The sequence below is a fragment of the Mycobacterium paragordonae genome (assembly GCF_003614435.1).
In the GTDB taxonomy this organism is placed as follows: domain Bacteria; phylum Actinomycetota; class Actinomycetes; order Mycobacteriales; family Mycobacteriaceae; genus Mycobacterium; species Mycobacterium paragordonae.
Genome location: NZ_CP025546.1, coordinates 57,042 through 287,727, shown reverse-complemented (window position 1 = coordinate 287,727; position 230,686 = coordinate 57,042). Strand labels below are relative to the sequence as shown.

At 66.8% G+C, this 230,686-nt stretch carries 203 protein-coding genes, 1 tRNA gene and 8 pseudogenes (2 of these 212 only partly in view); 104 read left to right on the top strand and 108 right to left on the bottom strand.

Features of this window, described 5'->3' with window-relative positions; genetic code table 11:
* The 4 genes in view from C0J29_RS01340 to C0J29_RS01325 are tightly spaced (at most 26 nt apart) and all read right to left on the bottom strand, a layout consistent with a single transcriptional unit that may run on beyond the window.
* Positions 1–398, bottom strand: partial view of a thiolase family protein gene (locus C0J29_RS01340; RefSeq protein WP_120791301.1) — the 5' end (the start) only. The gene continues 760 nt to the left of window position 1, outside the view; the window shows 398 of its 1,158 coding nt (coding positions 1–398); its start codon is at positions 396–398; the stop codon falls past the left edge of the window.
* 26 nt (positions 399–424) lie between these two features.
* A complete protein-coding gene (locus C0J29_RS01335; RefSeq protein ID WP_120791300.1) occupies positions 425–751 on the bottom strand; it encodes a hypothetical protein in 327 nt (108 codons plus the stop codon).
* 1 nt (position 752) lies between these two features.
* Positions 753–3,086, bottom strand: a complete 2,334-nt coding sequence (locus C0J29_RS01330) for a CaiB/BaiF CoA-transferase family protein (RefSeq protein WP_120791299.1) — start codon at positions 3,084–3,086, stop codon at positions 753–755.
* Positions 3,087–3,088: 2 nt separating this feature from the next.
* Entirely contained in the window at positions 3,089–4,438 is a 1,350-nt protein-coding gene (locus C0J29_RS01325) for an amidohydrolase family protein (protein WP_120791298.1), read from the bottom strand.
* A gap of 223 nt (positions 4,439–4,661) precedes the next feature.
* Here C0J29_RS01325 and C0J29_RS01320 point away from each other — a divergent pair, with 223 nt between their 5' ends.
* Together C0J29_RS01320 and C0J29_RS01315 are read left to right on the top strand one after the other, a co-directional pair.
* Positions 4,662–5,663 (top strand): LacI family DNA-binding transcriptional regulator, encoded by a 1,002-nt coding sequence (locus tag C0J29_RS01320; RefSeq protein ID WP_120791297.1) that lies wholly within the window; start codon positions 4,662–4,664, stop codon positions 5,661–5,663.
* 95 nt (positions 5,664–5,758) lie between these two features.
* Entirely contained in the window at positions 5,759–7,213 is a 1,455-nt protein-coding gene (locus C0J29_RS01315; protein ID WP_120791296.1) for an aldehyde dehydrogenase family protein, read from the top strand.
* A 61-nt stretch (positions 7,214–7,274) separates the two neighbouring features.
* Here C0J29_RS01315 and C0J29_RS01310 read toward each other — a convergent pair whose 3' ends face one another.
* The 3 genes from C0J29_RS01310 to C0J29_RS01300 are packed head-to-tail and all read right to left on the bottom strand — an operon-like array spanning position 7,275 to position 11,140.
* The gene (locus C0J29_RS01310) at positions 7,275–7,682 is read right to left on the bottom strand and encodes a Zn-ribbon domain-containing OB-fold protein (protein ID WP_120791295.1); all 408 of its coding nucleotides are present in this window, start codon (positions 7,680–7,682) and stop codon (positions 7,275–7,277) included.
* A gap of 2 nt (positions 7,683–7,684) precedes the next feature.
* Positions 7,685–8,893, bottom strand: coding sequence for a thiolase family protein (locus C0J29_RS01305; RefSeq protein ID WP_120791294.1), 1,209 nt, complete (start codon positions 8,891–8,893; stop codon positions 7,685–7,687).
* 9 nt (positions 8,894–8,902) lie between these two features.
* Positions 8,903–11,140: an acyl-CoA dehydrogenase family protein gene (locus tag C0J29_RS01300; RefSeq protein WP_120791293.1), complete on the bottom strand. Its 2,238-nt coding sequence runs from the start codon at positions 11,138–11,140 to the stop codon at positions 8,903–8,905.
* Positions 11,141–11,299: 159 nt separating this feature from the next.
* On the opposite strand from C0J29_RS01300, the gene C0J29_RS01295 reads away from it, so the two are divergent.
* Entirely contained in the window at positions 11,300–11,872 is a 573-nt protein-coding gene (locus tag C0J29_RS01295) for a TetR/AcrR family transcriptional regulator (RefSeq protein ID WP_065045907.1), read from the top strand.
* On the opposite strand, the gene C0J29_RS01290 is transcribed toward C0J29_RS01295, so the two are convergent.
* Positions 11,859–12,461, bottom strand: coding sequence for a TetR family transcriptional regulator (locus C0J29_RS01290; RefSeq protein WP_120791292.1), 603 nt, complete (start codon positions 12,459–12,461; stop codon positions 11,859–11,861). The two genes, C0J29_RS01295 and C0J29_RS01290, sit on opposite strands and share 14 nt — an antisense overlap.
* Positions 12,462–12,478: 17 nt before the next feature.
* On the opposite strand from C0J29_RS01290, the gene C0J29_RS01285 reads away from it, so the two are divergent.
* The 5 genes and pseudogenes from C0J29_RS01285 to C0J29_RS01265 all read left to right on the top strand — a co-directional run.
* The gene (locus C0J29_RS01285) at positions 12,479–13,552 is read left to right on the top strand and encodes a DUF1214 domain-containing protein (protein ID WP_242460596.1); all 1,074 of its coding nucleotides are present in this window, start codon (positions 12,479–12,481) and stop codon (positions 13,550–13,552) included.
* Entirely contained in the window at positions 13,549–14,721 is a 1,173-nt protein-coding gene (locus C0J29_RS01280) for a sulfotransferase family protein (protein ID WP_120791291.1), read from the top strand. The genes C0J29_RS01285 and C0J29_RS01280 overlap by 4 nt, the downstream gene beginning before the upstream one ends.
* 80 nt (positions 14,722–14,801) lie before the next feature.
* Positions 14,802–15,182, top strand: a complete 381-nt coding sequence (locus tag C0J29_RS01275) for a hypothetical protein (protein WP_065045911.1) — start codon at positions 14,802–14,804, stop codon at positions 15,180–15,182.
* 16 nt (positions 15,183–15,198) lie between these two features.
* Positions 15,199–16,272, top strand: a pseudogene (locus C0J29_RS34290) (PE family protein); the annotation flags it as partial.
* 72 nt (positions 16,273–16,344) lie between these two features.
* Positions 16,345–17,664, top strand: a pseudogene (locus tag C0J29_RS01265) (acyltransferase family protein); the annotation flags it as partial.
* Here C0J29_RS01265 and C0J29_RS01260 read toward each other — a convergent pair.
* Positions 17,642–18,097, bottom strand: a complete 456-nt coding sequence (locus C0J29_RS01260) for a MarR family winged helix-turn-helix transcriptional regulator (protein ID WP_082978137.1) — start codon at positions 18,095–18,097, stop codon at positions 17,642–17,644. The pseudogene C0J29_RS01265 and the gene C0J29_RS01260 overlap by 23 nt on opposite strands.
* Before the next feature lie 76 nt (positions 18,098–18,173).
* Here C0J29_RS01260 and C0J29_RS01255 point away from each other — a divergent pair, with 76 nt between their 5' ends.
* The gene (locus C0J29_RS01255; protein ID WP_120791288.1) at positions 18,174–19,115 is read left to right on the top strand and encodes a CE1 family esterase; all 942 of its coding nucleotides are present in this window, start codon (positions 18,174–18,176) and stop codon (positions 19,113–19,115) included.
* On the opposite strand, the gene C0J29_RS01250 is transcribed toward C0J29_RS01255, so the two are convergent.
* From C0J29_RS01250 to C0J29_RS01235, 4 genes are all read right to left on the bottom strand, one after another.
* Positions 19,096–19,674 (bottom strand): cytochrome b, encoded by a 579-nt coding sequence (locus C0J29_RS01250; protein ID WP_120791287.1) that lies wholly within the window; start codon positions 19,672–19,674, stop codon positions 19,096–19,098. The two genes, C0J29_RS01255 and C0J29_RS01250, sit on opposite strands and share 20 nt — an antisense overlap.
* Positions 19,674–20,756: a catalase family peroxidase gene (locus C0J29_RS01245; RefSeq protein ID WP_242460595.1), complete on the bottom strand. Its 1,083-nt coding sequence runs from the start codon at positions 20,754–20,756 to the stop codon at positions 19,674–19,676. The genes C0J29_RS01250 and C0J29_RS01245 overlap by 1 nt, the downstream gene beginning before the upstream one ends.
* Positions 20,757–20,850: 94 nt before the next feature.
* Positions 20,851–21,843: an ABC transporter ATP-binding protein gene (locus C0J29_RS01240; RefSeq protein ID WP_065045915.1), complete on the bottom strand. Its 993-nt coding sequence runs from the start codon at positions 21,841–21,843 to the stop codon at positions 20,851–20,853.
* 3 nt (positions 21,844–21,846) lie between these two features.
* Positions 21,847–22,896: an ABC transporter permease gene (locus tag C0J29_RS01235; protein WP_065045916.1), complete on the bottom strand. Its 1,050-nt coding sequence runs from the start codon at positions 22,894–22,896 to the stop codon at positions 21,847–21,849.
* A 293-nt stretch (positions 22,897–23,189) separates the two neighbouring features.
* On the opposite strand from C0J29_RS01235, the gene C0J29_RS01230 reads away from it, so the two are divergent.
* The 5 genes from C0J29_RS01230 (at position 23,190) to C0J29_RS01210 (ending at position 28,083) form a co-directional block, all read left to right on the top strand.
* Entirely contained in the window at positions 23,190–23,567 is a 378-nt protein-coding gene (locus C0J29_RS01230; RefSeq protein ID WP_065046029.1) for an STAS domain-containing protein, read from the top strand.
* Between the two features lie 48 nt (positions 23,568–23,615).
* Entirely contained in the window at positions 23,616–24,047 is a 432-nt protein-coding gene (locus C0J29_RS01225) for an ATP-binding protein (protein ID WP_065045917.1), read from the top strand.
* 119 nt (positions 24,048–24,166) lie between these two features.
* The gene (locus tag C0J29_RS01220) at positions 24,167–25,927 is read left to right on the top strand and encodes an N-acyl-D-amino-acid deacylase family protein (protein WP_120791286.1); all 1,761 of its coding nucleotides are present in this window, start codon (positions 24,167–24,169) and stop codon (positions 25,925–25,927) included.
* A 9-nt stretch (positions 25,928–25,936) separates the two neighbouring features.
* The gene (locus tag C0J29_RS01215) at positions 25,937–27,292 is read left to right on the top strand and encodes an aromatic ring-hydroxylating oxygenase subunit alpha (RefSeq protein ID WP_120791285.1); all 1,356 of its coding nucleotides are present in this window, start codon (positions 25,937–25,939) and stop codon (positions 27,290–27,292) included.
* A complete protein-coding gene (locus tag C0J29_RS01210) occupies positions 27,289–28,083 on the top strand; it encodes a PP2C family protein-serine/threonine phosphatase (RefSeq protein ID WP_120791284.1) in 795 nt (264 codons plus the stop codon). The genes C0J29_RS01215 and C0J29_RS01210 overlap by 4 nt, the downstream gene beginning before the upstream one ends.
* Before the next feature lie 54 nt (positions 28,084–28,137).
* Here C0J29_RS01210 and C0J29_RS01205 read toward each other — a convergent pair whose 3' ends face one another.
* Positions 28,138–28,986 (bottom strand): enoyl-CoA hydratase, encoded by an 849-nt coding sequence (locus C0J29_RS01205; RefSeq protein WP_120791283.1) that lies wholly within the window; start codon positions 28,984–28,986, stop codon positions 28,138–28,140.
* Positions 28,987–29,225: 239 nt separating this feature from the next.
* On the opposite strand from C0J29_RS01205, the gene fadA6 reads away from it, so the two are divergent.
* Positions 29,226–30,374, top strand: coding sequence for a steroid 3-ketoacyl-CoA thiolase FadA6 (gene fadA6 / locus C0J29_RS01200; RefSeq protein WP_120791282.1), 1,149 nt, complete (start codon positions 29,226–29,228; stop codon positions 30,372–30,374).
* Positions 30,375–30,608: 234 nt separating this feature from the next.
* Positions 30,609–32,228 (top strand): FAD-binding protein, encoded by a 1,620-nt coding sequence (locus C0J29_RS01195; protein ID WP_120791281.1) that lies wholly within the window; start codon positions 30,609–30,611, stop codon positions 32,226–32,228.
* On the opposite strand, the gene C0J29_RS01190 is transcribed toward C0J29_RS01195, so the two are convergent.
* Both C0J29_RS01190 and C0J29_RS01185 read right to left on the bottom strand, forming a co-directional pair.
* Complete coding sequence (locus C0J29_RS01190) at positions 32,210–33,166, bottom strand: alpha/beta fold hydrolase (protein ID WP_120791280.1); 957 nt, start codon at positions 33,164–33,166, stop codon at positions 32,210–32,212. The genes C0J29_RS01195 and C0J29_RS01190 overlap by 19 nt on opposite strands.
* 10 nt (positions 33,167–33,176) lie before the next feature.
* Positions 33,177–34,076 (bottom strand): SDR family NAD(P)-dependent oxidoreductase, encoded by a 900-nt coding sequence (locus C0J29_RS01185; RefSeq protein WP_120791279.1) that lies wholly within the window; start codon positions 34,074–34,076, stop codon positions 33,177–33,179.
* A 182-nt stretch (positions 34,077–34,258) separates the two neighbouring features.
* On the opposite strand from C0J29_RS01185, the gene C0J29_RS01180 reads away from it, so the two are divergent.
* Together C0J29_RS01180 and C0J29_RS01175 are read left to right on the top strand one after the other, a co-directional pair.
* Positions 34,259–34,822, top strand: coding sequence for a TetR/AcrR family transcriptional regulator (locus C0J29_RS01180; RefSeq protein ID WP_120791278.1), 564 nt, complete (start codon positions 34,259–34,261; stop codon positions 34,820–34,822).
* A 3-nt stretch (positions 34,823–34,825) separates the two neighbouring features.
* Positions 34,826–35,845 carry an NAD(P)H-dependent flavin oxidoreductase gene (locus C0J29_RS01175; RefSeq protein WP_120791277.1) on the top strand — a complete coding sequence of 340 codons (1,020 nt, stop codon included), beginning with the start codon at positions 34,826–34,828 and terminating at the stop codon, positions 35,843–35,845.
* Here C0J29_RS01175 and C0J29_RS01170 read toward each other — a convergent pair whose 3' ends face one another.
* Positions 35,846–39,133 carry a helix-turn-helix transcriptional regulator gene (locus tag C0J29_RS01170; RefSeq protein WP_242460594.1) on the bottom strand — a complete coding sequence of 1,096 codons (3,288 nt, stop codon included), beginning with the start codon at positions 39,131–39,133 and terminating at the stop codon, positions 35,846–35,848.
* 226 nt (positions 39,134–39,359) lie between these two features.
* Here C0J29_RS01170 and C0J29_RS01165 point away from each other — a divergent pair, with 226 nt between their 5' ends.
* Together C0J29_RS01165 and C0J29_RS01160 are read left to right on the top strand one after the other, a co-directional pair.
* On the top strand, positions 39,360–40,589 hold the full coding sequence (locus C0J29_RS01165) for a cytochrome P450 (RefSeq protein ID WP_120791275.1): 1,230 nt from the start codon (positions 39,360–39,362) through the stop codon (positions 40,587–40,589).
* 105 nt (positions 40,590–40,694) lie between these two features.
* A complete protein-coding gene (locus C0J29_RS01160; protein WP_065045928.1) occupies positions 40,695–42,932 on the top strand; it encodes an NADP-dependent isocitrate dehydrogenase in 2,238 nt (745 codons plus the stop codon).
* A gap of 99 nt (positions 42,933–43,031) precedes the next feature.
* On the opposite strand, the gene C0J29_RS01155 is transcribed toward C0J29_RS01160, so the two are convergent.
* Genes C0J29_RS01155 through C0J29_RS01145 form a run of 3 tightly spaced genes read right to left on the bottom strand, consistent with a single transcriptional unit; the run spans position 43,032 to position 46,430 of the window.
* On the bottom strand, positions 43,032–44,009 hold the full coding sequence (locus tag C0J29_RS01155) for a VOC family protein (RefSeq protein ID WP_065045929.1): 978 nt from the start codon (positions 44,007–44,009) through the stop codon (positions 43,032–43,034).
* Entirely contained in the window at positions 44,002–44,868 is an 867-nt protein-coding gene (locus C0J29_RS01150) for an alpha/beta fold hydrolase (RefSeq protein ID WP_065045930.1), read from the bottom strand. Before C0J29_RS01150 ends, C0J29_RS01155 begins: the two co-directional genes overlap by 8 nt.
* Positions 44,865–46,430 carry a bifunctional 3-(3-hydroxy-phenyl)propionate/3-hydroxycinnamic acid hydroxylase gene (locus tag C0J29_RS01145; RefSeq protein ID WP_065045931.1) on the bottom strand — a complete coding sequence of 522 codons (1,566 nt, stop codon included), beginning with the start codon at positions 46,428–46,430 and terminating at the stop codon, positions 44,865–44,867. The genes C0J29_RS01150 and C0J29_RS01145 overlap by 4 nt, the downstream gene beginning before the upstream one ends.
* 101 nt (positions 46,431–46,531) lie before the next feature.
* On the opposite strand from C0J29_RS01145, the gene C0J29_RS01140 reads away from it, so the two are divergent.
* The 3 genes from C0J29_RS01140 to dmpG are packed head-to-tail and all read left to right on the top strand — an operon-like array spanning position 46,532 to position 49,299.
* A complete protein-coding gene (locus tag C0J29_RS01140) occupies positions 46,532–47,299 on the top strand; it encodes a 2-keto-4-pentenoate hydratase (protein WP_120791274.1) in 768 nt (255 codons plus the stop codon).
* 33 nt (positions 47,300–47,332) lie between these two features.
* Positions 47,333–48,256 (top strand): acetaldehyde dehydrogenase (acetylating), encoded by a 924-nt coding sequence (locus C0J29_RS01135; protein ID WP_120794471.1) that lies wholly within the window; start codon positions 47,333–47,335, stop codon positions 48,254–48,256.
* The gene (gene dmpG / locus C0J29_RS01130; protein WP_120791273.1) at positions 48,253–49,299 is read left to right on the top strand and encodes a 4-hydroxy-2-oxovalerate aldolase; all 1,047 of its coding nucleotides are present in this window, start codon (positions 48,253–48,255) and stop codon (positions 49,297–49,299) included. The genes C0J29_RS01135 and dmpG overlap by 4 nt, the downstream gene beginning before the upstream one ends.
* On the opposite strand, the gene C0J29_RS01125 is transcribed toward dmpG, so the two are convergent.
* The gene (locus C0J29_RS01125; protein WP_120791272.1) at positions 49,258–50,364 is read right to left on the bottom strand and encodes an NDMA-dependent alcohol dehydrogenase; all 1,107 of its coding nucleotides are present in this window, start codon (positions 50,362–50,364) and stop codon (positions 49,258–49,260) included. The genes dmpG and C0J29_RS01125 overlap by 42 nt on opposite strands.
* A 79-nt stretch (positions 50,365–50,443) precedes the next feature.
* Between C0J29_RS01125 and C0J29_RS01120 the strand changes: the two genes are divergently transcribed.
* Positions 50,444–51,664, top strand: coding sequence for an acyl-CoA dehydrogenase family protein (locus tag C0J29_RS01120; RefSeq protein ID WP_120791271.1), 1,221 nt, complete (start codon positions 50,444–50,446; stop codon positions 51,662–51,664).
* Positions 51,661–52,686 (top strand): phosphotransferase family protein, encoded by a 1,026-nt coding sequence (locus tag C0J29_RS01115; protein WP_120791270.1) that lies wholly within the window; start codon positions 51,661–51,663, stop codon positions 52,684–52,686. The genes C0J29_RS01120 and C0J29_RS01115 overlap by 4 nt, the downstream gene beginning before the upstream one ends.
* On the opposite strand, the gene C0J29_RS01110 is transcribed toward C0J29_RS01115, so the two are convergent.
* From C0J29_RS01110 to C0J29_RS01095, 4 genes are all read right to left on the bottom strand, one after another.
* Complete coding sequence (locus C0J29_RS01110) at positions 52,683–53,942, bottom strand: adenylate/guanylate cyclase domain-containing protein (protein ID WP_120794470.1); 1,260 nt, start codon at positions 53,940–53,942, stop codon at positions 52,683–52,685. The two genes, C0J29_RS01115 and C0J29_RS01110, sit on opposite strands and share 4 nt — an antisense overlap.
* A 28-nt stretch (positions 53,943–53,970) precedes the next feature.
* Entirely contained in the window at positions 53,971–55,746 is a 1,776-nt protein-coding gene (gene selB / locus C0J29_RS01105) for a selenocysteine-specific translation elongation factor (protein ID WP_242460593.1), read from the bottom strand.
* Between the two features lie 11 nt (positions 55,747–55,757).
* On the bottom strand, positions 55,758–57,065 hold the full coding sequence (selA, locus tag C0J29_RS01100) for an L-seryl-tRNA(Sec) selenium transferase (protein WP_120791269.1): 1,308 nt from the start codon (positions 57,063–57,065) through the stop codon (positions 55,758–55,760).
* A gap of 37 nt (positions 57,066–57,102) precedes the next feature.
* Positions 57,103–57,197: transfer RNA gene (locus tag C0J29_RS01095), tRNA-Sec, on the bottom strand.
* 117 nt (positions 57,198–57,314) lie between these two features.
* Between C0J29_RS01095 and selD the strand changes: the two genes are divergently transcribed.
* The gene (selD, locus tag C0J29_RS01090; RefSeq protein WP_120791268.1) at positions 57,315–58,286 is read left to right on the top strand and encodes a selenide, water dikinase SelD; all 972 of its coding nucleotides are present in this window, start codon (positions 57,315–57,317) and stop codon (positions 58,284–58,286) included.
* Positions 58,287–58,291: 5 nt separating this feature from the next.
* Here selD and nrfD read toward each other — a convergent pair whose 3' ends face one another.
* From nrfD to C0J29_RS01065, 4 genes are all read right to left on the bottom strand, one after another.
* Positions 58,292–59,362: an NrfD/PsrC family molybdoenzyme membrane anchor subunit gene (gene nrfD, locus C0J29_RS01085; RefSeq protein WP_120791267.1), complete on the bottom strand. Its 1,071-nt coding sequence runs from the start codon at positions 59,360–59,362 to the stop codon at positions 58,292–58,294.
* Entirely contained in the window at positions 59,359–60,330 is a 972-nt protein-coding gene (locus C0J29_RS01080) for a 4Fe-4S dicluster domain-containing protein (protein WP_120791266.1), read from the bottom strand. The genes nrfD and C0J29_RS01080 overlap by 4 nt, the downstream gene beginning before the upstream one ends.
* Complete coding sequence (gene fdh, locus C0J29_RS01075) at positions 60,330–63,617, bottom strand: formate dehydrogenase (protein WP_242460592.1); 3,288 nt, start codon at positions 63,615–63,617, stop codon at positions 60,330–60,332. Before fdh ends, C0J29_RS01080 begins: the two co-directional genes overlap by 1 nt.
* A 76-nt stretch (positions 63,618–63,693) precedes the next feature.
* Positions 63,694–64,845 (bottom strand): cytochrome P450, encoded by a 1,152-nt coding sequence (locus tag C0J29_RS01065; RefSeq protein ID WP_120794468.1) that lies wholly within the window; start codon positions 64,843–64,845, stop codon positions 63,694–63,696.
* A 258-nt stretch (positions 64,846–65,103) separates the two neighbouring features.
* On the opposite strand from C0J29_RS01065, the gene C0J29_RS01060 reads away from it, so the two are divergent.
* Entirely contained in the window at positions 65,104–65,652 is a 549-nt protein-coding gene (locus tag C0J29_RS01060) for a TetR/AcrR family transcriptional regulator (protein ID WP_120791264.1), read from the top strand.
* Here C0J29_RS01060 and C0J29_RS01055 read toward each other — a convergent pair.
* A complete protein-coding gene (locus tag C0J29_RS01055; RefSeq protein ID WP_120791263.1) occupies positions 65,639–66,784 on the bottom strand; it encodes an aromatic ring-hydroxylating oxygenase subunit alpha in 1,146 nt (381 codons plus the stop codon). The genes C0J29_RS01060 and C0J29_RS01055 overlap by 14 nt on opposite strands.
* A 131-nt stretch (positions 66,785–66,915) precedes the next feature.
* On the opposite strand from C0J29_RS01055, the gene C0J29_RS01050 reads away from it, so the two are divergent.
* Positions 66,916–67,815, top strand: coding sequence for an alpha/beta fold hydrolase (locus C0J29_RS01050; RefSeq protein ID WP_120791262.1), 900 nt, complete (start codon positions 66,916–66,918; stop codon positions 67,813–67,815).
* A 6-nt stretch (positions 67,816–67,821) separates the two neighbouring features.
* On the opposite strand, the gene C0J29_RS01045 is transcribed toward C0J29_RS01050, so the two are convergent.
* Positions 67,822–69,804 carry a flavin-containing monooxygenase gene (locus C0J29_RS01045; protein WP_120794467.1) on the bottom strand — a complete coding sequence of 661 codons (1,983 nt, stop codon included), beginning with the start codon at positions 69,802–69,804 and terminating at the stop codon, positions 67,822–67,824.
* Positions 69,805–69,905: 101 nt separating this feature from the next.
* Here C0J29_RS01045 and C0J29_RS01040 point away from each other — a divergent pair, with 101 nt between their 5' ends.
* Both C0J29_RS01040 and C0J29_RS01035 read left to right on the top strand, forming a co-directional pair.
* Entirely contained in the window at positions 69,906–70,832 is a 927-nt protein-coding gene (locus tag C0J29_RS01040) for a metal-dependent hydrolase (RefSeq protein WP_065045947.1), read from the top strand.
* Between the two features lie 65 nt (positions 70,833–70,897).
* Complete coding sequence (locus C0J29_RS01035; RefSeq protein WP_120791261.1) at positions 70,898–71,572, top strand: TetR/AcrR family transcriptional regulator; 675 nt, start codon at positions 70,898–70,900, stop codon at positions 71,570–71,572.
* Positions 71,573–71,579: 7 nt separating this feature from the next.
* On the opposite strand, the gene C0J29_RS01030 is transcribed toward C0J29_RS01035, so the two are convergent.
* Together C0J29_RS01030 and C0J29_RS01025 are read right to left on the bottom strand one after the other, a co-directional pair.
* On the bottom strand, positions 71,580–72,620 hold the full coding sequence (locus C0J29_RS01030) for an LLM class F420-dependent oxidoreductase (protein WP_120791260.1): 1,041 nt from the start codon (positions 72,618–72,620) through the stop codon (positions 71,580–71,582).
* 2 nt (positions 72,621–72,622) lie between these two features.
* Positions 72,623–73,045, bottom strand: coding sequence for a nuclear transport factor 2 family protein (locus C0J29_RS01025; protein WP_120791259.1), 423 nt, complete (start codon positions 73,043–73,045; stop codon positions 72,623–72,625).
* A 122-nt stretch (positions 73,046–73,167) separates the two neighbouring features.
* Between C0J29_RS01025 and C0J29_RS01020 the strand changes: the two genes are divergently transcribed.
* Genes C0J29_RS01020 through C0J29_RS01010 form a run of 3 tightly spaced genes read left to right on the top strand, consistent with a single transcriptional unit; the run spans position 73,168 to position 76,179 of the window.
* Positions 73,168–73,731: a PadR family transcriptional regulator gene (locus tag C0J29_RS01020; RefSeq protein WP_120791258.1), complete on the top strand. Its 564-nt coding sequence runs from the start codon at positions 73,168–73,170 to the stop codon at positions 73,729–73,731.
* Positions 73,732–73,756: 25 nt separating this feature from the next.
* On the top strand, positions 73,757–74,701 hold the full coding sequence (locus C0J29_RS01015) for a patatin-like phospholipase family protein (protein WP_120791257.1): 945 nt from the start codon (positions 73,757–73,759) through the stop codon (positions 74,699–74,701).
* Complete coding sequence (locus C0J29_RS01010; protein ID WP_120791256.1) at positions 74,698–76,179, top strand: flavin-containing monooxygenase; 1,482 nt, start codon at positions 74,698–74,700, stop codon at positions 76,177–76,179. The genes C0J29_RS01015 and C0J29_RS01010 overlap by 4 nt, the downstream gene beginning before the upstream one ends.
* Here C0J29_RS01010 and C0J29_RS01005 read toward each other — a convergent pair.
* The 5 genes from C0J29_RS01005 to C0J29_RS00985 all read right to left on the bottom strand — a co-directional run bounded on the left by C0J29_RS01005 (position 76,145) and on the right by C0J29_RS00985 (position 82,293).
* Complete coding sequence (locus C0J29_RS01005; protein ID WP_120791255.1) at positions 76,145–77,230, bottom strand: hypothetical protein; 1,086 nt, start codon at positions 77,228–77,230, stop codon at positions 76,145–76,147. The two genes, C0J29_RS01010 and C0J29_RS01005, sit on opposite strands and share 35 nt — an antisense overlap.
* Entirely contained in the window at positions 77,223–78,044 is an 822-nt protein-coding gene (locus C0J29_RS01000; RefSeq protein WP_242460591.1) for an ABC transporter permease, read from the bottom strand. The genes C0J29_RS01005 and C0J29_RS01000 overlap by 8 nt, the downstream gene beginning before the upstream one ends.
* Positions 78,028–78,762 (bottom strand): ABC transporter ATP-binding protein, encoded by a 735-nt coding sequence (locus C0J29_RS00995; protein ID WP_120794465.1) that lies wholly within the window; start codon positions 78,760–78,762, stop codon positions 78,028–78,030. The genes C0J29_RS01000 and C0J29_RS00995 overlap by 17 nt, the downstream gene beginning before the upstream one ends.
* A 56-nt stretch (positions 78,763–78,818) precedes the next feature.
* A complete protein-coding gene (locus tag C0J29_RS00990; protein ID WP_120791254.1) occupies positions 78,819–79,841 on the bottom strand; it encodes an ABC transporter substrate-binding protein in 1,023 nt (340 codons plus the stop codon).
* 139 nt (positions 79,842–79,980) lie between these two features.
* Entirely contained in the window at positions 79,981–82,293 is a 2,313-nt protein-coding gene (locus C0J29_RS00985; RefSeq protein WP_120791253.1) for a hypothetical protein, read from the bottom strand.
* A gap of 80 nt (positions 82,294–82,373) precedes the next feature.
* Here C0J29_RS00985 and C0J29_RS00980 point away from each other — a divergent pair, with 80 nt between their 5' ends.
* The gene (locus C0J29_RS00980) at positions 82,374–83,282 is read left to right on the top strand and encodes a LysR family transcriptional regulator (RefSeq protein ID WP_120791252.1); all 909 of its coding nucleotides are present in this window, start codon (positions 82,374–82,376) and stop codon (positions 83,280–83,282) included.
* Here C0J29_RS00980 and C0J29_RS00975 read toward each other — a convergent pair.
* Positions 83,258–83,815 (bottom strand): TetR/AcrR family transcriptional regulator, encoded by a 558-nt coding sequence (locus tag C0J29_RS00975; protein ID WP_120791251.1) that lies wholly within the window; start codon positions 83,813–83,815, stop codon positions 83,258–83,260. The genes C0J29_RS00980 and C0J29_RS00975 overlap by 25 nt on opposite strands.
* 95 nt (positions 83,816–83,910) lie before the next feature.
* Here C0J29_RS00975 and C0J29_RS00970 point away from each other — a divergent pair, with 95 nt between their 5' ends.
* The 6 genes from C0J29_RS00970 to C0J29_RS00945 are packed head-to-tail and all read left to right on the top strand — an operon-like array spanning position 83,911 to position 89,874.
* Complete coding sequence (locus tag C0J29_RS00970) at positions 83,911–84,312, top strand: hypothetical protein (protein WP_120794464.1); 402 nt, start codon at positions 83,911–83,913, stop codon at positions 84,310–84,312.
* Positions 84,309–85,799 carry an FAD-dependent oxidoreductase gene (locus C0J29_RS00965; protein WP_120791250.1) on the top strand — a complete coding sequence of 497 codons (1,491 nt, stop codon included), beginning with the start codon at positions 84,309–84,311 and terminating at the stop codon, positions 85,797–85,799. Before C0J29_RS00970 ends, C0J29_RS00965 begins: the two co-directional genes overlap by 4 nt.
* 23 nt (positions 85,800–85,822) lie before the next feature.
* Positions 85,823–87,037, top strand: coding sequence for a GNAT family N-acetyltransferase (locus C0J29_RS00960; protein ID WP_120791249.1), 1,215 nt, complete (start codon positions 85,823–85,825; stop codon positions 87,035–87,037).
* A gap of 2 nt (positions 87,038–87,039) precedes the next feature.
* On the top strand, positions 87,040–87,984 hold the full coding sequence (locus C0J29_RS00955; RefSeq protein WP_120791248.1) for an NAD(P)/FAD-dependent oxidoreductase: 945 nt from the start codon (positions 87,040–87,042) through the stop codon (positions 87,982–87,984).
* 49 nt (positions 87,985–88,033) lie between these two features.
* Positions 88,034–88,666 (top strand): TetR/AcrR family transcriptional regulator, encoded by a 633-nt coding sequence (locus tag C0J29_RS00950; RefSeq protein ID WP_120791247.1) that lies wholly within the window; start codon positions 88,034–88,036, stop codon positions 88,664–88,666.
* Positions 88,663–89,874 carry an acyl-CoA dehydrogenase family protein gene (locus C0J29_RS00945; RefSeq protein ID WP_120791246.1) on the top strand — a complete coding sequence of 404 codons (1,212 nt, stop codon included), beginning with the start codon at positions 88,663–88,665 and terminating at the stop codon, positions 89,872–89,874. Before C0J29_RS00950 ends, C0J29_RS00945 begins: the two co-directional genes overlap by 4 nt.
* 4 nt (positions 89,875–89,878) lie before the next feature.
* On the opposite strand, the gene C0J29_RS00940 is transcribed toward C0J29_RS00945, so the two are convergent.
* From C0J29_RS00940 to C0J29_RS00920, 6 genes and pseudogenes are all read right to left on the bottom strand, one after another.
* Complete coding sequence (locus C0J29_RS00940) at positions 89,879–90,526, bottom strand: GAP family protein (RefSeq protein WP_277950757.1); 648 nt, start codon at positions 90,524–90,526, stop codon at positions 89,879–89,881.
* Between the two features lie 227 nt (positions 90,527–90,753).
* Positions 90,754–91,356 (bottom strand): mycothiol-dependent nitroreductase Rv2466c family protein, encoded by a 603-nt coding sequence (locus C0J29_RS00935; protein WP_120791244.1) that lies wholly within the window; start codon positions 91,354–91,356, stop codon positions 90,754–90,756.
* Positions 91,357–91,447: 91 nt separating this feature from the next.
* Entirely contained in the window at positions 91,448–92,104 is a 657-nt protein-coding gene (locus tag C0J29_RS00930) for a hypothetical protein (RefSeq protein ID WP_207106135.1), read from the bottom strand.
* 86 nt (positions 92,105–92,190) lie between these two features.
* Positions 92,191–92,598: pseudogene (locus C0J29_RS34640) on the bottom strand (nitroreductase/quinone reductase family protein); the annotation flags it as partial.
* Positions 92,599–92,640: 42 nt separating this feature from the next.
* Complete coding sequence (locus C0J29_RS34635) at positions 92,641–92,772, bottom strand: hypothetical protein (protein WP_308494764.1); 132 nt, start codon at positions 92,770–92,772, stop codon at positions 92,641–92,643.
* A gap of 128 nt (positions 92,773–92,900) precedes the next feature.
* Positions 92,901–94,136 carry an IS256 family transposase gene (locus tag C0J29_RS00920; RefSeq protein ID WP_120791242.1) on the bottom strand — a complete coding sequence of 412 codons (1,236 nt, stop codon included), beginning with the start codon at positions 94,134–94,136 and terminating at the stop codon, positions 92,901–92,903.
* A 250-nt stretch (positions 94,137–94,386) separates the two neighbouring features.
* On the opposite strand from C0J29_RS00920, the pseudogene C0J29_RS00915 reads away from it, so the two are divergent.
* The 3 genes and pseudogenes from C0J29_RS00915 to C0J29_RS00905 all read left to right on the top strand — a co-directional run bounded on the left by C0J29_RS00915 (position 94,387) and on the right by C0J29_RS00905 (position 98,765).
* Positions 94,387–97,694, top strand: a pseudogene (locus tag C0J29_RS00915) (LuxR C-terminal-related transcriptional regulator).
* 52 nt (positions 97,695–97,746) lie between these two features.
* Positions 97,747–98,178, top strand: coding sequence for a hypothetical protein (locus C0J29_RS00910; protein WP_120791241.1), 432 nt, complete (start codon positions 97,747–97,749; stop codon positions 98,176–98,178).
* Positions 98,175–98,765, top strand: coding sequence for a DUF998 domain-containing protein (locus tag C0J29_RS00905; protein WP_120791240.1), 591 nt, complete (start codon positions 98,175–98,177; stop codon positions 98,763–98,765). The genes C0J29_RS00910 and C0J29_RS00905 overlap by 4 nt, the downstream gene beginning before the upstream one ends.
* Here the strand turns inward: C0J29_RS00905 and C0J29_RS00900 are convergent.
* Positions 98,752–99,561: an enoyl-CoA hydratase-related protein gene (locus C0J29_RS00900; RefSeq protein WP_120791239.1), complete on the bottom strand. Its 810-nt coding sequence runs from the start codon at positions 99,559–99,561 to the stop codon at positions 98,752–98,754. The two genes, C0J29_RS00905 and C0J29_RS00900, sit on opposite strands and share 14 nt — an antisense overlap.
* Positions 99,562–99,805: 244 nt before the next feature.
* Between C0J29_RS00900 and C0J29_RS00895 the strand changes: the two genes are divergently transcribed.
* Positions 99,806–100,918: an MFS transporter gene (locus C0J29_RS00895; protein ID WP_231513266.1), complete on the top strand. Its 1,113-nt coding sequence runs from the start codon at positions 99,806–99,808 to the stop codon at positions 100,916–100,918.
* 9 nt (positions 100,919–100,927) lie between these two features.
* Here the strand turns inward: C0J29_RS00895 and C0J29_RS00890 are convergent, their stop codons facing one another.
* Positions 100,928–101,713, bottom strand: a complete 786-nt coding sequence (locus C0J29_RS00890) for an acyl-CoA thioesterase domain-containing protein (protein WP_120794462.1) — start codon at positions 101,711–101,713, stop codon at positions 100,928–100,930.
* A 60-nt stretch (positions 101,714–101,773) separates the two neighbouring features.
* On the bottom strand, positions 101,774–102,289 hold the full coding sequence (locus tag C0J29_RS00885) for a glycine-rich domain-containing protein (protein ID WP_370530887.1): 516 nt from the start codon (positions 102,287–102,289) through the stop codon (positions 101,774–101,776).
* 60 nt (positions 102,290–102,349) lie between these two features.
* Here C0J29_RS00885 and C0J29_RS33260 point away from each other — a divergent pair, with 60 nt between their 5' ends.
* On the top strand, positions 102,350–102,631 hold the full coding sequence (locus tag C0J29_RS33260; protein ID WP_082978129.1) for a hypothetical protein: 282 nt from the start codon (positions 102,350–102,352) through the stop codon (positions 102,629–102,631).
* A gap of 2 nt (positions 102,632–102,633) precedes the next feature.
* Here C0J29_RS33260 and C0J29_RS00875 read toward each other — a convergent pair whose 3' ends face one another.
* Entirely contained in the window at positions 102,634–103,353 is a 720-nt protein-coding gene (locus tag C0J29_RS00875) for an NUDIX hydrolase (RefSeq protein WP_065161541.1), read from the bottom strand.
* Between the two features lie 128 nt (positions 103,354–103,481).
* Between C0J29_RS00875 and C0J29_RS00870 the strand changes: the two genes are divergently transcribed.
* The 4 genes from C0J29_RS00870 to malQ all read left to right on the top strand — a co-directional run bounded on the left by C0J29_RS00870 (position 103,482) and on the right by malQ (position 107,978).
* Positions 103,482–104,672 (top strand): cytochrome P450, encoded by a 1,191-nt coding sequence (locus C0J29_RS00870; protein ID WP_120791238.1) that lies wholly within the window; start codon positions 103,482–103,484, stop codon positions 104,670–104,672.
* Positions 104,673–104,934: 262 nt separating this feature from the next.
* Positions 104,935–105,351, top strand: a complete 417-nt coding sequence (locus tag C0J29_RS00865; protein WP_065045969.1) for a DUF5313 domain-containing protein — start codon at positions 104,935–104,937, stop codon at positions 105,349–105,351.
* A gap of 27 nt (positions 105,352–105,378) precedes the next feature.
* Positions 105,379–105,867, top strand: coding sequence for a MarR family winged helix-turn-helix transcriptional regulator (locus C0J29_RS00860; protein WP_120791237.1), 489 nt, complete (start codon positions 105,379–105,381; stop codon positions 105,865–105,867).
* Positions 105,868–105,965: 98 nt separating this feature from the next.
* Entirely contained in the window at positions 105,966–107,978 is a 2,013-nt protein-coding gene (gene malQ / locus C0J29_RS00855; RefSeq protein ID WP_120791236.1) for a 4-alpha-glucanotransferase, read from the top strand.
* 63 nt (positions 107,979–108,041) lie between these two features.
* On the opposite strand, the gene C0J29_RS00850 is transcribed toward malQ, so the two are convergent.
* From C0J29_RS00850 to C0J29_RS34945, 10 genes and pseudogenes are all read right to left on the bottom strand, one after another.
* The gene (locus C0J29_RS00850; RefSeq protein ID WP_065045972.1) at positions 108,042–108,272 is read right to left on the bottom strand and encodes an MbtH family protein; all 231 of its coding nucleotides are present in this window, start codon (positions 108,270–108,272) and stop codon (positions 108,042–108,044) included.
* A 135-nt stretch (positions 108,273–108,407) separates the two neighbouring features.
* Positions 108,408–109,163: a class I SAM-dependent methyltransferase gene (locus tag C0J29_RS00845; RefSeq protein ID WP_242460590.1), complete on the bottom strand. Its 756-nt coding sequence runs from the start codon at positions 109,161–109,163 to the stop codon at positions 108,408–108,410.
* Positions 109,160–110,137: a methylenetetrahydrofolate reductase C-terminal domain-containing protein gene (locus tag C0J29_RS00840; RefSeq protein ID WP_277950756.1), complete on the bottom strand. Its 978-nt coding sequence runs from the start codon at positions 110,135–110,137 to the stop codon at positions 109,160–109,162. Before C0J29_RS00840 ends, C0J29_RS00845 begins: the two co-directional genes overlap by 4 nt.
* Before the next feature lie 23 nt (positions 110,138–110,160).
* On the bottom strand, positions 110,161–110,628 hold the full coding sequence (locus C0J29_RS00835; protein ID WP_120791234.1) for a hypothetical protein: 468 nt from the start codon (positions 110,626–110,628) through the stop codon (positions 110,161–110,163).
* 134 nt (positions 110,629–110,762) lie between these two features.
* The gene (locus tag C0J29_RS00830) at positions 110,763–112,178 is read right to left on the bottom strand and encodes a WS/DGAT/MGAT family O-acyltransferase (protein ID WP_120791233.1); all 1,416 of its coding nucleotides are present in this window, start codon (positions 112,176–112,178) and stop codon (positions 110,763–110,765) included.
* A 13-nt stretch (positions 112,179–112,191) separates the two neighbouring features.
* Positions 112,192–113,010, bottom strand: coding sequence for an alpha/beta fold hydrolase (locus C0J29_RS00825; RefSeq protein ID WP_242460589.1), 819 nt, complete (start codon positions 113,008–113,010; stop codon positions 112,192–112,194).
* A gap of 261 nt (positions 113,011–113,271) precedes the next feature.
* Positions 113,272–113,694: a nitroreductase family deazaflavin-dependent oxidoreductase gene (locus C0J29_RS00820; RefSeq protein WP_120791232.1), complete on the bottom strand. Its 423-nt coding sequence runs from the start codon at positions 113,692–113,694 to the stop codon at positions 113,272–113,274.
* A gap of 8 nt (positions 113,695–113,702) precedes the next feature.
* Entirely contained in the window at positions 113,703–115,205 is a 1,503-nt protein-coding gene (locus C0J29_RS00815; protein WP_277950731.1) for an FAD-dependent monooxygenase, read from the bottom strand.
* 105 nt (positions 115,206–115,310) lie between these two features.
* The gene (locus tag C0J29_RS34950) at positions 115,311–116,057 is read right to left on the bottom strand and encodes a DNA polymerase (RefSeq protein ID WP_443094024.1); all 747 of its coding nucleotides are present in this window, start codon (positions 116,055–116,057) and stop codon (positions 115,311–115,313) included.
* A pseudogene (locus C0J29_RS34945) lies at positions 116,052–116,678 on the bottom strand (DNA polymerase I); the annotation flags it as partial. The gene C0J29_RS34950 and the pseudogene C0J29_RS34945, both read right to left, overlap by 6 nt.
* A gap of 98 nt (positions 116,679–116,776) precedes the next feature.
* Here C0J29_RS34945 and C0J29_RS00805 point away from each other — a divergent pair.
* A complete protein-coding gene (locus C0J29_RS00805; RefSeq protein WP_120791230.1) occupies positions 116,777–117,520 on the top strand; it encodes an SHOCT domain-containing protein in 744 nt (247 codons plus the stop codon).
* Between the two features lie 6 nt (positions 117,521–117,526).
* Here the strand turns inward: C0J29_RS00805 and C0J29_RS00800 are convergent, their stop codons facing one another.
* From C0J29_RS00800 to C0J29_RS32630, 12 genes and pseudogenes are all read right to left on the bottom strand, one after another.
* Entirely contained in the window at positions 117,527–118,720 is a 1,194-nt protein-coding gene (locus C0J29_RS00800; RefSeq protein WP_120791229.1) for an NAD(P)/FAD-dependent oxidoreductase, read from the bottom strand.
* Positions 118,721–118,724: 4 nt separating this feature from the next.
* Entirely contained in the window at positions 118,725–118,913 is a 189-nt protein-coding gene (locus C0J29_RS00795; protein ID WP_065161551.1) for a ferredoxin, read from the bottom strand.
* A complete protein-coding gene (locus C0J29_RS00790; protein WP_120794458.1) occupies positions 118,910–119,827 on the bottom strand; it encodes a metal-dependent hydrolase in 918 nt (305 codons plus the stop codon). The genes C0J29_RS00795 and C0J29_RS00790 overlap by 4 nt, the downstream gene beginning before the upstream one ends.
* A gap of 128 nt (positions 119,828–119,955) precedes the next feature.
* Positions 119,956–120,585 (bottom strand): GNAT family N-acetyltransferase, encoded by a 630-nt coding sequence (locus C0J29_RS00785; protein WP_120791228.1) that lies wholly within the window; start codon positions 120,583–120,585, stop codon positions 119,956–119,958.
* Entirely contained in the window at positions 120,582–120,806 is a 225-nt protein-coding gene (locus tag C0J29_RS00780; protein ID WP_120791227.1) for an MbtH family protein, read from the bottom strand. The genes C0J29_RS00785 and C0J29_RS00780 overlap by 4 nt, the downstream gene beginning before the upstream one ends.
* Positions 120,784–122,071, bottom strand: a pseudogene (mbtG, locus tag C0J29_RS00775) (NADPH-dependent L-lysine N(6)-monooxygenase MbtG). Before mbtG ends, C0J29_RS00780 begins: the two are co-directional and overlap by 23 nt.
* Positions 122,068–126,477: a non-ribosomal peptide synthetase gene (locus C0J29_RS00770; RefSeq protein WP_120791226.1), complete on the bottom strand. Its 4,410-nt coding sequence runs from the start codon at positions 126,475–126,477 to the stop codon at positions 122,068–122,070. The pseudogene mbtG and the gene C0J29_RS00770 overlap by 4 nt, the downstream one beginning before the upstream one ends.
* Entirely contained in the window at positions 126,474–132,779 is a 6,306-nt protein-coding gene (locus C0J29_RS00765; RefSeq protein WP_120791225.1) for a non-ribosomal peptide synthetase, read from the bottom strand. Before C0J29_RS00765 ends, C0J29_RS00770 begins: the two co-directional genes overlap by 4 nt.
* Positions 132,776–134,623, bottom strand: coding sequence for an SDR family NAD(P)-dependent oxidoreductase (locus C0J29_RS33460; RefSeq protein ID WP_242460588.1), 1,848 nt, complete (start codon positions 134,621–134,623; stop codon positions 132,776–132,778). Before C0J29_RS33460 ends, C0J29_RS00765 begins: the two co-directional genes overlap by 4 nt.
* A complete protein-coding gene (locus C0J29_RS33455) occupies positions 134,583–135,749 on the bottom strand; it encodes an acyltransferase domain-containing protein (protein WP_244218049.1) in 1,167 nt (388 codons plus the stop codon). Before C0J29_RS33455 ends, C0J29_RS33460 begins: the two co-directional genes overlap by 41 nt.
* The gene (locus C0J29_RS00755) at positions 135,749–137,056 is read right to left on the bottom strand and encodes a beta-ketoacyl [acyl carrier protein] synthase domain-containing protein (protein WP_120791224.1); all 1,308 of its coding nucleotides are present in this window, start codon (positions 137,054–137,056) and stop codon (positions 135,749–135,751) included. Before C0J29_RS00755 ends, C0J29_RS33455 begins: the two co-directional genes overlap by 1 nt.
* A gap of 580 nt (positions 137,057–137,636) precedes the next feature.
* Complete coding sequence (locus C0J29_RS32630) at positions 137,637–137,813, bottom strand: hypothetical protein (protein ID WP_162951367.1); 177 nt, start codon at positions 137,811–137,813, stop codon at positions 137,637–137,639.
* A gap of 1 nt (position 137,814) precedes the next feature.
* On the opposite strand from C0J29_RS32630, the gene C0J29_RS34710 reads away from it, so the two are divergent.
* The 4 genes from C0J29_RS34710 to C0J29_RS00735 all read left to right on the top strand — a co-directional run bounded on the left by C0J29_RS34710 (position 137,815) and on the right by C0J29_RS00735 (position 141,649).
* Positions 137,815–137,997 (top strand): MMPL family transporter, encoded by a 183-nt coding sequence (locus C0J29_RS34710; RefSeq protein ID WP_120791223.1) that lies wholly within the window; start codon positions 137,815–137,817, stop codon positions 137,995–137,997.
* A 53-nt stretch (positions 137,998–138,050) separates the two neighbouring features.
* A complete protein-coding gene (locus tag C0J29_RS00745; RefSeq protein ID WP_120791222.1) occupies positions 138,051–138,881 on the top strand; it encodes a thioesterase II family protein in 831 nt (276 codons plus the stop codon).
* A gap of 138 nt (positions 138,882–139,019) precedes the next feature.
* The gene (locus C0J29_RS00740) at positions 139,020–140,315 is read left to right on the top strand and encodes a condensation domain-containing protein (RefSeq protein WP_242460586.1); all 1,296 of its coding nucleotides are present in this window, start codon (positions 139,020–139,022) and stop codon (positions 140,313–140,315) included.
* On the top strand, positions 140,312–141,649 hold the full coding sequence (locus C0J29_RS00735) for a cytochrome P450 (RefSeq protein WP_120791220.1): 1,338 nt from the start codon (positions 140,312–140,314) through the stop codon (positions 141,647–141,649). The genes C0J29_RS00740 and C0J29_RS00735 overlap by 4 nt, the downstream gene beginning before the upstream one ends.
* Before the next feature lie 7 nt (positions 141,650–141,656).
* On the opposite strand, the gene C0J29_RS00730 is transcribed toward C0J29_RS00735, so the two are convergent.
* The gene (locus tag C0J29_RS00730) at positions 141,657–143,453 is read right to left on the bottom strand and encodes an acyl-CoA dehydrogenase (RefSeq protein WP_120791219.1); all 1,797 of its coding nucleotides are present in this window, start codon (positions 143,451–143,453) and stop codon (positions 141,657–141,659) included.
* 101 nt (positions 143,454–143,554) lie between these two features.
* Between C0J29_RS00730 and C0J29_RS00725 the strand changes: the two genes are divergently transcribed.
* Positions 143,555–144,463, top strand: a complete 909-nt coding sequence (locus C0J29_RS00725; RefSeq protein ID WP_120791218.1) for a class I SAM-dependent methyltransferase — start codon at positions 143,555–143,557, stop codon at positions 144,461–144,463.
* A gap of 49 nt (positions 144,464–144,512) precedes the next feature.
* Here C0J29_RS00725 and C0J29_RS00720 read toward each other — a convergent pair whose 3' ends face one another.
* Both C0J29_RS00720 and C0J29_RS00715 read right to left on the bottom strand, forming a co-directional pair.
* Complete coding sequence (locus tag C0J29_RS00720) at positions 144,513–145,706, bottom strand: IS30 family transposase (RefSeq protein WP_120791217.1); 1,194 nt, start codon at positions 145,704–145,706, stop codon at positions 144,513–144,515.
* A gap of 117 nt (positions 145,707–145,823) precedes the next feature.
* Positions 145,824–146,192 carry a hypothetical protein gene (locus tag C0J29_RS00715; protein ID WP_156772668.1) on the bottom strand — a complete coding sequence of 123 codons (369 nt, stop codon included), beginning with the start codon at positions 146,190–146,192 and terminating at the stop codon, positions 145,824–145,826.
* Positions 146,193–146,280: 88 nt separating this feature from the next.
* Between C0J29_RS00715 and C0J29_RS00710 the strand changes: the two genes are divergently transcribed.
* Positions 146,281–146,817 carry a TetR/AcrR family transcriptional regulator gene (locus tag C0J29_RS00710; protein WP_120791215.1) on the top strand — a complete coding sequence of 179 codons (537 nt, stop codon included), beginning with the start codon at positions 146,281–146,283 and terminating at the stop codon, positions 146,815–146,817.
* A gap of 15 nt (positions 146,818–146,832) precedes the next feature.
* Here the strand turns inward: C0J29_RS00710 and C0J29_RS00705 are convergent, their stop codons facing one another.
* Entirely contained in the window at positions 146,833–148,083 is a 1,251-nt protein-coding gene (locus C0J29_RS00705) for a cytochrome P450 (protein ID WP_120791214.1), read from the bottom strand.
* Positions 148,084–148,236: 153 nt separating this feature from the next.
* Between C0J29_RS00705 and C0J29_RS00700 the strand changes: the two genes are divergently transcribed.
* Complete coding sequence (locus tag C0J29_RS00700) at positions 148,237–148,839, top strand: TetR/AcrR family transcriptional regulator (protein WP_162951366.1); 603 nt, start codon at positions 148,237–148,239, stop codon at positions 148,837–148,839.
* Positions 148,840–148,856: 17 nt separating this feature from the next.
* Positions 148,857–149,771 (top strand): ribonuclease Z, encoded by a 915-nt coding sequence (locus C0J29_RS00695; protein ID WP_120791212.1) that lies wholly within the window; start codon positions 148,857–148,859, stop codon positions 149,769–149,771.
* On the opposite strand, the gene C0J29_RS00690 is transcribed toward C0J29_RS00695, so the two are convergent.
* A complete protein-coding gene (locus C0J29_RS00690) occupies positions 149,772–150,875 on the bottom strand; it encodes a GGDEF domain-containing protein (RefSeq protein ID WP_231513251.1) in 1,104 nt (367 codons plus the stop codon). It abuts the gene before it with no gap.
* A 279-nt stretch (positions 150,876–151,154) separates the two neighbouring features.
* Here C0J29_RS00690 and C0J29_RS00685 point away from each other — a divergent pair, with 279 nt between their 5' ends.
* Complete coding sequence (locus C0J29_RS00685) at positions 151,155–151,595, top strand: hypothetical protein (RefSeq protein ID WP_120791210.1); 441 nt, start codon at positions 151,155–151,157, stop codon at positions 151,593–151,595.
* 12 nt (positions 151,596–151,607) lie between these two features.
* On the opposite strand, the gene C0J29_RS00680 is transcribed toward C0J29_RS00685, so the two are convergent.
* Positions 151,608–153,089, bottom strand: a complete 1,482-nt coding sequence (locus C0J29_RS00680; protein ID WP_120791209.1) for an amidase — start codon at positions 153,087–153,089, stop codon at positions 151,608–151,610.
* 100 nt (positions 153,090–153,189) lie between these two features.
* Here C0J29_RS00680 and C0J29_RS32625 point away from each other — a divergent pair, with 100 nt between their 5' ends.
* On the top strand, positions 153,190–153,363 hold the full coding sequence (locus C0J29_RS32625; protein WP_162951365.1) for a hypothetical protein: 174 nt from the start codon (positions 153,190–153,192) through the stop codon (positions 153,361–153,363).
* Positions 153,364–153,367: 4 nt separating this feature from the next.
* Here C0J29_RS32625 and C0J29_RS00675 read toward each other — a convergent pair whose 3' ends face one another.
* Positions 153,368–154,756 carry an AAA family ATPase gene (locus tag C0J29_RS00675; RefSeq protein ID WP_120791208.1) on the bottom strand — a complete coding sequence of 463 codons (1,389 nt, stop codon included), beginning with the start codon at positions 154,754–154,756 and terminating at the stop codon, positions 153,368–153,370.
* 148 nt (positions 154,757–154,904) lie between these two features.
* Between C0J29_RS00675 and C0J29_RS00670 the strand changes: the two genes are divergently transcribed.
* The 3 genes from C0J29_RS00670 to C0J29_RS00660 are packed head-to-tail and all read left to right on the top strand — an operon-like array spanning position 154,905 to position 157,394.
* Positions 154,905–155,303, top strand: a complete 399-nt coding sequence (locus tag C0J29_RS00670) for a Zn-ribbon domain-containing OB-fold protein (protein ID WP_120794457.1) — start codon at positions 154,905–154,907, stop codon at positions 155,301–155,303.
* A 28-nt stretch (positions 155,304–155,331) separates the two neighbouring features.
* Positions 155,332–156,543: a thiolase family protein gene (locus C0J29_RS00665; protein WP_065163979.1), complete on the top strand. Its 1,212-nt coding sequence runs from the start codon at positions 155,332–155,334 to the stop codon at positions 156,541–156,543.
* 14 nt (positions 156,544–156,557) lie between these two features.
* On the top strand, positions 156,558–157,394 hold the full coding sequence (locus C0J29_RS00660; RefSeq protein WP_120791207.1) for an enoyl-CoA hydratase/isomerase family protein: 837 nt from the start codon (positions 156,558–156,560) through the stop codon (positions 157,392–157,394).
* Between the two features lie 222 nt (positions 157,395–157,616).
* Here C0J29_RS00660 and C0J29_RS00655 read toward each other — a convergent pair whose 3' ends face one another.
* Genes C0J29_RS00655 through C0J29_RS00645 form a run of 3 tightly spaced genes read right to left on the bottom strand, consistent with a single transcriptional unit; the run spans position 157,617 to position 160,055 of the window.
* Positions 157,617–158,480 (bottom strand): fructose bisphosphate aldolase, encoded by an 864-nt coding sequence (locus tag C0J29_RS00655; RefSeq protein ID WP_065046043.1) that lies wholly within the window; start codon positions 158,478–158,480, stop codon positions 157,617–157,619.
* Positions 158,481–158,500: 20 nt separating this feature from the next.
* On the bottom strand, positions 158,501–159,307 hold the full coding sequence (locus C0J29_RS00650) for a COG4705 family protein (RefSeq protein ID WP_120791206.1): 807 nt from the start codon (positions 159,305–159,307) through the stop codon (positions 158,501–158,503).
* Positions 159,297–160,055, bottom strand: coding sequence for an SCO6745 family protein (locus C0J29_RS00645; protein ID WP_120791205.1), 759 nt, complete (start codon positions 160,053–160,055; stop codon positions 159,297–159,299). Before C0J29_RS00645 ends, C0J29_RS00650 begins: the two co-directional genes overlap by 11 nt.
* A 48-nt stretch (positions 160,056–160,103) precedes the next feature.
* Here C0J29_RS00645 and C0J29_RS00640 point away from each other — a divergent pair, with 48 nt between their 5' ends.
* On the top strand, positions 160,104–160,505 hold the full coding sequence (locus C0J29_RS00640) for a YchJ family protein (protein ID WP_120791204.1): 402 nt from the start codon (positions 160,104–160,106) through the stop codon (positions 160,503–160,505).
* 10 nt (positions 160,506–160,515) lie between these two features.
* Here the strand turns inward: C0J29_RS00640 and C0J29_RS00635 are convergent, their stop codons facing one another.
* The 3 genes from C0J29_RS00635 to C0J29_RS00625 all read right to left on the bottom strand — a co-directional run bounded on the left by C0J29_RS00635 (position 160,516) and on the right by C0J29_RS00625 (position 163,447).
* Entirely contained in the window at positions 160,516–161,265 is a 750-nt protein-coding gene (locus tag C0J29_RS00635; protein WP_065163985.1) for an enoyl-CoA hydratase, read from the bottom strand.
* A 63-nt stretch (positions 161,266–161,328) separates the two neighbouring features.
* Complete coding sequence (locus C0J29_RS00630) at positions 161,329–162,774, bottom strand: FAD-binding oxidoreductase (protein WP_065163986.1); 1,446 nt, start codon at positions 162,772–162,774, stop codon at positions 161,329–161,331.
* A gap of 97 nt (positions 162,775–162,871) precedes the next feature.
* On the bottom strand, positions 162,872–163,447 hold the full coding sequence (locus C0J29_RS00625; protein WP_065045999.1) for a TetR/AcrR family transcriptional regulator: 576 nt from the start codon (positions 163,445–163,447) through the stop codon (positions 162,872–162,874).
* A gap of 86 nt (positions 163,448–163,533) precedes the next feature.
* Here C0J29_RS00625 and C0J29_RS00620 point away from each other — a divergent pair, with 86 nt between their 5' ends.
* The gene (locus C0J29_RS00620; protein ID WP_065046000.1) at positions 163,534–164,181 is read left to right on the top strand and encodes a hypothetical protein; all 648 of its coding nucleotides are present in this window, start codon (positions 163,534–163,536) and stop codon (positions 164,179–164,181) included.
* Between the two features lie 508 nt (positions 164,182–164,689).
* Entirely contained in the window at positions 164,690–165,352 is a 663-nt protein-coding gene (locus C0J29_RS00610; protein ID WP_120791202.1) for an LppU/SCO3897 family protein, read from the top strand.
* A 4-nt stretch (positions 165,353–165,356) separates the two neighbouring features.
* On the opposite strand, the gene C0J29_RS00605 is transcribed toward C0J29_RS00610, so the two are convergent.
* Together C0J29_RS00605 and C0J29_RS00600 are read right to left on the bottom strand one after the other, a co-directional pair.
* Entirely contained in the window at positions 165,357–166,097 is a 741-nt protein-coding gene (locus C0J29_RS00605; RefSeq protein WP_120791201.1) for an SDR family NAD(P)-dependent oxidoreductase, read from the bottom strand.
* A gap of 283 nt (positions 166,098–166,380) precedes the next feature.
* Positions 166,381–166,851: a DIP1984 family protein gene (locus C0J29_RS00600; RefSeq protein ID WP_120791200.1), complete on the bottom strand. Its 471-nt coding sequence runs from the start codon at positions 166,849–166,851 to the stop codon at positions 166,381–166,383.
* Between the two features lie 134 nt (positions 166,852–166,985).
* Here C0J29_RS00600 and C0J29_RS00595 point away from each other — a divergent pair, with 134 nt between their 5' ends.
* From C0J29_RS00595 to C0J29_RS00575, 5 genes are all read left to right on the top strand, one after another.
* Positions 166,986–167,891 carry a LysR family transcriptional regulator gene (locus C0J29_RS00595; protein WP_120794456.1) on the top strand — a complete coding sequence of 302 codons (906 nt, stop codon included), beginning with the start codon at positions 166,986–166,988 and terminating at the stop codon, positions 167,889–167,891.
* A gap of 109 nt (positions 167,892–168,000) precedes the next feature.
* Positions 168,001–168,747: a 3-oxoacyl-ACP reductase family protein gene (locus tag C0J29_RS00590; protein WP_120791199.1), complete on the top strand. Its 747-nt coding sequence runs from the start codon at positions 168,001–168,003 to the stop codon at positions 168,745–168,747.
* Positions 168,748–168,849: 102 nt separating this feature from the next.
* Positions 168,850–169,167 carry a protein UsfY gene (gene usfY / locus C0J29_RS00585; RefSeq protein WP_120791198.1) on the top strand — a complete coding sequence of 106 codons (318 nt, stop codon included), beginning with the start codon at positions 168,850–168,852 and terminating at the stop codon, positions 169,165–169,167.
* A 71-nt stretch (positions 169,168–169,238) separates the two neighbouring features.
* A complete protein-coding gene (locus C0J29_RS00580) occupies positions 169,239–170,120 on the top strand; it encodes an amidohydrolase family protein (RefSeq protein ID WP_120794455.1) in 882 nt (293 codons plus the stop codon).
* 41 nt (positions 170,121–170,161) lie between these two features.
* Positions 170,162–170,716 carry a DUF2231 domain-containing protein gene (locus tag C0J29_RS00575; protein WP_120791197.1) on the top strand — a complete coding sequence of 185 codons (555 nt, stop codon included), beginning with the start codon at positions 170,162–170,164 and terminating at the stop codon, positions 170,714–170,716.
* On the opposite strand, the gene C0J29_RS00570 is transcribed toward C0J29_RS00575, so the two are convergent.
* The gene (locus C0J29_RS00570) at positions 170,696–171,283 is read right to left on the bottom strand and encodes a PaaI family thioesterase (protein WP_308494763.1); all 588 of its coding nucleotides are present in this window, start codon (positions 171,281–171,283) and stop codon (positions 170,696–170,698) included. The two genes, C0J29_RS00575 and C0J29_RS00570, sit on opposite strands and share 21 nt — an antisense overlap.
* Between C0J29_RS00570 and C0J29_RS00565 the strand changes: the two genes are divergently transcribed.
* From C0J29_RS00565 to C0J29_RS00550, 4 genes are all read left to right on the top strand, one after another.
* A complete protein-coding gene (locus C0J29_RS00565; protein WP_120791196.1) occupies positions 171,230–171,841 on the top strand; it encodes a TetR/AcrR family transcriptional regulator in 612 nt (203 codons plus the stop codon). The genes C0J29_RS00570 and C0J29_RS00565 overlap by 54 nt on opposite strands.
* A gap of 77 nt (positions 171,842–171,918) precedes the next feature.
* Entirely contained in the window at positions 171,919–173,475 is a 1,557-nt protein-coding gene (locus tag C0J29_RS00560) for an MFS transporter (protein WP_120791195.1), read from the top strand.
* Positions 173,472–174,248 carry an SDR family NAD(P)-dependent oxidoreductase gene (locus tag C0J29_RS00555; RefSeq protein ID WP_120791194.1) on the top strand — a complete coding sequence of 259 codons (777 nt, stop codon included), beginning with the start codon at positions 173,472–173,474 and terminating at the stop codon, positions 174,246–174,248. The genes C0J29_RS00560 and C0J29_RS00555 overlap by 4 nt, the downstream gene beginning before the upstream one ends.
* 104 nt (positions 174,249–174,352) lie before the next feature.
* Positions 174,353–175,711, top strand: a complete 1,359-nt coding sequence (locus C0J29_RS00550) for a PE family protein (protein ID WP_120791193.1) — start codon at positions 174,353–174,355, stop codon at positions 175,709–175,711.
* 98 nt (positions 175,712–175,809) lie between these two features.
* Here the strand turns inward: C0J29_RS00550 and C0J29_RS00545 are convergent, their stop codons facing one another.
* Together C0J29_RS00545 and C0J29_RS00540 are read right to left on the bottom strand one after the other, a co-directional pair.
* Positions 175,810–176,853, bottom strand: coding sequence for a glycoside hydrolase family 6 protein (locus C0J29_RS00545; protein ID WP_120791192.1), 1,044 nt, complete (start codon positions 176,851–176,853; stop codon positions 175,810–175,812).
* Between the two features lie 32 nt (positions 176,854–176,885).
* A complete protein-coding gene (locus C0J29_RS00540) occupies positions 176,886–177,701 on the bottom strand; it encodes an SDR family NAD(P)-dependent oxidoreductase (RefSeq protein ID WP_065046010.1) in 816 nt (271 codons plus the stop codon).
* Positions 177,702–177,855: 154 nt separating this feature from the next.
* Between C0J29_RS00540 and C0J29_RS00535 the strand changes: the two genes are divergently transcribed.
* Entirely contained in the window at positions 177,856–178,500 is a 645-nt protein-coding gene (locus C0J29_RS00535; RefSeq protein ID WP_120791191.1) for a dihydrofolate reductase family protein, read from the top strand.
* Here the strand turns inward: C0J29_RS00535 and C0J29_RS00530 are convergent.
* Positions 178,482–179,114: a TetR/AcrR family transcriptional regulator gene (locus C0J29_RS00530; RefSeq protein ID WP_120791190.1), complete on the bottom strand. Its 633-nt coding sequence runs from the start codon at positions 179,112–179,114 to the stop codon at positions 178,482–178,484. The two genes, C0J29_RS00535 and C0J29_RS00530, sit on opposite strands and share 19 nt — an antisense overlap.
* Positions 179,115–179,192: 78 nt before the next feature.
* Between C0J29_RS00530 and C0J29_RS00525 the strand changes: the two genes are divergently transcribed.
* Both C0J29_RS00525 and C0J29_RS00520 read left to right on the top strand, forming a co-directional pair.
* Positions 179,193–179,861 (top strand): DUF998 domain-containing protein, encoded by a 669-nt coding sequence (locus C0J29_RS00525; protein WP_120794453.1) that lies wholly within the window; start codon positions 179,193–179,195, stop codon positions 179,859–179,861.
* A gap of 85 nt (positions 179,862–179,946) precedes the next feature.
* On the top strand, positions 179,947–180,975 hold the full coding sequence (locus C0J29_RS00520; RefSeq protein WP_120791189.1) for a fused (3R)-hydroxyacyl-ACP dehydratase subunits HadA/HadB: 1,029 nt from the start codon (positions 179,947–179,949) through the stop codon (positions 180,973–180,975).
* 10 nt (positions 180,976–180,985) lie between these two features.
* Here the strand turns inward: C0J29_RS00520 and C0J29_RS00515 are convergent, their stop codons facing one another.
* Positions 180,986–181,459, bottom strand: coding sequence for a DUF4262 domain-containing protein (locus C0J29_RS00515; RefSeq protein WP_120791188.1), 474 nt, complete (start codon positions 181,457–181,459; stop codon positions 180,986–180,988).
* A gap of 206 nt (positions 181,460–181,665) precedes the next feature.
* Between C0J29_RS00515 and C0J29_RS00510 the strand changes: the two genes are divergently transcribed.
* Entirely contained in the window at positions 181,666–182,757 is a 1,092-nt protein-coding gene (locus C0J29_RS00510; protein WP_197048060.1) for an SDR family oxidoreductase, read from the top strand.
* Here C0J29_RS00510 and C0J29_RS00505 read toward each other — a convergent pair.
* Positions 182,754–186,008, bottom strand: a complete 3,255-nt coding sequence (locus C0J29_RS00505) for a helix-turn-helix transcriptional regulator (RefSeq protein WP_120794452.1) — start codon at positions 186,006–186,008, stop codon at positions 182,754–182,756. The genes C0J29_RS00510 and C0J29_RS00505 overlap by 4 nt on opposite strands.
* A 184-nt stretch (positions 186,009–186,192) precedes the next feature.
* Here C0J29_RS00505 and C0J29_RS00500 point away from each other — a divergent pair, with 184 nt between their 5' ends.
* Positions 186,193–187,389, top strand: a complete 1,197-nt coding sequence (locus C0J29_RS00500) for a cytochrome P450 (protein WP_120794451.1) — start codon at positions 186,193–186,195, stop codon at positions 187,387–187,389.
* Positions 187,390–187,656: 267 nt separating this feature from the next.
* On the opposite strand, the gene C0J29_RS00495 is transcribed toward C0J29_RS00500, so the two are convergent.
* A complete protein-coding gene (locus C0J29_RS00495; RefSeq protein ID WP_120794450.1) occupies positions 187,657–188,433 on the bottom strand; it encodes an SDR family NAD(P)-dependent oxidoreductase in 777 nt (258 codons plus the stop codon).
* 96 nt (positions 188,434–188,529) lie between these two features.
* On the opposite strand from C0J29_RS00495, the gene C0J29_RS00490 reads away from it, so the two are divergent.
* Complete coding sequence (locus C0J29_RS00490) at positions 188,530–189,564, top strand: zinc-dependent alcohol dehydrogenase (RefSeq protein WP_120791187.1); 1,035 nt, start codon at positions 188,530–188,532, stop codon at positions 189,562–189,564.
* A 21-nt stretch (positions 189,565–189,585) separates the two neighbouring features.
* On the opposite strand, the gene C0J29_RS00485 is transcribed toward C0J29_RS00490, so the two are convergent.
* Both C0J29_RS00485 and C0J29_RS00480 read right to left on the bottom strand, forming a co-directional pair.
* Entirely contained in the window at positions 189,586–190,800 is a 1,215-nt protein-coding gene (locus tag C0J29_RS00485) for a cytochrome P450 (RefSeq protein WP_120791186.1), read from the bottom strand.
* Between the two features lie 120 nt (positions 190,801–190,920).
* Positions 190,921–191,637, bottom strand: coding sequence for a hypothetical protein (locus tag C0J29_RS00480; protein WP_065046018.1), 717 nt, complete (start codon positions 191,635–191,637; stop codon positions 190,921–190,923).
* Between the two features lie 108 nt (positions 191,638–191,745).
* On the opposite strand from C0J29_RS00480, the gene C0J29_RS00475 reads away from it, so the two are divergent.
* Positions 191,746–192,240, top strand: a complete 495-nt coding sequence (locus C0J29_RS00475) for a TspO/MBR family protein (protein WP_120794449.1) — start codon at positions 191,746–191,748, stop codon at positions 192,238–192,240.
* On the opposite strand, the gene C0J29_RS00470 is transcribed toward C0J29_RS00475, so the two are convergent.
* Positions 192,177–192,746, bottom strand: a complete 570-nt coding sequence (locus C0J29_RS00470) for a hypothetical protein (protein WP_174814879.1) — start codon at positions 192,744–192,746, stop codon at positions 192,177–192,179. The two genes, C0J29_RS00475 and C0J29_RS00470, sit on opposite strands and share 64 nt — an antisense overlap.
* A gap of 415 nt (positions 192,747–193,161) precedes the next feature.
* On the opposite strand from C0J29_RS00470, the gene C0J29_RS00465 reads away from it, so the two are divergent.
* Positions 193,162–194,916: a PPE family protein gene (locus tag C0J29_RS00465; protein ID WP_065046020.1), complete on the top strand. Its 1,755-nt coding sequence runs from the start codon at positions 193,162–193,164 to the stop codon at positions 194,914–194,916.
* Between the two features lie 232 nt (positions 194,917–195,148).
* Positions 195,149–195,517: a hypothetical protein gene (locus C0J29_RS00460; RefSeq protein WP_065046053.1), complete on the top strand. Its 369-nt coding sequence runs from the start codon at positions 195,149–195,151 to the stop codon at positions 195,515–195,517.
* Positions 195,518–195,866: 349 nt separating this feature from the next.
* Here C0J29_RS00460 and C0J29_RS00455 read toward each other — a convergent pair whose 3' ends face one another.
* Positions 195,867–198,938, bottom strand: a complete 3,072-nt coding sequence (locus tag C0J29_RS00455) for a replicative DNA helicase (RefSeq protein WP_162951363.1) — start codon at positions 198,936–198,938, stop codon at positions 195,867–195,869.
* Positions 198,939–199,316: 378 nt separating this feature from the next.
* Here C0J29_RS00455 and C0J29_RS00445 point away from each other — a divergent pair, with 378 nt between their 5' ends.
* On the top strand, positions 199,317–199,607 hold the full coding sequence (locus C0J29_RS00445) for a hypothetical protein (protein ID WP_162951362.1): 291 nt from the start codon (positions 199,317–199,319) through the stop codon (positions 199,605–199,607).
* A gap of 12 nt (positions 199,608–199,619) precedes the next feature.
* On the opposite strand, the gene rplI is transcribed toward C0J29_RS00445, so the two are convergent.
* The 8 genes from rplI to C0J29_RS00405 all read right to left on the bottom strand — a co-directional run bounded on the left by rplI (position 199,620) and on the right by C0J29_RS00405 (position 206,585).
* Positions 199,620–200,078: a 50S ribosomal protein L9 gene (gene rplI, locus C0J29_RS00440; protein WP_055578155.1), complete on the bottom strand. Its 459-nt coding sequence runs from the start codon at positions 200,076–200,078 to the stop codon at positions 199,620–199,622.
* A gap of 31 nt (positions 200,079–200,109) precedes the next feature.
* A complete protein-coding gene (rpsR, locus tag C0J29_RS00435; protein ID WP_065046023.1) occupies positions 200,110–200,364 on the bottom strand; it encodes a 30S ribosomal protein S18 in 255 nt (84 codons plus the stop codon).
* 41 nt (positions 200,365–200,405) lie between these two features.
* Positions 200,406–200,930 (bottom strand): single-stranded DNA-binding protein, encoded by a 525-nt coding sequence (locus C0J29_RS00430; RefSeq protein ID WP_065046024.1) that lies wholly within the window; start codon positions 200,928–200,930, stop codon positions 200,406–200,408.
* A 70-nt stretch (positions 200,931–201,000) separates the two neighbouring features.
* The gene (gene rpsF / locus C0J29_RS00425; protein WP_055578152.1) at positions 201,001–201,291 is read right to left on the bottom strand and encodes a 30S ribosomal protein S6; all 291 of its coding nucleotides are present in this window, start codon (positions 201,289–201,291) and stop codon (positions 201,001–201,003) included.
* Positions 201,292–201,402: 111 nt separating this feature from the next.
* Positions 201,403–202,041 (bottom strand): DJ-1/PfpI family protein, encoded by a 639-nt coding sequence (locus tag C0J29_RS00420; protein WP_120791184.1) that lies wholly within the window; start codon positions 202,039–202,041, stop codon positions 201,403–201,405.
* Positions 202,041–203,654 carry a glycosyltransferase family 87 protein gene (locus C0J29_RS00415; RefSeq protein WP_120791183.1) on the bottom strand — a complete coding sequence of 538 codons (1,614 nt, stop codon included), beginning with the start codon at positions 203,652–203,654 and terminating at the stop codon, positions 202,041–202,043. The genes C0J29_RS00420 and C0J29_RS00415 overlap by 1 nt, the downstream gene beginning before the upstream one ends.
* On the bottom strand, positions 203,651–206,158 hold the full coding sequence (locus tag C0J29_RS00410; protein ID WP_371872475.1) for a transglycosylase domain-containing protein: 2,508 nt from the start codon (positions 206,156–206,158) through the stop codon (positions 203,651–203,653). The genes C0J29_RS00415 and C0J29_RS00410 overlap by 4 nt, the downstream gene beginning before the upstream one ends.
* The gene (locus C0J29_RS00405) at positions 206,151–206,585 is read right to left on the bottom strand and encodes a DUF5318 family protein (protein ID WP_065046028.1); all 435 of its coding nucleotides are present in this window, start codon (positions 206,583–206,585) and stop codon (positions 206,151–206,153) included. Before C0J29_RS00405 ends, C0J29_RS00410 begins: the two co-directional genes overlap by 8 nt.
* A 334-nt stretch (positions 206,586–206,919) precedes the next feature.
* On the opposite strand from C0J29_RS00405, the pseudogene C0J29_RS00400 reads away from it, so the two are divergent.
* From C0J29_RS00400 to C0J29_RS00345, 12 genes and pseudogenes are all read left to right on the top strand, one after another.
* Positions 206,920–207,915 (top strand): annotated as a pseudogene (locus C0J29_RS00400) (IS110 family RNA-guided transposase); the annotation flags it as partial.
* A gap of 114 nt (positions 207,916–208,029) precedes the next feature.
* Positions 208,030–209,037 (top strand): IS481 family transposase, encoded by a 1,008-nt coding sequence (locus C0J29_RS00395; RefSeq protein WP_120791182.1) that lies wholly within the window; start codon positions 208,030–208,032, stop codon positions 209,035–209,037.
* An 88-nt stretch (positions 209,038–209,125) separates the two neighbouring features.
* Complete coding sequence (locus tag C0J29_RS00390; RefSeq protein WP_120791181.1) at positions 209,126–209,989, top strand: DUF1707 SHOCT-like domain-containing protein; 864 nt, start codon at positions 209,126–209,128, stop codon at positions 209,987–209,989.
* 124 nt (positions 209,990–210,113) lie between these two features.
* Positions 210,114–210,656, top strand: coding sequence for a PadR family transcriptional regulator (locus C0J29_RS00385; protein WP_055578147.1), 543 nt, complete (start codon positions 210,114–210,116; stop codon positions 210,654–210,656).
* Between the two features lie 59 nt (positions 210,657–210,715).
* Positions 210,716–211,819, top strand: a complete 1,104-nt coding sequence (locus C0J29_RS00380) for an inositol-3-phosphate synthase (protein WP_065047739.1) — start codon at positions 210,716–210,718, stop codon at positions 211,817–211,819.
* 23 nt (positions 211,820–211,842) lie between these two features.
* A complete protein-coding gene (locus tag C0J29_RS00375) occupies positions 211,843–212,760 on the top strand; it encodes an alpha/beta fold hydrolase (RefSeq protein ID WP_120791180.1) in 918 nt (305 codons plus the stop codon).
* 17 nt (positions 212,761–212,777) lie between these two features.
* Positions 212,778–213,578, top strand: a complete 801-nt coding sequence (locus tag C0J29_RS00370; RefSeq protein WP_120791179.1) for an LLM class F420-dependent oxidoreductase — start codon at positions 212,778–212,780, stop codon at positions 213,576–213,578.
* A gap of 101 nt (positions 213,579–213,679) precedes the next feature.
* Positions 213,680–214,420 (top strand): GntR family transcriptional regulator, encoded by a 741-nt coding sequence (locus tag C0J29_RS00365; RefSeq protein ID WP_082978244.1) that lies wholly within the window; start codon positions 213,680–213,682, stop codon positions 214,418–214,420.
* Positions 214,421–214,458: 38 nt separating this feature from the next.
* Positions 214,459–216,251 (top strand): annotated as a pseudogene (locus tag C0J29_RS00360) (ABC transporter substrate-binding protein/permease).
* Positions 216,248–216,988, top strand: a complete 741-nt coding sequence (locus tag C0J29_RS00355; RefSeq protein WP_120791178.1) for an amino acid ABC transporter ATP-binding protein — start codon at positions 216,248–216,250, stop codon at positions 216,986–216,988. The pseudogene C0J29_RS00360 and the gene C0J29_RS00355 overlap by 4 nt, the downstream one beginning before the upstream one ends.
* A gap of 79 nt (positions 216,989–217,067) precedes the next feature.
* The gene (locus tag C0J29_RS00350) at positions 217,068–217,562 is read left to right on the top strand and encodes a MarR family winged helix-turn-helix transcriptional regulator (protein WP_120791177.1); all 495 of its coding nucleotides are present in this window, start codon (positions 217,068–217,070) and stop codon (positions 217,560–217,562) included.
* Between the two features lie 38 nt (positions 217,563–217,600).
* Positions 217,601–218,266 carry an SDR family oxidoreductase gene (locus tag C0J29_RS00345; protein WP_065047728.1) on the top strand — a complete coding sequence of 222 codons (666 nt, stop codon included), beginning with the start codon at positions 217,601–217,603 and terminating at the stop codon, positions 218,264–218,266.
* Positions 218,267–218,273: 7 nt separating this feature from the next.
* On the opposite strand, the gene leuS is transcribed toward C0J29_RS00345, so the two are convergent.
* Positions 218,274–221,147 (bottom strand): leucine--tRNA ligase, encoded by a 2,874-nt coding sequence (leuS, locus tag C0J29_RS00340; protein WP_120791176.1) that lies wholly within the window; start codon positions 221,145–221,147, stop codon positions 218,274–218,276.
* A gap of 200 nt (positions 221,148–221,347) precedes the next feature.
* Here leuS and C0J29_RS00335 point away from each other — a divergent pair, with 200 nt between their 5' ends.
* From C0J29_RS00335 to C0J29_RS00320, 4 genes are all read left to right on the top strand, one after another.
* Entirely contained in the window at positions 221,348–222,478 is a 1,131-nt protein-coding gene (locus tag C0J29_RS00335) for an LpqN/LpqT family lipoprotein (protein ID WP_120791175.1), read from the top strand.
* 53 nt (positions 222,479–222,531) lie between these two features.
* Positions 222,532–222,882 carry a hypothetical protein gene (locus C0J29_RS00330; protein WP_065163579.1) on the top strand — a complete coding sequence of 117 codons (351 nt, stop codon included), beginning with the start codon at positions 222,532–222,534 and terminating at the stop codon, positions 222,880–222,882.
* 527 nt (positions 222,883–223,409) lie between these two features.
* Positions 223,410–224,399 carry an IS481 family transposase gene (locus C0J29_RS00325; RefSeq protein ID WP_120791174.1) on the top strand — a complete coding sequence of 330 codons (990 nt, stop codon included), beginning with the start codon at positions 223,410–223,412 and terminating at the stop codon, positions 224,397–224,399.
* A 6-nt stretch (positions 224,400–224,405) separates the two neighbouring features.
* Complete coding sequence (locus C0J29_RS00320) at positions 224,406–225,728, top strand: sterol desaturase family protein (RefSeq protein WP_120791173.1); 1,323 nt, start codon at positions 224,406–224,408, stop codon at positions 225,726–225,728.
* A gap of 36 nt (positions 225,729–225,764) precedes the next feature.
* On the opposite strand, the gene C0J29_RS00315 is transcribed toward C0J29_RS00320, so the two are convergent.
* On the bottom strand, positions 225,765–226,373 hold the full coding sequence (locus C0J29_RS00315; protein ID WP_120794445.1) for a YqgE/AlgH family protein: 609 nt from the start codon (positions 226,371–226,373) through the stop codon (positions 225,765–225,767).
* A 101-nt stretch (positions 226,374–226,474) separates the two neighbouring features.
* Between C0J29_RS00315 and C0J29_RS00310 the strand changes: the two genes are divergently transcribed.
* Genes C0J29_RS00310 through C0J29_RS00300 form a run of 3 tightly spaced genes read left to right on the top strand, consistent with a single transcriptional unit; the run spans position 226,475 to position 229,615 of the window.
* Positions 226,475–227,803 (top strand): MFS transporter, encoded by a 1,329-nt coding sequence (locus tag C0J29_RS00310; RefSeq protein ID WP_120791172.1) that lies wholly within the window; start codon positions 226,475–226,477, stop codon positions 227,801–227,803.
* Positions 227,800–228,573: a TIGR03084 family metal-binding protein gene (locus C0J29_RS00305; protein WP_120791171.1), complete on the top strand. Its 774-nt coding sequence runs from the start codon at positions 227,800–227,802 to the stop codon at positions 228,571–228,573. The genes C0J29_RS00310 and C0J29_RS00305 overlap by 4 nt, the downstream gene beginning before the upstream one ends.
* Positions 228,574–228,625: 52 nt before the next feature.
* Positions 228,626–229,615, top strand: a complete 990-nt coding sequence (locus C0J29_RS00300; protein ID WP_120791170.1) for an amidohydrolase family protein — start codon at positions 228,626–228,628, stop codon at positions 229,613–229,615.
* On the opposite strand, the gene C0J29_RS00295 is transcribed toward C0J29_RS00300, so the two are convergent.
* Positions 229,612–230,686, bottom strand: the 3' portion of a protein-coding gene (locus tag C0J29_RS00295) for a PPE domain-containing protein (protein ID WP_120791169.1). 65 nt of this gene lie beyond the right edge of the window; only the last 1,075 of its 1,140 coding nucleotides appear in the window; its start codon lies off the right edge, out of view — the gene reads right to left on this strand; the stop codon is at positions 229,612–229,614. The two genes, C0J29_RS00300 and C0J29_RS00295, sit on opposite strands and share 4 nt — an antisense overlap.

Genomic DNA, 230,686 nt, shown 5'->3' with positions numbered 1-230,686 from the left:
AACTCCGCGGTGGTGAACATGCCCCAGGGCGCCACGAATTCGTTTTCGGGCCGCGTCCATGGTGCGGTGGCTTCGTGGTCGCGGTACTCGCCCGCCTGAGCTGCGACGAGCACCACCACGTCAGCCATGCCGTGCTCGATCGCGGTGGCCGCCTCGGTGATCATGCCGACACCGAAACCCATTCCCTGCCAGGCCGGCCCGACGCGCAGGTCGTAGATCAGCGCAGTAGACAAGGGCCCCGCGCTGATGCCGTCAACGTCCTCCAGACGCAACCCCGCATCGTTGAGTGCGCCCTTGACGGCCTTGACGGCCAGGCCGCGCGATGTCTCGCCGTCCAGTCGCCGTCCCTGCACGGTGTTGTACACCCCGACGATGGCCGCGGTGCGCTGCTGACTCACATATCCTCCACTGCGTCTGGCGGCGTTCAGTTTTCGTCTGCTACGACACCCAGATAGGTGCCGATCACGTCGTAGTGCGTCCCGTCCCGAGCGATCCGTCCGATCATCCGGGAGCGGGTGTCGGTCGGTGCGACGTCCTTCACCACGTCGATTCGCACGTCGACCGGCCGCGTGGTCTGCGGGTCGGTGATCTCGACGACCATGGCCACCGCCTGTTCGCGTTCGTCCCACTCCACAGCGGTGATGCGGTGCCGCGCGGTCAGCTCCATGACCACCGAATCCTGACGCAGCAGGAAGCGGACCGGTTGACACAGCTCGCCCGGCCGCGGCGGCACGCACAGGGTGACGGCCATATCACAGGCCCGCCGGCCGTGCCGCCGTGGTCTTCGACGCGTTGAGTTCGGCGAGATCAGCAGCGCTGTAACCTAGTTCGCTCAGCACTTCCACGGTGTGCCGGCCGTAGAGCGGGGCGCCGCGGCGGATCCAGCGCCGCGGTTTGCCGACGAACGTGAACGGCATCCCGGTGCACAGGAACGAGCCCGCGACCGGATGATCGACGCGTTCCCAGAAGCCCCGGGCCAGCAGGTGCGGATCGGTGAGCAATCCGGCCGGTGCCCGGACCGGCGCGGCGGCCACGCCGGCCGACCGCAGGGCGTGGACCGCCTCGGACACACTGCGGCGCGCTGCCCAGTCGTTGATCAGCTTGTCGATCTCGTCGGCTCGTTCCCGCCAGCTGGTCTCGTCGGGTCCAAGTTCGGGCCGGTCGATGAGCGCGGCCAGTGCCTCGCGGGCGGCGCCGCCGATCGCCGCGAGCGCCACCCAATCGTCCTCGCCCTGGCAGCGGTATACGCCCTGCGGGACGGCGCCGGGGCCGCGATTGCCCTGGCGCCGCAGTTCAATTCCGTTGCGTGAGTGTTCGACCAGCATTTCGGCGGCTACGTTCAGCGCTGCCTCCACCATCGTGGATTCCACCTGCACGCCGGTCCTGTCACGGTCACGGACCACCAGTGCCGCGACTGCAGCGAAGGCGGCGTGCAGGCCCGCGATCGGGTCGCACACACCGCGCGGAATCACCGGTGGCCCTTCGGCGTGACCGGTAATCCACGCCATCCCCGTCGCCTGCTCCATCGTCTGGGCGAAGCCCACTCGGTCGCGCCACGGCCCGTCCAGTCCGAATGCCGGCATCCGCACCATCACGGCGCGGGGATTCGCGGCGCTGACGGCATCCCATTGCAGGTCGAAGTTCTCCATTACCCGCGGCGAGAAGTTCTCGATGACGAGATCGCTGGCAGCAATCAGTTTCAGGGCGACCCCGCGCCCGGCTTCGGTGCCGAGTTCGATGCTGACGCCGCGCTTGTTGTTGTTGCTGCACAGGAAAACCGGCCCCCATTCCCACCACTGGTCCCAAGTGGGCGGCCGGCCCGCGGAGAACCGCATGCCGTCGGGCCGTCGCACGCCCTCGACCTTGACGACGTCGGCGCCGAGGGCGCCGAGAAACTGGGTGGCGACCGGTCCGGCCCAGAAGGCGGTGAAGTCGGCGATCCGGATGTCGGACAACGGAAGTGCCTGCGGGTCGGCCCGGAATTCGCCGTTCGCGGGGCGGGGAGGCCAGTCGATGCCGCCGCTGTGTTCGCCGAGTTCCGGTGCCCGGCCGGGGGCTGTGGTGGTGATGGCGTCACCGCGGTAGGGCACTCGGGGTTGCAGCACGCCGAGTTCGGATTCCACGAACACACCCCGTTGTACGAAGTGATCGACGTCGGCCAACGCCGCAGGAGTGCCGATCGGTGCCACCGGGATGCGGAATCCCACGGCGAGGTCGACGATCTCTTGGGTGGTGCGGCTCTCGGTCCACTGCGTGACCATGCTCAGGAACTCGTCGCGACGCGCGATGCGCCCTTCGATGGAGGCCAGGTCGGCGTCATCGAGGAGGTCGGCGCGCTCGATGAGAACGAGGAAGTCCTGGAACTGTTGTGCGGTGATGGTGCAGAAGCCGACCAGCCCGTCGGCGGTGGGGACGATCGACGGGAGTTCCAGGCTGCGCGAGGTCATTTGGGAGTCGGTGCCCATGACGCTGGCCGACATCGCGGGCAGGCCGCCCATCGCGATGGCCATCGCCTCATATGTCGAGACGTCGATGATCTCGCCGAGTCCGGTGCGTGCGGCGTGGCGTGCGGTGGCCGCGGCGACCGCCGCCGCGAAGGTGCCGGCCAGCCACTCGCCCAGCCGCCCGCCGGCCTGGACGGGTTCGTCGCCCGGCCAGCCGCGGCTGGCGATCGAGCCGGACAGCGCTTGCAGGATGAATTCGTTGGCCAGGACCTGATCGTCGACGTAGGGCCCGGTCGTTCCGAACGGCGTCACGGTGACCAGCACCGACGACGAAACTGTCTGCGCAGCAAGGTCATCCAGTGTCCATCCGTCGGTGAGGTCGGTGATTACCACGTCCGCGGCGGCCAGCAGCGCCGTCCGGTCGTCGCCCAGCACCGATTTCTTGCCGGCGGCCAGGTACTCGAACAGCGCACCGGGCGGTCCGCCTCCGGCCGACCACGCCCTTAGCGAATCTCCCTGCTCGCCTTCGATTTTGACGACGTCAGCTCCGGCGTCGGCGAACATCTTTCCCGCATAGGCGGCCGCGATTCCATTGGACAACTCGAGCACACGCCACCCGGCGAACGGCGGTTGATGCGGCACGCTCAGTTACCCAGGGTGGTGGCACGCCCGGCGATCCCGGGCGCTTCGACGGTCACCGGCGTCGCGCCCTGGGCCTGCAGGGCGAAGGTGGTCATCCGCGTCCAGGCATCGCGGTCGCGCTGGCTGGCCTGATGGCCGACGTGGGTCACCACGTCCACGTCGGTAGCCTGCCCGCGCAACTGCCCCGCGCGGGCGTGCTCGCGGGGAATGTGTTTAAACGGGTCGAATGAGTAAGCGGCCATGGCGTTTTCGTGAGTGATCTGGTTGATGACCGCGTCATCGAGGTGGCCCATCGTGTCGATGACGTCTTCCGGGGCGAACGGCCAGTTGCTGTCCGAGTGCGGGAAATCGGACTCCCAGCACACCATGTCCGCATTGAACCAGTCCAGGTTGCGGACGCCGACCTTGTCGCTGATGAAGCAGGTGTAGAAATGGCGCTTGAACACATCGGCCGGGCCGGCGTAACCCGGTGGGAACTTCGCCAGCGTCCAGCCCGAATGGCGTTGGTAGACATGCTCGGCGCGCCACAGAAAGTACGGCATCCAACCGATGTCACCTTCGGTGAGGGAGAATTTCAGCTCCGGAAAGTCGGCCCAGAACTCGGCCCAGATCAGTTCGGTGAAGGTGAACATACTCATCATCGACGAGGCCGTCATCATCACGCTGGCGGGCGCATCCATCGACACCATCGGCGAGCGGGACGCGGAGCCGACGTGGGTGCACAGCACCGTCCGGTTCTCGCAGGCGGCTTCGAACAGCGGGTACCAGTATTTGGTGTGAATGCTGGGCATCTGCAACGCTTCCGGATTTTCCGAGAACGTCACCGCGTGACATCCTTTGTCCGCCAGGCGTTTCACTTCCCTGGCCGCTTCGGCGACGTCGTAGAGCGGAAGGATGCCGCACGGGATGAACCGGCCCGGGTACGCGGCGCACCACTCGTCGACGTGCCAGTCGTTGTAGGCCTTGATCATCACCAGGTTGACGTCGGGGTCGGGGCCCTGATTGAGCACCTGACCGGAGAACCCGGTGAAATTCGGGAAGTTCAGGCCGGCCAACTGCCCACCGGCGTTCATGTCGCGCACTCGCTCGTCGACGTTGAAGCACCCCGGCCGCATCTCGTCGTACCGGGATGCATCCACGTTGTACATCTCGCGGGGCTTGCCGGCGACGGCGTTCAGACCCATGTTGCGGCCCCGAATGTCGCCGTAGTACCACTGCTGAACGCCATCGGGTTCGATCACCACCCGTGGTGCGAGGTGCTTGTACCTGGCGGGGACGTGGGCGTCGAACATGTCAGCCGGTTCGGCGATGTGGTCGTCAACGCTGATCAGGATCAGGTCATCTTTATTCATCCTGCGCTCCCCGATTAGTGACTAGTAGATCATCATGTCAGGCCCGCGGCGGCATGTCACTAAGTCTGATATTCGAGGCTAGGATGTGCGGCAGCGCAGTTGAGACACCGGCGCAGAATTGGTTGGCCGCTATAGACCCGCTGCGGATTTGACGGACTATTAGCCCGTCAACAGAACGCCAGACGCAGCGGCGCCGAAGTTGACACGCGTGCCACCATGAGGCATGCCGGTCCCGGAAGGCGTCGAGTTGAGCACGGGCAGGGGTGCGCGACCCACCACCGCCGATGTCGCTCGCCTGGCGGAGGTGTCGACCGCGACCGTCAGCTACGTGCTGAACAACGCCGAGGGCCGCCGGATCTCGCCGCAGACCCGCGACGCGGTCAACCGCGCGGCGAAACTGCTGGGATACCGCCCGAATCTGGCCGCCCGCAACCTCGCCCGGGGCAAGGGTGGCGTCGTGCTCTATGTCGTACCCCACGTCGCGGTGGGCGACATGCCGATGCAGGCCGGCAGCCGAATGACCACCGAACTGGCGCGCCTCGGCCTGCTGCAGGTGCAGATCTTCGAAACCGAGGACGACCATCACGTCGTCGACGCCATCGAGAATCTCGATCCGGTCGCGGTGGCCAGCCTGTTCCCCCTCAGCGAGGCCGCCGCCCGCGCGGTGAAGGAAGCCGGAATACCGCACATCGACATCGGTAGCCTGCCCGCCCTGGGCGACCCCCATCTGGCGGTGGGCGAAATGCGGGTGGCACACCTTGTTTCGCGGGGTCACCGGCAGATCGCCTACGCATACGGCGGAACCGCGAAGTGGCGCGCGCTGGGTGACTACTGGCTCGACGGCGTCGCCCGCGCTGCGCAATCACGCGGCCTGCCACCCGTGCGCGTCGCCACCATCACCGTCGACAATGCCGCCGACGTGGTCGCGGGTTGGGTGCGCGAGGGTGTGACGGCGGTGTGCGCACAGAGCGACGACATCGCCTGCCTGGTCCTTTACGGAATCCATCGGGCGGGACTGCAGTGCCCCGGTGATCTCGCGGTGATCGGTGTCGACGCCAGCCCGATGGGCGAGGTGAGCACGCCGCCGTTGACCTCGGTGCAGTTCGATCCGCGCGCGGTTGCCGATGCCGCGATCGCCGCCATCTACGAGCGGTTGGGTTACCCGGCGCCGCCGTCGCCGGACATCACCGACATCGCGCGCGTCGTGGTGCGCGCCTCGACCTAGCCCCGGATAGCCGATCGACTACTCAGGGTCTGGACATCTCTTGGTTAAGCGCATAACCTCGCCATGACGAGTCAGATACTCAAGGAGGAGTACCGATGACGGTCCAGGCCGTTTTGGACGAAATCCGGGAGCGCCCCGGCACCGGCGACGTGATCACGGTTGTCGATCCCGCCACCGAAGAGCAGGTCACCGAGTTCAAGGACTGCGGCCCCGAGGCCGTCGACGACGCCGTCGCTCGCGCCAAGGCCTCCTTCGATGCGGGCGTCTGGCGGGACAAGCCGCCCAGCGAGCGGGCCAAGATCCTGTGGCGCGTCGGCGAGCTGATCGACCAGAACGCCGAACTGCTGGCCGAGCTCGAATCGCTCAACGCCGGCATGACCCCGCTGCAGGCTCAGGGCACCGTGACCGTCGGGTCGGAGTTCTTCCGGTACTACGCCGGCTGGTGCACCAAGATCGAGGGCATCGCGGCCGACGTGCACACCGGCGGCCTCACCGGCATCGACTCCCACCAGCACGCCTACACCCTCAAAGAGCCCTACGGCGTGGTCGGCCTGATCTTCCCGTGGAACGGGCCGGTCTTCAATTTCTGCTGCAAGCTCGCTCCGGCCCTGGCGGCGGGGTGTAGCAGTGTGGTCAAACCCGCTGAGGAGACGCCACTCTCGGCGCTGGTGCTGGACAACATCCTGCACGAGGCCGGCGTGCCCGAGGGCGTGGCGAACCTGGTCCTGGGCAACGGCCACACGGCCGGCGCCGCCATCACCGCGCATCCCGACGTCGAGAAGGTCGCCTTCACCGGCTCCACCGAGGTCGGCCGGGCCATCGTGCACGCGGCCGGCGAAAGCAATCTGAAGAAGGTCACATTGGAACTGGGCGGGAAATCGCCGGTGGTGGTCTTCGACGACGCCGACCTGTCCAAAGCCGTCCCGATGGCCGCGTTCGGCACCTTCATCCACTCCGGCCAGGCATGTGTGTGCGGATCCCGAATCTTCGTGCAGCGCGGCGTATTCGACCAGTTCGTGGACGGCCTGGCGAAGGTGGCGGACGGGCTGCCGCAGGGTGGCCCGAAGGACGAAGGCAGCTTGATCGGCCCGCTGATCAGCCAGAAGCAACTCACCCGCGTGCTGGGTTACCTCGACCAGGGCCGATCCGACGGGGTGGAGGTCGTCACCGGCGGCAATCGCGTCGACCGCAAGGGATATTTCGTCCGGCCCACGGTGCTGACCAACGTCGCCACCACCAGCCGCCTGTTCCAGGAGGAGATCTTCGGACCGGTGGTCGCGGTCATCCCGTTCGACGACGAGGACGAGGCGGTGGCTCTGGCCAACGACAGCACCTACGGCCTGGCTGCCACCGCGTGGACCCGCGACCTGGGTCGCGCACATCGAATCGCCAAGCGGCTCAAGGCCGGAACGGTGGGGCTGAACTGCCAGATGCAGTTCGACCACTCGATGCCGTTCGGCGGCTACAAGCAATCCGGCTGGGGCTACGAGTCCGGCAAGGCCGGCCTGGACACCTATCTGCAGACCAAGATCGTCTGGGCGCAGATGTAGTCAGTGCGCCGAGCTTCACGCTCGCGCTCGGCTGTGAAGCTGGTTTCACGCTGGCAAGAGATCAGGCGGGCTCGTACCGCAGCATCGTGACGTCGTGCTCGGGGTAGTCGAAGAACACCGGCCGCACCCGCATGCCGACCCGCAGGGCCTCCGGCTCGACATTCACCATCTCGGTGGAAAACCTTGGGCCCTCGTCCCATTCGACAATGGCCAGCAGCTGCGGGACGGCGTCGGCGAAGTGCGGACTGACCGGCCGGCGAGCGACGGTGTAGGAATACAGCGTTCCCATTCCGGAGATCTCGCGCCATTCCAGGTCATCGGCCAGGGTGCGCGGCGCCCGAACCCGCGGATAGAACACATAGCTCTGCGTCGACGGCGAGTACTGAATCTCGATGCGGTGCTGGGCAAGTGCATCCCAGAAAGGTGCCGTGGTCGGCGTCTTGACGGGCATCGGACGGTCGAAGTTCATCGTCAGTCCCCCTCCAGAACGAGCGCGGTCTGTTCGGACAGGATCCCGCCGTTGCCGGACACGAAGGCGCGGTTGCAGTCGGAGACCTGGGCGGCGCCGGCGCGGCCCATGATCTGGCGGGTGGCATCGCAGACGTGGTGCATGCCGCCCGCCAGGCCGGCCTGCCCGAATCCCAATTGGCCGCCGGCGGTGTTGAGAGGAAAGTCGCCACGGAACGTCAGATCATGCTCGGTGATGAACTTCAAACCGGTTCCCTTGTCGCAGAAGCCCGCATCTTCGAGCGAGAGCATGACGGTGATGGTGTAGCAGTCGTAGATCGACACCATGTCCATCTGTTCGCGACTCAGGTCGGTCATCGCGAAAGCGGTGTCGGCAGCGGCGGCCATCGGTGTGTTCAACAGGTCTTCGGCATAGGTCGGGGTTTTGAACGGCACGTTCTCGCCGAATCCCTTGATCCACACCGGCCGGTGCTTGGCACGCCGGGCCAGGTCGGCATTGGCGACCAGCACCGCCGCGCCGCCGACGCACGGCATCACGATTTCCAGCATGTGCAATGGATCGGCGATCACCGGGCTCGCAAGCACATCATCGACGGTGAGCGGCTTGTCTTTCCAGATCGCGCCGTCGGTGTGATTGGCGTTGACCCGTTGGTCTACAACGATCTTGGCCATCGCGCGCTCGTCGTATCCGTAGACGGCGGCGTAGCGCTGAGCGACCTGACCGTAGGGTCCATTCTGACCGAGATTGCCGTAGGGGATCTCGAATTCCGCTTGCGGAGAGCCGTATTGGTTGCTCGACGACCCGAAGAACATCGCGTCCACCATCGGCCTGGGCTTCTTCTTGGACGACGGGGTGATGTAGCGCGCGGGCAGCGCGCACAACACGGCATCGCAGATTCCGAGCTCGATCGCCGCGGCGGCGCGCCACACCATCGCGGCGGCGCTTGCGCCTCCGAGGTCCACCAGCTCCGCGAATCGGGCTGGCATACCCAGGTATTCGGCGATCGTCGAGGGAACGAAGATCTGCGACTCCGCCAGATGCGAGGCCGCGATGCCGTTCACGACCTCACCCGGGAGGCCGGCGTCGTCGAGTGCGGCGGCGGCCAGTTCGGCCCACTGCTCCAGAACGAACGGGGCCGGCGATGCCTTGTTGAGCCGCTCGGGCGGCAACTCGACATAGCCGACGATCGCGGCTTCTCCGCGTAATCCCATGTTATGTCCTTATTTTCGTGGTAGACCGAGAATCATCTGGGCGATGATGTTCAGCTGGATCTCCCTCGTTCCGCCACCGATCAGTTCAGCCGGGAGGTGCAGATACGGCTCCACGATGGCGGGATCGGAATCGGCGACCATCGCCAGGCGCCCCGTCAACTGCAGCGTCGCTTCAAAGGTGCGTCGCAGCAGCACATTCATCGCGACCTTGGCGATGCTGGACGCCGGTCCTGACGGCTGTCCGTCAAGAAGCCGGATGGTTTCGCGCACGCCCAGCGCCTTGATGGCGTTGGTGTACGCGTCGAGCTCGCCGAGCGCGCGCAGCGCATCGTCACGGTCGGGCCCGGGTTCGGATGCGAGCCGGCGCAGTGCGGTGGCGCGGTCGAACTTGACGTATCCGCTGATCGCCGAACGCTCTTCGGCCATCGTGGCAATCGCCAGGTTCCACCCGCCGACCGGGTCTCCGAGCAGCATATGGTCCGGAATGAAGACGTCGGTGAGGAAGACCTCGTTGAAGTGCGCCTCGCCGGTTGCCGTCTTGATCGGCTGGATCTCGATCCCCGGTGTCCGCATGTCCAGGATGAAATAGCCGATGCCGCGGTGCTTGCTGGCCGCCGGGTCGGTACGGGCCAGCAGCGCGCCGAAGTCGGCCCGGTGTGCGACCGACGTCCAGATCTTGTGCCCGTTGATGTTCCAGCCACCGTCCACCTTGGTGGCGCGGGTGGCCAGCGCGGCCAGGTCGGAGCCGGCGCCGGGTTCGCTGAAGAGTTGACACCAGGCGATCTCGCCGCGCTGGGTCGGTGGTATCAGCTTGTCCTGCAGGTCTTTCGGTGCCGCCTTCAGCACCGAGGGCAGGATCCACTCGGCGATGCCCAGCGAGGGTCGCACCAACTCCGGCCGCTTGGCGAACTCATCGTCGATGATGAGCTGGCGCAGCGGCCCGGCGTCGAGTCCCCACGGCTTCGGCCAGTGCGGTGCGATCAGACCCGCCTCGGCGATCAGCGTGCGCTGCGGACCGGTCTTGAAGTCTTCGTAGTCGCCTTGCCGCCCGGGCTGGTCGTTGCTCAATTTCATTGCAGCGTCCAGGGTGTGAGCCACCTGCGCCCGGAATTCCGCATCGGCGTCGCCCAGGTTGACCGACATGTCACGCTGCTGAGTGCAGGTGAGCCGCCCCAGCCGCCGTGCCCACCGGTTCGCCGGTCCGATCGACGCCGCCAGGCTGATGGCGCGGCGCCAGTACAGGTGCACGTCGTGTTCCCAGGTGAAACCGATGGCGCCGAACATCGTCAGCGCGTCCAGCACGAGATCCGGGGCGGGCGAGATCGCGATGACCGCGGCCCCGGCGGCGGCGATGCGGTGCTGGTCGAGTGATTCGTCGGCGGCTCGCACCGCGTCCCAGGCCGCCGCCGTCGCCAGTTCGCTGTTGATCAACAACATCGCGGCGCTGTGTTGCAGCGCTTGAAAGGTGCCGATCACCTTGCCGAACTGCTCGCGGATGCGCAGGTGTGCGGTGACCGCCTCGACGCACCATTGGGTGATGCCGGCCGTCGCGGCGGCGACCAGTGCCGCCGCCACGCATTCCGCCCGGTCCGGATCGATGCCGGTGAGCCCCCCGGCGGCGGCGTGGTCGGTCAACCGTAACCGTCCCACATCGGTGACGATGTCCGTGCCGTCCTCGGGTTCCGTTGCGGCCGAGTCATTTTCCGGGTCGGCGCCGTTTTCCGGATCGATCAGCGCCCACACCACGCCGTTGCCCGGGTCGCGGGCCGCCACCAGAATGACCTGTGCCGAGCAGACACCCGCGGTGACGTCGGATACCCCGGAGACCAGCCAGTCCGGCCCGTCGGGACGCGCTCGGAATTCCCCGTTGCCGGGCAGGATGACCGCCGCGGGTGCCCCGGCAGCGAGTCGGCGCAGCAGCGCATCCGCCGCGGGCGTGGTATCGGCAAGCAGTGCCACGGCGCCCGCGGTCACGGTCGGCAGCAGCGGACCGGGCAGCAGCGCCTTGGCCGCGGCTTCCAGCACGCAGGCGCAGTCGATCAGCCGCCCGCCCTGGCCACCCAGGTGCTCCGGCAGATGGACCGCGTGAAAACCGTTGTCGACGAGCGCTTCCCACCACTGCGGCAGTTTCCCCGCGGCGAGGGCCTGGAAGTTGTCCCGGGTCGCGCCGATCGGTGCATGGCGAGCCGCGAACTGCTGAGCGGCATCGCTGAGTTGCTGTTGCTCAGCGGTCAGGCCGAGGGTCACGACGCGACCCCCGCGGGCCCGTGGGTGACGAACTCAGCGCAAGGGCTGGGCATCGGCGGCACAGACTGCTATCCTCTCCCCTTACAAGACGAACCGTCTCGTCTTGTCGAAGATTACGTTGCCGGATGATGTTCTGTAAAGGCGAGTCAGGATCAGTCGATGCCCACCGATCTCACGCCTCGGCGCCGCAGCGAGAAGTCGCGGACGGCGATTGTGGCCGCCACGCGTGAACTCCTGCTGGAGCGCGGATTCGACGGTTTGAGCATCGAGGCGGTCGCCGCTCGGGCCGGAGTGGGTAAGCAGACCATCTACCGCTGGTGGCGCAGCCGCCCGGCACTCGTCGCCGACGTCATGTTGGAAGACGCCGACCGGATCCTCGCATCGATGAATCACACCGATGATCTGGCCGCGGACCTCGTGGAGTGGGTGGGCAAGCTCGCCACCACCCTGACCACGGACCGCGGTTCGGCGATGTTACGGATCCTGACCGCAGCCGGGATGGAGCACGAGGACACCGCCGTCCGATTGCGCGCCGGATTCAGCACGCCACTGCACGACAGCGTCCGGACGCGCCTGCTGGCTGACGACATCGACGAGGCCACCGCCGAGTCGGCCGCGGACGCCATCGTCGGCGGTGTGGTTTATCCCATTCTCTCTGACGCGCAACGCTATTCGCCGCAACGAGCCGAACACACGACACGGCTGATCGTCGCGTCGCTCATCCGATCGTGATGGCCCCCAGGCCCTGACGCACCCGGTCGGGCAACGATCCGCCGTGCACCAGCCAGTCGTCCAGGGCGAGCCGGACGGTGGCCATCGCCAACGCGCCGATAAGGCGGGGCCGCGGATCCCGCGGGTCCAACGCCGGCAACCGTGGGGCGATCAGGTCGGCGATCACCGCCTCGTACCGCACATAGATGTGCAGGGTCCAGGCGTCCAGCGTTTCGGACGATCGGGTGAGGGTGGCCAGTTCGCGCACCTGGTTCTCAATCTCGGAAAAACCGTCGGCCAGGTCGCCGAACGCGCCGACCACAGCGTCGATGGCGGACAACCCCGCCGGCTGCCTGGCCAGTGCGGTGGTGATGCGCTGCAACCAGTGGACGTTCACCCCTTCCGCGACCGCGTCTTCCTTGGAATTGAAGTAGCGGAAGAAGGTGGCCCGCCCGACGTCGGCCGCGTCCGCAATTCGTTCCGCCGTGGCACCCGCGAGGCCCACGTCCGCGACCAACTGGGCCGCTGCGGCGGCGATGCGCTGACGCGTGGCCGCGCGGCGGCGTTCCGACAGCGATTCGCGCGAAGTGCTGGCCAATTGCTGAGTCATAGTCTAATTATGAGACCATGACTCAAGTCGAGGCGCCGGAGGCGCTCGCCGCGTGGCAGTTCTTCCAGCAGATGCTGGCCAATGCGACCAGTGTCGTGACCGAGGACGCCGAATCCGAACGTGAGCTGCTGGAGGGACTGCGGGCAATCGCGCGGGTGTCCTCACTGTGCTCGCAACTGTCCGTCGAGGCCGACACCGCGCAGCCGTCGTTCTTCGACATGTCCACGCCCAACCGGATGATCGGTGGCCCGAATCCGGACGGCAATTACTACCTGGCGATGATCCGTGGCGATCGCAGCTACCGGATCACCGGCACCCGGGGCACCAGCGCCTATCTCGGTTTTCAGATTCTCGCCGGCACCGGGCTGACGCCCCGGCGCATGGCCGCGTATCTGAGCGACAACGACCTGGGCTCAGACGAATTCGAGATCATTCTTTCCGCCGGCCAGCCTTCGAGCAACGCGGGTGCTCACTGGCTGCAGATCCCCGAGGATGCATCGTCGCTGGTCGTTCGCGAGTACATCGGTGACCGGGCCGCCGAGCAGCTGGCCACATTGCACATCGAGGCCCTGCACCCGGATCCGGTGGCGCCGCTGACCCGAAGCGAGCTGGCCGATCAGTTCACCGCGATGGCATGGACGCTGATGAAGCTGGTCACCCTGCATCGCACGATCAAGCCCGAACTCCTCGATCACCCAAATACGCTGGTGACCGCCGCGGCGGCCGACCTGGGATCGGCCGACACCACCCCGGACAACCTGTACATGATCGGCTCCTTCCGCCTCGACCCCGATCAGGCCCTGGTGCTCGACATCGCGCCTCCCGACACCCGGTACTGGAATGTGACGCTGGAGAGCGTCTGGCACGAGTGCCTCGAGCCACGCCGCCGGCACAGCTCAGTGACCAACCGCGGGGTCCAACCCGACGCCGACGGGCGGGTGCGCATCGCAATCTCGGCTCAGGACTTCGGCTTTGGCCACTGGCTGGATACCGGTGGCCGGCATCGCGGCTTCGTCGTCCTGCGCTGGCTGGACAATCCCTCTGCACCGGAAGTCACGGTGTCGGTGCGCAATCGGGGTGAACAATCGTGACCCTGCGGGAACGCTTCGCCCCGGAGCGGCTCATCGCCACCGCGTGCGAGGAGACCGGCCACGACGACTTCGGCGCTGACGGCTGGCAGCCCGGACTCGACCTGGTCGCCGACGGGCTCGTCAATGAGGCGCAGCTGTCGCCCATCGGGGTCGAGGTCGCGTACCTCGATCTGATGCGCGCCCTGAAGAACCGCCTCGACGTGATCGACTGGCGCAAGCAACATCCGGAGGTCGCCGCCAAGGGGATCGACTCGCCGATCGTCATCGTCGGCCAGCCCCGCACCGGCACCACCATCCTCTACGACCTGCTCGCCCAGGACCCCGACCTGCGTGCGCCACTGACCTGGGAGGTCGACGCCCCCTGCCCGGTGCCCCAGCCCGACACCTACCACGACGATCCGCGCATCGCGGCCGCCCAGGCCGGCATCGAGATGTCCGAGCAGATCATTCCGGGATTCATGGCCTTCCATCCGATGGGCGCTTTGGTGGGCCAGGAGTGTGTCCGCATCACCGCCAGCGAATTCACCAGCATGATCTTCTCGGTGCAGTACCGGCTGCCCAGCTACTACCGCTGGCTGCTGTATGAAGCCGACCACGCCGGCGCCTATCGCTTCCATCGAATCTTCCTGCAGCACTTGCAATCTGGCGTGCCGGGCCAGTGGCTGTTGAAATCGCCGGCGCACCTGTGGCAGCTCGACACCTTGTTCGCCGAGTACCCCGATGCGTTGATCGTGCAGACGCACCGGGATCCGCTCAATGTCATCTCGTCGATCGCCGCACTGACCCGCCATCTGCGCCGGATGGCCAGCGACGAACCCGACATCATCGAGTGCGCAGCTCAGTCCTACGAGGAGATCGCGGTCGGGCTCGACCGCGAGATGGCGCTGCGCGACAGCGGCAAGATCCCCACGGACCGGGTCATCGACGTCCATTTCGCGGATTTCATCAACGATCCCTGGACCACGATCCGCGGCATTTATCAGAAGCTGGGTCGCGAACTGACCCCGGGCGCCGAGCAGCGGATGCGTGATTTTCTGGCAGCCCATCCCGGCGATGGCGGGCGCGGTCGCTACACCTGGTCGGACACCGGCCTGATCGCCGAAGAGGTGCGGGAGCGAGTGAGCGCCTACCAGGAGCGTTACGCGGTACCCACCGAGCAGTTGCGGTGAGCGGCGCTCCGCAAAATCCGTCAAAAAAATGAATTCGTTATGTCCCGCAAAATGTGATCTAGGACATAGACTTCCCGCTTGTGACGACCCCGTCGAACCCGTGGGGCGACGAACGACGGAGACTCTCGCACCAGCTACAGATGCGAGGTCAGTACCTCGGCCGCAGGCAAGCGCGACGGCTCAGCCGAAGCTTCGCGCAAGTCGGCGTGCACGTCCCGCCGACGCGCCTGCAGCAGTTGGTTACCGGCACACCGGTGGCGGACAGGGAGTTGACCGACGTCAACTTCGCCCTGATCGCGACTCATTACCTGCGGGAAAAAAAGGCCGCGCGAACGACGCACCTGCAGCGCCGCTGCCGACACGCGGCGATCTGCGCGGGCCTGATACTCGTCGCCCTGAACTTCCTGTTCTGCCTCGCCTATCTCTTCTTCACGCTGACGCAGCACGCCGCGCCGATGTGAGGCCGGAGGCCGCTAATTGTCTTACCTGAGCGCCGTGCCGGAGTTGCTGGCCGCCGCGGCCACGGACGTCGCCGGCATCGGCGCGGCACTGGACGCGGCGAATGCGGCCGGACCGGCGACTCGGCTGCCGGCGGCCGGTGCCGATGAGGTGTCGGCCGCGATTGCCACGGTGTTCGGCCGCAACGCCCAGGCCTATCGGTTGGCCAGCGCCCAGTTATCGGTCTTCCACGAGCGGTTCGTGCAGGCACTCAACGCCGCCAGCGGCAGTTACGCCGCCGCGGAGTCAACGAATATCGCGGCGTTGCTCCAGCGCGCGCCACAAGCCCTGCTGGACGCCGTCAACGCCCCCGCCCAGGCAGCCACCGGCCGTCCACTGATCGGGAACGGAGCGGACGGCGCACCGGGGACCGGCCAGGCCGGCGGGGCGGGCGGGCTGTTGTTCGGCAACGGCGGCAACGGCGGATCCGGCGGACCCGGCCAGTTCGGCGGACGGGGCGGTTCCGCCGGATTCATCGGCAACGGCGGCAACGGCGGACAGGGCGGGGCCAGCACCGCCATCAACAAGATTGCGCCGCCCGGCGGCAACGGCGGCGCCGGCGGATGGTTGTTCGGCAACGGCGGGGCCGGCGGCCAAGGCGGCCTCGGCGGACCGAATATGACCGGCGGCTGGGGCGGCCAGGGCGGCAACGCCGGGTGGTTCGGCAATGGCGGTGCCGGCGGGGCGGGCGCCTTCGGCCCCGCGGGCGGTGGTGACGGCGGCAACGGCGGGAACGGCGGCCAGTACTTCGGCAGCGGCGGTGCCGGCGGTGACGGCTACGGTTCCGGCACCTCCCTGCGCGGCGGGGTCGGCGGCGATGGCGGTGACGGCGGCCAGATCGGCAACGGCGGCCGGGGCGGCCAGGGCGGTGAGGCGTCTCTGGTCAACGGGTCGGGCGGAGCCGGCGGCAGCGGTGGCAGCGCTCAGTTCGTCGGGGACGGGGGCGCCGGGGGCGCCGGTGGTGCCGGTTTCGATCCCGCGCACGGCGGCGCGGGCGGCAGTGGCGGCGAATATCTGGGCCGGGCCGGAGTACAGGGCGCGGACGGACTCGGCCCGTAGCCCTACCCGCCGAGACGAGTAGAACTACGCACGCCCCGCGGCGTGCCGAGCGGCAAAGCTGCTTGAATGACCACTTTGATGGGCTTTCCCAGCCCCGCTGAATTGGACGCGCGCACCCCATCCGACCGTGACCGCGCTATCGACGTCATCCGCATCACCGCACTGATCGGCGTGGTGATCGGCCACACCGTGATGGCCATCAGCGTCATTCGCGGGGGTGTGCTGATCTGGGACAACCTGCTCAGTACGTCGGTCGTGTTTCAGGCGCTGACCTGGATCTTCCAGATCATGCCGCTGTTCTTCTTCGCCGGCGCCGCTGCGTGCGTCACGTCCTGGCAGCCCGGTAGCAGCTGGGGAACCTGGCTGATGAAGCGGTGCGCCCGGCTCTTCCGGCCGGTGTTCTACTACTTCGCATTCTGGGCGGTTACCCTTGCCGTCCTGTACCCCCTTCTGCCGCAACATGTTTACGAGCCCGTCGCGGGCATCAGCATTCAATTGCTATGGTTCCTCGGCGTTTACGTACTGGTGCTGGCCGCGATGCCGGCGTTATCCCGCATCACCACACCGGCGCGTCTGATAGTCGGGGTCGTCGGGGTCTACGCGATGGTCGCAACCGTCGACGCCGTCCGGCTGCACTGGTCGGACGCGTCGCCGCTGGGCTACCTCAACCTCGCCGCCTGGCTCATCCCGGCCATGTTCGGTGTCGCCTATCGGCGCCAACTCGTCACCCGCCGAGCGGCACTGGGCATGGCGGTGGCCCTGCTCGTGGTCAATGTGGCGCTGCTGACCTGGGGACCGTACGAACTGAGCCTGGTCGGCATCGAGGGCATGCGCCTGCCCAACATGAGCCCCCCGTCGCTGTTGCTCGCCGGGCACGCGATCGTGTTGAGCGCGTTGGCAATCGCCGCAGCGCCGGCGATCAATCGGTGGGCACGGCGGCCGCGGGTGTGGTGGTGGACGGCAATCGGCAACTCCGGCGCGATGACCCTGTACCTGTGGCACATGCCCGCGCTGCTGGCCGTCCACATCCTTTTCGACACCGCGGGGCACCCTCGCTTCCCGGGCCGGCCGGACTTTCTCGCGGTCACTTTCGAGCAACTGTTCATCATGATCGGGGTGGTGGCGGTGCTGTTCGTGGCGCTGCGCCCGCTGGAGAACAATCCGCTGCCCGGCTGGGACGGCTGTCCCGCCATCACCTCGGTCCGGCGCGGACGGGTGGTCGGCATCCTGCTGTGCGTGGCGGGGGCGGCACTGCTCGCCGCGGTCAAGTGGGGACTGAAGGACGACGGGTTGGTCTGCGTCTCGGTCATGATCTCCGCGCTCGTGGCCGCGCGGGCGCTGGCCGCGCTGTCCGAGCCCGGCGTCAGCGGTCTTCGGAACTCGCCGCCGCCAGCAACATCTGCAGCGTCGCACGCAGTTCGCCGAGCCGGCGCTGCCCGAGTATCTGTTCCCAGCTCCCCTCCAATTCCAGCGCGGTAGACCGCATCACGCGCAGCGTCTGACGGCCGCGCGGCGTGATCTCGATGATTCGGGTGCGCGCGTCGTCGGGGTTCGATTCGCGGGTGACGTAGCCGTGCCGTTCCAGCGCCGTGACGGCCTGGGCCACCGCCTGGCGGCTCACCCCCAGGCGGTCGGCCAGATCTGAGGCGTGGAGTCCACCGGTCGCCAACGGCACCAGGGCCACCGCCTGCGCCGGCCGGATCCCGTCCAGCCCGGCTGCCGCGAATGCGTGCTTGAGCCGTGGACCGCCGGCCGCCGCCAACCGTTGCACCAGGGCGGGCACCGTGGGTTCCCACTGGGCGTCTGCGTGACGTGGCATGACTGCAGAGTCTGCCATCAGATCCATTTTTGACAAGTAACTTGTCAATCTCGAATTGGGCTGTCACCATGGGCTGATGGCATCTCGATCCGCCCGGGCCGGCATCGTTGTCCTCATCGCGACCCTGGTTGTCCTGCTGGGCGGTTGTTTCGGCGGTGGCCACGCCGTCGGGTCGCCCGAGCACCCGGCCATCCCGGTGGGCAAGTCCTCGCAGAGCATCGAGTGGGCCGGCACCACCCGCACGTTCAATGTGTATCGGCCGCAGGGGTTGTCGGACGCCGCACCGTTGGTGGTCATGCTGCACGGCGGTTTCGGTAGCGGCGCCCAGGCGGAAGGTTCCTACCACTGGGATGCCGAGGCCGACAAAGGGCATTTCCTGGTGGCCTACCCGGATGGCCAGGGCCGCGCCTGGAACGCCGGTTCGTGCTGTGGCAATCCGTCCGAGACCAACCTCGATGACGTCGGATTCATCGGCGCGGTCGTGGCCGCCATCAAGGGCCAGGCGTCCGTCGATGCGGCGCGGGTGTACGCCACCGGGATGTCGAACGGCGCCATGATGGCGCTGCGGATGGCGTGCGAGACGGACCTGTTCGCCGCGATCGCACCGGTGGCAGGCACCCTGGTCACCGATTGTTCGCGGGCACGTCCCACCTCGGTGCTGCAGATCCACGGCACCGCCGACGCGAGTGTCCCCTATAACGGCGGACCGGGAAAGGCGTTGAAAGTCAACGGGACTCCGCGGGTCGACGGCCCACCGGTGCCGATGGTGACGGCCGCCTGGCGCACCATCGACAGCTGCGCGGCGCCCACGTCGACCACCGCCGGCGCGGTCACCACCGAGACGGCAGCGTGCCCCGAGGGACGCACCGTCGAGTTGATCTCGGTCGCTGACGCCGGCCACCAGTGGCCCGGTGGAGTCCGCGGCCCCATCTTGGAGCGGTTAGGCCTGCCCCAACCGTCCACGGCGCTGGACGCCACCGACACCATCTGGCAGTTCTTCAGTCAGCACCACCGCTGAGCGGTTCGCGACGTTTGGCCGGCCACAACGCCATTCGATCGATGATCCGGTCGCGCAGGACGAAGGTGTGGAACAGCACCGCGCTGACGTGTGCGGTGAAAGCCAGAAACAGCAGCAGGGCGAAGAGTCCGTGAGCCTGGCGCAGCACCGCGTAGATGTCGATGTTGTGTGGCGCGATACCGGGCAGGTCAAACGGGCCCACCGAGACGATCGGATTGCGCGCGGCCGACAGCATCGCCCACCCGGTCAACGGCTGGATGATCAGCAACCCGTACAACAGATACTCCGAATACGAGGCGATGCGGCGTTCAGCGGGGCCCATGGTGGCCAAGAACGGGGGCAGGGTGTGGGTCCACCTGTTGATCAGGCGGATCACCGCGAAGATCAGGATCAGCACACCGAGTGGGCGGTGGACGGCCAGCAGCAGCGGGTAGAGGCTCAGCGACGCGACCATCGTCACCCCGATGAACAGTTGGGCGATGACCATCGGCGCCATCAGCCAGTGCAAGATCCGTGACGGGAGCGCGAAACGTGTTGCGGCAGCGATCTTCTCGGTCATCAGACGCGAACCTCGCTGGGCGACTTCGGCTCTTCGGCGCGCCGGGTGAAGGACCGCGCGTACACACCCGCCCTGGCCCTGGGAATCGGATCGTCGGACAGGGCAATTCCGTCCGGCAGCACGGTCGGGTCGAAGTTGATATCCCGTGCGTTGCCCGGCGCTTCGGTCTGCACGGCGGTGATGGTGACGGTGCCGGCGTCGATGGTGCGGCGCGTATCGGGCCAGGGCCGGGTGGCGTCGTCGGTGGGATCACCGGGCTCACTGACGGTGAGAACCAGGCGCCACCGCACCGGACGCTGCGCCACCGCGCGAATCAGATCGTCAAAGAGGTAGTCCCTGGCGGCCGACGGCGGTGCGGCGGCCTGCCCACCGTCGTCGACCGGAATCACGGACCACCGCACGGCAAAGGTTTCGCCGGACTCGCTGGTGAAGCGAAACGCGTTGAGCCCGTTGAAGGTACTGTCGGCGAAACCCGCGCTGGGTGGTGACTGCTTGATGATCTTCATCGCCGCCGCGGTTTCGGGATGGCGCTGCAGAAACGCGGCCATCCGCTGCGGGTCCGGTTTGCCGGTGTCGGGCTGCGGTTTGCCGGCAAGCAGCCGCTCGTAGAACCCCTGCGGGGTGCTGTCGGTGAACACCGGCAGATTGATCATCGCGGTGCGCCACTGCTGACCGTCCGGCATCTGAAACAACAGGCCCAGTCCGCGAACCGTATCGGCCTTGTCGGGCTGGTCGGGTAGTCCGCCGCCCAGGGAGAACCGCCCGACCACCGGTACCGTGCCACGCTTGAACACCGCAGCCCGGCAGATGCTCGCACCCGCGCCGTTGCTCTCGAAAGTTCCTGTCGCACTGAGGCCTTTGGCGTGGTTACGGCGAAAACCGTCGTGGCGTCCGTAGACGTCCTCGAAACGGTCGGTGAACCGTCCCGGCGTCAGCGCGTCGGGTCGCAGCCAGCCCCCGGCGTAGGCGAACGCGCCGACGTCCACGGCAGCGAACCCGGCCACCGCGCCCATCCCGAGCAGCGCCCCCCGGCGGGTCAGCGCGGAGCGCCCCCGGGATTCATCGTCCTCGCGCGCTTCCATTCCGCCGTCCTCTCCACGCTGTCCCGACACAGTCTCAAGGAGCCGTGCTCACACCGCACCACGAAGCGGTGGCGCGATCCGTTCAACCGACGGTTCAGTCCCTGCCCAGCGCGCGATGTTCGATCAGGTCACGCAGCCCGCCGGCGCCGAGTCGCTCCCGGAACGCCGGCGCCGTGTAGCCGACGACGGTCGCTGCGGTGCGGGCGCGGGCGGTGGCCGAGCGCGGCAGGTGGAACAGCACGCCGATCTCGCCGAAGTAGTCTCCCGGGCCGACCACCTTGAACAGTTCCTCACCGCCGTCGGCCATTTCATGCACGATCTCGATCTCGCCCTCGCTCACCACGTAGATCAGCTCGCCCATCGTGCTCTGCTCGAACAACACCTCGCCGGCCTTCAGTTCGACCGTTTCCGGTTCCCGATCCGTCTCGGCGAAGTCGGGAGTCAGTTCGACGACGCGATCGGCCAGCGGCAGCATGCGGCTGTCATGGGTTGCCACCACGACCACCCGGTCGCCGTCGGCGAGTTCGCGGATCAGCCGCAGCACCTCCTCGACCTGGATGAAGTCCAGGTGAGCGGTGGGCTCGTCGGCCAGGATCAACGGCGGATCCAGGGCAATCGCGCGAGCGACCGCGACGCGTTGCTGCTGCCCGCCGCTGAGGTCGCCCGGGCGGTGCTTCATCCGTTCACCGAGGTTGACGCGCTCCAGCAACTCCACGGCGCGCTTGCGCGAGGCGGCCCGCGACATGCCGGCCGCGCGCATCGGCACCATCACGTTCTCCAGCGCGGTAAGGCTGGGTACCAGGTTGAACGCCTGGAAGACGATGCCGACCTTGTCCCGCCGGTACTTGGCCAGCGCCGCGCCGTCCAGCGTCGTGATGTCCAGGTCGTCGAATTTGATCGCCCCGGACTTGGGTCGCAGGATGCCGCCCAGGCAGGACAGCAGCGTCGTCTTACCGCACCCACTCGGCCCCAGCAGGATCACCAGCGACCCGGAGGCCACGTCCAGGTTCAACCCGTTGATCGGCCGTAGGGCATATCCGCCGCTGTAGTACTCGACGACCAGGTTCTGAATGCTCAGATCACCCACCGGTCAGGGACCTCCGAACGCGAGAGCGGGATCAATGGCCACCACCCGTCTCAGCCCGGCGAGGCTGGCCAGCAGGCCGATGACGATGGCGACCACCGGAAGGAGCACGTAGGCGAGTGACGGCACCGCGACGACCATCGGGAACAACGGCGCCAACAGCTTGGAAAGGATAACGCCTACCACCGCGGCCAGCAGCGAGACGATCAGCGCCTGCAGCGCCAGCCCGGCCAGGATCGAACGCGTCGGCGTCCCGATCGCCTTGAACACCGCAAAGTCGCGCACCCGCTCGAGCGCGGACAGGTACACCACCGATCCGACGATCAGCACCGCCACGATCCACAACAGGATCGCCACGATCGTGATCGAGTTGACCGCCACCTTCAGCGGCCGGATCAGGTCCTTGACGGCCCCGTCCCGGTCGAAGGTGCGGTAGCCGTCGGGTAGCGCCCGCGGGGTGCCGTCGATACCGATCGAGGTGACCATCGGCTGTCCGTTGTAGGCGACCTGCTGCAGACCTTCGGTGGTCAGGAAGATGTTGGGGATTTTCGCCAGCGCGGTCGAGTTGGGGACGATGCCGACGATCTTCAGGGTGTGGGCGCCCACCTGGATGGTGTCGCCCAGGTGGCGGCCCAAAACGCTGGAGGCGGCGACCTCATCGGGCCGAGACGGCGCCCGTCCTTCCGAAACCTGCGGCATGCCGGGCCCGTGTTCGGGCGCCCCGAAGGCGGTGACATTCCGCGTCGACGAGCCCTCTCTCATGATCGTCCCGACGCAGCCCAGCGGCGCCGCCGCCGAAACTCCGGCCTCGCCTCTCACCCGGGCCAGGTCGACGTCGGGGAACGGGGTCGACCCGAGAAAGGGCCCGGCCGAGCCGTCCTTCACCACGAAAGCATCGACACCCAGCGAATCCACCGTGTTGCGGGCCTCGACCGTGAAGCCATTCGCCAGCCCGCTCATCACGAGCGTCATCCCGAAGATCAGTCCGGTGCTGACAATGGCGATAACGAGGCGTCGCTTCCGCCATTGCATATCGCGCAGGGCAGCAAAGAGCATCCCCAGACGCTACCAACGTGCGCAAGCCCCAGGAGTGGGGTTCGTCAGAGAAGGGCTGGGCAGCCTTCTGGGCCGTGTCACCAGTGCCGATGTCCGACTGGGCGCGGCCGCCGCGCGGCGCGATTCGGGCCTTTTTCGCGCGTGACCTAGAATTGACATCGGTTAACTGCCGTTGCGCTACATTTACCCGGCGCAGGATCTGGCGGTGTTCGGCGGGTTGAAGCAACAGCCCCGGTTTTGCGTGGTTGTCTGAAAAGTAGCGTTTTCCCGCAAGGATGGATTTGAGATACAGCATGGTCGATCAACCCGGCGATTCAGTGAATCGAGCCCCATTCGAAGTCGAACAGTACGAGACGGACGGTGCCGTGGTGCTCGGCGTCTCGGGCGAAGTGGACATGCTCAGCGCGCCGCAGCTGGCCGAGGCCATACATGCGGCTCTGGCTCCCCAGCCGGCGGCAGTGGTCGTGGACCTCACCAAAGTCGAGTTCTTGGCCTCCGCCGGCCTGAGCGTTCTGGTCAACGGGCAGGCCGAGGTATCGCCGCCGACGCGCTTCGCGGTGGTGGCCGACGGCCCAGCCACCAGTCGTCCGATCAAATTGATGGGCATCGACAGCCTGCTGTCGTTGCACCGGACCCTGGATAACGCGCTGAGCTGGATCGCTGGTGCCTGAACCTGGCTTTTCCGGGGAGGGCAGGACACGCTGACCGCCGGCCCTCTCATGACACCTCTCGACGACCGGTCCCGCTTTGTCCGCATGCGGGTGGCTGCCGATGCGCTCAGCGCCCATCGGATCCGCGTCGAGTTTCGGAACTGGCTCGACCGGCACTTCACGCTGGGCGCCGAGCGATTCAGCGATCTGGTGCTGGCGGTCAGCGAAGCGCTGGCCAACGCCGCCGAGTTCGCCTACACCGACAACCCCGACCCCGGGACGATGGACGTCAGCGCGGCTTATGACCCCCAGTCGGACACCCTCGCCGTCACGGTCAAGGATCGGGGCAGGTGGCGGCAACGCGGGGGGACGAGAGACCTGACCAGGGGCCGCGGCATCCCGCTGATGCGCGTCCTCGCCGACGAAGCCGACATTGACGGCACCCCGCACGGCACCCAGGTCACGCTGAAGTGGAAGCGCCTGACCGCGCCCGCTCGCTGACACGCGGCAGTTACTCCGGATTCATTGACTGAGGCCGGTGGGACGCATAACGTCGCCTACATACGCGACGCGTCGTAGCGTAATGACGGCCAGTCTTTGTTCCTGCCTCGGAGGCATCCATGTTCGATCTGAAAATCACCGGTGGCACCGTCGTGGACGGCACCGGCGCGGAACGCTTTCGTGCCGACATCGGCATCAAGGACGGCAAAATCGTCGAAGTCAGGCGCCGCGACACCGACGGCCCGGAACTGCCGGGGGACGCCGCCGAGACCATCGACGCGACGGGGCACGTGGTGGCGCCGGGCTTCGTCGACATCCACACCCACTACGACGGCCAGGTCAGCTGGGACAGCCTGCTGGAGCCGTCGAGCGGGCACGGCGTCACGACCGTGGTCACCGGCAACTGCGGGGTCGGCTTCGCGCCGGTACGGCCCGGCACCGAGGACTGGCTGATCAAGCTGATGGAGGGCGTCGAAGACATCCCCGGCACCGCGCTCACCGAGGGCATCACCTGGGGCTGGGAGACCTATCCCGAATACCTCGATGCCATCGGCAAGCAACAGTTCTCCATCGACGTGGGAAGCCAGGTCGCCCACGGCGCCATCCGCGCCTATGCGATGGGCGAGCGCGGCGCACGCAACGAGCCGGCGACACCTGAAGACATCGAGGCGATGGGGCGGCTGGTGCGGGAGGCGGTCGAAGCGGGCGCTCTGGGGTTCTCGACCTCTCGCACCCTGGCCCACGTGGCGATGGACGGCGAACCCGTGCCCGGCACCTTCGCCGCCGAAGAGGAATTGTTCGGACTGGGCCGGGCGATGGCCGCCGGCGGTCAGGCGGTGTTCGAGCTGGCGCCGCAGGGGGCGGCGGGTGAAGACATCGTCGGGCCCAAGAAGGAATTGGACTGGATGCGCCGGCTGAGCCGCGAGATCGACCGGCCGGTGTCCTTTGCCTTGATCCAGGTCGACGCCGACCCGAATCTCTGGCGCGAGCAGTTGGACGTGTCGGCGGCCGCGGCGGCCGAAGGCAGTCGGTTGCACCCGCAGATCGCGGCGCGACCGTTCGGCATGATGATCGGATTCCAGGGTCACCACGGCTTCACCCACCGGCCCACCTACCGGCGGCTCAAAGCCGAGTGCAGCCGCGAAGAGCTGGCCCAGCGCCTGGCCGATCCCGCGGTGAAGGCCGCGATCCTGTCCGAGGACGACCTGCCCCTGGAACCCGGCGTGCTGTTCGACGGCATGTTCGCGATGGTGCAGCATTCGCTGGGACGGCTATATGCCCTCGGCAACCCGCCGGACTACGAGCCCACCCCCGACCGCACCGTCGCCGCGATCGCCGAGGCGCGCGGTGAGGACCCGCTGTCCACCCTGTACGACCTGATGCTCGAAGCAGACGCGACCGCGATGCTGATGTTGCCGTTGTTCAACTACGCCGACGGCAATCACGATGCGATCCGCGAGATGATGTTGCATCCGTCCGGGGTACTGGGCCTGTCGGACGGGGGCGCCCACTGCGGGATGATCTGCGACGCTTCCTATCCCACCTTCCTGCTGACGCACTGGGCCCGGGACCGCAGCCGAGGCGAGAAATTGTCGCTGGAGTACGTGATTCGCAAGCAGTCGCGTGATACCGCTCATCTGTTCGGCCTTACCGATCGGGGCACCATCGAGCCGGGTAAGAAGGCCGACCTCAATGTCATCAACCTGGACGCCCTGCGGCTGCACCCCGCGGCGATGGCCTATGACCTGCCGGCCGGTGGCCGTCGAATCCTGCAGGGCGCCAGCGGATATGCGGCCACGATCGTCAGCGGCACGGTGACCCGCCGCAACGACGTCGACACCGGCGCCCGCCCGGGCCGCCTGGTACGCGGAGCGCGCTAAGCTGCCCCCGTGAAGACACGCCTTGTCCACGCCGGCGCGAAGGCCCCCGCCCGCGCCGAAGAGGACGCGATCGGCACCCCGCCGCCCTCACCCACCCGGGTGCCGGCCGAGCGGTACTACTCTCCCGCGTTCGCCGCGCTGGAGGCCGAGCGGATGTGGCCGAAGGTGTGGCAGGTGGCATGCATGCTCGACCATGTGGCCGAACCCGGTGACTACTTCGAATACCGTTGCGGCCCATACGGTGTGCTGATCGTCCGGGACGACGGTGGAACGCTGCGAGCATTCCAGAACGCCTGTCGCCATCGCGGCAACTCGCTGTGCGTGGGTTCGGGTTCGGGGCTGCGCGAACTCAAGTGCGGGTATCACGGCTGGACCTGGGACCTGGCCGGCACGCTCAAGCGAGTACCCGGCCGCAAAGGGTTCGGCGCGCTGCGGATGTCCGACTTCCCGTTGGTCCCGGCCCGGGTCGACGTCTTCGGAGGCATGGTCTTCGTCAACCTCGATCTCGACGCGATGCCACTCGCCGAATACCTGGACGAGATTCCAACGGACATCGCCTGGTGCCGCATCGACGACTTCCGTTGCTACGCAACGCTGACCGTGGAGGTCGAGGCGAACTGGAAGACGATCGCGGACGGGTACAGCGAGACCTATCACATCCAGACGCTGCATCCGGAGCTGCTGCGCTGTGTGGACGATATCCATGCGCCACAGCAGATCTGGCGGCACGCGGGAAAGTCCGATCAACCGTACGGGGTGCAGAGCCCACGCTTCGACGGCGCGTTGAGCGACGAAGAAGTCTGGGACGCTTACGTTTACACCCAGGGCGCCCTGATGGGCGCGGCTGAAGGCACCCCGTTTCCCGCCGCCGAACGCGAGCCCGGACAGACCGTCGCCGACCTGATCGCGGCGCGCACCCGGTCCTTTGCCGCCGGCCGCGGGGTCGATCTGGACTGGGCCGACACCGACCGGGTCACCCGCCTGCACCAGTACAACGTGTTCCCGAACATGACGTTTCTGGTCAACGCCGACCACCTGACCATCATGACCTCCCGGCCCGGGGCCGACCCCGATCACGGTGAGCTGACCATGTTCCTGATGACGCGGATGGCGCCGGGAGCCGGACGCAACAAGCCGACCGACGTGCGGATATCGGCCGCGGACGCCGAACCCGGCATCGTACTGACCCAGGACATCCGGGTGCTTCCGGGCCTGCAGCGCGGCCTGCATCAGCCCGGCTTCACCCACTTGGTGCTCTCCAACGAAGAGCGCCGGGTGATCAACATGCACCGCAATCTGGAGCGCTATCTCGACCTGCCCCAATCCGAGCGGATGACCGGCGGCGACAACGGTTCTCAGCGATGACGGCGTCCGCAGGGCCGAAGTTCGCCGGCCTGTCCGACATCGGCCGGATTCGCGCCACCAATCAGGACAGCTGGGGCGTCTATCCGGACCGCTCGCTGTTCATCGTGGCCGACGGCGTGGCCTGCAGCACCGATGGCGCCTTGGCGGCCGCTCTGGTGGTCGAACTACTGCCGACGTACGTGAGCCGTCATCTCAAGCCCGATAACCTCGACGACGAAGCCGCCGCCGATCTGCTGGGGCGTGCCCTCGTCGAATATTGCGACGACTTCCGGGTTTTCGCGAGCACCGACGACCGCGCCGCCGGCGCCAACACCACGGTGGTGGCCGTCATGGTCGCCGGAAGCCGGGCCTTGGTCGCCCACCTCGGCGACAGCCGGGCCTACCTGTTCCGCGACCAACGGTTGCAGCAGATCACGCGGGACCACAGCGTGATTCAGGACATGATCGACGCCGGCGAGGTCTCCGTCGAGGAGGCCGAGCGCCATCCCGCGCGGGCGATACTCACCCGGCATGTGGCGATGTTCCCGCGAGCGTTGCCCGACGCGGCGGCGGTGGAACTGCTGCCAGGTGACCGGATCCTGCTGTCCAGCGACGGGCTGCACGGGGTGGTCGACGACCCGTCGCTGGCGCAGATCCTGGATTCGCATCCGGACCCGGCCGGCGCGTGCGAGGCGCTGATCGAGGCGGCCCTGCGGGCGGGTGGGCCGGACAACGTCACCGCGGTCGTCATCGATACCGATGTCAATGTCGATACCGATGCCGATGCCGATGCCGATGCCGGCGGCGAATAACGCTGCCGCCAGGCGCTGTGACGAACGCTGCCGCTGGCGCGGCGACGGAGCCGATCATCGTTCGCGCGCCATGTCTTTCACGTCTACCCCGCCCAACGGACCTGCCCCCACCTCGGCGTTGTGGGCGTGCGCGAAATGATGTAGTCCGAACACCGCATCGATTCCGTTCCGCATACCCATCTGGTCTTCACACTGATTCACCGCTTTCTTGGCGAGCGCAAGACCGAACCGGGGCATCTTCGCGATGCGTGCTGCGAGGGCAAAGGTCTCCCGCTCCAGGTGCTCGCGCGGAACCACCCGGTTCACCATGCCCACCTCGTAGGCGCGCTGCGCCGTGAATCGATCACCCGTGTAGAGGATTTCCTTCGCGAACCGGGATCCGAGCACCCACGGATGTGCGAAGTACTCGGCGCCCGGGATCCCCATGCGCACGACCGGGTCGGAGAAGAACGCATCTGTCGACGCCACGATCAGATCGCACACCCACGCAAGCATCAATCCGCCCGCGATGCAGGCACCCTGCACCATCGCAATCACCGGCTTCGGCATCTCCCGCCAACGCCGGCACATGCCCAGGTAAACCTCCATTTCCCGGGCGAAGCGCTGGTCTCCCCCTGATTTGGCCACGTGGTCCCACCAAAGCACCGCTTCGTTGTCATAACGCACATGGTGATCCCGGCCCGGTGAACCGATGTCATGTCCGGCGCTGAAGTGCTCACCGCTACCGGCGAGGACTATCACCTTGACCGCATCATCCTCCACGGCTCGCCGGAACGCGGCGTCGAGAGCGTACGTCATCACCGAATTCTGGGCATTGCGATATCGGGGGCGATTCATCGTCACCAGGGCCAAATCATCTGTCACGGAATAGGTTACGACGTCTGGCTGGTGGGGAACCGTCAATGGTCTCAACCTTCCTTGTCGGTGCTGCGGCACCGGAGTCGGCTCATCCGGGGCTGGCGGGCCGGCCGCGCATGATCGTCTTCCTGCCGCTTCAAGGTACGACGGATGCGTTGACCAAGCAAGCGCTTGGTTGTTACTCTGCCGCCGTGGAGCGCGCAGGCGCCCCGCACCGCGGAGCAACTCGGGCCGGCAGTATCTCGACCTCTTCCTCGGCGGGATCATGAACGAAGGAGCTTGAAATGCCAGAGGTCTACATCGTGGAGGCTGTCCGTACCGCGGTCGGCAAGCGCAACGGATCGCTCGCCGGTATGCATCCAATTGATCTGGGCGCACACGTTTTTCAAGGGTTGTTCAGCAGGGTCGACGTCGACCCCGGTGCCGTCGACGACGTCATCGTCGGGTGCGTCGATGCGATCGGCGGCCAGTCCGGCAACATCGGCCGGACTTCATGGCTGGCCGCGGGCTATCCCGAGGAAGTTCCCGGCGTCACCGTCGACCGGCAGTGCGGATCCAGCCAACAGGCCATTTCGTTTGGTGCACAGGCAATCATGGCCGGAACCGCGGACATCATCCTGGCCGGTGGCATGCAGAGCATGAGCCGGATCCCGATTTCCTCGGCCAGGCGGGCCGGTGAACAGTACGGCTTCACCAGCGCGACAGCGGAATCCGAGGGATGGCGGCACCGCTACGGCGACGAAGAGATATCCCAGTTCCGGGGCGCCGAGCTGATCGCGGAGAAATGGAATCTGTCCCGGGAGGAGATGGAGGAATTCGCGCTGTCCAGTCACGAGCGCGCGCTATCGGCAATCCGGGCCAAGCATTTCGACAACGAGATCGTGCGGGTCGGTGACTTCCGCACCGACGAAGGTCCGCGCGAAACGACGCTGGAGAAGATGGCCCAGCTCAAGACGTTGACCGAGGGCGGACGGGTGACAGCCGCGCTGGCCAGTCAGATTTCGGATGGTGCGAGCGCGGTCCTGCTGGCGTCCGAACAGGCCGTCAAAGACCACGGGCTGACACCACGGGCTCGCATTCACCACATCAGTGCGCGTGGCGCCGACCCGGTGTTCATGCTGACCGGACCCATTCCCGCGACCCAGTACGCACTGGAGAAGACCGGGCTCGCCATTGACGACATCGATACGGTGGAGATCAACGAAGCCTTCGCACCGGTAGTTCTCGCGTGGCTCAAAGAGATCAAGGCCGACCCGGCGAAGGTGAATCCCAACGGAGGTGCGATCGCACTCGGTCATCCGCTGGGTGCCACCGGGGCCAAGCTGTTCACCACCATGCTCAACGAGCTCGAGCGCACCGGCGGCCGGTACGGGCTGCAGACGATGTGCGAAGGCGGGGGAACCGCCAACGTCACCATCATCGAGCGGCTGTAGTGGTCCGATCGCGCGGTGTTGGAACGCTTCGGGCCATGCATTGACCAAGCAAGCGCTTGGTCACTAAGCTGCGCGTGTGAGCCCCTCGGTTGCCGACCTGACCGGTTGCCGACCTGACAGGTGGCGCGGGTTCAGCGCGAGGCGAGATACGCCACAACGGCCGATCACGCCCATCGCGACACGGTGGCGCTCTAGAGTCCACGAGCGGAGAACGAGCTTGATGGGAGTTGGGCGATGAGCACGGTCGAATCGACAAACTTCACCGAATCAGCCGACGTGGTGGTGGTCGGGTTCGGCGCCGCGGGCACCTGCGCGGCCATCGCCGCCCGCGAGAACGGTGCCGACGTGCTGGCGTTGGATCGCGCCAACGGTGGCGGTTCGACCGCCGTGTCCGGCGGCATCATCTACGCCGGCGGCGGCACCTGGGTGCAACAGCAAGCCGGTGTGAGCGACAGCTACGAGCAGATGCTGACGTATCTTCGCCGCGAAGTCGGCGACGCCGTTAGCCCGCAAACCCTGGAGTCCTTCGTGGCGGGCAGCCCCGAGATGATCCGGTGGCTCAGCGATTACGGCGTGCCGTTCGATTCGACGGTGTGCCCGTACAAGACGTCCTACCCCAACAACCACTACTACCTGTACCACTCGGGCAGTGAGAACGCCGGTGAGTTTCGTGCCCTGACGCCGCCCGTGCAGCGCGGGCACCGAGTGAAGGGCAAAGGCACCTCGGGCAAGAAGATGTACGAGCCGCTGGCGAAATCGGCTGTGGCACTGGGGGCTCGATTCTCGCCACACACGGTGGTCAACAAATTGATCCAGGACGCCGACGGCCGCGTGATCGGGGTGGAGGCCACGACGATGCGCCACGCGCCGCCGCGCATCCAGCAGCGGTACTCCAGGCTGGCCGGCCTGTCGACCAAGCCGGGTATCTACTATCCGCCGCTGCGCGCACAGGTGGAACGACAACTGCGCCGGCTCGAGCGGCGTTACGCCCGGCCGGTGCGGATCCAGGCGCGACGCGGGGTGATCATCTGCGCCGGCGGTTACATGGCCAACACCGAATGGGTCAAACGCTTTGCGCCCCAATACTTAGGCGGACTTCAGCTCGGCACCAGCGGTGACGACGGCAGCGGTATCGCGATGGCACAGAGCGCCGGCGCCGTCACCGAGCGGATGGACAACGTGTCGGCGTGGCGATTCATCACGCCCCCAAGCGCTTTCATCAGCGCAATCATCGTCGACGAGCAGGGCGATCGCATCATCGACGAGAGCCGCTACGGCGCGGCGGTCGGCTATCAAATGGTGCGGCACCACCACGGCAAGGGCTGGCTCCTCGCCGATGCGACGCTGATCAAAGAGGCGCGACGGCAAATGATCAAGCAGCCGTTATGGTTTCAGCGCGCCCAATCGGCGGCACTGATGTTCCTCGACTCCGTCAAGGGCGCCTCGCTACCGGAGGTCGCGCAGCGTGCCGGCATCGACCCGGACGGGTTAGTCGCCACGGTGCAGGCACACAACAACGCCATCGACACCGGCACCGCGGACCCGGTCGGCAAGCCCGCGGACTTCACCCGCCGGATCAGCAAGCCGCCGTTCACCCTGCTGAACATCTCGATCCGGCCGAACCTGCTCAACCCCACGCCGATGCTGACGCTGGGCGGCATCCGGGTCGACGAAACCACGGGAGCTGTGCTCGACAGCACCGGTTCGCCGATCCCCGGGCTGTACAGCGCGGGACGGACCGCCACGGGAATCTGCTCCAACTCATATGTCAGCGGACTCTCGCTCGCCGATTGCGTGTATGCCGGTCGTCGCGCCGGAAAGCACGCCGCCGCGGATCAGCCCGCCGATCGCTGAATCACCAATTCCACACTGGCAGCGACCAAGTCGGGCTGGTGCACCTGCACGAAGTGGTCGCTGCCGGTCGCCTCGACCCGCGGGGTCTGCGGGCGGAGGGCGACCAGGTCGGTGGTGGCGTCGCGCCAGGCCTGCTCCAATTTCTCGCCCCTGTCGGCCGGCAGGTCCGGCGGAATGATGAATGGCTCCGTCCGGGTCAACACGACGGCCGGAACCGGCGGCAACGACGGCGCCGTCGCCACCTGGGTGACGCTGCGGTCGATGTCGACCATCTCGAAGGACGGTGAATCCACGAACTGTGGCAACGGTCCGTCCAGCGCCCGCCGGTAGGCCGGCCAATCGGATCCCAGCAAGTCTGGAATCTCGGCGGCGAACGCGTCGACAAATACCAATCCGCGCACCTGCGCGGGGTAGGTCTGGGCATACAGCCGAATGAAGAGCCCGCCCAGCGAGTGGCCGACGAGCACGTACGGGCCTTGCAGGTGCGCGACCTCGACCAGCGAATGCAGGTCGCTCACCACGTCGCTCGCCGTCCGCGGCATCGGCACCGGTGAACTGCGGTCGGAGATGGTGGGCGGGTCGGATTCGCGCAGTGTGCCGGGCCGGTCATAGGCGCACACCCGGTGGGTGCCGGCCAGCGCGGGCAACACGGCGGGCCCCTTGGCCGGCCCGTCGGCGTCGGATTTACTCCACGGGTCCGACGAGTTGTGGTAGCCGGATTCCAGGATGACGGTCGGGGCGCCGCGGCCCCGGCATTGCAGGTACAGGTGCCGCCCGTTGCCGATCTCCACCGGCCCGGCGAAGTCTCCGCTGGAGCCCGCCCCGGGCGCGGGCCGGCCACCCGGCGGTCCCGCGCCGCAGCCGACCAGCGCCGTCGCGGCGATGGACGTCAACAGGAGGATGTTCCGCAGCGCCTGCATCGGCCCATTCAAGCCCATGCCGTCGGGTCTACACGTCGTAGCTGACTCCGGTGAGTTCCTCCGACACGGCCCACAGGCGGCGCTGGAGCTCGGCGTCGTGCGACTGTGCGCTGGAGGCAACGAGTTTCGGGTACCCGCGCACTTCCTGGAACCCGTCGGGGCCGTAGTACTGGCCGCCCTGCACGGCAGGGTCGGTGGCGGCCCGCAGCGTCGGCAGGGCGCCGAGCTCGGCGGGCTGGAACAACGGCTTGCCCAGCCGTGCGATCAACGTCGGCAGGTGCCGGGTCAGCTCGGTGTCGGAGACGCCGGGATGCGCAGCCGCTGCGATGGTGGTGCCGTGCGGGGCCAGCCGACGCTGCAGTTCGTAGGTGAAGAGCAGGTTCGCGAGCTTGGACTGGCCGTATGCGCCGACCCGGCTGTAGCTGCGCTCCCACTGCAGGTCGTCGAAATGGATTGCGGCACGGATGCGGTGTCCGACGCTGCTGACCACGACGACGCGCGAGCCCGTGACCGGCAGCAGTCGGTCCAGCAACAGCCCGGTCAACGCGAAGTGGCCGAGATGGTTTGTGCCGAACTGCATTTCGAATCCGTCGGCGGTGGTCGACTTGGGCGGGTACATGACGCCGGCGTTGTTGATCAACAGATCGATGCGGTCATGCGTGGAACGCAGTTGTGCCGCGGCCTCGCGTACGGACGCCAGTGAGCCGAGGTCCAGCTCTTGCAGCTGGACGTCAGCCCCCGGCGTCGCGGCCGTGATCCGGTCGGCGGCCTGCTTGCCCTTCTCCAGGTTGCGGACGGCGAGCACTACGCGTGCGCCGTGGGCGGCGAGCGCGGCAGCCGTTTCCAAGCCGAGGCCGGTGTTCGCGCCGGTGACTACGGCCGTTCGGCCGGTCTGGTCAGGAATGTCGGCGGCGGTCCATTTCGTCATGGGGAACTCCTAGTTCGAGCAGTTTGACTCTGCGGTGAGGGCGACAAAGTGCGAGTTGCCGCCACCCTCTGCGCAGGATCATCGCGTAAGGTATTCAGTAAACGGGGCGAGCGCTCCGCTTTTCCCTACTATACGGAACGTGCGCCCCGTTTTGTCAACCGTTGGGGTGAAGGAGGCAGGCAGTGGCCAGCACCGAGCGGCCGGTACGCGCCGACGCGGCCCGCAACCGGGCACGCGTGCTGGATATCGCCTACCAGACCTTCGCGGCCGAGGGGCTGTCGGTGCCGATCGACGAGATCGCGCGGCGGGCGGGCGTGGGCGCGGGCACCGTCTATCGGCATTTCCCGACGAAAGACGCGTTGTTTCAGGCGGTGATCGCCGATCGGATGCACCACATGATCGACGAGGGTCGCGCCCTGCTGAAATCCGAAGACGCCGGCCAGGCGTTGTTCACCTTCCTGCGCTCGATGGTGCTGCAGTGGGGCGCCGCCGACCGGGGGCTCGTAGAAGCTCTGGCCGGCATCGGGATAGACGTCAACAAGGCGGTCCCGCTCGCCGAGGAAGAATTCCTGGACATGCTGGCCGAGTTGCTGCACGCCGCTCAACAGGCCGGTACCGCACGGACGGATGTCGGTGTGCCCGAAGTGAAAACACTGCTGGTGGGGTGTCAGGCGATGCAGGGATACAACGCCGACCTCGCCGAGCGGGTGACCGATGTCGCCCTCGACGGTCTGCGACGGAGCTGAATCATGTTGTCGCAGCTCGGAATCACCCTGCCGGTACTGGCCGCACCGATGGCAGGCGGCCCCACCACCCCGGCCATGATCACAGCCGCCGGCCGCGCCGGCAGTCTGGGCATGGTCGCCGCCGGCTACAAGACCGTGCAAGCCGTCGAGGAACAGGTCAGACAGGTGCGCGCCGAGTCAATCCCGTTCGGCGTCAACGTGTTTGCGCCCAACCCGCTGCCGGTCGATGCTGAGCTCTATCGCTGGTATGCCGCTGAGATCCAACGCGACGCCGTGCGGTTCGGCCTCACGCTGCCGCCCGACCCCGTCGAAGACACCGACAGCTTCGAGGAAAAGATCCAGTTGCTCCTCGACGACCCAGTCCCCTTGGTGAGCTTCACCTTCGGCATCCCGGCACCGCGGGTGATTAAGGCACTTCAGGCGGCCGCCACCATTGTCGTGCAGACCGTCACCAACCGGACCGAGGCGATGGCCGCCCGCGACGCGGGTGTCGACGTTCTAGCGGTTCAGGCCCACACCGCCGGGGGGCATTCCGGCACTCTCACCCCGACCGAGCCGCTGGTCCCGACTCCGATCACCACGCTCGTCGCGGACATCACCCGCGCGGTTGAGCTTCCGGTCATCGCCGGCGGTGGACTGGCCACCCCGCAGGCGGTGGCCGAGGTCATCCGCGCCGGCGCCGCGGCGGCCGTCGTCGGCACCGTGCTGCTGCGCGCGACCGAAAGCGGTGCCTCGGCCACCCACCAGGCTGCCCTGCTCGACCCGGCCCGAACCGAGACCGTGATCACCCGCGCGTTCACCGGTCGCCCCGCCCGCGGCCTGCGCAACGCGTTCATCGACGCGCACGAAGCGGACGCGCCGTGGGGCTATCCCGCCATCCACTACCTCACCAGCCCGCTGCGCAAGGCAGCGGCGGCGGCGGGTCAACCGGACTTCGTCCACCTGTGGGCGGGCACGGGCTATCGGCAGGCAACCGATGCACCCACCGCCGAGATCCTAGGGCGCCTCGCGGGCAAGCTGTGATCAGCGGTGCCGTGCCGCCTCTTGGACGAGTTGGACGCGCGACGTCAGGTTGAGCTTGGTGTAGATGTGGGTGAGGTGCGTTTCGACGGTGCGCCGGGATATGAAAAGCCTTGTCGCGACGTCTTTATTAGCCAGGCCCTCAGTCACCAGTCGCACCACGTCCAGTTCGGTCGGGGTGAGTGAGGCCCATCCCTTGGATGGGCGTTTGCGCTCCCCGCGGCCGCGCTGGGCGTAGCTAATCGCCTCCTCGAGAGACAGTCCATTACCCTCGGCCCACGCGGTGTCGAAGTCGTTCTGGCCCAGCGTATCTCGGATCTCAGCCAGTAACGCTTCGTGGTGAGCGCGGTAGATCTCATACGGCTGCTCACCGGTGCGTTGCCGGATGGCTGCCGCCACACCGACGAGTCGGGCCGCCTCGGGATAGCGCTGGGCGTCGGCGGCCAGTGCGGCCAGGAAGTCGAAGATGTCGGGCACACCCAGGTGCACCCGGGTTTCGGCCGCGCGCGAGAGCGCTTGGTGCGCGTCACGCTCGGCTGCCTCGACGTCGCCCAAGGCCCACATCACCCGAGCGCGAACGATCAACGCTTTCATCTGAAAAAATCCTGTGGTTCCTGACACGGCTCGATCGGCATAAGGCAGCGCCGCGACGGGATCGCCTGCCGCAAGCTCAGTTTCGGCGATCCATATCATGTTCGTCGTCACGAACACACCCTGCGGGATGCGGCTGTGGCCCTTGGCGATGGCGTCCCGGGTGGCCGCAACATCGCCCGCGGCGAGGTGCGCGGCACTCAAGTTCAAGTAGCCGAGTCCCTGGATGAGATCGCCGAGGCCGGCGGCGGCATCGATGGAGGCTTCGGCGGCCGCCAGTGCGGCGGCCGGCTCACCATGCCACCCGAGGCAGAAGCTCTGGATCATGCACCCGTTGAACCTGGACAGGGTGTCTCCGGCCGCCTCGGCTTCGGAGATCAACTCCGCCATCTCTGCGATCCCGCCCGGAAGGTCACCCAGCCACGCCCGGCTCGCAGCGATCCCCCACCCCCGACACTGACCGGAGGCGAACCGGTCACCGATCGCGTCGGCAAGTTCGCGTCCTTCTTCGCCGGCGGCACGCGCCGCGATCGGGTCACCGCCCATCAAGGCTGCGTAGGCATAGAAGCCCAGCAGTTGGCTCAGTCGCCATTTGTCGCCGAGGGCGCGGGCCAGCGTGATGGCCTCGGTGAAGTAGCCCGCCGCTTCTTCCCGGCTGAAGGCGGCCGTGCCGCAGCAGGCGGTCAGCGCGCGGACCAAGAGGGCTGGGTCGTCGAGTTGTCGGGCGATCGCCAGCGCCTCACGGGCCTGATCCACCCGATCCTGCGTGCCGATCCAGCCGTCGAACATTGCCCCGTCGGCCAGTGCTCGCGCCAGCACTTCGGGTTGCACCTCGGAGCGGACGGTGTCGAGTTCGCCCAGCACCGCATCGATCCAACTCAGCCCCTCGCCTACCCGCCCCCGAGTCAGCCACAGCGGTTGCAGTGACGACGCAATCTGCAAGGCCTTATCGACCTCGGAGTTGTCCCGGCTCCAAGCGAATGCCGCACGCAAGTTGTCGATCTCGGTCTCGACCTGATCGACTCGCTGCTGATGTCCGGTGGCCGCGGGGGCGTCGAGCCGGGTCGCCATCGCGGCGTAGTGATCGCGGTGGCTCCCCCGCACGGCATCGGATTCACCGGATTCACCGAGCCGCTCCTGGGCATACTGGCGCACCGTCTCGAGCAGCCGGTATCTCGTCCGCTGACCCACGTTCTCGGCGACCACCAGCGACTTGTCCACCAGCAGGGTCAGCTGGTCGAGGACCTGATACCGCTCGACAGCGCTGACGGCCGCGACGGCCTGCGCCGCGTCGAGGTCGAACCCGCCCAGGAAGACCGCAAGCCGCCGGAACAACACTCGCTCAGATTCGGTGAGCAACGCATGTGACCAATCCACCGACGCGCGCAACGTCTGCTGGCGTCGCACCGAAATGCGCGAACCCCCGGTCAACAGCCGGAATCGGTCATGCAGGCTGCCGACGATCTCGTCCAGCGACAGTGCCCGAACACGTGCCGCTGCCAACTCGATGGCCAACGGCATGCCGTCCAGCCGGCGGCAGATTTCGTATACGGCGCCGGCGTTTTCGTCTGTCATGGTGAACTCCGGCCGCACGCGGCGGGCGCGGTCGGCGAACAGCTCGATCGCCTCACCGGTCAAGGACATCGACGGGATTTTCCAGGTGACCTCGCCGGGAAGACCGATGGGTTCCCGACTGGTCGCCAGCAGTGTCAAACCCGGGCATCCGCTCAGCAGCCCGACGACCAGCTCGGCGCACGCGTCCAGTAGATGCTCGCAGTTGTCGAGCACCACCAGCATCCGCCGATCGGCGACGAAACGCGCGATCGCCTCGACCTGCGGGCGGCCCTGCTGATCCGACATCCCCAACGCACGCCCCACGACCACCGGCACCAGCTCCGGCCCGGTGATCGGCGCCAGGTCCACGTACCAGACGCCGTCACCGAATTCGGCAGCCAGGCCGCCGGCCACTTGCACCGCCAGCCGGGTCTTGCCAGCACCCCCCGCGCCGGTCAACGTCACCAACCGGTCGCCGGTCAGCAGGTGCCGTACCTCGCCGATCTCGGTGACCCGGCCCACGAAACTGGTGAGCTGCACCGGAAGATGTTCGGCGGCAGGGCTTTTGGCGGTGCGCAAGGGTGGGAACTCGTTACACAGGTCGGGGTGACACAACTGCACGACCCGCTCCGGACGGGCGACGCCGCGCAGTTCGTAGCTGCCGAGGTCGTTCAGCCAGGCGTCGGCCGGGAGGAAGTCTTCGGCCATGCTCTCGGTCGCGCCGGACAGCACGGTCTGGCCGCCGTGCGCGAGGTCGCGCAACCGCGCCGTCTTGTTGATGGTCGGCCCGATGTAATTACCTTCGTCGCGCAGCTGCACCTCACCGGTGTGGACCCCGATTCGCAAGCGGATGGGTGCCAACGGGATTCGCTGCAACGCCAGCGCGCACCCCACCGCGTCGCTGGCTCGGGTGAACGCCAGCACGAAGCTGTCCCCCTCGCCCTGTTCGACGGGGCGTGCCCCGCCGTGGGCGACAACGAGGTCGGCCAGCGTGCGATCCAGGCGGGCGAAGGCCGCGGTCATCTCCTCGGGCTGGCTCTCCCACAGCCGTGTCGAGCCTTCGACATCGGCCAGCAGCAGTGTCACCGTTCCCGTGGGCAGCACGTCGCTCCAGTTCAACTCCACGCGTGGATCAGTTCCGGTCATGCTAGCCAGCATCGACCGGGACGGGGCCGCAAACATCGTTGAATACCCGTAGGTCGGGCTCCCCAGCACCGCACATTGCCGACAGCTCGGTGCGTGCGCGCATCCAACCGGACGCGAAATCGCCCAGTTCGGCTACGTCTCCCACGGGGAATGTCCGCGTTGTTCACCGATGGTTCGACGCCCGCCGAACCACATGCTCGAAACCATCCGAACAGGGAGGACCGCCATGACCACCACCGTCGATTGGCCCAGCGTCTTCGAAGCTGGGCTACCGTCGATCGACTACGGCCACGCCCAACACCCCGACGAGGCCCACGCGATCATCGCCGCGGCCCGCGCCCAGTCCCCGATCGCCATCGGGCCATACGGGCCCGAGCTGCTGACCTACGATCTGGTGCACACCGCGCTTCGCGACCCCCGGTTCCGGGTGCCGCAGGGCATATTCCTAGCCGCCCAGGGCATCACTTCCGGCCCGTTGTGGGACCGGCTCGTTGCCAACATCATGAGCCTGGATGGGGACGCGCACCGCCGACTACGCCGGCTGGTCAGCAAGGCCTTCACACCCAAAGGCGCCGCGCGCCTGCGCACCACAATTGTCGACGTCATCACCGGGTTGGTCGACGCCGTCAGTCCCGACGGCCACTGCGACGTCGTCACCGACATCGCCCGCCAATTCCCGATCCCCGTCATCTGTGCCCTGCTCGGCGCACCCGCCGAGGACTGGCAATTGTTCTCGGACTGGACCGAGCAGATCCTGGAAGCCTTCGGATGGAACGCCGCGGCGCAGACGCCGGGCATTTTGGCCGCCTGGGCTGATCTGGACGCCTACCTCGACGACATGATCGCCTGCCGCCGCGACGCGCTGACCGACGACCTGATCTCCGAGCTGATCCGCGCCGAGGATGACGGCGACCGCCTGTCCGCCGACGAACTGCGCATGCTGGTGGCCGCGCTGCTGATGGCCGGCACCGACACCACCCGGGTGCAGCTGGGTGCGGCGGCGCACGTGCTGTGTGATCACCCCGACCAGTGGGCACTGCTGGGCCGGCGGCCCGAGCTGGCCGCCCAGGCGGTCCACGAGCTCATCCGTCATTCGCCGATCACGTTCATCACCTTGCGCGTCGCCCTCGAGGACGTCGAACTCGCCGGCGTCACGATCCCGGCCGGCACGATCGTCGTCGTCAACACCGGCGCGGCCAACCGGGACCCCGCCGTCTATGCCGACCCCAGCCGTCTCGACATCACCCGCGTGGGCTGCCCGCCGATCCAGACGTTCGGGGGCGGCATGCACTATTGCCTGGGCGCCAATCTCGCCCGGTTGGAGCTGGCCGAAGCGCTGACGGTGATGACGCAGCGCATGCCCAACGCCCGCCGCACCGGGCCGGCTCCCTGGAGGCCGGTGAACGCGCTCGGTGGACCCGTCACCGTGCCCGTGAGGTTTGAGCCGCCGCGCTGAGGCAAAACCGACCCTGCGGGTGTGCCCGGCAGGGCGCGCCGCGATACTAGGAGCCGCGACAACGCTAGGCCCGTCAACACCTCAACTGACGCCGGGAGAACACGCATGAGCGCCGAGCAGCCGACCATCATCTACACGCTGACCGACGAGGCGCCACTGCTGGCGACCTACGCATTTCTGCCGGTCGTCCGAGCGTTCGCCGAACCCGCCGGCATCACCGTCAAGACCAGTGACATCTCGGTGGCGGCCCGCATTCTGGCCCAGTTCCCCGACGAACTCGACGAGGACCAGCGCGTCCCAGACAACCTGGGCGAACTGGGCAAGCTGACCCAGGACCCGGACACCAACATCATCAAGCTGCCCAACATCAGCGCCTCGGTGCCGCAACTCGTATCTGCCATCAAGGAACTGCAGGGCAAGGGCTACAAGATTCCGGACTTCCCGGAAAATCCGAAGACCGACGAGGAGAAGGAGCTCCGGAAGCGCTACGGCAACTGCCTGGGTAGCGCGGTGAATCCGGTACTGCGCGAAGGGAACTCCGACCGTCGCGCGCCCAAGGCGGTCAAGGAGTACGCGCGCAAGCACCCGCACAGCATGAGCGAATGGTCGATGGCGTCGCGCACCCACGTCGCGACCATGAAGCACGGCGACTTCTATCACAGCGAGAAGTCGATGACGCTGGACCGGCCGCGCAACGTGAAGATGGTGCTGGAGACCAAGAGCGGCGAGACCCTCGAACTCAAGCCGAAGGTCGAGCTGCTCGAAGGTGATGTCATCGACAGCATGTTCATGAGCAAGCAGGCGCTGTGTGACTTCTACGAAGAGCAGATGGAGGACGCACACAAGACCGGCGTGATGTTCTCGCTGCACGTCAAGGCGACAATGATGAAGGTCAGCCACCCCATCGTGTTCGGCCACGCGGTGCGCATCTTCTACAAGGACGCGTTCGAGAAGCATCAGGAGCTCTTCGACGAGTTGGGCGTGAACGTCAACAACGGTCTGGTCGACCTCTACAACAAGATCGAGTCACTGCCCGCCTCGCAGCACGACGAGATCATCCGCGACCTGCACGCCTGCCACGAGCACCGCCCCGAGTTGGCGATGGTCGACTCGGCCAAGGGCATCTCGAACTTCCACTCCCCCAGCGACGTGATCGTCGACGCGTCCATGCCGGCGATGATCCGGGCCGGCGGCAAGATGTGGGGCGCCGACGGGCGGCCGAAGGACACCAAGGCGGTCAACCCGGAGTCCACGTTCTCCCGCATCTACCAGGAGATCATCAACTTCTGTAAGACCAACGGACAATTCGACCCGACGACCATGGGCACCGTCCCCAACGTCGGGCTGATGGCGCAGCAGGCCGAGGAATACGGCTCCCACGACAAGACGTTCGAGATCCCCGAAGAAGGGGTCGCCAACATCGTGGACATCGAGACGGGCGAGGTGCTCCTGAGCCAGAACGTCGAGGAAGGCGACATCTGGCGCATGCCGATCGTGCGGGACGAGCCTATCCGCGACTGGGTCAAGCTGGCCGTCAACCGGGCGCGCAACTCCGGAATGCCAGTGCTGTTCTGGCTCGACCCCTACCGGCCCCACGAGAACGAACTGATCACGAAGGTCAAGACGTACCTGAAGGAGCACGACACCGAGGGACTCGACATCCAGATCATGTCCCAGGTGCGTTCCATGCGGTACACGCTCGAGCGCCTGGTCCGCGGGCTGGACACCATCGCCGCCACCGGCAACATCCTGCGCGACTACCTGACCGACCTGTTCCCGATCCTTGAGTTGGGCACCAGCGCCAAGATGCTCTCGATCGTGCCGCTGATGGCCGGCGGCGGGATGTACGAAACCGGGGCGGGTGGTTCGGCGCCCAAGCATGTGCACCAGCTGGTGGAGGAGAACCACCTGCGCTGGGACTCCCTCGGCGAATTCCTGGCGCTGGGTGCGTGTTTCGAGGACATCGGCATCAAAACCGGCAACGAGCGCGCCAAGATTCTGGGCAAGACGCTCGACGCCGCGATCGGCAAACTGCTGGAGAACGACAAGAGCCCGTCCCGCAAGACCGGCGAGCTCGACAACCGGGGCAGCCAGTTCTACCTCGCCATGTACTGGGCCCAGGAACTCGCCGCGCAGGACGACGACGAAGAGTTGAAGAAGCACTTCGCCGCGCTCGCCGAAGCCCTGGCCAAGAACGAAGACACCATCGTCAAGGAACTGAACGCGGTACAGGGTGAAGAGGCCGACATCGGCGGCTACTACTACCCGGACCCGGACAAGACCGCGGCGGTGATGCGGCCCAGCACGACGTTCAACGACGCGCTGGCGGCCGCGCGGGACTAGAGCTAGATGGTCGCGACCCGCAGCGACCGGCTACGCCGCTCTTGCGATCACGACTAGCTAGATGGTCGCGACCCGCCTAGCTAGACGGTCTCCCGGCCGCTAGCCCGCGAGGGCTGGCACGTTGTCTTCGCGGTGCCACAACGACTGTGCTCCGAGCTTGAACTGGTTGAGTTTGTCGATGATGCTCTGACCTTCCGGGGTGTGTCCCCAGATGCTGATGCCCTGGTATGTGGTTGGTTCCCAAGTGGTTTCGTCGACGACGACCGGGTTCCAGCCGACCTCCCATTCGAAGCCGGACGGCGTCACGGCATAGAAGGACAGTTCACGGTCGTTGGTGTGCTGGCCGACACCGAGAGCCATCTCGAAGCCGAGTTCTCTGACCCGCTGATAGGCCGTCGTCATGTCGTCAAGAGCGGCCACCTGGATGTTGCAGTGCTGCACCCGGGTGCGAATCGGGTTGAGCGGCAACCGGTTCACGGCCGCGATCGCCACCGAATGATGGCGCTCATTGACCCGCAGGAAGCGGATCTTGAACTTCAGCCCGTTGATGGTCTCGTCGATGAAATCGGTCAGCCGGGCGTCGAACACGGTCTGGTAGTAGCCGCGCACCTGCTCGGGCTTCTTGCTGGTGAGGGCGACGTGACCCAATCCCGAAGCGCCGGTGACGAATCCACCACGGATGGCGAGCGGCACAGTGCTGGTCCGGGCACGGGTGAAGATCTCCTGATTCAGGCCGTTCGGGCCGGGGAACCGCACCAGGCGTTCGACGCCGCGCAACGCGGCCTCCTCGGCAGTGCCGTCGACTATGGGGACACCGCGGCCGGTGACGCGGGCGACGATGTCGTCGAAGGCACCGTGGTCGTCGACTTCCCAGCCCAGCGCCGTGACGTCCTCGGCGGGTCCGCGCTGCAGCAGGAAGCGGCATTCGTGGTCGTCGAGACGGAACCGCTGAACGTCGGGTAGCGCATCGTCGAGGTGCATGCCGAGGGCCTCGTGCCCGAAGCGGCGCCACTGGCAGAACTTGTTCGTCTCGATGACGAGATAACCGAGATGCACCCGGCCGAATACGTCACGCATGAGCCAACCTCGAATCCGATTGCAGGAACTCGTGAACCAAATCGTTGAACAACTCCGCACGCTCCCATTGCAGCCAGTGGCCGGTGTGGGACGTCATCACCAGTTCCGCGTTGGGCATCATGTTGAGCAGCATCGGTCCACCGGCGGGCCGGTTGACCTTGTCGTCACGTCCCCACAGAACCAATGTCGGTGTCTGCAGATGTCTCAACCGTGCATCTCGCGTCAGGTCCATGCGCCACAGCGTGCGCAGTCCCGACGGCCGGCGCAGCGGAGGACTGGCCACCACCTCGGGGTCGATCGACGCCTCGTAGCGCAGGTCAATCAGCGCGTCCGGCACTGAATCGCTCTCGTAGACAAGATATGTGCGGATGAAGTTCGCCAGCTTCTCCCGGCTCGGGCCATCCCCGCCGTAGTAGGACAGCAGGCTCTTGAGCCCGGCCGTGGGGAGTGCGCGGGTGGTGCCGATTCCGCCGGGTCCCATCAGGACCAGCTTGGCGACCCGGTCGGGGGTGTCCAGGGCGAGCCGCAACGCGGCGGCACCACCATAAGAGTTGCCCACCAGATGCGCTGCCTCAACACCGAGTTGGTCAAGCAGTCCCCGGATCGAATCCGCGAGGGAGCCGAACGGGTCGGACTGGTCCAGCGTTTTGGTGGAGCGACCGTAACCCGGCATGTCCGGAACGATCACCCGGAACCGCCGCGCCAGGGCGTCGATGTTGCGGGCGTAGTTCGTCACACCCGAGGCGCCGGGCCCGCCGCCGTGCAGCAGCACCACCGGCATCCCAGTTCCGATTTCGGCATAGAAGATCGGTTGGCCATCGACGACGACGGTCTGTTCGGCCAGTTCGGTGCTGGTCATGCGGGGACCGCGTTCGTGATCGCTGCCGGGGCGGCGCAGTCCAGACCTAACGGCGGAGGTGGCAGCGTCGCAGCGGAATCTGCTGCCGCGTAGATGAATCCGTCCGGACGAATGATCACGGCAGTGGCCTTGTGCTTGGTGAGCCAGGCCGTCAACGTGGTGTCGCGAACCGGAAGAATCGTGACACCACGCGCTGTCCACGCCTGCGCGCCGGCCGGTAGCGCACCGAGGTGCAGGAGCGTCCAGCGGCCCTGCAGCACGTCGTCGAGGCGCACCTTGGTGCCGGTGTCGTCGCTGACGCGCGGCTGGATGATCTGGCGGCCCTCCGCTTTGTGTCCGGTGGCGGCGAAGAATCCGTCGGGGTAGTAGGCGTCAGGGACCCAGTAGAGCTTCTGGCCCTGCCGTGTGATCGCCGGCACCTTGGTGATCACGCGCAGCACGTGGTTGCGGACGGCCGCGAGCACCTCGTTGTGCTCGGTGATGACGCGGCCCATCAGCACCGCCCGTCTGGTGACCTCGATGACATGCGGCTTGCGTTCTGTCTCATACGAATCCAGCAGCGCCTCGGGCGCTGTGCCCCGCAGCACCGCGGCCATCTTCCAGCACAGATTGGCGACGTCACGCACTCCGGCGGCCATGCCCTGCCCTATCCACGGCGGCATGGCATGCGCGGCGTCACCGGCCAGGAACACGCGGCCCACCCGCCACCGGTCGGCGGTGCGGACGTGGTGGCGATAGATGACGGCACGCAGAACCTCGACGTGCTCGTCGGTGATGCCCTGTTCGTTGAGCACCTTCCAGACGGCCTCGTCGCTGACCAGGTATTCGTCGGTGTCGCCGGGGCGGGCCGGGTACTCCCACCGGTGGTGCCCCAGCGGTGTCGGGCAGTCGACGGTGGGACGAGCGGGGTTGCAGTGAAACCTCAAGCGGTCGTGAGCATCCCACTCCTTGACGACCTTGGTGTCGATGACGACCCACCGCTCGGTGTAGGTCTTGCCCGAGTAGCCGACGCCCAATTGCCCGCGCGTCGGTGAGGAGCCGCCGTCAGCTGCGATCACGTAGGAGGCGCGGATCCGTTTGAAGAGGTCCGAACGGAGATCGGCCAGCATCAACTCGACGTGGTCGCCCTTGTTCACCACCCGCAGGCATTCGTGCTCGAGCAGCAACTCGACGTTGCCGAATCGGGCCACCCCTTCGCGCAGCACCTGATCGACCGCCGGCTGATAGATGAACTGCTGAGGCGGATGGCCGTAACCGTGCCCCGTGATGGTGGTCTCGTAAAAGGGAGCGCCCGCCGCGTCTACGAAGGCCACCGGACGATCGGGCAGCATGTCGTGCTGCAGGCGGTCGGCCAGCCCCACCGACTGCCAGACCCGCATCACTTCCTCGTCGGTCGAGATCGCTCGCGCCCGACTGTAGATATCGGGATCACGTTCGATGACAACGACTTTCAGGCCTTGCCTGCCCAGCAGGTTGGCGGCCGTGGCGCCGACCGGCCCGTACCCGACAATCGCCACGTCGTAGGCCGGTGTTGAAGAGGCCGGTGATCCCGAATCGCTCATCTCTGACTCTCATTCTCTGTGTGTCGACGTCGACACTTGTACCGTAGTGATCCCTACGGTAATGTAATGATCACTACGGAGTCAATACCTCAGGAGTACGAGTGCTCACCGATACCGCCGACGCCCTCTGGATCGCCGCCCGTGATCGCGCGCCGATCCGTCCCCCGACCGAATCCGCGCCCGGACTGGGCGTCGCGGACGCCTACGCGATCCAGCAACTCAATCTGCGGCGCAGCCTGGACGCCGGTGCGGCGCTGGTTGGCCGCAAGATCGGCCTGACCTCTGAGCCCATGCAGACGCTGCTCGGCGTCGACCAACCGGATTTCGGTTTCATCCTCGACGACATGGTGATCACCGGCGGAAGTGTCGACACCTCGCGGTTCTGCAGTCCGCGAGTGGAGCCCGAGATCGCCTTCATGCTGCGCGATCCGCTGCGCGGCCCCGGCGTGACCGTCGCGGACGTCTATGCCGCAACGCATTCCGTCGCCGCGGCGCTCGAGATCGTCGACAGCCGCATCGCGGACTGGCAACTCACCCTCGTCGACACCGTCGCGGACAACGCGAGCTCGGGCGCGGTGGCCATCGGCGAGTGGTTCCCCTGTACCGGCGACCTCTGCCTGCCACAGGTCGTCGCGTCGCTGGTGCTCAACGGCACCGAGATCGGCCGTGGCACCGGCGATGCGGTGATGGGCGACCCCGCTGCAGCCGTCGCCTGGCTGGCCAACGCGCTGGCCGAGTTCGACACCGAGCTCGCGGCAGGCCAATTCGTGATGTCCGGATCGTTCACCACCGCGGCTTTCGTGACACGCGGCGACGTCGCCACCGCGACCATCGACACCCTCGGCACCCTGTCGCTCACCTTCACGTAGAGGAAAATAACTGTGACACAACATGACTGGCCGGTGGCGATCATCGGGTCGGGGAACATTGGCACCGACCTGATGATCAAGATCCTGCGTAGCGACGGCCCGCTTCGAGTGGCCGCCGTGGTCGGCGTCGACCCCGACTCCGACGGATTGGCCCGCGCCCGCAGCTTAGGTGTCCCCACCACCGCCGGCGGGGTGGACGGCCTGCTGTCGATGCCGCAGTTCGGTGATATCCGGCTGGCATTCGATGCCACCTCGGCAGCGGCCCACCGGGCCAACTGGGCCGCGCTACAACCCACGGGGGTGCGCATGCTCGACCTCACCCCGGCCGCCGTCGGCCCTTACTGCGTCCCGGTGGTCAACCTCGACGAGCACCTCGACCTCGGGAACCTGAACATGGTGACGTGCGGCGGCCAGTCGACGGTGCCGATCGTGGCCTCGGTTGCCGCACACGGCGTGGTCTCCTACGCCGAAGTCGTGTCTGCCATCTCGTCGAAGTCCGCAGGCCCCGGGACCCGCGCCAGCATCGACGAATTCATCGAAACCACCTCGGCGGCACTGGTATCCGTCGGAGGGGCGCAACGTAGCAAGACGGTGATGATCCTCAATCCGGCCGACCCGCCGGTGCTGATGCGCAACACCGTCTACTGTCTGGTCGACGGGGATGCCGATCACGGCGCGATCCGGTCGTCGATCGCCGACATGGTGGCACGGGTCAACGCCTACGTGCCCGGCTACCGGCTCACCCAGGGCGTGCAGTTCGAGACCTTCAGTCCCGAAAACCCGTTATATATCCCCGAAACCGGCAAGTTCATCGGCATCCGAGTCACCGTGATGCTGGAAGTCGCTGGCGCCGGAGACTATCTGCCCACCTACGCCGGCAATCTCGACATCATGACGTCGGCCGCGTTGGCCACCGCCGAGCACATCGCCCGCCAAACGGCCGGAGCCACATCATGACTCACCTCTTCATCAGCGACGTGACCCTGCGTGACGGGATGCATGCCGTGCGACATCAGTACACGCTGCGGCAGGCGGTGGCGATCGCCACCGCACTCGACGCCGCGGGCGTCGACTCCATCGAAGTCGCGCACGGCGACGGGTTGGCCGGTTCCAGTTGCGTCTACGGCTTCGGCGCCCACACCGACCTGGAATGGATCGAGGCCGTCGCGACCGCCGTGCGGCGCGCGCGGGTCGCGACCCTGGTGCTGCCCGGCATCGGCAGCGTGCGCAACCTGAAAGACGCGCACCGGGCCGGGGCGACGGTGGTCCGCGTCGCCACCCACTGCACCGAGGCCGACATCTCCGCCCGTCACATCGCCGCCGCGCGCGAACTCGGCATGGACACCGCCGGCTTCCTGATGATGAGCCACCTGACCACGCCGGCCGCGCTGGCCGAACAAGCCAGGTTGATGGAGAGCTACGGCGCCACCTGTGTGTACGTGGTCGATTCCGGCGGCGCGATGACCATGCGCGACGTCGCCGAGCGGGTGCACGCGGTGCGCCAAACTCTCATGGCCACAACCGAAATCGGTATACATGCGCACCACAACCTGTCACTCGGGGTGGCCAACTCGATCGCTGCCGTGGAGCACGGGGCAACGCGGGTCGATGCGTCGTTGACTGGGATGGGTGCCGGCGCGGGCAACGCGCCGCTGGAAGTGTTCGTCGCCGCCGCCGACAAACTGGGCTGGCCGCACGGGTGCGACCTGCACGCACTGCAGGACGCCGCCGACGATCTGGTCCGCCCCCTGCAGGACCGGCCGGTCCGAGTCGATCGCGAGACGTTGACACTCGGGTACGCGGGTGTCTATTCCAGCTTCCTGCGGCACGCCGAGAATGCTTCCGCCCGCTACGGCATCGACGCCCGGACCCTGTTGGAGGAGGCGGGCCGGCGCGGCATGATCGGCGGGCAGGAAGACATGCTGGTGGACATCGCGCTGGACCTCACCGCCGCGGCCTCAGTGGACGATGACCCCGCGGATGTTCCGGCCCTCCCGTAGGTCCTGATAACCCTGGTTGACGTCCTCGAGGCGGTACCTGGTGGTGACGAGTTCGTCGAGCTTGAGCTGCCCGGCATCGTAGAGGCGCAGCAGGCGGACGATGTCGTACTGCGGGTTGGCCGAGCCGAACAGTGAGCCGCGGATCGTCTTCTCGGTCAGGACAAGCATGCCTCCCGAGACGTGGACGGTCGCCTTCGCGGGGTCGGCGAGGCCGACCACGACGACGGTGCCGCCCTTGCCGATCACATCGAACGCAGCCGAGATGACGTCTTCGTCGACGGTGCCGACGGTGACGATGGCCTGGTCAGCGCCCTGGCCCCAGGACAGTTCGTTGATCTTCTCGGCGGCAGCTGCCGCGGTTTCGAAGGCGTGTGTCGCACCGAATTTGACCGCCGTGTCCCGTTTGAACGCTATCGGGTCGACCACCACGATGTACTTGGCTCCGGCGTGCAGGGCCCCCTGGACCGCGTTGATACCGATGCCGCCGATGCCGTAGACCACGGTGATGTCGCCGGGCCGGACATTGCCGGCGTACGCGGCGCTGCCCCACCCCGTCGGCACGCCGCAGCCGACCAGCACCGCGGTCTCCAGCGGCAGCCAGTCGTCGATCTTGACCACCGAATGCTGCGAGATCGTCGCCTTCTTGGCGAAGGTGCCGAGCAGACACATCGCACCGAAATCCGTTCCGCCGCTGTGGAAACGGAACGACCCGTCCGGCATACAACCTTCGAGGATGGTGGCACCCATATCGCACAGACTCTGCCTGCCGGTCGAGCAGTACCGGCAGTGGCCGCAGCTGGGGATGAAGCTGCAGACGACGTGGTCACCGGGTTTCACCTTCGTCACGCCGGGGCCGACGTCCTCGATGATGCCGGCGCCCTCGTGGCCGCCGACGATCGGGAAGCGCGGCGGCAGGTCGCCGTCGGTGAGGTGCAGGTCGGAGTGACACAGCCCGGCCGCGGTGTAGTTGATCAGGACTTCGCCCTCTTTCGGGCCGTCCAGGTCGAGTTCCATCAGTTCGAATGGCCGGCCCGCTTCGATGAGGACCGCGGCTGTTGTCTTCATCAGTCGACGTTAACGCGCGAACTGCGTGGTTGGCGATGCCGCGAACGGGTTGGCGGAGTCGGTGGTGTAGACCACTGGTATGGCCCTGTTTGATATCTCCGAGCGCGCCCAGCAGTACCAGTCGGACCTGCTCGAATTCATGGATTCGCACGTCTACCCGTCCGAGGACGTCTATGACGAACAGATGCGGGAAGCGGGCGACCCGCACTTCCACCCGCCGATCCTCGAAGATCTCAAGACCGAGGCGCGAAAGCGTGGCCTGTGGAACCTGTTTCACCCGCATCCCGAGTGGGGGCCGGGATTGACCAATCTCGAGTACGCACCACTGGCCGAGATCATGGGCCACAGCCACCTCGCCTCGGAAGCGTGCAACTGCAGCGCCCCGGACACCGGCAACATGGAGGTGCTGACCCTGTTCGGCACCGACGAGCACAAGGAGCGTTACCTCAAGCCCCTGCTGGACGGCAAGATCCGCTCGGCGTTCGCGATGACCGAGCCGGCGGTCGCCAGCTCGGATGCCACCAACGTGGAGATGTCGATGGTCCGCGACGGTGACGACTATGTCCTGAACGGACGAAAATGGTTTGCCTCCAACGGAATGCACCGTAATTGCAAGGTGCTGATCGTGATGGGCAAGACCGATCCGGACGCGGCGCCGCACCGGCAGCAGTCGATGATGGTGGTGCCGATCGACGCTGCGGGCATCACGGTCCGGCGCAATCTGTCGGTCTTCGGCTACCAGGACCGCGAGGGCCACGCGGAGATCGACTTCGAGGACGTGCGGGTGCCGTCGAAGGACGTGCTCAAGGGCGAGGGAGAGGGCTTCGCAATCAGCCAGGCCCGGTTGGGCCCGGGCCGCATCCACCACTGCATGCGCGCCATCGGGATGGCCGAGCGGGCGCTGGAGTTGTTGTGCCGGCGAGCGGAGTCGCGGGTCACCTTCGGCAAACCCATCAGTGCCAACGCCAACATCCGTGACTGGATCGCCGAGTCCCGCATCGACATCGAGATGATCCGGCTCCTCACCATGAAGGCCGCATACCTGATGGACACGGTGGGCAATAAGGCGGCCCGCACGGAGATCGCGGCCATCAAGGTGGCGGCACCGAACATCGCGCTCAAGATCGTCGACCGGGCCATCCAGGTGCACGGCGGCGGCGGCGTCACCGACGACTTCCCGCTGGCCATGGCGTGGGCGCATCTGCGCACGCTGCGACTGGCCGACGGCCCCGACGAAGTACACAAGCGGGCCATCGCCAGTCAGGAACTGCGCAAGTACCGGGAAGCCACTCCGAAGTGACGGTGACCGGCCTGGACCCGGACGCGGTGGCGCGCTGGCTCACCGAACTCGGCGTCGAGTTCGAGTCACCGTTGCAGTTCCAGCGGATCGGGCTCGGTCAGTCGAATCTGACGTACCGGGTCAGCGACGCGGCGGGTCGCGCCTGGGTGTTGCGCCGCCCGCCACTGGGTCATCTACTGGCCTCGGCGCACGACGTGCTGCGGGAAGCCCGCATCATCGCCGCCTTGGCGGAAACCCCGGTGCCGGTACCTCAAATCCTCTCCACGACAACGGATTCTGAGTTCTGCGAGGTGCCGCTGGTGTTGATGGAGTTCGTCGACGGCCTGGTGGTCGACACCATGGGGGTCGCCGAAGCGCTGACACCGCGGCAACGCCATCAGATCGCCGTCGACCTGCCGCGCACCCTGGCCAAGATTCACGCGGTCGACCTCGATGAGGTGGGCCTGGCGGACCTGGCCAGCCACAAGCCGTACGCGCATCGTCAGCTCAAACGCTGGGCGGGACAGTGGGAGCTCTCGAAGACCCGTGAATTGCCCGAGCTGGACGACCTCACCCGCCGGTTGGCTGCCGCCGTGCCCGAGCAGCGCGAAGTCAGCCTGGTGCACGGTGATTTTCACCTGCGCAACCTGATCACGTCACCGGAGACCGGCGAGATAGTGGCAACGCTGGACTGGGAACTGTCCACGCTGGGCGATCCGCTGGCCGACATGGGCAGTCTGCTCACCTACTGGGCCGAGCCGGGTGAGGCGCTCAGCGGTGACTACGCGCCGTCGACATTGGAAGGCTTTCCGGACCGGGCGGAAATGACCCGGCTGTACCTGGACGAGACGGGTCGCGACGCCGCCGCGCTGCAGTACTGGCATGCACTGGGACTGTGGAAGCTGGCCATCATCGCCGAAGGCGTGATGCGGCGGGCGATGGACGAACCACAGAACAAGGCCTCAGCCGGAACTCCCGTCGTCGCCTGGATCGATGCACGGGTGCAGATGGCACGCGAAATCGCGGACGCGGCCGGGATTTAACCCCGCCGCGGAGCTCGGCCGACGAGATACCAGGTGTGCATCACGCCCTTGCCTTTGACGTCGATGTCACCGCGCTCCTCGAACACGAATCGGTCCTTGAGCCGGTCGTACACGTCCTGGGGCACCTGAATACGGCCCTCGACGTCGGTGGTCTCCATCCGCGCCGCGACATTGACGGCATCGCCCCACACGTCGTAGAAGAATTTGCGCGCACCGACGACTCCGGCGACCACGGGACCGACTGCCACACCGATCCGCAGCGGAACCGCCCGGCCCCGTGGATCTTTCAGACCGGCGACCGCCTGTGCCATGTCCAACGCGAGCTGAGCCAGCGCCTCCAGGTGGTCCGGACGCGGATCCGGCACCCCGCTGACGACCATGTACGAATCACCACTGGTCTTGATCTTCTCCAAGCCGTGGCGGTCGACCAGGGCATCCAGTTGGGTGTAGAGCTGATCAAGGAACCGGACCAGGTCGGTGGGTGCGGTGTCGCTCGCCCGACTCGTGAAACCCGCGATGTCGGCGAACAGCACGGAGGCGTCTTCGTACTTGTCGGCGATGACGGGCCGGGACGGATCCTTCAACCGCTCAGCGATTTTCGTGGGAAGTATGTTGGCGAGCAATGACTCGGACCGGTGGTATTCGGCTTCGATCACCCGCTCGGCGCGGGTGATTTCGCGCAGCGCCGACCATACGATCGCCATCACCATGATCCAGGAGGTGGCCACCGAGACGACGTAGCCGAAGGTGTAGGCCCAATCTGGTTGCACGCCCGTCTTTTCGGGCACCGTCAGCTGCAGCACCACCGTCAGAACCGCACCCACCCCGGCCATCAACGACGCCAGCACGATGTGGTCGATGCCGAGGACCAGCAGGGCGATCGTTGCACCCACCAGGTAATAGAACTGGATCCCGGTTCCGGTACCGATGCGCAGACACAGGACGGTGATCAACACGTACGCCGCGACGATGAAAACCATTGGGGCGAGCAGAACCCCGTAGCGGTACAGCAACGGGATCGCCAAGTAGACGACGGTGCTGACGGCGCTGAGCACGACGATGGGCATGCCGTCATGCCCGACGAAGAGGGCGAGCAAGGTGTAGAAGGCGCTGACGACGGCGCCGATCCGGGTGGACCTGACCAGCACCCGCTTTTGGCGGGTAACGCTTTTGGGATACGTCACATTGCGTGGTGGGAGGCGGCGGCGTCGACTCGTGACCGGCACCGCCGCCGCTGACTGCGCTTCGAGCGCCATGCGTGCAGAATAGCCCGGGGCAGGCGGATCAGCGCGCGACTTCGCGGTGACCCGCATCGAGTCGACGGGTCCAGCCGCGGGTATCGAGGTATTCGAGTAGTGGAATTGCAACCCGCCGCGTGGTGTTAAGCGCTTGGCGCGCTTGGCTTGTGGTGAAGGGCTGCTCAAGCGTGGCCAGGGTGCGCATGGCCAGCGCGGGCGCGTTCGGCAACAACACCACGCCGTCGCGCAACCGCAACACCCGCCCGGCGCGCTCGGCGGCGGCCAGTTCGCGGGTGCCCAGTTTCAGCGCCTGCAGTTCGTAGGCTTCCGGCGCTCCGAACGGCTCCGCCCCCAACTTGGTCTCCAACTCGCGTATCGCCGCTTCGGCCGGGCCGAGCCGGTGCCGCGCACCAGGTAGCCGGATCACGCCGCCCTGCTGCTCGAGCCCGGCTGCACGAGCGACGTCGTCGAGCAGCGCTTCGTCGGGCAGCGCCAGCAGATCGCGGGCCGCACCCCGAGACAGACCGTCAGCCAATGGATCTCGTGCGGCCAAGTCGTCGACCGCGGCCCGCAGCCGCCGCTGCCAGGTCTCGTGCGTCGGGCCGTGCACCCACCAGCCGTCGACGACGAGGACCTGTGCGGGCACGGTGTGCGGCAGCAACCCGAGCCGGCGCAGGTGAGTTTCCCGCACAGCTCCCCGGCGCGCGACCTCGGCCTCGACGTCACCGCCGGGCTCCGACAGCGCCAATACCGCTGCGCGGCGGCCGCTGTCGCCGCGCCGGCGCAGCGCGGGAGGTTCGGCATCGAGCACCTCGGCGCCGCCGAGGATCCGCACGCTTCCCGGGTCGCGCAGCACCAGCCGGTCGCCGAACACCAACGGCAGCCTCCGGTCGAGAGTGAGCCGGCCGTGGTCGTCATCGAAGGGTCGCAACCGCACCGGCACGGCCGCCGTGCCGACATGAGCGACGAGATGCGTCGGGGCTGCACTCCACGGGTCACCGGAGGTGCGACGCACGTCCAGGAGCCGGGTGTCCGGCCACGCGTCCGGGGTGAGCAGGGCGTCGCCGCGTCTTATGTCTTCGCGTGGGACGCCGCGCAGGTTCAGCGCCACCCGCGAGACCGGTCCGAGCGAGGGGTACGGCTGACCGCAGCTCTGCAGTCCGCGAACGGTCGCCGGCCGGGTGCGCGACGCACCGAGCAGCTCCAGCCGATCGCCGACGGCCAGCGTCCCGGCGGGCAACGTGCCGGTCACCACCGTGCCGGCGCCGGTGATGGTGAAGGAACGGTCGACCCACAGCCGCACCCGGGCATCCGCTTCGGGCGCCGGCACCTGCGCCAGCACGCGGTCCAGGGCAGCCCGGAATTCAGCGAGCCCGCTGCCCTCGACGGCCGACACGATGACGCCCGGTGCGCCGCGCAGGCCGGTTGCGGCCAACTCGGCGCGGGCCTGGGTGAGCACCTCGGCGCCGCGCTCCGGGGCCCGGTCGGCGCGGGTGATCACGATGAGGCCGTGTTGAATGCCCAGTGCCGCAACGGCGTCGCGATGGTCGTCGGACTGTGCCTGCCAGCCCTCGTCGGCGGCCACCACGAAGCACACCACCGGTGCGGGCCCGAGGCCGGCCAGCGTGTTGCCCAGAAAGCGTTGGTGGCCCGGCACATCGACGAAGGCGACCTTGCGGCCGGACGTCAGGGTGGTCCAGGCGAAGCCGAGGTCGATGGTCAGACCGCGACGCCGCTCCTCCTCCCAGCGGTCGGGCTCCATGCCGGTGAGCGCGTGGATGAGCGTGCTCTTGCCGTGGTCGACGTGGCCTGCGGTGGCCACGACATGAGTGCTCAGGACTGTCCATCCAGGGCCGCGCGCACCGCGTCCAGCAGGCGGTCGTCGTCGTCCTCGGGAATGCAGCGCAGATCCAGCAGGCAGGCGCCGTCGTGCACGCGGGGCAGCACCGCGGGCCGGCCGGCCCGCAGCGTGGCGGCCACCGACTCCGGCAGGCGGACCGCCCACCCGGGGAGCGGCACGCCGGGCGCACCTCCGCCGCCGACGCGGCCGTCGTGGGCGACGACCGTAGCGCCGACCGACTCGGCCAGGCGTTCTGCCCGGATACGCAACCGGTCGCGGTCTGCATGCAGCGCCACGGTCACCGGTGAGCTGCCCGAGCAGACCGTCGCCTCGAGCGCGGCCAGGGTCAGCTTGTCGGCACGGACCGCCCGGGCCAGTGGATGCCGCGCCAGTGTGGTGATCAGTTCGGCGCGGCCCAGGATGATGCCGGCCTGCGGTCCCCCGAGCAGTTTGTCGCCACTCGCGATGACGAGGTCGGCGCCCTCGCCCAGCGCGGTGGCGGCGCCGGGTTCGTCGGGCAGCGCCGGGTCCGGCTGGAGCAGGCCACTGCCCAGGTCGGCGATCAGCGGGATGTTGCTGCCCGTGGTCAGGGGCGCGAGTTCAGTGAGGGTTGCGGCTGCGGTGAAGCCTTCCACCCGGAAGTTGCTCTGGTGCACCTTGAGCACGCAGCCGGTATCCGGGCCGAGCGCCGCCTCGTAGTCCTTCAGATGGGTGCGGTTCGTGGTGCCGACTTCGCGCAGTCGAGCGCCCGTCGACGCGATCAGGTCGGGCAGCCGAAAACCGGCGCCGATCTCGATCAGCTCGCCGCGGCTGATGATGACTTCGCTGCCGGCCGCCAGGGCGGTGGTCGCCAGTACCAGCGCGGCGGCGCCGTTGTTGACGACGAGGGCGTCCCCGGCCGCCGGGCACGCGTCGAGCAGCGCTTGCCGGACCGCGACGCCGCGCTTGGAGCGGGTGCCGGTGGTGAGGTCGAGTTCGACGTCGACGTAGCCGCTGGCCGCGATCAGCGCTTCGACCGCGGCCGCGGCCAGCGGAGCGCGGCCGAGATTGGTGTGCACGACGACGCCGGTGGCGTTCAGCACCGGGTGCAACGAGGTGGCGGCCTGGGCGGCCAAGGCCGTCTCGAGCGCTTCCGGCACCCGGTCCGGCGCCAGGTCACCGTGCCGGGCCCGTTGCTGGGTCTCACGAATCGTTGCGCGAACAGCCTTGTCGCCCAGCCTTTTTCGCTGGAGCAGCACAGCCGGGCGGGCCAGCAACTGATCCGTGCGGGGAATCAGCCGTCGCGGGTCGACCTGCGTCACGTGACCTCTCTTGGTGGCATCCGCTTTTATGGGCAGGTGCGGAGGCGGACGGGAATCGAACCCGCCAGACCGAGATGCTCGATCTCACCGGTTTTGAAGACCGGGGGGACCACCAGGAACCCAAACGCCTCCATGGGTAAACGTACCCGTGCCACGCTTGCCGCCGGTCCACGAGCGTGCGGCAGGCCGCACACTCGGCTACCAGCGTGCGGCTGGCCGCACACTCGGCGCGCTCCGTAGGCTCGAACCATGACGCGGCTGACCGGCTACGCGCATGGCGGCGGCTGTGCCTGCAAGATCCCACCTGGCGAGCTGGAAGAGGCGGTACGCGGGCTCACCGGCCAAACGGGCCCCGACGTCCTGGTGGGCCTCGATGACGGCGATGACGCCGCCGCTGTCCGGGTCGGCGATCTGGCGGTGCTGTCCACCGCGGACTTCTTCACCCCGGTCGTCGACGACGCCTACGACTGGGGACGCATCGCCGCCGCCAACGCACTGTCGGACATCTACGCGATGGGCGGGCGCCCGGTGGTCGCCATCAATCTCGTCGGCTGGCCGCGCGACGTGTTGCCGCTGGAGCTGATGACCGAAGTGTTGCGGGGCGGGCTGGCGGTAGCGGCGCAGGCCGAGTGCCCGGTGATCGGCGGCCACTCCATCGACGATCCGGAACCGAAATACGGGATGGCGGTCACCGGCGTGGCCGACCCCGCGCGGTTGCTCCGCAATGACGCCGCCAAGCCGGGGCTGCCGCTCACCCTCACCAAACCGCTGGGCGTGGGCCTGCTCAACAACCGGCACAAGCAGACCGGTGAGGTCTACCAGGAAGCCGTCGACATCATGACCCGGCTCAACCGCGACGCATCGGAGGCGGCACTGCGGGCCGGCGCCGAAGCGGCCACCGACGTCACCGGTTTCGGCCTGCTGGGACATCTGCACAAGATGTGCCGCGCTTCCGGCGTCCGCGCGGTCATCCACCGCGCCGCGGTACCGGTGATCGAGGCAGCCCGCGCGGCCCTGAACGATGGGTTCGTCTCCGGCGGCACCCACCGCAATCTGGACTGGGTGCGACCCCACCTCGAATTCGCAAGCGGGGTAACCGAAGACGACCTTTTGTTGCTGGCCGACGCGCAGACCTCCGGCGGGCTGCTGGTGGTCGGCGAGCTACCCGGCTACCCGGTCATCGGGCACACTGCGGCGGGCAGCGGCATTGAAATTCGTTAAGCCGCTTAACCAGCAGTGGTGATCGAGTCGTCGGTGATCCCGGCCGCCCGGCGCGCGGCCAGCCTGCGTCGCTGTGGCTCGATCGTGTAGCGGGGATCGCGCGCCGATTCCTTGCCCGCTTCGAAGAAGCCGAACCGCAGCATCGCCGACGCCATCAACAGGGCCGCGCCCGACAGGGCCGCGACGTCGCGGCGACCCCCGCCCAGCAGTGCGCCCAAACCTCCCGCGGCAGCAAGAATTTCGCTCCACTGCAGCAACTTGCCGGGGGTCCCGTGGTGTAACGGTTCTCGGGTCACCGGGTCCATCCGGTATTCGGTGACCCTGGCGGAGATCAGATCACTGACCGCGCCCATGACTGCCAGCTTGCGGGCAGGACCGGCTTCGGCGACCGGTGTGGTGATCATCGCCAGCCCTGACGCGGCCAGGCTCGCCGAGCTGACGAAGACAAATGGCAGGTCCTTATAGGCGGCGTTCCACGTCGGGGTTGCCGTGTCGCACAACAACACCGCGGTGTAGACCGCCAGCGGCGGCGCGAAGAGCGCGGCCTCCAGACCGGCCGGTCCCTCGACGGCGCGCAGCACCGGGCGCAGCGGGCCGAGCGGCAACCGCTCACCCGTCATCCGGTCGACCTCGGCCGCCGCGGCGACGCCGATACCCGCGCTGAAGAAGCTGAGTATCCACGAGCCCACGCTCATCGGCGACGTCAGCTTGAAGGTGCGCAGCATGTTGACGAAGCGCTCGGGCCGGCCCAGATCCTTGACCAGTGCGACCGCGCCCAGCATGACCGCCCCCAAAGCGGCGAGCCGGGTGTTGCGGCGCAACACCTTTCGCCCGGTGAGCTGAGCGCCGGCGGCCAGCAGACCGGACCCGCCGGCCACCCCACCGAGAAACAGATACGCGCCGACCTCGTGACCCCACGGTGCCGGCTTGACCACCGGACGTCCGTAATACGAGGAGAATTCCGCGTCCGGCACCATCAACGACTCGTCGCGCCGGCGCCGCTTGCCGTCCCCCCGCCGACGCTTGCCACCCGAGCCAGCGGGTGGGCGCAGGCTGTCGTACTCCGAGGTGCTCATCGGGACCGCCAAAAAGCCAGTGCCCCAGCGGCGAACATTCCCGCGGCGGCCACCCCGGCCCGCTTGAACATCTGCATCAGGTCCGCGGTCGGCACCCTCGGGTCAGGGGGCAGCCCGTACACCTCGGGCTCGTCGAGGAGCAGGAAGACCGATCCGGTGCCGCCGACGCCGTCATGCTCGTTGACCCCGTACAGGCGGGCCTCGGTGAGTCCCGTGGCGTGCAGTTGCGCGACCCGGGCGCGGGCCTGGGCGACGAGGTCGTCGTGGTCGCCGAACTTGATCGACGTCGTCGGGCAGGTCTGTGCGCAGGCCGGAGTCTGGTCCTCGAGCAGCCGGTCGTAGCAGAGCGTGCACTTCTGGGCCACCCCGGTGACGAACTCGTGTTCCGGGCGCTCGGACCGTTTGGCCGGAGTGGCGTAGGTTCCGTCGCTGCGCCGTTCGACGACGCCGAACGGGCACCCGGCCACGCAGGTGCCACAGCCGTTGCAGACGTCGTCCTGCACCACGACGGTGCCGAACTCGGTGCGGAACAACGCGCCCGTCGGGCAGACGTCGAGGCAACCGGCATGGGTGCAGTGCTTGCAGACATCCGAGGCCATCAGCCAGCGGAACTCCGGGGTGTCCGGCGGCGTGATGTCCACGGAGTCGGGGGCACCGCCCACGGACGGCATGCCCAGACTCACCAGCGCGCGGCCGGATTCGCGGGCTTCCTCGATGCGGTCGCGGTCCTGCTCGATGAACGCCACGTGCCGCCAGGTGCTGGCTCCCAGCTGCCCGGTGTTGTCGTAGGACGACCCGAGAATTTCCAGGTCACCGTCGCGCGGATTGCGGTTCCACTCCTTGCAGGCCACCTCGCAGGCCTTACAACCGATGCAGATCGAGGTGTCGGTGAAGAATCCTTTGCGCGGCTTGGAATCCGGCCACCCCGCGTCCTCGGCCGGACCGGTCGATTCGACCAGCTGCGCCATCAGCCCTCCCGTCGCGGGTTTGGTGGTTCGGATGTCGTCACCCGGATATTGTCCGTCTCGACGGTTACCCCCGCACGCGACTGATATTCCTCGATGAGCCGCAGCAGCGCCTCACCCTGCGGCCGCCGGCCCGGACGGATGTCGCACGAGCCGGCCTTGGACTCCTGGATCTGCACGTTCGGGTCCAAAGCTACCCCCAGCAGGTCGTTGGCCGCGTCGCCACTGACCACAGCGTCAGAGCCCACGCCCCAGTGATACGGCAGCCCGATCTGGTGGATGGTGTGCCCCCCGATCACCAGCGGCCGCATCCGCTCGGTGACGAGCACCTTGGCCTCGATCGCCGCCCGCGGGGAGACGATCGTCGCCCAGCCGTAGGGCTCCAGGCCACGTTCGGCGGCCAGCTCCGGTGAGACCTCGCAGAACATCTCCGGTTGCAGCTCGGCCAGGTATGGCAGCCAGCGGCTCATCCCGCCCGCGGTGTGGTGTTCGGTGAGCCGATAGGTGGTGAACACGTAGGGGTAGACGTCACCGCCGGGCTCACCCGCACTCGGTGCCCACAGATTGTCCTTGCGCGGGAACATGATTCGCGACGGGTTCTGCTGCTGCGGGTACAGCGCGTTGGCCACCGGCGATTCCTGCGGCTCGTAGTGGGTGGGCAGCGGGCCGTCGACAAGGCCCTTGGGCGCGAACAGCCAGGCCTTCCCGTCGGCCTGCATGATGAACGGGTCGTCGCCCGCGAGCCCGTCCGGTCCGCCCACGTCGGGATCCGGCCGGGTGTCAGGTGCGCGGTCGACGGGGAAGTCGGGCACGTCATCCCCGACCCAGCGTTGCTGCTGGGGGTCCCACCAGATGTAGCGCTTGCGCTCGCTCCACGGTTTGCCGTCCGGGTCGGCCGAGGCGCGGTTGTACAGGATGCGGCGGTCGGCGGGCCAGGCCCAGCCCCATTCCGACTGGCTCGGGCTCGGGCCGCCGAGCGGTGCCCGGCGAGCGGCCTGGTTGACGCCCTCGGCGTAGACGCCCGAGTAGATCCAGCAGCCGCAGGATGTCGATCCGTCGGCACCGAGTTCGGTGTAACCCGGCACCAACTGACCTGCCTTCGGCCCGGTGAGGTACCGCCCGCTGATCTCGGCCAGTACCGCGGTGGCGTCCGGTTCGCCATGTTCGTCGGTGGGGTAGTCCCAGGTCAGATCCAGCAGCGGGCGGTCGCGCTCGTCGGTCGACCCGGCCAGGCGCTGCCGGATGCGCTTGCCCAGTTCGATGAAGAACTGCAGTTCGCTCTGGCAGTCTCCGGGCGGTTGGACGGCTTGATGCCGCCACTGCACGAGGCGTTGGGTCTGGGTGAACGAGCCGGCCTTCTCGACGTGTGTGGCGGCGGGGAAGAAGAACACCTCGGTGTCGATCTCTTCGGTTTTGAGTTCGCCGGAGGCGATCTCGGGCCCGTCCTTCCAGAAGGTGGCCGACTCGATCATGTTGAGGTCACGCACGACCAGCCACTTCAGGTGTGACATGCCCATTCGCTGCATCCGGCCGTGCGCCGAGCCGACGGCCGGGTTCTGGCCGAGCAGGAAGTAGCCGTCGACTTCGTCTTCGAGCATCGACATCACCGTCTGGTAGGTGCCGTGTGGGCCGGACAGTCGCGGCAGGTAGTCGAAGGCCCAGTCGTTGTCCTCCCGGGCGGCGTCGCCCCACCAGGCCTTGAGCAGGCTGATCAGGTAGGCGTCGGCGTCCGCCCAGAACCCTTTCTGATTCTTCGGGCCGACCGCTTTGATGTACTCCTGGTACGTGTCGTGTACGCCGGCCTTGGGCATCGACAGGTAGCCGGGCAGCAGGTTGAACAGCGTCGGGATGTCGGTGGAACCCTGGATGGTGGCGTGCCCCCGCAGCGCCATGATCCCGCCGCCGGGACGTCCCACGTTGCCCAGCAGCAGCTGCAGAATCGTTGCGGTGCGGATGAATTGGGCTCCGAGCGTGTGCTGGGTCCAGCCCACGGCGTAGGCGAAGCAGGTGGTGCGCTCGCGACCGGAGTTCTCGGTCACGGCACGGGCCAGGTAGTCGAAGTCCTCGATGCTGATACCGCAGACGTCGCGCACCATCTCCGGGGTGTAGCGGGCGTAGTGCCGCTTGACGATCTGAAACACCGAGCGAGGGTGCTGCAGGGTCTCGTCACGCTGGACACGGGCATGCGGCAACGGCGGGCCGCCACTGCCGTGCACGTCGCCGGCGGCGCGGGCCGAGGCGCTGGCCCCGTGTTCGGGGTCCGGCGCGTCCTCCTGGCCCGCGTACGCCCAGGTGGTGACGTCGTACTGTCCGGTTTCCGGGTCGAAGCCGGAGAACAAACCGCCCAAATCCTCGCTGTCCCGGTAATTCTCGTTGATCAGGGTGGCCGCGTTGGTGTAGGCCAGCACGTACTCCCTGAACCAGAGATCCTGGGCGATGACGTAATTGATCAGTGCGCCGAGCAGCACCACGTCGGAGCCGGCCCGGATCGGGATGTGTTTGTTGGACACGGCCGAGGTACGGGTGAAGCGCGGATCGACGTGAATAAGCTTGGCGCCCCGCGCTTTAGCCTCTTCCACCCATTGGAATCCGACGGGGTGGCACTCGGCCATGTTCGAACCCTGGATGACGATGCAGTCCGCATTGGCCATGTCTTGCAGTGATTGGGTGGCGCCGCCGCGCCCGAAGGAGGTTCCCAGACCGGGAACCGTGGCGGAGTGTCAAATACGGGCTTGGTTCTCGATCTGGATGGCGCCCGCGGCGGTGAAGAGCTTCTTGATGATGTAGTTCTCTTCGTTGTCCAGCGTGGCGCCACCGAGTGCAGCGATCTTCATGGTGCGCCGCAGTGGATGACCGTGCTTGTCGATGTCCTGCCAGGCGTGCCGGCGGGCTTCGACGAACCGGTCGGCGACCATGTCGATGGCTCGATCGAGCTCCAGCGGTTCCCATTCGGTGGCGCCGGGCGCGCGGTAGAGCACCTTCATCTGCCGGCCCGGGTTGTTGACGAGTTGCTCGCTGGCCGACCCCTTGGGGCACAACCGTCCGCGGGAGATCGGCGAATCGGGGTCACCCTCGATCTGCACGACCTTCTCGTCCTTGACGTAGACCTTCTGCCCGCAACCGACCGCGCAGTACGGGCAGATGCTCTGCACCACCCGGTCGGCGGTGGTGGTGCGCGGGGTGATGGCGCGGGTGTGCTGGGAGGTGACCGCCGGACCGCGGCCGAGCCCGTCCCCGGACCGCAACTGCCGGACGACGGGCCATTCCAGGAAGAGTCGGGTGAGTCCCATGACCACAACACTAGTGCGGACGCGACACTCGGGCGCGGCTCAGCGCAAGTGTGCGCATATCGGCTCCTGGGCGGAGTTACCGCACGGCCAATTCGAGGCGGTCGAGACGCCGCACCAGGATGCTCGGCAACCATTCCCCTACGTCGGCCGCGTCGATCCAGGAGGTGCGTTCCAGCAACATTCGGAGGACGATCTGAGCTTCCAGTCGCGCCAGCGCGGCACCTATGCAGAAGTGCGCGCCTTTCCCGAACGTGACGTGGCCACGGGCGCCGCTGCGGTCCAGGCGAAAATCGTTCGGCGCATCGAAGTGTCGGGGATCCCGATTGGCCGCGCCCCATAGCAACAACAAGTGGGAATTCGGCGGTAGCGCAACGCCGTCCAGCGTCGTGTCGCGCCACACGTGTCGGTAGTGACCGCGAAACGGCGGCTCGTAGCGCAGCACTTCCTCGATTAACGCGGTCAACAATTCGGGACGCTCGCGCAGCCGCCGCTGAATCTCGGGCCGGTCAACGAGAATCCACGCCGCGCTGCCCAGCAGCGAGGCGGTCGATTCACCCGCGGCGCTGAACAACGTGAGCATGATGCCCATCGCGACGGTTTGATCCACCTCTCCGGAGGCGCAGCGGGCCGCCATATCCTGAATCAGGCCGGATTCCGCCGCCGTGTCGGCCTTTTCGAAATGTTCGAGAACGTACCCGGCAAGTTCGAAGGCCGCGGCGCCGGCCGCTTCGAGTTGAGCCTGCGACACGACGCCGTCGAGCAGCGTCGTGGTAGCGAAGCCGAGCCGAATCAACTTCGCTACGTCGCGATCCGGCAGACCGAGCAGTTGGGTGACAACCATCATCGGCAGCCGGTTCGCCACCGCGCTCATCCACTCGATCCGCCCCTCGAGCAGCGCCTCGTCCCAGAGGTGAACCGCGGTTTGCGTGGCGAACTGCTCGATGATCCGAACCCGCTTGGCGGAAAGGTGCGGCAGCAATATTTTTCGGTGCGCGGCATGCGCCGGATCGTCCGCGGTGGCCAGTGCGTGATTCGGGCTGCCCGCCTCGATCATCGGGAACGGGGTGACCGTTCCGTCCTCGTGATAAACCATGGTCGCGCTCAGATTGGACGAGAAATCCTCGACCCGGTTGACGGCGTCGATCAGCGCATCCCAGCCGAATACGGCATAGAACTCGGAATCGCCGATGCGGTGCACCGGGGATTGCGCCCGCATCCGGTCGTACATCGGGTAGGGGTTCTGCAACGTTTCGGCGCCGAAGAAGTCGATTGGATCGGCTACGGGAGTCACAATGTCAGGCTGAATGCGGCCTCACCAGGGGGTCAATAGGCAGCGGAGAAGTTGATGAGCGTCCGGTGGCCCACCCGGTGACGATCAATTCGCTTGCGAGGCATGACGAGCCGTTTATGATGAGAAAATCGGGCAATTGTGTCTCACACTGCGAAAAAGTGACTGCGATTTGCCATGGCCGCAGAGGAGGCTCATATGCCCCGTCACGATTGGTTGTTGGGCCGGGATCGCCACGACGAGGCCGCCGATCGCATTTACGCGGCCGCCGCCGACCTGATCTCCCATGTCGGCTACGAGGCCTTCACCATTGAGTCCCTGGCTGAGCGCGTGCACTGTTCGCCCGCGACGATCTATCGGCGCGCGGGCGGTAAAGCGGCCATCCGGGACGCCGTCGTCCGCATCCACGCGAACCGCATCCTCGAGACGGTGCGTCTGACCATCAAAGACCTCGCCGGCCCGGAGCGGGTCGTCACCGCCACCATCGTCGCCTTGCAATGCATGCGTGCCGATCCCCTGGTTCACGCCATGCAGTCGACGAACTTGGTGCCCGGTAGCGAATGGCTGACCAAGTCACCTGTCGTCGCCGGCTTTGCAGCTGAGATGCTTGGCGAAGACGACCCGTTGGCTGCTCAATGGCTGATCCGCGTCTTCCTGGCGTTGTGGTGCTGGCCGCTCGGTGAGTCTGCGGCCGAACGCGCCATCGTGGAGCGCTATCTCGGAGCGTCTTACCTCAACCGGCCCTGACAGCGGCCACCGTCTCGTGCACGGCCTGCCGCCAAACCGCGACGAGATGGTGCAGCATCGGCTCATTGCGCCCGAAAAGCACCTCAGGCACTCCACCTTCGAGGCCACGCTGACACGCCTCTGCCATCGGAAAGTCCTGATTGCACAGCACGTTACACACCGCGTCCATGGACATCCGGTACCACTCGCGTTCCTGGTCGGTGGTGATGGGCGATGGCGCGCCATACGTCATGTGGATGACGCATTCACCCGGCGCGCGACCGGGGTACACCCGCAGCATCTGGTAGGAGGCCGGCGCCTCTATCAGCACGCAACTCGGGAACAGGCCATAGACGACGGTGCCGAAAAACTGCTCGGGCCAGTCCGATTCGGGTGAGTCCCGGAAGTTGGCGATGCCGCGGAACGGAAATGCCCACCGATTGTGGCGCCCATAGACGTCGCACACCGAATTGTTGGTCGCGATTGGGTCCAGGGTGTCGGGGTGGACGTACGGGAAGTGATAGCCCTCGAAGTTCACACCGACGGCGAGTTTCCAGTTTGCGGCGATCACGAAGCGCCTGGTCTCGGCGTGCTGCCGGACATCAAAATCGTAGTGGCTCAGCGGCTCCGCAATCTCACCGAGCGCGCGTGTGACATCCACGTCCGGGTTGAGGCCTACGACAAGGAGTCCCGCCTCGTCGCTGATCGGCAGCGGCGTCAGTCCCCGTCCGTCGAGAGCGCCGGCGAACATCCTGCGCGCGGGTGCTCCTACCAGTCGGCCGTCCAGCCCGTATGACCAGTTGTGATAGGGGCAGGTGAACATCTTTGTGGTCCCGCAGTCAGCGGCGACTTGCGCGCCGCGGTGGGCGCACCCGTTGACGAAGGCGCGCACCAGGTCGTCTTTGCCACGGACCACCAAGACCGGCACGCCCATAACGTCTTTCGTCGTGAAACTCCCCGGCGCCGCGACTTCACCGGCCCAGCCGATGACATGGGGCACCCGGCGCAACGTGGCGAGTTCACGGTCGAACCATTCGGGATCGGTGAACGCTTCACGCGGTTCGCGACATACGTCCTCGACGGTGTCGAGCGAGTCGTCCTCCAAGTGCTTGAGCACCCGCCGCGTGAGATCCAGCGCTTCCGGTCGTGGCATGACGGACTCCTAGATCAACTCGGGTCCGACGGGCGCGGAGTCCGGCACCAGTGGTGCTGGACTTTGCGCCCCGGTCCCCCTCTTGGTCGCCACCATCACAGTACACGTACGAATTATTGTATGGTCAAGAAATGGCTGCCCCGGGTGTGATCGAACTCGACCTGCCGCGACTGCGGATGACGGCACTGACATGGGGACCGGAGCAGGGGCGGCTGGCCCTATGTGTTCATGGCTTTCCAGACAGTGCCCACAGCTGGCGGATCCTCGCACCCATGCTGGCCGACAGCGGATTTCGCGTCGTTGCGCCCTTCACCCGGGGTTACGCTCCGACAGGACCCGCACCGGACGGCGACTACCACCTGGGTGCGCTGATGAGCGACCTCATCGACCTGCACGCGCACCTCGGTGGTCCGGACGACGCCGTACTGATCGGACACGACTGGGGCGCATTCGCCACCAACGGCCTCGCCGCATACGGTGGCTCTCCGTTCAGTGCTCACATCTCGATGGGCATCCCACCGATTCGCGCGTTTGGCAATGCGAAACGCGGACTTGCGCAAGGTTTTCGGATGACGGCGAGGCAACTTCGCAGGAGCTGGTACGTGCTGTTCTTTCAACTGCCGTTCCTGCCGGAGCGGGTGCTGCCCCGAGTTATCCCCAGGCTGTGGCAGGACTGGTCACCGCGAGGCGCCGACGTCCGCGACGGGGTGGCAGCGACGATGGCCGCGCTGCCCACCCTCACCCACCGCAGAGCGGCGGTGTCCTACTACCGGTCCCTGGTCCGATTCACCAGTGCCGCATTGCAATACGCGGAACTGCACCGGTTTCGGTTCCTGCTTCCCCGCGCACCGTTGCTGGTGCTCCACGGTCAGCAGGACGGCGCCGTTCAGGTCGAGTACCTTGCCGGCGTCATCGAATCGCTGCCACCAGGGAGCCGGGTACGAACAATCGCCGGTGCCGGACACTTCCTCCAAATCGACCAGCCGGCCGCAGTGTGCGCGGCCATTCTCGAGTTCCTTGCGGTCGCCTGACTCCCATCACGGGCGCAATTCGTAATCCTGCGGGTTCGGGCGGCTGGTCCACCGCCAATAATCGAAGATGCGGAATCCGTACAGCGTCGGCAATCCCCCGGCCGCGTTCTTGTAGTAGCTGCTGCTGACCGCCGGGTGGCTGTACACCATGGTTTTCAGGCGTTCCTGGTTGCGGCGGTTGTAGTCGTCACACACCTCGGCGCGTGGCATCACCGAGCCATAGCCGCCCGCCAGCACCATGTCGATACATCCCATGATGCAGCGCATTTGGCACTCCGAGTTGTAGATGATGCTGGCTCCGTTGACGCCGTTGGTGCCTGGCCCGTACATGCAGAAGAAATTCGGGAAGCCAGGCACCGTGACGCCCAGATAGGCGTAGGCCGAGTCGCCCCAGGCGGTGTTGAGATCGACTCCGTCGAGGCCGCGGACGTCGATGGGTCCCAGCTGGTGGTTGACATCGAAACCGGTCGCCCACACCAGCACGTCCGCCGGACGGTGCACCCCGTCGACGGTGGTCACCCCGTCTTCGGTGATCTCGGCGATCCCGTCGGTGACGAGTTCGACGTCATCGCGTTGCAGCGTCTTCAGCCAGGTTCCGTTGTCCTGCAACGTTCGTTTACCCATCGGCGGATACTTCGGAGTGACCTTGGCCAGTAACTCCTCGTCCTGACAGAAGACCCGCATCCAGGCGATGAACATCTCCCGGATGGCGTGGTTGGACTCGTTGCAGGAGAGCCCGCCGTTGTCCCAGCCCGGATCGATCCGCACCTGTTCGTCAAGTGCGTCCGCGAGCGGCCACCAGGAGACGAACCGCAGCCATCGGCCGTAGTAGGGCAGATGGCGGATCGCCCATCTCGCGCCGTCCGGTACGGCGTCGTGGTACATCGGGTTGGGCGCCATCCACTGCGGCGTGCGCTGATAGACGTCGACCTGTCGGGTGGTGTCGGCGATGGCCGGCACGAGCTGGAATCCGCTGGCGCCGGCACCGATCACCGCCACCCGCTTGTCGGTCAGATCGACATCGTCGCACCAGTCCGCCGTGTGACAGGACGGTCCGCGAAACATGCCGGCGCCCTTGATGTCTGGGATCACCGCGTTGCTGAACTGGCCTACCGCGCAGATCAGTGCCCGGGCGGTGAGCGTCTCGGCCCGCCTGTCGGCACCCCGAACGATCACCTGCCAGGTGGCCGACTCGTCGTCCCACGTCGCACCGGTCACCGCGGTGTTGAATCGCACGTGCGGACCGATGTCGTGCCGGGCCGCCACGTCGTTGAGGTATTGCAGGATCTCCGGCTGCTCGGAGTAGTAGTGGGTCCAGTGGTCCGTCGGTTCGAATGAGTAGGCGTAGTACTGGTTGGCGATGTCCACCCGGCAGCCCGGGTAGCGGTTGACCAACCAGGTTCCGCCAACTCCTGCCTGCTTCTCGATGATGGTGAAGGGGATGCCGGCCGCTTTGAGCTTGATCCCGGCCAACAGTCCTGCCTCGCCGCACCCGATGACGACGACCGGGAAGTCAGCGCGCTGCCGCGGCGATGACCTGAGCGTGGGCCCGTTCTGGTCGGCATCGGTGAACCGCAGGTCGGCGGCCACGTAGTCGACGTACTCCTCGGTCACGGTGCCGGCCGAGATCACGTCGAGCATCACCCGCATCTGCTCGGGACCCGGAACATACGGCGGGGGGCAGCCGCGGTCGCGGTAGTGGCGGATCACCTCGAAGGCGCGCTCGCGCACCGCATTCTTGTCTGGCTCGCTCATCGCACCCTGCAGGTCCATCGCGATGAGGGCGAACGGCCGCGGCAACTCGTCGAGCAGGCTGAGGTCGCCGGTCATGTGGACCATGGACATCAGCAGTGCGGGAACACTGGCCTGGGCCACGGCGTCGCGGATGACGTCATCGGAATCGGCGAACGGCAGGCCGAGCAACGCATTGCCGTCCGCTGCAGTGGCCCCGGCGGCCCCGGCGACGGCACCCCCGGTCGGATAACCCATCGCACCACCATACATTTACTCTGGAACGTATTGCCAGGATTGGACGGGGCCGCTACCGTTGGCAGTGAGTCACTGAGGGGGCCAAACGAAATGGCGGGCGCGTGACGACAGATATTCAGGTGCGGCGAGTCCGCTTCGACTTCGCGGGCTCCGACATACCCTTCAACTGGCAACCCGAGCGCCCGGCTTTTGCCATGCAATGCAACGTAATCACTTTCTTTGCACCGGGTTTCGAGAAGTTCATCGTCGAGGCGACGCGCGAGGCCATTCCGTTGATCCGGGATCCGGAGATCGCCGAGGAGGCCAATGCCTATCTGCGCCAGGAGGCCCAGCATTCGGCCGCGCATCTCAGCCACTATCGCGCGCTGGTTCGCCGCTGGCCCGGACTGCAGGAGACGATGGACGAAGTGGTGGCGTCCTTCGACCGGCTGACCGCAACCAAGCCGCTGGCCTGGCGGCTCGGGTATGTGGCGGCCGTCGAGGCGACCTTCACTCCGTACTTCAAGGTGTTTCTCGACCACGAAGACAAGCTGTTCGCACCCGGTGACGAACGCGTTGCGTCACTGTTCCTTTGGCACTTCGTAGAGGAGATCGAGCACCGCAGTTCGGCGCTGAAGGTGTACGACGCGGTCCACGACAGCTACCCCTACCGCCTCAAGACCGTCGCCGGTGTGGCGCGGCACATCGACGAAATCCTGCAGATCATCACACGCGGGTTCCGGGAGCACGTGCCGGCGGCGGACGGTGGGTCATACGGCCGGCTGATACCTGATGGCTTGTCTCCCAAGGCCTTCTATGCCTCGCTGCGCGCAGCCCGCGAGCTGACCGACCCCGGCCAGGCCACCTATGCCGGTGTCCCGAAGCGCGAGCTGGCAGCGATGCTGACCGGATTGGTCCGTTCGCAGGGTCCTGGCCACGACCCCGCCCGCGAGAGGATTCCCACGTTCGCCGGACGCTGGTTCCACCGGTACGCAGAAGAACCGAAGAGCGCCGCACACTGGTACTCGATCGGCGCCACGCAGCCGTGACGCGGACGGACCGCGCGTTGCCCCCGATATGATCGCGGCATGTCAGCGGCACGGACGAGCCGGTAGTGGCGCGTAGTCACGGTTGGGCAGGCAACACACCCGCTTCCGACGAGGAGGCGATCGCCCGCATCCTGGACGCGGCCGACGCGATCGTCGCCGAGCGCGGGTCGGCGATGCGCATCGCCGACGTGGCGCGCGCGCTGGGTGTGACGCGCCAGACCGTTTACCGCTATTTCCCGGGCAAAGAGGCGCTCTTGCTGGCGACCGCCATGCGATCCGGCGACGGGTTCCTGGAGCAGCTGGCCGACCACGTGCGCGGTCAAACCGATCCGGTCGGGGCGATGGTCGAGGGCCTGGCTTTTGCGATCGAGAACCTGGCCGCGGACGACCGGATCCGGCTCATCCTCACCAAACGTCAACAGGGCGGCGCGGTTCCGTCGATCTCGTCCGAAACGGCGGTGGCGTTCAGCCGCGCGATGCTACACCGCTACGACGTCGACTGGGACGCCAACGGTTTCGACGACGCCGCGCTGGGCGAGCTCTCCGAATTCTGTCTGCGGATATTGCATTCGTTCCTCGTCGACCGGGGGCAACCCCCACGCCGGGGCGCCGACCTGCGACGCTTCCTGGCCCGGTGGATCGGGCCTGCCATCATCTATCCGCGGTTCGCCGAGGCGATGACGTCGATGACCGGAGTCGCGGCCACTCCAGGTTCATCCCGCCGCCGTCCCGCGTCCTAGGCCGGGCTCAGTCGACCAGCCCGCGAAGTTCCTCGATCAGCTTGACCCGCTCGGCGGCTGTCCCTGCAATGGGTACCACGTTCAGCGTCGTCACCCCCGCTTCGCGGAACGCGGCCACGCGTTCCCTAACGAACTCCCTGGTGCCGATCAGGTTGACATCGCGCACCAGTTCGTCGGGTACCGCCTTGGCGGCGCCTTCCTTGTCGCCGGACAGGTACAACTCCTGGATGCGGTCGGCCTGCGGTCCGTACCCGTACCGGGTGGCCAGGGTGTGATAGAAGTTCTTGCCCTTGGCCCCCATGCCGCCGATGTAGAGCGCCAGATGCGGTTTGACGAATTCCCTTAGCGGCTCGACGTTTTCGCCGATCGCCAGCGTCGGGCCGGCGTACACCTCGAGCTGGCCCAGGGCAGGATCACGCTTGGCCTTGCCGGCCGCCAGGGCATCGCCCCACACATCCTGCGCCTTCTCCGGTAGGTAGAAGATCGGTTGCCAGCCCTCGGCCAGTTCCGCAGCCAGTTCGACGTTCTTAGGTCCCAACGCGGCAATCAGGATCGGGATCCTTTCCCGCACAGGGTGATTGATGAGCTTGAGAGGCTTGCCAAGACCGGTCCCCTGCTCAGGCGGCAGCGGCACCGTGTAGTACTTGCCCTGGTATTTCAGCGTCTCCCGGCGCCACACCTGCCGGCAGATCTCGATGACCTCGCGGGTGCGCCCGATCGGAGCGTCGTAGGGCACACCGTGGAAACCCTCGATCACCTGTGGCCCCGACGCGCCCAGCCCGAGCGTGAAGCGGCCGTCGGAAACGTAGTCGAGTCCCGCCGCGGTCATCGCGGTGAGAGTGGGCGTTCGGGTGTAGAGCTGGAGGATCCCCGAGGCCAGTTCGACCCGGTCGGTACTGGCCGCAAGGTAACCGAGTGCACTCACCGCGTCGAACGAATACGCCTCGGGCACAAAGACAATGTCCAATCCGGCCCGCTCCAAGTCGGCCACTTCGGCGGCCACTTCCTTGAATCCACCGGCATAGTTGATCGCCAATCCGATCCGCATAGTCAGCTGCCCTGCGCGTGACTCAGTTCGGACGCGAACTCGAGCGCCTCTTCGGTGATCCGGTCGAACTGCGCGCCCATCGCCTCCTGCAGGGCCTTGGCGGCGGACAACGGCCGCACCATCACCATGAAGTCGTCGATCAGGCCGTCCTCGTTGAAGTGCAGGAAGTCGGAGCCGGTGACCTGTTTGCCGGCCGCCGTCGCCTCGAACACGAACGCGTGGTCGCGGCCGTTCTCGTCGTGAATCTCCCGGACGTAGCGGAAGTCCTCGAATACCCGCAACACCCCGCGCAGCAGCGCCCTGGTCATCGGCTTGCCGGCGTACGGCTTGAACACGATGGGACTGGTGAACACCACGTCGTCGGCCAGCATCGCCTCGACGGCTTCGACATCGTGCGCCTCGACGGCTTTACGGAAGGGGTGCATCAAAACCTCGCAAGATAGTCAATTTGTTGAGTAGATGAGATCGACGCTAGATCCTGACCGTCCGTATGTCCATAGGCAAATAATCACTTTGTTGAATAGGTGCATCGTTGTACTATCGGCGGATGTCGCTGCGTGACGCCGTGCTGACCGCGCTCCTCGAGCGCGAGTACTCGGGATACGACCTGGCCAAGGAGTTCGATGCCTCGGTCGCCAATTTCTGGATGGCCACGCCGCAACAGCTCTACCGCGAACTCGACCGGCTGGCCGAGCAGGGTCTGATCCAGGCGCGCGTCGTTCACCAGGAACGTCGCCCCAACAAGCGCATGTTCTCGCTGACCGACGCCGGGCGTGAGGCGGTCACGCAGCTCACCGCCAAGGCTCCCAAACCGTCGATGATGCGCGACGACCTGATGATCAAGGTCGCCGCCGCCGATGCCGGCGACACCCGAGCCGTCCGCGACTCGATCGCCGAGCGCCTGCAATGGGCCAAGGCCAAACTCGAACGCTACGAGCGCCTGCGCACCCGCCTGCTCGCCGGCCGCACCGAGGAGGAGTTCGTGACCGAGGCCGAACGGGTCGGTCCTTACCTGACCCTGCTGCGTGGCATATCTTTCGAGCAGGAAAACGTCCGTTGGGCCGAGCGTGCGCTGACGATCATCGAACGCAGGTTGCCGGCCCGGGCCTAGATCAGGCCGGCATACGAGGAGACGCGTGACCAAGAAGGCCCCGAAAACGGCTCTGGTCATCGGCTGTGGCGGCACGATCGGGGGCGCCTGGATCATCGCCGCCCTGCATGCACTGGCCGAGCAGACCGGACGTGAGCCCGCTGAGGCTGACGTCCTGCAGGGGACATCGGCGGGTGCCGAGATCGTCACGATGCTCGGCGGCGGCGCCGCGGTCGCCGACTTGGTCGCCATGCACCGCGGGCAGGCGTCCGATGAAAGGCTGCGTCGCCACCTCGACGACACGCCGCCCGGGCTGCCCCCGCTCCCGCGTCCCCGGCTGCTCAATCCGGCGTTGCTGCGGTCGCAGTCCGGCCTGGCCGCGCTGACCGGCATTGCGCCGACCGGCCGCGGTGACGCCGGCTGGCTGCAGCGGTTGGCCGACGGATTCGCGTCGCCCGGCGGCTGGCCCGCACATCCCGGCACCCGGATGGTGGCCTACGACGTACAGGGTGGTTTACGTGTCGCTTTCGGCGCACCCGGATCGCCGAAAGCCACTGCGGGAGAGGCACTTCGGGCATCCTGGGCAATCCCGGGCTGGATGCCGCCGGTGACCATCGACGGACGCACCTACGTCGACGGCGGCGCAGCCTCGACTGCGTCGGTGGATCTCGTCGCACCCGGGGACGCCGACGTCATCTACGTCATCGCGCCGATGGCCTCGGTACCCGGTGTGCGCGTCCCGGGCATCGGCGGCGTGCTCGAGGACCGGCTGTTGCGGCGACCGATGTCGGCCGGCTTGTGGGCCGAGATCGCCACCGCGCGGGCACGGGGTCAGCGCGTGGTCCCGATCGTGCCGACGGTCGCCGACCTCGCCGGCCTCGGCGCGAACTTCATGAATCGCGGCCGCCGCCGGACGGCATTCGAGGCAGCGATGACCACCGCACCCGCCACCGTGCGTCAAGCGCTGGCAGACAGCGAGATTCACGTATGAGCCGGGAACCGCGCGTCGTGATCATCGGCGCGGGACTCGCCGGGATCACCGCACTGCACGTCTTCACCCAGCGCGGATTCTCCGATGTCACGGTGCTGGAAAAAGCGTCCGACGTCGGCGGGGTGTGGCACTGGAACCGCTATCCGGGGCTGCGCTGCGACGTCCCCTCGCAGCTCTACCAGTTCGGCTGGGCACCGAAGGCCGACTGGTCACACATCTGGGCCGAGGGAAGCGACATCCAGCGGTATCACCGCGGCGTGGTGGACTCACTCGGTCTCGGTGACCGGATCCGGTTGAACACCGAAGTGGTTGCCGCGCAATGGAACGAGGAGACCGCGAGCTGGACGCTGGTGACAGCGGGCGGTGCGGAGCTGGACGCCGACGTGGTCATCTGCGCCACCGGGGTGCTGCATCATCCGGCAGTCCCGGACATTCCCGGGCTCGACGAATTTCCCGGCCCGGTACTGCACACCGCGCGCTGGGACGACGCCGTCGACACCGCCGGCAAAGACATCGCGGTGATCGGGACGGGTTCGACGGGCGTGCAGGTCCTCTCCGCGCTGCAGCCGGGCGCCGCATCGATCGCCCACTACGTCCGGTCGCCCCAATGGATCCTCTGGGCGCCGATGTCGCTGCGCCAGAGCGCATTTCTCGGCACGGCCCTGAGGCGTTTCCCCGGCGGCCACAATCGGATGTATCGAACGCTGCTGTGGGCGTCGGGAATTCTCGCCGATGTCACCACCCGTCCGTCGTGGCGGCGGCGCGCTGTCCAGGGTTACGCCCGGCTCTGCCTTCGGCTGCAGGTGCGCGACGAAGTGCTGCGGCACAAGCTGACCCCCGATTATCAGCCCCTGTGTAAACGTCAGGTGGTCTCCGGAAGCTACTACCGCGCAATCCAAGCCGGGAACGCGGAGCTGGTGACCGAACGGATCACCGCGGTGACCCCGGCCGGGATCCAGACCGCGGACGGCAGGCACCGGCCCGCCGACGTCATCGTGCTGGCCACCGGCTTCCAGGCGCACAACTACATGCGGCCGATGAAAGTCACCGGGCGTGACGGCCTGACCATCGACAAAGCCTGGGCCGCCGGACCGAGAGCCTATCGGATGACCGCGATTCCCGGCTTTCCCAACCTGTTCACCGTGCTCGGCCCGAATTCCCCCACGGGATCGATCTCACTGCAGTACTCGGCGGAGCGGACTGCGCACTACATCGCGCGTTTTCTGGAGATGCTGCGCGACGGTGCGGTCTCATCGATCGAGGTGACCGAAGAGGCCACCGACGAGTTCAATGCCGCTGTGGCAGAGGCGATGACACCGACGGTCTGGAACACCGGCTGCAACTCCTGGTACCTCACCGACGGCAACGCGATCGACCTGTGGCCGTGGGACCGCGCGACCTTGACGTCCATGCTGGCCGCACCGGAACCGGCGCACTTCGAAATCAGGCCGGCCACTGGAAAGGTTGCGGCAGGGTGATCGTCCGTTCGGCGGGTGCATACCAGCCCTGAGCGGCGTGCTGGTCGGTGTGCAGGTAGCACCGCACGCGGACATCATTGCTGCCCGGCGTGAAGGTCAGCAGCCTGCTGACCGGTAGGGTGGTCAGCGGCATGTGATGCCGGCTCAGTGACGCGACGTTGAGAAACCAGGTTCCCCAACGGTTTTCGATGTGAGTCTTGTCGCCGTGCCGGTCATCGGGATGGGTGTGGGTGTGTCCGGCGAGCCACATCGCCACCCGGCCGGGCCGTTCGGCCAGGAACGTCTCGAACTGCGCCGAATCGGGTTGGCTGTCCACCCAGTAGAGGAAGGATGCGCCCTGCGGCGTGCCCTGCGCGAAGGGGCGGTGATAGTGCTCGTGCCACTGCCCGTCAGCACCCTGACGGACACCTTCCCATTCCCCGGAGGCGACGGTGGTGTCCTTCAGGACGTAGTGATGCACTGTGACGATGTTGAGGTCGGGGTGCGCCGCGACCATCTCTTTCCACCACCGGAAAGTCTCGCCGCTGACCACGCCGCCGGGGTTTCCGCCCAGGGTGCCGCGGCCCACCCGCTGGGTCGGTTCGTTGCGGTCGCTCATCATCAAGAACAGCAGGTTGCCCACCTGGAACGAGTAACGTTCCCAGCTTCCGGTGACCGGGAAGCGCCGGCGCCGCGGGTCCACCCCGGAGCTCTCGGTGTGCTCGCCGAGCGGATCGATCCACTTGCGCCACCACCAGGCCTCCTGCTCGTCGAGGCCGCTACGGTCGTGGTTGCCGCAGACGCTGTACACGTCCTCGCGCCGGTGCCGGCGCAGCGCGCCGAATTGCCTTCGCACTTCCTGGCCTTCGGCGTCGTCGGGCAGGCTGTGATGAGCCCCCGACATGTCCCCGACGTCGATCGCGAGGTCCCAGTCGAACGCGGGCCCGCCGTCGCGTCCTCCGCACTCGGTGTGAACGATGGCTTCCGCCAGGCTTTCTCGACCGTATTGCCTGTCGGTACCCACGTGCGCATCGCCGAAGGCCCACAGCCGCAAGGGCCGGCCGTCACGCATCGCGTTCGTCCAGCAGACCCCACCGCCGTCTGACCTGCCGGTCCAGAGCACTGAACAGGGCGTCGACGAAGATGCCGATTACCAGGATGACGATCATCACGGCGATTGCCGAAGGCATGTCGCTGAGGTTCTGCGCGTTCTCCAGCAGCACCCCGATGGAGGACGTGTTGGCGACCAGCACCACGAGTTCACCGGCCATCAGGCTGCGCCACGCGAAGGCCCACCCCTGCTTGAGGCCGGCGACGAACATCGGCAGCGCGGCGGGCAGGATCACGTGCCGGTACAACGCGACGGATCGAAGCTGCAATGTCGTTGCGGCACGCAGCAGCAGCGGCGAGATGTGGTCGACGCCGGAGATCACCCCGAGCGCCACGGCCGGGACGGCACCGATGACGATGACGAACAGGATCGCCGAGGTGTCGAGACCGAAGAAGATGATCGCAAACGGAAACCATGCGATCGCCGGCATGGTCTGCAGGCCGGTGATGAGCGGACCGAAAGCAGCGCGCAGCAGCGGATTACGCGCTATCAGCGCGCCGGCCACCGTCCCTATCACAGCGGCCAGGGCGAAGCCCGTCACCGCTCGACCCATCGTGGTCCCGATGGCGTCCCACAGCAGCGGCCCCTGCATCTGGTGGTACAGGTTCTCGGCGACGGCCGCGGGGCCGGGCAGCACGTACGACGGCTTCCACCCGCTCAGCGCGACCAGTTGCCAGATCGCCAAAATCGTTGTGACGCCGAAGAACTTCGGCCACAGCGAACCGGCGATGCGGTGTGTTGCGCGGACGCTCGTCTGATCAGCTTTCGTCGACACGCGCGCTCCGATTGAGTTGCTCGGTGATGTGGGCGGCCAGTTCCGCGACCTCCGCGGTGTTGATGTCGCGCGGGCGGGGCAACGCCACCGTGAACTCCTCGACCGCGCGGGCCGGCCGGGCGCTCAACAGCACCACGCGGTCCGCCAGACGCACCGCCTCCCGCACGTTGTGGGTGACGAAGACCACGGTCAGGTTGCGGGATGCGACAATTCGTTCCAGTTCGCCCTGCAGTCGGTCGCGCGTCAACGCGTCCAGGGCGGCGAACGGCTCGTCCATCAGGAGCACGTCCGCGTCCTGGGCGAGGGCGCGAGCGAGCGCCACTCGCTGTTGCATGCCGCCGGAGAGTTGGTGCGGCCGGCGGTCGGCGAAGTCGGAGAGTCCGACGGTGTCCAGCAGTTCACGGGCTTTCGCACGCCGGTCGCGGCGGGGAATGGCGCAGGCCCGAAGCGCCAGTTCCACATTGCCGGCGGCGGTCAGCCAGGGAAACAGAGCGGGCTCCTGGAACATCATGGCGATCCGATGCTCGCCGGTCTCCACCAGACCTGAGGTCGGCCGGTCGAGTCCCGCGACCAGCGACAGCAACGTGCTCTTGCCGCAGCCGGAAACACCGACGACACAGACGAACTCGTTCTCGCCGACCGCCAACGACAGTGGCCCCAGTGCGTCGGTGCGCGCCCGGCCCTTGCCGTAACGCTTCGCCACCCCGTCCAGCCGGATCGCCGGTGCAGCCTCAGGCAGGTCCGGCAACACAACCCCCTGCCAGGCGGCGGTCGTCACGCCGCCACCGGCGGCTGCCCCACGGCCGCGAGTTCATGGTTGAGCAGGCTGAGGTCGAAGATGCCGTCCAGGTTCAGCGGTTGGAGCAGGCCTACCGAAACCGCCTTGCGCACTTGGTCGTTCAGTGACTGCACACCGGGATCATTGGTGAATATGGTCTCCTGGAACGAGGCGGTGAGCACGTCGGGTGCGAGCCCGGCGCCTAACGCCTTGGTCAATGTGGCGTTGGCTGAACGCGCCGCCGCATCGGGATCGGTGTGGATGGTCTCGTTGGCCTGGATCTGGCCCCGCACCAGCCCGGCAACCACGTCCGGGTGGGCGGCCAGAAATTCCTGCCGGACCACCAGGATGGTGATGGTGTTCGGGTCCGACCACAGCCTGGTGCCGCCGGCATTCACCAGCTGCACATCGTAGGGGGCCGAGACGATGGCGCCGACGATCTGATTGCTGGTGAACTGTTGCACGATAGCCGATTCGGGCGTGGTCGGCTTAATGGAGACGTCGCCACCGCCCTGCGCGTTGGTCTTCAACCCGTTCTTCAGCAGCCAGTCCCGGACGCTGACGTCCTGGGCGCCGCCGAGTGCCGGGTCGGCGACCGTCTTGCCGCGGAGATCCTCCGCGGAGTTGATGCCGGGTTTGACGACCATCGAGGTGCCGCCGGTCGCTGAGCCCGAAATGATCTTGATGGCAGTGCCATTCGACCGCTGCCAGGCGTTGAAGGCCGGGTTGGGGCCGACGAACGCCGCATCGAGCTGACCAGACAACAACGCGGTGGTCTCGGCGGTGCCCTGGCTGAAGGGCTGCGGCTCGAACTTGACCAGAGGTCCGAGATTCCGGGCGAACGCGCCGTTGTCGATGCCGACCAGGGCGGACGCGTGGGTGATGCGGGTCAGATAGCCCAGCCGCAACGTGACACCGGAGGACTTCGACGCCGGGTTGTGGCCGGCGCATCCGACCAGCGCTGCGGTCAGGGCGAGGACGGAAATGGTTGCCGCGTAGGCGAACCTGGGGATGGACATGGGTTCTCCCGAAAAGGGTCAAAGACAGGGGCCGCTGGGGACGGCGCGATACGTCAGCCGTCGTGCGCGCGGCGACATGCCGCACGGGTGACGCGACCGAAATCCACGTGGCGTCGCCGGGTCAGGGCGGCGTGGCCTGTCATCGTGGCCGCGCCTGTGGACGGGCGAAGAACAGCGGGCTGGTCCAGACCTGGTGTCCGTCGGACTGCGTCGCCCGCAGATAGACGGCGCTGTGTTGGGCGGGTAACTCCACTGACACGCTGCCTTGCAGGGTGCCGGGCAGCGCCGAGGGTTCGGCGATACGTTCGGCGCGGACGCGCAGATTCAGTCCCCCGCAAGGTTGTTCATGAAAGGACTGCGCAATCAGTTCCTGGCCGGTCACGGTCATGGTGGCACGATGGTCGTCCTCGTGGACCGTTGTCTCGAGGTCGAACCGGGCCTGCGACAGCTCCCCGAGCCGCATCAGGAACCCGATGTCGGAGCCGTAGGTCGTGGTGCGCCAGCTGATGGTCTGTCCGTCGGTCTCGATGGTCTGCTCGGGATGACTTGCCGCCCAGGGTGTTACCGATTCAATACTAGCGCCGGTGACATGCAGCTGGCCGGCCCAGCTCGCCCAGCGGTAGCGGTCCCGGTGCCGGGCCCCGCCCCAGCGAATCCGCACCAGCGACTCCGAAAGACCGAATTCCATGTTCAGATCGCGCCGCCACAATGGTCCCCGCGCGTCGTGAAGAACCAGCTCTTCCCAGCCGGTGGTGCCGTACAACCCGTATTGCAGCTGCAATTCTGCAGCAGCGGTGAGGATTTCGTCGCCCATCCAGTCATCACCGCTGCGCAGCAAGGCGACCGACCTGCTGCCGGTGGTTGCCCAGGTGCGCCGGGCCCGCAGTGCCCGCCCGACATGTTCGGCGGTCAGATCGTCGGCGAGCACTCCGGTCAGACCACCGAACCCACCGAAGATGTTGGCGCCGGGCGCACCGCCGCCCGGACGGCCCCGGTGTTCGTCGCTGGCGGCACTGGCACCGACCTTGAGACCACGGGCCAGTGCGTCTTCGAGAAACCATGGGCTGCTGCCCCAGGTCGAGTGCACCTCGATGAGCCGCTCGAGTTCGGGGTGGTGCCAGTCGAGGATGGCGCGCCGGCCTCCGACGTGGGGGATGAGAAGGTAAGAGTCAGGCTCCTTCTCGTACGCCGCGTACAGTTCGGTGATCGGCCAGGTCTGCGGTGCCGGCGCGGTGGCGGTCATGCCCTGTCGCCACTCCAGGGAGCGCGCGATGGTGGTGTCCTCGCCGAGGAACACCACATTGTGATCGCCGCCCACGCCGGCGGTTCCGCACCACTCCACGCCGGGGAAGCACACGAACTCGCCGTCCCGGGCGGCGGCGCGACAGGCGGCCACCACATCGGCCCAGGCGCCGTCAGTGATCTGAAAGTCGTTGGCGGTGTAGCCGAGAATGTCCAGGCCGCCGATGTCGCGCCCGTAGCGCAGGTTCCAGTCCGTGCTCTGTGTTCCGACGGTGTCATTGGAATGGACGTGCAGATCGGCGAAATAGCCGTGTCGCGCGGGCAGATCCGCCACCACGTCTATCCGAGCGGTGGCGGGTCCGACGGTGACGCCGCCGGCTTGCGCGTTCACCTCGATCGCGCCCGCGCGGGTCGGCACGCGCAACGCGGCGTGCGCCCAGCCGCTCGTCGGAGTCGTTGCACTGGTGAGGTTTTCGCCGTCGGCGTGGGCGCTGATCGTGGCGGGAACATCGCGGCAGACGTTGCCCCAGCGGTCCTGCAGGTGGGCGCGCAACCGGATCCCCGCCGTGCCGGGGGCTACCACTCGCGGTCCGTGCACCACCAGATTCGCGGGCGGCCCAGGGACGACTGCCATCGTGACGACCCCGGCATGGGCCATCCGCGAGGTGCCGAGGGGATCGACGAACAGGTGCATCTCGAAATCGTCTTCGACGAAGGTCTGCACGCGGGTGCCGGGCCCACCGAAACGCCGGTCGCCGAACCTGATCTCGATGACATCGCCGGGTCGCAGGAAGCCGTCCACCGCGTGCACCAGCAGTGACTTCTGGAACGGCCGCTCACCACCTTTGACGTCATAGCGGGTGACGAGCAGTCGGACCGTTCCTTCTTGGGATGCGCCACCCAGCAGCGACCGGCTGACCACGGACGCGGTCGCGTAATCGCGGCCGCGGGGGTCGGAAGTCTGCAGGTCCCAGTCGGAGTAGTAGCGGAAGCACAGCTTCAGCCAACCGCTGTCAGCGATGCCCGCTTGCCCGACGGTGTAGGTGAAGACGAGTTCCTCGACCGACCCGGCGACGACCTGTTCGGTCCCGCAGGTCAGGGTGCCGAGAAAAGGCAACGTCGCGAACTCCGCGTTGATCCGGTCTCGGACCTCGACCGATGAGCAGTCGTTGGCCCGCAACTCACCGGTGGGGCGCACGACGACAGACATGCCGACAATTGTCGGTGACCAGCACTTAGCCGTCCAGCGCATAGATATGATCTGATCAATCATGGAGAGTGATTGATCAGATGAACCTGCAGCAGCTGCGCTACGTCCTTGCCGTGGCGGAGACCCGGAGCTTCACTCGCGCGGCGGAGGGGCTGTTCGTGGTGCAGTCCGCGCTGAGTCAACAAGTGCGCAAACTCGAGGACGAGCTGGGCGTGCCGATTTTCAATCGCACCACCCGGTCGGTCTCGCTGACGCCGGCCGGCGAGGCGCTGACGCCCCTGATGCGCCAGGTGATCGCCGGGGTGGACCAGCTGGCTATCGACGCCCAGGCGCTGCGCGGCGCGGTGACCGGGCGGCTCACGGTCGGGATGATGGAGATCCCGTCGGAGAGTCTGGACGTCGCCGCGCTGATGGCGACCTTCCATGCCCGGTATCCCGACGTCACCGTGACCCTGCGCAGCGGCGGCAGTGACCTGCTGGTCCAAGCCACCCGGGAACGCAAACTCGACGTCGCGATCGTCGGGTCCAACGCCGCACGATCGACCGACCTGGCCTGCGAGCACCTGTTCTCCGAATCGCTCGTCGCGGTCCTGCCGGTCACACACCCGCTGGCCAAAGAGCCCGCGGTCACGTTGGACGAACTGGCCGAGCTTCCGTTCATCGATTTCCCGCCCGGTTACGGGCTGCGGCGCGAGACTGACCGCGGGTTCGCCGCGGTCAAGCGCCGGGTGGCATTCGAGGTCACGCGCGTGGATGAGGTGATCCACTTCGTCTGCCAGAACCTGGGCGTGGCGTTGCTCCCCGAATCGGTCGCGCACAGCCGTGCTCAGACCAATCCGACGCTGGTCTTGTTACCGGTGCAGAATGCGGACCTGCGGCGCGAAGTTCACCTGGTGGCCCCGCAGACCCAGCTGCAATCCGCCGCTACCCGGGCATTCATCCAGTGCGTGCACGAACACATCAGTCACCGGACGGAGCCGGTCAGGTAGTGCGCGAGCACCGGCCTCAGCCACTCGATGAGCTCCGCGTCGTCCATGTCGGCCAGCGCCGGGATGCACAGGATGTAGCGGGCCGTCGCCAGGCCCAGGACCTGAGCGCCCACCAGCGCGGCCCGCTCGGCGGGGCGGTCCGGGACGGCGGTGGCCAGGGCCGGGGCCACGCGGTCGACGAACACCTCCAGCAGGGCCGCCGAAGCCGCCTTGTTGGTCGCGGCGGCCCGCAGCAGCGGCAGAAACGGGCCGTCTGGGCCCCAGACCGAGACGAACAGCGGCAGCAGTATCTCGGCGATCCGCTCCGGCGCGACGCCGGAGAGATCCGGAAACGTCACGTCGAATCGCGAAGCGGCAGCGAATAATTCAGCTTTGCTGCCGAAGTAGTGCATGACGAGCGCCGGGTCCACACCGGCCGCCGAGGCGACCGACCGAATGGTCGTGCGCTCAAACCCGTGGTCGCCGAACTGAGAGCGCGCAATCCCCAGGATCGCCGCTCGAGTGGCTTCGCCGTCACGCACCTTCGGAGGCATCAGCGCATTGTATTCAACGACTGTTGACACGAGCCGCCGGGTCGGTCTAGCGTTGAGTTCAACAGTTGTTGAACCCATGATGGGAGGTCATGGCCATGGCCGTCACAGCCATCCAGATCGGACTCGACCCCGAGGTGATCGACTACTCCTCGCCGGACTTCGCGCAGTTCCCGGGACTGACCAAAGAGAGACTGCGGGCGGCCAACGACGACAACGTCGCCGCCCTCCGGGCGGCCGGTTACCACGTCGACAACTGCCTGATCGACTTCGGCGAGGCGGGAGCCGACAAGGCCCGGCGCTGGCTGGAAGCCAACCACTACGACGCCGTGCTCATCGGCGCCGGCGTCCGCCTGGTCGCGAGCAACACCCTGCTGTTCGAGTCGATCATCAACGCGGCACACGTCACCCAACCGGACTGCCGCTTCGTCTTCAACCGCGGCGCGCAGTCCACCCCCGAGGACATCCGTCGCTGGTACCCGGAGGCACTGGCGCGATGACCACGCATGAGGTTGACGTCGTAGTCGTCGGCGCCGGTCCGACCGGACTGACCGCCGCGGGCGACCTGGCCCGGGCCGGGCGCTCGGTGACTGTGCTGGAACGCTGGCCGTCGGTCAACCCGGCCAGCCGGGCGTTCGCCACCATGGCCCGCACGCTCGAGATCCTGGACGCCCGGGGACTGGCCGGAGGCCTGCTCGCCGACGCGTACCGGGCGCCGGGCGTCACCATTTTCGGCGGCGCGCGAATCGACCTCACCCACCTCGAGTCGCCGTACCGGTTCGTGATGGTCACACCACAGACCAAAGTCGATGCGGCCGTGCGCAGTTACGCGGTGTCACAGGGCGCCGACATCCGGCGCGGCGTCGAGGTCACCGGGCTCGATCAGGATGCCGACGGGGTGACCGTGACCACCGACGGCAACGAGCGTTGGCGGGCACGGTATGTGGTCGGCGCCGACGGCGCGCACAGCACCGTCCGCACGCTGGTGGGTGCCGACTTCCCCGGCAAGACGATTTTGTCGTCCATCGTGCTGGCCGACGTCAAGCTCTCGCGTGCACCCGCGGATGAGGGATTGAGGGTGGGCAGCACGCGAAACACGTTCGCGTTCCTGGCTCCTTACAGTCGCCGCGATGCCGAGGGCTCGTGGTACCGCGCCATGGTGTGGGATCGTAACCACCAGGTGCCTGACACCGAGTCGGTGACCGACGACGAGATCGTCAGCATTCTGGCTCACGCGATGAATGTCGATCTCGGGGTGCTCGAAGTGGCGTGGAAGTCCCGGTTCCATTGTGATGAAAGGCAAGTCGGACGCTACCGGCACGGTCGGGTGTTCCTCGCCGGTGATGCCGCCCACGTGCACTCACCGATGGGCGGGCAGGGGATGAACACCGGCATTCAGGACGCGGTGAACCTGGCCTGGAAGATCGACGCCGTGCTGGGCGGCGCCGACGACGCCGTGCTGGACACCTATCACGACGAGCGCCATCCCATTGCGAAGCGGGTGCTGTTTCAGTCCGGCCTGCTGGCCCGCGGCGTGACGCTGCATCCGCGCCCGGCGCGCGCGCTGCGAAACTTCCTGGCGCCGAGGCTGCTTCGTGTCCCACGGCTGCGCGACGCGGTGGCCGGCAGCTTCGCGGGGACCACGCTGCGGTATCGCCACCGCCACGGCGAGAGCCCGCTGGTGGGCACCCGCGCGACGCAGATCCTACTAACGCGGGGCAGCGTGACCGAGCTCCTGGGTTCGCCCGGTTTCGTGTTGATCCGCGAGCGTTCAGCCGCGCTCATCGACACTGGCGAGTTGGCCCAGGCTCAGCGGGCCGACAGTGGCCCGGCGGTACTCGTGCGGCCCGACGGCTACATCGCCTGGGCGGGGTCCGCGGCCGACCGGACCGCGTGGCAGGCCGTGCTGGCCCGCTGGACGGGTTCACTCCGCGCTGCGGGCGGAGAATTGCAAGTGGGCGGCGCCGCCACCGCAGACTCAACTTGACGCCGAGGCGGCATGATAGCGGGATGACCTCCGACATCCGGGTGCTCGAATCGGAAGACGAATTCCTGGCTGCGGCGAACGTCTTTCGCACCGCCATGGTGGGGTTTCCGCCGCTGAACCTGGCACCCGGGCAGGTCACCACGCTGCTGGAACCCGGCCGCACCATAGGCGCATTCGTCGAGGATCAACTGGTCGGCACCGCGGACGCGGTGACCAGTCGGCTGACCCTGCCCGGTGGGGCGATCGTCAGCCACGCCGCGGTCACCCACATCGGGGTGCTTCCGTCGTTCACCCGCCGCGGCCTGGCCACCGACCTGGTCCACCATCAACTGCGTGACTTCGCCGCCCGCGGTGAGGTGGTCGCCACGCTGCGCGCGTCAGAAGCGACCATCTACGGTCGCTACGGCTACGGCGTGGCGAGTTCGACCCAAACCGTCGAAGTACAGACCGCCCGTGCCGCGCTGCGCCCGGAAGTCGCGACCGGTGGCCCGGTGCGGCTGCTCGATGGCGCCGACGCGTGGGATGTTCTGCCCCGCATCTACTCCGAGCACCGACCGGCGCGGCCGGGAACCATCGACCGCCCCCCGGTGTGGTGGCAGGCCCGCCGGCTGCGCAGCGAATCATCGCCCGGCCCGGAATACGTCGCGGTGCACGGGATGCCCGGATCGGAATCCGGATTCGCGCGATACCGTCCGATCGACACCGAGAAGTGGTTCATCAGCGACCAGCGCACCATCGTCGTCGAAGACCTCTTCGCGCCCACCACCGAGGCATATCTGGGTCTGCTCCGTTTCCTGTTCGGGCTCGATCTCATTGACCGGGTGACCTTTTGGATGCTGCCCGTTGGCGATCCACTGCCTCTGCTGCTTCTGGACCCGCGAGCAGCGAAAGTCACCGCCGTGCACGACGAGACCTGGCTGCGCGTCATCGACGTCCACCGCGCGCTTGCGGCACGCAGCTACGCAGGGGCAGACGCTGTCACCGTTTCCGTCATTGATCCACTGCTGCAGGACAATTCGACAACTTTCGCGATATCCGGCGACGGGGCGGCGCCGACGGACAGGCCCGCTCAACTACACGTCGGCATCGAAGGACTAGGCGCCGTGCTGCTCGGCGGCGGGACCTGGCAGGGCCTCGCCGTCGCGGGCCTGGCCCGGGCTGAGGATCCCGCCGTGCTCGCCGCCGCGGACCGGCTGTTCGCGGTACCCAACGCCCCGTACGCCGGCTTCTATTTCTGACCGTGATCCTCATCGTCGGCGCCGGCATCTGCGGACTCGCGACCGCCTACGAACTGGCGCGCCGCGGTGTGCCGTCCGTCGTCGTCGAGCGCGGTGAGCCGTTCGCCGAACAGTCCACGGGACTGGCGCGGATCTTTCGCATCGCGCACCGCCGGCCACAGTTGTGCCGCCTTGCTCAGCGCGCCCGATCCGGTTGGCTGCGTTGGGAATCCGAATTCGCGTCGAGCCTGCTCGGTTCGGAAGGATTCATCGCCGCCGGTGCCGTCGACACCGTCGCGTCAGCCATGGCGGAAGCGGAGGCCGCGTTCACCCCGCTCGCCCCGCGCCAGATCACCGCGCGCATCCCCTTCCTGCAGACCCCCTGGGAGACAGGTATTTTCGATCCGCTCGGCGGCAGCCTGCGCATCCGGCGCGCACGGAATGCCTTGGCTGAGCGAGTCGAAATACGGCGCGACGAGGTCCTGGCCGTAGCCGACGACGGCTCGGCCACGCTGGCCGACGGAACGGTGCTGCACGCCGAGCGCGTGCTGATCTGCGCGGGAGTGCAGACACAGGACCTCTTCGGCCCACTCGGTATCGAGTTCTTTCCCCACACCCGCTTCACCTACGAGGGCGGATCCGCCACGGGCGCGGCGTGCCTGTCCGCGCCGGAAGGGTACGGGCTGCCGATCGGCAGCACGGGCCGCTGGGCCTTCGGCCAGGACGACCCCGACCCCGCGGTCGTGCGGCAGCTGTTCCCGTCGTTGACGCCGGTCGGCCGGGTGGATTGCGTAACGGCGCGCGCGGCGTGGCTTGACGACGGCGGCGACGGCTGGATCCTCGCCCGGCGTGGTCGCGTCCTGGCCTTCGTCGGCGCCAACCTGATGAAGTTCGGGCCACTCCTCGGCGAGTTGCTGGCACAGGCCGTCCTCGGCGAGGAACTTCCCGACGACCTCGCCGTCACCTGACGCACCTGGCGATTTGTCGCCTACCTCGGTGAGTGAGTACTCTCTCACCATGGCCCCGGAAACCAGTCGCGGACGCGATCGGCTGCTCGCGGAAGCGCTGAAGCTGTTCGCCGCCAAGGGTTACGCGGCGACGTCGGTGGCCGACATCCAGCGGGCCGCCGGGCTGGCCCCAGGTTCCGGAGCGCTGTACAAACACTTCGGGTCCAAGCGCGAGCTGCTCGAGGCGGCGGTGACGCACCGGATCGACCTCATCGTCGCCGCGCGGGAGCAGTACGACGCGGAAGAGCCGACCAGCGTCGAGGACGCGGTGCGCACAGCGGGTCAGCTGATCTGGGGCAACTTCAAACAAAGCGAGGACCTGCTGAAGGTCATGCTGCGCGAACCCGACGAGCTCGGCGATCTCGACGAGAAGACCTGGCAGGTCATCACCGACAACGCCTACCAACGGTTCGCCGACGAACTGGCCGCGTCCAATCGTTCCGGCCGCACCCAGATTCCCGACCCGGATGCCATGGCGGCCACCGCGATCGGCGCCCTGTCCTACGCCGCGACGCTGCAGGCGCTCACCGGGCGGTTGCCCGGGAACATCGACGAAGAACGCTATTTCGAGGCGTGGGTCAACCAGACCGTCAGCGTCCTCACCCATTACCGCACACCCCGAAATCCAGGAGACAAGCCATGACCTTTTCTATGCAACTCAGCGACGACGTGATCGAGGTGCGCGATTGGGTGCACAAATTCGCCGCCGATGTCATTCGCCCGGCCGCGGCCGAGTGGGACGAGCGGGAGGAGACGCCGTGGCCGGTGATCCAGGAGGCCGCCAAGGTAGGCCTCTACTCCCCTGATTTCATGGCGCAGCAGGCCGCCGAGGAATCCGGGCTGGGCATGCTCACCACATTTGAGGAAATGTTCTGGGGCGACGCGGGCATCGCGCTGTCGATCATGGGCACCGGGTTGGCGGCAGCGGCGCTGGCGGGCAACGGAACTCCCGAACAGCTCGGTCAGTGGCTGCCGGAGATGTTCGGCACGGCCAACGAGCCCAAGCTGGCCGCGTTCTGCTCATCCGAGCCCGACGCGGGCTCCGACGTCGGAGGCATCCGCACTCGTGCCCGCTACGACGAGGCGGCCGGTGAGTGGGTGCTCAACGGCACCAAGACCTGGGCCACCAACGGCGGCATCGCCAACGTGCACATCGTGGTGGCGTCGGTCTACCCCGAACTCGGCACCCGGGGCCAGGCCAGCTTCGTCATCGGCCCGGACACCAAAGGCCTGGCGCAGGGCCAGAAATTCAAGAAGCACGGGATCCGCGCATCACACACCGCCGAGGTGGTGCTCGACAATGTCCGGCTACCGGAGGACGCGATTCTCGGCGGCCGGGAGAAGTTCGAGGCGCGCATCGCCCGGGTGAAATCCGGCTCGTCGGCGGGCGGGCAGGCGGCCATGAAGACTTTCGAGCGCACCCGGCCCACCGTCGGCGCGATGGCCGTCGGGGTGGCCCGCGCGGCCTACGAGTACGCACTCGAATATGCCAGCCAGCGTGAGCAATTCGGCCGCAAGATCGGCGAATTCCAGGCCGTCGCATTCAAGTTGGCCGACATGAAGAGTCGTATCGATGCGGCTCGCCTGCTGGTGTGGCGGGCCGGCTGGATGGCCCGCAACAACCAGAATTTCGAAGCGGCGGAAGGCTCGATGGCCAAGCTGGTGGCGAGCGAGACCGCGGTCTACGTCACCGATGAGGCCATTCAGATTCTCGGCGGCAACGGCTACACCCGCGACTACCCCGTCGAGCGCATGCACCGCGACGCGAAGATCTTCACCATCTTCGAGGGCACCAGTGAGATTCAGCGCCTGGTGATCTCGCGGGCGCTGACCGGGTTGGCAATCCGCTAGCCGGTCAGGCGAACTCGTACACCAGCGCGGCGACGCCGAAGGACATCAGCGCCAATGCCGTCACGGCGCGCTGGCGATGGTGCAGCCATTTTCTGATCCGGTCAAGCTGCGGGTCCATTCGTCCTCCGACCACGAGATATGCCGCTATGGGCGCCGCGATGCTGGAGCTCGCCAGGACGGCGTAGTAGCCGACGGCAGCCGCTGTTCCGATGGCACTCAGGTCTAGGGTGCCGATCTGCACCCCCGCGGCCGCGCTAACCGCGAGCACTTTGGGGTTGGCCATGGTAGGCAATATGCCGATCGCGGCAGACACCGACGGGGTGAGCCGACCGACCTGGCTCTGCCAGCGCGGTCGCTGGCCGACTTCGTGGCGCCGCAGCCAAATCCACCACCCCAGCCCGATCAGCACAACACCGAATGCCAGCACTGACCAGTCGACCCATGGTGGCGCGGGGCCGAGCAGGGGTTCGAAAAATTCTGGGAGGAGCAGGAACACAAACGTCACGGCGGTCAGCGCGAGAAGTCGGCCGAAAAGATACGCGATGCTCGCCGAACGGGGTCGTTCACTGTGGACGAGCAATACCAGGACCAAAACCACCGGTATCGGTGATAGCGCAACGACCGACGCCGTCGCTGCCAATTTGGTCAGCACGGTTCCGGAAACGCTCAGCAATACGCACCTGCTCCGGGCGCGATCACCATCTCTTTCCGAATAGGCCTGGACGCGGCCGGGCGGAGTCGGAGGGCTCGTGCCCCCCGCACCATTGGTCAGCGGGCACGGAGCGCTGAACTTCTTTCACATGCGCACCGCATCCTGACCAGGTGATCTTCCCGCAGACGCGGCACCGCACCGCATGACACATCCGAACCCCCTGAGACTTACCTGCCGCGTGGTCGTTGCAGTTGAGCGAACTGCGGGACTGCGGCCAATGCTGCCACCGCATCAAACAATGTCTCAACCGCCTCCGGTTCGGGTGGTGCAGTCAGTACCGGCCCGAAGAAGGTGTGACCATTGATGCGCACGATGGGACTGCCGCCGGTTTCGCCGAGCGCGTCCTGCGCAGCCTGATGACTGCGCCATACGAGTTGGTCCCACGAGGAGTCGGACAGCACATCGCTGGTCACGTCCCAGGATTTCACGGTGTCCAGCACCTGACCGATGAGACTGTCGTCGACCGGTTCGGACCTATCGAGGTAGCGCTCGGCGAATGCGAAATACGCTGTCGCAAAGCCCTCGTTGCCGTGTTGGTCGCGGACGGCGGCCATCAGCCGACCGACTCGCTCGGAGTCCAGCATCCGCGCCTGCTGCTTGGGCGGCATCTCCTTGCCCTCGTTCAGCACCGCCAGGCTCATCAGCCGCCACTCAACGACCACGCCCGTCTTGTCCGCAACGGCCCTCAGCCAGCGGGCGGTGTTCCAGGAGAACGGGCACACCGGGTCGAGCCAGATGGTCACAGCCGGGCTGGTGGGGTCGTCAGTCATCTCGTCAACTCCCTTCACTCCCAATGTATACCATACCCCCTACGGTATATGGGTCGACAGGTTGCAGCGATGAGCGATCAACGTAGGCCTGCTACGCGGCCGCTCCTTTGCGCTGCACCGCCTTGGTCACCGATGCGGGGACACTGCCGACTACCGAGAGGCCGGCCAGACGCCGCCAGGACCGGATCGCGTGGCGCGTCATCTCGACGATTCGGCCGGGGCCGTTTTCCAGATTCGCCAACCGGTGGGCGCGCAGGGCGTTACCGGTCACGGCATCCAGCGTGTCCCACGCCTCGGCGTCGGAGAGAGCCGTCGATTGATACGCGGCCCGGACGGCGTACCGCTCAGCGCCCGGAGCCATCGTGGCGCTGATCTCCCGGGCCACCCGGGCGGCCCGGTCCCAGCTGGCGATGTCGGGCATCTCGCCGGGGGCGAGCGTACGATGCAGCTCGGCAATCACCGAGATCGCCTCGGCCGCAGCGCTATCGGCGTATCGCACCACACCCCAGGGCGGGCTGATCAGCAACTTGGACACCCACGGCCGGATGACGGTCTCGTCGACCTCGGCGGTACCGACCGTCAGCCAGCCCAGGTCGAGGGCGAGCATGGCGTCTTCCGGAGACAAATAGCCGTCGGGCCCCGCGAGTTGGTCGTTGCACAGTTGGACGAACGCGGCCAACGGACGCGCCGAGGTCGCTGGGAAGTCGGTGATCTGTTCGTCGCCGTTGATGTACGAAATAACGTTCATGGCACAGCCTTTGGCCGAACCCTCGTTGTGTGATCCCCGCGCCAGCCGCAACGGGTGAGTGATGCGCTCCAGATCCACGTGACTCCTCACCGGTTGCCGGTCGAAACGCATTCTACGAGTGGGAATGTCACTGCGGGATGCGACACGGTGTTGTTGGCGCTGCCGGGATCCGAGGGCCGTAGCCGGAAGATCGGGATTTGTCGGCCGACTTGTGCGGTTCTCGCCCGGTAGTCCCGGTAGCCGGCATAGACCTGCTCTGCCAGCGCGTACAGGCGCGCGTACTCGTCGCCATCGCTGACCTCGGCGGCCATGAATGCCTGGCCGCCCAGCTGGCATTCGGGGTGTGCCTTCAAGTTGAAGTACCAACCGGGGTGGTGTGGTTTCGCGTAGTTCGATGCGATCAGGACCACATCGGTTCCATCGTGTAGGTAGGCGAGCTGGCACACTCGCGGCCGACCGGACTTCGCACCCGTGCTGATCAACGGCGCGGTAACGCATCCGCCGAGGACCCGCGGATAGCGCCCGCCACTGAGCCGTTAGAGCCACGGGTCAACGCGAAACACGATGTGGCGCGCCAGGAACTGTCCTGAACGCGAACGTCCGAATTCTTCGAGCACACGGTAGCGACGGCTGTGCATCCGGTGCGGGTCGACGTAGTAGAGCGACATGCGGGTCTCCTGATCTCACACGGGTGATAGTTCGACTCTGCGATCTGCCGCGGGAAAGACCATCTGCACGGGTCAAGTCCAGGGACGTGGTGTACGACGTCGTCGTGTGATTCTTCGTCTTGATGGTTTCAGGCGGTCAGTGCCGCGGGGGTGTCCTCCTGTTCGGTCGGGGTGTCGTTGACGGTGCGTGATTTGCTCAGGACGTCAAGGCCGAGGTAGCGCCGGGATTCGGCCCATTCGTCGTGTTGTTCGGCCAGCACGGCTCCGACGAGGCGGATCAGGGCGTTGCGGTCAGGGAAGATGCCGACGACGTCGGTGCGCCGGCGGATCTCCTTGTTGAGCCGCTCCTGGGGGTTGTTCGACCAGATCTGGCGCCAGATCTGTTTGGGGAACGCGGTGAACGCTAGTAGTTCGGCTCGGGCTGCCTCTAAGTGTTCAGCCGTTTTAGGTAGCTTGTCCTCCAACGCGTCGATGATGCGGTCATATTGTGCAGCAACGGATTCGGCATCTGGTTGATCGAATACCGAATGCAGCAGGGTCTTGACCCACGGCCACGACGCCTTCGGTGTGACAGCCATCAGATTCGTCGTGTAGTGCGTTCTGCAGCGTTGCCATGCCGCACCGGGCAGCGTGGCGCCGATGGCATTGACGAGCCCGGCGTGGGCATCGGAGGTGACCAGTCGGACACCGGATAGGCCGCGAGCGGTCAGCGACCGCAGGAATGTCAACCACCCGGCGCCGTCCTCGGCGGTGGTGACGTCGATGCCCAGGATCTCCCGATACCCATCGGCGTTCACTGCGACGGCGATCAGGGCATGCACGTTGACCACCCGCCCGCCCTCGCGCACCTTGAGGACCAGGGCATCAGCAGCCATGAACGTGTAGGGGCCGGCATCCAACGGCCGGGTACGAAACGCCTCGACCGCGGCGTCAAGTTCTTTGGCCATCACGCTGACTTGGGACTTAGACAAGCTGGTGATGCCCAGAGTTTCAACGAGTTTGTCCATCCGCCGCGTCGAGACGCCCAACAAGTAGCAGGTGGCCACCACCGTGGTCAGGGCCCGCTCAGCACGTTTGCGCCGTTCGAGCAGCCAGTCCGGGAAGTACGAGCCTTGGCGCAGCTTGGGAATCGCCAGCTCCAATGTGCCGGCGCGGGTATCGAACTGGCGGTGCCGATAGCCGTTGCGCTGATTGACACGCTCGCTGCTGCGCTGGCCATAGTCGGCACCGCACACCGCATCGGCTTCAGCCCCCATCAGGGCATGGATGAAGGTGGCCAACAACTCGCGCAGCACGTCGGGGTGGCAGGTAGTGAGTCGTTCGGCCAACACGGCCGGCAGGTCGATATCGTGGGCAGTGGTCATCGCGTCGATTCCTTTGCTCGAGTGACTTTGGACGGTCTCTCGAAGAATCACGCGATGACCTTCATTCATTCGGCTACGACACGCCGGACATCCCGATCAGGCCCGGCTCGTACACCACCCTGCTGGACGCAACCTCTGCACGAAGGCGTAAATGTGCGGGACGGGTCGTAGGCAAGACGATGACTCTCGGGGCCGGCTCTACGCGTTTGTGCTGATGTTCGGTGCCACTGGACGCCGGATGCTGATTAGCATGAGCGAATCACGTGCGGATACTCCGCCAGTGGACTGGGGCGACGTCGATGTGAGCGAGCTGCCGACCGGGACGGTCACGTTGCTCTTGGCCGATATCGAAGGCTCGACCCGGCTGTGGGAGTCCCAACCGCAGGAGATGAGAGTCGCCGTGGCGCGCCTCGACAAAGCGGTGTCGGAGGCGGTCGCTGCCCACGACGGGGTAAGGCCGGTCGAGCAGGGTGAGGGCGACAGCTTCGTGATCGCATTCGCCCGCGCGACCGATGCCGTGGCTTGCGCGCTCACGTTGCAGCGGGCGCCGCTGGCCCCGATCCTGCTGCGCATCGGCGTGCACACCGGCGAAGTCCGGCTGCGCGATGAGGGCAACTACATCGGCCCGACCATCAACCGCACCGCGCGGTTGCGTGATCTCGCACACGGCGGCCAGACATTATTGTCCGGCGCGACCGAGCCGCTGGTAATCGATCAGCTCCCGCCGGGTAGCTGGCTGACCGATCTCGGGACGCACGCCCTGCGTGACCTGCCTCGCCCCGAACGGGCGATCCAGCTGTGCCACCCAGACCTTCGCAATAGTTTTCCACCACTGCGGACAGTTATTTCTGTTGTGGCACATAATCTTCCGAGCCACCTCACCAGCTTCGTCGGACGCCGTGCGGAGATGGCGGATGTCCGCGTCGCACTGGAAGGCAACCCGCTCATCACGCTGACCGGCGCGGGCGGAGTCGGCAAGACGCGCCTGGCGGTGCGAATCGCCGCCGAGCTGGCAGGAAAGTTCCACGACGGAGCTTGGTACATCGATTTGGCGCCGATCACCATTGCCCAGGTGGTGCCAATGAGCGTGACAACGACTTTGGGTCTGCCCGACCAGCCCGGGCAGTCCCCGATGGAAACGCTGCTGCGATTCGTTCGTGACCGCGAGATTCTGATGGTGCTGGACAACTGCGAGCACCTGCTCGACGCCTGCGCTGAACTGGTGGTGGGCTTACTCGGTGCAGCACCGGGGCTCACGGTGCTGGCGACCAGCCGGGAACCGCTGGGCGTGATCGGGGAAGCCACTGTGCGGGTGCCCTCGCTGCCGCTGACCGACGATGCAGTTCAACTGTTCGGTGACCGCGCCCGCCTGATTCAGGCGGACTTCGCGGTCACGGACGACAACCTCGATGCCGTGATCGAGATCTGCCGGCGGCTGGACGGAATACCATTGGCGATCGAGTTGGCCGCCGCACGGGTGCGGGCTTTGTCGCCGACGGACATCGTCGAGAGTCTGCACGACCGATTTCGCCTGCTGAGCGGTGGTTCCCGCACAGCGGTCCGCCGCCAGCAGACGTTGCGCGCCTCAGTCGACTGGTCGCATGCACTGCTTACCGAGACCGAGCGTGTCCTGTTCCGCCGCCTCGGTGTGTTTCTTGGTGGATTCGACCTCGAGGCCGCTCGGGCAATTGCCGGCGCGGGCGCGATCGAGGGTTACCAGGTCCTGGACCATCTCAGTCTGTTGGTGGACAAATCCCTCGTCGCAGTGGAAAGCACCCGGGGCCCAACGCGATACCGCATGCTTGAAACGGTGCGTCAGTACGCAATGGAGAAACTCGGCGAATCGGAGAAGCAGCCACCGTGCGGTCCCGGCACCGCGATCATTACCTGTCGATAGCGGTTGCCGTAGACGCGCCGGCAGGCAACGACTATTCCCGCAGCATCGAGCGGGCCGAAGCCGACATGGACAACCTGCGCGGCGCGTTCGGCTGGAGCCTGGAGAACGGCGACATCGAACTGGCGTTGGTGCAGGCGTCGTCACTGCAGCCGTTGTGGTGGGCGGGTGGGCGCCTCCGTGAGGGCCTTGGGTGGTTCGAAGCCGCGTTCGCCGAACGCGAAAGGACCGATATCGAGTTGGGCGCGGCGGTGTACGCGCGGGCACTGGCCGACTACGCCTTGCTCGCCACGCAGACAGGCGCCTCTGACACGATGGATGCGGCGCGGAAAGCCCTTGGGATCGCTCGCGAAGTCGACGACCCGGCCGTGCTGGCGCGAACACTGGCCGCCTGCGCGGTGATCACCGGCTTCGGCGACGGCCCGCATGACAGCCAGCCGTACTTCTCGGAGGGTATCGACCTTGCCCGGGCGATCGGTGATCATTGGACGTTGAGCCAGCTGCTCGCCTGGCAGGCAGTCGGGGCACTCATCGCGGGTGATGCCACCACCGCGCGAGCGGCGGGTGACGAAGGTCGCGATCTGGCTGAATCACTGGGACACCAATCGAATTCGCGTTGGTGCCGGGCAGCCATTGCCTGGTCACTGTGGTACGAGGGCGATTTGGTCAGCGCCGTCTCAGTCTTCGGGGAAGTGGTAGCCGAGGCAGGGCCGGGTCACGATGTGGTAGCGAGCCTGAACGGTCTCCAAGGCCTTGCCTACTCGCTCGCCTACCAGGGCGAGCTACCGGACGCACAAGCTGCGGCCGTCACCATTCGCGACACCGCCAAGGTGAGCGAAATGTTGACCGGGGTTGCGTATTCCGCGGCGGGCGTCGCGGCGTTGGCGGCCGGCGACGTGGACACGGCGCAGGAGCTGAGCGAGCTGGCGTGGCGCTACCTCAGCATTCAAGCGACGACGGCGGCGGTGTGGCGCTCGTACCACGCGCAGGCCGCGCAGGCTCGTGGGGATTTGCTCGCAGCAAGGCACTGGGCCGATGATGCTGTTGCCCATGCGACCGGCTGGCATCTGCCGGTGGCGCTGGTCACCCGGGCACAAGTGGCGATCGAGCAAGCGGAGTTCGAACAGTCCGAATCCGACGCACATGACGCACTCGTGATATGCGCGCGCGATCAGGCCTACCTGCTCGTTCCGCAGATATTCGAAATACTGGCCATGGTTGGCGCCCATGCCGGGCGGCACCGAGCGGCGGCCCGACTCTTCGGTGCGGCCAAAACGTTCTGGACGCGGATCGGCGGAGCGCGGTTCAAGATTTACGACCCGGCGTACACGGCCTCGGTCGCGGCAGTGCGCGATGTAATGGGTGATAACGCCTTTGATTCCGCATGGACGGAGGGAGCCACCCTTTCCGCCGATGAGGCTATCGGCTACGCGCAGCGTGGCCGCGGTGAGCGTGGCCGGCCGACCAGCGGCTGGGCATCACTCACCCCCGCTGAAAGTGAGGTTGTTCGCCTGGTGTGTGAGGGCATCGGCAACAAAGACATCGCGGCCCGGCTGTTCGTTTCACCGCGAACGGTGCAGACCCACCTGACCCACGTCTACACCAAGCTGGGTCTCGCCTCACGGATGCAGCTGATCAAAGAAGCACAAAGTCACCCACGCTGAACGCTCGGCGAGGGTGCGTGCCGCGCTCGCCCGCGGCTGACATGATGAGCCCATGCTTGCCTTGCAATCACCGGTGACCGTGGAATCTGACAACCAATCCGTCGCGGGTTCCGTCGCGGCCATCGACAGCGTGGCGGTCGCCGGTTCGGCGGCGGTCGCCGCCAGCGTGGCGGTCGCCGGTTCGGTGACGACCGCGGGCAGCGTCGCGGTAGCGGGGTCGGTCTCCACCGCCGGCAGCGTCGCGGTCGCAGGATCGGCGGCCACCGCCGGGAGTGTCGGTGTGATCGCCTGCCTGCTTACGGTGATTTGCGTTGCCGTCCGCGAATGCGTGGCCTGTCTGGGATGTGTCGCCTGCACCCGGTGTGTCGCGTGCATCGCGTGCGTGCGCTGTACCGACTGCGTCGGGTGCATCGGTTGCGTGAATTGTTCAGGTTTACGAAATGTCGTAGGCGCCAGAAACATTCATGTGCAGCCCAGCGAGTGACCTCTCGCATCGGCGGGGTGGCCTGCTGGGTGGTGGGAGTCGTCGGCTACCTGATCCTGGAGGCCCTCGCCGCCGCGGCCTATCTGCCGGCCTACAGCTATGCGTACAACTACATCAGTGACCTCGGAAAGACCGGCCCGCGAGCGCCTTTGATGCACACGGCATTTTGCCTGCAGGGCAGCATGTTTCTGCTGGGAGCGCTGTTCATGGTCGGTGTGCCTCCTGGGCGACGGTGCCGCCTGTTCGTGGCTCTGGTTTCCGCGAATGCCGTCGGCAATATTCTGGTCGGCACGGTGCCCAGCGGGCTGGTACACCTCACCGGCGCGGCCCTCGCACTGGTGGGCGGCAATGCTGCCATCCTGGCCGGGGCGGCCCTGCTCGTGCCGCAACTGCGGTGGTATCGCGGTGTCTCGACAGGGATTGCAGCCCTGGGTTTTCTGTGTCTGGCGCTGCTGGTCGCCAATTGCCGAGCACTGCCCGTCGGTGTGTGGGAACGCGGCAGTGCGTATTCGATCTTTTTGTGGCAGTTAGTGACTGCGGCCGTGCTGCTGGGGCGACGGGGCGGTGCCCCGCTTACGTACCGGTGAATTTCGGGGGCCGCTTCTCCAGGAACGCGCGCGGCCCCTCCTTCGCGTCCGCCGATGCCATCACTGCCATGCCGAGTTCGAGTTCTCGCGGAAAAGCCTCGGCCTCGGTCTTTTCCAGGTTTTCGATCACCGATGCCTTGATGTTCCGCACGGCCAGCGGACCGTTCGCCGCCACTTGCCGCGCTATCTCCCGAGCCCGGTCCAGCGCACCCCCGGCGGCGGTGACGTGTCCGACCAGGCCGACCTCGTAGGCGCGTTGCCCGGAAATCGGGGTGCCCGCGATCAGCATTTCCATCGCGACGGTGTAGGGGATCTGGCGCGGCAAGCGAATCGTTGATGCGCTCATCGGAAACAGCCCGCGCTGCACTTCGCTGATCGCCAACTGAGCGTTGTCGGCGGCCACCCTGATATCGAAGGCCTGCAGGATCTCCATCCCGCCCGCGTAGCAGTAGCCCTCCACCGCGGCGATGATCGGCTTCTTCACGTAGTGGTCCTTCAGAAAACCCTTGTAAATCAACGAGAAATCGGACCTGACCCGCTCCTCATACTCATTCTGCGGAGGATCGCCGGCGATCAGGGCGCCCACCAACCGGTCCAGATCTGCTCCGGCGGAGAAGTTGCCGGCCGCTCCAGTCAGGATCGCGACCCGGAGGTCCGGGTCGTCGTCCAGAAGATCCCAGGCGTCGGCGAGCCGGCACAGGACTTCTGGATTGAAGGCGTTGCGTTTCTCGGGGCGGTTGAGGGTGATGGTGAGGATGTGCTGGTCCCGCTCGAGGAGGACTGCCGGTTCTGCCACGTACTGGTGTTTAGCACGAAACCGTCGCTGCGAGAAGTGACATGAGTCTCGATCAGGAATATCTCGGCGGCCGGCGCCGTCGTAGGACCGGTGGACAGATGAGGAGGGGATGTCCGTGATGAGGCCGAACGGGGCCACCGCCCTGGCATATCAGCAACCCGCGCCGACCACCGATAAACCCGGGCGTGTCGTACCGGGCCGGTCGGGCGTGCTGTTCGCCGGCGTACTGGCCGTCCTGCTCGCGATGGGGTGGGCGGCCAATCACTTCGCCGCGCTCATACCGGCCATCAGTGACCGCCAGCACCTCACGGTGGCCGCCCTCGACACCATGTTCGGAATCTATGCGCTGGGACTGCTGCCGGGCCTGCTGTTGGGCGGACGGGCATCGGACGCGTTCGGACGTCCGTCGGTGGCACTGACGGGCTCAGGCACGGCGCTGGCCGGAACTTTCATCATGTTCCTGTCGCAGCAGTCGGAGGCATTGTTGGCCGGACGTCTGATCGTCGGGTTCGGGGTGGGCCTTGCCGTCAGCTCCTGCACGGCATGGGCATCGGACCTCAAGGGACCCGCGGGCGCGGCGCTGGCCGGCACGGTGCTGATCGCCGGTTTCGCTCTGGGGCCTTTCGCTTCGGGATTGATCGCGTCATTCGGGCAAGCCGGCATTCCGGCGTCGTTCGGGATCGCCGCCGCCCTGATCGCGGTCGCGATGATCGGAGCAGGGGTAGGCCTTCGCGGGACCCCTTCGACGGCTCCGGCGCCGGAGCAGACCGAGGCTGCCGGAGGCAGCACGCGGCGGGCGTTGAGCTGGGCGATGCCGTTGGCGCCCTGGGTGTTCATCTCGGCCACACTGGCTTTCGTCACGATCCCTACCCGGGTCCACACCGGGCTCGCCGCTCCGTTGGCCGCCGGGACCGCGGCCCTGATCACCAACGGTGCCAGCGGCGTCAGCCAAGTCGTCGCCCGGGCGCGTAACTGGGGCCCGCAGACCGGCACCGTCGGCGCGCTGCTGGCGACAGTCGGCTACGTCGTCATCGCGGCGACTCCCACCGACATCCCGCTCGGTTTGGGTCTGGCGGTGGTGGTGCTGCTCGGCTGTGCATCCGGCCTCTGCCTGCGCGAGGGTTTGATCGATTTGGAAGCCGCTGCGCCGCAACGCATCCGGGGCACGCTCACCGGGGTGTTCTACTCGGTCACCTACCTTGGTTTCGCGCTGCCGTTGTTGCTGACCATGCTCGGGCCAGGCCGGGAATCGACGATGATTTTCGTGTCACTGGCCGGATTGGCGGCGGCCGCCGCGATCGGCCGGGCCGTGCGGCTGCGGGGAGACGCGCACCGGCAGCAGAGCTTGCCAGCCTGATCTTGACACTTATTGCGCCGCAATAGTTTTCGGCGGGGCCAGGAACCCGGTCTGGGCGATGGCAACCGATACACAGTTGCCGATCGGACCGTCGGGGTCGACCAGCGCCGCCGAGCCGGTGGCCACTCCGTCGTCGCTGTAGTGGGTCAGCGAGGCCAAGCCGAGGTGGGGCCCTTCCGGCAGCCTGCTGAGCGTGAGCGTGTAGTCGACGTTGATGAACTGCAGCCCGCGGGCTCCCCAGTTGGCGATCGACGCCGTGATGTCGCCGGCCATCGCCGCGCGGGTGAAGGCGGTCATCGGTTCGGCATCGACCAGCGGGCGCGTCTCCTGCAGCCACGTGTACTTCTGGCCCGGTGTTTCCGCCCACTCGGGATCGGGGTTCTGGATATCCGCGCCCCAGCCGTAAGTCCGGATGAACAGCGACTCGACGGCGCCCTGCTCGGCCGGGAGTGGCGGCATGGGGATGGGTTGAGACCATACGTGTCCGTCGGGCTGCGGGCCGCGCCGCAGAAACAGCACACTGGCCTGCGCGACCGGGTTGCCGTTCTGGACGAGTTCGGCCTCCACCAGACGCAGGCGCCGGCGGTCCTGCCGCACCCGGGTGTGCACCTCGACCGGTTCCAGGGCGGTCGGGCGGGGCAGGTCGATGGTCAGACGCGCCGGTTGAAATTGCGGGTCGTCCACCAGCTGTTCGGCCGCCCAACCGAGCAGGCCGCCGACCACGTGGCCGCTCAACGAAGGCCCCCACCCGCCCCGCGCGATTTCGGTTGGTAGAAAACGGTTCTGGTCGCGCAGGAAGTAGGGCAGCTGCGATACCGCGGCATCGTCGTCGAAGTTGCCTTGCACCCCGTGTTTCTACCGCACCCTGGCGCCGGCTCTGGTGCGGGCCACCGCGGACCGGATTTCGGCGACACGATCGGCGCTCACACCCCAGGGCTGGTCGACACCGACCCGCTCGTCGAGATCCCACAGCACACACTGTTCGCCGGGCTCGGCGACCAACTCCCAGGCGATGATCGTCCTGCGCAGCTGCTCGGCCGCCGAGTCACTGCTTGCGTCAGCGGGCGCGCCGCCTTCGGGGTGGTGGTGCAGGAACCTCCCGTAGGCCCGGTCGCAGAACGCCGCATACCGCGCGGTGCACAGGATCAGCCCATGCCAGGCCTCATCGACCGCGCGCGACGGCATACCTATCACCTGGTCGTCCGGTAGGGCGGCCGCGCAACAGCGCAGCCACTGCCGCAGGCCGGTCTCCACCAGCGCGCGCGGCTGCCACGGGCAGGTCTTGAACACGGCCGGAGGAAGTTCGAGCCCGGCCACCGCGACGCGCGCCCGACCATAGCGATTGGGTCGTCGGCCCCACACGCCCCTCACTGTAAGGGGCGCCGGAAATTGCCGCGGATTACCTGGGGAATCCTCGCGTAGCCTTTGCGCATGAACAGCGGAGTCGCGTTGCTGATCGCGTTGGGCGGCATCAGCGTGGCGTGGCTTGTCGCATTCGCCATCCGCCGGCCGGACTTCGGGCGGGGGCGAGGTTCCAACAACGGCATCTGGGGATCCGGATCGGGATCCGACGGCGGCTCGAGCGGCTGCGGCGGAGGCAGCAGCTGCAGCTCCAGCGGCTGCAGTGGTGGCTCCAGCGGTTGTGGCGGCGGGTCCAGCGGCTGCGGCGGCGGCAGCGGCTGTGGCGGCGGAGGCTGCGGCGGCAGCAACTGACGCTACCGCCACGCGAACGTCGGTTGCTCCAGCTCATCGACCCGATCGTGGCGACCTTCCAATCCCAGCCACCGCAGCTGTAGCAGCACCGCACCCGTCGGCGCGTGGATCAGGTCGTTGCCCAACGGGATCTGCACCACCGGACGGGGACTTTCCTCGATGCTGATGTAGCGCGGCGAATCCGCGCGTTGCAGCTGGTGCAGCCCCACCCGGTAGACGGCCAGCACTTCATCGGGAGCCGGGCGCAGCTCCAGCCGGCCGCCGCCCCAGATGACGACCGGCGTGATGACGTATCCCGACCGGGTCGGGTAGTCGTCGAGCAGGCCCAACACCGTCGACTCCGGCAGCCGGACACCGACCTCTTCGTCCAATTCCCGCAGCGCGGCCTCGATCACCGTTTCACCCGGGTCCAGCCGGCCACCGGGCAGCGCCCACTGGGCGGCGTGCGTCCGCAGCCGAGACGCCCTACGGCACAACAGAAATGCCGCTCCTCCGGCGACGTCGATCATGTGACCGTCGAGCCTCTCGTCCGGCAGGGGGCGGCCGTCCAGCCATTCCTCCAACGGCGCGGGGTCCACGCGGTCTTCGCCGCTCTCGGAGTCCACGAGGACCACCGCAACCGCCGCATGCCGCTTCGTCGGGTCCGTGACGGTACGGCGTTCATGGACCGCCAACCGCGCCCGGATCTGTTCGCGCAGGACGTCGTCGTAGGTGATGGTCACCGTTCGACCATATGCCCGTGGTTTCACCCGGTCGGGTGACGATTTCGTCAGAAAATATTGACGGGACGCGTGCAGTATGTGACGATTTCGTCAAGAGTTGCCCCGCGTCGTTCCGAGGAGGCCTTTTCATGGGTCCAGCTGCGGACGGCGTGGCCGTCGACCGCGCGAACATCTACGCCACCGACGCCCTGCTGAACCCCTACCCGCACTATCGGCGACTGCGCCGGGCCGGATCGGTGGTGTGGCTGCGCCGGCACCGGGTGTACGCGCTGCCGCGGTATGCGGAATGCAAGGCCACGCTGCGCAACGACGGGCTGTTCATCTCGGGCAACGGAGTCGCGCTGAACCCGTTGAGCAATCGACTGTCCCGCGGCACCACCCTCAACAGCGACGGGGCCGAACACGATCACCGCCGCAAGTTGCTTGCGCACCGGCTGCTGCCGCGGGCGCTGCGCTCGGTCGGGGAATCGATCGACGAACAGGCCGATGCCGTCGTCGAAGCCGCGGTACGCCGAGGCGCCGTCGACGCGGTCGCCGACCTCGCCACCGCGCTGCCGCTGGCGATCGTTCCCGATCTCGTCGGATGGCCGCGCGACGAGCGTGAGCATCTCATCGCCTGGGGTGGCGCCACCTTCGACATCCTTGGTCCGTTGAATTGGCAAGCGGTGAAAGCGATTCCGCGCAGTCTGCAGATGCTGATGTTCGCGCGCCGGGTAGTGCGCAACCGCTCCGTGCTGGAGGGCAGCATGGCGCACGAGTTGCTCCGTGCCGCCGACGACGGCAAACTCACCCATGCGGAATGCCCGAAGCTGATGGTGGACTACATCGCCCCCTCGCTGGACACGACGATCAGCTCCATCTCCAACGCCGTCTACCTACTGGCTACACATCCCGAACAATGGCGCCTACTCAAGGACGACCCCGCTCTGATCCCCAATGCGATCAACGAAGTCATCCGCTACGAATCACCGCTGCGCGCCTTCGCCCGTCAGGTCCGCGACGACACGGAAATCGACGGCACGCCGATTCCCGGCGGTTCCCGGCTGCTGATCCTGTACGCGTCGGCCAACCGGGACGAAGCCGAGTGGGACAGTCCGGATACCTTCGACATCCGCAGGGACGCGAGCCGTCAGATCGGATTCGGCAACGGCACCCATGCGTGCGCCGGCCAGGGTCTCGCCCGCATGGAGACGGCCGCAATCCTGCGGGCCCTGTTGGAACGCGTCGACCGGATCGAAGTGACCGGGCAGCCGACCTGGGCGGTCAATAACATCATCCACCGGCACGAGCACCTGCCGATCAAACTGGTCGCGGCCTGACTTGGGTGTAGTGGCGACCTAGCCGTGCCCGGACCGTGCCGGCCGCCCGGGCTCGCGCGCCGAGCGTGAATCGCACGACGGGACACGCCGATTCAGCGTCGCCGTATTCCCACTCGCGGGCGGCGGCGGAGGCGGGACGTGGCGGCTCAGCGTGACGGCTCAGCGTGACGACGCCCACATAGTTAGGCCACTAACTAATAGGGTACAATCAGAGCGTCGGAGCCAACGACGGCCTCGATTCACGATTGCTCTAGGAGCGACCATGTCCAACGCTCGCCCGAACCTGTGGCAGTACATCGGCTATAGCTACGGGCGCCGTCTGCCCGACTCGATGCGCGACTGGGTGTCCCGCGACCTCGCCGGTCCCGGCGCCATCCGCCGGCACCTGATCCGGATGGCGATTCCCGCGGCCCTCGTGCTGGCCCCGCTCTGGCTGCTGCCGGCATCGCTGTACGTGCACTCGGAGATGACGGCGCCGATCTTCATCTGGGTCCTGCTGATGGCCCTGGCACTGAACAAGGTGTGGCGTCGTCACCGGCTGGCCCAACACGGCCTGGACCCGGGCCTGGTCGACGTCATCAAACGCCAGAAGCAGGCCCACATCCACGACGACTACGCCCGGCGCTACGGCCCTCGTCCGGAAGAGGCGAAGTGGCAGGACAACAGCAGCCCGTTCTGAGCGACGCGACGAAGGAGCGATGACGCCATGCGCACTGAAGCCGCCGCAGATCTCGACCCGCTGTCGTTGGAGCGCCAGGTCTGCTTCGCGCTCGCCGTCACTAACCGGGCCGTGCTCGCGGTATACCGGCCGCTGCTGGAACCGCTCGGTCTTACCCATCCGCAGTATCTGGTCATGCTCGCGTTGTGGGACAACGCGAAAACAAAGCCAGGCGGCAATCCCCTATCGGTCAAAGACATTGCCACGCTGCTGCAGATCGACTCGGCCACCTTGTCGCCGATGCTCAAGCGCCTGGAGTCACAAGGGCTGATCACCCGGACCCGCAGCGCCGCCGACGAGCGGACCACACACATCGCGCCGACTGCGGCGGGCCGCAACCTCCGCCGACAAGCGCTCAAAGTGCCCCCGGCGGTGGTTGAGCGGCTGGGCGTCGATCTCGCCGAGCTCGAGCATCTGCGTGAGGTGCTGACCAAGATCAACGCCGCCGCCGTAGCGGCCGGCGCGCTCGACGTCTAACCAAGACACGTCTAACCAAGACACGCCTAACCAAAAGTTGCGGCAGCACACTGGCTTTCGCGGGTGTGAGAAACACTGACCCGGGTATACCCCGCGCTGTGTCCAAACCCCTCCCAGCCTCCGAGAGCTTGCGCCAGTTGGCCGCGGCACACGGCGTGGCGACCTCCTACCGCAACGAACGCCGGGAGCCGGTCGACGTCGACGCCGACGTCGTGATCCGCGTACTCGGGCTGCTCGACGTCGAGGCCGGCACCGAAGCCGACCGCCGCCGCGAGCTGGCGAAGCTCACCGAGGCCGATCGCGCCGGCGTCCTACCACCTACCGTTGCCGTGCGGGTCGATGGCCGTCCAAGACCGCTGCCGGGCGCCGTCGCGCTGGAAGCCGAGGACGGCGCGCGCATCGACGTGCGCGACGAGCTGCCGGCCGACCTGCCGCTCGGGTGGTACCAGGTCGAAACCCGCGACGGCCAGCGGGCCACGCTAGTAGCTGCGCCCGCACAGGTGCCTTCGACACCCGAGACCTGGGGCTGGATGCTGCAGCTTTACGCGCTGCGCTCGGCACAGTCCTGGGGTATCGGCGACCTGGGGGATCTGCGCGAATTCATCGACTGGACCGCTGCCCAGCACGGGGCCGGCGCCGTGCTGCTCAACCCGCTGCACGCGCCCGGCCCCACCCACCCCGTGCAGCCCTCGCCCTACACCCCGTCGAGCCGGCGCTTCGCCAACCCGCTGGCGCTGCGCGTCGAGGACCTCGACGCCTACCATCGCGCCGACCCGGACATACGCGCCGAAGTGGACGCGCTACGCGTCTCGCCGACCACCGAGCGAATCGACCACGATCTGGTGTGGGCGGCCAAGCGGTCGGCGCTCGAACTGCTGTGGCGGGCCGAGGGCCGGCCGTCGCCGCTGGACCAGTCACCCGGATCCACCGGACTGCGGGACTGGGCCACGTACTGCGCGCTGGCCGAACGGCATGGCGGCCGCTGGAGCCGGTGGCCCGCACCGCTGCGGGATGTCAACGGACCGGCCGTCGCCGCGGCCCGCCGGGAGCTGGCCTCGCGGCTGGGATTCCATGCCTGGGTGCAGCAGCGCTGCGCCGAGCAACTGATCGCCGTGCGGACCACCGCCCGGGAGGCCGGCATGGCGCTCGGGGTGTTGCACGATCTTGCGGTGGGCGTGGACGCGGACGGCGCCGACGCCTGGGCGCTGGCCGACGTACTGGCCACCGGAGTGAGCATCGGGGCGCCCCCGGACAACTTCACCCCGCGCGGCCAGGACTGGGGCTTGCCCCCCTGGCGCCCGGACCGACTGGCCGCGACCGGCTACGGCGCGCTGCGAGATATGTTGCGCGCCGTACTCGTTCACGCCGACGGGCTACGGATCGACCACGTCGCCGGACTGTGGCGGCTGTGGTGGATCCCGCCGGGTGACGGCCCCGACCGCGGCACCTACGTGCACTACGACGCCGACGCGATGCTGGCGGTACTTGCGCTGGAGGCGCACCGCGCGAAGGCCACCGTCGTCGGCGAGGACCTGGGCACCGTTGAACCCGAGGTCACCGAGGCGCTGGCCGACAACGGAATGCTGGGCTGCGCGGTGTCGTGGTTCACCCGCGATCAGTCGGTCGCCGAGGAGCCGTTGCTGGCGCCGTCGAAGTGGCCCGCCCGGGCGGCGGCCAGTCTGTCGACGCACGACCTGCCGACGGCCGCAGGGTTCTTGCGTGCCGAACACGTGCGGGCGCGGGCCGACCTCGGACTGCTCAACGACGTTCCGGCCGAACAGAATTCGGCCGCAAGGGAGCGCGCCGAGTGGCTGGCCCTGCTGCGATCTGAACGGCTGCTGCCCGACGGAGAAGCCGAGCCCGACGACGAGCGCGACCTGCCCAAGATCATCACCGCGATGCACCGGTTGCTGGCGGCCACGCCGAGTCGGCTGAAGTTGATCTCGCCCTACGACGTGCTGGCTGAGGTCCGGCAGCCCAATCTGCCGGGAACGATCGATGAGTACCCGAACTGGCGGCTGCCGCTGCCGGAGACTTTCGAAGAGCTGCAGGCGGATCCGCGGGTCGCGGAGATCACCGCCGTCTTTCGGGAGGCCGACCGGCCCAGGTAAACGGGATGCGGGCTCCGCCCCCAACATCGCGAGGAAGCCGCGCGTCGCCTCGGCCGCTTCAAATCAGTTGTCGGACGCCCGTTGCTGGTCTAGCCGGTCGCGCAGACTCTTCGGGCGGATATCGGGCCAGTTCTGCTCGATGTATTCCAGGCAGTCGGCTCGTGCCGCCTCTCCGTAGACCACCCGCCAGCCGGCGGGGACATCGGCAAAGGTTGGCCACAGGCTGTGCTGTTCTTCGTCGTTGATCAAGACGACGAAGCTGCCGTTCTCGTCGTCAAACGGGTTGACGCTCACGGGTCACCTCCCGATCGATGTGGCTGAGGTAGCGAGCACTTTGTCGAAAGATACCGCCGCCGGTCAGATTATGTCGGATGGGCCACCAAGGTCGGTGCTTTCAACGAAGACCGGGGTCCCGCCGTCAAGGGTGGCTCACGCGTGCCGCAAAACCAGTAGCTCGCCGGTCAGCGTGCCGTCTTCCAGCAGCTGCCCGATCCGTGAACTCTGGCGCTCCGCCAGCTGCCAGGCCTCGGTATGCCCGTGCCGACGGGTCAGCTCGTCCGTCACGGCGTTCATCCGCTCGTTCCATTCCGCCGGAATTGCCGGCAGCTCAGCGGTTCTCAGCCAGTGCTCGACGTGCAGCTCCGATTCGTGCACTAGTTGACGCAACCGGTCCGGGGTCGGGAAGTGGTTACCTTCCAGCTGATCGTCCGCCAGTTCGCGGTGAGCCACGAACGCCAGCAACCCGATTCGCCCGCCGCGACGCACGGTGCGGTGCAACTCGGCAAGCAACGCGAGCTGATCCGGCGTGGTGCACAAGACACCGAGCGACCACGCCGCGTCGCAACTCGCCTCCGCGAGTGGCAATTTCGATCCCACCGCCTGCATCACCGGATAGCCGAACAGCCTTCTTGCAGCGCGGCATGCGCCCGCCTCGGGTTCAACGAGTACCGGCCGCAACTCTTGGCGTTGCGCCGCATACGCGGCCGGCCCTCCGACGCCGGCGCCGCAGTCTAAAAATGTTGCGCCGCTGCCGATTTCCATATGCTCGACGAGCCAGTCCAGCGCGGCCGGGCTGCCGCTTCCCCGGCAGCCTGCCGGCACGTGGTAGTCCGCGCCGAGGTCGGCGGCGACCTGTGCGGTCCATTCCGCGACCGTGTCGAACTCCGCCTGCATCGCCTCGGTCACGCGACCCCCTCCCGGATCAGCCGGCCGACCTCCGCCTTGATCTCGGCGCCGACGCGAGTGCCCGACGCCGATGCCAGGCCGGACACGTTCACCCCTTCGATGCCGTCGATCGACAGCAGTGACTGCGCCTCGCTGACCGCGGCCGAGATCCCGGCCGCGATCGGGTCCGCCGAGCTCAAGACGCGTTCCGTCACGGCCGGATCAAGTTCGAGACCCGGCAGACCCTGCAGTACGGCGGCCGACACGCTGTCGGTGAAAACCGCGACCGCGGCGATCACCGGAATCGACAAACCCTGCGCCCGAGCAGATTTCATGAATTCGGCGATCATGTCGGGAAACGGCACATGGTTGAGCACCGCCAGGGCGGCGCCCGCCCGCTGTTTCTCGACCAGCCGGGCGGGCCGTGCCGCCACCGGCGGAGCCGTGGGCGTCTCCGGCACCGCCGGAACCGCCCCGAGCGACGCGGCCAGGGACACCAACCGCAGCCCATCCAGATCGAAAGTCTGAGTGACGTCCGGGCGCACGTCATAGCCGCGCCCGTCGCCGGTCACACAGAGCACGGTGTCCACGCCGATGGTGCGCAGGCCGCGCAGCTCCTGCTCGAGGACGATCCGGTTGCGATCCCGGCACGACAACGTGATCCAGGGGGCGACACCCGCGTCCAGCAGCAACGATCCCATCAGCGTGGGCGGGAAATCGGGCTTGTTCTGGTGCTCACCCACCAGCACCGCGTCACACGAGGAGGCCAGCACCGCCGCGGTCGCCGCGACGTCATCGCGATCAAAGGGCGCACAGCTGAAATCGGTCAACACCAATGGCACCGGACCCCGCACCATACCTCGCACCGGACCATTCCAGGGCACTATATCGGTGAATGTGCAAGCCCCCGAACGCATCTCGCATTGGCCGTCCGGCCGCACCCCACCGCACGGCCCGTATTCCATCCGTTTCGGGCAACCCGCATCAGGCGCCACCGCAGTTTCGCTCACTGCGACACTCAGTCGCTGTCCAGTGCGCCGCTCACCGGTTGGCCTGCAACATAATCCATCGGCGGGCCGTCCCCGTGGCCCAGGTCGCGGTGCGCCACCGCGGTAGCCAGCACGGTGCCGTTCTGGATGGTACCGATGATGTCCACTTCGTCGTTCACCGCGAATTGGCTGCCCGCCCGGGTGATGACCGCGGTCTGCGGAGTGACCAGGTAGGTACGGATGATCCCATCACGGCCGCGCGCAGTGACCGAACCCGACGACACCGCGATCAGCGTCCCCTCCTGGCTGACGTTCTGGTCAGCAGCCCGCGGCGCCTCGTGCTCCGACCCGACCACGTTCACCACGAATGCGGCCAATGCCGCCGCCACAATCAGCGAACCGAAAACAATGCGCCAGGCCTTCCCGAACACGACCCCTAATACGCTGCCGGACGGTTTGGTATCCCGTGGCTCGCGCAGGTGGTGCCTGGCACTCATGTCGGTCCTCTTCCAGCGGTTTCAGCCGTTGGATTTCGATGCTTGTCGGATCAGGCGGACGCACTCGGAATTACCCGATGGGCTGTGCCGGTAAACCGGCGTGCGCATTTCGGCCCCGATTTCGCCGCGTCTGGCTAACCTGCCGAGGCCGCGGAAATGTCGCTGTTCCCGTCGGCGTTCCCGTCGGCTCGAAGGCGCAATTCCGCGAACGCGGCGACGAACGCATCGGTCACCTCGTGGGTGTCCTTCAGGGTCGCGTCGTCGGCCAGTACCGAGACGCTCAACTGGTCGACGTAACTCCAGACGGTGATGTTCAGGGCCGAGCCGGCGGCAAGCGGTCCGACGGAGTAGAAGTCGGTCACCACTGCCCCGGCGATCCGGCCGCGTTCGCGCGGGCCGGGAACATTGGAGACGATCAGGTTGAACAGCTGGTTGGGCGCCTCGCGCCGCGACATCCACCCGAAGGTGGCGCGGGTGAGCGTCGGCGGGATGAACTCCAGCCAGCGGCCGACCAGGGTCGGTCCCAGCAACTGGTGGTCTTCCTTGGCGATGCGCGTGGAGGTGCGGATCAGGTCCAGGCGGTCCAGCGGATCGCTGACCTGCACGGGCAACGAGACCAGCATGGTGGCCAACGCATTACCCGCGATCCGGTCGGGCGAGGTGTCGGTGGCGGTGGGTATCGACGCGATCAGCGGCCGGTCCGGGGGTTCGCCGTAGTCAAGCAGCAGCCGCCGCAGCGCGCCCGCCGCGATGGTGAGCACCAGATCGTTGATAGTCACTTCCAGTTTTTTGCTGAGCGCTTTGACCTCCGCGAGCGGCAACACACCGCTGGCGAAGGTCCGTCCCGGCGAGAGCTTGTGGTTGAGGAACGTGGGCGGTGGATCGAACCGCGCTGCAAGATCGGGATGCGCCAGACGCTGCCGCGCGCGACGCTGCAACCGGTAAGCGCCGACGACGCCGTCGCGCACCGCCGATGGCAGCGTCCGGACGCGGGCCAGGTGGTCGCGTGCGGCGAAACGCACCACGTCCCGCGTCCTCGGCGCAGCGAAGGCAGCACCCGCCGCGTCCTGAGCATCGGACCACTGCAACGTTCGGGCCATCAAATTCGCCGAGGCGACACCGTCGGCCAGCACGTGATGGATCTTGCCGATCACCGCGATGCGCTGATCGCTGAGCCCTTCGGCGAAATAGAACTGCCATAGCGGGCGGCCGCGGTCCAGCGGCGTGCTGGCCACGCGCCCGATGACCGCGTCGAGTTCCCGTCGTCCGCCGGGCGCGGGAACCTCTACCCGCTGCAGGTGATAGTCAAGATCGAGTTCGGCGTCCTCATGCCAGACCGGGCGGTGCAGATGCCACGGCGTCGTCACCAGTTGGTAGTGCATCGGTTCGAGCACCGGAAGCCGGGCACGGAACACCTCGCGGAACGCGTCGAAGGTCGGCGCGCCCTCGAAGCCGCTGGTGTCGACGACCGCGATCTTCAGAGTGTGCTGATGCACGTTGGGCGTCTCGCTGGCCAGCATCAGCACATCCCAACCGCTCAGTCGCTTCACCGGGCCGCCTTCCTTATCGGGCCGCCCGGGTGGCGCACTCGGGTGTCGGGAGCCGGTGGTGGACCGATTCGATCGCCCGCGCGAGCCCGGGGACGAACGCGGCCGGCTGCAGTGTGCACCCGGCGTGGCCGGCGTCGACCGGGACCATCTCGGCACCCGGAATGCGCTGCGCCAGCCACTTCTGCCGCTGCACGCCGAAGGCACGGTCTTTCATCGTCACCACGACCGCCGTCGGGACGTCGATGTCGCCGACCCAGGTGGTCGAGTCGAAACGGACCACCTCGGCGATCGCGCGGGTGATACCACCCGGCGATGTGGCGCGAGCTTGATTGAGCACCCACTGGTAGTCGGCGAAGCGCCCGGTGGGCACCGCACCAGCCGGCCCGCCGGCACGCGGTGCGGGAGTCAAAGTTTCGATGAGGGCCGCGAACAGCCCGGTGGCCACGCGCTCGTAGCGGGCCCGGCTCACCGCCGCGGTCGCGGCGCACAGCACCAGCCCGTCGACACGCTCGCGGTGGCGCCGCCACACCAGCTGCGCGATCAGCGATCCCATCGAGTAGCCGACCGGCACGAAGCTGGGAATGTCGAGTACGTCGGCCAGCGCCGCCACGTCGTCCGCGCAGTCTTCGAACAGCATCCGGGGCGGCGAGATCCCCTGGCCGTGGCATCGCTGATCGAAAATCACCACCCGGCCGAACTCGCGCACCACGTCCAGCGCGGGGTACCACGTCATCAGGCCGGTGCAGGCCAGGGAGTGCAGCAGGATGTAGGTCGGCCCGTCGCTGGGACCGGAGTCGAGAACGTACGTGCTGCCCCGCCCGGGGAGGTCCACGACGACCCCATCCGGCAGCTGTGCAACGGGAGCCAGCGCGGGCACCTTGGGCAGCCGCGGCAGTGGAATCCCTCGTGGACGGACGCTGACGATGGGGGATATTAGAACAGCTGCCGCCGTCACAGCCAACCGGAATATCCGGACGGGTTCCCGTCGTTACTGAATTCGACGGTGCCGGATACTTCCCCCGGGTACCACACCAGAATCGTCGCTTCGAGCGACCACTTGCCGAGAGGCGCGAAACCGGCACCGTCGCTCAGCTCACTCCAGTACGAAGACCGGGATCTGCCTGCTGGTTTTCGTCTGGTATTCGGCGTACGGCGGGTAAGCCTCGACCGCGCGGCGCCACCACTCCTCGCGCTCGGCGCCCTCGAGTTCGCGCGCGGTGAGGTTGTGTACCTGCTTGCCGTCCTGCACGGTGAGCGCGGGATTCGCCTTGACGTTGTGGTACCAGGCCGGGTGCTCGGGCGCGCCGCCCTTCGACGCGACGATCGCGTAGCGGCCGTCGTGTTCGACCCGCATCAGGGGTACGTAGCGCTTCTTACCGGATTTCGCGCCGGTCATGGTCAGCAGGACGACGGGTTTGTCGAAGATCTCGACCCCGTCGGTGGTGCCCTGCCTCAGAATCCGCTCGGTCTGCTCGCGTACCCAATCCGTGGGGCTCAGTTCAACGTTTTCAGCCATAACCGTTTCTAACGCATCGGTGCGGTTTGTCCATTCCGCACCCCGAACCAGGTGGTCAGCGCCTCCGTCAGGCCGGGGTGTGGGGGCTCCCCCGCCCACGCGACATGTCCATCCGGCCGGATCAGTACCGCGCCCGGGACGGCCACCGCGCCGAGCACCGGAAGCTCGCACGCGTCATCGAGTTTCGCATCCACCACCTGCACCCGGTCGGCCCAGCCGGTGATGTCGACGCCGCCGGGTTCGCCGAGATTGAGCAGCACCGGCCGGGCCCGGTGCAGCAGTTCATACACCCGCCGGCCGGTGCCCACCAGATCGAGATCCGGCATCCGTCTCCCCACCAGGGGGTGCCCGTCACCGAGCTCGTATCGGATGTCCAGACCAGACATCATGGCGCCGAATCGTTTCCGGGGCTCCTGCATGCCGAGCAGTTCGGCGGTCGTATCCCGCAACGCGTTGGTGCGGTCATCCTGGTGCAGCAACGCCATCTGGGCCATCGCATTACGCAACACGCGCGCGGCCACCGGATGGCGTTCGTCCTGGTAAGTGTCGAGCAGCCGGTCGGGCGCCGTCCCGTTGACCGCCATCCCGTTGACCACCATGGCGAGCTTCCATCCCAGGTTCACCGCGTCCTGCATGCCGGTGTTGAGCCCCTGGCCACCGATGGGGTGGTGCACGTGGGCGGCGTCGCCGGCCAGGAACACCCGGCCCTGCCGGTACACCGCCGCTTGGCGGGCCGCGTCCGTGAACCGGGAAATCCAAGTGGGACTGTGGATTCCGTAGTCCGTCTGATAAACGTCGATCATCGCACGACTCAGGTCGCGCACGCTGGGTTCGCCCGCCGCCCCCAAGCTCTCCTCGGTCACCATCACCCTGACCGGTCCGCGGTCGCCGGTCCTGCTGAGCGCGTGCACACCCAGGCTGTCGTGCCGGATGCCCCACTCCGGTTCTCCTGCATCCGAATCGATTTCGACCTCGGCCAGCAGATAGCTCGCGGTGGGGTCCCAACCCTCGAAGGGGATGTCGGCCGCCTTCCGGACCGCGCTGCGTCCGCCGTCACACCCCACCAGAAACTCGGCCCCCAGCAACCCCCCGTCGGCGAGCTGGACATGCACGCCGGTGTCGCTCTGGGTGACACTGGTCACCTCTCGACCGCGATGGACGCGGACCGCGAGCTCATCCACCCACTCGCCCAATAGTCGCTCGATATGGCTCTGCCACAACGCAAGTCCGTAGGGGTGCCGGGTGGGGAAATCGCTGATGTCCAGACGGATCTGCGCGAAGCCGGCCAACTGGGCCACTTCACCCTGCTCGATGAACCGGTCAGCGACCCCGCGCTGGTCGAGGATCTCGATGGTGCGGGAATGCAGACCGCCCGCACGTGCACCGATCAGGGCCTGGTCAGCGCGACGTTCGACGACGGCGACATCGATTCCGGCCAAAGCCAATTCGGCTGACAGCATCAACCCGGTCGGGCCGGCGCCCACTACTACGACCGCATGCTCAGTTCTCACACTTCCCCCGTTTCGCTGAGTTCTGGCTTAGCTCAGCGATTTTGCAGCACGACCCCGGCCTTGCCGCAAGCCCCCCAGTCGGATATAGGTTGAAGGTGAGGGGAGTTAGCGCGCGACTGAAACAGACAGCGGTACATCGAGCTGATAAGCGCAAGCCATCTGTTCGCAGACGAGTGTCGCCACCGCATCGCGCTCGCCGGACGTCACCTCGAACACCAACCGGTCATCGACCTGCGCCACCATCCGCGAGGCCAACCCGGCGGCCTTGATGGCCCGGCCGACGTTGACCATGGCCGCTTTAACGACATCGGCCACCCCGCCCTGCAGCACCGTGGCGCACCCGGCCCGCTGAGCGGCGTCGCGCAACACCGGGTCGGGACTGTTCAGGTCCGGCAGATACCTGCGGCGACCCGACAGGGTTGCCGCATAACCCAGTTCGTGGGCATCGTCGACAACCCCGGCCAGCCGGGTGCGTACCAGGTCGGAAAGGTGCTGAGCGGCAACTTCTTTGGCGTCACCGCGCGAGATCTTCAGCGCGGCCGCCAGTTCGCCGGCGGTCCATCCGTAAGCGAGCGCACGGGACACCGTCCGGGCCGGGTACGGGTCGGCCGCAGCAGCATCGAGCACCCCGATATCGCCGGACAGGTGCGCCAACAGTCGTATCTCCAGCGCGTCGTAACGGGCGGTCAGCAACCCGGCGTAGCCGGCGCCGGCCCTGAACCCCGCGCTGACGCCGCGCAGGTTCGGACCAGAAGCTGACAGAGCTCCGGTGGCCGAGATGGTCTGGTGGTACGTGGGATGGACCCGCCCGTCCGGCGTGACCCCAGGATCCCTGGGGTCCGCGGGATCCACGGCGACGCCCACGGTCTCCAGGTCGGCCAGTACCCGCTGCACCGGCAACTCCAGCCGCTCCATCAGCGACGAGGAATCGATGCGGGCCAACTCTTCGTCGAGCAAGTCGGCAAGATCGAGCACCGCGCACGCCCGCAGGATCAGCGCGCGCACGGCGCGCTCGTCGGGATGTGACGAAAACAGTTGCAGCTCTAAGGTTTCGTCGGGCAGCGCGCAGCGCATGTGATCAATCAAGAGGTCGTTGAGCCCGGGGCCGCCCCGCACCGCGAGCCGCCCGGGACGCAGCAGGTGCGCCGCCAGCGCGGTATCGGAGGTGACACCATGCAGCGTCCAGCCACAGTTCCGCAGCGCATGCATCGTCCACTTGCCGCGGTGCACCGCCTTGGGCGGACCCGGGTCGGCGAGCCACGATGCCAACGCCGCCTCGTCGTCATCGGTCAACGCCGCGAGGTCGAGGTAGCGGCCGTCCCCGTCGGCCGCGACGATTGCCAGGGCAACGGCTCTGGACCGGTAGCCCTCGTCGCTACCGGCGACCGCCAACCCGAACCGGTTGCCGAGGCTGTTCTCCGCCAGCCAGGGCGCGAGCTCACCGTTCCGCGATATCCGTCCGCGCACGTCGAAGCTCACGCCGTTCATCTTTGGCCATGATTCGCCGACCGGCATCGCGGGGTACCCGTAGGTAGTCTCGCCACTGCACCGACAACGAAAGATCCAAGACTATGCAGGCAACGGTCACCCCCGAGGCCGAGAACGCCATCACCGACATCGCGCAGCGCCACGGGCTGTCCCGCGATGCTGTTCTGGCCATGCTGTTCGCCATCCACGCCGGCGGCGGCACCATGGCCCAGTTCTCCATTCCCGAACTCGGCGGCTCCGGCCAATGGATGCGGGGCGGCATGACGATGGTCGGCAACATGTTCGACAACGCGTTGAAGGCCCGCGTCGACGCGCTGTGCGGCGAGCTGGCACAGCTGCTCGCCTCCACCACGGTGTTTCGCTCCACTGCCACGCCGGCCACCGCCACCCAGTCCCAGGGCGGCTTCACCGCGGCCAACTGGTGGCCGGCGGACCTGGGCGTGCCCACCTCGTCCGGTGGGCAGAACAGCGTGCGCTACGCGATCTTCCCGGCCACCCGGCGGTTGGCGATCCACGTCAACGGCGTCACGAAGGTGTTCGACACCGACGAACACCAGATCACCGGTGTGCAACAGCAGCAGGGTGGCGGATACGGGTCGGTGAATTTCACCAGCCAGCTGGGCACCTTCGACGTGTCCAGCCTGACCGAGCTCGGGGCCCAACAGGTGGCCGAGACGCCGACGTCCGCACCGGCCCCGCAGCACCAGGCCGGCGACCCGGGGGCCGTCGTCGCAGCCATCGAGTCTCTGGCCGGGCTGCACGAGCGCGGCATCATCTCCGATGAGGAGTTCGCCACGAAGAAGGCCGAACTGCTCAGCCGGCTCTGAGCTTGGTCAGGACGGCGGCCGCGGCGGAAACTCCGCGCGGCCCTTGATGGCGTCTCGGTAGGCGTAAACCCGGTTGGGTATCGTCCCGAGCACCGCGATGGTGTGGCCGCCGCGCCCGTAGGCTGTGACGAACTCCCATCGGTTCGGGTCGCCTTCGACGAGTTGTACCGCGTCGTAATCGGTTGGCACACCTAGCATCTGAACTTTGACGTCGTACTGATCCGACCAGAAGTAGGGCACTTCGTCGTGCGGCTGGGCGCGGTCGGGACCGGCCAGCAGGGTGCGCGCGGCGGCGGCGCCCTGACGCCCGGCGTCCTCCCAGTGCTCGGTTCGCAGGTGCCGCTCGTACAGCGGATGCCACCAGCGCGCGACATCCCCGGCCGCCACGACATCGGTACCGCCTTCGGCTCGGCCGGTGGCGTCACAGACCACCCCGTCATCCACCCGCAATCCCGAATCTTGCAACCACTCGGTGGCCGGCGTCACGCCCAGCCCGACGATGACGAGGTCGGCGGGAACCTGCGAACCGTCGGTGAGCCGGACCGCCTTGACATGTCCGTTGCCGACGATCTCCTCGACGCCGACACCGACCCGCAGGTCGACACCGTGCTCGCGGTGCAGGGTGGCCCAGCACGGCGCTATCTCCTGTCCCAGGGCCGTGGCCAGCGGGTTGACCGACTTTTCGATCAGCGCCACGTCCAGCCCGAGCGACCGGCAGGTCGCCGCGACCTCGGCACCGATGAAGCCGCCGCCGACCACCACGATCCGGGGGCGGGTGCCGAGCCGTTCCCGGATCGCCAGACAATCCTCGACCGTGCGGAGCAGCATCACCCCGTCGGGGACCGGACCGCCGGGCCACGGGCGCGGGACCGCACCACTGGCGATGACCAGTCCGTCGAACCGCAGCGACCGGTCCCGGCCGTCATCGCGCAACTGAACGGTTCGTGCCGAGACGTCGAGCCCGACGGCCGACGCCCCGCGCAGCACACGGGCGTCGACGTCGAACTGCGGGGCGATGTCGATGCCCGCGCGATGCACGTTGCCGGTGAGAAATTTCTTCGACAGCGGCGGCCGATGATAGGGGGCGTGGCGTTCGCCGCCCACGATGGTGAGTTCACCCTCGTAGCCCTGCTGCCGGAGTGTTTCGGCCGCCCGTGTCCCCGCTATGCCGGCGCCGATCACGACCACCTGATCGAGCATCTCCTCAGTCCTTCACGAGGATCGCCTGGGTGGGGCACGACACTTCGGCCCCCTTCAACTGCTGACGCAACTGCTCCGGCGGCTGCTCCTGCAGCACGTGCAGTCCGTCTTCCCGCACGTCGAAAACCTCATGGCAGATGCTCATGCACACGCCGTTTCCGTCGCAGGTGTCCAGGTCGACCTGAACCTTCATCGAACGTCGACCCTTTCCGCTTGGGCTCGGGCCCGCTCCCGGGCGGCCTTGGCGACCGGCGAGTACTCCAGGTATTCGATCGCCATCTCGGTGGACGCCTCGTCATTCGGGTGGTGGCCGGGCCGCAGGTACCTCGCGGGCGCCGTCACGAAGAGCTGCCACGGACCCGGCAGCCGGTCGTCCCGCGCCGCCCGCAACCAGTCCCGCAGACGCCATTTGGTGTCGATGGTCGGGTCGTGGGCCATCAGGTAGCGGGCTCCCGCGATCCACCACCCGATGAACAGCGGGGCCGTCATCAACATGGAGAACGCCCGGATGGCGTAGCTGCCGCAGACGTGCTGGTAGACGTCGTACACGAGGGAGCGGTGCTCGACCTCTTCGGCGCCGTGCCAGCGCAGCAGGTCCAGCATCATCGGGTCCGCGTCCGCATAATCCAGCCCGCGGTTGCTCAAGACCCACTGGCCCATGATCGCGGTGAAGTGCTCGAGCGCGGCGACATCGGCCAGTCGTCGGTACAACCACCAGCGCCGCAGCGCCCGCGGAAAGAATTTCGGCGGATCGCCCAGGGAGACCGACAGCGTCTTGCCCAGCCGGTCGGTGTACGGCTTGGTGTCGATACCCTGCTCGGCCAGATGATCGAGCACCACCTGGTGCGCCCAGGCATGCCAGGATTCCTGCTGGATGAACGGCTTGATCGCCGCTTCCAATTCGGGGTCATCGACCAGCGACGACGCCTCCAGGACGGCTTTGATGAAGTGACGTTCGCCCTCGGGCAGCAACAGGTGCAGGACGTTGATCATGTGCGTCGAGAACGGGTCGTCGGGCACCCAGTGCAGCGGTGTGTCCGACCAGTCGAAGCGGACCATCCGTCGATACTTCGGGTGACCCTCCTGATGTAACGCGACCTCCGGCATCATAAGCTCCTCCCTGCGACCGGCCGCGGGAAGCGGCGGTCGTTCTTCTGTCCATCTGGCCGCGTACCCAATCGGACTGTTGTCTATGCGTACCGTTGCCGCCGAGTCCGAACTGTTCGCGCGGCGGCCTAGGAGGCCAGCAGCTGCGGAACATCCTCGGGCGTGCGGGGCAGCGCATACAGCGCCATCCGGCGATTCGTCATGTCATGCTCGCCGAGGAATACACAGCCGGCGCTTTCGCAGAATCGGCGCGCCGTCCTGTTCCGGTGGTCCGGGTCGAACATCACCCGACGGCACTGCGGCTCGTCGGTGAGCACACTGGCCACCAGGTGTGGGAGCACGAATTGCGCGACGCCCTTGTTGGTGACGGCCGGGTCGGCGATGGCAGCGTGGATGCCCAGATCGTGCGGATCGTACTGGTATCGGGTGGCAATGGAATCCTTTGCGGCCCAATAGATCTCGACGTAGGCATGGTCACGGCCAGCGATGCTGGCGACGAACGGTCGTGAATAACTGCCGTCCAGTTGAGCGAGCAGATAGCGACGCCACCGCGACACCGGCCAGACGTACTCCCAGGCTTCCGCCAGATGGGGCCGGCGCATCCACTCGGAGATCATCTCCGCGTCGGAATACGGATCAGCGAGCCGAAAAGCGTAGGGAGCGGGCACTTCCGGTCGGGAGGGTGGCGGTGGTATGCGCCGGACCTCGTCGGGTATCTCAGTGCGTTCCCGCGGCAGCACCACCTCCAGGTCGCTCACGACGTGACCTGCGAGTTCATCGCCTCCCGAAGGCTCCTCGGCCGCATGTCGGTCCAGTGCTCGTCGACGAATTGCAGGCATTCCGCCCGGCTCGCCTCACCGAATACCCGCCGCCAGCCTGCCGGGACGTCGGCGAAGGTGGGCCACAAACTGTGCTGCTCTTCGTCATTGACGACCACGATGAAGGTGGCGGTCTCGTCATCGAAGGGATTGGTGCTCATAGTTCCTCCTCATTGCGGGGTCGTTGCCGGACAGATCGGCGCCCAGGACACGGTCGGGAGAGCATCCCCAGGCAGCTGAGGTTCGGAAACCCCGGTCCCTGGTTCAGCCCGGCGAGGTTGGGCAAGAACAACTTCGGTGTGACGCCGGTAACGGCGAGGTCATGTCCGATCGATTCACGCAGGCGCTCCCCGGTCATCGGCCCGCTCAGGCCGAGTTCCAGCAGATCGAGGGCGTCCTGGCTGAACAGCGAGGTGAACCACAGCGCGTCGAGGCCGGAGCCGTCGATGACGAGATCGAAACCGTGGACGGTTTCGAAGTTTTCGCTGCCGCGGTTGGTGTTCAGGGTGAGCCGGATCTGATCCTCCCGGCCCACGGCGTGGGCGACGCGGCCACGCAGGTGCCGAATCCGGTCGTCGGCCATCAGCGCGTCCTGCACGTTGGAAGAGAAGACTCCGCGGTCGGTACGGGCGATCGCGTCACGGCGCTCGGCCAAGGTCAGGGCCGTCCACTCGGACGGGTCGGAGAACAGCGAGTTCTCGAAGTACCCTTCACCGCGGGTGAACAGCGTCACCTGCGGTGAGATCACGGTGATCGTCGAAATCGAATGCCGGAAAAGCTCATTGAGCATCGCCGCCGCGGTCTCACCGCCGCCGATCATGGCGACCCGTTCCGCGCTGATCCGCTCGTGGGCGGCGGCGCGGTGCCAGAACTGCGCGATCGACAGCACCCGCGGATTGCCCGGCAGCAGGGTGCGTTCCGGCTGACCGGGGCCGGTGATCATCAGCGCATCGGTCTGCACGGTCCCTTCCGGGGTGTGCAGCGCCCACTGGTCACCGTCGACGGCGATGCGGTCGACCTCGCCGTAGACGACGGTCATGTCGACGCGCTGGGCGACCCAGCGTAGGTACTGACCCCACCGGCGGTGGGTGGGCGCGGGCCGGCCACGATCGATCCATTGCGCGAACTGCCCGGTGGCGATCAGGTACGACTGCCAGCTGTGGCAGGTCATCCGCTCGTCGAGTTCGGCGTTGCGCCGCGGCACCAGCGACGAGCGGTAGGGAAACCCGACATCCTTTTCCGGGCTGGTGCCCAGGTTCTGGGCGCCGTCCGTCCAGCCACCGCTGGCTTGCCAGTTGGCCGCCACGCCGGTCCGCTCGACGGCGACCACCTCGGGCGTGTCGACACCCATGGCACGCAACACCGAAGCCTTGGCTGCCACGGCGACCGCCTTGGCGCCGGCGCCGATTACCCCGAGCCTGGTCATGACACCATCTCCTTGAGTTCTTCAGTCCAGATACTTTGCAGCGCAGCCAAATCGGCCTCGCTGAGAACGTCGGGCAACACCCGCCACTGGGTGAGCAGCACCTGCTGATCACCGGAGCCCAGCAGGGTGGCCAGGATGACCAGCTCGTGACGCACCGCCGTGTCCGGTTCCGGCAACTGCGGCAGCCCGCCCAGCAGTTCGCGGTCGAGCCGCAAGTCGGTACCGGCCTCTCCCACATCGATGCGGCCCAGGTAATTGAGCAGAAGTTGTGGTCCCGGCTTTTCCTTCAGCCGGTACGCGGTGTCGCTGCGCAGATAACGCAGCAACCCGTAGTCGATGTCGCCGCCGGGGACCGAGGCCAGATGTTCGGCCACCAGGTGCGGGTCGGTGGTGGGCACCCGCAGTGGGTAGATGCTGCTCAGCAGCCCGACCGTATCGGAGGTATCGATCGTGTCGTCGACCAGAGAATCTGCGCGGCCGTGAGTTTCCAGCGCCAGCAGCGGCGGTGGCGTCGGCTGGCTGCGGACTCGCCGCCACCGGTTGACCGTCCGCGTCGCGGCGGCGACCAGGACTTCGAACATCGGAACACCCATATTCAACAGCTGCCCGGTGGCCTCGGCGTCGGCCACGGACGCGCGGACCACCAGGTCGCGGGCACGGTCCCGATCGGGGTCGACCCGCCGTGCTCCGAGGTCGGGATCCACGCCGTCCAGCTGGTTCAACCAAAATTGGCAGCTGTCAAGCGTTTCGGCCCGCCGCGTGAGTGCTTCGGTCCACTGCCGGTAGGTGGTGAGCTCCGAAATCGGTGCGGGTGCACGACCCGCGGCCAGCGCGTGCAGGGCGGTGTCGAGCTCGCCCAGGACCACCCGCCACGACGCCGGGTCCATGGCCAGCACGTGGGCGGTGATCAGCAGTACGCTCTGCCCGCTCGACGGTCGCAGCCAGGTGACCGAAAGCAGCACGCCCCGTTCCGGATCGAGGCCCGCCAGGGCCCTTTCGGCGTGTTCATTAACGGCGGACGGCAGGTCACCCGCTACCTCGATCTCGTCGAGGAGATCGGTGGCCGGCGCGGGTACCAATGTCATGCTGGTGCGGTCGAGGCGGGTGCGCAGCACCTCGTGACCGTCGACGATGTTCTTCAGTGCCGCCTTCAGCTGATCGCCGTCGATGCCGGCGGGCAACCTGATCGCCTCGGTCTGCGCCAGCCGCCGCGGCTCGCCGTGTTCGTACAGCCAGTAGGCATTGGGCAGCAGGGGAATCGGTTGACCGCGTTGCTCGTCATGTCGTTCCGGCGCTGCGTCCTCGGCGTCGATCGCGGCGGCGAGCTCGCGAACGTTGACACACTCGAGGATCAACCGTGCGCGTAGTGGAATCCCGCGCCGGCGCGCCGCCTGCACCACCGACAGCGCCAGAATGCTGTCCAGCCCGAGTTGCAGGAAATCCGCGGTGACATCCACCTGCGACTGTTCCAGCAGCTCCGAAAGCAGCTCGGCCAGTTGGTTTTCGGTGGCGGTTTCCGGCGTCGTCGCCACCGCGGTGACGGCGCCGATGCCGTCTAGGGCCGCTTCGTCCAATTTGCCGTTGGCGGTCAACGGGATGCGGTCGACGACGACGATGCGCTGCGGCACCATGTAACGGGGCAACCGCTCCCCGATCGCGGCGCGCAGCTCGCCCGGCGAGGGCCGGGATCCGTTGGCGCCGGCGGCATACGCGGTCAACACGGGCCGGCGCTGCCGCTCACGCACCACCACGTGCGCGTGGCGCACCGCGGGATGTGCCTCCAGCGCCGCGGCGATCTCGCCGGGTTCGACCCGGTAGCCCTGGATCTTCACCTGCGCGTCGGCACGCCCGAGGTATTGCAGCGAATCGTCGGGCAGGCGGCGCACCACATCACCGGTGCGGTACATCCGCTCGCCGGAGACGAACGGGTCTGCGATGAAACGGCTGGACGTCTCCGCTGCCCGGCCCACATAGCCACGCGCGAGTTGTTCACCGCCCAAATACAATTCACCAGGGATCCCACGGGGCACCGGTCGCAGGCCGGAATCGAGCACGTATCCCCGGGTCTCCTGGGTGGGGTCGCCGATCGTCGGCGCGGAGTGCCCGGTGATGTCGGCGACCACCGCCTCCACCGTGGTTTCCGTTGGGCCGTAGCAGTTGAACGCGGCCGTCAGCGCGGCTGGAGTAGTCCGAGCGCACTCGTCTCGGATCGACTGCCACATCGCCGGGCCGATGGCTTCGCCGCCCAGGGCCAGCACGGACAAGGGAGCGGAGGTGAGCAACCCGAAGGCCCGCAGCTGCGTGAACATCGACGGCGTCGTGTCGATCATGTCGATGCGGTGCTCGACGATGGTCTCAACCAGAGCCTCTGCGTCGCGCTGGGTGTGATCGTCCACGATGTGTACGGCGTGACCGTCAAGCAGCGCGACCAGGGGCTGCCACGCCGCGTCGAAGGCGACCGACCAGGAGTGCGCTATCCGCAGCCGACGGCCCAGGCGGGCGGCGGCCGGTTGCAGCACCCGATGGATATGGTCATCGGCGTAGGCCCCCAGTGCCGCATGAGTTCCGATGACGCCCTTGGGTTCTCCGGTGGTACCCGAGGTAAACACCAGATAGGCGGCCTGCTGGGGGTGCACCGCGGCCGGACGGAAGTCCCCTCGTTGCGCTTCGGCGGCCGACACCATGCCCTCGTCGATGACGATCGTCGCGCCCGTCTGGCGCATGGTGGACTCCACCCGCTCCGGCGGGGTGCCGGGCTCCATCGGGACACTGACGCCGCCGGCTTTGAGCACTCCGAGCAACGCAACGACGTAGGCGTGCCCGCGGGCGAGCCGGATCGCCACCGGGGTCTCGGCTCCGACGCCGTGTTCCGTCAGCAGTGCGGCCATCCGGTTGGCTGCGTCGTCCAGTTCGGCGTAGGTCATGGCGCCGCCGGCCCAACTCAGCGCCGTGGCTTGGGGGTTGTTCTCCGCGATCGCGGCGAATCTGGTGTGGAAGCCGCTGGCCTGCGGCGGTTGCGGCAGTTCCGGCGCCGCGTGGGCGCGCAGCGGGCCGGCCTCGTCGTCGAACAGCACGCTGAGCTCGCGCAGCGGCCGCTGCCACTGCGACAGTAGTCGCTCGGCGGTCAAAAGCACTCTGCGGCCGAGTGATTCGCCGGTAGTCTGGCCCAGCGCGCCGTCGAGCACCTCAACCAGCAGCACCAGCTCGTCACCGGCCATGTGGGCGGCCAGCGTGACCGGGAAATGTGTCACGCTCTCGAGTCCGCTCGGCTTGAATATCACACCGCCTGAACGCAATTCGCCATCTGCGCCGAGTCCTGCCGTGGGAAAGTTCTCGTAGACCAGCAGCGTGTCGAACATCTCGCCGACCCCGCCCAGCGCCCGCAGCGTGGCGTGGCTGAGGTAGCCGTGGTCACGCAGCATCGCCGCATCCCGTTGCACGGCAAGGCAATGCGCGCCGGCGCTGGTGTCCGGATCCAATCGGACCCGCAGCGGCACGGTATTGATGAACAACCCGATCATGCTTTCCACGCCGGACAACTCAGCGGGCCGACCGGAGACGGTGACACCGAACACCACATCGCCGCGATCCGTCAGTCGAGACAGCACCACCGCCCACGCCAGCTGCGTCAAGGTGTTGACAGTTATCCCCTGCGAGCGAGCACCCTCGGTCAGCCGCGCGGTCACGTCGCGGCCGGCGCGCAGTTCGGTGCGCCGCGGCAAACCGGCGCGGGGCGCCCCGCCCATCCGACGGTCGGCCATGGCTGCCGAAAGCATTGTCGGGGAGCTTAATCCGTTGAGATACTCCCGCCAGACCTGCTCGCTGGCCGAGCGATCGTGACCGGACAACCACCCGATGTAGTCCCGGTAGGGCCGCGGCTCGTCGGGCAGTGCCTCGGCGTCGCCGCCGGCCCCGTACAGCGCGATCAGCTCGGCCGCGAACACCGGCAGCGACCACCCGTCGATGACGATGTGGTGCGCGGTGATCACCAGGTGCCAGCGCTCGCCGGGCAGTTCGGCGAGCAGGAAGCGGATCGCGGGGGTTCGTTCGAAATCGAACGGCCGTGTCCGCTCTGCCGTTGCGAGGCGCTCGATCTCCGCTTGGGTCGTCCGGACGTGGCGCCTGGGCAGATCGACAGTGGTGGGCACGATCTGCACCGGACGCGGGATGTTCCGGCTCACAAAGCTGGCCCGCAGATTCGGATGCCGCACCAACATCTTTGCGGCGCAGTCCTTGAGCAACTCCGCGTCCAGGGCACCGCTGATCTCGGCGGTCATTCCGATCAGATACGGGTCCTCGGTGGAGAACTCCGTCAGCGTGGTCAGCGAGTACAGCCCCTCCTGCAGCGGGCTGAGCGCCATCACGTCCTCGATGCCCGGCGGCATGCCGGTTCGGGTCGCGGTCACGGGTTGCCGTCTTCCGTGGCCCAGGCTGCGGTCACCGCGGCCAGATCCTGTTCCGACAAGCCTGACGTGCTCATCGGCTCGTGGCGGACATCGGCTTCGGCGTGCGTGCCGTCCTGACCCGAGTCCACCGCCGCCGCAAGCTGTTGAACGGTCGGGTGTTCGAAAACCATCCGCGGGCTCACCGCCAGACCGGCGTCGCGGGCTCGCGCAGCCAGTTGCACCGACAGGATGCTGTCCCCGCCGAGGGTGAAAAAGTCATCACGGCAGCCGATTTCGTCGATCGGTAAGAGACCGACGAAGACATCGGCCAGGGCGCGCTCGGTTTCGGTGCGGGGCGGGTCACTGCGGCCGCGGGTGCTTACCGCCGGCCGCGGCAGGCCGGGCCGGTTCAGCTTGCCCGACTCCGTCTTGGGCATCTCGTCCAGCACGGTGATCGACGACGGCATCATGTATCCCGGTAGCACCGACGCGGCCTCGCCGCGTACCAGGGCGGCGAACTCGGCCTCGTCGGTGACCGGTTCGCGCGGCGCGACGTAGCCGGCCAGGGTCGTACTGCCGTCGACGTCCCAGGTGCGCACCGCCGCAACGGCCACTCCGTCCACGTCCCGCAACGCGGCCTCCACCTCGGCCAGCTCGACGCGGAAGCCCCGCACTTTCACCTGATGGTCGGCGCGCCCGACGAACTCCAGACAACCGTCTTCGGTCCACCGCGCCCGGTCACCGCTGCGGTAGAACCTCGCCCCCGGCTCGGTGGAATACGGGTCGGGGACGAACCGCGACGCCGTCAGGCCGGCCCGCTTCCAATATCCGCGCACCAATTGCTCGCCGGCGTAATACAGTTCGCCAACTACTCCGACCGGTACCGGCTTCAGCGCCTCATCGAGCAGATACACCTGTGAGCCGGGCATTGGAGTGCCCAGCAGCGGCACCGGCGGGGTGAGCGGCCCGCGGACCAGGGCGCCGGACGTTTCGGTGGCGCCGAAGTTGTTCAGCAACTCCGGGCCGTCGGTGCCGCCGTAGTTGGCCAGCAACCGCTGGTGCAGCGATACGGTCATCGGCTCGGCGCCGCACACCAGCCGGTGTAGCGAGCTCAGGGATTCCGGCCAGGCATCCACGATCGTCGACACCAGGCTAGGCACGGCGGTGACCTGCGCGACGGAGTGCGCACGTACCAGCGCGGCCAGCGCCTCGGCGTCGCGATGCTCGGCGTCATCGGCGAGGATGGTGGTCGCGCCGGCGGCCAGACCGCCCAGTGTCTCCATGCAGCCTTCCAGGAACGTCCAGGAGGCTTGCGCCAGGCGAATGTCGTTGCCCGGCACCGGATAGTTCCACAGCTGCCAATTCAGCCGGCTTGTCATCGCCCGGTGGGTACCGAGCACGCCCTTCGGTGTGCCCGTCGATCCGGACGTGAACACCAGGTACATCGGATCCTCGGGATGTGCGGCGGGCAGCCCATCGTCCGATTGGACCGGGCGGTCGAGTGCCCGCTGCAGCGCGGGATCATCGAGCACCAGAAGCGTTGCCCCGGGGCACTCCGGCAGGGTTTGCGCGGCCTCGGCGGTCGCCACTACGACGCGCGGCGAGACGTCGTCGAGCATCAGCTTCTTGCGTGCCGCCGGATATCCGGGATCCAGCGGAAAGAAGCCGGCGCCGGCCTTCATGATGCCGACGAGCGCAACCACCGTGTCGATGCCGCGCCGCGTGGACAGTCCCACCAGTGATCCCGGCCCGACACTGAGATCGCCGAGCAGGCAGGCGAAGTTGTCCGAACGACGATGCAGCGCAGAGTAGTCGATCTCCGCGTCGCCGCAGCGCAGCGCAATGCGGTCGCGCCCCCACTCACGGCTCGGCTCGAGCAGCGCGGCGATCGTGAGCGGGCGGTCGACCCTCGGCTCGGGTCCACGGCTCCATTCGGTGAGCAGGCGTTGCCGCTCGCGGTCATCGAGCAGCGGGACATCGCGCAACCGCCGATCGGCGTCATCGGCGAAGGTGGTGACCACTCGCATCAGCCATCCGGCCAGACGCTCGATGGTGCTGCGATGGTACAGCTCGGTGCGGTAGACGATCTTGCCCTGATAACCCCCGTCGGCGGCGAAGAAGTTGACGCTCAGGTCCGCGGGCGCGATGTCGAATGGCGGCTCCATCGCGGTGAACACCGTGTCCCCATCGGGGCCGGTCTCGATGACCTGTTGCGCGGGCAGGTGGTCGCGCACGTGCACGACCGTCTGGAAGAGCGGGTTCCGGGATAGCGACCTGATCGGGTTGACCGCGTCGACCACCCGCTCGAAGGGCAGGTCCTGGTGGGCGTAGGCGCCCAGTGCGGTGTCGCGAACCCGGCTGAGCACCTCGCGCAGGGACGGGTTGCCGGAAAGGTCGTTGCGCAGCACCAGGATATTGATGAAAAAGCCCACCAGCTGGTCGAGTTCGGGCTCGGTGCGCGATGCGATCGGGGTTCCCAGCGGAATGTCCGCACCGCCACCGGCCTTGTGCAGCACTACCGCGACCGCGGCCTGCAACACCATGAACTCGGTCACGCCGAGCTCGCGGCAGAGTTCGGCCAGCTTGCCCCGGGTGTGCGAGTCGATGCCGAACTCGACGGAGTCGCCGGCGCCGCTGGGCACCGGCGGCCGCGGCAGGTCCGGCCGGAGTCCGGTGTCCTCAGGTATGCCCTCCAGCTGCCGAACCCAGTATTGCTTTTGCGCACAGGCGATTCCGGACCCGTCCTCCGGCTCGGTCAGCAGCCGGCCCTGCCAGGTCGCATAGTCGGCGTATTGAACCGGCAGTGGGGCCCAGGAGGGCTCCTGGCCGGCCTTTCGGGCCCGGTACGCCGTCAGCAGGTCGGCGAACAGGACGCCGCCGGACCAGTGATCGATCGCGATGTGGTGCACTACCAGCGAAACCACATGCTCCTGGTTGGGCGGCCCGGTGTGCAGCACCGCGCCGCGGATCGGCCAGTCACGTTCCAGCTCAGAGCAATAGCCGCGCTCGAGGTCGAGCTGCTCGCGCAACCACCCGTCGCCGTCACCGCTGGCCTGGCGGACCTGCACCTCGCCCGGGGCATTGATCACCTGGTGCGGCACACCCGCCTCTTCGGCGTAGGTGGTGCGCAGGATCTCGTGGCGCGCAATGACATCGCCGAATGCGGACACCAGGGCGCCGACATCACACGGCCCGCTGAGCCGCGCGACGAACGGTATATTGTTGACCTCGCTGGGGCCCTCGATCTGGTAGGCGAACCAGCTTCGCAGCTGCGCCGCCGAGAGCGGCAGCCGCCCTTCCCGCGGCGTCTCGACCAACTCTGGCCTGGTACGGGCAGCGTCGGCCGGTTCCGATTGATCGATCAGTTGTGCCAGCCGCCCAACGGTTTCCGACTCGAAGACGTCCCGGATACCAACGTCGACACCGCATTCGGCGCGGATCGCGGCCACCAGTTTGGTGGCCGCCAGCGAATGTCCGCCCAGGTCGAAGAACGAGTCGTCCAAACCGACCTGGCCGGCACCCAGCAGGTGCGTGAACAGGGCGGCAACCGTTCGCTCGGTGTCCGTGCCGGGCTCCCGAAACTCGGCTTCGGAAGCGATTTCCGGCTGCGGCAGAGCTTTTCGGTCGATCTTGCCGTGTGCGGTGATCGGGATCTCGTCGATCACGACATAGGCGGCGGGGTTCATGTAGTCCGGCAGCGCGGCACCCACCCGGGACCGGATGCGTTCCACGTCGACCGATGTCGTGTCTCCGTCGGCCGGTGTCAGGTAACTCACCAGGCTCTTGCCGAGGTGCGGCAGATCCGCGGCGATGACCACCGTCTGACCGACGCTCGGGTCAACCGAGATTGCCGCTGCAATGTCCCCGAGTTCGATCCGGAATCCGCGGATCTTCACCTGCTCATCCGCGCGCCCGACGAATTCGACGGCACCGTCGGCGTTGCGGCGAGCGAGGTCACCGGAGCGATACAACCGGGCGCCGGGAGTGAACGGGTCGGCGACGAAACGTTCCGCGGTCAAGGCCGAGCGGCGATGGTAACCGTGCGCGAGATGCGTTCCGCCGATGTAGATTTCACCAATCGCGCCGACGGGCACCGGTTGCAGTCCGTCATCGAGCAGGTACACCTGCGTGTTGAGTTTGGGTCGCCCGATCGGCACGATCCGGGTGCCCTGGGTGCCCTCGACCTGGTAGCTGGTGGTGTTGACTACGGTTTCGGTCGGTCCGTAGAAGTTGTAGAGCAGCGCGTCGAAGGTGGCGTGGAACTTGTCGGCGATCTCTCCGGGCAACGGCTCGCCGCCGATCGGAACGCGGCGCAACGTCCGCCATTGGTTGACACCCGGTAGCGACAGGAACAGACCGAGCAGCGACGGCACGAAATGCATCGACGTGATGCCTTCGCGGTAGAGCAGTTCGGTCAGATAGTTGATGTCGCGCAGGCCATCCGGTCGGGGGATCACCAGTCGCGCCCCGCAGACCAGTGGGCAGAAGATCTCGGCGATGGACACGTCGAATCCTGGTGAGGCCACCTGGAGTAGCCGGTCCGTCTCGTCGACCTCGTACTTGCCGCCGAACCAGACGAAGTACTCTGCAATCGGCCGGTGCGGCACCGGGACTCCCTTGGGCAGCCCGGTCGACCCCGAGGTGTAGATGAGGTAGGCGGTGTTTTCCGGTAGCAGCGGACGAATCAACTGGTCTGGTCGGGGGTCGGTGGCCGGGTACCGCGCCAGACCGGTGACCGGTTGACGCAGCGCAAGTTTGGCCTCGGCGTCGTTGAGGATGTAGGAGAGGCGCTCGGGTGGATAGGTCGGGTCGACCGGAAGGTAGACGGCCCCGCATTTGAGGACGCCCAGGGCGGTGATGATGAGTTCGGGCGACTTGTCCAGCAGCACGGCGACCCGGTCTTCGGTGCCGATGCCCTGCTCAATCAGCCAGTGCGCCAGCCGGTTCGCTTCCGCATTGATCTCCCGGTAGCTGTACTGGCGGCCCTCGTACACCACGGCCACGTTGTCGGGCGAGGCGGCGGCACGATCGGCAACCAGCGCCGCAATGGTGCTGGCCGGGATGGAAACCTCTTCGCCGGTGGCGACTTCGCGCATCCAGTCGGCTTCGGCGTCGGTGAGTAATGTCAACCGACGCAGTTCCCGGTCGGGTTCCTGCAGCGCGCTGTCCAGCAGCACGGCGTAGTGCTCGAGCAGTTGGCCGGCCAATGCCGGATCCATTACCTCGACCAGATGCTCGGCCTCGATCCGGCCCTCGGTCGGCTCCACCTTGACGCTCAACGGCAGCCGGCTGGTCTGCCCGTGCAACTCCCCGGGGCTGCATTCAACCCCGGGTGGGCAGAACCCGCCTCCGTCGGATTCGAGTAGCCCGAAGCCAACCCGCGTCAGCGGCTGGCCGGAAATTCCTAACTCATCGAGCAGCGGGTCGAGGTCGACATGTCGATGGGCGAAGGCACCGCTCACCGCGTCGGCGGTGTGGGTCAGTAGTTCGCGGAAGGTCTGCCGCGGTTGCGGATACGCGCGGATCGGCAGCGCGTTGGCGAAGTTTCCGATCGAACTCTCGGTATCGCGATCGCTCGCCGGTGCCGCGATTAACAGGTCGGTGGCGTGGGTGTAGCGGTGCAGCAGCGCCGTGAACGCGGCCAGCATCACGGCGAACGGTGTAGTGCCGGTCTCCTCGGCCAATTTCGCCACGGCGCCGGTGGTATCGGCGCAAAGCAGTTTCGTCACGCGCTGTGCGCGCCAGTCACCTGGCATAGCTGAGCCGTTGGGGCCCGGAAGTTCCAGCGGTTCGGGCAATTCCGTTAGAACTGGACGCCAGTAGTTCAGGTCGTCCTCGGTCTGTCCGCGGACCTGCGCCACCATCGGCATCGCGGCGGCGGCATCCTGCGCCGGCTGCGTGTAGGCCCGCGTCAGGTCGGCGAAGAACGGCGACCAGGATCCGTCGTCCCATGCCTCCGGGTGCGCGGTGATCAGCAGCGCTACCTCGTCCGGACTCAGGCGCACCGCGGTCATTCGCAGGGGCGACTCCGAGTCCAGCTCGAAAGGGCGCCGAAAGTCCCGTTGCGCCAGCACTTTCAGCCGCAGCAGCTGGGCCTGGCCGCTCAGGCCGGACAGGTCGTGCTCGGCCCATCCGGGTCGAAGTTCGTCGTGAATCTCGGGGTGCCGACCGTCGTCGGTCGCCCAATACGTGCTCCGCAGCACCGGGTGGCGGGTAGCCACCGCGTCCAGCGCTTCATGCAACCGCTCGGTGTCGACGAACCCCCTGAGGTGGTAGGACGCACTGACGTTCAGCACAGCTTCTCTTCCGATGGTTTCGGTCACGCGGGGAGTTCACCCTTTCTCTCGGGGGTCAGGGCATCGACCAGGCCACTGCCGGTCATGCCGCCCAACAGCTTTGCCGCGGCGATCGACTGGCCGGTCTTGTGCCGCAACCGGTCACGCAGGTCGAGGGCCAGCATCGAGTCGGCACCGAGGTCGACCAGTGCCGCGTTCATGTCCAACGACGCCGGGTCGTCAATGCTCAGGACGGCCGCGATCTCGGCCCGCACGGTGTCGGCGACGGGCGCATCGGCGTCGACCACGACGTCTGGGGCCGGGTCGGAGTCAGGGCCGCCGAACGGCATCGGTAGGCCCTGCCCTTCGAAGAAGGCCCGCATGCGGCCGAGGTCGGCCGCGGCGATCAGCGGGTCGTTGCGCAGCTTGCCGAGGCTGGCCGCGATAGCCGCATCGGGGTCCATCGCGATCAGGCCCGAGCGTTCGATGCGGGCGATCTCCTCGGCGTCGGCGATCGTGGTGTCCTGCCACAACCCCCACCGCACCGCACTGCAGTCCAGGCCCTCGGCACGCAGCGCGGCGGCCATGCTGTCGAGCATCCGGTTGGAGGCCGCATACGCGGCGTGGCCGTAACCACCCCACACTCCGGATGCCGAGGAGCACAGCAGAATCCGCGCGGTCGAGCGCAGTGGCCAACCTTCGACCACCCGGGTGAACCCGGTGACTTTCGCCGATAACACGTCGGCCACGTCGTTCGCCGCCAGTTGGTCATGCTCGCCGAAAGTCGCGGTGCCGGCCGCGTGGATCAACAGCGAGGCCCCGTCCCCGGCGCACTCGTCCGCCGCCGCCCGCAACGCCCGGCTGTCGGTGATATCGCATGCCGGCGCGTATACCTCCGTGTCGGAATCCCCGGCCAACCGCTCCAACTCCGCGGCGGCAACGCCGCGGCGGCTGAGCAAAGTGATCCGGCGGGCGCCGGCCGCGATGCAGTGGCGGGCATAGTGCAGGCCGATGGTGCCATTGCCGCCGGTGATGACCACGTTGTCCAATGACGCCGTCATTGTCGCCGGCGACGCGGCCACGTGCTCGCATAACGTCCGGACAAACCTGGACTGTTCAGAGCCACTGCGGCGCAGGGCGATTTCGCTCTCCGGGCTGACCAGCTGTTCAAGCCCGCACCCTGCGACGGCAAGGCCGGCGCTGGCGCCCGCCCCGGGCAGATCCAGGTGGGCGAAGGTGACATCGGGAAACTCGAACCCGACGCTGCGATGCATCGCCGCCAGCGCCGCCTGCCCGGGTAGTCCGAGCGGGTCATCCCGGTGCACCCGCTCGCCGCCCATGGTGACCAGCCAGGCGCGCCGGCAGTTCGGACCGATCAGGCTGCGGTAGTCGATGGTGCCGGCGCCGCGTCCCAACTGATCTGCCGCTTCGCCCACCTCTGCCTGCATGATGGCCGGCGCCACGATGACGACCATCTCCGCCTCGTCGCATCCGGTCAGCCGGAAATGATGCTGTAATGCGACAGCATCGATCAACAGTTGCGCCACAGCGTCATTGGCGTCACCGGGTGCCTCGATCGCGAGGCCGCAGGATAGTTGGCCGGTCGCGGCATCGGGGTGGAGCGGACGCGGCTGCCACTCCTCGTTGAACACCCGAGGAATTCCCGCCGGTGACTGCGGCACCGGCTCGGTGGTGGCCCACAGGTGAAGCGCCCGCATTGGTGCGGGCGGAAAGTCCCACAGAGTCGGCGGAACCGACGGGTCCGACGGGTCCGGCCAGCGGAACTGCGTGTCGCGCAGTGCGACCGCGGCGATGTTGGCGGAGAGTCGATCCACGATCGATTCATCCCGGCTACCCGATCCGACGATCAGCGCGTCCGGCGAGTTCCCCAAGTGCGTACAGCAGCGACGGGTGTGCTGACATCTCGATGTACACGTTGACACCGCGGTGGGCGGTGGACGCCACGGCGGCGTCGAAACGTACTGTGTTGCGCAGATTTTCATACCAGTACGTGGTGAAGTCCTCGTCTGGCCCGACGCTCTCGCCGCGCGCGGAGCCCACGAAATCCAGCGCTCCGTGCTGGAAGGACGCCAGCGGCAGGAGATCACAGAACATCGACCGCAGTGGTTCCAGCCTGCTGGTGTGCGCCGGGAAGTCGACCGCCAACTGGCGCGCGAAAATGCCGCGTTGTTCGGCCGCTCGCACGCATGCGTCAACGGCGGCGCGTTCGCCGGACACGACGCTCGACGACGGCGAGTTCGCTACCGAGATCTCCAACCACCCGGGCGTCTCCGCGACGAGCGCTCCGGCCTGATCAGCACCCACCCCGAGTGCCGCCATACCGTACCGGCCCGGCAACCGGCCCACCACGGCCGCCCGCGCGGCGACCACGCCGACCGCGGCGGGCAACGAGATGAGGCCTGCCACATACGCGGCGGCCACCTCGCCCAGGCTGTGCCCCACGGTGATCTCGGGCGCCACCCCGCCTGATCGCCACGTCCGCGCCAAGCTGACCGCGTGGGTGAAGTGCGCGGCCTGGATCTCGGTCTGCGAGAAGTCGCGGGATTGATCGCCGAGTAGATAACGCAGCGGCGAGGGCAGTCCCGCCGCTGCGAAAGCCTCCGCACACCGCCGTGCTTCGACTCGGTAGGCCGGAATGCGTTCATACGCCTCGGCGCCCATCGACGGCCATTCACGGCCTTGACCCGGAAAGACGAACGCGATTCTCGCAGAAGCGTTTTCGGAAGAGCGGGTCACCAAGGGGTGGTCGTCTCCTGCCGCCAGCGCGCGCAGCCCGTTCTCCAGTTCGGCGGAATCGCCGGCGCGGATGAGCGCACGGTGCCGTCGGACACGTCGGGTACGGCGCAGAGTAGCCGCGACCGCGCCGGGGATGTCCGCGTTGTCGCCGACTTGCTTCACAAATCTGAGGATGGCCGCGGCATCTTGAGCGATCAGTTCGTCTTCGTGAGCGCTGAGTAATACCGGGACGCGGCAGTCCGGCATTACTCCGGCCGCCATCAAGCTGCCTCCGGCACGGAGACGATCACGTGCGCGTTGGTGCCGCTGATACCGAACGCGGAAACGGCGCCGTTGCGCCAGCCGCCGGTCGCGGGCCACGGTGTCATGCTGTGCGCCAGGCGCAAACCTCTACTCTTCCAGTCGACTTCGCCACTGGGCTGCTCGGCGTGCAAGGTAGGCGGGATGGCCTGGTGATGCGCCGAGACCAGGAGTTTGGCGAGGCCGAGCGCGCCCGACGCCGCCTGCGCATGTCCGATATTTGACTTCACCGAGCCCAACACCGGGCCGCAACCGGGCGCGGTGTTCCCGTAGACCTCTGCTAGAGAGCTTAATTCGGTCCGATCGCCCAACTTCGTTCCGGTGCCGTGGCCCTCCAGCATTCCCACCTCCTCGGGCCGCAGTCCGGCTTGGCCCAGGGCGCGGCGAAACAGCTTGCTCTGCGCCCCGGCTGACGGCGCGGAGAGTCCTGCGCTTCGGCCGTCTTGATTCACAGCGGTGGCGCTGATCTCGGCGAGGATGCGTCTCCCGTCACGCAGTGCGGCCGACTTGCGTTGCAGCACATACATCGCCGCGCCCTCGGCCCAGACGGTGCCGCTGGCCTGGGCGCTGTACGGTCGGCATCGGCCGTCGTCGGACAGCGCGTGCTGCTTGGAAAACTCGACGAAGAACCCGGGCGAACCCATTACGCAGACGCCGCCTGCCAACGCCATGTCGCAATCGCCGGAGCGCAACGATTGCACCGCAACGTGAAGCGCTGTCAGCGCCGACGAACATGAGGTGTCGACGGTGATGGCCGGCCCGGCCAGGCCGAGTAGGTAGGCAATCCGGCCGGAGATCACCCCGCAGGCTGAGCCGGTGATCAGGTGTCCGCTGTGCCGCGAGAAACTCGCCATATCCGGGCCGTATCCGGTGGAGTAGGCGCCGACATAACAGCCGACGTCGTGACCGGCCAGATCATCCGGGTTGATGCCGCTGCTCTCCAGAGCACGCCACGAGACTCTGAGGGCTACCCGCTGTTGCGGGTCCATCGTCGTCGCCTCGCGCACCGTGATGCCGAAGAACCCGGGGTCGAATGTGGCGGCACCGCAGAGGAATCCGCCCGCATTGTGGATCCTCTTGAAACCATCCCGGGGGCGGAGCAGATCACTGATCGGCCAGCCGCGATCGGCGGGAAGGGGGCACAAACCTTCCCGCTGTTGTGACAACAAGCCCCAATAGCTCTCGGCGCTGTCGACCCCGCCGGGCGCCTCGAGGGCCATCCCGATGATCACCACCGGATCGGTGTCTGTTTGAGAGCCGTCAGACATCGGGAGTCAGACCACGTTCGGTGCTGCTGGCGTGTGACAGCGCCATCGGATTCTCCCTTCGAATGAGCTGAGCGACTGTTTTTCCGCCCATCAGCTGCAGCTATTCAGGTTTGGCCGGCACCACACCGGCCGGGGCCGCCAAGTCACGACGGCGATCCACGCTGGCCGCCGTCCGGCCCGGAAAACCGCTGCGCGATGCGCGCTTAGTGAACGGTTGCGTTACTGATTCCCCAACCGACCCGGCGTAAACGCTCACGACGGAATTCATAGGATTCGTATGGCAGCCACGCGCAGTGCGTACCGGCCGCCGGTCGCTGCGCAGGTCCATACCTCGTTCATATGTACGGCCGTTTGCGCTGTACCGCAGGCTATTTCGCCGCTCTATCACGCTCTTGTGCAATTGGCGCCGGCCTGCACTTCGCCCGCGAAGCGTAGTCTGGAATAGGTGTTCTCATCCCGTGGTCAACTCCGGACCACAGGCATATCCCCCGCTCCTGCGCGTGTCGTGGTGGGATGGTCCTGTTCATGCGTCGTTTTCTGGGTGACGCTCGCGACCATACTGCCGGTCACGCTCTGGCCGCTATTGGCGACTCGGCAGCTGACGGGGGCCCACTCCCGAATCGCCGAGACTGCCAGGCAGACCCGTCAGCGGGTCGGAATTGACCGCCAACAAGAACCGCATCGCGGCCGCCGTGCCCGAACGCGCCGACGTCGGGTAGCGCGACCGGCCGGCAATCGAGGCGGCAACGATTGCCATCATGCTGATCCTCTTTGTGGTGTATCGCACATTCGTCACGACGTTGCTTCCACTGCTGACAATCGGGATATCCCTGATCCCGACTCACAGGCCCTACTCGTGCTCGCGGGACGCCGCGACCGGGCGGCGCTCCGGCGTCTCCGTTATGGCGGCCCTCCGGGCATCCGCCGCAAACGCTGCGTGATCACAACCGAAACTCGGCTCCCATCGAAGTAGGAAGCTCTTAGGAGGAACACCATGGTCAACTACAAGGTCAACCACAACCGATTCGGCCGAGCGACCGAAACGGTCCGTCGAGGCAGCGGCAGCTTCTTTCAGCCGCCCCGTCCGGCGACGGATTTCGCGCCCTGGATCAAGCGTCAACCGGGTCCGGCCGGTCGCGCCGGGCAGGGAGCGATCATCGTGTTCCCACATGCCGGTGCCGCCGCTTCGAGCTACCGGACATTGGCGACCGCCCTGGCCGCGGGCGGTGACACCTTCGTCGTGCAGTACCCGAGGCGGGCCGAGAGGCTGAACCATCCCGCGCCCCAGACGATTCACGACCTGGCACACGAACTGTTCCAGGCCGGGCCGTGGCACCAGGCGGCGCCGCTACGGTTGTTCGGGCACAGCATGGGCGCCCTGGTCGCCTTCGAATTCGCCCGCATCGCTGAGCAGCATCGGATCCCCGTGCACAAGCTGTGGGTCTCTGCCGGACCGGTGCCGTCGTCGGTCGCCGCGCTACCCGAATTGCCCACCAGCACCAGCGAACTACTCGCCGATCTGGCCCGCCTGGGCGGCACCGACCCGCGCTTGCTGGCCGATGAGGAGTTCGCTCAACTGATGGCCGAAGCGGCCCGCTGCGACTACGAGGCACTCAACCGCTATGAGTGCAGCGACCGGGTGCGCATCCGCGCCGACATCCACGCTTTCGGCGGGCGCAGCGACAATCGCGTCGACGCAGGTTCGCTGCGGCGTTGGGCACACCACACCAACGGCTCGTTCGGGATGTCCCTCTTCGACGGCGGGCACTTCTTCATCAATGAGCACACCAATACCGCCGCGAACCGCGTCATCACCGACGTGTGAGCGCCAGATCGATCGGAGACTTCACCAGTGCGAGCTCAAACCGTTGCCGACCCAGTGACAAGCTCATCGACAAGCCAAGTGCCGCAAGACAACCAGCTCTCACCGGCCGACCAGTCCATGTTCTGCACCCTGCGTGCGATGAACCGTGATGCCGTCGTCCAGTGCGTCTGGCTGTACGAACACCCCGTCGATATGAACGCGCTAGGCCGCTTTCACCACAATCTCGGCTATGGGCTGCTGGGACGCCGTATCGAGCGTTCGCCCATCCCCTTCGCCCGGGACCGGTGGGTTCGCGACAGGTGGCCGGCCCCGCTGCACATCGATGAAAGCGCCCGGCCGCGAGCCGAACTCGGTGACTGGATCGACGAGCGCGCCCGGCTAGAGGTCGACCCGGAGCACGGTCCCGGTTGGCATCTCGCCGCGGTGCCATTGACCGACGGCACGACGGTGGTGAGTCTGGTGGCCTCGCACTGCTTGATCGACGGACTCGGTGTGGTTCGCGCGATCGCGGACGCGGCCGCCGGCCACCGGCGTGAACTCGGCTATCCCCCGCCGTGTTCACGGACCCGGTTGAAGGCGCTCAGACAGGATGCCGGCCGCACGATCCAGGACGTTCCGGATGCCGCGCGTGCCTTCCGCGCGGCGGTGAGGCTGTCGCGCCAACGCCGACGTGCACCGTCCGAACGGGCAACTCCCAAGCAAAGCAACAAATCTGACCACGCACGCCCAGATGAGCGGGTCGCCGTTCCGGCCGTCGTCATCCACATCGATGCCGCCGACTGGGATGAACGCGCGCGGGCACTCGGCGGAACCAGTCATCACTTGGCCGCCGGCCTGGCCGCCAAACTCGGTGAGCGACTGGGCCGCCGGCGTGCCGGCGACGGCGCCGTCAGCCTGCAGGTTCCGCTCAGTGACCGCACCGAGCAGGACACCCGCGCCAACACACTGTCCTTCGTCAGCGTCGGCGTCGACCCCACCGGGGTCACCGCTGACCTGACCGACACCCGGGCGGCAATCAGGAAGACGTTCCAGACATTGCGGGAGAACCCAGCGCAGGCCTCACCCACCCTCCCGCTCGCCCCGCTGGTGCCCTTCATCCCTAAGCGGGTGCTCAGGCAGGCAGCCGAAGCGGAGTTCGCCTACGACGATCTGCCGGTGGCCTCCTCCAGCCTCGGTGAGCTGGCCGACATGGCGGGGTGCCCGGACGGCACACCAGCCGAATACGTGTTCGGCCGAGGGGTGATCCAGCGGGTGCTCCGCCATGACCTCGAGCACGCCAACGGCGAACTGGCGCTTTGGTTTCTGCGCATCGGCGGCAAGATGTGCGTCACCGTCGGTGCATACCAGCCCGGCGGCGCCACCACCAAGCCGATGCTGCGCGAGTTGGTCACCCGCACCCTTGGCGAGTTCGGCCTTCGTGGGGTGATCGAATGACCGACGTTGCCACCCCCGTTTCGGCCGCGCAGTTGCCCCCCGGACCGCCCCGGATCGTGCCCAAGGCGCTGCAGGGTATCGCCTTCTTCGCTGCCCGGCGTCGCACCACGCAGTGGCTGGCCCGCCGATACGGTGGCGCGTTCACCCTCAATCTGCCGGTGTTCGGACGGCTGGTGGTGGTGGCCGAACCGGAGCTGGCGAAGCGGGTTTTCATGAGTCGGGCCGACAATCTGGGAGCCATCGAGCCCAATCTGAGTCGCCTGTTGGGTTCGGGCTCCGTCTTCGGCCTCGAGGGCGCCGAGCACCGGCGCCGGCGGAAGTTGCTGGCTCAGCCTTTCCACGCCGCCAATATGAAGAACTTCGAGCGGATCGTCGAACAGGAAACGCTGCGGGAGATCGAGAATTGGCCGGAAGGAACGGAATTCGCAACCTTGCCGGCGATGAAAAGTATTACGCTCAACGTCATCCTGCGAGCGGTCTTCGGCGCCGAGGGCGACGACTTCGACGAACTGCGCCGGGTCATCGTGCCGTGGGCGAAGCTGGGATCGCGACTGTCGACACTGCCGATGCCGCGGCGGACCTACGGTCGCTACACACCCTGGGGCCGACTGGCCACCTGGCGGCACAGGTACGACGTGGTGATCGACCGGCTCATCGACAACGCGCAGCGGCGACCGGCATCGGCAGAACACACCGACATCCTGTCGCTGATGCTCGCCAGCTCATACGATGACGGTTCAGTCATGTCCCGCAAGGACATTCGCGACGACCTGCTCACGCTGCTGGTCGCCGGTCACGAGACTACCGCCACCACCCTGGCCTGGGCTTTCGAGCGGCTCAGCCGGCAGCCTGAGGTTCTTTCGGCACTCGTCGCAGAGGCCGATACCGCAGACAATGTGTTGCGCCACGCGGCGATCTACGAGGTGCAGCGCACCCGGTCGGTCATCGATTTCTCCGGTCGCCGGGTGCGGGGGTCGGCTTTCGAGCTCGGCCCGAACATCGTTCCGCCCGGGTATTCCATCGTCGTCAGTATCTCTGCATGCCACAACGACTCCGAGTCGTTTCCGGATCCGGACCGGTTTGATCCGCAGCGTTACATAGAGGGCAAACCGTCCCCGTTTGCCTGGATCCCATTCGGCGGCGGAACGCGGCGCTGCGCGGGCGCGGCATTCGCCAAGATGGAGATGGACGTGGTGTTACGAACGGTGTTGCGCCACTGGGAGATCCATCCTGCCGACACCGCCGAAGAGACGATGCGGACCGGCGGCCTGGGATTTCTGCCAAGCGGCGGAGGGCGCGTGATGGTGCGCCGGCGTGCGGTCGCGGCCGCCTGACCGAGGGTCAGAACCAGCCGTCGCGCATCTCCAGGGTGGTGCGGTCCAGACTCAGCAGCAGGTCCAGTTGCGGTCCGGTTTTGGGCAATTCGTAGCCGTAGAAATACCGGGCGGCGAATCGCTTGCCTTCATAGAAGTCGCCGGAGCGGCCGTGAGCGGCGACCAGTTGCTCGAGCCAGATCCACGCGATGACGAGGTGGCCGAATGCCTCGAGATACACCGCACTATTGGCCAGCGCCGCGTCGACGTCGCCCGCCGCGAACATCGCTGCGGTGACGCTGACCAGGCGCTGCCAGGCCGAGTCGAGTTGGTCGGCCATCGCGGCGGCCTCCCCGGAGAGCGCGCTCGCGCGCGAGACGGTGGCCGTGACGACTTTCGTCAGCTCCACCAGGCTGGCGCCGCCGCGTTGAGTCACCTTGCGCCCCAGCAAGTCCAGGCTTTGGATGCCATGGGTGCCCTCGTGGATCGGGTTGAGCCGGTTATCGCGGTAGTGCTGTTCGACGTCGTACTCGCGGGTGTACCCATACCCGCCGTGCACCTGGATCGCCAGGCTGTTGGCTTCCAGACACCACTGCGAAGGCCAGCTTTTCGCCACCGGCGTCAGGATATCCAGCAGCAGCCCAGCGGATTCCGCTTCGGCGTCCGATTCCGGGCTGCTCTGGATGTCGACCAGACGCGCGCAATACAGTGCCAGTGCCAGCGCGCCCTCCACATAGGACTTCTGCGCCAACAACATTCGCTTGACATCGGGATGCTCGACGATCGGCACTTGGGGAGTTTCCGGGTCCTTGCCGGTCACCGGCCGCCCCTGCGGCCGCTCACGCGCATAGTGCAGCGCCTTCAGATACCCGGTATAGCCCAGGGCGATCGCCCCTAGCCCGACGCCGAGTCGCGCCTCGTTCATCATGTGGAACATGTAGGCGAGGCCGCGGTGCGGTTCGCCGACCAGGTAGCCCACCGCGCCCGGCCGGCCGCCGGGCTGATGCCGGCCCTCACCGAAATTCAATGCGGTATTGGTGATTCCGCGGTATCCCATCTTATGGTTGAGGCCGGCCAGCACGACGTCGTTGCGATCGCCAACCGCACCGTCGTCCCCGACCAGGAACTTCGGGACGATGAACAACGAGATCCCACGGGTACCCGCGGGCGCGCCGGCGATCTTGGCCAGCACCAGATGCACGATGTTCTCCGACAGTTCGTGATCGCCGCCGGAAATCCACATCTTGGAACCGAACAGGCGATAGCTGCCGTCGTCCTGTGGTTCGGCGCGGGTGGTGATATCGGCCAGCGACGAACCCGCTTGCGGCTCAGACAAACACATGGTGCCGGTGAAGCGGCCGGCCAGCGTCGGCTTGACGAACCGCTCGATCTGCTCGGCCGTCCCGTGCTGGGCCAGCAGATTTGCATTGGCCAGACTCAACAGCACATAACCGGCAGTTGCCACGTTGGCAGCGTGGAACCACACCAGGCCGGCGCCGGCCACGACGGTGGGCAATTGCCATCCGCCCAGGGCGTGGTCCATGCTCATCGCCAGCAGGTCGGCTTTGGCGAATGCGTCCAACGCCTGCTTGACCTCAGGGATCACACTGACCCGTTCGCCGTCGAACGTCGGCTCATGGGCGTCGTTCTTCTTGTTGTGCGGCGCGAAGTAGCGGGTGGCGAGGTCTTCGCACAGATCCAGCAGCGCCGAGAACGTTTCCCGCGAATGCTCAGCGAAGCGGTCCCGCTTCGGCAGGTCCTCCACCCCCAGCCACTCGAAAAGCAGGAAATCGAGATCACGCCGGGACAGCAGATTGGACGCCATGTCGTTTGCCCTTCCGTGTTGCTTCAACTGTGAGCGTACGGTGGAGGAAGAACTTATATGAGCTAACTAAGCGGCGCGCGGCCGCTGGAAGGAGTTGGGCTGTGACGCGGACCGACAACGACACCTGGAATCTGAACTCGAGCGTGGGCGCGACCGCTACGGCGGTCGCCGCGTCCCGGGCGATCGCCTCGGCAGGCCCGGACGCGCTGCTGGACGATCCCTGGGCCGATCCACTCGTGCGCGCGGTGGGCGTCGAAACGTTCGTCAAGCTCATTGACGGCGAGATCGGCGGCACCGACGATCCGCTGCTGAACCGGCAGACGATGAGCGAGCAGATCACCGTGCGCACCCGCTTCTTCGACGACTTTTTCATCGAGGCCACCGGCGCCGGGATCCGACAGGTGGTGATCCTGGCCTCTGGGCTGGATACCCGCGCCTATCGACTGCCGTGGCCGGCCGGCACCGCGGTCTACGAAATCGACCAGCCCGAGGTCATCGAGTTCAAGACGCGCACGCTGGCAGACCTGGGCGCCGAACCCGCCGCGCGACGCCGCACGGTGCCGATCGACCTACGCGAAGACTGGCCGGCGGCTCTGCGCGATGCGGGTTTCGAGCCTGACCGGCCGACGGCATGGATCGCCGAGGGGCTGCTGGTCTATCTGCCACCGGAGGCACAGGACCGCTTGTTCGACAACGTTTCCGCGCTCTCGGCGCCGGGAAGCCGCATCGCGACCGAACACATGGACCTGAGCAGCATCCCCGCGGACTGGGCGCAGAAGCTCACCGAACGGTCGCGGCGAATCGGCTCCAACATCGACCTCGCTGCGTTGTTCTACACCGGTGAACGCAACACCGCCGCTGCTTATCTCGCCGGACACGGCTGGCAGGTGCACGTCCGCAACACCGAAGAGGCCTATGCCGCACACGGATTCAATGTGCCCGACGACGAGTTGGCGTCGTTCGGCGACGCGTCCGGGTACCTCACGGCGGACTATCCCGGCCGAGGGTGAATTTCACGACGCGACACTCGGCTCAAAGTCAAGTGGTCAGTGCAATTCTTTAGGCGGCTTGGTTGATGAGTGCTGTTAGGCGCTGGGCTGGAGTCTCGAAGTCTAGGGTGGGTCGGGGTCGGCGATTGAGTGTGTCTTGGATGCGCTTGAGGTCGGCTTTCGTGTGACCGCTGAGGTCGCTGCCCTTTTCGAGCCAGAATCGCAGCAGCCTGTTGGTGTTTTCGTTGGTGCCGCGTTGCCAGGGCGAGTGTGGGTCGCAGAAGTAGACGGGTGCCTCAAGTGCAAGACGGATGTCTTGCCATTTGGCCATTTCGCTGCCGCGGTCCCAGGTGATGCTGCGTCGCAGATGATCGGGCAATTCGCGCATCGCCTCAATCATGGCGGCGGCGGCGGCCTCTGAGCCGTGACCGGCGGGGAGGGGCAGCAAGATGGTGAACCGGGTGCTGCGTTCGACCAGGGTGCCGATGGCGCTGTTCGCGGCTCCGACGATCAGGTCACCTTCCCAATGCCCGGGAACGGCGCGGTCGGCGACCTCGGCGGGGCGCTGACTGATGGTGAATTCTGTGCCGGTGTAGATGCCGCGGCTGACCGGGCCGCCACGTTTTTTGCGGGTACTTCGCCGGGTGGACAAGCATTGGTGCAGATCTGCGCGCAGGCTGCCGCGGGTCTGCACGTAAAGGCACTTGTAGATGGTTTCGTGGCTCACTCGAGCCAGCCTGTCATCGGGGTGGAACCTGGCCAACATCTGCGCGATCAGCTTGGGGCTCCACCCGTCGTCCATCCACGCTTCGATAGTTGCGCACAACGGATTGTCTTTGAGCTTGAAGGCTTTAGGGCGCTTGGCTTTGCGGGCTGCACGGGCGTGTGCCATACGGGCGTGGTAGTCCCCGTCGGGGCCGCTGTTGCGGGCGATTTCACGGCAGATGACCGACGGATCGCGGTCCAGTCGCCGCGCTATCTCGACCTGGCTGTCGCCGCGGTCAAGACCACGCATGATGTCCACCCGTTCATCAAAGCTCAGCCGGCGACCCCGACCGCCGGGCCTATTCAGATCGCCGGGGTCGGCCAGACCTAGTGTGGACCTGCGCTTTAGCTTCATCGCTCCAGCGTCACGCCACCACAGCCACGCAGCGGTTGTCGACACGCCCATCTCCCGAGCAGTCGCAATCAGCGGAGCTCCCTGGCACACCCGGTCAAACAGCTCCCGCCGCGTCGCTCGTGAATGCGGATAACCACTCGGCATGACAACTCCCCAAATCAACGGACATTGTCTTGACCGTATGAATCCGCCCCGGTGGGCTGTCGTGAAGTTCGCACTCGGCGGGGTCAGCCCGGCGGGTCGACTCCGGGCACTCGGCGGTCAGGCCCGCGCCGCGATCGCGCCGAGGGCAAGGAACAGCCCCGCACCGGCGGTCACGCCCATCAGCATCGTCTTGGGCGCTCCGGCACGCAGTGCAATCAGCGATGCGGCGACATCGGCCGCGTCACAGACGAGACCGGCCTGCAGCACCGCCTTCTGTACGGCAGGTTCCGGATGGTGCAGCGCAGCACCCAGAACGAGATCCCTCACCCCGAATAGCCGGGTGACAAGCCCGGCATTCGCGTCGTCGGGCAACCTTCCCAGCCCGAACAGACGCGAGCTGAGTGACGGTGTGGCCCAGGAGATTCCGCCGGCGAACATCCGCATGGCGGACATCGCGGTGGCGGCGGGATGCTGATTGCTGGTCATGGATGCGGTCATCGGGGGTCCGGCCTCTCTTTTGTAGTAGTGACTACAAACTCATTCAACCTGTAGTCGCGACTACAATCAACCCCCGATGGGACACAAGTACACGCGCGAACAGATCCTCGACGATGCCGTCGCGATGGCGTTGACCGACGGACTCAGCTCACTGACCTTCGGCGGGCTGGCCAAACACCTCGGCACCAGCGACCGCATGATCGTCTACTACTTTCCCAGCAAGACCACCCTGGTCACCGACGTCCTCCTCGAGATCGGCACCAGGCTCCAGCAGACACTGGCTCACGCACTCGTCGAGCCGGCGGACGATCACCGCCAACTGGCCCGGACCGCCTTCGGGGTGTTGGCGCGGGACGAATTCGATCCGCTTTTCGCGGTCTACTTCGAGGTTTGCGGCCTTGCCGCGGCCGGCGTGGCGCCGTACCACGACCTCGCCGCCCCGCTGACCGAAGGCTGGATCGCCTGGCTGGCAGAGTTTTTCACCGGTACCCCCAGGCGGCGTCGGGCCGAAGCCGAGGCGAGCCTCGCGCTCATCGACGGGATGCTGCTGTTGCGGCAACTCGCCGGGCCGGCGGCAGCCGACCGCGCCGCCAAAGTGCTGGGTGTCAGCTGAATCACGTCGGGCAGATCACCTGAGCGAGTACCGGATCGGCAGATGCTTGGGACCGCCGACGAAGGTGGTGGCGATCAGTTGCGGATCATCCGCCATTTCAACGGATTTGATCCTCGGGATCAGCTCCGAGAAGAAACTGTTCATCTCCAGACGCGCCAGTGCGGCCCCCAGGCAGAAGTGCACCCCATGGCCGAAAGACAGATGCTTGTTGGGGTCGCGTCCGACATCGAACCGGAACGGGTCAGCGAACACCTCTTCGTCGCGGTTGGCTGAAACATAGGACAGCAGCACGGATTCGCCCTTGGCGATCGGCACACCGCGCACCTCGGTGTCGGCCTGCGCAGTGCGCATGAACTCCTTGACCGGCACCACCCAACGGATCATCTCCTCGACCGCGGTACCCATCAGCCCGGTGTCCTGCTGCAGCCGCGCGAGCTCACCGGGATTCTCCAGCAGAGCCAGCAGTCCGCCGGAAATCGCGGCACTCGTAGTGTCGTGACCGGCGCTGGCCACGATCACGTAATAGGAGATGGTGTCCATGTCCGACAACGGTTCACCGTTGATGGTGGCGTTGGCGATCGCAGACGCCAGGTCCTCGGTCGGATGCTCCCGGCGCGACGCGGTCAGCGCGGAAAAGTAGTTGAAGAAGTCCAGCAGCGTCGCCAGCACATCGGTGTTGACCTCACCGCGCCGCAGTTCGGTGTCGTCACCGCCGAACATCTCCTGGGTCAGCTTGAGCATGCGCGGAAAGTCCGACTCCGGTAGGCCCAGCAGCGAAAGGATCACGTAGAGCGGATAATTCACCGCGATCTCTTGCACGAAGTCCAGTTCCGGTCCGCGCTCGAGCATCTTGTCGACATAGATCTTGGCCAGTTCGTCACAGCGGGTCTTCAACGCCCGCATCGCCTTTGGACGGAACCAGTCCACCCCGATCTTGCGCATGTCGCGGTGATGAGGGTCGTCCATGTGAATCAGGGTGCGCAGCCCGATTCCGGCCTCCTGGTCCGCGAGCAACTTCTCCTCGAGCTCGGTGACCATCAGCAGCGGGCGCGGATGGTTGGTGAACAGGTCGTTCTGCCGCTCGATCGCCATCACGTCGGCATGTTTGGTGATCGCCCAGAAGGGCCGGTAGCCCTCGACGTCGACCCACGAAACCGGGGCGTGGGCCCGCAGGTGGGTGAGTGCATGATGCAATCGCTTCTCGTCGGCGTAGGCCGTGGGGTCGGCGAGAACCCGCGCCGCCTCGTCCATGATCCGGGTGCTCATTTGTGTCTCCTCCAAGGCAGGTAACAGGGGATGTCAGCGTCTGCGGGTGGACGACGATCGGGGCGTGTTGGCAGCCACGGCAGCACCTCGTACTATCTGGAACGCTATCGTTCTAGATTATGCCTGTGCCCGCGGATGGGTCAAGATGTCGTTATGACCGGCCGTACCTATGGCGGACTGAGCCCCGAGCAGCGCGCACGGGACCGCCGCGCGCGCCTGGTGGAGGCAGCCCGCGCATTGATTGCCGAGTCCGGCCTCGCGCCACTGACGGTCGATGTGGTCGCCCAGCGGGCGAATCTCAGCAAGCGGTATTTCTACACCGAGTTCGCCACCAAGGATGACCTGCTCGACGCGTGCGCCGAGGAGCTGTTCGGGCGGCTGTACGCGCAGATGGAGGAAGTGCTGGCCACCACCCCGCTCGCCGAGCGGGTCGCGCGTACGGTGCGCGTGGTGGTGCACACCCTGGCCTCCGATCCCGCCGACGCGCGTCTGTACATGGAGTGTCCGGCCTACCCGCGGCTACGCGAACGCCAACAGCGCGCAGTGCGGGAGTTCAGTGAGTACATGGCCGCCCATGCGATCGCCTTCAGCGGAGACCCAAGGCCGGGAGTCGACCGGGTGCTGGCCACCCGCGCGCTGGTCGCCGGCACGACCGAGCTCATCATCGGCTGGCTGCACGGAGACATCGACACCGACGAGGACAGCATCGTCGAGACGTTGGCCGTCACCGCCCTCGGAGCGGCGGCGGCGCTGTGAGGGACACGGTTTAGGCCATGTCGGTCCGCGAACTGATCGTGCTGGGCACCGCCAGTCAGGCGCCCACCCGCTACCGCAACCAGAACGGATACCTGTTGCGCTGGGACGGCGAGGGCCTGATGTTCGATCCCGGGGAGGGCACCCAGCGGCAGATGTTGCTGGCCGGCGTTGCCATGAGCAGCGTGACGCGGTTGTGCATCACCCATTTCCACGGTGATCACTGCCTCGGCGTCCCGGGGATAATTCAGCGCCTGTCCCTCGACGACGCCGGGCACCGGGTGCATGCCTACTTCCCGGCTTCGGGGCAGCAGTACTTCAGCCGCCTGCATCACGCCTGCATATTTCATGACCGCGCCGACATATACGCACAGCCCGTCGCCGTCGACGGGCCGATAGCGGCGGGAGAATTCGGGATGCTGGAGGCGCGACGACTCGAGCATTCCGCCGATGCGATCGGCTATCGGCTGATCGAGCCGGACGGTCGTCGATTTGTGCCCGCGTTGTTGGAGCGCTTCGGCCTCGACGGTCCCGCGGTGGGCCAATTGCATGCGGCCGGCTCCATCGATTGGGGCGGGCGGACGGTCGATTTGTCGGAGGTCAGCGAAGCGCGGCCGGGTCAGCGGTTCGCCTTCGTCATGGACACCAGGCTGTGCGATGCGGTCTATGCCCTGGCCGATGGCGTGGACATGCTGGTGATCGAGGCGACCTTCCTGAGTCGGGACTCGGACCTGGCCGCGCGCTACGGACACCTCACGGCGCGGCAGGCGGCGCGCGTCGCGGCCGAATGCGGAGTGCGGCGGCTGGTGCTCACCCATTTCTCTCAGCGCTACACCAGCACCCGCGAACACCACGACGAGGCTGCCGAGGTGTTCGCCGGAGACCTCGTCATCGCCGAAGACCTGGCGCGGATACGGGTTCCCGAGCGGCTCTGATCAGCGCCGTTCAAAGCACAGTGCATGGTGATGAAAACCGTTGCCGCCCAGCCTTTTTGCTTGATACATCGCGGCGTCGGAAGCGGTGATGAGGTCGATCAGGAGCGCCTGATGTTCAGCGGGTGTCGTTTCGTCGAGCCGGGCGCAGGCGGTGCCGATACTGGCCGTGACTCCCACCGTCGAGTCGGCGATCGCAGTGCATATCTGTTTGGCCAGCTGCTCCGCGTTGCAGCTCGCGGCCGTGCCGGCGAGCAGAAATTCCTCGCCGCCGCTTCGGGCCACCACCGCCTGTTCCTCGGCGGCGGCCAGCAGGGTCTGTCCGACCTGGACCAGCGCGTAGTCGCCGGCGGCATGGCCGCGGTTGTCGTTGAGACCCTTGAAGTTGTCCAGATCGACGACCAGCACCACCAGGTGAGCGTCGATACCCCGACGGGCCAGCATCATCCCCAGCGCGTTGTGGGCAAACGCCCGACGGTTCAGCAGGCCGGTCAGCGGGTCGCGGTCGGCCCGCAGTAGGTCGCCCGCCAAGGCGCGGACCAGGACCGCGATGGCCAGGGGCAAGGCGATATTGACCTCTACCACCAGCCACAAGTCGACCACTGCCAGGGAGGGATGCCCCGACTTCGCCAGCCGCCCGGCCTCGAAGAGGCCCACCGCTGCCGCCACCGCGAAGTTGTACAGCACGAAACCGGTCGTGTGGAAGAACGCCATGTACGCACCGAAGGTGGCGAAGGCGATGCAGCCGATCAGAGCTGCCAGCGGCTTCGGATGAGCAAGACAGGCCAACGCGACCGCGACGTTGCACGTCATGGCGAAAGCAACCGACTGGGCCCGGGTCGGCCACCGCCAAACCCACAGCAGCGCGCCGGCTGTCCCGCCCGCGACGGCTGCCCAGGTCATCGCGACCGGCACCGCGCCGCGCGGGCCATCGGAGCCGGCCAGTAACACGAGCAGACACAGGACCAGCGACGTCGAAATCGACGCCATCAAGGTCCGGGTGGTGCCGCTGATGCCGCGCGCAGCCAGGTATCCAGAGAGCCAGTCAAACTGGTCCGCCCGCTGCCACCGGCTGAAGATCCCGAGTCGACGCTTAATTGCCACCACCGATATCAGAGTCGAGGTCTCGGCCCGCCGCATCCCCGTTGCCCCGAGGGCCGAACACGCAGATTATTGCTGATTGGCCGCGCGATGGCGACTACCTCGACTCCCCGGGCCTGCGCCCGCATACCCGCGCCCGTGCCGGCGCGAAGGCGGGCCAAGGTCACTCCGTAGCGGTATCCGCGTGTAACCCCGCTGAATATCTCTATTCAGCCGCGGCATTCATTCACACCGAAAAAGGGACCGTTCGTTATGAGGACGGGGCCCCGCGATCGAGGTTGCAAAATGCGTACAAGAAATGTTGTAACGGCGATTGCGCTGTTATTCGGCACCTGGTTCATGGCGGTACCGACGGCCACGGCCGAGGCGCCGGTAATGAACGGTACCTACCGCTACACGGATGAGAACGGCAATGGCGGAACCTGGACCATCGCTAATACGTGCACGTCAGGCTGCCTCGCCTACGTGACGACCTCCCCAGGCCACGGATTCACTGCCAAACTCTTAGACGGCGTCTACGTCACCACAAGGGAGGTTCCGGACGGCGTGCGATGTCCCCTTTACTTCGTCGGCGATACCGTACTCGGCGGCGGCACGTATTCCGTCGTAGTGCATCAATGGTGGAACCCCCGCACGCTTACCGGCGCGGTGGATTACCTGGATACGCCGGCGCCGTGTGGTGTCAGTAATTTGCACGACACCTTCAGTCTCGCCCCGATCGTTTAACGACAGCTGCCACTACAGCGGGGCCACCCGGTCAGACCACGGCACCGCCTGCTCGAGTTGCGCCGCCAGCCGGATCAACAACGACTCGCCACCCAGCGGCGCCACGAACTGGACCCCGAGCGGCAGGGAGTCGGCGGTCCAGTGCAGCGGCAGTGAGATCGCCGGGCGGCCGGTCAGGTTGGCCAGTTGGGTGTACGGCACCCAACCCAGGTTCTTCTCCACCAGGTCGTCGACGATCTTGGTATGACGCAGCAGACCGGCGGTGCGCGTCTTGATCAACGCGTCGGATGCCCGCTGTAACACGGCCGGTAGCTCGAATTCGCCGATCTTCGGAGGCGGCGTCGCCAGGGTAGGTGTCAGCAGCAGGTCATATGACTCGAAGAATCGGGTCAACCGCAGGGTGTGCTCGTGTCGCCGTTCCACGGCGTCCACGTAGTCGACGCTGCTCGTCGCGCGACCCACCGCGGCCATGATCAGCGTGTCGCGCTCGAACGCGTCGTTGCCCGCACCGGTCAGGCGTTTGGCCGCATCGACATCCCAGGCGAGATGGACAAACCAGGTGAGCAGGAAGTCCCGGGCGAGGGCGGCGTCGTCGTACGGGGCCTGCGGCAGTTCCTCAACGTGGTGTCCGAGCCCGGTCAGGGCGCGCACCGTCGCCTCGACGGCGGCGAAGGCTTCGGGGTGTGGCTGGGGCGTGATCGCCGACGGCACCCGCACCCCGATCCGGAGTTTCCCAGGATCCTGGCCGACGGCTGAGGCGAACGGCGCGGCGGGCAGGGCAGGCACGTAGGGCCCGAACGGCTCGCCACCGCAGATGACGTCCAGCATCGCCGCGGTGTCCCGAACGGTCCGGGACACGACACCCTGCACCGCCGCGCCGTGCATGGATTCGCTGGTCGTCGGACCCATCGGGGTGAGCCCGCGACCTGGTTTCAGGCCGACCAGGCCGCAGCAGGCCGCCGGGATGCGGATCGACCCGCCGCCGTCGTTGGCGCCGGCGCACGGCACGATGCCCGCCGCAACGGCCGCGGCCGACCCTCCCGAGGATCCGCCCGGTGTTCGCCGCAGGTCCCACGGGTTGCGCGCCGGGCCCCACGCCTCGGATTCAGTGATCCCCTTCGCCCCGAACTCCGGGAGGTTGGTCTTACCGAAAATGACCAGCCCGGCATCGATCCAGCGCTGCACGATGGTCGAGTGTTCGGCGACGGGCGCATTCATCAGCGCGCGGGATCCCTGCGAGCTGGGCAGGCCCGCGTAGTCCTGGGCCAGGTCCTTGATCAGGAAGGGGACACCGGCGAAGGGACCCTCGAGCTGGCCCGATGGCCTTGGCGAGGCCGAAGCCGGGACATCGCGCACGATCGCGTTGATCCGCGGGTTGACCGCCGCCGCACGATCCCGGGCGAGCGCGAGCAGCTCCGCCGGCGATACCTCCTTGTCGGCGACCAGCTTCGCCAGTCCGGTGGCATCGTAGGTCCGGTACTCGTCGAGGTTCATGCTCTGACCGTAGGTCCCGGAGTCGTTTTCGGCTAAGCCTCATTTCGGGCCTGGTTTCGGGCCTGGTTTTGAAAGCCGCGATATCGGCGATCCCGAGTGGATGGATCCCCAGCAGCAAGACGAGAACGCTCCGGCGCCGGTGCCCGAGGACGCGCGTGAGACGACGCCCGCCCAGCGCGCGGAGGAAGACCGGCTGGAACACCAGGACGGCGATCCCGACGCGCCGGCTGCCCGGCAATCGAACGACGAGATCGCCGACGAGAGCACACGTTAGCGCCCTACAGGTATAGACCGGCCGGGACGGCGGCCCGGTAGCGGCCGTTGCCTATCTCGGCTAAAAGCGTTGCGGTACCGATGGTTTCGGCGTCACCGGCCAGCACTACCCGGCGCACGATCTCGCGGATGTCGCTGCCGCTGGTCCGCTCGGGCAACGCGGAGACGACGGCGGTCGTATCCACGTCCCGACCCCCGGGGATGCCGCGGATCAGCGCCTGCAGGATCCGCGCCGCGTCGGCACGGCTGGGGTATCCGACCTCGACGACCGAATCGAACCGCCCGGTGCGGATGGCGGCCTTGTCCAGCGTCGCCGCGTCGTTGGTGGACGCCAACGTCAGGATGCGGGCATCTGCTTCGACGTCCATGGCCTGCAACAATTCGGATAGTCCAGCGTCACCCGACCCGCGGCTGCGGCACCACAGGTCGACGTCCTCGAGCACGATCAGCACCGGACCGCCCAGTCGTTGGGCCTCCTCGACCACCGCGGTCAACAAGTCCTCGCCCGCTTTGGCCTCGACGTAGATCACCGTGAATTCGCCGACGACCTCGCGGGCCACCACCGCGCTCACGGCCGATTTGCCGGTGCCGGGCGGTCCGCACAGCAGGACCCCGCGCCGCGCTCCCAAGCCGTGTGCGCGCAGCGCGTCGTGCCGGTCGCGCACGGCGGTGACTCCGAGGTCGACCTCGGTCCACACCGCCTCCGGGACGATGACGGTATCGCGGGTGACGGTCGAGGGCAGGTCGATGACCGTGAAGCTGAGGCCATGGTTGTTGGTGGCGCGCACCGCACGCCCCCGGTAGGGATTCAACTCGTTGGCGCGTCCGGCGAGACGATCCAGCACGGCGCGGGCGTGGGCCTGGTTGTCCGGCGTGACGAACGCGCTCACTTCGGGCGAATGCATGATGCCGTCGCGTGCCTCGATGTGCAGTACGCATCCGGCGTCCTCCAACAGCGAGCCGGCCGGGAAATGCACGCGCAGACACAGCGGATGCCGGTAGCGCTGGTCGCCGATCTCGGTCTGCGTCCACTTCGGCGGGTAGGCGCACTCCCCCGGACCGACCTCGCACACGGCCGTGTGTTCCCCGATCCACTCCGCCAGTGCCAGAGCGGTGGTCAGCCGGGACACCGGATTGAGCCCACGTTCCTCATCGAGGAGGTACCCACAATCCGGCACGCCCAGGCAACGGGCGGTGAATCGTTCTGCGTTCTCGGTGCTTTCGCGCTCGGCGACACCGACGAGCAACTCACCGAGCGCACGCAGCGCCGGACGCACCCCGTAGTCCAGACCGTCGAGCCACGCACCGACGTCGTCGATCGTTTGACGGTGCGCGGCACCGCCGCCGGGCATCCCGGCGGTCAGATCGGTCAGTTCGTCATCGGTGAGAGTCATCGCTTCGTCATGGTCTTCGTCATGGTCTTGGTCATGGTCACGGTGGGTGAGCAGCGGTCCACCATCGCACCTGACCGGGGGGTCGTCAACTGGTTTTCGGGACGGGACGTGCGAGGATTTGGTGGCCGACGACGTGACGGAGGTTCCGATGCCCGGACAGATCCCCTTGGTCGACTATCTGGTGCTCAACGACGGCGACCCGCACCTCGTAGCGCAGCAGTGCACCCGTTGCGGCGCCCGATTCTTCGACCGCCGGAATGCGTGCGCCGGGTGCTTCGCGACCGACTTCACCACCGTTCCGGTCGCAAGTGAGGGCACGGTACGGACCTTCACCATCGTCACCTTCGCCGCGCCGGGGATCCCCACCCCGTTCGTCGCCTCGGTCGTCGATTGCGACGGCACCCAGGTCCGGGCCAACCTCGTCAATGTCGAGCCCACCCCCGAAGGTGTGCACGACGGGATGAAGGTGCGACTGGCCACCTATCCGATCGGTACCGACTCCGAAGGCACCGAGGCGATCGGCTTCGGCTTCGAGCCCGCCGAATAACGAAGCGATTCGTGAAGGAGCAGCAACGATGAGCGCCAGCGACGACATCTGGATCCTCGGTATCCGAATGACCAAGTTCGGCAAGCACCCCGACCTCGACACCGTCGACCTGGCCGCCGAGGCCGCGATGGGTGCGTTGTCCGATGCCGGCGTGACGATGGCCGACATCGGTGTCCTCGCGGCGGGCAACCTGATGGCCGCCAACGCGGGCATCGGACAGCAACTGCAGAAACAGATCGGCCAGACCGGCATCCCGGTGTACAACGTGGCGAATGCCTGCGCCACCGGCGCCACCGCGCTGCGCACCGCGATCATGGCCGTAAAAGCCGGCGAGGCCGCGTACGGAATGGCTGTCGGCGTCGAAAAGCTCTCGGGCGCCGGGCTACTCGGTGGCGGCGGCAAGAAGAAGGCCGACGCCGACGTCTGGGCGCCGAAGGGCCGCTACGGGGCGGTCGCACCCGTCGACGGGCGGATCGGCACCGAGGCCATGCCGGGAGTGTTCGCCCAGATCGGTACCGAATACGGACACAAGTACGGCGGCACCAGCTTTGAGTTGTTCGCCCGGATCAGCGAGAAGAACCATGCGCATTCGACGCTCAATCCGTTTGCGGCGTACCAGAAGAGGTTCACCCTCGAGCAGATCATGAACGACGTGATGATCGCTTATCCGAATACCCGCCCGATGTGCTCGGCCAACTGCGACGGTGCCGCGGCGGCGGTCGTGTGCAACGGCGAGACATTGAAATCGCTTTCGCTGGAACAACGTCGGCGTGCGGTGAAGGTATCGGCCTCGGTGCTGACCACCGACCCCTACGAGGAGGGCTGCCAGGTGCTGCCCAACGTCAACACCCTGACCCGCAACGCCGCCGCGACCGCCTACGATCAGGCCGGCATCGGGCCGGCTGATCTGGACCTGGTCGAGTTGCACGACTGTTTCGCCACCGCCGAACTGGTGCACTACGACAATCTGATGTTGTGCGAAGAGGGTGGCGCCGCAGACTTTTTCAACTCCGGCGCGACCTGGCGCGACGGGGCGACACCGGTCAACGTGTCCGGCGGGCTGCAGTCCAAGGGTCACCCCATCGCGGCCACCGGCATCGCCAACATCTGGGAGATCTGCCACCACCTGCGCGGCGAGGCCGGTGACCGCCAGATCGACAACGCAAAGGTGGGTCTGGCCCACGTCATCGGATTGGGCTCGGCGTGCGGCGTGCACGTGCTGGAAAAATCGGCTGTGTAGCCGGACGGATTGCCATGACCACCGAACAGTTCTCCATTGACATTGTGTCGCAGGCGTATTGGCGAGTCACCTTCAGCAACGGACCGGTCAACCTGATCGACCCGGACACCATTGAAGAATTGGCCGGGTTGCTCGACCGCGTCGCTGCCGACGCTGAGCTGAGGGTGATCGTCTTCCGTAGCGACAACCGCGAGTTCTTCATGGCTCATTGGGATCTGCTGGCGGACAAGAGCAGAGTCGCAGCGATGCAGCCAGGCCCCACCGGATTGCACCCTTACGTTGACAACATGATCCGGCTGAGCAAGCTACCCATCGCCACCATCTGCCTGCTGCGCGGACGCGCGCGGGGGGCCGGGAGCGAATTCGCGCTTGCCACCGATATGCGATTCGCTTCGGAGCGTGCGATTCTCGGACAGTTCGAGGTCGGGATCGGCGCCGTGCCCGGTGGTGGCCCGATGGCCCGCCTGGCGCGGCTGGTAGGTCGCGGACGCGCACTGGAGATCCTCTTGGGCGCAGATGATTTCGATGCGGCCAGGGCGGCGGATTACGGCTACGTCAACCGGGTGATACCCGACGCCGATATCGAGGCCGAAGTGGACGCGTTTGCTCGCCGGATCGCACAGTTCGACCGGATCGCCATCGCGCGGACGAAGCAATTCGTTGACGGTCCGACGTTGCCCGATGATGCCGAGTTTGCTCCCGCTCTGGCCGCGTTCTTCGAGACATCCGGCCGTCCTGGCTCAAAACCTCTCATCCACAGCCTGTTCGAGAGGGGATTGCAGCAAGCCGAGGGCGTCGAACTGGATCTGGGCAGGCAAGTGGTGGCGACCGCTGATGACTCAGGACACTAGGCCGCCTCGGACTCGCTAAGCGATCTGCGACGCGAGCAGTTGGGCCGCGTTGTACAAGCCGGGTACCAGGCCACTGAGCGGCGTGCCCGCGACCGGGACGGTAAGAGATCCGACGATCGGCAGGCCGCTCAACGATGCCGTGTAACCGGTGTTGGGAACGAGAATCCCGCCCAACGGGAGGTTGAGGTCGGGGACGTCGAACCCCGACCACGGGTGGCCGCGCTAAGTCACGGACGCGGCATAGATCTGTTCGATATTCGAACCCAGCTTGGCGTCGAATTCGGCCTCGGACTGATCGACCATCAGGCCTTCGGTCAGGGCACGCGAGAAGCTTGCAATGAGGCCGTGGTTGCGCGCGAGGATCTCGCAACTCTCGTCCAGGCTGTAGCCGCCGGACAGAGCCACCACGCGCAGCACCCGAGGATGCTCGATCAGCGGCGCGTAAAGGTTGTCTTCCGAGGGAAGTGTCAGCTTGAGCATCACCTGCGAATCCCCGGGCACCTCATCGAGTTTCGCGCTCAACGCCGCCAGTAGCAGGCTGTCGGCCTTGGGCTTGTCGGGGCTCTTGATGCTCACCTCGGGCTCGATGATCGGCATGAGTCCGCGCTCGAGGATCCGGTAGGCGTAGTCGAACTGTTGATCAACGATCGCTTTGATTCCCTCGTCGTTCGGCTCTTGAATGAATGAGCGCATCTTGGTGCCGAAGATCCCGTGCTCGACGGCCCGGCCCAACAGGGAATCGAGCTTCGTCATTGGCTTCATCAGCTGAACGCCGTTTTCGGCGTCGGCGAGACCCTGGTCCACTTTGACGATCGGCACGACGCGCTTTCGTTCCCACAGGAACGCCGCCGTGTCCTGACCCTCGATGGTTCGGTCCATGGTCTGCTCGAAAAGGATGGTGGCCAGGACCTGGTCGCCGGAGAAGCTCGGACTCGACATGATGCGTTCCCGCATCTGGTGGATCAGGTCGAACATCTTCTCGTCGCTGTCGTACGCGTCTTCTGAAATCCCGTACAGCTTCAGGGCTTTCGGGCTGCTTCCACCGCTTTGATCCAGCGCGGCGATAAAGCCGGGCCGCGACGCCATCGCGTTGCGTTGCTCTTGGTTCACTGCGCTCCCTCCTTGTGCTGCTCCGCCTGGCCGGGGTGACGTCCCGGGCGTTGCGGAATGGCCACCACCAAAACGACCATAATCGCCGCGATCACGGCCGAGGCCAGTGGGCGGCTCAGGGCCAGTCCGCCCTCGGCGACCGGCTTGTCGAGAAGGTCGCCGACGGTTGCTCCCAACGGCCTGGTGAGAATGAATGCGACCCAGAACAGGGCGACACGCGAAATACCGGTCCAGAAATACAGCGCCATGACGATCAGGAGAGCCACGCCGAAGACCAGTGCGCCACGTTCGTAGCCGAAGTCACGGGTGTCGGCGAGCCAGTCGCCGAGGGCGGTGCCCAGCGTCTGCGAGAACGTGATCGTTGCCCAGTAAAAGGCCTCGACCTTCGGCGTTGAAACCGTGTTGACCGAGACGGTGCCCTCCGTCCAGCGCCACAACCCCAAAGTGGCCACCAGGCAACCTAAGAGAACCAACGATCCGCCCGTGTAGCCGATACCCAGCGATCGGTCAGCGAAGTCAGCCAACGTGGTCCCGAACGTCGTCGACGCGACGATCGTCGCCCAGTACAAACTCGCGTGGAAACGTTCGGCCAGGATCTGCGCGGCGACCAGGACCACCAAGGTGGCGCCGAACAGCACCACTCCGGCCACATAGCCCCAGTTCAGCGTCATGGTGACGGTGTCACCGCCGGTCTCACCCAGGGTGGTCGCCAGGATCTTGATGACCCAGAAACCCGCCGTGACCGCCGGTACTTTCGCGAATACCGGGGACGTTTCGTCGGGAGGACGAGATTCAGCCCGCAAGACTGCCTTTCATCGAGGCCAACGCGTCAGCGCTCAGGCGCGCGAGTTCAGCTGCCTCGGCCTGGTCGAGCGCGGCCGTAAAAATCTCGGCCATGCGGCGGTTGGTCGCGTCCTCGACCTCGGCGTAGCGGTCCTTCTTGTCGGAGCCGTCGTCGAACGGCTCCGGCCAGGCGAACATCTTCGTGTACTCCCGGCCCTTGTTGAGCATGTGCGCTTGCACGGGGGTGATGCCGGAGTTGGTGAGGACCTCGAAGTGAACGGCCGCCCGCAGTTCGCGCAATACGAACATCACTTGCAGCGCCCGCGCCGGCGCATCATCGGCCAGCGGCATGGTGCGCCAGCCCGCATATAACGGCAGCCCCGCACCCGGCGTCGCCGCAATGATCTTCTCTCCCAATTCCGACAGGCGGTCCAGCCCCGTTGCCCCGGCCAGATACCTGCGGCCGAAGTCCGCGGTCTGTTGCCAATACAGTTGGGCGGCGCCGGCCGCTCCGCGCACCGCGACGCCTTCCTCCCACAGCGCGCCGAGGGATTTCGGCTCGAACACGACGAACGCCGAGCTGACCGTGTCGCCACTGACATCGCCGAGCACCCCGCCACGGCCGGCGACATACCCGGCCAGTGGGTTCTGGTAGCCGGCCGCGATGCTCTCGGCGAAAGTCTCCGGGTGCAGCATGAATACCGCCACAGCCTGCTGGATCGGGTCCCCCGCCGCACGGACGGCTTCGGCTATGCCGGTGTCGGTCATCGCGATTCTCCTTCGCTGTTGCGTCTCTCAGCCTGAAACAATCTCCTCATGGGCGTCAAGGCACCGGACGGGGAGCGGTGCCCCTGCGGATCGGGCGACGTCTACGCCGACTGCTGCCGACCGCTGCACACCGGTGAACGGCCCGCCGAGACTGCCCTGGCCCTGATGCGCTCACGCTTCAGCGCCTTCGCGCTGGGACAGGGCGACTACCTGCTGGCAAGTTGGCATCCGCGCACGCGACCGAAGCGACTGCACCTGGACCGCGACGTGGAGTGGCGTCGGCTGCAGATCGTCGACACCGACGCCGGTGCGCACGACGACACCAGCGGGGTGGTCGAATTTCGCGCCCAGTATGTGCGCGACGGCGCGCGTCACATCCTGCACGAGCGCAGCCGATTCACGCGGGAGAAGGGCCGCTGGTTGTATCTGGACGGCGACGAGCTGGAGTGACGTCAGGGCATCAGCGACCCTGAAACACCGGTGACCGCTTCTGAAAGCGGGCCACCTGCGCCTCGACGGCGTCCTGGCTTTTCCACGCCGCCTCGAACATGTCTTGATGGACGGGTCTCTCGGTGTCCCAGGCACCGTCGTCGTTGAGCACCCGCTTGGCGTGCTGTAGCGACAGCGGAGCCAGTCCCGCGATCTCGTGCGCCCACTGCAGGGCATCCTCGAGGGTGCCTACCCGGTTCGCCATTCCGCACAACAGCGCCTCGTCGGCGGGAAGTTTCTGAGCCGCCATCAGCATGGCGCGGGCGCGCCCGTAACCCACCAGCGAGGTGAGCCGCCGGACCGTCCAGGTATCCGCCGCCAGCCCGTATTTGGCTACTGGCAGTTGAAAATACGCGTTCGGATCCACCACGCGCAGGTCGCAGATGATGGCCAGTTGCACGCCGGCCCCGATCACCGGACCGTTGATGGCGGCGATCACCGGCACCGGTGTGTGGTCGATCGCTGCGTTGAGTGCGATGGCCTTGTCCATCAGTTCATCGATGAGGTTCTCCGCCGACGCGGCCGCCGCCCCCGACAGGTCCATTCCGGAACAGAAGACGCTGCCCGCGCCGGTCAGGACGATGGCCTTCACGCCCTCCGCCGCGGCGCCTTCGAAGGTCGCCCGGAGTTCATCGATCACCGCGGCGTTGAGGGCGTTGCGCCGTTCCGGGCGCTGTATTCGAACCGTCAGCACACCGCCGTCCCGCTCGAGTCCGATCACGCCGCGGCCTCCCAGCCGTCGCCACCACAATTGTCAAAACACCTATCCGACAACATCTCTCCTCTACAGGTTCAAGCCGGAGAACATGACACGGCCCGGATCATACTTCTGACGCACGGAACTCAGCCGGGAGAGATTCTGCCCGAAGTATCGCCCCGCCGGCTGATTGGCCTCCAGGTAGTTCACATAACCGCCCACCGAATACTGTTGCACCGCTTGGTGTGCGGTACTCAGCCAACTGGTCGCGGCCGACGGGGAGCCGGACGTTTCGACGTACCACTGCACCAGCGCGGACTGCCGACGCCATGGAAAAGCGGTGGCGCCCGGGGCAACAGTCGCCATGGCGCCGTCCAGGGCATGCATGATCGCCAACATGCGCCCGGCATTGCGGGGAAACGCGTCCACCGCCGCGGCGATCCCCTGGGCGACCGCTGGAGTGACCGTCGTGAAAACGTCTGAGCCACCGACATATCCGACGGGTGCCGGGTTGAGATTGTTGACGGCCAGATACCGCACCAGGTCCAGGTAGTTGAAGGTGTGGTTCTCGGTACCGGTCGGTTGCACGCCGACGGCCGAAATGATCGCCGCCGCAACACTGTTGCCCGAGCCCGCCGGGCACGTTGCGAGGATCCGACAATGGGTTCCAGTCGCGTCGGTGGTGCTGTCGGCCAGCGCCCAACTGTTCCGGTCCGCACCGCGCAGCCAGTTCTGCCAGCCGACGAGGACCTGCGGGAACGCTTGCGGCGCAAAGTTCAAGTTCACCGCATCGACGTCCTGGGTGGGGAAGGTGGCGAAGGTCAACGAGGTGGTGACGCCGAAGTTCCCCCCGCCGCCACCGCGCAACGCCCAGAACAGGTCCGGGTTGCTCGAGGCGGACGCGGTGACGCTCTGGCCGCCCGGGAGGACCACCTGCGCCGACGTCAGCTGGTCACACAGCATGCCCGCATGCCGGGACTGAGCGCCCAGCCCGCCGCCCAGCGCGTGCCCCGCGGCGCCGACCGTCGGGCACGTCCCGGTCGGGATGCCCCGGCCGGCAGCCGCCAACGCCTGATGCACCTCGTACAGCCCGGTAGCCGGCGTCACCGTCACCAGCCCGGTCGCCGCGTCGTAATTCACGTCGCCCGGAAGCTGACGCAGATCCAGCACCATGGTTCCGTTCGCCGTCGAGGCGCCGGTGTAGGAGTGCCCGCCACTACGCGGGGCGACCTTGAGCTTGTTGGCAGCGGCGAACGCCATCGCCTTCTGCACGTCCGCCGCCGATTTCGGGGTGACGACGGCGGCCGGCGTCGAGTCGCTGTAGTTGGTGTTGAACACCTGCTTGGCCGCCCCGAACTGCGCACTGTTGGGTTGGATGACCTGCCCGCCGAGCGCGGTGGACAGACCCTCCCAGCCGGACGCGACCGGATCGGCAACGGCCCGGCCGGTTCCGAAAACCACGCCGGCGGCCAGGGCGCCGGCGGCACCTCGCAGAAACGTCTGCCGCGAGATCTGTGCCCGGCGCTCGGTCATATCGGGCATGGTTGCGTATGCAACCGGGGCAATTCGGTTGCCAGGGCAGGTGTCAGCTGAAATGTGCCCTAACCGTGACGCCGCCCCAGGTGGACCGTCATGGCGTCCGGGGTGCGACGAAAGGTACCAACACCTCGTCGACAAGCTGGGCGATCAGCTCGTCATCGATGGGGTCGCCGGTAACCAGCAGGCGGTGCCACAGCACACTCTGGCCCAGCTCACGTGCGATTTCCACCGGTACGTCGGCGCGCACGTCCCCGCGGGCGATCCCCCTGGCCAGCAAGTCGGCCATCTCCTTCTTGCGCCAACCGATCACATCTGTCCGGAAAGCCTCGGCGAACTCGGGATCATTAGCGGCAGCGGCGATGCCCGCGTGGATGACGGCGGCCTGCGGCCCGGTGAAGAGGTCCGCCCATCCACGGAGGATGGCCAGCATGTCCCCGCGGTAGCTGCCGGTGTCGTGGTGAGGGATTGCCGAGACCGCGGTCCGCAGCAGGGTGTCACGCAGCAGCGCGCGGCCATCGGGCCAGCGTCGGTACAGCACCGCTTTGCTGGTCCCGGCCGCGGCGGCAACGGCCTCCATGGTTACCCCGGTGACGCCGCGCTCACCGACCAGTTCCAGTACCGCCTGCCTGATCGCCGCGTCCAGCTCTGCTCCGTGGCGTCGCCGCATCACATTCCTTCCAAGAAACGGTTGCGTTTCTTAGGGCTCCGACTTAGTGTAGCTGCAAGAAACGTTACCGTATCTTGGAGGCAGTCATGCAGGCTCGGCCGGTCCTCTACCCGTTGCGTACGGTCGATTCCGCCACGGTGCGATTCACTAACGGTCCCCACCACCGTCGCCGCGTCACCATCGACCATCGACCCCTGGCCGGCACTACCCCGTCGATGGTGCTCGACTGGTTCACCCACTTGGGTGGAACCATGTCGTACGGCGGCGAGATCGTCGACCGCTACCTCGCCTGGCACCCGATCGACCACATCCACTGGGAACTGGCCCGGCCGGCGCCGGGCGGAGGCGCAGCCGAAGGCGCGCGGTTTCGCATCGTGGAGGCGTTCGGCGCCGCTCCCGAGTTCGCCGTCGACGTCGTCGACCGCGTCGAGAAGCTGGACGACACAGGTATCCGCTTGGTGACCCGGGTGGCGGGTGTCATCGTCATTCAGCTGGAGCACACCTGGTCGGCGGGCTCCGACGGGACGCATTACGTTTCGGTCCTCGACCTCGGGGCGCGCAGTGCACTGTTCGCTCCGATCAACCGCGTCCTGCGCAGACGCTTTCCCGACGACATGGTGCGGGCCTGGGTGAGGCACAACATCGAAGAGGTCGGCCAGCTCGAACACCTTCTGCCACAACTGGAAACACAGAGCGGGTCAGATCCAAGGAAAGTTCAAGGATCCGTCAAGTAGGCACAGCGACGCTCATCGTGTCAGTTCTATTGAAGGAGACACGATGTCGCATCGCCGGAAAGTGCACGCCACGAACTTCGCCTTAACGGCGGCTGCGGTCACCGCCATGCTCGCCGTGTCAACCGGCGTCGCCCACGCTGAAGCCGCTGCACCGGTTGGTTTTTGGACCACGGCGACGGGGTCAGAACAGCTGCTGGTCAGCCAGAGTGGGTGCTCACTGGCCAATGCGGCAGGAGTACCGACGACGTCGGGACCCTGTGCATGGAACCCGACATCGCGGGGCGGAATCCTGACAATCATGAGCAGCCAGACATACCGGCCCGCACCGGTTTACTTCAACGTGGTCTGGGTGAACCAGTCGACCATCAGCGTCGAGGGCGACACCTTCTATCGGCGATAGCCTGAAATTTGCGCGGAATATCCGGTTTTCGGCCGATTAGGCTCCATCCCGACGGGCGGTTTTGCGCAGGTTCCAACGCTCGTCAACTCGGGCTGAAGGAGTTGATGGATGACAGGCGACGCCAACTTTCCACCAGGTGACCAATGGAATGCGCCGCCCGGTGGCTACCTGCCGCCGGGTCCGCAGTATGCGGCACCACCACCACCGCCTCCTGCACCGGCGCCGAAGAAAAGCTCGGTCGGCAAGCGGATCGGCGCCGCGCTTGGGGCCGTCGTGCTGGTGATCGCCGCGAAGGTCGGGCTGAATTTGGTGCTGCACCGTCACATTGACCGCCCGGCCAGCAGCAGTGGCTTCGATTACCCGATCGGCACCTGCCTGAACCTCGCGAAAGCGGGAATCATGGTCAAGCCGAGCGATGTCCAGGAAGAACCCTGCTCGTCGCCATCGGCTCTGTCCAAGGTCGCCAAGAAGTACAAGGGTTCCAAGAATTGTCCGAACGACAACTACGGGACTCTGGAAGGTGGTGGCAGCGGCTTGTGTCTTGAAGACAATCTGACCATCGGCAGTTGCTATCACCAGGCGCTCATTTCACACATGTTCGCACCGACGGCCTGCAAGCCGGGGGTGTTGTCCAGCGACCCGACCTTCCGGGTAGCCGTCCGGCGCGATGGCGTGAACGACCCGGGTCTGTGCGCCGGGGAACAACAGGCGGTCAATTTCCCGGAGCCGCCGCTGACCTACTGCATGGACGTCCTCGAGCGCAGCGGATAGCCAGTTAGCCGGCACCCTTGCCGTTGTCGACCCGGTACACCGCACCATGGACGGCGGCGGCATCATCGCCGGCCAGGAAGGCGATGACGTTGGCGACATCGAGTGGCTGCATCATTCCGCGCGGTGCGGCCGAGCGCAGGATCAAATTGTAGTTCGGGTTTTCCGGTGCGCTGAACTGCTCGATCTGCGGAGTCAACATGCCGCCCGGGCAGATTGCGTTGACGCGCAAGCGATCTGCCGTGTACTCGACAGCCAGTGCGCGGGTCAGCCCGATCAGTCCGTGTTTGGCCGAGCAATAACCGGCGGAGTAGGCCTGGCCTTCGACACCGGCGATGGAGGCAACGTTGACGATGTTGCCACCGCGCTCCAGCAGGTGCGGCAGCGCGGCGCGACACAAATAGAAGGGGCCGCTGAGATTGACTGCCAGGTCTTGCGCCCAGTCGTCGTCGCTCATCGTCTCGGTGCGGCGCATCTGGTGGTGCCCGGCGATATTGACCAGCACATCGACGCCGCCGAACTGCGCGACGCACTGCGCGACGGCGGTGCGGCAGGCACTCGGGTCCGTAACGTCGACCGGCATCGCCGCACCCCCGGCGATATCGCCGAACACCCCCGCGAGCTTTGCTTCGTCCCGTGCGACGCCGAAAACCGTTGCACCCATGCGGGAAAACAACCGCGCGGTTTCCGCTCCCAAGCCCGACGATGCCCCCGTTACGAAGGCGACCTTGCCCTCAAATGTTGCCATTGACCACCTTTCGACTACCGAGATCCTAGATGCACGCTAGGTCATCTCTGGGCGGTCGGGCGGATGGTGAGGTGGCATAACCCCGTGCCCGCCCTCGTCGCCGCGAACCTGCACGTGGTGGTGTGCTGTGCGCTGTTCCCTGTCACTTGTGCACGATGCTGGGCTGCGTTGTAAACGAGGGAGTTGAACCCCCGCACTGCCCATCGTGCGCCAAGACCGGCGGCTGGCCGCCGGTGGGTGGTGTGCACGCTTTCGCGTCGACTACCTACGCCACCTCGATCCGTCAGTCCAGCAGTTCCACCTCCCAGTTGGCGCGTTGAATCCGCACGTCGAGTTCGCGCAACTGCCGGGCGATTTCGTCGGCGCGCGACCGCAACTCCGCAACGGGCAAGGCGGACAACATCTTCAGCTCTGAACGCAGCTGGCGCGCGTAGCCCGGCTGATTCTTTCCGGCGGCGGCGTCTGCCGAGGTGGTGAGCAGCGAGTGACGCAGGCGCAGGGCGTCCCTGCGGGCCAGCGCGTCGGTCAAGGTGCCGTCCGCACCCAATGCGGTGACCGCATTGGTGTGATTGATCCGCCGGATCAATGTCTCGAACTCATCGAGCACCTGACCCGCTTCGGCCAGCAACGCGGCGGCGTCCTCGGCGGGCTCCTCCCCTTCCTGGAAGCGCGCGCTGCCCGCGATGCGGGCGCGCAGTTGCTCGACGCGTCGCACCGAATCTGCCCGTAATGCCAAGGCTTCCGCCAACATCATGGTTCTCAACCCCTTCGGAACGGCTTTCTTCGGAGTCTAGGTACACCGGGATCCAATAATGGGCACCGAAGTTCTATCGGCCCATTAGATCGATAGCACTTGATTGAATCTCGTACATCGATATGGTCGAGGGCATGGAGTTGCGTCAGATCGAGTACTTCGTCGCGGTGGCCGGCGAACTCAGCTTCACCCGGGCCGCCGAGCGCGTCCACGTCGTTCAGTCGGCGCTGTCGACCGCGGTCGCCAAGCTGGAGCGCGAATTGCAGGTCCAGCTTTTCGACCGTTCCCGTCAGCAGATTCAGCTCACCGCGGCCGGTGAACGATTCCGCGTTCATGCCAACGACGTGTTGCGTGTCGCGCGCACGGCGGCCGACTCCGTCAGTGAGTTTCGCGGATCACTCTCCGGCACAGTCGAGTTCGGCTCCCTGATTTCATTCGGCCCGATGGACGTGGCTCGCGCATTGGGCGACTTCCACAGCGCGAACCCGTTCGTACGACTTCGGCTGCGGCTCAGCCAGTCCGGTGCGTCGGCCTACCTGTCGGCGCTGCTGGACGGCTCGCTCGACCTGGCGCTGGTATCGGTACCCAATCGATTTCCTCCCCAACTCGACATGCGGTTATTATTCGAGGAGCCAATGGTTTTCGTGTGCCGGGACGACCACGCGATGGCCCGGCGGAAGAGGCTGCAGCTGGCCGACGTTGCCGGTGAGGAACTCATCAGTTACCCGCCGGAGTTCGGATTGCGCCGATTGATCGATGACGCTTTCCACGCGGCCGGCGTCTCGCCGCGAACGTTCTACGAAGTGCCCGCGGGATTCGCCGATATCGCGGATCTGGTGGCCAATGGACTGGGCACCACGTTCATGCCCGAGTCCGAGGCCCGTCGCTTTCCCGCGTTGCGATCCGTCACGCTGAGCGACCCGGTGGTCTGGCAGGTGTTCCTCGCCTCTCCGCCCGCCGGCCAGATGACGCCGGCGTCCGCGCGACTTGCGGACACCTTGCTCGCGGCGGCGCCGCTTGCGGGCCACAGCCGCCAGTGACACCCGTCATGGCGGGAATGTATCCGGCGCGCGGAGCCTTGACCGTTGCGTAAGCGCAGTTCCAAAGCCAGCAAGCAGTTCCAAAGACAGCAGGGGAAGGTCTAACGAGATGAGCACAACACCATTGGACGGCAGGCGCGCACTGGTCACCGGCGGCTCGCGCGGCATCGGCGCCGAGATCGTACGGCGACTGGCTTCCGACGGTGCCGCCGTCGCCTTCACCTACGCGTCCTCGTCGGCCGACGCCGACAAGCTCGTCGCCGAAGTCGCCGCGAACGGCGGCAAAGCGGTGGCGATCCAGGCCGACGCCGCCGACCCGGCGCAGATTGCCGCCGCCGTCGACCGGACCGTCGCTGAAATCGGCGGATTGGATGTCCTGGTGAACAATGCCGGCACGGCCTTCATGGCGCCGATCGACGAATTTCCGGCGGAGCAGTTCGAGCGCTCGGTGGCCGTCAACGTCGGGGGCGTGTACTGGGCGGTCCGCAGCGCCGTCGGGCATCTCGGCGAGGGCGGCCGAATCATCAACATCGGCAGCATCAATGCCGACTGGGTGCCGATGCCCGGCCAGTCGGTATATGCACTCACCAAGGGCGCGGTGTCATCGTTCACCCGCGGCCTGGCCCGGGAACTCGGCCCGCGCGGAATCACCGTCAACAACGTGCAGCCGGGTCCGATCGACACCGACCTGAACCCCGACGAAGGAGACTTCGCCGAGTCACTGAAACGGCTCTCCGCACTGGGACGGTACGGGCACACCGGTGACGTCGCCGCCATGGTCAGCTTCCTGGCCGGCCCGGAAGCCGGATACATCACCGGCGCGAACATCAACGTCGACGGCGGTGTCACGGCCTGACCGGGGGGAGTTCTGCGCCACCCGTGGGATCACTCGCCGGGGGGATGGCTGACGGTGCCGCGGTGAGTACCTCTTCGAACTAGCCCAATCGAGGAGGCAAACATGTGCAGCACCAAAGATCCGACCGACCATTTCCGCACCACCTGCCCGCACACCGGCGAGTACTTCATCGACCGGTACAGCTGGCCGGGTATCTCGTCCATCGTCCTCGGTGTCCTGGCCCTGGCCGCCGGTGTGGCGGCCGCCGCTTACCAGCACTACGAGTGGTTGCCGACGTGTGGCGTGGTCGCGGTGCTGGCGATCGCCGGGGGCCTGGCGTGGCTGGCAGTGGAGCATCACCGCGTGATGCGCATCGAACGCGATTGGCACGCGGCGCATTCCGGTCCATCCGGTAGGCCGCCGTTGAGCGCGGTCGCGTAGCCCCCTCTCGTCCACCGCTCACGTCCGCCCCTCTCGTCCAAGGAAGCCGGGTGCCTGCCATCCTGGCTTCGATGGATGAGACTGAATCGGTACGCCGGATCTGGCAGCAGCTCGGCTTGCCCGGCATCGTCGATGTGCACACACACTTCATGCCGAAGTCCGTGATGGACAAGGTGTGGAAGTACTTCGACGACGCCGGGCCGCTGGTGGGACGGCCCTGGCCGATCGCCTACCGCACCGACGAACAACATCGCCTGGAGCAGCTGCGTGGTTTCGGGGTGCGCGCATTCACGTCGCTGGTCTATCCCCACAAGCCGCAGATGGCGGCCTGGCTCAATGAGTGGGCTGCGAACTTTGCCGCCACCACGCCGGACTGCCTGCACACGGCGACGCTGTATCCCGAGTCCGGCGTCGAGACTTATGTCCGGCATGCCGTCGACCAAGGCACCCGGGTGTTCAAGGCGCACATCCAGGTCGGCCGGTACGACCCCACCGACCCACTGCTCGACAAGGCGTGGGATGTCATCGAAGACGCGGCCATTCCGGTTGTGATGCACTGCGGATCCGGTCCCGCCCCAGGAGAATACACCGGTCCCGGCCCCGTGACGGCGCTGCTGCAGCGCCACCCTCGGCTGCGTTTGATCGTCGCCCACATGGGCATGCCCGAGTACAGCGAGTTCCTCGACCTGGCCGACCGGTATGCGGAGGTGCGATTCGACACCACCATGGCCTTCACGCCGTTCGTAGAGGAAACAATGCCGTTCCCGGTGTCCGAATACGGGCGGCTTCTGGGCCACGCTGACCGGATCCTGTTCGGCAGCGACTTCCCCAACATCCCCTACGGCTTCGTCGAGGCCCTGCGCGTCCTGACCCGGCTACCGGGTGTGGACGAAGTATGGATGCGAAAGGTGCTGCACGACAACGCTGCTGAGCTGTTCCAGCTGTCCGGGTAACTTCCGGGATTCAACGCCGCCCCACCGGGTAGACACGTGCCATGAACTTGCATGACCTGTTGAGTCGCGTCGAAGATCTCGAGGCAGTCGATCCGCCGGCCGCGGCTGCCTCGCACGTGGCGGGGCGTTTGCTCGGCCGTGGTCGCCGCGCCGATGTCCTGCGCGGATCGTGGCTCGGGCACCCGGTCCACCCGCTGCTGGTCACCGTGCCGATCGGCAGCTGGGTGACCTCAGCGGTCCTCAGCTTCGTCTTTGACGACGTGACCGCGGCCCGGCGGCTCCTCGCCGTGGGCCTGGCTGCAACACCGCCGACCGTGCTGGCCGGCTGGGCGGACTACCCGTCGCTCAACCGCCGACAGCAGCGCGTCGGGCTCGTACACGTGGCATCCAACGTCGTCGGCGTGATCGTGTTCGTGCTGTCCTACCGGGCTTACCGGAAAGAAAGGTACCGGTCGGCAAGGGTGTTGACCCTGCTGGGTTTGACGGCCCTCAGCCTCGGCGGCGCGCTGGGCGGTCATCTGTCCTACGCACAGGGCGCGGGCATGTTCCGCTGGCAGCCCCTGCGCCGGACAACATCAATTCCGTTGAGCGCGTAGCTGATACAGACCGTGCGTGGTCGCGACAACAGTGCCGTTTGCGTCAGTGACGACCGCATCCAGCACATAGTCGGACTTGCCTTGCGCCGCCGCCTCGGCTTCCACGCGGGCAATTGTCTCGTCATCCATGCTCGCCTCCGCGCGTAACGGCGTGGTCGCCATCGCCCGGAAAGCGATGTCGACGTTCTTCACCAGAGGGAAGTACTTGCCGGCATCGAACGTCGACAAAGCGATGATGCCGCCCAATACTTCGGCGACGGTGAACTGCACGCCGGCGTAAATCACGCCGAAGTGATTGCCGTTGCCCTCAACCGGCACCGTGGCGGCCGCGAAGCCGCGACGAGCCTCGACGACCTGCACGCCCATGTGGTCGGCGATCGGAATAGTCGATGACAGGGCGTTGTTCATCATCTCGACGAGTTGGTCGGTCACGTCGTCGATCGTCGCACACCGGCCGAAGAACGCCGTTCTCGCACTACTGTCTTTTCGGCTGCAGATGTAAAACTTGTCAACATGGCGACCGGCTCCTACCACCACGGCAACCTGCGGCAGGCGCTGCTGGATCACGCCGTGGCCCTGGCCCGGGCCGGCGGTCCGGACGCGGTGGTACTGCGCGACGTGCAGCGCGCGGCGGGTGTGAGTAACGCCGCGGCCTATCGCCACTACGCGGACCGACAGGCACTGCTGGGTGCGGTACAGGTCTACGCGATGACGATGTTGGGCGAGGCGATGATTGAGTCGATTGCCGCCGTTCCCAATCGCGGCCCGCGCAATCGTCGCGCCGTCGGCCGGTTGCGAGCCACGGGGCAGGCGTACATCGACTTCGCCCTCGCCGAACCTGGCTTGTTCCGAACGGCTTTCGCCCCCAGCGGGCCGCAGCAGACCGACCCGGTCGTCGCACCGGACCGTCATCCGTTTTACATACTCAGCGGCTGCATCGACGATCTCGTCACCACCGGAGTACTCACCCCGAGTCGCCGGGACGGACTCGACGAAGCCGCCTGGGCGGCCGTGCACGGGCTTTCGACGCTGTACCTCGACGGACCCCTGGCCGGGGCGGCCGCCGACCGCAAGCAGTTGATCACCGATCGCCTGCTCGACGTTATTCAAGAAGGCATCCGCTAGAGCGGAGATGTTGACAGCGATAACTTCTACTGCCATGCTTGCCGATGTTACTGCTGTCAACATAAGGCGGATCCGCGATGACCATCGACGCCCCAGACCGTTCCCATCTTGAGTCGCCGTCGGCGCGGGTCCGTCCCGCTGCCGTCCTGGCTGTCGTCCTGGTCGCCTCCCTGGCGATCAATGTGGAGACCACTATCGTCAATGTCGCACTGCCGACGCTCAATTCGGCACTCGGCGCGTCGACGCGCGGCCTGCAGTGGATCGTCGACGCTTACAATCTCGCCTTCGCCGCGCTGGTGCTGGCCGGTGGCACCATCGGGGACAAGTTCGGGCGCCGCGGGACTTTGATCGCCGGGCTCGTCCTCTTTGCACTGAGTAGCACGGGCGCCGCACTGTGCACCACGACCGGATCCCTGATCGCGATGCGGGTGGCGATGGGAGTGGCTTCGGCGCTGATCTATCCGACCACGCTGGCCATCATCACCGACACGTTCCGAGAGGCCCGTCAGCGGGCAGTCGCGATCGGTCTGTGGGGCGCCGTCACCGGCCTGGGGGTGGCGATCGGCCCGATCCTCGGCGGCGCGCTGCTCGAGGTGTTCTGGTGGGGCAGCCTCTTCCTGGCGCTGGCGCCCATCGCCCTCGCGGCAGCTCTCGCGGCGCCCGCGGTCATCCCCGCATCGACCCCTGACCCGGGGTCGCGCCTCGACCGCGGCGGACTGGTGCTCTCCGTAGCAATGCTGGGCGCCTTGGTCTACACCATTATCGAAGCGCCGGAACAGGGTTGGAGCTCGGCACGGACCCTGGGCGGCTTCGCCTTCGCGCTCGCGGCCGGAATCGGCTTCGCGCTGTGGGAGCGCAGGCAGCGCGATCCGCTCATCGACGTCACCCTGTTCACCAACCTGCGGTTCAGCGCAGCCAGCGGGGCCGTCACCGTGGCGTTCTTCGCCCTGTTCGGGTTCATCTTCCTGATCACCCAGTTCATGCAGCAGCTGCAGGGATTCGGTCCGCTGGGCACCGGCGTGCGCATTCTGCCGGTCGCGATTTCGATCGCCATCGGATCGATACTCGGCACCAGGCTGGCCGTCAGCAGGATCGGCACCAAAGCCGTTGTGTTCGTCGGACTGCTGATGATGGCCACGTCCTTCGCCTGGATCAGCACCTCTGATCTCAGCATCAGTTACCTCGAGATGGCCGCGCAGATGGTGCTTTTGGGCGGCGGCTTGGGCCTGACCACGGCACCGGCCACCGACTCCATCATGGGCGTGGTGCGTCCGGAACAGGCCGGCGCCGGATCGGCCGTCAATGACGCCACCCGTCAGGTGGGCGGCACCCTCGGTGTGGCGGTCATCGGCAGCGTCTTCTCCACGCTCTACATCCGTCATCTCACCGAAAGCCAAGCGCTGCAAGGATTGCCGCAACCGGCACGATCGGTGGCGCAGGAGGGTCTGGCGCAGGGCTTGGCCGTCGCGGGCCAGTCTCCCGCCGCGATAGCCGGCAGCGTGCGGGTCGCCGTCAGCGATGCGTTCTTGTCTGGCATGACTGCCGGCTGCCTGACCGCCGCGGCCGTCTGCCTGGCCGGAGCTCTCTTCGTGCTCGCCGTACTGCCCGCGCACCCGGTCGGGAACCGGGCATGAACAAGCGCGAGCGGTACGGTCCATGGGCGGTGATCACCGGCGCCAGCGACGGGATCGGTCGCGCCATCGCCAAACACGTTGCGGCAGAGGGCTTCGACGCCGTGCTAGCCGCCCGCAGTGAGGCTAAGCTGCAGGAGCTGGCCGGTGAGCTGGAGCGGTCTTACGGGGTCAAGACCCAGGTGGTCGCCGTAGATCTTGGTCAAACAACCGGCGTGGCAGCACTTTTGGACGCAACCGATGGGATGGACGTCGGCCTGGCGGTGTTGGCGGCCGGATTCGGGACCACCGGGCCATTCACCGCCACGGCGACGGCGGACGAACTGGAAATGATCGCTGTCAACATCACTGCCGTCGCACAGCTCACCCAGTCGTTCGCCGCCCGGATGACCGCACGGCGACGCGGCGGCATCGTATTGTTCGGCTCCATCCTCGGCTGGCAGGGCGTGCCCGGCCAGGCGAACTACGCGGCAACCAAGGCGTACGTTCAGAACCTTGCCGAGGGCCTGCACCGGGAACTCAAGCCGCGCGGCGTCGACGTGCTGTCGGTTGCGCCCGGACCGGTACACACCGGCTTCGCGGCACGTGCGGGCTTGACGATGAAGTCCGCTGCCGCACCCGAGGTGGTGGCCAAGGCGATGTGGTCTTCGCTTGGACGACGGGTGACCGTGGTGCCGGGAGGGCAGGCGAAGTTCCTGACGGCGTCCCTCAAGATGCTTCCCCGCCGTTACAGATCGATCATCCTGGGCCGAGTCATGGCGTCAATGCGACCCTGAGAATCTGCGCGAGTATTTGGCGCGGAATTTTGCGCCGGACGGCCATACGATTTTCTGACAGGCGGTGACCCTCGGGAGGTGACCGCGCCGGTTCGGAGGTCGACATGTCCTTTGTCACTGTGGTTCCAGACTTGTTGGCGGCGGCGGCCTCGAACCTGGGCAATGTCGCGTCCTCGATCGGCGTGGCCAACGGTGCGGCGGCAGGCCCGACGTCGGCGTTACTGGCCGCAGGCGGCGACGAGGTCTCGGCGGCCGTCGCCGCGGTGTTCAGCCAGCACGCTCGGGCCTACCAAGCGGTCAGCGCCGAGGCGGCGGAATTCCATCAGCAGTTCGTGCAGCTGCTCACCGCGGGTGCGGGCTCCTATGCCAGTGCCGAGGCGGCCAGCGCCAACCCGCTGCAGAATCTGATCGATCAGGTGAATGGGGTCACGGAAACGTTGCTGGGACGGCCGCTGATCGGCGACGGCAGCAACGGTGTCGACGGAACCGGTTCGCGTGGCCAGAACGGCGGATTGCTCTGGGGAAACGGCGGCAACGGCGGGTCGGGAGCGGCCGGCCAGAACGGCGGCCGCGGCGGCGACGGCGGGTTCTTGTTCGGCAACGGTGGCCGGGGCGGAACCGGCGGCGCCGTCCCCAATGGCTTTGCCGGCTTCGGTGGTAGCGGCGGCAACGCCGTCGGTCTGTTCGGCAACGGCGGCGCCGGCGGTGTGGGCGGCGCGGGCGGTACCGGGGTCGCCGGCGACGGCGGCAACGGTGGTAGCGGGGGGTTCCTGCTCGGTAACGGCGGCGTGGGTGGGGCCGGCGGGCGAGGCTTCGTCGCCGGCTGGGGCGGCTACGGCGGTGACGCCCTCGGCCTGCTCTACGGCGCCGGCGGTACCGGTGGCGCCGGTGGGGCCACGCCGTTCAACGGCGGCGTCCCGGGCTTGGGCGGTACGGGCGGCAGCGGCAACATCTTGTTCAACCTGATCAGCACCGGTGCCGCCGGCGGTGCGGGTGGGGACGCCGCGGGCGTGACCACCGGCGGCCAGGGCGGCCAGGGTGGCAGCGGCGCCGGGCAGTGGCTCGGGTTCGGCGGCGCCGGTGGCGTCGGCGGAGGTTCGGTGGGCGGCCACGGCGGTCCCGGTGGATACGGGGGCGACGGCGGCGCCTTCTTCGGTGTGGGCGGCGCCGGGGGTGATGGTGGTGTCGCGGGTGCCGGCGGCATCGGTGGGGTGGGCGGATTGGGTGGCCTCGGCGGCATCCTCTTCGGCCTCGGCGGCCACGGCGGCAACGGCTTCGGCGCAGCCAACCTCGCGGTCGGCGGCAACGGCGGCCAGGGCGGATACGGCGGCATCCTGTTCGGCATCGGCGGCCACGGCGGCAACGGCGGCATCGGAGCCACCCCGGGCATCGGCGCACCCGGAGGATTCGGCGCTTACCTGCTGGTCGGCCCGAATGGGGCGCCGGGGCTGACGCCTGCGTGAGTAGTCAGCGCGTTTGACGTCAGCGACCAGGAGTCGCGCCCACGGATTTGGACCGTCGGCACCACGCACACGGCGGCGCGCCGTGAGCAAGAAACGTCCTACTGACCGGCGTTCTGGGCCAGATCGATCGCGTACTGGCTCACGAAGTGGCCCGCCGAAGCGCCGCCGTTGCACGACCCGTCGGACTCACCCGGACGCTTGACCCACAGGTAGGCGTCCGCGTGCCCGCCCGCGGTCGCGGTGGTGGGCGGGGTGCCCAGGGCGCGCCCGGAGGGGTTGCACCAACTCAGCGCGGAGTCCGGCGCCGGTCCGACGCCGTTGCGCGACGTGTCGATCACGTAGTGCGCACCGCCCGTCATCCCGGAGATTGCTTCGCCGTAGCCGGTTTCCTCGTCGGTGCTGAAGAAGTTGGAGACGTTGAGGCTGAATCCCCGGGCGTGGCCGACACCGACCTGGTTGAGGCGGTTGGCGATCTCTTCGGCGCTCAGCCAGCGCGAGTGGCCCCCATCGACGTACACCGCGGCGGCGGGATCACGGGTCAGGGTGTCCACCGCGTAGCGGATCAGATCGAAGCGTTCCTGGCGCTGGTCGGCCGACAGGCAGTCGGCCATGTCCAGGGCATCGGGTTCGACGATGATCGCCGCCGGCGACCCGCCCAGCCCCGACGAGATGCTGTCGATCCACGCCCGGTAGTCCGCGCCCGACCCGAACCCGCCGGATGCGTAGCTGCCGCAGTCGCGATGCGGGATTCCGTAGAGGGCAAAGATCGGCATGCTGCCCGCAGCCTGCGCCGCGCCGGCATACGACGCGACCCGCCCGCCGACCGACCCGGCCGGAAAGGCCTGGTCCAGCCAGTAGGCCTGCGGGGTGTTGGCGATGGCGGTCAGCTGCGCACTGCCCGGGTTGGCGTTGTGCGCCCCCATCGCCGCCGACGCCGGGTCGACGTAGAAGGACTGTCCGGCCAACGGGTTTGACGAATCGACCAGACGCATCGCCGGGGCGGGAGCGGTCTGCGTCGAGCCCGCCAGGCCCATGGCCGCGACGGCCGCGACCGTGAGGAAAGGAGCGATCCACCGAGAAACTGCGCCTGCAGCTGTTGACGTCACGCCAGTAAAATAATGCCGAATTGTGATAATCGCCAATCCGCGGCGAGACCCTCGATGAGCCGGACCGGTCAGTGACCCTTGAACTCGTCCATCGAGTTGTAGACCCCGACGCGCCGGAGGTAGAAGTCGCGCAGCCGGATCGGCAGCACGGCACTGAGCACCTTGTTCATCTTCGACGTCCACGGGATGACGACGAATGGGCTGCCCTGCAGCATCGCCTTCCACGTCTCGGCGACGACGTCCTCCTGCTCGAGCATCGGAGTAAACAGGATGCCTTTGGCGCCGTCGAACATGCCGGTGTTGATGTACGTCGGGCACACGGTGGTGACCTTGACCCGCTCGTGGCCGGCCTGTTCGAGTTCCAGCCGCACCGAATCGGAGAAGCCGATGGCCGCCCACTTGGAGGCGGCGTAGGCGGCCATCCGGGGGATGGCGTTCAGCCCGGCCGACGACGCGATGTTGACCAGTCGGCAGTCGGTCCCGGCCTCGATCATCCCCGGCAAGAACTCGCGGGCGACCAGCATGGGCCCGATGGAGTTCACTTCGACGGTGAGCATGAAGTCGCGCGGGTCGTTCTCCCAGAAGTAGCCGTTCCCACGAACGATGCCGGCGTTGTTGAACAGCACGTGGATGGTGCCGACGGTGCTGCGGACCTGCGCCGCGGCCTCGGCGACCCGGTCCTGCGCGGTGACGTCGACCGTGTCGTAGTGGATGGTGACCCCGGACGCCTCCAACTCGGTGGCGGTTTCCTTCAGCGCGGTCTCGTTCGCGTCCCAGAGGGTCACCGAAGCAGCGCGCTCTTTGACGGCCTGCGTGGCGAATAGCTTGCCGAGGCCCATGGCGGCGCCGGTGACGAGAACGTTCTTCCCCTGGACGGATTCCATGACTGAGCTCCTCTGGGCATCTTCGGTGAAGCGATCGGGTAGCTCTTACCGTTCTATCTCATCGGCCGCGGTCGCCGTACCGAGGCGATGAGTTTGGCCGCGTCGACCGGTCTGTCCTTGCGACCGCGAACGTCGACCCCTGTCAGGAGAAGCCATGGGCCTCATCCACATTGAGCTGTTCTCCACCCTCGATCTCGTCGGACAGGCACCCGGCGGTCCCGACGAGGATCCGGTCGGGTTCCCGTTCGGCGGGTGGCAGGCACCGCTGATGAATGCGATCAGCGAGGCTCAGATCGGTGCCGCCTACGAGGGCACCGACGCGCTACTGCTCGGCCGGCGGACGTACGACATCTTCGCCGCGTATTGGCCGCATCAACAGGGCGGGCCGATCGCCGCGCTATTCAACCGTGTCCCGAAGTACGTGGCGTCGCGCGGACAGCGCGACCTGTCGTGGGCCGGGTCCACCCAGCTGGGCCCCGACCTGGCCGGAGCGGTGCGCGAGCTCCAGGACCGGCACGAGCACGTCAAAGTCGTGGGCAGCCTGAACCTGGTGCAGACCCTGCTGCGCGAGAAGCTCTTCGACCGCCTCGACCTCTGGGTGCATCCGATCGTGCTGGGCGTCGGGAAGAAGGTTTTCGACGGTGGTTTCGAAGGAGGCTTAGTACCGCTGAACCTGAGACTCCTGGAGCCGCCGGTGGCCAGTCCTACCGGCACGGTGTACCTGCGCTACGGGCTGTTGGACGGTACGCCCGCGACCGGTGACATGAGTGCGGCCCAAGGTCAGCCTTCGGGTCGGTAGCCGTCCAGGAACACTCGCACGGCGGCCTGGACCTGGTGCTCGACGTCGAGGGCGGACTCCACCGCGGGGCCGCCGCAGAACAGCGCCTGGTCGATGCACCGGCCGACCACCAGGAACGCGAAATGCTCTGCGGCAGTGTCTGGTTCGCCGCGCACTCGCAGCAGTCCGCGCTGGTCCAGCCTGGTGAAGCAGTCGGCGAAGGCCGACAGCATCCGGCGCGGGGCGCGGTCGTAGTAGAGCGCCGCCAGCTCGGGCAGGCGGTTGGCCTCGCCGACGACCAATCTGCGCAGTTGCACCACGGGTTCCCGCAGGACCGCGCGCAGATAGTCGCCGGCCAGTGCGGTCAGATCTCGTTCCAGATCGGTGGTATCCGCGAGCAGCGACACGCGTTCCAGGAACGCGGACACCGTGGTCTCCAGGACCTCGTCGACGATGGCCATCAACAATTCGTGCTTGTCGCCGAAGTGCTTGTAGACCGTCTGTTTCGACACTGCGGCCGACGCGGCGATGGCGTCGACGCTGGTGCCGTGATAGCCGCTGGCCAGAAACAACTCCTGTCCGGCGGTCAGGATGCTCATCCGTTTACGGGCCGAACGGCCCACCGGTTCGGTCATACCGGCCTCTCGTGTAGTACTGGACAGTCTAGTTTTGAGTACTGTACGGTCTAGTTTCATAGTGACATGGAGGTCGCCGTGACCAGTACCGATTGCCCGCCTCTCGTGGATCGCGTCACGAAGTCTCTCCTCGGGTACGGCGTGATCGCGGGTCCGATCTATGTGGTGTCGGTGGCGGTCCAGGCGGCGACGCGCGACGGCTACGACCCCACCCGGCATGCCGCCAGCCAACTCGCCAATGGCGACCTCGGGTGGATTCAGATCGCGACGTTTCTGGTCAGCGGCGCAATGACGATCGCGGCGGCGGTCGGGATCAGACGCGCGCTCGGCGCGGGACGGCGCGCGTCCTGGGCGGCCGGCCTGCTCGGCGGCTACGGACTCGCATTGATGGTCGCCGGTTGCTTCCGCGCCGACCCGTCGGACGGCTTCCCGCCCGGCACGCCGTCCGGCATCGGGCAGCCGAGCTGGCACGGGATGACGCACTTCGCCGTCGCCGGCGTCGGCTTCATCTGCCTGGTTGCCGCGTGCTTCGTGCTCGCCGGGTACTTCGCCCGCACACCCGGCGGTTTGCGATGGGCGTGGTTCTCGCGCATCACCGGTCTGGTGTTCGCCGGCAGCTTCCTCGCGCTGGCTTCCGGATCCGGCGGCACGGTGGCGATTCTGGCTTTCACCGGGGCGGTCGTGCTGGCCTGGGCATGGCTGTCGGCGGTGTCGGCCAAGCTGTACCGGAGCGTCGGGCGCGAATAGCAGCGCAGTTCGCCCGGAGCCGGCGCGATAGTGTGCTGGGGTCGGCCTCGACCAACAAGCCGATAGAACAGTTGGGCGAACATTCATGACCACCGCGGCAGAGGCATCGACGCTGGAATCTCGGGTCGGCCACTACTACCAGATGGATTACACCTACGAGGTGGGCCGGGAGAAGGTGCGTGAGTACGCCCGTGCGGTGCAGGACTACCACCCCGCTCACTGGGATGTCGATGCCGCCGCCGACTTGGGTTATTCGGGTCTGGTGGCCCCACTGACGTTCACGTCGGTTCCGGGCATGACCTGCAACCGACGGATGTTCGAATCGGTTGTCGTCGGGTATGACACCTACCTGCAGACCGAAGAGGTCTTCGAGCAACACCGTCCGATCGTGGCCGGCGATGAGCTGAGCATCGACGTTGAACTGACGTCAGTGCGCAGGATCGCCGGACGGGACATGATCACCGTGACGAACACCTACACCGACACAGCCGGGGAACGGGTGCACACCCTGCACACGACGGTTGTCGGCATCACCGCCGAGGACTTCGATCCGGCGGTCAAGGCCGCGGTGCAGAAAGCGATGATGCACGACGTCAACATCCTCGACACCGATCAATCCGACGCCGATTACGTGAAGACGGTGCGTCCCGAGGGTGAGGTCCATATCGCCGAGGACAGCGCGCGCAAGCCCGGCACCCCATCGTTCGACGAGCTCAAGGTCGGCGACGAACTGCCGGTGCGCCACACCAGGCTGTCCCGCGGCGACCTGGTGAACTATGCCGGCGTGGCCGGCGATGCCAACCCGATTCACTGGGACGAGACGCTCGCCAAGGCGGCCGGGCTGCCCGACGTGATCGCGCACGGCATGCTCACCATGGGCCTGGGCGCCGGATTCGCCTCCGCGTGGACCGGCGACCCGGGTGCGGTGACCCGCTTCGCGGTGCGGCTGTCCCAGCCCGCCATCGTCTCGGCGATCGACGGTGCGGACATCGAATTCAGTGGCCGGATAAAGTCTTTGGACCCGGACACCCGCACCGGCGTCATCATCGTCGGCGCGAAATCCGCCGGCCGGAAGATCTTCGGCTTGGCGACGTTGAACGTGCGGTTCAGCTAGGGCCGCGGCCTCACCCCCTCAGCGGGGTGCGGACGCCCAAGACCGGTTGACGGCGTCTGCCGTGGCTCCACCCGCGGTCCCATGGCCAATGGCGGCGGTCGTCGGTCCAGACCAGTTGAAACGCGCGGATGGGCGCGTCGCGTAACCGAACCGCGAATGTCAGGTGCACGTCCGGGTGATCGACCTCGACGACTTCGAGCAGTAACTCGCCCTGCAAGTCGATGCGCTCTGCCGGCTGTACCACCATGCCGTCGTCGGCAATGTAGTGCGCGACCGAGTTCAGCACGTGTGCCGACTTGCGCGGCTGCAGACCGGTGATCAGCAGCTCGGGCAGCCCGCGCAGGGATAGGCCGACCGTGTAGGCAAAGGGTCGTGATTCGTCTTCGACAAACTGCACCGCCCATCCGTGATCCGCGATGATCGTGCGTAGCACGTCCAGGTAGTCATCGACGGTGGCATGGGGGTGGTCGCACTGCCAGCACATATCCGCACCTTTCTCCGGTAGTTGCCCACCAGCATTCACGCACCCACTGACATGTCCGGAAATCTCTCGCGGCCAATGCAACTCGACGATTTCGGTGGTTCGCCTACCGCTCGCCGGGCGATGGCCGCTAGGTCCTCGACGCCCATCGCGCTAGGGTCCGAACAGCAGCATGTTCAATGCGACCCGCGAGAGAGGAACCACCCTCCATGAGCCGATCCTCGACCACGATCGACCCTGCCGCCCCCGTGCTCGTCACCGGCGCCAGCGGCTACATCGGCAGCTGGATCGTGCGCACGGTGCTCGAAGCCGGGCATACCGTCCACGGCACGGTGCGCAACCCGAACAAGGCATCCGGACTCGAGCACCTGCACAAGCTCTCCGACGACCATCCCGGCCGACTGAAGCTGTTCAAAGCCGACCTCCTCGAGACCGGTAGCTTCGACGAGGCGATGCAGGGGTGCGAGCTCGTCATGCACACCGCGTCGCCGTTCCTGATCTCCGGCTTCAAGGATGCCGAAGAGGCACTGGTCCGTCCGGCGCTGGAGGGCACCCGCAACGTATTGGACTCCGTCAACCGCACCGACAGCGTCAAGCGAGTGGTGCTGACCAGCAGTGTGGTCGCGATCTACGGCGACGCCCGCGAGTCCCTGGATGTCCCCAACGGTGTTTTCACCGAGGAGAACTGGAACACCACCAGCAGTGCCGACCACCAGCCATACCCCTATTCCAAGACGGTGGCCGAGCGGGAGGCCTGGCGATACCAGGAGGCACAGGACCGCTGGGACATGGTCACGATTCATCCCGGACTGGTACTCGGCCCGTCGCTGACCAGTGCCAGCGACTCGGCCAGCCTGAGCACGATGAAGCAGTTCTACGACGGCACGATGCTGGCCGGGGCCCCGGACATGGCCTCGGGCGTAGTCGATGTCCGCGACGTCGCCGAAGCCCACCTGCGCGCCGGCTTCACTCCCGAGGCACATGGACGGTACATCGCCAACGCCGACACCCTGACCTTTCTGGAGATCGGCAAGGTGCTGCGCCGAAAGTTCGGCCCGTTCTATGCGTTTCCGAGGACGACGGCACCCAAGGTGGTCTTCAAGGCCATCGCTCCGGTCGTCGGACTCACCAGAAAGTTCGTCGACCGTAATGTCGGCTACCCCTTGGCATTCGACAACACCCGCAGCCAGAAGGAACTCGGGCTGACGTACCGGCCGGTCGAACAGACCATCGCCGATCACTTCCAGCAGATGCTCGACGACGGCCTGGTGCAACGCATTCCAGGGCTATCCAAGATCTAGTCGGCGTGCGCGGCCGCTTCCTGAATGAGCTGGAAGCGCGAGGTGATCCCGAGTTTGGTGTAGACGTGCGTGAGGTGTGCCTGCACCGTTCGCGGTGAGACGAAGAGGCGGGCAGCGATGTCCTTATTGCCCAGGCCCTCGGTAACCAGTCGGACAACGTCGAGTTCGGCCGGCGTCAACGACTCCCAGCCGCTGGACGCGCGTCTGCGCTCACCGCGACCACGCTGCGCGTAGCTGATCGCTTCTTCGGTGCTGAGTGCCGCGCCTTCTGCCCATGCTGCGTCGAAGTCGTTCTGGCCCATCACCTCTCGGAGTTCGGTGGTCGACGCCTCGCACTCCGCCTGATGAACCTTGTATCGCACCTGGCCGGTACGCTGGCGGCGGGAGTCAGCCGCACCGAAAAGCCTTGCCGCTCGGGAGTTCTCGACGTTCACGCTCAGACCGGCCAGCACGTCAAGGATATCTGGCAGGTGTAGGTGAACTCCGCTGCTCGCTGCGCAGGTGAGCGCATCGTGGGCGTCGCGCTCCGCTTGGTCTCGCAGCCCTTGTGCGTTTGCCAGTCGGGCGCGGGCCAGTAGTGCCGCCACCCGGTGCCAGCCTGTCGCTACGGCGACAGCCTCATCGGCCCATAAGCGGGCGGCCGTGAGGTCACCCAGGGCCAGAGCCGCCTCGATGGCGTTGAAGCCGCGTTGCGCCACCGCCAGCTTTGGCTGCGCAACACTGAGGCACCGAGAGGCCGCATCGCTCGCCAGCTGCGCTGCCGCCACATCACCACCCGCCAACGCCGCCTGTGCGGCCGCCACATGCCCCAAACCGAGAAAGTATTCGCTGTGGTCTGCGACGGCCTCAAGCGCCACCTCCGCCGCTGCGCGTGCTGCGCTCAATTCGCCCAGGTGCGCGTGGGCAATACCAAGACCCATGAGACCGGTACTTCTCAAGAACTCATCGTGCGCCACTTCGCAGCGGGCCGCCGCGGCAGTGAACTGCTCCACTGCGCCGGCCACATCACCTCGCATGAGATGTGCGAACGCCAGACTCATGCGACACTGCCGAGCACCGAAAGGATCGCCGATTGCGTCGGCTAGATCACGACCTTCTTCGGCGACCGCGTGTATTCCGCCTGGGTCGCCCAGCAGGACTGCGCTATTCGACTGCTGCGCGAGGATGTGGCTCAATCTCCACAGATCGCCTGTCGCGCGGGCGAATTCCGCCGCTTCGGCGTAATAGCCTGCGGCCGACTCGGCGTCGTAGAGGTAGCCCGCGACCGTGCCGCACGCCGCCAGGACGCGCGCCAGCAGAGTCGGCTCGTCGACTTCGCGAGCGATCGCCAGGGCCTGTTGGGCTGGCGCCGTACTGTCGGCCAGAAAGGTTGTGAGTACGGCCTTGTCGGCGAGGGCACGGGCGAGTGTCCGGGACTCGACCTGGCGCTGGCCCGCGTCGTCACCGAGTGCCGCGTCGAACCAGGCGCACCCTTCCAGGATGCGGCCCTGGGTACGCCACAGCGGTTCCAGCGATGATGCGAGTTCCAGAGCCTGTTCTTGGTTTGCGTTCTCCAAGCTCCACCCGAATGCGGCTCGGAGATTATCCATTTCGATCTCGGCCTGTTTTATCCGCTGCTCGTAGTCGGTGCGTCCGGGAGCATCCAGGAGTACGGCCAGCGCCGTGTAGTGATCGCGATGGCGAGAGCGGGTTTCGTCGCCCTCTCCGGATTCACTGAGCTTCTCGAGTGCGTACTGACGGACGGTCTCCAGAAACCGGTAACGCGTCCGGCCGCCGGAGTTTTCGGCCACGACGAGCGACTTCTCTACGAGCAGGGTGAGCTGATCCATGATCTGGTGTCGCTCAATGGCATCGCCGCTCGCGACCGCCAAGGCCGCGTCCAAGTCGAACCCGCCGAGAAACACTGCCAACCTTCGGAATAGGACGCGTTCAGTTTCGGTCAGCAGTGCGTGTGACCACTCCACCGACGCACGCAAAGTCTGCTGACGACGCACGGCCGTACGGGAACCACCGGTCAGCAGGCGGAACCGGTCATGAAGCCCGTCAACGATTTCCGTGACCGTCAGTGTCCGCACCCGAGCCGCTGCCAGTTCGATCGCCAAGGGCATGCCGTCCAAGCGAGCGCAGATCTCGGCCACCACGGCTGTGTGCTCGTGGGTGACGGTGAAGCCGGCCTTCGCCAACTTCGCGCGGTCGGTGAACAACGCGATGGCATCGTCGGTGAGACCTAAAGACGGCACCTGCCAAGTCGCCTCACCCGTCACGCCCAACGGCTCGCGACTTGTGGCCAGGACGGTGAGTCCTGCTGCCCTGGACACCATCTCGGTGACCAAACGAGCAGTCGCGTCGAGTAGGTGCTCGCAGTTGTCCAGCACGATCAACAGCTGTCGGCCACCGATGAAGCGCAACAGGGTGTCCGTCGTGGAGCGTCCCGGTTGATCCGGTAATCCGAGTGCGCGTGCCGCCGTCACCGCGACGACATCAGGGTGGGTGATCGGTGCCAGATCGACGTAGAACACGCCATCTGAGAACTCGGTGGCGATTTCAGCGGCAACGTGCACAGCGAGCCGTGTCTTGCCCACACCCCCGGCTCCGGTCAGCGTGACCAATCGCGCGGCAGCCAAGGCTTCCCGGAGGTTCGCTGTTTCCGTTTGGCGCCCAATGAAACTCGTCAGCTGCGGCGGCAAGTTGTGGGTGCGGCTCGGGCCTTGGGTCCGTAGCGGCGGAAAGTCATTGCGCAGGTCGGGATGAGACAGCTGCACCACCCGTTCGGGCCGCGGCAGACCCCGCAACAGATGGCTGCCGAGATCGGTCAACCATGCCTCGGCCGGGAGTTGGTCGACGACCAATTCGCTGGTCGTGGCCGACAATACGGTCTGTCCACCATGACCCAGGTCGCGCAGCCGCGCGGTGCGGTTGATCGCCGGGCCGACGTAGTTACCTTCGTCGCGCAGTCGCACCTCGCCGGTGTGGATGCCGATGCGCAGCTTGATCGGCGCCAGCGGCGCCCGCTGCAGCTCGACAGCGCAAGCCACCGCATCCGACGCGCGGGCGAATGCGATGACGAAGCTGTCGCCCTCACCCTGCTCGACCGGCCGGACCCCGTCGTGAGCGGCCACCGCGTCGGATACCGCCCGGTCCAAGCGGGCGATCGCCGCGACCATTGCGTCCGGCTCGGTCTCCCAGAGTTGTGTTGAGCTTTCGACGTCAGCCAGTAGCAACGTCACCGTTCCGGTTGGCAGCTCGCTCATGCCCACGTCGCTCCAGTCGATTTCGCTCATGGTAGCCAGCGTGCTCGGCCGGGTGGCACAAAACATCCGCCAATTGGCTAATACGATTGCCGCTCCGGTATCGACATGTACGCGTCTGTTCGCGTGACGAATTTCGGCATCTCGGCCGATGCCCGGTGAGCGACTCCCGTCGAAAGTCGACGCCATGACCATTGACCTTGAAATACCGGCGATCTCCTACGACGATGCTCCGGACCCCGAGACAGCTCACCGCATCCTTCGAGCGGCGCGGCAGCAGTCACCGATCGCAATGAGCCCCTACGGCCCCGAGGTTCTCAGCTATGACCTGGTACGCACCGTCTTGCGCGACACCCGCTTCGCCATGCCGCAGGGCGCCGGCCTCGTAGTGCAGGGCATCACGTCCGGACCGGTATGGGACCGGGTGACGAAACTTCTGATCAGCCTCGACGGCGCTGAACACCACCGGTTGCGCCGACTGGTGTCACGTGCCTTCACTCCCCGCGCGGCGGAACGCATGCGCGCGGCGTGCGTCGAGGTCATGACCGAACTCGTCGATGCCTGCCCGGCCGGCCGCTGCGACGTCGTCGCGGACCTGGCCCGCCCCTTCCCGGTGCCGATCATCTGCGCTCTTCTCGGTGCACCGCGCGCCGACTGGCACCTGTTCTCCCGCTGGGCTGACGACGTCAGCAAGGCCTTCGGCGTCAACGTCGCCGAGGAGGCGCCGGCGATTCTGCGGGCCTGGGAACAACTCGAGTCCTACGTCGAGGGCCTGATCGCCGCACGGCGACAGTGCCTGACCGACGACCTGATCTCTGAACTGATCCGCGTCGAGGACGACGGCGAACACCTGACGCACGACGAACTGGTCAACCTGGTCGTGATTCTGCTGAACGCCGGCACCGACACCACCCGCAATCAGTTGGCCGCGGCCGTGCACGTGCTGGCGGACCATCCGGACCAATGGTCGTTACTGGCCGACAACCCGGAGCTGGCACCGCAAGCCGTCGAGGAACTCATCCGGCACACCCCGATCGCCCTCACCACCGTCCGCGTCGCCACCCAGGACGTCGAACTCGACGGCTTTCTCATCCCGGCCGGTACGTGCGTCATGGCCAACACGGCTTCGGCCAATCGCGACCCCGCCGTCTACGACGATCCTGACCGCCTCGACATCACCCGCAACGCGCCGCCGCCGATCCTCACGTTCGGCGGCGGCGTCCACTACTGCCTCGGGGCGCACCTGGCACGGATCGAGCTCGTCGAGGCGCTGCGGGTGATCACCAGCCGCATCCGGCGGCCGCGCCGTGTTGGTGCCGCGCCATGGAAGCCGATGGTCGGAATATCGGGACCCACAACGCTTTTGGTGGAATTTGAGCGGTAGGAACGGCGGCCGTTCGGAGCGCGAGCGACCCCAAACCGCCACCCACAGCGGCGTGTCACCGGCAACACGCGCGCACTCACGCCAAGCGGCCGACCTCACTACGCGCGAGCGACCCCAAACTGCCACCCACGACGGCGTGTTACCGGCAACACGCGCGCACTCACGCCAAGCGGCCGACCTCACTACGCGCGAGCGACCCCAAACCGCCACCCACAGCGGCGTGTCACCGGCAACACGCGCGCACTCACGCCAAGCGGACGGTCGGGTCTACTTCGGTGGCATCCTGATGCCGCCGTCGACGCGGACGACCTCGGCGTTCATGTACGAGTTGGTGATCAATTCAATAACCATCGAGGCCAATTCGTCGGGCTTGCCCAGCCGGTGCGGAAAGAGCACCGACTCGCCCAGTTTCGCTTTGAAGGCCTCGGAGTGTTCGCCTTCGCCGTAGATCGGGGTGTCGATGAGGCCGGGCGCGACGGTGTTGACGCGAATACCGACCGCGGACAGGTCGCGTGCCACCGGCAGGGTCAACCCGACCACGCCGCCCTTGGAGGACGAGTAGGCCGCCTGACCGATCTGACCGTCGAAGGCGGCGACGCTGGTCATGTTCACGATCGCACCGCGCTCGCCGCTCTCGGTCGGCTCGTTGCGGCTCATCGCCGTGGCGGCCAATCGGATGCAGTCGAAGGTGCCGACCAGGTTGATCGCGAGCACCTTCTTGTAGGCGTCCAGATTGTGCGCAGAGGCGAATTCACCGTCTTTGCCGATGGTGCGCTGTGCCCAGCCGACGCCGGCCGAGTTCACCAGTGCCCGCAGCGGGCCGAGGTCGGCGGCGGTGTTGACCGCGTCCTCGATCTGCTCGGTGTTCGTCACGTCCACACTGACGAACACCCCGCCGATCTCGTGTGCGAGTTCCTGTCCGCGTTCTGCCTGCAGGTCGGCGACGACGACCCGGGCGCCCTTGGCGGCGAGTTGGCGGGCGGTCGCGGCTCCAATGCCCGAGGCTCCACCGGTGACGATTGCGCTAGCTCCGTTGATATCCACGCTGAGCACGTTACGTCACGTGCGGAGAGCGGCCCGGTGCCTGATCTTCATTCGAGGCTTGCCCCGGGCACCCGTTGCGCATAATCTCCCGGGCACATGAGCCCTGTGCCATCGAGTCCCGACATCCAGCAGGTTCGCATCCACTCGCCGGGGACGGTGTCGCTGGATCGCGTGGAGACGCCGCCGTGCGGGCCGCGGGACGCCCTGGTGGACGTGCACGCCTGCGGAATCTGCGGCAGCGACCTCGGTTATATCCGCCTCGGCGGACTCGCCGGACCGGGCGGCGAGCCGATGCCGCTCGGGCACGAGTTCTCCGGCGTAGTGCGCGAGGTTGGCGCCGAGGTCACCGGCGTGGCGCCCGGACAGCGGGTCGTCGTCCATCCCGGCAACGATGTGTCGGGACGGATCGGTGGCGGCAGCGCGTCCGGCGGGCTGGCCGATGTGGTGCTGGTACGAGATGCCGCCGCCGGGGAGCGACTCTTCCCGATTCCCGACGGCATGCCGATGGACGTTGCTGCGCTCGCCGAACCGGTCGCGGTAGGGATGCACGCCGCCGAGCAGGCTGACGTCGCTCCGGGCGACCATGTTGCGGTGTTCGGTTGCGGCCCAATCGGTTTGGCTGCTATTGCGGCGCTGGCCGACCGCGGCGTGAGCGGCATCGTCGGAGTGGACCCGTCGGCGGAGCGCCGACGCCTCGCCGAGACCCTCGGTGCGTCGGCGTCGATCGATCCCACCGACACCAAGGTCTGGCGGGAGCTGCGGCGCTTGCACGGCACCCGGTCACTGGCCTACGGACACGCCCCGGCGACGGACGCCTTCATCGAGGCAACCGGGTCGGATGCGGTGCTGACCGAACTCATCGACCGAGCGGGACCCGGCGCGCGAATAAGCGTCGTGGCACTGCACTACGCTCCGGTGCCGGTCAATTTCCTCAGCGTCCTGATGAAAGAGCTGACGATTCGAGGCTCAATGGAGTACCCGACCCGGTTCGGTGACGCCGTCGACCTGCTGGCCCGCCGGGATCTCTCGGCTCTGATCACGCACCGATTCCCGCTGGGCAGCGTCGACGCGGCACTGCAACTGCTCACCGAGAGCCGCGAATGCGGCAAGGTCATGGTGACCGTTTCCTGACGCGAGGGGGCTGGCCGGCCCTTACTTGTAGGTCAGATGCAGGTACTCGCGACGGCGTGCGAGCACACTGGGCAACCACGGACCAACCTCGGCGGCATCGATCCATTCGGTGCGCTCCAAGAGCATCCGCAGTACGGTGACCGCTTCCAGCCGGGCCAGCGGCGCGCCCAGGCAGAAGTGAATACCTTTGCCGAAACTCATGTGCCCCTTGCTGATTCGACGATCCAACCGGAAGTCGTCGGGGTTCTCGAAATGGTCGGGGTCACGGTTGGCGGCACCCCACAGCAGCAGCACCCGGGAATCCTTGGGCAGTGCGGTGCCCGCAAGCTCGGTGTCGGCCAGCACGTGGCGATAGTGCGCCCGGAACGGTGGCTCGAGCCGCAGCGTCTCCTCGATGAACACCCCGAGCAGATCCGGCTGGTCGCGGAGCTCCTTCTGCAGGTCGGCGTCGGTCGCCAGGATCGCCATTGCGGTGCCCAACAACGATGCCGTCGACTCGCCGCCGGCACTGAACAACGAGACCAGGATCAGCAGTGCGGTGAATGTGTCGAGGTTGCCTGCGGCGCAAGCCCTGGCCAGCACGCCCATCAAGTCGTCACCCGGGTTGGTCGCGGCGACCTGCTGACGCGTTGCGATGTAGTTGCTGAGCTCGCTGATGGCGGACATGGACGCCGCCAGCTCGTCGGTCGACATCAAGCCGTCGAGAAGCTGGGTGCTCGCACAACCCCATCGCGCCAGTTGGTCGGCGTCGGCTTCGGGAACGCCGATCAGGTCGGCGACAACCATCATCGGCAACCGGTTCGCGATGGCGTCCATCCACTCGACGGCACCGTCATCGGCCTCTGCGGCCCAGAGGGTTTCGAAAATGTCCGCGATCAGCGGCTGCAGCGACTGCACTCGCTTCGCCGTGAACTGCCCCAACATCAACTTGCGGTGCGCGGCGTGTACAGGGTCGTCGGCGGTGACCAGGATGTGGGTGCGCCCGCCGACGCCGTCCATCGGGAAAGGGACAACGCCATCGTCCGGGCGAAAAGTCATCGTGGCGGTCAAATTCGAGGAGAAGACATCGGGCCGGTTCACCACGTCGGTGATCGCGGGCCAACTACTGACCAGGTAGAAATCCGAATCGCCGACGCGATGGACTCCACCGTCGTTCCGCAATCGGGCGTACAGGGGGTACGGATCCTGGATTGCCGCGTCGCCGAAAAAGTCGACGGGGTCGATGCTGGCGGTCATGGCGTGGACGGTAGCAACTACGGAGCCGGACGTCCGACCCTTGCGCAACATTGGCTCCGATGACGGATCGGATGGTGAGTCAGCGGCCGAGTCCGGGGAGAGGCGCCCTCAACCCACGGCTCACTGTTCGATGGCCTCCTGGTCCACGGTCCGCTTCGCACGCACAGCCGTCCGCGTCGCCCGCCGCCGCGGAAGGCGCTCTGAGATGCCGCTCAGCGAGCTGACCATCCTGTTCATCGTGTCGACCGCCGCCTCGAGCGTGTCGGCGGTGGGTGTCAACCGCTCCACGGCGGGCGACAACCGACTCAAGATCTCCGCGGTCTCGGCGAACTGTTCAAGGGGTCCATTCTTGGCCAGCAGCGTGTCGATGATGCCTTCCTCGGCAAACAGGCGCTCGACGATGCCGTCCTCGGCGAACATCCGCTCCAGCGGTCCGTCCTTGGCGAGCAGTCGATCCGCGAGCCCCCCGGGCTCGAGGATCCGCTCCAGCGCGCTGCCTTCGACGGTGATCCGGTCAAGTAAGCCGCCGGGCGCCGTCAACAGGTCGACGACCCCACCTTCCCGCATCAGCTTGTCGGCCGGACCGCCGCGGACCAGGGCGCGCCCCATCGCCCGGTCGTTTTCGGTCAATTCGGCCACTCGATTGGCGCCGACGAGCGCGCCGCGCAGCGGAAAGAGATCGGTGATCGGGTCAACCGTCTTCGGGGCATCCTCACCCAGGGCCTCTTTCACACTCCCGAGCGCCATGGCCGCTGCGGCGAGTCCGGCGTCGGCCACCGCGACGCCGGCCCGGACGGGCGCTGCAGCTACGTCGGCGATGAGCTTGGTGATGTTCACGCGGAAAGTGTATGGCGCGATGTCGTCTTCGTGGGCAATCCCGGCAAAGGGATCGGTGTTCCATCACCCGGCCTTCGGTGGCCGAACGCAGTCGCTACCGTGGTCGGCATGGTAGACGTCGCCAACCGCGGGGGCGCCAGGAACGTCGTCGCACTCGGCCTGTCCTTGCTCGCGGTGGTACTTACCTCCGCGGTGGGTGGGCTGACCGCCGCCAACAGCGCCGAACAGTACGGCCGGCTGCGGCAACCCTCCTGGGCACCCCCTTCCTGGTTGTTCGGGCCGGTATGGACCACCCTCTACGCGCTGATGGCCGTGGCGGCCTGGTTGGTGTGGCGCAGTGGACCTGTCAGCGCGACCCGCGTTGCTTTAAGCGCGTACTGCGCACAGCTGGTCCTCAACGCCGCCTGGACCCCCTTGTTTTTCGGGCTCGGCTGGCGCGGCGTGGCATTGATCGACATCACCATTCTGTGGGTCTTATTGGTGACTACTGTGGTGCTGTTCTTTCGCCGCAGCGCCGTCGCCGGATGGCTGTTGGTGCCTTACCTTCTCTGGACTACGTTCGCCCTCTTCCTGAATTTCGCTGTGTGGCAACTCAATAACTGACCAGTCGTGCCGTGACTGCGGGCCGCCGCGCACGCAGCCTGAGCGTCGTTCTTATTGTCGAAGCACTGGTCAACGCCGGGACCTTCTGCGAACCATTCCCCGGTATCAAGCCTGCCGACGACATACAGGCCGGAGCCGTACACGCCCGGCTCGATCCGCTTCCAACTCATCGTGCCTGCCGCGGCTCGCAGCCAATCGATGAGCACCCGCACAGGGCTGCCGCTTTCCGCAGCGACTACTGAGCAAAAGTCCGCCTCGGCGCCGTCGATCGTGTACGCCATCACCATCCAGCCGAGGTCGTCCATTTCGATCACGAGCATCAAGTTGCCGACCCGTATCGCACCGTCCCCGTCGACGCACCACGGCTCCCCAAGGCCACCACTGGCTTTGACCGCACGGCGCACGATATCGGCGGAGCGGAGGATTGCTGCGCGGAGAGGATCGCGGTGGCAAGCAAGCCAGTCCAGGTAGTTGTCGTCGTCATCCCGAAACTCCTTGGCTGCCACCACTACCCCTCCCCCGAACCCCGAAACCCGGCCTCAAAACAGGCCCGTAGCTTAAACCCGCGCCCTGACAAGTCGGAGCGGCTTGTGGTGGACGTAGGGCTATCGCCCAAGATGGCGCGAGGCGCGCCGCTGCCTCGTCGCCTTGGATCCGTTGCCGGCCGGGGTCGAGCCGCTTGACCCTTCGCTGGCTACGACTGCGCGGTACGAGACATGCGATAAGTCCGAGGCCGGTGTCTCGGAGGGCCGGGGTGTGCCCGTCCAGGCTACGAAGCGGGGACTAAAAGTCGAGTACTCCGGTACTCAATCCGAGTTGAGCACCGAGCCGAAGACTCAGGGTCACAGTCGCATCGTGTTGACAAAATCCATTGCGGCACCTCTGTGGACGGGTGCAGCTGGCATTGATGGGGGTCCTACCATGACAAGTTTTCTCACAGCCGCACCGGAAACCATCTCCGCTCTGCTGTTGTCGGGTCCGGGATCGGCGCCGATGGCACAAGCGAGTACGGCGTATGCCTCCCTGGCCGAGGCGTTGGAGGAGACGGCTGGGGTCTTTTCGTCGGTGATCTCCGGCGTGACGGGTGAGGCGTGGGCGGGTCCGGCCGCGACGGCGATGGTGAATGCCGCCGCTCCGTATACCGCCTACTTGAGTCAGGCCGCAAGCCACGCTGCGGGTGCCTCCCGGGCGGCAGAGATGGTGGGCAGCGCGTTCGATTCCGCGCGGGCGGCGATAGTGCCTCCACTTGCAATCTTGGCCAACCGCAGAGCATTTGGGCAGCTGGTTCGATCAAATTGGTTTGGGCTCCTCACGCCGACGATCATGGCCGCCGAGGCACAGTACGAAGCGATGTGGGCTACCGACGTCGAGGCAATGCTCAGCTACCACGCCGGAGCGGTGGCTGCGGCAGAGCAACTGCCGAGCGCTCTGGCCCAGTTCGTGCAGAACCTGCCCAACTTGGGCGTCGGGAACAAGGGCAACGGCAACATCGGCAGCGGCAACACCGGTTCGGGCAACATCGGAATGGGCAACAGCGGCGATGGAAACAGCTCGCTCGTGTCCGCGCAGTTGGGTTACAACAACGTCGGTGGTGGCAATCAGGGCAACAGCAACCTCGGCGCCGGCAACGTCGGCAACGGCAATGTGGGCCTAGGTAACAACGGAAACGGGAACATCGGTTTCGGTAATGGCGGCCCGGCGAATTTGAACAATCCAGACCTGTACACCTTCCACGCGGGCCGAGGCAACAACAACATCGGCATGGGCAACACCGGTAACGGCAACGTCGGCCTGGGCAACAGCGGTGAGGGAAACGTGGGCGGCGGGAACACCGGCAACGGAAATGTCGGAGCCGGGAACTCCGGCAGCGGAAACTTCGGGTTCGGCAACACCGGTACCAACAACATTGGCATCGGGCTCACCGGCGACAACCAGGTGGGCATCAACTTGGCAGGGCTGCTCAACTCCGGCAACGGCAACATCGGCTTCGGCAATTCCGGCCACAACAACGTCGGCTTCTTCAACTCCGGCGACGGCAACATCGGCATGTTCAGCTCCGGCACAAACACCGTATTTCCCGGACAGCTCAACAGCTTTGGGGTCGGGAACTCTGGCACGGGCAATCTTGGCGTGGGTAACGCGGGCGCCGGCAACGCCGGCTTCTGGAACTCAGGGCTGTTGAACACCGGCTTCGGTAACGGCGGGTCGATTAACACCGGCGCCCTCAATGGGAACAACGTCAACACCGGGTTCCTCAATTCAGGCGAGACCAACACCGGCTGGGGCAATTCCGGTCACTCCAATACCGGCGCGTGGAATGCCGGCACCTTGAACACCGGTTTCGGCAGCGCCATCGATCAGGGATCGGTGGCCGTCGGCGCGACGGGCAACTCGGGGTTCGGCAACAACGCTCGCGGCGGAGCCTCGGGTTTCGGCAACAGTGCCGACCCGAACTCCTGGTTCGAGAGCGGGAGCATGTCGGGATTCTTCAACACGGCCAGCGGGGGTGGGATCATCAACGGGGTCAGCTCGGGCTTCTTCAACACGGGACTCACCGGTGCCATCGGCGGCTTCCCGGCGGGCTGGTTCAGCGGCTTCAACTCGGGTCTTTTCAATTCCGGCATCGGCAATTCGTTCATGTTCAGTCTGAGCAAGCTGGCCATCCGCCCGAGCTGACCACGGACAGGCGCCCAGCGTGGACGTCGACCGACCTTTCGGCTTCCTCGCCGTGCACCCGGCCCAGCCGCCTCGGCGTCGTCGCTGGGTGGGTCAAAAGTCCCTTCCAGCCGGACTGAGCCCCGACCGCAACCTCTCTGCGACTCCGGCGCGCTTCCCTTGCCTAGGTCTCTCGCGAACGAGGTCGCTTAGTTGGCGGCCTGGGAATTCTGCGAGGTCTAGCGTGGGCGGAATGAGTTTGTTCAGTCACGAGGAGTTCCGGAACCCAGCCGACGACGGTGGTGGCGGCGCTAATGGTGGGGTTGTTGAGCGAGCTCGGCGTGCTGAGGTGAGCGAGTACGGCTTGGATGAACCTGTGGTGGTGGGTCCGGGGTTGCCGCCTGAGGATGGTTCGTGCGGTCAGTTCGCTGTGCAGTTTCACGTGTCCACGTCAATGCTGTTCGGGCTGAAGCGCATTGCGGATATGCGTGGGGTCAGCGTGCCGGAGGTATGCCGGCAGGTGATCGGTGTGTTTGTTGCCCAGCAGGAGGGTGAGCTGGGTGCATTGCTTTCTGCCGAGGCCGAGGCGGCTGATTACCGGCCGAGTTTGGGTCAGGCGTAGTCGCGCCCGCCGCAGGGGGCCGCCTGGAGCTGCTCGTTGCTCCGATGGTGTCCGGGTACTTCCGAGTAGCCTTTGCGCTCAAAAGCTCCATATCAGGTAGCCACCCGGGCCGACAGTGCACCTGTCCGGCCGGGAGAAGGAGCGCTACGAGGCAGAGCAATCATGCTGCAAGGCGAACACGGTTTGTGTAGGGCTCATCGACACAGCGCGCAGAACTCCTTGACTGTCAACGGCCACACCAAGGCGCCGGAACGCAACCGATTGTCCCAATTTCGTTTCACAAGCAATTGCTGCGCAGCCGACCCTGGGATTATGAAATCAAACCTGGGAACCTACACCGGCGCGGCCGTCACCTCGCCATATTCGCGAACCGCGACAAATGCAACTGGTGTGCAACGGTCACCGTCTTCGTCGGACCGTTACGGTGCTTGGCGAGGATGAAATCCGCTTCTCCGCCGCGGGGATCATCGCGTTCGAAAGCGTCGGGACGGTTCAGCAGGATGACCATGTCCGCATCTTGCTCCAGCGAGTTATGAACACTGATGCCATCCGCAATAAAGTTGTGCGTGCCATCTACGGTGCCGTCGTAGACGTCATGCTCGCCGATGCTGGAAATCTCAACCACGGTGTCCCAGTAGACATCACTGGTCGCCAGTGCGTGAATTTCGTTGTCCTCCAACAGTGTCGCCGCACGGTGCAATCGCGACCGGCTCGGCGAATGCTTCCACATCGTCGACCCGCAGAATTGCGTGCCCATTGCCGCTGCGAACTGCCGGTGCGTCATCTGTTTGGCTGACAGAGTCTTTCGAACTTGATCCCACACCGCGAGCGGCACCGTGTCTTGATTCGGGTTACGAACCATCTCCTCCAGATGAGACAGCACCTCCTGCACGGCGATCGATTTCACGCCATGCACGCCGACGTGACGAAGGAAACGGACCTGATTCTCCGCGCCGTAGATGTACAGGTGCCACGAGTCCCGGTAGCCGAGTTTCTTCGCCAGCTTGATGCGCGCGAAAACACCCATCCGCAGTAGCAATTGGGCAACATCATCGATAAGACGACGACTCGTCGAGGCGTAGTAGATACGCCCCTGGCCCGCCTTGGCATCCCACCGCACCGACCCGTCCGTCGCCCATAGGTGCCGTAGGAACAACGCCACCTGGTCGTTCGGAGCACGAAATACCGCTTCCGGCACAAACTTCTCGTAACTGCGCTTTCCGAACAGACCCAACCCGTCCAACCAGGCCGCGATCGGATTGCGTCGGCCGTGCGTCAAGCGCTCCGGCGCCGGCAACCGCAAGGTAGTTACCCGCGCTGCCGCATATTCGTCGCGGACAGCTCGAACGCCGAAGTGCGCGGCCGCCACTGTGACCGCGGCAAGGTTGGCCTCGTCGATTGACGCGTATCGGATCGGCTGACGCTTGACGCACGATCCGTCGCCAATCATGTGGGCGAGCAGCATCACTTCCGAGTCATCCATCCGCTGTGTGTCAACGGGCTCGGGCACCCGTCGCGGCGCTGCGATGCGGTCTCCAATGTTCAACTGCTCTAATGGCGTCCATCCCTCAAGCTTCATGAAGGGATGGTTGCCGGTGGCCTCGATCTCGCGCCCGGAAGCAAGCCGCAGCCGGAACACTTCCTTGTGCCCGCTCGGGAAGACGTTCGTCATCGGCCGGGCGACCAGCCGCAGCCGCTCGTTCAGCGTCCAAACCAGAGGGCGCTCTCCGGTACGCATCAACTCACCGAAGGTGACCTCGGCGCCGGTGTCGGCCCGCAAAATGCGGGTCGCGGCGGTCAGGCATCCCGATTCGCGGAGGTCAGACAGCATCGGCTTCTTGTCAGTGCGCTGCTCCGGACCACGGTTCAGCTGGCTGATCGCAACGACGGGAACCTCGAGTTCCTTCGCCAAAAGCTTGAGATGTCTTGAAAATTCAGACACCTCGATCTGTCGCGACTCAACCTTCTTGCCGGATGTCATTAGCTGCAGGTAGTCGACGACCACCAGCTTCAGGTTGGCCTTCTGCCGCAGCCGGCGCGCCTTCGCGCGGATTTCCATCATGGTGAGGTTCGGCGAGTCGTCGATGTACAGCGGCGCCTCGCTGATCTCGCTCATCCGCCTCGCCAAGCGTGTCCAGTCGTCGTCGGTCATCCGACCCGAACGCATATCCGCCAGTTTGATTTTCGCTTCCGCTGACAGCAGCCGCATCACGATCTCGGACTTGCTCATTTCCAGCGAGAAGATGACGCTGGCCATGCGGTGCTTGATCGAGCACGAGCGCATGAAGTCCAACCCCAGTGTGGAGTTGTGGGTCGGCACCATCCCGCGCCCCGCGAGATACAGGTGCGCGGAATTATCCACCTCGACACAGCGCACGGCGACACTCGGCACGCGGCGGACCGACACGATCTGCAGCACCGGCGCCAGGACCGCGACGTGGTGCCCGGGGGATGCGGCCGGAGCGATGGTGTCCAAACCACTACGCAACTGAGCCGAGGTCCGAATTCCGTGACCGGTCGGCCAGAGATGCTGGGCATCGGCGACGATTGTCGTGCCGTCGGAGAACTCAATCTCGTAGCACGGACGGCCCAGCAGGATCCCGGTCGCCGCAATCACCCGCGTCGGCCGACCGTCGGCATCGAGCAGTTCGTCGCCGACCGCGACGTCACCCATCGTTGTCCAAGCGGTCGGGGTGGGCAGCGGCGTGTTCAACGCCAACGCCTTCCCCACACCCGGGCGCGCCGCCACGATGATCATCTGCCCCGCGTGCAGCCCGTTGGTCACCTCGTCGAGTTCGGTGAAACCGGTCGGCACGCCGCGCGAGATGCCCCCGTTGGAGGCGATGGCGTCGATCTCGTCCATCGTCGGCTGCAGCAGGTCCTCGAGGGGCACGAAATCTTCGGAGGTCCGGCGCTCGGCGACCTCATAGATCTCGGCCTGGGCACGGTCGACGATCTCGGCCACATCGGCGCCGTCAGCGCCCGCGTAGCCGTACTGCACCACCCGGGTACCGGCCTCGACCAGCCGGCGCAACAGCGCCTTCTCGGCGACGATGCCGGCGTAGTAGCCGGCGTTGGCGGCCGTGGGCACCGTGGAGATCAGCGTGTGCAGATACGGCGCGCCACCGATGCGGCGCAGCAGTCCACGGCGGTCCAATTCCGCGGCCACTGTCACGGCGTCCGCTGGCTCACCGCGGCCGTAGAGGTCGAGGATGGCGTCGTAGACGTTCTGGTGGGCCGGGCGATAGAAGTCGCTGGGCCGCACCCGTTCCAGCACGTCGGCGATGGCGTCCTTGCTCAGCAGCATCCCGCCGAGCACCGACTGCTCTGCGGCGAGATCCTGAGGAGGCTGGCGACCGTAGTCCTCACTAGGCGGTGGGGTATCCATCCCCGGGTGAGGCATGTCATCGACGACCGCCACGGACCACCTCCCTCCGATTCAACCACCGAACATACATTCGATCACTGATATTCAGAGCGTAAGTCACAGCACCGACACCCCGCCCCCGCCTGATCGGCCGGCTCCTCCGCGGCCCGCCTCGCGGGCCCCATCGTCACCGTCCCTGCCTGATCGGCCGGCTCCTCCGCGGCCCGCCTCGCGGGCCCCATCGTCACCGTCCCTGCCTGATCGGCCGGCTCCTCCGCGGCCCGCCTCGCGGGCCCCATCGTCACCGTCCCTGCCACCTTGGCCACACCCCACGATCGAAGCGTCGGGATGAAACGTAAACGTTGCTGGACAGGACTCCAACAGCGCCTGTTCATGAAGCTGTGGATCGAGTGTGCATATCGTTGAACACCTGTGTTGAACGGGGTGTGGAGTACCTGTGGAGCATTGCGCTGTTTTTGTCCATCACTGCTGTTGACCGCCATACAACGCCGCCGAATTCATGTGGACAAGAATCTCTACGGCGTGTCGGCGCAGGTTATCGCGCCGGGCGTGTTGGTTTTCAGCCACATTTTCGCCGAGTTAATGCAGGGTTACGCCGACCCGGTCGACACCCCTTCGGAAACGTTCGCCAGAATGCCGCCGCGCGAAAGCGATGCCGCGCAGCCGAAAACCCGGTGCGGCCGTAACGGCCACACCGGGTGAGGGCAGATCGAGTTAGCTCTCGCCGACGACCTCGAGTGCGACCTCGACATCGATCTCGGGGTGCAGGTGCACCACCACGGGGTGCGTGCCGACGGCCTTGATGTGCGCCTTGGGCAGCCGGACGATCCGCTTGTCGAGGTTAGGCCCGCCGGCCTTCTTGATGGCGGCCACCACGTCGCCCGCGGTGACCGACCCGAACAGCTTGCCGCTGTCAGCCGCCGTCTTCACCGGCAGCGAGACCGATCCGAGCGCCTGGATGGCGGTCTTGATCTCGTTGGCGTGCTCGCGGTCGCGGACCGTCTTGGTTTCGCGGGCGCGGCGGATGTCGTCGGCCTGCCGCTGCGCACCGCGCGAGGCGACGATCGCCAGACCGCGGGGCAGCAGGAAGTTGCGGCCGTACCCGTCCTTGACTTCCACCGTGTCGCCGACGGAACCAAGGTGGTCGACGTCAGCCGTAAGAATCAGCTTCATCGTTGTATGACTTTCGTTGGGCGCGCGGAGATCAGCGCGTCGAGGAGGTGAAGGGCAGCAGTGCGACCTCGCGGGCGTTCTTCACCGCAACCGCGATGTCCCGCTGGTGCTGCACGCAGTTGCCGGTAACCCGGCGGGCGCGGATCTTGCCGCGCTCGCTGATATAGGTCCGCAGCAGGTTGGTGTCCTTGTAGTCGATGTTCTGGCCCTTTTTGGCGCAGAAGACGCATTTGCGCGCCTTGATCGGCTTTTCCGGAGCCGGACGCCGCTTGGTGGACTTGGCCATGTGTCAATCTTTCCGTTCTCGTGCTGTGAAAGTTAGGTAGGTCAGAAGGGCGGTTCGTCGTCGCCGCCGCCGAACGATCCCGACGCCGGGGCGCTGCCCCACGGGTCGTCGCCGGATCCGCCGGACTGCGCCGGCGCTGACTGCCGCGAACCACCGCCGCCGCCACCGCCGCTGAAGCCCCCGCCGCCACCGCCGCCGCTGCGGCTGGCCTTGTTGACCTTGGCGGTTGCGTACCGGAGTGAAGGTCCGATCTCGTCGACCTCGACCTCGACCACAGTGCGCTTTTCGCCCTCACGGGTTTCGAAGGAGCGCTGCTTGAGGCGGCCGGTGACGATCACGCGCGCGCCACGCGTCAGGCTCTCGGCGACGTTCTCGGCCGCCTCCCGCCAGATGTTGCAGCGCAGGAACAGCGCCTCGCCGTCCTTCCACTCCCCACTCTGGCGGTCGTAGATCCGCGGCGTGGAGGCCACGGTGAAGTTCGCCACGGCCGCACCCGACGGCGTGAACCGCAGTTCGGGGTCAGCGGTCAGGTTTCCTACGACAGTGATTGTCGTGTCACCAGCCATGAATGCCTCCTGGGTCCGCCTGGTGGGTGGTTATGGAATTGAGCGTAGGCAACCGCTCCGACAGGGGCGGTCAGTGCTTGTCGGTGCGCATCACCTTGGTGCGCAGTACCGACTCGTTCAGGCTCAGCTGGCGATCGAGCTCGGAGACCGTCGCGGGGGCGGCCTTCAGGTCGATGACAACGTAGATGCCTTCGGCGTGCTTGGCGATTTCGTACGCCAGCCGCCGCCGGCCCCAGATGTCGACCTTCTCGACCGATCCACCGTCTTTGCGGACGACGTTCAAGAACGTCTCCAGGGACGGGGCAACGGTGCGTTCGTCGAGCGTGGGGTCGAGGATGACCATGATTTCGTATGGACGCATAGGGACCTCATCACCTCCTCTGGTCTGAGCGGCCACGGAACCTCCGTGGCAGGAGGGTCGCCTGCGTCGGCAACCGCCCAAGGCTACCCGATAGCCCGGCCGTCCCGAAATTCACTTCCGCGACTGAATGAATTCGAGCGCCCTGGCTCGTGTCGCCTCGTCGGCCTTGGCCAGCGCTCCGGAGTCGAACGGCGGCTGCGGGTCGTACTCGATGAGCAGTTGGGCGGCCTGGGCGGCGACCCGGTCGAACAGCAACTCGACCAGCCGCAATGCCATGTCGATGCCGCTGGACACGCCCGCGGCCGTGATGATGCGTTGCGGCAGGTGCTCGACGACACGTTCGGGCACGTACCGCGCGCCCAACCGGTTGAGCTCGTCAGCCGCGCGCCAGTGCGTCGTTGCCGTCAGTCCGTCAAGCAGGCCGGCACCGGCCAACAACAACGCGCCGGTGCACACCGACGTGGTGTATCTGGTGGTCGGATGCACGGCCTGCAGCCAGCCGCGGATGGTTTCGTCGTCGACGAGCACGCGCGTCCCGATGCCGCCGGGGAACACCAGTACGTCGGGGGCCGCGACTTCGTCGAATGTGGCGTCGCAAGTGACGCCCAGCATGCCGTTCTCGGTGCGCACCTCACCGCGCCGATGCCCGACGAAAACCACGTCGATCGACGGAATGCGTTGCAACACTTCATAAGGCCCGATCGCGTCGAGCGCCGTGAACCGGGGAAACACCGGAATGGCGACCTGCATCACGTCTGGCCGACCAACTCAGGTTCCGGGGCACGCTGGCGCCGGGCCGGACGCAACCACGTCGGCAGCCAGCCGGGTGGGTTGTCCGGCGCGAGGTCGAAGGTGCCCCCGGCGGGATCGTCGACACGCCCCTGCCAGCGCACCAGATCGTCCTGCGGGCGATAGATCTGCCGAATGACCAAGACACACAATCCCATTACCGCGATGTCGCGCAGCAACACCGTCGTCGTGAACCACTGCAGCGGCAACGAACGGTTCGGGTTGCCATACAGGTAGTACATCCTGGGCACCCACACCAGCGCGTCAATTGTCATCCACGCCAACAGAACACGACGGTGCGGAATGGCCAGCACCGCCAGCGGCACCAGCCACAGCGAGAACTGCGGACTCCACACCTTGTTGGTCAGCAGGAAGGCCGCGACCACCAGGAACGCCAGCTGCGCCAGCCGGGGCCGTTGCGGAGCAGTCAACGCGACGTAAGCGATTCCCGCGCAGGACAATGCGAGCAGCCCCGCGACAACGCTGTTCAGTACCGTCGGCGGCTCCCAGAAGCCCAGTACGGGGTCGAACCCGCGCCAGCCGGTGAACGACTTCACCACGTTGAACAACGAGTCCATGTCGTCGCCGCGACGGGTGTTGAGCCGGAAGAACTCCGACCACCCCCGCGGGTAGAGCACCATGATGGGCAGATTCACCGCCAGCGAGGTCGCCGCGGTGATGAGTGCGGTCCGATAGACATCGCGCAGGCGCCCCGACCGGATCCCGAGCACCAACAACGGGCCCAGCAACAACAGCGGATACAGCTTGGCCGCGGCGCCCAGACCGATCAGCACGCCGGCCAGTGCCGGTTTTCGGCGCGCCCAGGCCAACAGGCCGCCCATCGCGAAAGCCGTTGCCAGTGCGTCGAAATTGGTGAATATCTGAAAGATCAGCAACGGTGAAGCGCCCACCAGCGCGGCATCCCAGATACGACGCCCCGCCAGGCCCGCGGTGGCCCAGACCGTACACAACCAGGCCAGCGCCAGACCGAACGCGGCGAAATTGAAGAACATCACCACTTCGGCGATCACCGGAACGGGCAGGATTTTGCTCACCGCGGTATACGCCTTCGCGAAACGCATCGAGACGTACTGGTAGACACCGGTCAGCACCGGATATTCCATGTAGCGCACCGCGATCTGGCCGTCGTAGCGGACCTGGGGTGTGCCGCTGCCGTCCGTCTCGATCCAGCTCGACTTGTACGGAAACTTGCCCTGGCTCAACAACTCCGCGCCATACAGCGGCACGGTGTCGGAGTAACACAATTCGTAATAAGCGCGCTGGTTGTCCCAGTTGGCAACCCGCTGCTCACCCGTTCCGGTGCCGGTGCTCTGCAGGCACGCCGCCTTCGTCGACCAGCCCAGGGCCAGAAACACCAGGGCGATCAGGAACATCACCCGCACCGGCGTCATGACACGGGTACGGCCGATCAGCGCGTGCCGGCCCATCGGCCCACCGATCACGCCGGCCAGGGCGGCACCCAGAACGTCGTTGCGGCTGGGGCAGTCTCGGCTGTCGGCGCTACGACGGTCGGCGGCCAGCGGCCGCGGGGATATGGTGGCGCGCTCGCTCACGGGGGCGGTTGGGGGACGTCAGACGGCGGCGGCACGGGGACCGGACCGCCGGGCGGCGGCGCCGTGATCGTGGTGGGTGGTCCGACCGGAACGGTGATCCCCGGGGCAATCTCCACCGTGGGCTGAATGACCGTCTCCGACGGTGGCGGCGGCGGTGGCGGCGGCGCCGCGGGCACACCCGCGTAACCACCGATCTCCGTCGGCTTGGGGAAGGTCTCGTTCGGCTGCCCCTTCAGGGCCCCGTCCATCGTCGCTTTCCAGATGTCCGAGGGCAATCCGGACCCGTAAACCGCTCCGCCGGAGGCGCTCACCAGAGGTTCGTCGCCTTTAACCGTGCCGACCCAGACGGCGGTGGACAGTTGAGGCGTATACCCGACCATCCAGGCGTCTTTGTTGGAGGTGGTGTCCCCGAACTGGGTGGTGCCGGTCTTGGCCGCGGACTGCCGCCCACCGGCCAGGTTGTGGCCGCGGGAGTACCCGGCGATCGGTTGCATCGCGGCAGTCACGTTGTCGGCCACCGCCTTTGGGATGCGCTGGTCGCCGCTGTTGTCGGCGGTGCCGGCATCGAAGAGGACCTGACCTTCGGCGTTGACCACCTTCTGCACGAAGTGCGGGCGGTGGTAGAGGCCCGACGCGGCCAGCGTCGCATATGCCGTGGCCATGTCGATCACCCGGGTTTGGTACTGCCCCAACACGATTCCGTTGTTGGGCGGGCCGCCCTTGCCGTCCTCGGACAGCGTGTGCGCAACGCCGGGAAAGCTGTCGGCGACGCCGGCCTGGTGCGCGGCGTCGGCGACGGCCTGCGGTCCGCCTTTGAGCTTGAGCATCAGCCGGTAGTAGGAGGTGTTGAGCGACATCTTCAATGCCTCGGCGAGGTTGCAGGTGCCGCAACTCTCGCCCTCGACGTTGGTGATCTTGATGCCGTCGACGGTCAGCGGGGAGCTGTCCACCTGATAACCCAGACCGATGCCCTGCTCAAGGGCCGCGACCAGAGCAAAGACCTTGAACGAGGACCCGGTCTGCAGGCCGGCCTGAGCGAAGTCGAAGCCCAGGGCATTGGTTCCGCCGTAGTAGGCCTTCACGGCCCCGGTGCGCGGGTCGATGGACACCGCCGCGGACCGCATGTCGGGGTCCTGGCCGTCAAGGTATTTCGACACCGCCTTCTCGGCGGCCTGCTGGGCCTGCGGATCGATCGTGGTGGTGACCTGCAACCCCTGGGTGTTCAGGGTCTGCTCGTCGATGTTGAACAACTCGAGCAGCTCCTTGGTGACCTGGCGTTCGATCAACCCGTTGGGGCCGGTGGTCTGGTTCTCCGCCCGGGCCTCGTCCGGCGACACCGTCTTGGGGAACACCTGCCCCTTGCGGTCATCGGCCGACAGAGCCTTGGTCTCGACCATGCCGTCCAGGACCCAGTTCCAGCGCGCCAGCGAACCTTCGGGATCGACGGCGGGGTCCAGCGTGGACGGCCGGCGGATCAGCGCCGCCAATAGTGCGCCCTCGGAAACGGTGAGCTGCTCGACGGGTTTGTTGAAGTAGGCCTTGGACGCCGCCGAGATCCCGTAAGCACCGCGGCCGAAATAGATGATGTTCAGATAGGCCTGCAGCACATCGTCTTTGGACCACTCCCCCGACATCTTGGTGGCGATGACGAGTTCTTTGGCCTTGCGCATCACACCGCTCCACCCGTGCTGCGCGGAGCCGACCAGTGCGTTCTTGACGTATTGCTGGGTGATCGTGGAGCCGCCCTGCAGGTCTCCCCCGAACAGGTTGTTGCCGACGGCGCGGGCGAACCCGCTGAAGGAGAAGCCCGGATTCGAGTAGAAACCTCGGTCCTCGGCGGCGATCACCGCCTGACGCACGTGGACCGGAACCTGGCTGAGGTTCACGTCCACCCGATTGCCTTCGGGCGGCACGATTTTGGCGATCTCCGAGCCGTCGCTGGCCAAGATCGTGGACACCTGGTTGGTGCGGATGTCCCCCGGCCGCGGCACGTCGACGATGAAATACGCCATCGTGAAGGTGACGATGGGCAGCAGGATCAGGACCGCCATGCTCAGGTACAGCGAGCGCCGGACCCATCGCCAATTGATCTGCTGCGACCAGGTCGGTTTACGACGGGGCCCGCGCGGCGGGCCGGCCGGACCCGAGGGCGGCGGTCCGCCCGGAGGACGGCGCCCGCCGCCGCTGAGCCGTTCGTGCCCTGGCCGCGGCGACGGCGAGTCCAGCGCGGCCTTGACCTGACCGACCGGGTCGGGAGGCGGCGGGGCTGACGACGGGCTGTCCAGGGCGGCCTTGACTTGATCGATCGGGTCGGCGTGCCGACTGGGGCGATCGTCAGAGACCGCGGGGATGACCGTGGTCAGCCGGTCATCGGGCGGCACCGGACGGCGCGGCGGCGGCGGCGCGCCCTGCTGCTCACCGCCGGAGTGTCTGCCGCCATCCGCTGTCGTCGACTCATCCGGTTTGTCGCTGGACGACTGGTGGTGGCGCCCTCCGCTATTCACTGGCCGTGCGGGCGCCATTGCGCGCCGTCCGCTTGCCGCCCGATCCTCGTGGCGGATGGGCGGGCACTGCCGCGCCCAGGACGTACGACTTCACCAGGTGGTTCCAGCTGCACGTCCGGCAGACCTCCACCACATGCACAGCAAACTCGGAGAAGCGCGTAGCCAGCAGCACCAACTCCTCGGCGGTACGCGCCGAGCCCGAAACCGCGCCGAGGTGCTCACCGAAAACCCAGGAGACCAGCGTCAATTGTTCTTTGCGGCAGATCGGACACATCACCTGGCTTTGTTTCCCGTGAAACTTCGCCGCGCGCAGCAAATAAGGGTTGGCGTCACAGACTTCGGACACGCCGGTGCGTCCGGAGTACACCTGGGCCAGCAGTGAGCGCCGCCGAAGCGCGTAGTCCACTACCTGTCGCTGCAGTCGCACGCTGACCAGAGTACGTCGCCGTCCCCGGCACCGACACGCAACTCAGGCTGTTGTCGCGTGGGTGAGCAGGTATCCGGTGATCACAGGCTGTGCCGGTCGGAGGGCGGACTTCTACGATCATCTCAGTGTCAGGGTGGGGTTGCCGCATGTAGCGGTGGTTGGATCCTGATCACCTGGTGTCTGGCTCGTACGATCCTTGCCGCCTTCGGGTTGGTGTGCATGCGTTTTGTCGGCATCGGGTGTGAAGGACCGGCCGGCGTGACTTGATAGGAGCGTGGCACCGCCCCCGACTGAGGTATGTCCGCCGACCGGCCCAACCGTCACCTCACAGTGAATGGAGGCAACCACCATGGTTGTTGTTGGAGCCGATGTACACAAGCGCACGCATACCTTCGTCGCGGTCAACGAGGCGGGCCGCAAGCTCGGCGAGAAGACTGTCATGGCGATCACCGCCGGGCATGCCGAGGCGGTGATGTGGGCCCGCGAACACTTCGGGGCCGACGTTGTCTGGGCGATCGAGGACTGCCGGCATCTCTCGGCGCGCCTGGAACGCGACCTGTTCGCGTTGGGTCAGAAGGTGGTGCGGGTGCCACCAAAGTTGATGGCCCAGACCCGCGCCTCGGCCCGCACCCGAGGCAAGTCCGACCCGATCGACGCACTGGCGGTGGCGCGGGGATTCCTGCGCGAATCGGATCTACCGGTGGCGTCCCATGACGAGGTGTCGCGTGAGTTGAAGCTGTTGGTGGATCGCCGCGAAGACCTTGTCGCACAACGGACTGCGACCATCAACCGGCTGCTGTGGAGGGTCCACGAGCTCGACCCCGCGCACGCCCCCAAGGCCCGCTCGTTGGACTTGGCCAAACACCGCGGCATTCTTCGGGATTGGCTGGACACTCAGAGCGGGATCGTGGCCGAGTTGGCCCGCGACGAGTTGGCCGACGTCACCCGGCTCACCGAGACGATCAACGCACTGGCCAAACGCATCGGTGAGCGTGTCCGCACGGTCGCCCCGGTGCTACTGGCCCTGCCGGGCTGTGGCGAGCTGACCGCGGCCAAACTCGTCGGCGAAACCGCCGGGGTGAGCAGGTTCAAGAGCGAAGCCGCCTTCGCCCGCCATGCCGGGGTAGCCCCGGTACCGGTGTGGTCGGGTAACACCCGCGGACAGGTCCGCATGACACGTTCGGGCAACCGCCAACTCAACGCCGCGCTGCACCGCATCGCGGTCACCCAGATCCGCCTCGACGGCCTCGGACGCACCTACTACCGACACCGCCTCGCTCAAGGCGACTCCACCCCCGAAGCCCTGCGCTGCCTCAAACGCCGCCTAGCTGTGATGTCCAGAGAGGTTGTCCCTCTCGTTATCGGTGAGCCTGTGTGACAGGGAAGGCCTCCGGTTGTGAAGTGGAGCTGTCTAAGGATCCGCTTCACTGAACAGGAGGCCTTCGTGTCCCACGCTAACGCTGCTTTGACCCCACGCGCTCGATTGAGGCTGGCTCGGCTCGTCGTGGAGTCCGGGTGGACTTACGCTGCAGCAGCGAAGATGTTCATGGTCGCCCCGCGAACCGCCAAGAAGTGGGCTGACCGCTTCCGCGTCGAGGGCGAGTCCGGGATGACCGACCGCAGTTCACGCCCGCATGTGAGCCCGACCAAGACCGCGCCAGCGGTGATGCGTCAGATCGTGGGTTTGCGGTGGCGCCAGCGGCTCGGGCCAGTACAGATCGGCGGGCGCATCGGGGTGCCGGCCTCGACGGTGCACGCGGTGTTGAGCCGGTGCCGGGTAAATCGGCTGTCGTACATCGACCGCGTCACCGGCGAGCCGTTGCGACGTTACGAGCACCCGCATCCCGGGTCGCTGATCCACGTCGATGTCACCAAGTTCGCCAACATCCCCGATGGCGGTGGTCATAAGTTCCTCAGCCGAGCACAAAGCAAACACAACGCCTGCCAGACCGCGCATCGGACCGGTGAGCGTGGTGATCGCGCCAAGAACTGGCGCCCCCGGATCGGGATTGCGTTCATACATACCGTGATTGACGATCACTCCCGGATGGCCTATGCCGAGATCTGCTCCGACGAAAAAGCCACCACCGCCATCGGAGTGCTCCAACGCGCCGTCGCGTGGTTCGCCGATCATGGCGTCACCGTCCAACGGGTGCTGTCTGACAACGGGTCGGCCTACCGGTCCTACACCTGGCGCGACGCCTGCGCCGAACTGCACATCACGCCAAAGCGGACCCGACCGTATCGACCGCAAACCAACGGCAAAATTGAGCGATTCCACCGCACTCTCGCTGACGGCTGGGCCTACGCCCGCCTCTACGAATCAACCGACCAACGTGACATAGCCCTGACTGGGTGGCTGCATTTCTACAATCACCATCGAGCCCACTCCGCCATCGGAGGCCAGCCACCAGTCACGCGACTGACCAACCTCCCTGGACATCACACCTAGCCCGCGTCGTCTTCGGCCACCTGCACACCGACCACAACAACCGCCAAAAGCCTTGCCAAATGGCAGCGGCTTGACATAGGAGAAACCCGTGGCGAAATCTCGGGCCGGGTCAAGTACCACGCGAGCCAAGGACAGCGACCGTCAGGATGCGTGCCGCATCCTGGACACCGCCCTCAACGACGGCGAGTTGTCGATGGAGGAGCATCGCGAGCGGATCAGCATGGCCACCAACGCCGTGACCCTGGATGACCTGCAGCTTCTGGTCGACGACCTGCAGTCCGGGCAGGGCACGCAAATCCAGAAACCGGTGCAGGCACCGAAGATCCGGGTGCGGCGCAACGGGCTGGGTCTTGCCGCGGCCGCCTTCGGCGTCACGGTGCTGCTGGGCATCGGCATCGGGTGGGGCCTGTACGGCAACACCACCTCTCCCCTGGACTTCGCCTCCGACCCGGGAGCCAAGTCCGACGGCATCGCTCCGGTGGTGCTGACTCCCCCTAAACAACTGCAGTCACTCGGCGGCCTGACCGGCCTGCTCGAGCAGACCCGCAAGCGCTTTGGCGACACCATGGGCTACCGGCTGCTGGTCTACCCCAACTACGCCTCGATCGACCGCAAGGACCCGACCGACGATCGACGTGTCCTCGACTACAACTACCGCGGCGGGTGGGGCGATCCGTCCAGCTCCGCTCGCAACAGCAGCACCGACGCCGCCGTCGTCGACCTGGGTAAATTCGACGTCAAGACCGTCGTGGGCATTCTGCGCGGAGCACCCGAGACCGTCGGCATCAAACAGCAGGACGTCAAATCGATCTATCTGATCGTCGAGCCGGCCAAGGATCCGACCACCCCCGGAGCGCTGTCGCTGACGATCTACGTCTCCAGCGATTACGGCAGCGGCTACATCGAGTTGGCCGGCGACGGCACGGTCAAGCAGGTCAATTACGTGAGCTGACGCCCGCGCGGGTGTGACTAACAGCGCATTAACGGGCGGTGCTGTTGTCGCTAATATATCGGAGCGATACTATGACGCGAGGCGTCGTATCGTCGTAACAAGCCATGCAAAAGGAGGTGAATCGATGCTGGAACTGGCCATTTTGGGGCTGCTCATCGAGTCACCCATGCACGGCTACGAGCTGCGCAAGCGGCTGACCGGCCTGCTCGGCGCCTTTCGGGCTTTCTCCTACGGGTCGTTGTACCCCGCACTGCGGCGGATGCAGGCCGATGGGCTGATCGCCGAGAACGCGGCACCCGCGGGCACCCCGGTACGACGGGCGCGGCGGGTCTATCAGCTGACCGACGAAGGCCGCCGCCGTTTCACCGAACTCGTCGCCGACACCGGTCCGCACAACTACACCGATGACGGCTTCGGAGTGCACCTGGCATTTTTCAACCGCACTCCGGCGGAGGCGCGCATGCGCATCCTGGAAGGCCGGCGCCGTCAGGTCGAGGAGCGCCGGGAAGGCCTGCGTGAAGCAGTCGCGCGGGCCAGCAGTTCGTTTGATCGCTACACCCGTCAGCTGCATCAACTCGGGCTGGAGTCCAGCGAGCGCGAGGTCAAGTGGCTCAACGAGCTCATCGCCGCGGAACGGGCAGCGCCCAACCCCGTCGAACAGACGTAAACCCCTCGCACGAAACCAACGCAAGACATCCAAAGATACGAAGGTTAGGAGAACGCCCAATGAGTGGGAACACACAGGCGTCGACCGAGGTACGAGTCGCCATCGTCGGCGTCGGCAACTGCGCGTCCTCGCTGGTTCAGGGCGTCGAGTACTACTACAACGCCGACGAATCGTCGTCCGTACCGGGCTTGATGCACGTCCGGTTCGGCCCGTACCACGTCCGCGACGTCAAGTTCGTGGCCGCGTTCGACGTGGACGCCAAGAAGGTCGGCTTCGACCTGTCCGACGCGATCTACGCCTCGGAGAACAACACCATCAAGATCGCCGACGTTCCGCCGACCAACGTGGTGGTGCAGCGCGGCCCGACCCTCGACGGCATCGGCAAGTACTACGCCGACACCATCGAGCTCTCCGACGAGGAGCCGGTCGACGTGGTGAAGGTCCTCAAGGACAACAAGGTCGACGTGCTGGTCTCCTACCTGCCGGTGGGCTCCGACGAGGCCGACAAGTTCTACGCCCAGTGCGCCATCGACGCCGGGGTGGCGTTCGTGAACGCGCTGCCGGTGTTCATCGCCTCAGACCCGGTGTGGGCCAAGAAGTTCAAGGACGCCGGTGTGCCGATCATCGGCGACGACATCAAGAGCCAGGTCGGCGCGACGATCACCCACCGCGTGATGGCCAAGCTGTTCGAGGACCGTGGCGTGACGCTGGACCGCACCTACCAGCTCAACGTCGGCGGGAACATGGACTTCAAGAACATGCTCGAGCGTGAGCGTCTGGAGTCCAAGAAGGTTTCCAAGACTCAGGCCGTGACGTCCAACCTCACCGGCTCGCTCGCCGGCAAGGTCGAGGACAAGAACGTCCACATCGGCCCGTCCGACCACGTCGCCTGGCTCGACGACCGCAAGTGGGCCTACGTCCGCCTGGAAGGCCGCGCCTTCGGTGACGTGCCGCTGAACCTGGAGTACAAGCTCGAGGTGTGGGACTCCCCGAACTCGGCCGGCATCATCATCGACGCCGTCCGCGCCGCGAAGATCGCCAAGGACCGCGGCATCGGCGGACCGGTGCTTCCGGCCTCGGCGTACCTGATGAAGAGCCCGCCGGAGCAGCTCGCCGACGACATCGCACGCACACAACTCGAAGAGTTCATCAACGAGGGCTGAAACCGGCTCGTAGAGTCGGTGGCGTGACCGACGCCGCGCACAACCACCCGAACACCGATGACCTGGCCGGGCTCTCCGAGTTCGACCTGCTGGCCGAAAACGCCGAACAGGCCGGTGTTTCGGGTCCGCTGCCGACGGTCGAGCGGGTAACCGCGGGCGACGTCAGCGCGCTGCGCTGGGGCGGATCCGATCCGCGCGTTGTCTTCCTGCACGGCGGCGGCCAGAACGCGCACACCTGGGACACGGTGATCGTCGGCCTCGGCGAATCCGCGCTCGCCGTGGACCTGCCGGGGCACGGCCACTCCTCCTGGCGGGAGGACGGCGACTACTCACCGCACCACAACGCCGACGCGCTCGCGCCGGCCCTGCGTGACCTCGCGCCGAACGCCGAGTTGGTGGTCGGCATGTCGCTGGGCGGCCTGACCGGCATCCGGCTCGGGGCGTTGGCACCGGAGCTGATCAAAGAACTGGTGCTCATCGATGTCACCCCCTCGGCTCTACAGCGTCACTCCGAGATGACCAAGGAGCAGCAGGGCACGGTCGCGTTGATGCACGGCGAGCGGGAGTTTCCCAGCTTCCAGGCGATGCTGGACCTGACGATCGCCGCCGCACCCCACCGCGAGGTGAAAGCACTGCGCCGCGGCGTTTTTCACAACTCGCGCCAGCTGGACAACGGCAACTGGACCTGGCGCTACGACGCGATCCGGGTCTTTCCGGATTTCAGCACCCTTTGGGACGACGTCGACGCGCTCGCAGCGCCGGTGACACTCATCCGCGGCGGCTCATCGGGCTTCGTCAACGACGACGATGTCGCCGAACTCAGCAGGCGCGCAACGCAATTCAAAGGCGCCCACGTCGTCGATAACTCGGGACACTCGGTGCAGAGTGACCAGCCGCGCGCTCTGATCGATCTCGTACGCACGGTGATCGACACGGCGTGATGCCTAGGGTGGTGGGTATGAACTCCCCTGTGCTCCCCGACTTTCCCATCCGCATCGGCGTGCAACTGCAGCCTCAGCACGCACCGCAGTATGACCAGATCCGCGATGCCGTCCGCCGCTGCGAAGACATCGGCGTGGACGTCGCATTCAACTGGGACCACTTCTTTCCGCTTTACGGAGACCCCGACGGTGCCCACTTCGAATGCTGGACGATGCTCGGGGCCTGGGCCGAGCAGACCTCACGAATCCAGATCGGCGCCCTGGTCACCTGCAACTCCTACCGCAACCCAGAATTGCTGGCTGACATGGCCCGCACCGTGGACCACATCTCCGACGGCCGGCTCATCCTGGGTATCGGCTCGGGATGGAAACAGAAGGACTACGACGAGTACGGCTATGCGTTCGGCACCGCCGGCAGCCGTCTCGACGACCTCGCGGACGCACTCCCCCGCATCACTTCCCGCCTGAGCAAGCTGAACCCGGCACCGACCCGGGACATTCCGGTGCTGATCGGTGGTGGGGGTGAGCGCAAGACGCTGCGCCTGGTCGCCGAGCACGCCGACATCTGGCACAGTTTCGCCTCCGCCGAGGAATTTCCGGCGAAGGCTCAGGTGCTGGCCCAGCACTGCGAGACCGTCGGGCGTGACCCGGCCACCATCGAACGCTCCGCGTCCGCCGGCAACGGGTCAGCGGTGATCGGCAACGCCGAAGCGCTGGTCGGCCTCGGGGTGACGATGCTGACGGTCGGCTGCGACGGACCCGATTACGACCTTTCGGACGCCGAAGCGCTCTGCCGATGGCGCGACAGTTCGGGTTAAGCCGCGCTTCATCCGCGAAACATCTCAACGTAGCCGCTCAGTCGTGAGAAACTTGCCGCGCACAGAGGCCGTCGGGTGGCTGAAGAGAGATGTAACAGCTGATGCCTAAGAAATATGGGATCAAAGAAAAAGACCAGGTGGTCACGCACCTCCTGAATTTGGTGCTGACCGGGAAACTGCGCAGCGGCGACCGTGTCGACCGCAACGAGATAGCGCAGGACCTGGGCATCAGCCGTGTCCCGATCCAGGAGGCGCTGGTCCAGCTGGAACACGACGGCATCGTGTCCACGCGGTATCACCGCGGCGCGTTCGTCGAGCGCTTCGACGAGTCGACCGTCCTGGAACACCACGAACTCGACGGCCTGCTCAACGGCATCGCCTCCGCGCGGGCGGCGGCCAACCCGACGCCGCGGATCCTGAGCGAACTCGACGCCTTGATGCGTTCGTTGCGCACCGCCAAGGAGCCGCGGAATTTCGCCGAGATCGCCTGGGAGTACCGGCGGGTGGTCAACGACGAGTACGCCGGGCCGCGACTGCACGCCACCATCCGGGCGTCGCAGAACCTCATCCCGCGCGTCTTTTTCATGACCTACCAGCACAGCCGCGACGACATGCTGCCGTTCTACGAAGAAGAGAACGCCGCCATGCACCGGCGCGACCCCGATGCCGCCCGCGCCGCCTGCATCAGCCGCTCGCAGTTGATGGCCAAGACAATGGTGGCCGAACTGTGCCGCCGCGGCGTCTTCGCGCCTCGCGAGGAGCGCGCGGAGGACAACGTGGCGGTCCTACCGGTGCCCCCTGATCCCGACCACACCCCCGAGCGGTCGTCGGCAGTGCTCTGAACAGCGCCCACCGCCGGGCTCTCGATACGGTGGCGGTGATGGGGGCAAGACTGTTCGGATTGCTGGCGACGATTCTGATCGTGGCCGGGTTGGCCTGCGCGGCGCCCGCGTTCGCGGACCGCAATCAGTGCGCACCGCCGGGAGTGGAAAGCGCCACCGTCCTGCCCGAAGACCTCACGTCAGCGCGGGCAGCCGGCGACTCCGGTGCTGCGGACGACACCGACACCACGGCGTCGGTGGTGCCGTTGAGCTCGGTCGATACGGCGTCGCTGGGCCTGGGTACACCCGGCACGCTGGTGGCCCCGGCACCCTGTCCGACGCCCCGCCCAGCACCTGCATCAACGCCACCGGCCGCTTCACCGGTTTCGACAACGAACTACTGCGCGCCATCGCCAAGAAACTGGGCCTGCAGGTGCGTTTCGTCGGTACGGATTTCTCCGGACTGCTGGCGCAGGTGGCCTCGCGCCGCTTCGACGTGGGCTCGTCGTCGGTCAAAGCGACCGACGCGCGGCGGCACACCGTCGCCTTCACCAACGGCTATGACTTCGGCTTCTACTCCCTGGTGGTGCCCCCGGGTTCGGCGATCAAGAAGTTCACCGACCTGACGGCCGGTCAGCGGATCGGGGTGGTGCAGGGCACGGTCGAGGAGACCTATGTCGTGGACACGCTGCACCTGCAGCCGGTGAAGTACCCGGACTTCGCGACCGTGTACGCAAGCTTGAAGACCCACCAGATCGACGCGTGGGTGGCACCGGCCAACCAGGCATCGAGCGCAGTGCGGCCGAATGATCCCGCGGTTATTGTCGCCCACACCTTCGGCACCGACGACTTCGTCGCCTACGCGGTCGCCAGGGACAACCAGCCACTGGTCGACGCCCTGAATTCCGGACTGGACGCCGTCATCGCGGACGGCACCTGGGCCGAGCTCTACAGCAAGTGGGTGCCCCGCACCCTGCCCCCCGGCTGGAAGCCCGGATCAAACGCTGCCGCGCTGCCGAAACTGCCCGATTTCGCCGCGATCGCCGCCGAGCACCACCGCGGGCCGGTGCACCCGGCAGCACCCAAATCGACGCTGGGGCAGCTGCGGGATTCCTTCCTCGACTGGGACATGTACCGCCAGGCCATCCCGACGCTGCTGACCACCGGGCTGCCCAACACGTTGATCCTGACGCTCAGCGCCAGCATCATCGGCCTGGCCGTCGGCATGGCGCTCGCGGTTGCCGGCATCTCCCATAAGCGCTGGTTGCGCTGGCCGGCCCGGGTCTACACCGATATCTTTCGCGGGTTGCCCGAGGTGGTGATCATCCTGATCATCGGGCTCGGCGTCGGGCCGTTGGTGGGCGGTCTGACCAACAACAACCCTTATCCGCTGGGCATCGCCGCCCTGGGCTTGATGGCCGGCGCCTACGTGGGCGAGATTCTGCGGTCCGGGATTCAGAGCGTCGACCCCGGCCAATTGGAAGCGTCCCGCGCGCTGGGCTTCAGCTACTCGGCGGCGATGCAGCTGGTGGTGGTGCCGCAGGGCGTACGACGGGTGCTGCCGGCGTTGGTCAACCAGTTCATCGCGCTGCTGAAGGCCTCGGCGTTGGTGTACTTCCTGGGGTTGATCGCCAACCAGCGCGAGCTGTTCCAGGTCGGCCGCGACCTCAACGCGCAAACCGGCAACTTGTCGCCGCTGGTGGCAGCCGGTATCTGCTACCTGATTCTGACCGTGCCGCTCACGCATCTGGTGAATTACATCGACGGCCGGCTGCGCCGGGGGCGCACCAAGCTCGACCCCGACGATCCCCCGCAAGTCGTCACCTCGACCATCGGCACGGAGATGACATGACCGTACCCCGAGGTCCGGTTTCCTTGGCCGCCAAGGATATTCATCAGGTCCTCGGCGGCACGACGGTGTTGCGCGGGGTGAGCCTCGAGGTACCGGCGGGCACCACCACCGCGGTGATCGGCCCGTCGGGCTCCGGAAAATCGACGCTGCTGCGCGCCCTGAACCGGTTGTACGAGCCGGACAGCGGCGACATCCTGCTGGACGGTCGATCGGTGCTTCGCGACGACCCCAACGAGCTGCGTCAGCGGATCGGCATGGTGTTCCAGCACTTCAATCTCTTCCCGCACCGCAGCGTGCTGGACAACGTCGCACTGGGCCCGCGCAAACTGCGCCGGCTGCCCGCTGACGACGCCCGGGAGCTGGCCCTGCACCAGTTGGACCGGGTCGGGCTGAAGGGCAAGGCCGGCGCGCGCCCCGCCACCCTGTCGGGTGGTCAGCAACAGCGGGTGGCGATCGCCCGCGCACTGGCCATGGCTCCGCAGGTGATGTTCTTCGATGAGGCCACCTCCGCGCTCGATCCCGAGATGGTTAAGGGGGTCCTGGAACTCATCGCCGATCTCGGCGCCGACGGGATGACGATGTTGGTGGTCACCCACGAGATGGGCTTCGCGCGCTCGGCCTCCGACGCCGTCGTCTTCATGGACCACGGCAAAGTCGTCGAATCTGGACCGCCGGAGCGTATATTCGACGCGGCCGAGACCGAGCGGCTGCAGCGGTTCCTGTCGCAGGTGCTGTGACCCGGCCTTTTCTCGAAGAGGCACGCCCGCGCACCGCATTGTCTCCACCCGCGGGCATGGCGGGTTAGACTGCCGATTTATGGCGGACAGCGAACCCACAGCCCCGGAGGTGTCGGAGCTGGCGGAAGGTTTGCACCGCTCCCTGTCCAAGCTGTCCACGATCCTGCGCCGCGGCGATCTGACCAACACCGCGGTGGCCGGTGAGTTGACGCTGGCTCAGCTGTCGATCCTGATCACCCTGCTGGACCGGGGCCCGATCCGAATGACGGACCTGGCCGCGCACGAGCGGGTCCGCACCCCCACCACCACGGTGGCGATCCGGCGGCTGGAGAAAATCGGGCTGGTGAAGCGCTCGCGCGACCCATCGGACCTGCGTGCGGTGCTGGTCGACATCACGCCGCAGGGCCGGGCGGTACACAACGAGTCGCTGGCCAACCGTCACGCCGCGCTGGCGGCGATGCTCAGCCAGCTGCCGAAGTCCGACCTGGACATCCTGACGGATGCCCTGGCGCCCCTGGCGCGGCTCGCCAGCGGTGAACCGGCCGCATCCGCGGCGACCACTGGCGAGGCGTGAAAGTGTTTGTTGCCAATATGTTTGGTAACTACTGAAGGATGCCCACCGCCCTCATCACCGGCGCCAGCGGCGGCATCGGCGCCGCCATCGCGGCCGCGCTGGCACCCACGCACACGCTGCTGTTGGCCGGTCGCCCATCGGCTCGGCTGGATGCTGTCGCGCAGCGGCTGGGCGCCACCACCTTTCCGTTGGACCTGACCGACCCTGATTCGATCGACGCCAGTTGCGAGGTCATCGACGAACTCGACGTGCTCGTGCACAACGCCGGGGTATCCATCCCCGGCCGGGTCGACGAATCACACGTGGACGAATGGCGCGCCACCTTCAGCGTCAATGTCTTTGGCGCCGTTGCCCTTACGCTGACACTGCTGCCGGCGCTACGCCAGGCCCGGGGCCGGGTGGTGTTCATCAACTCCGGTTCGGGCCGCAACGTGTCGCCGGGCATGGCGTCCTACTCGGCCAGCAAGTTCGCCCTGCGCGCGTTCGCCGATTCGCTGCGCGGCGATGAGCCCGCGCTGCTCGTGACGTCGGTGCATCCCGGCCGGGTGGACACCGACATGCAGCGCGAACTGGTCGCCTACGAGGGCGGCGAATACGACCCGTCGAAGTTCCTGCGCCCCGAGACCGTCGCCCAGGTGGTCGCCAACGTGGTGGCCACCCCGCGGGACGGGCACGTGCACGAAGTGGTGATCCGCCCGCGCTGACGGCCGGTCAGACGACCAGGTTGACCATCCGTCCGGGCACCACGATCACCTTGCGCGGCGTGGCCCCGTCGAGAAACGCCTGCACCTTCTCGTCGGCCAACGCGGCCGCTTGTACCGCGTCGGTGGCCGCGTCGGAGGCCACCACCACCCGGCCCCGAACCTTGCCGTTCACCTGCACCGGGTACTCGACGGTGTCGTCCACGAGATAGGCGGGGTCGGCCACCGGGAAGGGTCCGTGCGCCAACGACGCGCCGTGGCCCAGCCGCAGCCACAGTTCTTCGGACATGTGCGGAGCCAGCGGCGCCAGCATCAACACCAGCGGTTCCACCGCGGCGCGCGGTACCCCGTCGCGGTACTGCTTGGTGAGATGGTTGGTGTACTCGATCAGCTTGGCGGCCGCGGTGTTGTTCCGAAGTGCCACATAGTCTTCCGAGACGCCGTCGATGGTGCGGTGCAGCACTCGCAGGGTCTCGGCGGACAGCTCCGCGTCGACCACCTGGGTCTCGCCGGTCTCCTCGTCGATCACCAGCCGCCATACCCGCTGCAGGAAGCGGTGCGCGCCGACGACGTCCTTGGTAGCCCACGGCCGCGACGCATCCAACGGCCCCATCGACATCTCGTAGACCCGCAGGGTGTCGGCGCCGTAATCGTCGCAGATCTCGTCCGGCGAGATCGAATTCTTCAGGCTCTTACCGATTTTGCCGAATTCCTGGAAGACCTCGATGTCTCCGTCGGGGCTCGGGTAGACGAAGCCGCCGTCGCGCTCGACCACTTCCGCGGCAGGCACATACGATCCGCGCGCGTCGGTGTAGGCGAAGGCTTGGATGTAGCCCTGGTTGACCAACCTGCGGTAGGGCTCCCGGGAGCTGACGTGGCCCAGGTCGTAGAGAACCTTGTGCCAGAACCGGCAGTACAGCAGGTGCAGCACGGCGTGTTCGGCGCCACCGACGTACATGTCGACGCCACCGGGGTCGTCGGGCCCGTGCTCATCCGGCCGCGGACCCATCCAGTAGGCCTCGTTTTCCTTGGCGCAGAACCGCTCTGAGTTGTGCGGGTCGGTGTAGCGCAGCTCGTACCACGAGCTGCCGGCCCATTGCGGCATCACGTTGGTGTCGCGGGTGTAGGGCTGCAGGCCGTCGCCGAGATCGAGGTCGACGTGTACCCACTCGGTCGCCTTCGCCAGCGGCGGTGACGGCTCGCTGTCGGCGTCGTCGGGATCGAACGACACCGGCGCATAGTCGGATACGTCCGGCAGTTCCACCGGCAGCGCGGCTTCGTCGAGTGCGTGGGCGCGCCCGTCGGCGTCATAGACGATCGGGAACGGCTCGCCCCAGTACCGTTGCCGCGCGAAAAGCCAATCGCGCAGCTTGAATTGGATGCGGGCCCGGCCGCGGCCCTCGGACTGCAGCCGCTCGGTGATTGCCTGTTTGGCGTCGGCGACGCTCTTGCCGTCCAGAAAGCCCGAGTTCACCAGGACGCCGTCGCCGGAATGGGCGGACTGCGAAATGTCGCCGCCGGCAATGACTTCGACGATCGGCAGACCGAACTGGCGGGCGAAGTCCCAGTCGCGCTGGTCGTGCCCCGGCACGGCCATGATCGCCCCGGTGCCGTAACCGGCCAGCACGTAGTCGGCGATGAAGATCGGCACCGACTCACCGTTGGCCGGGTTGGTGGCAAAGCTCCCCAGGAATACTCCGGTCTTCTCCTTGCTCTCCTGACGCTCGAGGTCCGACTTGGCCGCGATCGCACGCCGGTAGGCGGCCACCGCGTCCGCGGGGGTGGCGCCGCCGTAGGTCCAGGCCGGCTGTACTCCATCGGGCCACCGGGCGGCGACCACATCGTCGACCAGTTCATGCTCGGGAGCCAGCACCAGATAGGTGGCACCAAACAGCGTGTCGGGCCGGGTGGTGAAAACCTCGATGTCGGTGGCGGTCCCGTCGGCCTTCGTCGCGGCGAACAACGCCGTGGCGCCTGTCGAACGCCCGATCCAGTTGCGCTGCATGGTCTTGACCTTCTCCGGCCAGTCCAGGCTGTCGAGATCGTCGAGCAACCGGTCGGAGTACGCGGTGATCCGCATCATCCATTGCCGCAACCGCTTGCGGAACACCGGGAAGTTGCCGCGGTCGCTGCGGCCGTCCGCGGTGACCTCCTCGTTGGCCAGCACCGTGCCCAGACCCGGGCACCAGTTGACCATCGAATCGGCGCGGTACACCAGGCGGTAGCCGTCGATCACGTCGGCCCGCTCCCCCGCCGACAACTGCGCCCACTGCCTGCCATCGTCGAGTTGTCTTGCACCGGAATCGAACTCGGTGATCAACTCGGCTATCGGGCGGGCCTTGGCAGCCGCGGTGTCGAACCAGGCGTTGTAGATCTGCAGGAAAATCCACTGCGTCCACTTGTAGAACTCGACATCCGTGGTCGAGAAACTACGGCGGCTGTCGTGTCCGAGTCCCAACCTGCCCAGCTGCCGCCGGAAGTTGACGACGTTGGCCTCGGTCCGGGTGCGCGGGTGGGTACCGGTCTGTACCGCGTACTGCTCAGCGGGCAACCCGAATGCGTCAAAACCCAACGCGTGCAGGACGTTGCGTCCGGTCATCCGGTAGTAGCGGGCGTAGACGTCGGTGGCGATGTAACCCAGGGGGTGACCGACGTGCAGCCCCTCCCCCGACGGGTACGGGAACATGTCCTGCACGAACAACTTGTCTTGCGGGACGGGCGAGCCATCCGCGGGAGCCAGCGAGCCGACCGGGTTGGGCACGTTGAACGTCCCCAGCTGAGCCCAGTTGTCCTGCCAGGTGCGTTCCAGCCCGGCCGCGAGCTCGGCGGTGTAGCGGTACCGCGGCGCGTCCGCGTCGGGTCCGGCGGTCGGCGATTCTGTCACGCCCAACAGGGTATAAGGGCCGGTCTGGAAGCGACCGCGCCGAGGGCGCCGGGCACGGGTTGATATCGGTTCCGTTGCGTGCCGGTCAGAGGTTCATCCCAGGTCTATTTCGGGCATGGTCGGCGCCGCTGAGCAGGGGTTACATTCGGCCTCGATGGTGGGCTGTGACGCCCCGGCTAATCGCGGAGGGACCGATCGAGATGAAGCAGGTCGCGCACAGCTGGCGGACACTCGTGGGCGGCGTGGCCGCCGGTGTCGTCGGGGTCGTGATGTTTGCGGGTGGAACTGCTTCGGCGGAGCCCCTGGTGCCCCAGCCGTCGATACCCGGGCCGGTCCCGATGCAGCCGACCAACCCGGGGCAGAACTCCGGGGTGTTCCCCGGAGGTGTCAACCGGTTCGCCCCTGCCCCCGCGCAAGCGCCGGCTCAGCTGCCCCTGCCGATGCAGGTGCCGGCTCCGGCAGCCGCTCCCGTTCCTGCGGTGGCGCCCGTTCCGGCCGTGGCGCCCGTTCCGGCCGTGGCGCCCGCCGCCGTGCCGGCGATCGCGCCGGCGCCCGCCGTCGCCGCCCCGCAGCCGCCGGCGGTCACCCCGGCCACCACCGGCACGCTGCGCGAATATTTGGAAGGCAAAGGCGTCAAGCTCGAGGCGCAACGCCCGCTGGGTTTCAAGGCGCTCGACATCACCGTGCCGATGCCGCCGCGCTGGACCCAGGTACCTGACCCCAACGTGCCCGACGCGTTCGTGGTGATCGCCGACCGCGTCGGCGGCAACAGCGTGTACACGTCGAACGCGCAGGTAGTGGTCTACAAGCTGGTGGGTGACTTCGACGCGACGGAGGCGATCAGCCACGGGTTCGTCGACAGTCAGCGCCTGCTCGCGTGGCAGACCACGAACGCATCCCTGACCAGCGTCGGCAGTTTCCCCTCCTCGGTCATCGAGGGCACCTACCGCGAGAACGACATGACGCTGAACACCTCGCGGCGCCACGTCCTGGCCAATTCCGGATCCGACAAGTACCTGGTGTCGCTGTCGGTGACGACGGCCGCAACGCAGGCCGTCAGCGACGCACCCGCCACCGACGCCATCGTCAGTGGGTTCCGGGTGGCCACCCCCGGCGTGGGCGGCCAGGCTCCGGCGCCGGCTGGGGCGCCCGCGACTGCTCCCGCGCCGCAGGCGCCTGCCCGACCGGCCGCACCGGCTGCCCCCGCCGCTCCTGCTGCTCCCGCCGCCCCCGCCGCCCCGGCCGCTCCCGGCCCGCGGACCGTTCCGGCTCCTCGCCAGGCGCCCGTCGAGCCGCCCCTGGTGACCTTGACGCCGGCACCTGTGCACTAGCGGCCGGTGGAGCCCGGCGCGCGGATTGATCGGCTGGCTCGTATGGTTGGCACATGCTTATTGCGGGCGTGGTGTGCGTGTGTGCGGCCATAGCGTCAGCCGCATTCGGTATCTGGTCTTTGTCGCACACGCCCACCACTGACGCCACGCAGTTGGCGCTGCGCTCGATGGCTCCCACCCAGTTCGCCGCCGCGGTGATGCTGGGCGCCGGGGGAGTGGTGGCGCTGGCCGCATCGCCGCACACCGCCGTCGTGGTGCTGATCGTCTGCATCCTGGGTGCACTGGGCACGCTGGCCACCGGCTCGGTGCAGAGCGCGAAGTATGCGCTGAGCCGCCAGACCGCCCCCGCCGAACCGGCCGGCTGTGCCGGCAGCTGCGGCGCCTGCACGCTGTCCTGTCACTGAAGCCTCACCCTGCACGCACGCGCAGTGTGGTGATAGCCACTTAGCAGCGCGGGCGCTTTTCGTGCCGAATTTGCGCCAGGCGAGCGCTCACACTCTATTGATGGGCCAACATCAGGATCCGTCGGACGGGCCGAATGCCGACACCTCGCAACCACCATCAGCGTCTCCGCGCCGGGTACCGCTCAGCCGTCGCTACCGGATAGCAGCCTCGGCCGCGATCCTCGTCGCGATCGGTTTGATCGTGACGATCATGTCGCTCTACCGGCTGCCATTCCTGGATGGAGTAGTCGGGGCCGGAGGCGGAACGCCGTGTATGGGCCCGACCGCCTCCTGCGGCCCAAACTTGTCGCCGCGGCCCACGACCCCCTCGACTACGCCTCCTGCTCCCACCGATCCACGATGAATCAGCGCGTTGTCTAGCTGTACTGACCACGGAGGTTAGGTACGGCGTGGCGTGGTGACTTAACGAAGACCTCCGGGTGAAGTGCGAGCTGCTTAGGAACGCACTACTCACTCCGGAGGTCTTCGTGGTCCACCGTAATGCCCCCTTGTCCGAAACCGGTCGTCTGCGGCTGGCCCGTTGCATCGTCGATGACGGTTGGCCGTTGCGACGCGCTGCCGAACGCTTCCAGGTGTCGGTGAACACTGCAGCGCGCTGGGCTGGCCGCTACCGCGAACTTGGTCTCGCCGGTATGTGCGATCGCAGTTCACGCCCGCATCGCAGCCCTAATCGGACGCCCACGCGCACTGAGCGGCGCATCATCAAGGTGCGGGTCATCCGTCGTTGGGGACCAGCGCGTATCGCCTATTTGCTCGGGCTCAACGTGTCCACGGTTCATCGCGTGCTCCGCCGCTACGGCGTGGCCAAACTCCGCTGGCTCGACCGTGCGACCGGACGGGTAGTTCGACGAATGGAAGCCCAGGGCTGCGGCGACTTGGTCCACGTCGATGTCAAGAAACTCGGCAAGATCCCTGCCGGCGGTGGATGGCGTGCACTCGGGCGTAGCCGCGGTAGACACAACTCCCAGGCCGACAAGAGCTCAGGACTGTTTCGCGCGCCAGGCCATCCGGTGCGTGGATATCACTTTCTGCACACTGCCATCGATGCGTATTCGCGCCTGGCCTACTCCGAACTGCTGACCGACGAGCGCAAAGAGACCGCCGCGGAGTTTTGGTTAAGGGCTAATGCCTGGTTCAACCACTGCGGCGTCACAGTCCGAAACGTGTTGACCGACAACGGAGCCTGCTATCGATCGCACGCATTCCGTGAGGCCCTGGGCGACATAAAACACCGACGCACTCGCCCCTACCGCCCCCAGACCAACGGCAAGGTCGAGCGATTCCACCGCACCCTCGCCGACGAATGGGCCTACGCCCGGCTCTACCGCAGCGATGCAGACCGCTGCGCTGAGTTCCCGCGATGGCTACACACCTACAATCACCACCGCGGCCACACAGCACTCAAGGGTCAACCACCCGCCAGCCGCGTACCTAACCTCTCAGGTCAGTACATCTAGCCGCCCATGGTGATCTCCCCGTGCACCGGCCCACCCTTGAGCGGCCGACTGTTCACGGCGGGGATGCTCCTGCTGCACGGAGCCGAGCTCATCGTGCTGGTCTTCGCGGCGAGAGTCACCGCGGGTTTGTATGCGCAGCCCGGTCTCGATGGCCGGCTACCCACGCTGTTGGTGGTGGCGGCGGTTCTGCTGGTTGGTTGGCAGACGTTCGGACTTGCTCGCGGACAGAAGTCGTTGACTGTCGCCGGGCTCGCCGTCCAGGCGGCAACGTTGATCGCGGGTATCGCCGTGGCCACGCAAGATCTTGAAGCCGGGAGTATCGGCATCGCGTTGCCGACCGCCATCCTGGCCGGATGGGGCTGCTTGGCCCGCACCGCACGCGAGCCGGCGGGGCCGGTCCGAGGGACGAGGAGCCCGGCCCTCGACAGTGATCAGCCGATCCTTACGACCGGGCAGGTCAACGAAAGTTGGGGGCCGGCACCGCAGCCGGCGGAACAGAACAAGACCGCCAAGTTCGCACTGCTGGCGGCCACCATCGCGGTGGTGCTGGCAGCGCTGAGTGCACACGGTGGGATCGTGTTCGGGCTGGTGATTCTGGCGGTCATCTTCATACCGCTCGAGCGATTGTTCCCGCTCCATCCGCGTCGCGTGCTGCGGCAAGGATGGCGGACGGACCTGGTTCACTATCTGGTCAACGGGGCCGCGTTGAAGGTCGGCCTGATCGCGGCGGTCATCGTGAGCGGTGGATTACTGCGTGCATTGGTGCCCCCGCCGCTGCGCGTCGCCATCGCCTCGACGCCGAGTTGGGTGCAGATAGTGGCGGGATTGGCGATCGCGGCCGTGGGCGACTACGCGGGACACCGGGCCGCCCACGAGATACCCCTACTGTGGCGGTTTCACCGCGTTCATCACAGCGTCCGTGAGATGGACTGGCTGGCCGCGAATCATCTTCACCCGGTTGACGAGACGTTCATCCGGTCAGCCGCGGTGCTGCCGCTGTATGCGCTGGGCTTCGGCCAGGTCAGCCTCGGTGCGTTCGTCGTCTTGATATCGCTGCAGGCGGTTTTCATCCACGCCAACGTGAACCTGAATTTGGGCCCGCTGCGGTGGCTGACGGCCACCCCGCAATTTCACCACTGGCATCACGCCCGGGACCCCCGAGCGCACAACAGCAATTTCGCCGGAGAGTTTCCCCTCCTCGACGCGATCTTCGGCACGCTGTACCTGCCCGCCCACAGCTGGCCCACGCACTACGGTCTCGACGAAACGGAACCGACAGGCTATCTGCGCCAACTCGCTTGGCCACTGGCCGCCGGTCGTACGACATAAGACCTTGAGGTCGGCCATCCCGGCCAGTCTCGGCTCTTAGTTGCGGCTCAGATCGATCGGGTGCGTGGCCAGCATCGCCAACGGTAACGGCTGGCGGCGCAGCACCTGCCCCCACAGATCCGCCCGCGGCGGCGCCAACACGTCAGATGGCAACGCCGACAACACAATCCAGTCGTCGCGCTCGATTTCGCCTTCGAGTTGCCCGATGGTCCAACCGGAGTATCCGGCGAAAATCCGCACGCCCTCGACCACCGGCGCGATCAGATCCGGTTCGGCATCGAGGTCGACCATCACCATGCGGCCGGCCACATGCCGCAGTCCCGGTACCCCGTCGGGATCGGCCCCGACGCGCAGCACCGCCAGGCACAGCGCCGCGTCCCTCTTGACCGGCCCGCCGATGAACATCGTCTTGGGCTTGGACGCGAGCTTGGCCCACTGCGGCAGCACGTTGTAGACGGCCGTCTCGCTGGACCGGTTCAGCACCACGCCCAGCGTGCCACCCTCGTTGTGCTCGACGATGTAGATGACGCTGCGGCGAAACGTCGGCTCCAGCAGATCGGTGTTGGCCAGCAACAAGGTACCCGCCCGCACCCGCTGGGCGGCGGGTGCGAAGTTGTCCTCAGGATCTTCGTGCTGCGCCACTATCACATCATCGCACCCGATGCTCGATCGCCGGTGCAAACAGCCGCGCTCGGCGAAGATTTGTACTGTGATTGGGACGGCGCAGAGCCGACCCGACCTTGCCTGTGCCGATCGTGGAAGTGGGTTCAGTGATTCGCACCCGGATGCAGGCAAGCGCACCCGTCGAATTGTGGCGGTCGGTGCGCGCCCTGCCGGACTTCTGGCGACTTCTGCAGCTGCGCATGGCAAGTCAGTTCGGCGATGGCCTGTTCCAGGCCGGCCTCGCGGGGGCATTGCTGTTCAACCCCGACCGGGCCGCCGACCCGCTGGCGATCGCCCGGGCGTTCGCGGTGTTGTTTCTTCCTTATTCGCTGCTCGGGCCGTTCGCCGGCGCACTGATGGACCGGTGGGACCGGCGCCTGGTGTTGGTGGGCGCGAACAGCGCGCGGCTGTGCTTCATCGTCGCGATCGGCACGATTCTCGCGGTCGGGGCCGGCGACTGGGTGTTGCTGTGCGCCGCGCTGCTCGCCAACGGTCTGGCCCGGTTCGTGGCGTCCGGCCTGTCGGCATCGTTGCCGCACGTGGTGCCCCGTCAGCAGGTCGTCACGATGAACTCGGTGGCGACCGCGGCCGGCGCGGTCTCAGCCTTTCTGGGCGCCAACTTCATGCTGCTGCCGCGCTGGCTCGGTGGCGCCGGCGATCACGGCGCGGCGGCGGTCATCTTCACTGCCCTGATTCCGGTGGCCCTGGCCCTGCTGCTGTCGCTGCGGTTCGCCCCCCGGGTCCTCGGTCCGGATGACACCAAACGGGCGATCCACGGCTCCGCGGTGTACGCCGTGGTCACGGGGTGGCTGCACGGGGTGCGGACGGTGGTTCAACTCCCGTCAGTGGCCGCCGCGCTGTCCGGGCTGGCCGCACACCGGATGGTCGTCGGGATCAACTCGCTGCTGATCCTGCTGCTCGTGCACCACATGAAGAATGTCGACGGCGACGGGCTGGGCACCGCGCTGGTGTTCTTCGCCGCCACCGGTCTCGGAGCTTTCCTGGCGAACGTGCTGACCCCGGTGCTGGTGCGGCGCTGGGGCCGCTACGCCACTGCCAATGGCGCGCTGGTGGCAGCGGCCGCCATTCAGACGGCGGGCGCCGGGCTATTGCTGCCGGTCATGGTGGTGTGCGGTTTCCTGCTGGGCATCGCCGGCCAGGTGGTGAAGTTGTGCGCCGACTCCGCCATGCAGATCGACGTCGACGACGCGCTGCGCGGGCATGTGTTCGCGGTTCAGGACGCACTGTTCTGGGTGTCGTTCATTGTCGCGGTCACCGTGGCCGCCACTTTCATTCCTGACGACGGACGCGCGCCGGCGTTTGCGTTGTTCGGTTCGGTGATCTATCTGATCGGGCTCTTGGCGCACAGCCTGATCGGCCGTCGAGGGCGTGCTAGGGAGGTTCTGAGATGACTGGTTCGGCTGCGTTCGTCGCTGATCTGCAGGCAGAAAGCGACGACCTCGACACGCTGGTGGCGCCGCTGCCCGCAGAGAGCTGGGCAACGATGACACCCGCGCCTGGGTGGACCATTGCCCATCAGATCGGGCATCTGCTGTGGACCGACCGGGTCTCGCTGCTGTCGGTCACCGACGAGGCTGCGTTCGGTGAAGCGCTGGCCGCTGCCGCCGCCGATCCGGGCGGGTTCGTCGATGCCGCGGCCGAGGAGCTGGCGGCGCTGCCGCCCGCGGAGTTGCTTGCCGACTGGCGCGACACCCGCAAGCGGTTGCACGAGGCCCTGCTCGGCGTCGCCGACGGCCGCAAGTTGCCGTGGTTCGGCCCGCCGATGAGCGCGTCGTCGATGGCCACCGCCCGACTGATGGAGACCTGGGCGCACGGACTTGATGTGGCCGACGCCCTCGGTGTCACCCGGCCGCCGACGGATCGGCTGCGCTCGATCGCGCACATCGGCGTGCGGGCCCGCGACTACGCGTACATGGTCAACGGTTTGACGCCGCCGAGCGAACCCTTCTACGTCGAATTGCGCGGGCCGGGCGGGGACACCTGGACCTGGGGACCGGCGGATGCGCCACAGCGCGTGACGGGTTCAGCGGAGGATTTCTGTTTCCTGGTCACCCAGCGGCGGCCGCTGAGTGCGCTGGACGTGACGGCGGTGGGGGAGGACGCGCAGCAGTGGCTGGGAATCGCGCAAGCTTTCGCGGGCCCGCCCGGCGCCGGGCGATGAGCGCGCGTCAGCGCGCGAAGAGAGCCGGGGCCATCAGCCGGAGCGTCGGGCGATGAGCGCGCCGACGACGCGCGTCATCGCGGTGGAGGAACACGCTTGGACGCCCGAATTGCGCTCGGCGCTCATCGATTCCGGTGACGACGACACCGTCACCTGGTTCAGCAATTCCGGGATGATCAGCCACCGCCTGCTCGACGTGGATGAAGAACGGGTGGCCCGCATGGACGCCGCGGGTGTCGACCTGCAGGTGTTGTCCATCACGACTCCGGGCACCCAGTCCCTTCCGTCGGCACTTGCAGTGCCTTTGGCCCGTGACGCCAACGACTTCCTCTTCGATGCTGTGCAGCGCCGACCCGACCGCTTCGCAGCGTTCGCCACCCTGCCCACCCCGGACCCGGACGCCGCTGCCGTTGAACTGCGCCGCTGTATCCACGAACTAAGCTTCGTCGGTGCCATGCTGTTTCCCCGCACCGGCCCAAACCTGCTTGATCACAACCGTTTCCGGCCGATTTTTGAAGCCGCCGCCGAGCTCGGGGCACCCCTCTACCTGCATCCCGGCATACCGCCGGCGGCGGTACGGGAGGCGTGCTACGACGGTTTCGACTTCGCCACATCTTTGATGCTGTCGACAGGAGGGTGGGGCTGGCACGCCGAGGCCGGGCTTGCCGCGCTGCGGCTCATCCTCGCCGGAACTTTCGACCGGCATCCCGACCTGCAGCTCATCCTCGGCCATTGGGGCGAGATGCTGGTCTCCTTCGCCGATCGCGCCGATGCGCTCAGCGGTACCAGCACCCATCTGGATCGGCACGTGCTCGAATACATCACGTCAAACGTCTATGCCACCGCCGGGGGAATATTGAGTCACCGGATGCTGCGACAAGCCCTCGACGTGCTGGGCGCCGATCGCCTCATGTTTGCACTCGACGACCCTTACAACGGGGGTTCCCTCGACGCGCGTGGCTTCATCAACAGCGCACCCATGAGCCTCGAGGACAGGCAGAAATTCGCACACCTGAATGCCGAGCGCCTGCTCTTGGGCTAATCGACTACGACGCGTGCTCGCGCCACATCCTTGTCCGCGTCCTTGTCCGCCTCGCCACGCGCCAGCATCCCTGCCGGGGCCATCGGAAGCGGGGCGCCGCCGGTCGAGACCGTCGGACCCCGCACTTCGGCCGCGTTAAGGACACCGGCCCGCAGGCTGGCCGGTTTCCCACCCGACTCCGGCTCGAAGCTGCTGGTGGGGCGGGTGTAACTGGTCAGCCCGGCTCCGGGGAATCCGCCTCCGGCGCCGATGCCACCGCCCGCAGATCCCCCGGCGGCCGCAACCACGGGTTCGCCGAGACCCGCCGCAACCGGCGCTCCGGCCGACGGAAACATCCCGCCGAATGACTGCATCATGCTTTGCGGCAGGCTGGTGACCCCCTGCATGGCCTGCATCGGCGCCTGCAACATCTCCTTGAGCGGTTCGGTGGCCCCCGACACCATCTGCATCGGCGTCTGCATGAGTGAACTCAGTTGGCCGGTCGCCTCGGCGGGAGAGGCCGCGCTCTGGCCCGCTGTCTGCCCGACTTGGCTCGACGCCTGCATGCCGGTCTGGGCCGCGGCCTGGGCCACCGCCTCTGCGGCGGCGGCCGGCGCGGCCGGTGAGGCGCCCATCGGCGCGATCGGTGGAGGTACCGCCAGGGCCGCGATCAACGCACTCAAGGCAGCGGAGTACGCCCAGCCCACCCCGGAGTTGTGCGGCCAGTGCTCGCCGAAGTATTCACCGTCGCGCTCGACGATCCCCGGGGTGTTCTGGCCGAACCAGTTGGTGGCGTTCAGGACAGTCCACTCGTCGCGGTTGGTCTGCGAGACGATCGACGGGATGACCGACGACCGCGCGAGCATGAACGCCTCGACCGCGGCCTGCGTGACGTTGATCTTCTCGGCAGTCCAGCCGACCAGGGTCTGCAATCCGGCGTTGAGTCCCGTGGCGGCGATCGCCGACGCCGCGGAGCCCACTCCCTGCCACGCCGCCTGAGTCGCCACCGTGTTGACGGTGGACAGACCCGCCGAAAGTTCATTGTTGGCGGTCTCGGTCACCCAGACCACGTTGTTGGCGATCACCGAGGCG

Coding starts and splice junctions, on each gene's coding strand:
- C0J29_RS01335 (WP_120791300.1), bottom strand. CDS start 751: ATGGCCGTCACCCTGTGCGTGCCGCCGCGGCCGGGCGAGCTGTGTCAA.
- C0J29_RS01325 (WP_120791298.1), bottom strand. CDS start 4,438: ATGAATAAAGATGACCTGATCCTGATCAGCGTTGACGACCACATCGCC.
- C0J29_RS01320 (WP_120791297.1), top strand. CDS start 4,662: ATGCCGGTCCCGGAAGGCGTCGAGTTGAGCACGGGCAGGGGTGCGCGA.
- C0J29_RS01315 (WP_120791296.1), top strand. CDS start 5,759: ATGACGGTCCAGGCCGTTTTGGACGAAATCCGGGAGCGCCCCGGCACC.
- C0J29_RS01310 (WP_120791295.1), bottom strand. CDS start 7,682: ATGAACTTCGACCGTCCGATGCCCGTCAAGACGCCGACCACGGCACCT.
- C0J29_RS01305 (WP_120791294.1), bottom strand. CDS start 8,893: ATGGGATTACGCGGAGAAGCCGCGATCGTCGGCTATGTCGAGTTGCCG.
- C0J29_RS01295 (WP_065045907.1), top strand. CDS start 11,300: ATGCCCACCGATCTCACGCCTCGGCGCCGCAGCGAGAAGTCGCGGACG.
- C0J29_RS01290 (WP_120791292.1), bottom strand. CDS start 12,461: ATGACTCAGCAATTGGCCAGCACTTCGCGCGAATCGCTGTCGGAACGC.
- C0J29_RS01285 (WP_242460596.1), top strand. CDS start 12,479: ATGACTCAAGTCGAGGCGCCGGAGGCGCTCGCCGCGTGGCAGTTCTTC.
- C0J29_RS01260 (WP_082978137.1), bottom strand. CDS start 18,097: ATGCCACGTCACGCAGACGCCCAGTGGGAACCCACGGTGCCCGCCCTG.
- C0J29_RS01255 (WP_120791288.1), top strand. CDS start 18,174: ATGGCATCTCGATCCGCCCGGGCCGGCATCGTTGTCCTCATCGCGACC.
- C0J29_RS01250 (WP_120791287.1), bottom strand. CDS start 19,674: ATGACCGAGAAGATCGCTGCCGCAACACGTTTCGCGCTCCCGTCACGG.
- C0J29_RS01245 (WP_242460595.1), bottom strand. CDS start 20,756: ATGGAAGCGCGCGAGGACGATGAATCCCGGGGGCGCTCCGCGCTGACC.
- C0J29_RS01235 (WP_065045916.1), bottom strand. CDS start 22,896: ATGCTCTTTGCTGCCCTGCGCGATATGCAATGGCGGAAGCGACGCCTC.
- C0J29_RS01230 (WP_065046029.1), top strand. CDS start 23,190: ATGGTCGATCAACCCGGCGATTCAGTGAATCGAGCCCCATTCGAAGTC.
- C0J29_RS01225 (WP_065045917.1), top strand. CDS start 23,616: ATGACACCTCTCGACGACCGGTCCCGCTTTGTCCGCATGCGGGTGGCT.
- C0J29_RS01220 (WP_120791286.1), top strand. CDS start 24,167: ATGTTCGATCTGAAAATCACCGGTGGCACCGTCGTGGACGGCACCGGC.
- C0J29_RS01210 (WP_120791284.1), top strand. CDS start 27,289: ATGACGGCGTCCGCAGGGCCGAAGTTCGCCGGCCTGTCCGACATCGGC.
- fadA6 (WP_120791282.1), top strand. CDS start 29,226: ATGCCAGAGGTCTACATCGTGGAGGCTGTCCGTACCGCGGTCGGCAAG.
- C0J29_RS01195 (WP_120791281.1), top strand. CDS start 30,609: ATGAGCACGGTCGAATCGACAAACTTCACCGAATCAGCCGACGTGGTG.
- C0J29_RS01190 (WP_120791280.1), bottom strand. CDS start 33,166: ATGGGCTTGAATGGGCCGATGCAGGCGCTGCGGAACATCCTCCTGTTG.
- C0J29_RS01185 (WP_120791279.1), bottom strand. CDS start 34,076: ATGACGAAATGGACCGCCGCCGACATTCCTGACCAGACCGGCCGAACG.
- C0J29_RS01175 (WP_120791277.1), top strand. CDS start 34,826: ATGTTGTCGCAGCTCGGAATCACCCTGCCGGTACTGGCCGCACCGATG.
- C0J29_RS01170 (WP_242460594.1), bottom strand. CDS start 39,133: ATGACCGGAACTGATCCACGCGTGGAGTTGAACTGGAGCGACGTGCTG.
- C0J29_RS01165 (WP_120791275.1), top strand. CDS start 39,360: ATGACCACCACCGTCGATTGGCCCAGCGTCTTCGAAGCTGGGCTACCG.
- C0J29_RS01160 (WP_065045928.1), top strand. CDS start 40,695: ATGAGCGCCGAGCAGCCGACCATCATCTACACGCTGACCGACGAGGCG.
- C0J29_RS01155 (WP_065045929.1), bottom strand. CDS start 44,009: ATGCGTGACGTATTCGGCCGGGTGCATCTCGGTTATCTCGTCATCGAG.
- C0J29_RS01150 (WP_065045930.1), bottom strand. CDS start 44,868: ATGACCAGCACCGAACTGGCCGAACAGACCGTCGTCGTCGATGGCCAA.
- C0J29_RS01145 (WP_065045931.1), bottom strand. CDS start 46,430: ATGAGCGATTCGGGATCACCGGCCTCTTCAACACCGGCCTACGACGTG.
- dmpG (WP_120791273.1), top strand. CDS start 48,253: ATGACTCACCTCTTCATCAGCGACGTGACCCTGCGTGACGGGATGCAT.
- C0J29_RS01125 (WP_120791272.1), bottom strand. CDS start 50,364: ATGAAGACAACAGCCGCGGTCCTCATCGAAGCGGGCCGGCCATTCGAA.
- C0J29_RS01120 (WP_120791271.1), top strand. CDS start 50,444: ATGGCCCTGTTTGATATCTCCGAGCGCGCCCAGCAGTACCAGTCGGAC.
- C0J29_RS01110 (WP_120794470.1), bottom strand. CDS start 53,942: ATGGCGCTCGAAGCGCAGTCAGCGGCGGCGGTGCCGGTCACGAGTCGA.
- selD (WP_120791268.1), top strand. CDS start 57,315: ATGACGCGGCTGACCGGCTACGCGCATGGCGGCGGCTGTGCCTGCAAG.
- nrfD (WP_120791267.1), bottom strand. CDS start 59,362: ATGAGCACCTCGGAGTACGACAGCCTGCGCCCACCCGCTGGCTCGGGT.
- C0J29_RS01080 (WP_120791266.1), bottom strand. CDS start 60,330: ATGGCGCAGCTGGTCGAATCGACCGGTCCGGCCGAGGACGCGGGGTGG.
- C0J29_RS01065 (WP_120794468.1), bottom strand. CDS start 64,845: ATGTACGACCGGATGCGGGCGCAATCCCCGGTGCACCGCATCGGCGAT.
- C0J29_RS01060 (WP_120791264.1), top strand. CDS start 65,104: ATGCCCCGTCACGATTGGTTGTTGGGCCGGGATCGCCACGACGAGGCC.
- C0J29_RS01055 (WP_120791263.1), bottom strand. CDS start 66,784: ATGCCACGACCGGAAGCGCTGGATCTCACGCGGCGGGTGCTCAAGCAC.
- C0J29_RS01050 (WP_120791262.1), top strand. CDS start 66,916: ATGGCTGCCCCGGGTGTGATCGAACTCGACCTGCCGCGACTGCGGATG.
- C0J29_RS01045 (WP_120794467.1), bottom strand. CDS start 69,804: ATGGGTTATCCGACCGGGGGTGCCGTCGCCGGGGCCGCCGGGGCCACT.
- C0J29_RS01030 (WP_120791260.1), bottom strand. CDS start 72,620: ATGCGGATCGGATTGGCGATCAACTATGCCGGTGGATTCAAGGAAGTG.
- C0J29_RS01025 (WP_120791259.1), bottom strand. CDS start 73,045: ATGCACCCCTTCCGTAAAGCCGTCGAGGCGCACGATGTCGAAGCCGTC.
- C0J29_RS01020 (WP_120791258.1), top strand. CDS start 73,168: ATGTCGCTGCGTGACGCCGTGCTGACCGCGCTCCTCGAGCGCGAGTAC.
- C0J29_RS01010 (WP_120791256.1), top strand. CDS start 74,698: ATGAGCCGGGAACCGCGCGTCGTGATCATCGGCGCGGGACTCGCCGGG.
- C0J29_RS01005 (WP_120791255.1), bottom strand. CDS start 77,230: ATGCGTGACGGCCGGCCCTTGCGGCTGTGGGCCTTCGGCGATGCGCAC.
- C0J29_RS00990 (WP_120791254.1), bottom strand. CDS start 79,841: ATGTCCATCCCCAGGTTCGCCTACGCGGCAACCATTTCCGTCCTCGCC.
- C0J29_RS00985 (WP_120791253.1), bottom strand. CDS start 82,293: ATGTCTGTCGTCGTGCGCCCCACCGGTGAGTTGCGGGCCAACGACTGC.
- C0J29_RS00980 (WP_120791252.1), top strand. CDS start 82,374: ATGAACCTGCAGCAGCTGCGCTACGTCCTTGCCGTGGCGGAGACCCGG.
- C0J29_RS00975 (WP_120791251.1), bottom strand. CDS start 83,815: ATGCCTCCGAAGGTGCGTGACGGCGAAGCCACTCGAGCGGCGATCCTG.
- C0J29_RS00970 (WP_120794464.1), top strand. CDS start 83,911: ATGGCCGTCACAGCCATCCAGATCGGACTCGACCCCGAGGTGATCGAC.
- C0J29_RS00965 (WP_120791250.1), top strand. CDS start 84,309: ATGACCACGCATGAGGTTGACGTCGTAGTCGTCGGCGCCGGTCCGACC.
- C0J29_RS00960 (WP_120791249.1), top strand. CDS start 85,823: ATGACCTCCGACATCCGGGTGCTCGAATCGGAAGACGAATTCCTGGCT.
- C0J29_RS00950 (WP_120791247.1), top strand. CDS start 88,034: ATGGCCCCGGAAACCAGTCGCGGACGCGATCGGCTGCTCGCGGAAGCG.
- C0J29_RS00945 (WP_120791246.1), top strand. CDS start 88,663: ATGACCTTTTCTATGCAACTCAGCGACGACGTGATCGAGGTGCGCGAT.
- C0J29_RS00935 (WP_120791244.1), bottom strand. CDS start 91,356: ATGACTGACGACCCCACCAGCCCGGCTGTGACCATCTGGCTCGACCCG.
- C0J29_RS00930 (WP_207106135.1), bottom strand. CDS start 92,104: ATGAACGTTATTTCGTACATCAACGGCGACGAACAGATCACCGACTTC.
- C0J29_RS34635 (WP_308494764.1), bottom strand. CDS start 92,772: ATGTCGCTCTACTACGTCGACCCGCACCGGATGCACAGCCGTCGCTAC.
- C0J29_RS00920 (WP_120791242.1), bottom strand. CDS start 94,136: ATGACCACTGCCCACGATATCGACCTGCCGGCCGTGTTGGCCGAACGA.
- C0J29_RS00910 (WP_120791241.1), top strand. CDS start 97,747: ATGCTTGCCTTGCAATCACCGGTGACCGTGGAATCTGACAACCAATCC.
- C0J29_RS00895 (WP_231513266.1), top strand. CDS start 99,806: ATGGGGTGGGCGGCCAATCACTTCGCCGCGCTCATACCGGCCATCAGT.
- C0J29_RS33260 (WP_082978129.1), top strand. CDS start 102,350: ATGAACAGCGGAGTCGCGTTGCTGATCGCGTTGGGCGGCATCAGCGTG.
- C0J29_RS00870 (WP_120791238.1), top strand. CDS start 103,482: ATGGGTCCAGCTGCGGACGGCGTGGCCGTCGACCGCGCGAACATCTAC.
- C0J29_RS00865 (WP_065045969.1), top strand. CDS start 104,935: ATGTCCAACGCTCGCCCGAACCTGTGGCAGTACATCGGCTATAGCTAC.
- C0J29_RS00860 (WP_120791237.1), top strand. CDS start 105,379: ATGCGCACTGAAGCCGCCGCAGATCTCGACCCGCTGTCGTTGGAGCGC.
- C0J29_RS00835 (WP_120791234.1), bottom strand. CDS start 110,628: ATGAGTGCCAGGCACCACCTGCGCGAGCCACGGGATACCAAACCGTCC.
- C0J29_RS00820 (WP_120791232.1), bottom strand. CDS start 113,694: ATGGCTGAAAACGTTGAACTGAGCCCCACGGATTGGGTACGCGAGCAG.
- C0J29_RS00805 (WP_120791230.1), top strand. CDS start 116,777: ATGCAGGCAACGGTCACCCCCGAGGCCGAGAACGCCATCACCGACATC.
- C0J29_RS00800 (WP_120791229.1), bottom strand. CDS start 118,720: ATGCTCGATCAGGTGGTCGTGATCGGCGCCGGCATAGCGGGGACACGG.
- C0J29_RS00795 (WP_065161551.1), bottom strand. CDS start 118,913: ATGAAGGTTCAGGTCGACCTGGACACCTGCGACGGAAACGGCGTGTGC.
- C0J29_RS00790 (WP_120794458.1), bottom strand. CDS start 119,827: ATGCCGGAGGTCGCGTTACATCAGGAGGGTCACCCGAAGTATCGACGG.
- C0J29_RS00780 (WP_120791227.1), bottom strand. CDS start 120,806: ATGAGCACCAATCCCTTCGATGACGAGACCGCCACCTTCATCGTGGTC.
- C0J29_RS33455 (WP_244218049.1), bottom strand. CDS start 135,749: ATGGCGGCCGGAGTAATGCCGGACTGCCGCGTCCCGGTATTACTCAGC.
- C0J29_RS00755 (WP_120791224.1), bottom strand. CDS start 137,056: ATGTCTGACGGCTCTCAAACAGACACCGATCCGGTGGTGATCATCGGG.
- C0J29_RS32630 (WP_162951367.1), bottom strand. CDS start 137,813: ATGGCAATCGTTGCCGCCTCGATTGCCGGCCGGTCGCGCTACCCGACG.
- C0J29_RS34710 (WP_120791223.1), top strand. CDS start 137,815: ATGCTGATCCTCTTTGTGGTGTATCGCACATTCGTCACGACGTTGCTT.
- C0J29_RS00745 (WP_120791222.1), top strand. CDS start 138,051: ATGGTCAACTACAAGGTCAACCACAACCGATTCGGCCGAGCGACCGAA.
- C0J29_RS00740 (WP_242460586.1), top strand. CDS start 139,020: ATGAACCGTGATGCCGTCGTCCAGTGCGTCTGGCTGTACGAACACCCC.
- C0J29_RS00735 (WP_120791220.1), top strand. CDS start 140,312: ATGACCGACGTTGCCACCCCCGTTTCGGCCGCGCAGTTGCCCCCCGGA.
- C0J29_RS00730 (WP_120791219.1), bottom strand. CDS start 143,453: ATGGCGTCCAATCTGCTGTCCCGGCGTGATCTCGATTTCCTGCTTTTC.
- C0J29_RS00720 (WP_120791217.1), bottom strand. CDS start 145,706: ATGCCGAGTGGTTATCCGCATTCACGAGCGACGCGGCGGGAGCTGTTT.
- C0J29_RS00715 (WP_156772668.1), bottom strand. CDS start 146,192: ATGACCAGCAATCAGCATCCCGCCGCCACCGCGATGTCCGCCATGCGG.
- C0J29_RS00710 (WP_120791215.1), top strand. CDS start 146,281: ATGGGACACAAGTACACGCGCGAACAGATCCTCGACGATGCCGTCGCG.
- C0J29_RS00705 (WP_120791214.1), bottom strand. CDS start 148,083: ATGAGCACCCGGATCATGGACGAGGCGGCGCGGGTTCTCGCCGACCCC.
- C0J29_RS00700 (WP_162951366.1), top strand. CDS start 148,237: ATGACCGGCCGTACCTATGGCGGACTGAGCCCCGAGCAGCGCGCACGG.
- C0J29_RS00695 (WP_120791212.1), top strand. CDS start 148,857: ATGTCGGTCCGCGAACTGATCGTGCTGGGCACCGCCAGTCAGGCGCCC.
- C0J29_RS00685 (WP_120791210.1), top strand. CDS start 151,155: ATGCGTACAAGAAATGTTGTAACGGCGATTGCGCTGTTATTCGGCACC.
- C0J29_RS00680 (WP_120791209.1), bottom strand. CDS start 153,089: ATGAACCTCGACGAGTACCGGACCTACGATGCCACCGGACTGGCGAAG.
- C0J29_RS32625 (WP_162951365.1), top strand. CDS start 153,190: ATGGATCCCCAGCAGCAAGACGAGAACGCTCCGGCGCCGGTGCCCGAG.
- C0J29_RS00675 (WP_120791208.1), bottom strand. CDS start 154,756: ATGACTCTCACCGATGACGAACTGACCGATCTGACCGCCGGGATGCCC.
- C0J29_RS00670 (WP_120794457.1), top strand. CDS start 154,905: ATGCCCGGACAGATCCCCTTGGTCGACTATCTGGTGCTCAACGACGGC.
- C0J29_RS00665 (WP_065163979.1), top strand. CDS start 155,332: ATGAGCGCCAGCGACGACATCTGGATCCTCGGTATCCGAATGACCAAG.
- C0J29_RS00660 (WP_120791207.1), top strand. CDS start 156,558: ATGACCACCGAACAGTTCTCCATTGACATTGTGTCGCAGGCGTATTGG.
- C0J29_RS00655 (WP_065046043.1), bottom strand. CDS start 158,480: ATGGCGTCGCGGCCCGGCTTTATCGCCGCGCTGGATCAAAGCGGTGGA.
- C0J29_RS00645 (WP_120791205.1), bottom strand. CDS start 160,055: ATGACCGACACCGGCATAGCCGAAGCCGTCCGTGCGGCGGGGGACCCG.
- C0J29_RS00640 (WP_120791204.1), top strand. CDS start 160,104: ATGGGCGTCAAGGCACCGGACGGGGAGCGGTGCCCCTGCGGATCGGGC.
- C0J29_RS00630 (WP_065163986.1), bottom strand. CDS start 162,774: ATGACCGAGCGCCGGGCACAGATCTCGCGGCAGACGTTTCTGCGAGGT.
- C0J29_RS00625 (WP_065045999.1), bottom strand. CDS start 163,447: ATGCGGCGACGCCACGGAGCAGAGCTGGACGCGGCGATCAGGCAGGCG.
- C0J29_RS00620 (WP_065046000.1), top strand. CDS start 163,534: ATGCAGGCTCGGCCGGTCCTCTACCCGTTGCGTACGGTCGATTCCGCC.
- C0J29_RS00610 (WP_120791202.1), top strand. CDS start 164,690: ATGACAGGCGACGCCAACTTTCCACCAGGTGACCAATGGAATGCGCCG.
- C0J29_RS00605 (WP_120791201.1), bottom strand. CDS start 166,097: ATGGCAACATTTGAGGGCAAGGTCGCCTTCGTAACGGGGGCATCGTCG.
- C0J29_RS00600 (WP_120791200.1), bottom strand. CDS start 166,851: ATGATGTTGGCGGAAGCCTTGGCATTACGGGCAGATTCGGTGCGACGC.
- C0J29_RS00595 (WP_120794456.1), top strand. CDS start 166,986: ATGGAGTTGCGTCAGATCGAGTACTTCGTCGCGGTGGCCGGCGAACTC.
- C0J29_RS00590 (WP_120791199.1), top strand. CDS start 168,001: ATGAGCACAACACCATTGGACGGCAGGCGCGCACTGGTCACCGGCGGC.
- usfY (WP_120791198.1), top strand. CDS start 168,850: ATGTGCAGCACCAAAGATCCGACCGACCATTTCCGCACCACCTGCCCG.
- C0J29_RS00580 (WP_120794455.1), top strand. CDS start 169,239: ATGGATGAGACTGAATCGGTACGCCGGATCTGGCAGCAGCTCGGCTTG.
- C0J29_RS00575 (WP_120791197.1), top strand. CDS start 170,162: ATGAACTTGCATGACCTGTTGAGTCGCGTCGAAGATCTCGAGGCAGTC.
- C0J29_RS00565 (WP_120791196.1), top strand. CDS start 171,230: ATGGCGACCGGCTCCTACCACCACGGCAACCTGCGGCAGGCGCTGCTG.
- C0J29_RS00560 (WP_120791195.1), top strand. CDS start 171,919: ATGACCATCGACGCCCCAGACCGTTCCCATCTTGAGTCGCCGTCGGCG.
- C0J29_RS00555 (WP_120791194.1), top strand. CDS start 173,472: ATGAACAAGCGCGAGCGGTACGGTCCATGGGCGGTGATCACCGGCGCC.
- C0J29_RS00550 (WP_120791193.1), top strand. CDS start 174,353: ATGTCCTTTGTCACTGTGGTTCCAGACTTGTTGGCGGCGGCGGCCTCG.
- C0J29_RS00540 (WP_065046010.1), bottom strand. CDS start 177,701: ATGGAATCCGTCCAGGGGAAGAACGTTCTCGTCACCGGCGCCGCCATG.
- C0J29_RS00535 (WP_120791191.1), top strand. CDS start 177,856: ATGGGCCTCATCCACATTGAGCTGTTCTCCACCCTCGATCTCGTCGGA.
- C0J29_RS00530 (WP_120791190.1), bottom strand. CDS start 179,114: ATGACCGAACCGGTGGGCCGTTCGGCCCGTAAACGGATGAGCATCCTG.
- C0J29_RS00520 (WP_120791189.1), top strand. CDS start 179,947: ATGACCACCGCGGCAGAGGCATCGACGCTGGAATCTCGGGTCGGCCAC.
- C0J29_RS00515 (WP_120791188.1), bottom strand. CDS start 181,459: ATGTGCTGGCAGTGCGACCACCCCCATGCCACCGTCGATGACTACCTG.
- C0J29_RS00510 (WP_197048060.1), top strand. CDS start 181,666: ATGAGCCGATCCTCGACCACGATCGACCCTGCCGCCCCCGTGCTCGTC.
- C0J29_RS00505 (WP_120794452.1), bottom strand. CDS start 186,008: ATGAGCGAGCTGCCAACCGGAACGGTGACGTTGCTACTGGCTGACGTC.
- C0J29_RS00500 (WP_120794451.1), top strand. CDS start 186,193: ATGACCATTGACCTTGAAATACCGGCGATCTCCTACGACGATGCTCCG.
- C0J29_RS00490 (WP_120791187.1), top strand. CDS start 188,530: ATGAGCCCTGTGCCATCGAGTCCCGACATCCAGCAGGTTCGCATCCAC.
- C0J29_RS00485 (WP_120791186.1), bottom strand. CDS start 190,800: ATGACCGCCAGCATCGACCCCGTCGACTTTTTCGGCGACGCGGCAATC.
- C0J29_RS00475 (WP_120794449.1), top strand. CDS start 191,746: ATGGTAGACGTCGCCAACCGCGGGGGCGCCAGGAACGTCGTCGCACTC.
- C0J29_RS00465 (WP_065046020.1), top strand. CDS start 193,162: ATGACAAGTTTTCTCACAGCCGCACCGGAAACCATCTCCGCTCTGCTG.
- C0J29_RS00460 (WP_065046053.1), top strand. CDS start 195,149: ATGAGTTTGTTCAGTCACGAGGAGTTCCGGAACCCAGCCGACGACGGT.
- rplI (WP_055578155.1), bottom strand. CDS start 200,078: ATGAAGCTGATTCTTACGGCTGACGTCGACCACCTTGGTTCCGTCGGC.
- rpsR (WP_065046023.1), bottom strand. CDS start 200,364: ATGGCCAAGTCCACCAAGCGGCGTCCGGCTCCGGAAAAGCCGATCAAG.
- C0J29_RS00430 (WP_065046024.1), bottom strand. CDS start 200,930: ATGGCTGGTGACACGACAATCACTGTCGTAGGAAACCTGACCGCTGAC.
- rpsF (WP_055578152.1), bottom strand. CDS start 201,291: ATGCGTCCATACGAAATCATGGTCATCCTCGACCCCACGCTCGACGAA.
- C0J29_RS00420 (WP_120791184.1), bottom strand. CDS start 202,041: ATGCAGGTCGCCATTCCGGTGTTTCCCCGGTTCACGGCGCTCGACGCG.
- C0J29_RS00385 (WP_055578147.1), top strand. CDS start 210,114: ATGCTGGAACTGGCCATTTTGGGGCTGCTCATCGAGTCACCCATGCAC.
- C0J29_RS00380 (WP_065047739.1), top strand. CDS start 210,716: ATGAGTGGGAACACACAGGCGTCGACCGAGGTACGAGTCGCCATCGTC.
- C0J29_RS00370 (WP_120791179.1), top strand. CDS start 212,778: ATGAACTCCCCTGTGCTCCCCGACTTTCCCATCCGCATCGGCGTGCAA.
- C0J29_RS00365 (WP_082978244.1), top strand. CDS start 213,680: ATGCCTAAGAAATATGGGATCAAAGAAAAAGACCAGGTGGTCACGCAC.
- C0J29_RS00355 (WP_120791178.1), top strand. CDS start 216,248: ATGACCGTACCCCGAGGTCCGGTTTCCTTGGCCGCCAAGGATATTCAT.
- C0J29_RS00350 (WP_120791177.1), top strand. CDS start 217,068: ATGGCGGACAGCGAACCCACAGCCCCGGAGGTGTCGGAGCTGGCGGAA.
- C0J29_RS00345 (WP_065047728.1), top strand. CDS start 217,601: ATGCCCACCGCCCTCATCACCGGCGCCAGCGGCGGCATCGGCGCCGCC.
- C0J29_RS00335 (WP_120791175.1), top strand. CDS start 221,348: ATGAAGCAGGTCGCGCACAGCTGGCGGACACTCGTGGGCGGCGTGGCC.
- C0J29_RS00330 (WP_065163579.1), top strand. CDS start 222,532: ATGCTTATTGCGGGCGTGGTGTGCGTGTGTGCGGCCATAGCGTCAGCC.
- C0J29_RS00320 (WP_120791173.1), top strand. CDS start 224,406: ATGGTGATCTCCCCGTGCACCGGCCCACCCTTGAGCGGCCGACTGTTC.
- C0J29_RS00305 (WP_120791171.1), top strand. CDS start 227,800: ATGACTGGTTCGGCTGCGTTCGTCGCTGATCTGCAGGCAGAAAGCGAC.
- C0J29_RS00300 (WP_120791170.1), top strand. CDS start 228,626: ATGAGCGCGCCGACGACGCGCGTCATCGCGGTGGAGGAACACGCTTGG.